Here is a 228,106-nt window from a genome sequence, read left to right as displayed (position 1 = left end):
CGAGCACATCGAATATCGCCCGTCTCGCGAGCGCGAATTGCTCAGCCGTGCCGAACCGTTGAGCGATGACGAACAACAGTGGGTGCTCAAGGTCAGCGCCGATCAACAGGTTTTGCAGGATTCGACGTTCAAGGCGCTGCCGCGCGCGCGTCAGGCGTTGATCGTCGATGCGGCCTATCGCCTGGAGCGCTACCGCGCCAACGGCCAGGAACGTGATCCGCAACGGGCGCAGCGCAGCTTCGAACTGCTGCGGGCGATCAACAAGAATCCGGCTCCGGAGCTGAACATTCCGCAACCGGGTCTGCCCGAAGATGGCCACGAGTCACGTACCTGGCAGGCCGGCCTCGGCACGCGCGGTGATCGTGCGTTCGGCGAGTACGGCTTGCGCATGGCCTATCACGACCTCAACGACAACGCCGAAAGTTTCCCGCTCGGCGCGCAGATCGAGATCCTGCAACTGAAGCTGCGCCAGTACGAGGGCAACGAATGGCAATTGCAGCAACTGGATCTGGCAACCATTCGCTCGCTGACTCCGCGCAATGAACTGCTGCAGCCATTGTCATGGCAAGTCACCGGTGGCCTTGAGCGGGTACCGGGCAAGCATGATGACGAGACTCTGGTCAGCCACGTCAACGGCGGTGGCGGTGGTACATGGCAGTTGGGCGAGGATGTGCTGGGCTTTGCACTCGGCACCGTGCGCGTGGAACACAACAATGACTTCGCCGAGTTCGTGTCCCCGGCCGGCGGTTTCAATACCGGTGTGTTGTGGAAAAACCCGCTGGGCAACCTCAGTCTGGAGGCCAAGGGCGATTACTTCTTCAACGGTGAAGTGCGCCGCAGTCTGAGCCTCAATCAGCAGTGGGAGCTGTCGCGCAACCTCGGTTTGCGCTTGAGTGCGCAGCGTGAATTCAGCCATCTCGCTACACCCGAGACCGAAGTCATGCTCGAAGTGAAGTGGTATCACTACTGACTTCGAACATATCCCCTTGTAGGAGTGAGCCTGCTCGCGATAGCGGTATGTCAGTCACAGCAGCACTGACTGAAGAATTGCTATCGCGAGCAGGCTCACTCCTGCAAGGGGCTTTGTGATGTGCAATGGATTTTTCACAGGCCTTCGACAGCCGCCTCATGAATCCCCTTCTAGACTTTCCTTATGAGCCGAGTATCGGCGCGGGAGAGTGCAATGTGGCGGTGTGCGGGTGTGCTGGGCGTGTTGCTGGTGCTGGGCGGTTGTCAGTCGACCCATGAGGATCTGATCGCCAAGGGTTATCCACCGGCCTTCGCCGACGGTTTCGATGACGGTTGCGTCAGCGGCCGGCAAGCCGCTGGTTCGATCAGCGGCGAGTTTCGCAAGAACGTGCCGCGCTATCTCAAGGACCAGCAATACGCCGAAGGCTGGGTCGACGGCTTTCGCCAATGCCAGGCGATGCTGGAAAACAAGAGCCGCGAAGACTATCGCAACGAACATTGGGACGAACGCGAACGCGCCTGGCAGCAACAGAAAGACCAGGACATCGGGCGGGCCTATCGCTCGCAATAGGTCGCTTGCAGACATCCAGTGAAACCAAATGCCGGCGAACATGGCCCAAATCCTTTAGAGGAGGACACCATGAGTCGCGCATTCGTCAACGAAGACAACGCCGCCGCACAAGCCGATCAGCCGGTCGAGCGGCAGGTCAGCACGCAGCCCAATTACGTGACGCCGCAAGGTCTGGCGCAGTTGCAGGCGAAAGTCGCCGAGCTGCAAGCCCTGCATGCCGAACAATCGGCCAAGGGTGAGCAGGCCGACAAGCAGCGTCTGGCGGATCTGCAAAGGGATCTGCGTTACTTCAATCAACGCCTGAGCAGCGCACAAGTGGCCGTCGCCGCGACGTCCACCGACAAAGTGCAGATCGGCAGCTGGGTGACCTACGCCGACGAGCATGACACCGAACACCGCGTGCAACTGGTCGGCGAGGATCAGGCCGACGCGAGTCAGGGGCTGATCAATTGGGCCTCGCCGCTGGGCCGGGCGCTGCTGGGCGCACGGCTCAACGATGAGGTGCTGTGGCAGCGCCCCGCCGGTGATCAGATCATTGAAGTGATCCGCATCGAACCGGCTTAGACCACGCCTTGGGCCAACATTGCATCGGCGACTTTGACGAAGCCGGCGATGTTCGCGCCTTTGACATAATTGATCTGGCCGTTCTCTTCGCCGTAATGCACGCAGGCGTGGTGGATCGATTGCATGATCGCGTGCAGCTTGCTGTCGACTTCGCCGGCCGTCCACAGCAGGCGCATGGCGTTCTGCGACATTTCCAGACCGCTCACCGCGACGCCACCGGCGTTGGACGCCTTGCCCGGGGCGAACAGAATGCCCGCCTCGATAAAAATATCCACAGCCTCCAGCGTGGTCGGCATGTTTGCGCCCTCGGCCACGCACACACAGCCATTGCGCAGCAGCGTATGCGCCGCTTCGGCGTCGAGTTCGTTCTGCGTGGCGCACGGCAGCGCGATATCGCAGGGCAGCGACCATGGCAACTGCCCGGCGCGGAACGCCAGGCCGAACGCAACCGCCAGTTCGCTGATGCGCCCGCGTTTGACGTTCTTCAGTTCCAGTAGCGCCAGCCATTGTTCTTCGCTCAGGCCTGCTTCGCAGAACAGCGTGCCTTCGGAATCGGACAGGGAAATCACCTTGCCGCCCAGATCCATCACTTTGCGCGCGGCGTATTGCGCGACGTTGCCGGAGCCGGAAATCGCCACCCGCTTGCCTTCAACGCCCTGCCCGCGGCGCTTGAGCATTTCCTCGGCGAAGTACACGCAACCGAAACCGGTGGCTTCCGGGCGAATCAGGCTGCCGCCATACGTCATGCCTTTGCCGGTCAGGACGCTGGTGAACTGATTGCTCAGGCGCTTGTACTGACCGAACAGGAAACCGATCTCCCGCGCGCCCACGCCAATGTCACCTGCCGGTACGTCGACATCAGCACCGATGTGGCGATACAGCTCGCCCATGAACGCCTGGCAGAAACGCATGACCTCGGCGTCGCTTTTGCCCTTTGGATCGAAGTCCGAACCGCCCTTGCCGCCGCCCATCGGCAACGACGTCAGCGAGTTCTTGAAGGTCTGTTCGAAGGCGAGGAATTTCAGCACGCCCATGTTCACCGACGGATGAAAACGCAGACCGCCCTTGTACGGGCCGATGGCGCTGTTCATCTGGATGCGGAAACCGCGATTGACCTGAACCTTGCCCTGATCGTCGACCCACGACACGCGAAACACCACCGCGCGCTCCGGTTCGCAGATACGCTCGAGAATCCCCGAGGTCAGGTAACGCGGGTTGGCTTCGAGAAATGGCCACAGACTGCGCAGCACTTCTTCGACAGCCTGGTGGAATTCTGGTTGATCGGGGTCGCGTTTTTTCAGGCGCGCGAGAAAGGATTCGACGGATTCGGTCATGGAAAAAGTCTCGGCAAATTTATTGTCGTTGGAGGAGATTGGGCCGGACTGTAACAAACCGATTGCGCACAGGAACAGCGCAAAATGTCGCAGATATGAAATTAAATGGTGCACAGGATATAAATCAGCCCTGATTTCTGACTAGTCTTGCACCTGAATGGTGAGAACAGATTCAGATCATGCACCAGCAGCTACATCGCCATCGCTGGCAAGCCAGCTCCCACAGTTTTAGCGGCGCTCACACAATCCGGACATCACACAATCCCTGTGGGAGCTGGCTTGCCAGCGATGAATCCACCTCGGTCCCGCTGAAAAAAAACAAGGAAAAAAAAACGGAGCCCGAAGGCTCCGCTTTGTCATGCAACCAGCCGAATCAGGCCAGTTTCTTATGGCGTACCCGGTGTGGCTGGGCCGCCGCTTCGCCGAGGCGCTTTTTGCGATCGGCTTCGTACTCGGTGTAGTTGCCTTCGAAGAACACCGCTTGCGAGTCGTCTTCGTACGCCAGGATGTGCGTGGCGACACGGTCCAGGAACCAGCGATCGTGAGAGATCACAATGGCAGCGCCCGGGAAGTCCAGCAGCGCCTCTTCCAGCGAACGCAGGGTTTCCACGTCGAGGTCGTTGGACGGTTCGTCGAGCAGCAGGACGTTGCCGCCCTCCTTCAGGGTCAACGCCAGGTGCAGACGACCGCGCTCACCACCGGACAGGTCCTTGACGAACTTCTGCTGATCGCCGCCCTTGAAGTTGAAGCGACCGACGTAGGTGCGCGACGGAATCTCATAGTTGCCGATGCGGATCTGGTCGGAACCGTCGGAGATCTGCTGGAACACGGTCTTGCTGCCGTCCAGGTCTTCGCGGCTCTGGTCAACGCAGGCCAGTTGCACGGTTTCGCCGACTTCGATGGTGCCCGAGTCCGGAGTTTCCTTGCCCATCAGCATGCGGAACAGGGTCGACTTACCGGCACCGTTACCACCGATCACGCCGACGATGGCGCCTTTGGGCATCGAGAACGACAGGTTGTCGATCAGCACGCGATCGCCGTAGCCCTTGGTGACGTTCTTGAATTCGATGACCTTGTCACCCAGGCGCGGACCGGCCGGGATGTAGATCTCGTTGGTTTCGCTGCGCTTCTGGAATTCCTGCGACTGCATTTCTTCGAAGCGTTGCAGACGGGCCTTGGATTTCGACTGGCGGGCTTTCGCGCCTTTGCGCACCCACTCCAGTTCTTCTTTCATGGCTTTTTCGTGGGCCGACTGCTGTTTGGATTCAGCGGCCAGACGATCGGACTTGGCTTCGAGCCAACCCGAATAGTTGCCCTCGTAAGGAATGCCCGCACCGCGGTCGAGTTCCAGAATCCAGCCGGCGACGTTGTCGAGGAAGTAACGGTCGTGCGTGATCGCGACCACAGTGCCCGGGAAGTCGTGGAGGAAATGCTCCAGCCAGGCCACAGAATCGGCATCCAGGTGGTTGGTCGGTTCGTCGAGCAGCAGCATGTCCGGCGCGGACAGCAGCAGACGGCACAGGGCCACACGACGCTTTTCACCACCGGACAGGTGTTCGACTTTCGCATCCCAGGCGGGCAGACGCAGTGCATCGGCGGCGACTTCCAGTTGGCGCTCCAGGTTATGACCATCGCTGGCCTGCAGGATCGATTCAAGCTTGGCCTGCTCGGCGGCCAGTTTGTCGAAGTCGGCATCCGGGTCGGCGTAAGCGGCGTAGACCTCGTCCAGACGCGCTTGCGCATCCTTGATCACGCTCACCGCTTCTTCGACCACTTCGCGCACAGTCTTGGTCGGATCGAGTTGCGGCTCTTGCGGCAGGTAACCGATGTTCAGGTCCGGCATCGGACGCGCTTCACCTTCGAACTCGGTGTCGACGCCGGCCATGATTTTCAGCAGCGTGGACTTACCCGAACCGTTAAGGCCGAGCACGCCGATCTTGGCGCCGGGGAAGAAGGACAACGAAATGTTTTTGAGGATTTCCCGCTTCGGCGGTACAACTTTGCCCAGCCGATGCATGGTGAAGACGTATTGAGCCATGGAGAACCTTGGGTCAGTGACAGATGAATGATTGGAGCACAGGCGATGCCTGGCCAGACCGGTGCGCGTCGTTCACTTGATCGATCAATGCGTGCGCGCAGGAAAAAGTCTGATTGTAGGGGCTGGACCGCCCCCGGTCTAACCGGCAAAGCTACCTGAATGCTCACAGGCAGTCCAGCCGCGAGGGGCTGGCACTTCGCCACGACTCAAGGCATGCTAGCCGCCCTTTGGGCGTCCGGCTTATAGTGCACGTCGCGCCAGTCCAGCCAATCCGCAGGATCACAGCTTGTCCAACGTCACTCCGCCAGCTTCTGTGAGCAGCACCCCAGCGGCGCCCGGCTCGTCCCTGCGCGGCACATTGAAGGGAGCGCTGGCGACGCTCGTGCTTTTATTGCTGGCGTTGCTGTTCTGGCAACTGCTCGATCAACTGCGCGAAACCCAGAAAAACCAACGCCAGTACACCATCGACTACACCGCCGACCTCGCCGCCCAGGTCAGCCTGAACATGGCGCTGAACGCGCAAATCGCCCTCAATCTGCTACCGATCGTCGAACAGCCGCAATCAGCCGACGAACAGCAGGCGCTGCTGCGCAAGCTCCAGCAATCGCTACCCGATCTGCGCAGCATGGCCTTGCTCAGCCCTTCCGGGCGGATCATCAGCGACAGCGCCGCGAACAGCGACGACGCCGACTACCTCACCGAACTGGTCCGGCGCAGCCGCGCCCAGGCACATTATTTCAGCAACGCCGACGATGGCTCAGTGGTGCACCTGTTGCTGCATCAGGCCAGCGGCAGCACGCGTGGTTATTGGGCGCTGCGCCTGACGCCGACGTTTTTCGATTCACTGACCAAACAGGGTGAAGCCGGCCTGCGTCCGCTGTGGCTGGTAGAAAACCGCGTCAACCATCAGATCATCAGCCGCGACAAAGCCCAGCCTTCGACCAAACCCGGCGTACTGACCCCGGACGACCTGGCCAACACCGTGCTGACCGTGCCGCTGAGCAGCAGCGACTGGCAGTTGCGCGGCCTGTTCGACCGCCAGCGGGTGCTCGAAGAATTGTTGCCGGCGTTCATCGGCAAATGCCTGCTGGGCCTGGCGTTTTCCATGCTGCCGGTGATCGCGCTGCTGAACATGCGGCGGCGCCAGCGCCAGTTGCATGAAGGGCGCCGCCGTTATCAGGACATCTTCGAAGGCACCGGCGTGGCGCTGTGCGTACTCGATCTGTCGGGCCTCAAGCAGGCGTTCGCCAAGGCGCAGATCCAGAGCAGCGACCAGCTCAAGGCCTGGCTCGACCAGCCGCAGCAATGCCAACAGTTGCTTCAGGAATTGCGCGTCACCGAGGTCAATCAGGTCGCGCTGCAACTGCTCAGCGTCAATTCCTGCGAGCACGCCTGGCAATTGCTGATCGCCGGCCAACCGCATCAGCACTGCGTCATCGGCCAGCAAATTCTCGATGCGGTTTTGCTGCAACAGGATCAGCTGGAGCTGGAAATCAAACTGCCGGACGGCAACGGTCGCGACCAACATCTGTGGATGGTGCTGCGCCTGCCCAACGAACAAGACGATTACAAAGCGGTGATCCTCAGCATCAACGACATCACCAGCCGCAAGCTGATCGAACTGTCGCTGCTCGAGCGCGAGGGTTTCTGGTCGGATGTGGTGCGCACCGTGCCGGACCATCTGTATGTGCAGGATGTGGTCAGCCAGCGGATGATTTTCAGCAACCATCACCTCGGCCAGACGCTGGGCTACAACCGCAGCGAACTGCATCAGATGGGCGAATACTTCTGGGAAATCCTGCTGCATCCGGAAGATGCCGACCACTACCATCGCTCGCGGCAGCTGCAGCGCCACGCCGGTTACAGCCAGTTGCTGCAGTGCCAGTTGCGTTTCCGTCATCGCGACGGCAAGTGGCGGCGCTTCGACATTCGCGAACAGGCACTGGCGCGGGACAAACACGATCAGGTCACCCGAATCATCGGCGTGGCCAAGGACATCACCGAGCAGATCGAGGCCAGCGAATCCCTGCGCGACAGCGAGCAGCGTTACCGGATGCTCGCCGAAAGCATCAGCGACGTGATCTTCTCCACCGACAGCAAGCTCTCGCTGAACTATGTGAGCCCGTCGGTGCAAGCGGTGCTGGGATATAACGCCGAATGGATTTTCCAGAACGGCTGGCAATCGACCATCGCCAACCCGCAGCAACTGAGCGGCATCTACACGCTCATGGATCGCGTCAGCAAAGCCCTGGACAAGCCCGAACAACTGACCCTGCTGCGCAGTCAGGTGCAGACGCAACTGTTCCTGTTCGATTGCTTGCGCGCCGATGGCCGCAAGATCCCGATCGAGTTGCGCCTGGTGCTGGTCTGGGACGAGCATGGGGCCTTCGAAGGCGTGCTCGGCGTCGGCCGCGACATCAGCCAGCAGCGCCGCGCCGAAAAAGACCTGCGCATGGCCGCGACGGTATTCGAGCACTCGACCTCGGCGATCCTGATCACCGACCCGGCCGGTTACATCGTCCAGGCCAACGAAGCGTTCAGCCGCGTCAGTGGCTACGCGGTGGGCGAAGTGCTCGACCAGTTGCCGAACATGCTCACCGTCGACGAACAGCAGGACGCGCACCTGCGCTACGTGCTCAAGCAACTGCACGAGCACAGCACCTGGGAAGGCGAAGTCTGGATGAAACGCCGTAACGGCGAGCACTACCCGGCGTGGGTCGGGATTACGGCGGTGCTCGACGACGAGGGCGATCTGGCCAGTTACGTGTGTTTCTTCAGCGACATCAGCGAGCGCAAGGCCAGCGAACAGCGGATTCACCGCCTCGCCTACTACGACGCCCTGACCCATCTGCCCAATCGCACGCTGTTTCAGGATCGCCTGCACACCGCGCTGCAAGCGGCTGAACGGCAGAAGTCGTGGGTGGTGCTGATGTTCCTCGATCTTGACCGGTTCAAGCCAATCAATGACTCCCTCGGCCACGCCGCTGGCGATCGCATGCTCAAGGACATGGCCACGCGCCTGCTGGCCTGCGTCGGTGAAGACGACACCGTGGCGCGCATGGGCGGCGATGAATTCACCCTGCTGTTGCAGCATCGTTCCAGCCGCGAACTGGCGCTGAACCGGGCGATTCACGTCGCCGAGCAGATCCTTGGCAGTCTGGTGCGGCCGTTCGTGCTCGAAGGGCGCGAGTTCTTTGTCACCGCGAGTATCGGCATCGCCCTCAGTCCGCAGGACGGCAACGAGCTCAGCCAGCTGATGAAGAACGCCGACACGGCGATGTACCACGCCAAGGAGCGCGGCAAGAACAACTTCCAGTTCTACCAGGCCGACATGAACGCCAGTGCGCTGGAGCGTCTGGAGCTGGAAAGCGACTTGCGCCACGCGCTGGAGCAGAACGAATTCGTCCTGTATTACCAGCCGCAGTTCAGCGGCGACGGCAAACGCCTGACCGGCGCCGAAGCGCTGCTGCGCTGGCGCCATCCGCGTCGCGGACTGGTGCCGCCGGGGGATTTCATACCGGTGCTGGAAGAACTCGGGCTGGTGGTCGATGTGGGCGACTGGGTGATCAGCGAAGCCTGCCGCCAGTTGAAAACCTGGCACCAGCAACGGGTGCGCGTGCCGAAGGTGTCGGTGAACATCTCGGCGCGGCAGTTCTCCGACGGCCAGCTCGGCACGCGCATCGCCACGATCCTGCGCGAAACCGGCCTGCCGCCGGCGTGTCTGGAGCTGGAACTGACCGAAAGTATCCTGATGCGCGAAGTCAGCGAGGCGATGCAGATTCTCGCCGGCCTGAAAAACCTTGGCCTGAGCATCGCCGTTGACGACTTCGGTACCGGTTATTCATCGCTCAACTACCTCAAGCAGTTCCCGATCGATGTGCTGAAAATCGACCGCACCTTCGTCGATGGCCTGCCCTCGGGTGAACAGGACGCGCAAATCGCCCGGGCGATCATCGCCATGGCCCACAGCCTGAACCTGGCGGTAATCGCCGAGGGCGTGGAAACCCACGAGCAACTGGACTTCCTGCGTGAGCACGGTTGCGACGAGGTGCAAGGCTATCTGTTTGGCCGGCCGATGCCGGCGGGACGGTTCGAAGCGCAGTTCAGCAATGACGCGCTGTTCATGTTCGACTGAAGTCCTGCGGTGCGGCCATCGCGAGCAGGCTCACTCCTACAGGGGATTGATGTCGATCACAGGTTTCAAGCTCACCTCGGATACTGTAGGAGTGAGCCTGCTCGCGATGAGGCCGGCACAACCACCATCTATCTACGCATGAACGCCACTTGTCTGCGACATGATGCCGTTTCATATGCCATCCAAAACCCGTTAGGTTAGAATGCCCCCCTTTTCTGCCCCCCGATCCTTGAGGACCGCCATGTTCAGCCGTGATTTGACTATTGCCAAGTACGACGCCGACCTTTTTGCCGCCATGGAGCAAGAAGCTCAGCGTCAGGAAGAACACATTGAGCTGATCGCTTCGGAAAACTACACCAGCCCAGCGGTGATGGAAGCTCAAGGCTCGGTCCTGACCAACAAGTACGCCGAAGGCTACCCGGGCAAGCGCTACTACGGTGGTTGCGAGTACGTCGACGTGGTCGAGCAACTGGCCATCGACCGTGCCAAGGAACTGTTCGGTGCCGATTACGCCAACGTTCAGCCGCACGCCGGTTCGCAAGCCAACGCTGCCGTGTACCTGGCCCTGCTGTCGGCCGGTGACACCATTCTGGGCATGAGCCTGGCCCACGGTGGTCACCTGACCCACGGCGCCAGCGTTTCCTCCTCGGGCAAGCTGTACAACGCCGTGCAGTACGGCATCGACGCCAACGGCCTGATCGATTACGACGAAGTCGAGCGCCTGGCGGTCGAGCACAAGCCGAAAATGATCGTGGCCGGTTTCTCTGCCTACTCGCAGATCCTCGACTTCCCACGCTTCCGCGCCATCGCGGACAAAGTCGGTGCCTACCTGTTCGTCGACATGGCCCACGTGGCCGGTCTGGTCGCCGCTGGCGTCTATCCGAACCCGGTGCCATTCGCTGATGTCGTCACCACCACCACGCACAAGACCCTGCGCGGCCCACGTGGCGGTCTGATCCTGGCGCGCGCCAACGCCGACATCGAGAAGAAGCTCAACTCCGCAGTATTCCCTGGCGCCCAGGGTGGCCCGCTGGAGCACGTGATCGCCGCCAAGGCGATCTGCTTCAAGGAAGCGCTGCAGCCTGAGTTCAAGGTCTACCAGCAACAAGTGGTGAAAAATGCTCAGGCCATGGCCAGCGTATTCATCGAGCGCGGTTTCGACGTGGTTTCGGGCGGTACTGAAAACCACCTGTTCCTGCTGTCGCTGATCAAGCAGGAAATTTCCGGTAAAGACGCCGACGCCGCGCTGGGCAAAGCGTTCATCACCGTGAACAAGAACTCCGTGCCTAACGATCCACGTTCGCCGTTCGTCACCTCCGGTCTGCGTTTCGGTACTCCGGCAGTGACCACTCGCGGCTTCAAAGAGGCTGAGTGCAAAGAGCTGGCCGGCTGGATCTGCGACATCCTGGCAGACCTGAACAACGAAGCGGTGATCGACGCCGTTCGTGAGAAAGTCAAAGCCATCTGCAAGAAACTGCCGGTATACGGCGCGTAATCGCGACGTCACACCCGCAGCACGAAAAACCGGCCAAGTGATTGGCCGGTTTTTTTTCGCCCGTATTTTTTCAAATGCCTGAACCGCTCAAGAATGGGACTCGGCGCCCAACTGGTCAGACCGGTCATGCCAATTCGTCACTTTTCGCTTGCGATCATGGAAAACCAGCGCCTAGACTGCGCCTGCACTGGACATACCGGTAAGACCACAATAATTAAGTCCTGAATCCGATGCGCCAAGCGTGCGGCAGCCAGGACACCGACCCAGGATTCCTCCCATGCTCAGATGGTGCTCGCGTTCAATCTTCCTCCAAGTGGTTCTCGGACTGATGCTCGGCATCGTCTGCGGGCTGACCCTTCCTGAATACTCGGCCCAGCTCAAACCGCTCGGCGACGGTTTCATCAAACTGATCAAGATGCTTATCGGCCTGATCGTGTTCTGCGTGGTGGTCAGCGGCATCAGTGGCGCGGGCGACCTGAAGAAGGTCGGCCGCATCGGCCTCAAGTCGGTGATCTACTTCGAAGTGCTGACCACTATCGCCCTCGTGATCGGCTTGGTGTTCGCCTTCAGCACCGGCATCGGCAGCGGCGCGAATATTCATCTGGAGCAACTATCCAGCGCCGACATGGGCGACCTCGCCGAGCGCGGCCAGCACATGCACACCACCACGCAATTTCTGATGGACCTGATCCCGACCTCGGTGATCGGTGCCTTCGCCGACAACAACATTCTGCAAGTGCTGCTGTTCTCGGTGCTGTTCGGCAGCGCGCTGAATCTGGTCGGCGAAGCGGCGTCGGGGATCTCGCGACTGATCAACGAACTGAGCCACGTGATCTTCCGCATCATGGGCATGATCGTGCGTCTGGCACCGATCGGCGTGTTCGGCGCCATCGCCTTCACTACCAGCAAATATGGCCTGGATTCGCTGCAGCATCTGGGCAGTCTGGTCGGTTTGTTCTACCTGACCTGTATCGCATTTGTCAGCGTGATTCTTGGTGTGGTGATGCGTGCTTCCGGCCTGCGCATGTGGCCGCTGCTCAAGTACCTGCGCGAAGAACTGTTGATCGTCATGGGCACCGCCTCCTCGGACGCCGTGCTGCCGCAGATCATGCGCAAGCTTGAACACCTGGGCATCGGCAGTTCGACCGTCGGGCTGGTGATTCCGACCGGGTACTCGTTCAACCTCGACGGTTTTTCGATCTACCTGACCCTGGCCATCGTGTTCATCGCCAACGCCACTGGCACACCGTTGGCGATGACCGACCTGCTGACAATTTTGCTGGTGTCGCTGATCACCTCCAAAGGTGCCCACGGCATTCCCGGATCGGCGCTGGTGATTCTGGCGGCAACGCTGACCGCCATTCCGGCGATTCCGGTGGTCGGTCTGGTGCTGGTGCTCGCGGTGGACTGGTTCATGGGCATCGGCCGCGCGCTGACCAACCTGATCGGCAACTGCGTCGCCACCGTCGCCATCGCCCGCTGGGAAAAGGACATCGACGTGCAACGGGCGAACAAAGTGCTCAACGGCGAACAGGGCTATAACTTTCAGCCGAGAAAAACCGTCGCCCAGGCGGCGGCCAAAGAATTTTGATTGATCGCCGTGCCTGCTGACAGGCAGGCACGGCGCAGGAGCCAATACGTGATTACAACTTCAACCGTCGTCAACTCAGTGGTGGAAAAGCTCCGCGCGGCGCTGGCCCGTGGTCAGTGGCGCTGCGGTGAAATGCTGCCGGGCCAGCGTGAACTGGCCGAACAATTGGGTATCAGCCGGCCGAGCCTGCGCGAAGCCGTGATCGTTCTGGAAACCCTTGGCCTGGTGCGCTCGATGCCGGGCAAGGGCGTGGTGGTGCTCGATGCGCAACTGAGCGACAACCCGAACCACGACAGTGCCGTCGCCGGCGCCAGCCTCGAAGACGTGCTGCAACTGCGCTACACCCTCGAGCCGTTCATTGTTGGCCTCGTCGCGCAATCGATCAGCAGCAAGGAAGTCGGACAGTTGCGCCTGACCCTGATGGACATGCGCGAAGCCCTCGAAGCGGGCGACAGCGAAGCCGGGGTCAGCGCCTACATCGCTTTCCACGAGGAGCTGTTCACTCTGACTTCGAACCCGATTTTCCAAAGTGTCGTTCAGCAGACCAGCAACGCGCTCAAGCAAAGCGCCGAAGTGCTGCGCAATTCTCCCGAGCATCTGGCCGAGCGTCTGGAAGAAAACGAAGCGGTGGTCCGCGCGATCCGCAGCAAGAACAGCGCCCAGGCCAGCGCCGAAATGCGTCGGCACATTCTGCGAGAAGGCCGGCGCATGGGCATCGAGCTGAATATCCCGGAAGACAACCTGCCCCACTGAATTTTCTTTTTGGAGACCGGCCATGAACAGTGTCGCCGCAACGCCGCACGCTCACTCTGCAGGCGCCCCCCTGCCCTTCACTCGCCTGCGCGCCGCGGTGGACGATCTGTACCCGCGACTGCTCGAGGCGATTCTGGAGCAGCGGATTACCCCGGCCAGCCGTTTTACCGAGGACAGCCTCAAACAATGGTTCGGTGCCAGCCGGGCCGATGTGCGCCGGGTGCTGACGCAGCTTTCCCATGAGCACATCGTGGTACTGCGGGCCAATCACCGACCACGCATCGCTGCGCCTGATGCGGAGCAGACCCGGCAGGCCTTGCATGCACGTCGGCTGGCTGAAGGCACGTTGGTGCGGCTGGCGTGCCAGCGTCCACAGGCCGACGATGTCAAACGTCTGCGCGGGTTGATCGCGCGCGAGCGTATGGAGGTCGAGCAGGATCGACGCGGGGCGGCGATCCGCTTGGCCGGGGAGTTTCATCTGCAATTGGCACGAATGGCCGGGAATGCACCGTTGGCGCACTTTTTGAGCAGTCTGGTGCCGCTGACGTCGCTCGCGATTGCGCGGAGCGAGGGTTCTTCGCACCGCTGTTGCGCATGGCAGGAACATCTGGCCTTGGTTGAAGCGGTGGAATCCGGGAGAGTCGCTGAAGCCATGATGTTGATGAATCAGCATCTGGATCAGCTTGAGCAGACACTGCTGGGGTCAGACCTTGGACAATATATTGTTGGTTAGATGGCCATTGCGAGCAGGCTCACTCCTACAGGGGAACGCGTTTCAAATGTAGGAGTGAGCCTGCTCGCGATAGCTGCATCACAGGCTCAGAAAATCCGTCAGCCGGCCGCCACTCTGGCAAACCCCGCCCGAATCTTCTCTTCCGGCAAATCATCGGCAATAAATACCATCACACTTTCACGTTTCTCGCCCTCGGCCCATTCGGTGTCCCAGTCGAAACCGTAAAGTTTCAGCACGCCCTGAAACACCAGCCGCCGATCCTCCCCGGCAATGCTCAACACACCTTTGTAACGCAGCAATTGCTTGCCATGCTCCTCCAGCAGTTCGTTCATGAACTCGCTGAGCTGATCGATATCCAGCGCCTGATCGGTGCGTAGCACCAGGCTGGAAATCCGATCGATCGACGGCGCCTGGCCCACCGGACGCAGGCTCAAGCCGCCGCCAGGATCGGCATTCAGGTTAAAGCCGCGCACATCCAGCAGTTCCGCCAGATTGATGTTGCCGTGCTCGACCACACGGATCGGCGCACGGCGGTTGATCCGCGTCAGCCGCTCGCTCAACGCGGTGAAAGTGGCATGGTCAACAAGATCGGTCTTGCTCACCAACAGGCGGTCGGCGAAACCGATCTGCGCCTGGGCGATGGTCTGGCTCAGATGCACGTCGGCATGCGCGGCATCGACCAGGGTAATGATGCCGTCGAGCAGATAACGCTCACGCAGTTCTTCGTCGATGAAAAAGGTCTGGGCCACCGGCGCTGGATCGGCAAGGCCTGTGCATTCGATCACCAGACGATCAAAGGCGATCTCGCCGCCGTCCAGCCGTTCGAGCAGCAAATACAGCGCCTTGGTCAGGTCGGTGTGAATGGTGCAGCAGACGCAGCCGTTGGCCAGGGTCATGACTTGCACTGGCTCGTCGCCGAGCAATTGGCTGTCGATGCCGGCGTCGCTGAATTCGTTTTCGATCACGGCGATTTTCAGGCCGTGCTCGGCTTTCAATAAATGGCGCAGCAAAGTGGTCTTGCCGGCGCCGAGGAAACCGCTGAGTACCGTGACCGGGATGGGAGAGGACAAAACTCGATCTCCTGAAAAGAACACAAAACAAATGTGGGAGCCAGCCTGCTGGCGATGAGGGTGTGTCAGTCGAAATTTCCGTCGACTGACACTCCGCCATCGCTGGCAGGCCAGCTCCCACAGGGGGATTACCTCAACCTGATGCTGTCAGCTCAACAGCACTTCGGCCCACCCTTGCCACCGTAGCGAGCCTCCTGACGTTCACGAAAGAACATCTCGTAGCTCATCACCGGTTTGTCCGGGTGTTTGGTTTGCATATGCTCGACGTAGGTGTCGTAGTCGGGCATGCCGACCATCAGGCGTGCGGCCTGACCGAGGTATTTACCGAGGCGACTCAGGTCATTGAACATGCTGCAATCCTCTGGTTACGCATCCGGCAGGGCCTGGAATGGCGATTCTTTATCCGTACGCTCTTTCTTGCCCCAGGCGGCGATGCCGACCTTGAGCGCATAGAACAGGATGCTGAACACCACGAACAGGAACAGCGCGGTGAGCGTGGCGTTGGTATAGGCGTTGAAGATCACGTGCTGCATCTGCTCGACACTTTTCGCCGGTGCCAGCACCTGACCATTGGCCAGCGCATCGCTGTACTTCTTCGCCAGCGACAGGAAGCCGATCGCCGGGTTGGCGTCGAACAGCTTGATGAAGCCTGCGGTCGTGGTGCAGATCAACAGCCATGTCGCTGGCAGCAGGGTGACCCAGATGTAGCGCTGGCGCTTCATCTTGATCAGAACCACGGTGCCGAGCATCAGCGCGATACCGGCGAGCATCTGGTTGGAAATGCCGAACAGTGGCCACAGGGTGTTGATGCCGCCCAATGGATCGATCACGCCCTGGTACAGCAACCAGCCCCACATCGCCACACAGCCGGCGGTGGCGATCAGGTTGGCGGTCCACGATTCGGTGCGTTTGAGCGCCGGAACGAAGGAGCCGAGCAGGTCCTGCAGCATGAAACGACCGGCACGGGTACCGGCGTCGACTGCGGTCAGAATGAACAGCGCTTCGAACAGAATTGCGAAGTGGTACCAGAACGCCATGGTGTTTTCACCCGGCAGGACACTGTGCAGAATCTGCGCAATACCCACCGCCAGGGTCGGCGCACCGCCGGCACGGGCCAGAATGGTGGTTTCACCGATGTCATGGGCAACCGCTTGCAGCGCTTCAGGGGTGATCGCGAAGCCCCAGCTGGTGACCATCTGCGCCACTGACGCAGCATCACTGCCAACCACGGCGGCCGGGCTGTTCATGGCGAAGTACACGCCCGGCTCGATCACCGAAGCGGCAACCATGGCCATGATTGCCACGAACGATTCCATCAGCATGCCGCCATAACCGATGTAGCGGGCGTTGGTTTCGTTATCCAGCAGCTTCGGCGTGGTACCCGAAGAAATCAGTGCGTGGAAGCCCGATACCGCACCACAGGCGATGGTGATGAACAGGAACGGAAACAGGCCGCCCTTCCACACCGGCCCGGTGCCGTCGACGAACTGGGTCAGTGCCGGCATTTTCAGCTCGGGCATGGTCACCAGAATACCGATCGCCAGCGCGACGATGGTACCGATCTTGAGGAAGGTCGACAGGTAGTCACGCGGCGCGAGAATCAGCCAGACCGGCAGCGACGCGGCGACAAAACCGTAACCGACCAGCATCCAGGTAATCTGCACGCCGGTGAAGGTGAACGCCTTGGCCCATACCGGATCGGCAGCAATCTGCCCACCGAGCCAGATCGAACCGAGCAGCAGCAACACGCCGACCACGGAGATTTCGCCGATGCGGCCCGGGCGGATGTAGCGCATGTAGATGCCCATGAACATCGCGATCGGGATGGTCGCCATCACGGTGAAGATGCCCCATGGGCTTTCCGCCAGTGCCTTGACCACGATCAGCGCCAGCACCGCAAGGATGATGATCATGATCAGGAAGCAGCCGAACAGCGCGATGGTCCCGGGAATCCGGCCCATTTCTTCACGCACCATATCGCCCAGGGAACGGCCGTTGCGTCGGGTCGACATGAACAGGACCATGAAGTCCTGCACCGCGCCCGCCAGCACCACACCGGCAATCAGCCAGAGCGTACCGGGCAGATAGCCCATCTGCGCCGCCAATACCGGGCCGACCAGCGGCCCCGCGCCAGCGATGGCCGCGAAGTGGTGACCGAAAAGAATGTGTTTGTTGGTCGGCACATAGTCCAGACCATCGTTGTTGAGCACGGCGGGGGTGGCCCGACGCGGATCCAGTTGCATCACGTTGTTGGCGATGAACAGACTGTAGTAACGGTACGCAACCAGATAAATGGCCACGGCAGCGACCACAATCCACAAGGCGTTGATCGCCTCGCCGCGGCGCAATGCCACTACGCCCAGGGCGCACGCTCCTACGATTGCCAGCACTAGCCAGGGTAAGTGGCGTAGCAGGCTATTATTATTTTTCATTTTTTTATTCCAGCCAGGGTGGACAAGAAAGACAGCCACCCCGAGTTTAGCGCTAACGGTGCCAAAGGCCATACCCCGACATAGGTCTATCTGAGCCCTTTCGCGCTGGCACGCTCGGACAAGGCGGGTCTATAGTCAGCGAACCTTCGGAGGATTGCGCCATGAACGAGCCTTCAGACAACCGTCGTCGCTTCAAACGTATTGCGTTCGATGCCAGAACCGAGCTGAGCCAAGGCGAGTACATCTGGCCGGTCGAACTGATCGACCTGTCACTCAAGGGATTGTTGATCAAGCGACCGGAGCCGTGGCTCGGCGATCGGGAAAAGGATTTTTTCGTCGACATTCATCTGAGCGATGACGTCGATATCGAGATGGACGTGCAACTGGCCCACGAGGAAAACGGCCATTTGGGGTTCATCTGCCGACATATCAGCCTGGAGTCGATCCAGCGCTTGCGGCGGCTGATCGAGCTGAACCTGGCGGATGAGGCCGAGCTCGAGCGCGAATTGGGCGCCCTGATCGAAATCTAGAAGCCACAATTGAACCTTGTGGGAGCTGGCTTGCCAGCGATAGCGGTTTCTGACGCAACGAAATTGGTGAATGTCAGAATGCAATCGCGGGCAAGCCCGCTCCCACAGGTCATTTGTTGGCTCGATTTATTCAAACAATGCGTCGAGGGCCTGTTCGAGGCGGGTCACAGCAATAATCTGCAAGCCTGCCGGCGATTCTTTCGGCGCGTTGCCCTTGGGCACGATCGCGCGTTTGAAACCATGCTTGGCCGCTTCCTTCAAGCGCTCCTGCCCGCTCGGCACCGGGCGTACTTCACCGGACAGACCGACCTCGCCAAATACCAACAGATCATGCGGCAACGGCCGGTTGCGCAAGCTCGACATGACTGCCGCCATCAGCGCCAGATCGGAAGCGGTTTCCAGCACCTTGACCCCGCCGACCACATTGAGGAATACATCCTGATCGTGGGTCGGAATGCCGCCGTGGCGGTGCAGAACCGCTAGCAACATCGCCAACCGGTTCTGATCCAGACCCAGCGTCACCCGACGCGGATTGGCCAGATGGCTGTCATCCACCAGCGCCTGCACTTCCACCAGCATTGGCCGGGTGCCTTCCCACGTCGCCATGACCACGCTGCCCGGGACTTCTTCCTGGGCGCGCGTGAGGAAAATCGCCGAAGGGTTGGAGACTTCCTTCAAACCCTTGTCGGTCATGCCGAACACGCCCAGCTCGTTGACCGCGCCGAAACGGTTTTTCACCGCACGCAACAAGCGCAGGCGCCCATCGGATTCGCCTTCGAAATACAGCACGGTATCGACCATGTGCTCAAGCACACGGGGACCGGCCAATGCGCCTTCCTTGGTGACGTGGCCGACGAGGAAAATCGCCGTACCGCTCTGCTTGGCGTAACGCACCAGCAGCGCCGCACTTTCGCGCACCTGGGAAACGCCGCCGGGTGCCGATTGCAGTTGTTCGGTGAAAATCGTCTGGATCGAGTCGATCACCATCACCTTGGGTTTTTCCTGGCGGGCGGTGGCGATGATGGTTTCGATGCAGGTTTCGGTCATCACGCGTAGCTGGTCCTGCGGCAAGCCGAGACGGCGGGCGCGCATCGCCACTTGCTGCTGGGATTCTTCACCGGTGACGTACAGCGCCGGCATGCTCTTGGCGAGGTTGCACAGGGTTTGCAGCAGAATCGTCGACTTGCCAATGCCAGGATCACCGCCGATCAGCACCACCGAACCGTCGACCAGACCGCCGCCGAGCACGCGATCGAGCTCACCGGAGGCGGTGGAAAAACGCGGGATTTCTTCAACGCTGACTTCGGCCAGGGTCTTGATCTGCGCTTGTTGCCCGGCCCAACCGGTGCGCCCGGTCGGTGCCGTGGCGCCGCCGCTTTCGATCATGGTTTCGGTCAGCGTGTTCCAGGCGCCGCATTCACCGCACTGGCCGGCCCACTTGGGAAAGGTTGCGCCGCACTCGGTGCAGCCGTACATGCGCTTGGCCTTGGCCATCAGAACCCCCGACAAAAACCGCGATGATAACCCACAGGCCCGCGATCAGCGCGGCGCCGACGTACGGATTTCGCCGCTGGCCAGACGTGCGGCGCTGTTGCCCAGCGGGTCTTCGGCGTTCAGGTCGGCGCCCTTGGCTTTCAGCGCATCGAGCAGTTCCAGACGCTTGAACAAGCCGGCATACATCGCCGCTGTCTGCCCAGCGCCGTTACGTTGATCGGGGCTGCAATCGGTGGCCATCAAGCGCCGGGCGATCTGTACTTCACCCTTGAAGATCGCGCCCATCAGCGCCGTGTTGCCGCGCTGATCCTGGGCACAGGCGTCGGCGCCGGCCGCAAGCAAGCGCTCCACGGCAGGCGCTTGACCGTGATAAGCCGCGAGGATCAGCGCGGTGTATCCCTTGCCGTCGCGGGTGTCGAGGGAATAGCCCGATTCGATGAACGTCTCGAGCATCGGCACATCCCCGCGCCGCGCGGCGTCGAAATAGTAGTCGCGCAATTGTGCCTGGATCGCCTCGGGACTCTGGTCGATCGGTGCCGCCCAAGCGGTGAGCGACAGGCACGCGGCCAACAGGAAAAGACAGGTTCGCATCAGCAGTCTCCTTGAACGGAACGGGGCCTGATGCAGGCCCCGCAGGTGTTACTGCACTATTAGTCGACCAGTTTCGCTGCCAGGGCCTTGACCCGGCTCAAGTCACCCTTGGCCACTTGCGTCACGCCGGTGCCGTATTCCGGATCGGCCTTGTACAGGAACGACAGAATGATGTGCTTGCTCTCGTCATCGGTGGTGGCCAGCGAGCCGCCGAAGCTGTCGATCAGGTCGCGACGTTCCTGCTTGCTGTACGAGCGATACAGATCGCCAGCCTGCTTGAAGTTCTGCTCACGCTGGATCTTCGCTTGCTGAGTGCTGCCCGACAGCGCCAGTTGGCTGTAACGCGCACTCGACGTCTCTTCACGCGGTTGCAGACGGCTAGGCTGGTAGTTAACGCCGCTGTTGCTGGCGCCAAAGTTCATCGCACCGTCCTGATTGCCATTATTCACCGCAACTTTCGGCGCGTTGATTGGCAGTTGCAGGGCATTGGCGCCCAGGCGATACATTTGCGTATCGGCGTAGGAGAACACTCGGCCCTGCAATAAACGGTCTTCGGAAGGTTCGATACCCGGAACCACATTAGCCGGAGCCATCGCAACTTGTTCGGTTTCCTGGAAGACATTCGCCGGATTACGGTTCAAAACCATTTGTCCAACTTTTCGTTCAGGAATACCCGGCCAGATCTTTGTCGCGTCCAATGGATCAAAATCAAACTTGGACAAATCCTGCGGTTTCAGAACTTGAACGTACAAGTCCCATTTTGGGAAGTTGCCTTTATTGATATTGCTCACCAAGTCATTGGTCATATGACTGTAATCCTGACCCTGAACTTTCGCGACTTGTTCTGGCGTCAGATTATTGAGCCCTTGCAAGCTCTTCCAGTGAAACTTGACGTAGTGAACTTCGCCTTTGGCGTTGACCAACTTATAGGCGTGAACACCGTTGCCATCCATCTGCCGATAACTGGCCGGTGTGCCCGCGTTCGAATACAACTCGGTCAACGTACGAGTAGCTTCCGGTACATGGGAGAAAAAGTCGAAGCGGCGCGAATCGTCGTCCAGGTTGGTCCGCGGATCAGGCTTGAACGCGTGGACCATGTCGGGAAACTTGATCGCATCGCGAATGAAGAAAGTGGGGAAGTTGTTGCCCACCAAGTCCCAGTTACCGTCAGTGGTGTAGAACTTGGTGGCGAAACCGCGTGGGTCACGCAAGGTTTCCGGGGAGTGATTGCCATGCACCACCGCCGAGAAACGCACGAATACCGGTGTGGTCTGGCCAGAGGCAAACACCTTGGCCTTGCTCAGGTCGCTGAGGTCGTTAGTCACCGTGAACGTACCGTGAGCACCGGTACCGCGGGCGTGAACCACGCGCTCGGGAATGCGCTCGCGATCAAAACGCTGCAGTTTCTGGATCAGTTGCACGTCCTGCAGCAGTACCGGGCCGGTGGCGCCAGCCGTCTGCGAATTCTGATTATCACCCACGGCAGCGCCGTTATCGCGTGTCAGTGGCGCTGCAGTTACGGAGAAACTCAACAGGCTGGCGGTGAGTACACCAAACGTGTGACGACGGGGAAAAGCCCCCAGTCCAAATGCGGAAGTCATATCAGGATCCTCTGGTTGTTTTGGGGCGCATCCAGGTGCGCCATCCCAAGGCTAGAGGCCTGCGACGAGGAACATAAATAGAAAGAACGTAACGCCGTGATTGAGAAAAATGGCTTCCCGCTCAGCGATTTACGCGCTATTTCGCGCGCGATTGCTGGCACTTTGCAAACTAATCGTCTAATGATGTGTCGATAAAAACGGGGGTTGTAAGAATGTGTTTCGCGCAGGACGCGTTTCGCTGATTTACACTTCACCAAACTCATCTGTAACAAGGAAATAACTATGGGCGTGCTTAGCGAGTTCAAGGCCTTCGCGGTCAAAGGCAATGTGGTCGACATGGCCGTCGGTATCATCATCGGTGCGGCGTTTGGCAAGATTGTTTCGTCGTTTGTCGGCGACGTGATCATGCCGCCAATCGGCCTGTTGATCGGCGGGGTGGACTTCAGTGATCTGGCCATCACGCTCAAGGCCGCCGAGGGCAACACGCCCGCAGTGATGCTGGCTTATGGCAAATTCATCCAGACGGTGCTGGACTTCATCATTGTCGCTTTCGCTATCTTCATGGGGGTCAAAGCCATCAACCGTCTCAAGCGCGAAGAGGCCGTGGCACCGACCGCACCGCCGATCCCGAGCAAGGAAGAGCAACTGCTGGGCGAAATCCGCGACCTGCTCAAGGCGCAGAACGAGCGGTCCTGAGTCATCAGTTCGAATAAATACGGCACCTGCGGGTGCCGTTTTCGTTACCAGTAATTTTCCACGGCGACCTGGCCGGGCCGGCGCGTCAGGCTCAGGCGCATGTCCCGTTGTTTAAGCAGCACGCGGGTCTCATCGATCATCTGTGGATTGCCGCACAACATGACCCGTGAATGCACCGCCGACAGCTCCACGCCCGCCGCTCGCTCCAGTTCACCGTTTTCGATCAGCGTGGTAATGCGCCCGTGCAGCGTTCCCGGGTGCGCCTCGCGCGTCACCGTCGCGATGAACTGCAATTTGTGCGCATATTCGCTGAGGTAGTCGCGTTGGTTAAGACCGGCAATCAGTTCCTGATAAGCCAGCTCGCAGGCCTCGCGCACGCTGTAGACCAGAATGATGCGCTCGAATTTTTCCCAGACTTCGAAGTCCTGCAGAATTGACAGAAACGGTGCCACCCCCGTACCCGTCGATAACAGCCAGAGATCGCGGCCATCAACGAAACGATCAAGGGTCAGGTAGCCGAATGCCTGGCGCTCAACCAGCAACGTGTCGCCCACCTGCAGCCGGCTCAGTTCGCTGGTGAACTCCCCGCCCGGGACGACGATGGAGAAGAACTCGAGAAACTCGTCAAACGGCGACGACACCATCGAGTAGGCGCGCCAGACAGTGCTGCCATCGGCCTTGGTCACACCGAGGCGGGCGAACTGCCCTGCGCGGAAACGGAACCCGGCATCACGAGTGGTACGCAGGGTAAACAGGTTCGGGGTCAGCGGTTTGACATCGAGCAAGGTTTGCGTGGTGAACTTATCTGCGCTGGCGGTCATGGGGTACTCCATTGAACGGTTGCTGCCAGTCTCGCCCAAAAAGACACGGTTAAACACCGACGATTGATAATGGTATTGATCCCGTACCGAACCAGAGATTCATTTGAAAGGGATCACGGCGGTCAGAATTGGAGCAATTACTTCAAATGACAACTTCAATGTAATACAGAAATGTATCAAGAACGCTTTATCCAAATATATTACTGTTCAATACCGAAAAAATTTATAGCTCAGTGTATGAAACGTCCTACACTTCGATTCGTGCCGGATCTTTTGGATCCAGTCGCGCACCCCGTAGCGTCATGGAGCGTTTCCCAATGGAAACATGGAAGGAATCACAACTGAAACAATTGACGTTTGCCAAGGGCATCGATGCTGCTTATCCGATACTGCTGCGATTCGCCGAAAATCTCGGATTCAATTTTTGTGCGATTTCAGTTGTTCCATTAAACCGCGACATGCAGCTAAAGCCCTTGCAGATCAATAACTATCCTAAAGAATGGAACAGTGAATATGAACAAAACAGTTACATTAAAACAGACCCGTTGATATCACACTGCAATCATTCCATGTCCCCCATAGTCTGGACTGAGTCGCTGTTTACAGAGTCCCACGACATATGGTTAGGCTTGCAAAAACATGGATTGCAGAATGGCTGGTCGCAGTCGTTTCATCATGAATCGAGTGGTTTGTGCAGCATTATCAGCCTGGCGCGCAGACACTGCTCCATCAGCCCATTGGAGCTGTATGAGCATTTTGGCTATATGTTTTACGCCAGCAGCCACTTGAGCGAGCTGTTCGCCCGGACCCTGCCGGCAGAAGCGCTCAAGCCCCGTCACCCTCAGCTCTCCACGCGAGAACTGCAGGTTCTGGAACTGTCAGCCATTGGCAAGACCGCCTATGAAATCTCGAAAATCCTGTGCCTCAGCGAACGCACCGTGAATTACCACGTGCGGAACCTGATCATAAAGCTCAACGTCTGCAACAAGATTTCCGCTGTTATCGCAGCCGCCAGAGCCGGCATCATCTGATCGGTCAGCCTCGCGTTCCTTGTAAACACACGGGTAATGCCAAACAAATAAACGTAACATTCGTAACCTTCCTGAGTGATGACGCCAGCAGAACGCGTTGCCTTACACTCGGTCGGTTCCGCCGCACATCCCAGGGCTGCGGAATATCCGTTGATCACCCTGAGTCTCGCCCATGCCTTTGCTTGAAACGCCCTTCGCCCACCTCGACCTGATCCGCCAGCCCGAACAGCAGAACGAACCGCTGCAAGCTTTCGATGCCGCTGATGAATACCTGCTCAACCATCTCGCAGCGCAGCAACCGACGGTCGACACCCGCGTGCTGGTGCTCAACGACAGTTTCGGCGCGCTGGCTGTCAGTCTGCTCGGCAAGGTCAAGGTCAGCAGCAGCGGCGACTCGTTTCTCGGCTTTCAAGCGCTGGAGAAAAACCTGCTGCGCAACGGCCAGGCGTTCGATGCGGTGCGCGGTATCCCGGCGAGCGAGCCTTTGGTCGGGCCATTCGACCGGGTCCTGATTCGTGTGCCGAAAACCCTCGCGCTGCTGGAAGAGCAGTTGATCCGCCTGCAAGGGCAATTGGCGCCCGGCGCCGAAGTAATCGCCGCAGCGATGGTCAAACACCTGCCGCGTGCCGCCGGTGACCTGCTTGAGCGTTATATTGGTCCGGTGCAGGCCTCCCTGGCGGTGAAAAAGGCCCGCCTGCTGATTGCCACACCTGAAGCCAGAACCGCGGCTGTCTCGTCCTACCCTACACGCTATCGCCTCGACGAGCCGCCAATCGAATTGCTTAACCACGCCAATGTGTTCTGCCGCGAAGGTCTGGACATCGGCACCCGGGCCTTCCTCCCGCATTTGCCGAAAAACCTCGGCCAGGTCCGAGTCGCCGATCTGGGTTGTGGCAACGGCGTGCTGGCCATCGCCAGTGCTTTGCAAAACCCCGATGCGCATTACACGCTGGTCGACGAGTCATTCATGGCGGTGCAATCGGCCCTGGAAAACTGGCGGGCCGCGCTGGGTGATCGCGAGGTGATCGTGCGTGCCGCCGATGGCCTGGCCGGGCAAGAGTCGCAGTCGCTGGACGTAGTGTTGTGCAACCCGCCGTTCCATCAACAGCAGGTGGTCGGCGATTTCCTCGCCTGGCGCATGTTCCAGCAGGCGCGCGAAGCGCTGGTGGTTGGCGGTGCGCTGTACATCGTCGGCAACCGCCATCTGGGCTACCACAGCAAACTGGCGCGGTTGTTCCGCGGCGTCGAGCAAGTCGCGGCCACACCGAAGTTCGTCATCCTCAAAGCACGCAAATAAACCCGCAGGCGAAAAAAACCCTCCGCAAGGAGGGTTGGCAAATCCGTACCCGAAGGCGCCGGGGCGGGATGATTTCAGTGTGTGGTCAGGCCTGCTGCGTTCATGAACATACGCATCAGGCTGGCGGCGATAAACAGCACACCCACGCTACCGACCCAGATCAGGGCCAGCCAGCCGAGCCGCTGCCACAGCGGCTTCTTCTCGGCTTCTTCAATGTCGTGCAGGGAATGTTTGCCGGTCATTGCATTGATCTCCGTTAAGCCAAGGCGTCACTGCGGACGCCTTCGCGAGCATGCTCGCTCCCACAAGAGAAGCCCAGCAGCACACTAGTGATAACCGTCTTCATGGGTCACCTTGCCGCGGAACACGTAGTAGCTCCAGAAGGTGTAACCCAGGATGAACGGAATGATGAACAGCGTGCCCACCAGCATGAAGCCCTGACTTTGCGGCGGTGCCGCGGCGTCCCAGATCGAGATCGATGGCGGCACGATGTTCGGCCACAGGCTGATGCCCAGACCGCTGTAGCCCAGGAAGATCAGCACCAGCGTCAGCAGAAACGGCGTGTAGTTGGCGTTACGCGCCACGGCCCGGATCAAGCCATACAGGGTGACCAGCACCAGAATCGGCACCGGCATGAACCAGAACAGATTGGGCATGCTGAACCAGCGCGAAGCGATTTCCGGATGCGACAACGGCGTCCACAGACTGACAATCCCGATCACCGCCAGCAGCACGAAGGCCAATGGCCGCGCCAGATCGTGCATCTGCTCTTGGAGCTTGCCTTCGGTCTTCATGATCAGCCAGGTGCAGCCGAGCAAGGCATAGGCGACCACCAGGGCGGCGCCGCAGAACAGGGTGAACGGTGTCAGCCAGTCCATCGAACCGCCGGCGAACTGCCGATTGACCACCGGCAAGCCGTCGATGAACGCCCCCAGCGCCACGCCCTGAAAGAACGTCGCCGCGATCGAGCCACCGATGAACGCCTTGTCCCACAGATGACGTTTTTCATCCTTGGCCTTGAAGCGGAACTCGAATGCCACGCCGCGAAAGATCAGCCCCATCAGCATGAAGATCAGCGGCAGGTACAGCGCTGACAACACCACCGAATACGCCAGCGGAAACGCGCCGAATAATGCGGCGCCGCCGAGTACCAGCCAGGTTTCGTTACCGTCCCAGACCGGGGCGACGGTGTTCATCATCACGTCACGGTCGGTCTTGCCCGGAACGAACGGGAAGAGAATCCCGATGCCCAGGTCGAAACCGTCCATGACCACGTACATCATGATGCCGAAGATGATGATCACGGCCCAGATCAGCGGAAGATCAATACCCATGGCTCAAATCTCCTTGGTCAAGCGAGTGTCGTCTTCGTGTTCGCCTTCGCCGGGATCGTCGGCAGCGGACAACGGACGCGCCGGGGTGCGCTTCTTGCCCGGACCACCGTCCGGCGTATCGGTGCCCTCGCTGAGCTTCGGACCTTTGCGCACCAGGCGCATCATGTAGCCGAGGCCCGCACCGAACAGGGCGAAATACACCACCACGAACATGACCAAGGTGATGCTCATCTGCAGGAAGCTATGGTTGGAGGACGCGTCCGCGGTGCGCATCAAGCCGTAGACCACCCAAGGCTGGCGGCCGATTTCAGTGGTGAACCAGCCAGCCAGAATCGCGATCAGGCCGGACGGGCCCATCCACAGTGCCAGATGCAGGAATGGCCGCGAGGTATACAGCGAGTCACGCTTGCGCAGCCACAAACTCCACAGACCGGTGAAGATCATCAGGAAGCCGAGGCCCACCATGACCCGGAACGACCAGAACACGACGGTCGAATTCGGCCGGTCTTCTGGCGGAAACTCCTTGAGTGCCGGCACTTGCTTGTCCAGCGAGTGGGTCAGGATCAGGCTGCCAAGGTAGGGAATCTCCACGGCAAATTTGGTGCGTTCTTCTTTCATGTCCGGCCAGCCGAACAGGATCAGCGGCGTCGCTTCGTCACCGTGGTTTTCCCAGTGACCTTCAATGGCTGCGATTTTCGCCGGTTGATGCTTGAGCGTATTCAGACCATGGAAGTCGCCGATGACTGCCTGGATCGGCGCAACGATCAGCGCCATCCACATGGCCATCGAGAGCATGGTGCGAATCGCAGGATTGTCCCGGCCGCGCAGCAAATGCCAGGCCGCTGACGAGCCGACAAAGAAAGCCGTAGCGATGAACGCCGCAGTCGCCATGTGCAGCAGGCGATACGGGAACGAAGGGTTGAAGACGATGGCCAGCCAGTCGGTCGGGATCACCTGACCGTTAACGATCTCGAAGCCCTGCGGGGTTTGCATCCAGCTGTTGGAGGCGAGAATCCAGAACGTCGAGATCAGCGTGCCGATCGCTACCATCACCGTGGAGAAAAAGTGCAACCCGCGCCCGACCTTGTTCCAGCCGAACAGCATGACGCCGAGGAAACCGGCCTCAAGGAAAAATGCCGTGAGCACCTCATAGGTCAGCAACGGCCCAGTGACGGCACCGGCGAAATCCGAGAAGCGACTCCAGTTGGTGCCGAACTGGTAGGCCATGACCAGACCGGAGACCACGCCCATGCCGAAGTTGACAGCAAAGATCTTCGACCAGAAGTGGTAAAGGTCACGGTAGGTATCGTTTCGAGTCTTCAGCCACAGACCTTCGAGCACCGCCAGGTAACTCGCCAGGCCAATGGTGATGGCCGGGAACAGAATGTGGAACGAGATGGTGAACGCGAACTGAATTCGGGCGAGATCGAGAGCCTCTAAACCGAACATATGGCTTCCTCTGTCAGGTAATACGGGTGGCAGACCCGGAGGCCTGCACCACTGCCCCCACGGATATGGAGTGCGGCGAATTCGGATTCGTTCTTTTTTTACAGCCATCGCAACGCAGGGAGTCTGGCCAACTGGCCGTCAGATCAAACCCTTGTGAGGTGTTGATCTGGATCAAGCAACGTTAAAAGAGTAGTCCCATTTTTGCCGTTGAACGGCGTGGTCGTTTGCCGCGTGACAAGTTGCCTCAGCGCGTTGGCAAGGCATTTGCCCAGTGGCGTCGCAGGCTCACTGGGACAACTCGATGTCTGGCTAAGTAAATTTTTCACCAGTAGCAACTTCCTGTTACAGACTGGTGATAATCTCGCGTTTCTTCTCAAGCCAGACCTGCCTTCAGATGCCCAGCCAAGAGCCCCTGCTGTTACGTCACCATCGTCCGTTTCTGGCTTTCTGGTTTGCGCGGATTTTCACCGCCAGCGGTTTTCAGATGCTCACCGTGGCGATTGGCTGGAATCTTTATCAATTGACCGGCAACGTCCTCGACCTGGGCCTGGTCGGTCTGGTGGAATTCGCTCCACGCGTGCTGTTCATGCTGCACACCGGGCATGTCGCCGATCGCTATGACCGACGCAAGGTCGCTGCGCTATGTCAGTCGCTGCAGGCAATGATCGCCCTCGCACTGGCAATCAGCAGCGCCACCGATCAGGTCACCCGCGAAATGATCTTCATCCTCGCATTCCTCCTCGGCGCGGCGCGTTCGTTCGAGATGCCGACCACCCAGGCATTGCTGCCGAGCATCGTGCCCAGCGCGCTGTTTCCTCGGGCCGTGGCGGCAGCGCAGTCGGCGCAACAGTCGGCAACGATCATCGCGCCAGCCCTCGGCGGCTTGCTCTACGCGTTCGGCAGCGTCTGGGTCTACGGCCCGACCGTGCTGCTCTACGTGATTGCCTGCACGTTGATGTTGAATCTGCCCGCACGACAAACGCCGCTGAACAAGGGCAAAGCCACGCTGGATTCGTTGCTCGCAGGCATTCGCTTCATCCGCAGCCGCCAGGACATTCTCGGGGCGATTTCGCTGGACCTGTTTGCGGTGTTGCTCGGCGGCGCCACGGCGCTGTTGCCGGTATTCGCCAAGGACATTCTCCTGACCGGCCCGTGGGGCCTGGGCCTGCTGCGATCGGCACCGGCGGTCGGCGCCCTGGCGATGTCGCTGTTCCTCGCGCGGTTTGCCGTGGAACGCAATGTCGGCCGCGTGATGTTCACCGCCGTCGGCGTGTTCGGCGTCGCGACTATCGCCTTCGGCCTGTCGACTTCGTTCTGGTTCTCGCTGGCGGTGCTGGTGGTGCTCGGCGCGGCGGATATGATCAGCATGGTCATCCGCGCCTCCTTCGTACAACTGGAAACCCCCGACGAAATGCGCGGCCGGGTCAGCGCGGTCAACGGCCTGTTCATCGGTGCCTCGAACCAGCTCGGCGAATTCGAATCCGGCCTCACCGCCCACTGGTTCGGCACCGTACCGGCCGTGGTGATGGGCGGGATCGGTACGCTGGTGGTAACCGGAACGTGGATCAAACTGTTCCCGACCTTGGCGAATCGGGACCGGATGCATGTGCCGGTGGAAGAGACGAAGGTCTGACGTTGCTCAGGCTTGAAGCTCCGCGGCCACTTTCGCCCGCAATCCCTTGCCACCAAGCTGCTCGACCAGCGTCAGGGCGAACTCCAATGCGGCGCCGGAGCCCTGTGCAGTGATGCAGTTGCCGTCGACCACCACCGGTTGGTCAACGAACGTACAACCCGACAACTGATGGCTGGCGCCGGGCAGGCAGGTCATGCGGCGTTGGCGCAGCACGCCGAAGGCTTGCAGGGCGACGGCGGGGGATTCGCCGATGGCGGCGAACAGGCGTCCGGCGCTGGCCTGATCCTTGAGCGACTGTTGCAAGGGTTGATGCGCCGCCAGATGCTGTGAGCCGACGGCGCCGCCGGGCAGGACAATCAGATCGAAGCTTTGCGCCAATACATCGACCAGCATGCCGTCGGCGGTCAGGCGCGTACCGCGAGCGCAGGTGAGCATGCGCCGGCCTTCGACGCTGGCTGCGACCACTTCGATTTCGGCGCGACGCAGCACGTCGATCAATGTGACGCTTTGCAGATCATCGATGCCCTCGGCGAGGGTAATCAGCACTCTTGAAGTCATGGGCGTTATCCACAGGGTGATCCTTCAAGCGTAGTCAGCTTCCCACGGACCGCGCAGCGCCAGCCGTTACTTGATGTAAAGCTGGGTCGACATCGTATTGCGCGGTGCGTTGATCGAGGTGTTGCTGAAGCTGAAGGTGCCTTCCTGTTTGCCGGCCAGATCGAAGGTATACAGCGAACCGACGGTTTTGCGCCCGGGCGTGCATTCAGTCAGATTGCCGTTATCGAAGGCACACACCGGGGAACGGCTGCCGTTGACTTCGAATCCGTCCAGCGTGGCGTGCGGCTGGTTCTGGCCGTAACCGACTTCCAGCACATAGACCTTGATGCTCGGCCCGCTGTGATTGCATTGGGTTTGCGGCTGGTTATCGGCGATGTCTTCCAGGCCACAGCTCGGCGATTGCACCTTGATGACTTTTACCTGCGTCAACGCTGCCGCCGAAGCAGCCCATGTTGCTGGCGCCCCAGCCATCAGCACCACCATTAACCCCAAACCTGCCACCGCGCCCTTGCTCATGCGTCGCTCACCCGGAAAAATTCAGCGCGCAGTATGGCGCAGTTGGCCGCACCGCAAAACTTCGCCGACGATCGACACCGACAACCGCCATATTGCTCACGCTGCTGGTATGATGCGCGGCTTTTTCCGGCCCAGCACAATTTTCCAGGCGCTTGCGACGGTCTGTGCTTTGCTGTTGAGGTCGATACATTCACGGCGCCACGCGCGCCACGGGGAGCAGACATGCTGGAAAGGCTGTTTCAACTCAAGGCACACAACACCAACGTGCGCACCGAGATTCTCGCGGGCATCACCACGTTTCTGGCCATGGCCTACATTCTGTTCGTCAATCCGAGCATTCTCGGCGAGACCGGCATGGACAAGGGTGCGGTGTTCGTTGCCACCTGTCTGGCGGCCGCTATCGGCTCGACCGTCATGGGCCTGATCGCCAACTACCCGATCGCCCTCGCACCGGGCATGGGCTTGAATGCTTTCTTTACTTACACCGTGGTCCTGCACATGGGTCACACCTGGCAAGTGGCACTGGGCGCGGTGTTCATCTCCGCCGTGCTGTTTTTCCTGCTGTCGATCTTCCGCATCCGTGAGTGGATCATCAACAGCATCCCGCTGCCGCTGCGTTCGGCGATTGCGGCCGGTATCGGCCTGTTCCTCGCGTTGATCGCCCTGCACAACGCCGGCATCGTTGTCAGCAACCCGGCGACCATGGTCGGCCTCGGCGACCTGAAAGCCCCGGCACCGATTCTCGCCACCCTCGGCTTCGCCCTGATCGTCGGGCTCGAAGCGTTGAAAGTGCGCGGCGCAGTGCTGATCGGTATTCTCGCGGTGACCATCGTGTCGATCGCCATGGGCTTCACGCCGTTCGGCGGCGTCACCTCGATGCCACCTTCGCTGGCCCCGACGTTCCTGCAACTGGACATCAAAGGCGCACTGGACATCGGTCTGGTCAGCGTGATCTTCGCCTTCCTGTTCGTCGACCTGTTCGACAACTCCGGCACCCTGATCGGCGTCGCCAAGCGCGCCGGCCTGATGGGCAAGGACGGCCACATGCCGAAAATGGGCCGTGCACTGATCGCTGACAGCACCGCGGCCATGGCCGGTTCGCTGCTGGGCACCTCGACCACCACCAGCTACATCGAGTCCGCAGCTGGCGTGAGTGCCGGTGGCCGCACGGGCCTGACCGCCATCGTCGTGGCGATTCTGTTTCTGCTGGCGCTGTTCTTCTCGCCACTGGCGGCCAGCGTTCCGGCATTCGCCACCGCACCGGCACTGCTGTTCGTCGCCGTGCTGATGACTTCGGGCCTGGCGGAAATAGACTGGGACGACATCACCGTCGCCGCGCCGGTCGTGGTCACCGCGCTGGCCATGCCGTTCACTTACTCGATCGCCAACGGCATCGCGTTCGGCTTCATTTCCTGGACCGTGATCAAGCTGCTGTCGGGCCGCGCCCGCGAGCTGAACCCGGCGCTGGTGATCCTGTCGATTCTGTTCGTGATCAAGTTGGGTTGGTTCAACGCATGACTTTCGATTCCCAGGCTTACGCCGAACAACTTCAAGCCAAAGTCACGCGTTTGCGTGACCTGCTGGCGCCGTTCGATGCTCCCGAGCCGGCGGTGTTCGATTCGCCGCTGCAGAACTTCCGCCTGCGCGCCGAATTCCGTCTGTGGCGCGAGGCCGGTGAACGGCACTACGCGATGTTTTCCCAGGACGACAAACGCACGCCGATCCTCATCGAAGAATTCCCGATCGCCAGCCTGCGCATCAACCAGTTGATGCCGCAACTGAAGGCGGCGTGGCAGGCCAGTTCTGCGCTGAGCCACAAGCTGTTTCAGGTGGAATTCCTCACCACGCTGTCCGGCGACGCGATGATCACCCTGTGTTATCACCGCCCGCTGGATGAACACTGGCATGCCGCTGCAACGCAGTTGTCGGCGGATCTGGGCGTCAGCATCATCGGCCGTTCGAAGGGCAAACGCGAAGTCCTGGGCCTCGATTACGTGGTCGAAAAGCTCGACGTCGGAGGCCGCACCTTCAGCTATCGTCAGCCGGAAGGCGCGTTCACTCAGCCCAACGGCACGGTGAACCAGAAGATGCTCAACTGGGCGTACGAAGCGCTGGGCGACCGCACTGACGATCTGCTGGAGCTGTACTGCGGCAACGGCAACTTCACCCTGCCGCTCGCCACTCGCGTGCGTAAAGTGCTGGCCACTGAAATCAGCAAGACCTCGGTCAACGCCGCGTTAAGCAACCTCAGCGAAAACGCTGTGGATAACGTCACTCTGGTGCGCTTGTCCGCCGAGGAACTGACCGAAGCCCTCAACGAAGTGCGCCCGTTCCGCCGCCTGCACGGCATCGACCTGAAAAGCTACGAGTTCGGCAGCGTCTTCGTCGACCCGCCACGCGCCGGCATGGACCCGGACACCTGCGAGCTGACCCGGCGCTTCGACAACATCCTGTACATCTCCTGCAACCCGGAAACCCTGGCCGCCAACATCGCCCAGCTGCACGACACGCACCGAATCACCCGCTGCGCGTTGTTCGACCAGTTCCCGTGGACCCATCACATGGAGTCGGGTGTGTTGCTGACCCGCCGTTGAGGCCAATACCCGAGACGAAAAAGCCGTCGTGATTGACGGCTTTTTTGTGTGTGCTTACAACGCAGGATCAACCTTGCGTGGCCGCCCGCCCTTTTTCCCGTTGGCTCGTGCAGCAGCCGACTTTGCCGCACTGCTTTGACGGCCGTTACGCGATGCCACTACCGAGGCGGCCATCTGCATTAACGACGGACTCGCCGAAATCATGCCGGCGATGGAAACGTCGAGATCCTTGCCTGCATGGCAAAGCGCAGTGCCGGCGAATCCAATCGTCAGATCCTCGTAATCCTGCGCATCGAAGCCGTCGAACTCAGGATAACGATCCACCGGCAGCAACACGCCGCTACCGTCTTCAAAACGAATGATCAGAGAGGGCTTCTCAAAGGTGACAGACACCGCGTGAAAGCTGCCAGCGCGCCGCTCCTCACCCAGCTTGATGGCCGCATCGAGCATTTCCTCCGTCAGCAGGCGATGTGCCGAAGGCTTTGCCTTGATGATTTTCATAATTGGATTTCCACTCCTTCCGATGCGCCTGTCAATCTCAGTAGAGTCTTGTCCTCCTCTGGCAGGTAGCGCGCCGTTGCTACCCTGTAAGTCGTGTCAGTGACCAGTTTCATCTCCAACACCTCGTTTGAATCGCTGTCCCACAACTGATTGTCGAGACAGACTGTCTGCAGTCTCGACCACCAGATATGGCGAGCGCTTCGCAGATGAGCCGGTTGTACCAGGGAGCGACACTAGCCTTCCAGCACGGCCAGCGGCGGTCGCCGAGAGAGCGGAACGACATCCCAAAGCTGAATATCGTTGTGCCAGAAACTTAATCTTAGTCGGGCGCTCCAAGCGCCCGCATTCACATGGACGTGCGGCGGGCAATGCTCATCTCGCAGCATGATCACAATCGACAATCCTTTGTAGCTGCATATCTTCATGTTAACCCATCCGTTAGGTTAATGGTTGTTCAGGTTTTGGAATTGCTTTCAAAGCCGACGACCGGTGTTCAAGCACAGGCCTTTTCAGAATTGAGGCTAGCTTCGGAGAAGCCTTTCAGCAGGCTGGTGGCTGGGGAAAAACTAAGCAAAGCTGTCGTCAAATCGTGATCAACACTTCGTTTGAATAATCCTTTTGTGCGATCACCGAACACATAACGTCAAGGGTATTTTTTGTTCAATTGACCATGGTAACCATCTAGTACATTTTATCTCCACAGGCCGGAACCCTCGGCCAAAGCCAAAAACAATAAGTGGAGATTGCCCCCATGTCCCCTATCGTTCTGGTGCTCAACGGCCCGAACCTGAACCTGCTCGGCACCCGTGAGCCGGCGACTTATGGCCATGAAACCCTGGCTGACATTTCTGCGCTGTGCGGGCGTGCCGCTGAGGAATTCGGCCTGACGGTGGAGTTTCGCCAGACCAATCACGAAGGCGAATTGCTCGACTGGATTCACGCTGCCCGTGGCCGTTGCGCCGGGATCGTGATCAATCCGGCAGCGTGGACGCACACGTCGGTGGCGATTCGCGATGCGCTGGTGGCCAGTGAGTTGCCGGTGATCGAAGTGCACCTGTCCAACGTGCATGCTCGCGAGCCGTTCCGCCATCACTCGTTCGTCTCGGCAATTGCCACGGCGGTGCTGTGCGGTTTTGGCAGCCATGGTTACCGCTTGGCGCTGGAGCATTTCAGCCAGCGGCTGCAAGGGGCGAAACATGGCGCGCGCTAAAACGGTACTCGCCGGGCTGATCGGCGCCGGTATTCAGGCTTCGCGTACGCCGGCGTTGCATGAACACGAAGGTGATGCTCAGGGTTTGCGTTACCTGTACCGGTTGATCGATCTCGATCAATTGCACCTGGACTGCAACGCTCTGCCCGACCTGCTGCTCGCTGCCGAGCGCATGAACTACACCGGCCTGAACATCACCTTCCCGTGCAAGCAGGCGATCATCCCGCTGCTCGATGAACTGTCGCCGGAAGCGCGAGGAATCGGCGCGGTGAACACGGTGGTGTTGAAGGACGGCAAACGTGTCGGTCATAACACCGACTGCCTCGGTTTTGCCGAAGGCTTTCGCCGTGGCCTGAACGACGCGGCGCGCGGGCGTGTGGTGCAGATGGGCGCTGGTGGCGCTGGCGCGGCAGTAGCCCACGCGTTATTGAGCGAAGGCGTAAGGCAACTGAGCATTTTCGACGTCGACAGTGAGCGCGCCGAGAGCCTGGCTCACAACCTCAATCAGCATTTCGGCGACGGTCGCGCCATCGCCGGGCGCGATCTGCCGAGCGCAATGAATCTGGCCGACGGCTTGGTCAACACCACGCCGATGGGCATGGCCAAACTGCCGGGCATGCCGGTGCCGGTCGAGCTGCTGCGCACGGACCTGTGGGTGGCGGAAATTGTGTACTTCCCGTTGGAAACCGAATTGCTGCGCAACGCCCGCGCCCTCGGTTGCCGCACGCTGGACGGCGGCAACATGGCGGTGTTTCAGGCAGTGAAAGCGTTTGAATTGTTCAGCGACGTGGCGGCGGATGCGCAGCGCATGCTGGCGCATTTTCAGAGCATGAATAGCTGAACCCTGCCCCCCCCCTTGTAGGAGTGAGCCTGCTCGCGATAGCGGTGTATCAGTCAATAAACTTTTAGCTGACATACCGCCATCGCGAGCAGGCTCACTCCTACAGGGGATCGCGTCAGGCCTGCAGATAACGCAACACTGACTCGCAAATCATCTCGCGGTGGCGCTGTTTGATCTGCGCATCTGGCAAGTCGATCTGGAAGATCTCACCCAGCGTATGACGGTTCGAGACGCGATAGAAGCAGAACGAACTGATCAGCAGATGCACGTCGAGCGCATTGATCCCGCGGCGGAACAGCCCTTCTTCAGCGCCTCTGTGCAAGATCGCGCCGAGAGTATCGAGGATCGTGTTGTTCAGCGCCTTGATCGCATCGGAGCGTTTCACGTATTCAGCATTGTGGATATTTTCGATGCTGACGATGCGCACGAAATCGACGTTGTGGTCATGGTGATCAAAGGTGAATTCAACCAGACGACGGATCGCCATTTCCGGCGGCAGTTCGTCCAGATGCAGGCGGTTTTCGGTGCTGCGGATGTCGCCGTAGAGCTTTTCCAGCACCTCGACGTACAACTGCTCCTTGCTGCCGAAGTAGTAATAGATCATGCGCTTGGAGGTGTGGATGCGTTCGGCGATCGCGTCGACGCGCGCACCGGACAAGCCCTGCTGGACGAACTCGACGATCGCCTCCTGCAAAATGTTCTCGCGGGTCTTTTCCGGGTTGTTCTTGCGGCCCTTGCGCGGCTCTGCGGCGGCTGCGTCCGGGGCGACGGACAGTTCTGAATTCACGGTCATTGCGGGCTCACGGCCATCACTGCACAAGCGCCGATTATGGGCCGCGCGACACAGTGAAGGAAGCCGCGCAGCCTGCGTTTAACCGCGCGTTTACGAAATTCCTACAACTTCGACTGGCGTACCGCGCCGCTGCGCGATTTGGCCATCGCCGCCAGACGCACGGCGACGTTGGCCGCGCCGTAACCGGCATAGCCGTTCTTGCGCTGAATGATCTCGAAGAAGAAGCGCCCCTCAAACGGTTCGGTGTAGACGTGGAACAGTTCACCGCCCTGTGCATCGCGGTCATACAGCACGTTGAAATACGCCAGCTCGCTGAGAAACTCGTCATCGAAATCGAAACGCGCGGCGAGGTCGTCGTAATAGTTGAGCGGAATGTCCAGCAACGGCACGCCCGCCTCTTTGGCGCGGCTGACTTCAGCGAAGATGTCATCACAATCGAAGGCAATGTGATGCACGCCAGACCCACGATAGCTCGACAGCGCGTGGGAAATCGCGGTGTTACGGTTCTCGGAAATGTTCAGCGGTAAGCGGATCGAGCTGTCGCGGCTGCGCAAGGCGCGGCTTTTCACCAAGCCGTACGGGTCAGGTAGCACCACTTCGTCATCGGCCTCGAAGTCCAGCAGGCTTTTATAGAACAGCACCCAGCTGTCGAGGCTGTCGGCGGGAAGCGCCATGGCCATGTGATCGATGCGCTTGAGACCGCCACGGGCCTGCGCGTCCGCGTGCAGATTGAAATCGGTGCCGTAGACGTCCGCCTCTTCATCCACCAGATAAATCAGGCTGCCGTCCGGCGCACGGACCGCCGCCAGTTCCAGTTCGTTGGGGCCGACCAGTCCGCGATAGGGCTGGCCTTTATAGGCCACGGCACGGGCCAGGGCGCTGGCGCTGTCCTTGACCCGTACCGCCGTGGCGCACAACGACGGGCCGTGGGCTTCAAAGAAACTGTGCGCGAAGGAATACGGTTCGGAGTTGAGGATCAGGTTGATATCGCCCTGACGCAGCAGGCTGACGCTCTTGGAACGATGCTGCCCGGCCTTGACGAAACCGAGGCGCTCCAGCCAATGGCTGAGCTTGGCGCCCAGCGCCTCGTCGACGGCGAACTCAAGAAATTCGATGCCGTTGTACTCGCTGGCCTTCGGCGTTTCGAACAGAATCTCGCGATTGGCCACCGGTTCGGCTTGCTGCTCGAGACGCTGGCGGGTTTTTTCTTCCAGATACAGCAGCGAGCGCAGACCATCGGCAGCATTGGCCCGCGGCGGTGCGGCGCGGAAGCCGTCATTGAAGATCTCCAGCGACAACGGCCCGCTGTAGCCGCTCTGGATGATCGGTGCGAGAAAGCCTGGCAGATCGAATTCGCCCTGCCCCGGGAAGCAGCGGAAATGCCGGCTCCACTCCAGCACATCCATCTGCAGAATGGGCGCGTCAGCCATTTGCACGAAGAAGATCTTGTCGCCGGGAATCTCGGCGATCGCAGCGGGATCGCCCTTGAGCGACAAGGTGTGGAAGCTGTCGAGCAGCACACCCAAGCTTGGGTGATCGGCCTGACGCACGATGTCCCAGACCTGTTGATAAGTGTTGACGTGGCGGCCCCAGGCCAGTGCCTCGTAACCGATGCGCAAACCGCGTGCGCCGGCCCGTTCGGCCAGCAGGCGCAGGTCATCGACAAGGATCTGCTGATCACCGACGCTGTCGGCCGCGGCGTTGCTGCAGACCAGCACCAGGTCGGTGCCGAGCTCCTGCATCAGGTCGAACTTGCGCTCGGCGCGTTCCAGATTGCGCGCCAGCCGATCACGGCGGCAGCCTTCGAAATCCCGGAACGGCTGAAACAACGTGATGGCGATGCCGAGGTCGGCGCACATCTGCTTGATTTCGCGCGGGCTACCGTCGTAATACAGCAGGTCGTTTTCGAAAATCTCCACGCCGTCGAACCCGGCGGCGGCGATGGCTTCGAGTTTTTCCGGCAGGGTGCCGCTCAAGGAAACGGTGGCAATGGAACGCTGCATGTTTGAACTCCCGCTGGAGACGGCGGCTGCGTGAGCCGCGCCGCTTTTATAGGATGAGCAAATTATTGGCTGCATCGTTTCCGGCAGCAATTTAAAGTGTACTACCCGGTTAGTTTTGCGTGCGATTATCGAACACAATGGCGGTTTGGCGAATTGACGATTTTTCGTCCACTGCCCAACATCGACCGCACATTGAGTCCGGATCTGAACCACCGGTCGCAGCGTGCAAGCAAAAGCACACCAAATAACAAATCCAAAAACGGGTGGAACACATGATTCCTTCACAGACTTCCCGCATGGCTCCGGCCATGAGCACTGCCACGGGTGGCATCGGCGACAAGATCCGCGGCGCCATGGCCGTCGGCAAGACCCGCTGGGGCATGCTGGCGCTGGTGTTTTTCGCCACCACCCTGAACTACATCGACCGCGCCGCCCTCGGCGTCATGCAGCCGATCCTCGCCAAGGAAATGAGCTGGACGGCGATGGATTACGCCAACATCAACTTCTGGTTTCAGGTCGGCTACGCGATCGGTTTCGTCCTGCAAGGTCGCTTGATCGACCGCGTTGGCGTCAAGCGCGTGTTCTTCTGCGCCGTGCTGCTGTGGAGCCTGGCCACCGGTGCCCACGGTCTGGCGACGTCGGCGGTCGGCTTCATGGTCTGCCGGTTCATCCTCGGCCTGACCGAAGCGGCGAACTACCCGGCCTGCGTGAAAACCACGCGCCTGTGGTTCCCGGCCGGCGAGCGCGCAGTCGCCACCGGCATCTTCAATGCCGGCACCAACGTCGGCGCGATGTTCACGCCGATGCTGCTGCCGCTGGTGCTGCACGTCTGGGGCTGGCAGGCGGCGTTCCTGTGCATGGCGGCACTGGGCGGAATCTGGCTGCTGTTCTGGGGTTTGAAGTATTTCAACCCGGAAGATCACCCGAGCGTGAAACAGTCGGAGCTGGACTACATCCAGCAGGAAGTCGAACCGGAACAAGCGCGCGTACCGTTCTCGAAAATCCTGCGGATGCGCGGCACCTGGGCCTTCGCCCTCGCCTACTCGCTGACCGCGCCGGTGTTCTGGTTCTATCTGTACTGGCTGCCGCCGTTCCTTAATCAGCAATACAACCTGGGCATCAACGTCACGCAGATGGGCATTCCGCTGATCATCATCTACGTCACGGCCGACTTCGGCAGTGTCGGCGGCGGCATTCTCTCGTCGTTCCTGATCGGTCGCGGGATGAACTCGATCAAGGCGCGGCTGCTGTCGATGTTGCTGTTCGCCTGCTGCATCATCGGTGTGGTCATGGCTGCCGGTTCGGCGAATCTGTGGGTAGCGGTGGCGGCGATCTCGCTGGCGATCGGTGCGCACCAGGCCTGGACTGCGAACATCTGGAGCCTGGTGATGGACTACACGCCCAAGCACATGATGAGCACGGTGTTCGGTTTCGGCGGCATGTGCGCGGCCATCGGCGGGATGTTCATGACCCAGATCGTCGGCCATATCCTCACCGTCACCAACAATAACTACACCGTATTGTTCACCCTGATTCCGGCGATGTATTTCCTTGCGCTGACGTGGATGTACTTCATGGCACCGCGCAAAATCCCGACTGTCACTGAATAACCCTGCCTACCCACCATCCCTGTAGGAGGGAGCCTGCTCGCGATAGCGGTGTGTCAGTCGATGAAAATGTCGCCTGATCCGCCGCCATCGCGAGCAGGCTCATTCCTGCAGGGGGTTGCGTTTCTTCAGCGGCGGCTCTGCTGCCACGCCGCCGCCAGCCCGCTGCAACAGATCACCGCGATGCCGACCACCGTCAGCAAACTCGGCGTGTGACTGAACAGCAACCAGCCCAGCAACCCGGCAAACACGATCTGGCAATAACCGAACGGCGCCAGCAGCGCCGGCGCGGCATGGCGGAACGCCTGGGTCAGAAACAGATGCGCGGTCATTCCGCAACTGCCCAGCGCCAGCATCAGCGCGGCGTGAGTCAGCGTCGGCACCTGCCAAAAGAACGGCACCAGCGCACTCATCACCAAGGTGTTGCATAACCCGGCGAAAAAGTTGCTGGTGGTCGGACTGTCGACTTCAGCGAGCTTGCGCGTCAGCAGTTGATAGAAGCAGAAGAACAGCGCCGAACAGAACGGCAGCAGGATCGCCGGGGTGAACAATTCACCGCCGGGATGGACGATGATCAATACGCCGATAAAACCGCAGATCACCGCAATCCACTGCCCGCGCGTGACCCGCTCTTTGAGCAGCGGCACCGACAACGCCGTGACCAATACCGGTGCAAGAAAGTTGACGGCCGTGGCTTCCGCCAGCGGGATGTACAACAGCGCCGTGGTGAAAAACAGACTGGTGCCGAGCAGGCACAGCGCGCGCGCCAGTTGCCACAACGGCTTTTTGGTGCGCAGCACGCGCAACCCGGATTGCGGCAGGAAAATCCCTGCCATCAACAGCGTGTGCACGACATAACGCGCCCACACCACCATCACGATCGGATAGAAACCGGAGAGGTATTTTGACAACGCGTCGTGGCTGGAAAACAGAAACGTCGCCACGACAATCAGCAGGATCCCCTTGAAGGGCTGGTTGACGCCGGAGAGCGGAGTGCTGACGGTCATTGGCAATCTCTGAGAACAATACAGTGGCGAACGGCTTCGGCAATCATAGCTGGCCGAGCTTTCAGCAAGCCGAACCGAACCAGAAAAATCCACGCCGGGATTCCGCCGTTGAACAAACGTGTGAGGCAAGATTCCAGCCATGTCGGCGGGCAGCGGCCCCGCCCCATCACAGACTGCTGTCTAAAGTGCCAGTTCACGTAAATGCCCGGAGAAATTCTGCTGTGGATTGAATTTGCGGACCTGCCGACCGTCAATAACAAGCCCGCCCGACGCGGGCATTGGTGAATGGACGGACGACCGGACTGGCGCCACACTCACACAGCGGCAACACTCATCACCATCTGATTCATCACCGGCAAAAAAGAGGATTCCCACATGCTATGGAAAAAAGGCCGACGCAGTGACAACGTCGTCGATGCCCGGGGCGATGACTCAGGCGGTGGCGGCGGCATGCGTTTTGGCGGCGGCAAAGGCCTGAGCCTGGGGGCGATTCTGTTGATCGTCGGCATCGGTTGGATCACCGGCCAGGACCCGATGCAGATTCTCGGCCAGTTGACCGGACAAATGGAGCAATCGGCGCCCACCTCGCAAACCCGTCAGGCACCGCCGGCCAATGACGAGCAAGCCGAATTCGTGCGCTCGATTCTCGGCGACACCGAAGACACCTGGGGCGCGATTTTCCAGCAGGCCGGGCGGCAATACAAAGACCCGACCCTGGTGCTGTTCAGCAATCGAGTCAATTCCGCCTGTGGCATGGCGACTTCGGCCAGCGGCCCCTTCTACTGCCCGGCCGACCAGAAGGTCTACCTGGACATGGCATTCTTCCAGGAAATGTCGCAGCGCTTCAAAGCCGCCGGCGACTTCGCCCAGGCTTACGTGATCGCGCACGAAGTCGGCCACCATGTGCAAACGCTGCTCGGCGTCTCGGCAAAAATGCAGACCGCGCGCCAGCAAGGTCGCCAGATGGAAGGCGACGGCGGCCTGTTGGTGCGGCAGGAACTGCAAGCCGACTGCCTCGCCGGCGTCTGGGCCTACAGCGCGCAGAAGCGTCTCAACTGGCTTGAGCCCGGCGATATCGAAGAAGCCTTGAACGCTGCTAACGCCATCGGTGATGATCGTCTGCAACAGCAGGGTCAGGGCCGGGTCGTGCCAGACTCGTTTACCCACGGCACGTCGGCGCAAAGGGTGCGCTGGTTCAAAACCGGATTCGCGCAAGGCCAGGTCGGCCAGTGCGACACCTTCGCGGCGAAAAACCTGTAAATGCATAAATGGCTTTTGGCGTTAATGATCGTTGCTGGCACAGCGCAAGCTGCGGGTGTCGATGCGGTCAGCTCCGGTCGCTTGCAATTGAAGGCCGGAGAAATGGCGGTGGGCATCGGCCCGGCGCCAGAGAAAATCGAGCGCGTAGTGATCGTGGTTCATGGCCGTTTGCGCAACGCCGAGACCTACCGCAAGAGCGCGGAAAGCGCCACCGAGCTGGCAGGGCAAAGCAGCCACACACTGGTGATCGCGCCGCAGTTTCTCAATGAAAGCGACGTCGCCCTGTATTCGCTGCCCGCGACAGTGCTGCGTTGGCAGGGCAACGACTGGATGGGCGGCGGCTTGTCGATCGGGCCGAACCCGTTGAGTTCCTACGCAGCCCTCGATGAGATCGTCGCGCGCGTCAGTGATCGCAAGCAGTTTCCCGACGTGAAGCAGGTGGTCATTTTCGGCCACTCCGGCGGCGCTCAGGTGGTGCAGCGCTATGCCCTGCTCGCCAAGGATCAGCCGGCACTGAAAACCAACGGCATCCGCTTGCGCTACGTCGTTGCCAATCCGTCCTCCTACGCCTATTTCAACGAGCAGCGGCCGGTGGCGTTCGATCACGCTGCCTGTCCAGGCTTCAATCGCTGGAAATACGGCCTGGCCGACATGCCGGTGTACGCCGGTGGGCAAACGCCGTTGCAGGTGGAAAGCCGCTACGTCAAACGCGAAGTGATTTATCTGCTCGGCCAGCAGGACACCGACCCCGAGCACCCGGCGCTGGACAAGAGCTGCGCCGCCGAGGCGCAAGGCGCTTATCGGTTGATGCGGGGCAAGCTGTATTTTGGGTATTTGCTGCGCCGGCATCCGGAGGGCGTAAACCAGCGGCTGATTGAAGTGCCTGGGGTCGGGCATAACGGTGATGAGATGTTGACGTCGGCGGAGGGGCAGAAGGCTTTGTTCGATCAGTGAGTTTTTATTGGATGTGCCGACGCTATCGCGAGCAGGCTCACTCCTACAGGGGGACGCATTTCAAATTGTAGGAGTGAGCCTGCTCGCGATGAGGCCATCACAAACAAAATATTCCTTAAGCCTGAAGCATCCGCCGCAACTCCACACAATCGCGTGCATGCCAATCGGTCAATTCCGGCCACGGGTTATCCGGCAGATTCACCAGCACCGTCCGCGCGCCCGCCGCTCGTCCGCAATCGAGATCGAAGCGGTAATCACCGACCATGACCATTTCACTGGCCGGCACATCCCAGGCCTGCGCCAGTTTCAGCAAGCCACCGGGGTGCGGTTTCGGCGGCGCTTCATCGCGGCCCAACACGTCCTCGACCTTGAAGCAGTCGGCCAGACCGATCGCTTGCAGCGTCACATGCGCCAGCTCCCGCGCGTTGCGGGTGAGGATGCCGAGGCGATAACCGCGTGCGTGCAGGTCACGCACCAGCTCCACCGCGCCGGTGGCCGGGGTCGAACCCAGCGCCAGATCGCGCTCATGTTCGAGCAGCCACGCATGTTTCGCCGCCGCTTCAGCGGCCGGCAGCGCGGCGAGGTGGGTGAGGATGTCGTCTTCGGGCGGGATCGCCAGCGCCACGCGAATCGCGGCGAAGTCGTGCACGGCCACCGTCAGGGTGCCGTCCATGTCGAACACCCAATGACGCACCTCGGCCAGGCTCATGCCCAATCCTGGCGATGGCGGATCAGGCCTTCCTGCGTCACCGAGGCAACCAGTTGGCCGGCGCGGTTGTACACGCTGCCACGGGAAAAACCACGCGAATTGCCGGCCCATGGGCTGTCCATGGCGTAGAGCAACCAGTCGTCAGCGCGCAGATCGTTGTGGAACCACAGCGCGTGATCGAGGCTGGCGACCTGCATGTCTTTCTGCCAGACCGATTTGCCGTGCGGCAGCATCGAGGTGGTCAGCAGGCCGAAGTCCGAGGCGTAGGCCAGCAGGTATTTATGCAGTGCGGGAATGTCGGCCAGGGCACCATCGGCGCGGAACCAGACATATTTGATCGGATCGGCCGGTTGCGGGTTGTACGGGTCTTTTTCGGTGACCGGGCGCACTTCGATCGGTTTTGGGCAGAGCAGTTTTTCGCGCATGTGCTCGGGGATCAGGTGCGCGCGCTGCTGGGTCAGTTCCAGCTCCGAGGGCAGGTTCTCCGGGCCGACCACCACGGGCATCTGGCTCTGGTGCTCGAAGCCCTTTTCGTCGTACTGAAACGAAGCGCTGCAGGTGAAGATCGGGTGGCCCTTCTGGATCGCCGTAACGCGGCGGGTGCTGAAGCTGCCGCCATCGCGCACGCGATCCACCGAGTACACCACCGGCAACTTGGCGTCGCCCGGGCGCAGGAAATACCCGTGCATCGAATGCACATGCCGCGCTTCTTCAACGGTCTGACTGGCCGCCGACAGGGACTGGCCGAGCACCTGACCACCGAACAGCTGACGGAAACCCAGATCCTGGCTGCGACCACGGAAAAGGTTTTCTTCGATCGGTTCCAGGGTCAGCAAGTCGACCAGATCTTCCAACACTTGGCTCATTCAGACTCTCCTCACACAAAGCAGTGCCGCGCAGTCTTGGCTGCGGCGGCCGATTCAGATTCTGGCGCGGGCCAATGATTTGGCGGCCATTGTAAACGTCCGTGTCGGCTTATTCATGCAAGGTTTGCAACCATTGTTCGCGGCTGATGCGGTACAGCACATGCCGACGCAACGGATGATCGGCGGCAAGCTTGGGGTGATCGAAATCATCCTGCGGATCGTGGTGCATGCCGATCGCCTGCATGACCTTCTCCGAGGGCAGATTGCTTTGCGCGGTGAACGAGACGATTTCCTCCAGCTTCAGTTGATCGAAACCGGCGCGCAACGCGGTCCACGCCGCTTCACTGGCATAACCCAGGCCCCAGTGTTCCCTGGCCAGGCGCCAGCCGATTTCCACCGCCGGGGTGAACGGCGCATCGAAACCGACCACGCCGAGCCCGGTGAAACCGATGAATTCGCCGGTGTCCTTGCGCTCCAGCGCCCACAGGCCAAAGCCGTGCTCGGAAAAATGCCCGCGTATGCGCCCGATCACCGCCGCGCTTTCCAGCCGGGTCAAGGGTGCCGGAAAGTAGCGCATCACCTGCGGATCGGCACACATCGCCGCGAAGGCCGGCAAATCCTCGTCCTGCCACTGTCGCATCAGCAAGCGTGCGCTTTGCAGTTCCAGTATTGGCTCCATCGTCTTCTCCATTTCCATGCCGCCAGTCTACATCGCTGGTAGGATCGTCAGCGCTGCGCCGAATTCCCGAATGACCCGCCGATACCAGACATCACCATGCCTTTGCCGCTGATCTACCACGAAGACTACAGCCCCGAGTTCCCGGCGGATCACCGCTTCCCGATGGACAAGTTCCGTCTGCTGCGCGATCACCTGGTCGACACGGGGCTGACCCGCGATGCCGATCTGCTGCGGCCGCAGATCTGCCCCAACGACATCCTCGCCCTCGCCCATGACCGCAGCTATATCGAACGCTACATGAGCGGCGAGTTGTCCCGCGAAGACCAACGGCGTCTCGGCCTGCCATGGAACGAGGCCCTGGCGCGGCGCACGGTGCGCGCGGTCGGTGGTTCGATCCTGGCGGCGGAGAAAGCTTTGGAGCATGGCTTGGCCTGCCACCTCGCAGGCGGCACCCATCACGCGCATTACGATTATCCGGCGGGTTTCTGCATTTTTAATGACTTGGCGATCATCAGCCAGTACCTGCTGCAAAGCGGCCGGGTCAATCGCGTGCTGATCTTCGATTGCGACGTGCATCAGGGCGACGGCACAGCGCGGATTCTCCACGACACACCGGAGGCGATTACCGTTTCCCTGCACTGCGAGAAGAATTTTCCTGCACGCAAGGCCGACAGCGACTGGGACATTCCGCTGCCCAAGGGTATGGGCGATGCCGATTATCTGCAGGTGGTCGATGACACGCTCAATTACCTGTTGCCGCTGTATCAACCGGATCTGGTGCTCTACGACGCCGGTGTCGATGTGCACAAGGACGATGCCCTCGGCTATCTGCAACTGACCGACGAAGGCGTGGCCGCCCGCGATGAAAGTGTGATGCGCCATTGTCTGGGCCGCGACATCCCCGTAGTCGGGGTGATCGGCGGCGGCTACAGCAAGGACCGCCACGCCCTCGCCCGCCGCCACGGCATCCTCCACCACAGCGCGCGACGGGTGTGGGATTCACACGGTTGTCACTGAAGTATGCCGCGTTACCCACAATCGCTGTGGAACTGCCTGTGGATAACCTGAGTGAAAGGGGTTGCAGGCCATACGGGGCAAGGCCCTCAGAGCGCTGATCATTTTTCAATCAGCTGCTGGGCAGAAGATTTAATCAATGGGAATTCCGCCATCGCCAGCAGGCTGGCTCCCACACGGTATATGTGTCGTGCAAAAATCCTGTGGGAGCCAGCCTGCTGGCGATGGCGTCGGCCCATCCAACATTGAATTGCGCTGTTAGAATGCGCGCCTCATCCCGCCATACCGCAGCGCACCGCCCATGACCCAGAACTCCGCCCCCATTACTGCTCACGTCGCCATCATCGGCGGTGGCCCCGCCGGCCTGATGGCCGCCGAAGTGCTGAGCCAGGCCGGAATCCGCGTCGATCTGTACGACGGCATGCCCTCGGTAGGACGCAAGTTCCTGTTGGCCGGGGTCGGCGGCATGAACATCACCCACTCCGAACCTTACCCGGCCTTCCTCTCGCGCTACGCCGAACGCGCACCGCACATCGCCCCGCTGCTGCGCGGTTTCGACGCCGATGCGTTGTGTCAGTGGATTCATGCGCTAGGCATCGAAACCTTTGTCGGCAGCTCCGGCCGCGTGTTCCCCACCGACATGAAAGCCGCCCCGCTGCTGCGCGCCTGGCTCAAACGCCTGCGCGACAGCGGCGTGGTTATCCACACCCGCCACCGCTGGCTCGGCTGGGATGAGCACGGCGCCTTGCGCATCGACAGTCCGGACGGAGAGATCCGTGTAACCCCGGAGGCGACCCTGCTGGCACTCGGCGGCGGCAGTTGGTCGCGTCTTGGTTCGGATGGTGCCTGGATGCTGCCGCTGGAGCAGCGCGGCGTGGATCTGGCGCCGATGCAGCCGAGTAACTGCGGCTTCGAGGTTCAGGCCTGGAGCGAATTGATGGTGAACAAATTCGCCGGTGCGCCGTTGAAAAACATCGCCATCGGAGTGGACGACGACATCCCGCGCTTGGGCGAATGCGTGATCACCGCGACCGGGATCGAGGGCAGCCTGATCTATGCCCTGTCGGCGCCGATTCGCGAGGCGATCAATCGTTATGGCGCAGCAGTTATCCACATCGACCTGCTACCCGGACGCCCTGTGGATAAATTGCAGGCGGCGTTGAGCAAACCACGCGGCTCGCGCTCGATGGCCAAGCATCTACACAGTCAGGTCGGGATTGATGGGGTGAAAGCGGCGTTGTTGCGTGAGTTGACCGATACCGAGACGTTCGCCGACCCGGCGCTCCTGGCACGGGCGATCAAAGCGCTGCCGCTGACCCTGGTGAAAACCCGTCCGCTGGACGAAGCGATCAGCAGCGCCGGTGGAGTGACGTTCGAGGCGATGGATGAGCGCTTGATGCTCAAGGCGCTGCCGGGGGTGTTTTGCGCGGGGGAAATGCTTGATTGGGAAGCGCCGACCGGAGGGTATTTGCTGACGGGGTGTTTTGCCAGTGGGCGGGCGGCTGGGTTGGGTATTGTGCAGTGGCTCGAAAGCTAAACCCTCACCCCAGCCCTCTCCCAGAGGGAGAGGGAGCCGACCGCGGTGTCTGGCGTCCCACATCGACCTGAAACACCGAGTCGATTATGGATTTGGTCAGCCGACCGAGGTGTCTGGCGAAAGCTCTGTCGATTGTGGATTCACAACAGTCGGATCAGGTCGGCGTAATTCCCGAATATCCCCCAATCAGTCCCCTCTCCCCCTGGGGAGAGGGTTAGGGTGAGGGGCTTTTGACTTTAAGGCTTACGCTTGCGCGGTCCGGTATTGAACACCGGCACCTTGCGCACAGGCTTGATCGACGGCTCCGGTGCCGAGGTCTCGCCGCTGTCGACCCACTTGCCCAGATTACGTTTCCCACCGCCACCGCCGGACGCTTTCGGCTTTTTCGGTTTCTTCGGCTTCTTGATCACCTGACCGCTGGCATCGGTATCCGGCACGCGGTGCTCAGGTTCAAAGTCCGGCTCGTTCTGACGCTTCAGGGTCTGACGCGTGAGCATTTCAATCGCCGAGAGCATGTTCACTTCGTCGGCACACACCAGCGAGATCGCCTCACCGGTCGCGCCCGCGCGCCCGGTACGACCGATGCGGTGAATGTAATCCTCAGCGACGATCGGCAGGTCGAAGTTCACCACCAGCGGCAAATCCTCGATGTCCAGACCACGGGCGGCCACATCGGTCGCCACCAGAATCTGCACTTCACTCAGTTTGAAGCGGTCCAGCGCACGTTGGCGGGTCGCCTGTGGTTTGTCGCCGTGAATACCGTCGGCATTGACGCCCAGGCCCTGAAGTTTTTCCACCAGCGCATCGACACCGTTGCGGGTCTTGGCGAACACCAGCACTTGCTTCCACTTGTTCTTGCGCATCAGGTGCACGAACAGTTCGGCCTTGCGCTTCTTGTCCACCGTGACGATCCATTGCTTGACCGTGTTGGCCGCCACGTTGCGCGGGCTGACTTCGACGGTTAGCGGATCGTTGAGCATCTGCCCGGCCAGCAGACGAATGTCATCGGAGAACGTCGCCGAGAACAACAGCGTCTGGCGCTTTTTCGGCAGCATGCGGTAAATGTTCGCCAGTTCTTCAGAGAAGCCCAGGTCGAGCATACGGTCGGCTTCATCCAGCACTAGAGTTTGCAACTGGTTGAGTTTCAGCGCGTTCTGGCGGAACAGGTCGATCAAGCGACCGGGCGTGGCGACAAGCACATCGACGCCGCCGCGCAGCTTCATCATCTGCGGGTTGATGCTGACACCGCCGTACACCGCATAAGTGCGCAGCGGCAGATTTTCCGCGTATTGGCGCACGGCTTCGTGGACCTGCTCGGCCAGCTCGCGGGTCGGCACCAGAATCAGCGCACGCGCCGAGTTGGCGGTGACTTTCGGCCCTTCCATGGCCAGCAACTGCAACAGCGGCAAGGCGAAACCGGCGGTCTTGCCGGTGCCGGTCTGGGCCGCCGCCATCAGGTCGCGACCGGCCAGCACGGCCGGAATGGCTTGCGCCTGCACCGGCGTCGGGGTCTGGTAGCCGAGCGTCTCGAGGGAGCGCAGCAAGGGTTCGATCAGGCCAAGGGAGGCGAAAGTCATGGGAGTACCGTAGAAAAAATGACGCGGGGATGCAATGCCGCGCAGTTTACCCTAATTCGTCCGCGCTTCCGTCGGATCGGCTTGCGCTTCCTCGACCAGCACTTGCTTCGGCCGCCGCCACTGCGGCAGGCTGATCAGCAATACGGCGCTGATGATCACCAGCATCGCCAGCGCTTCTTCGATACCAATGGTCTCGCCCACAAACACGATGCCCAACAGTACGGCGACGGCCGGGTTGACGTAGGCATAACTGGTTGCCGCCGCCGGGCGCACATGCTTGAGCAGGTACATGTAGGAATTGAAGGCGATGATCGAGCCGAAGAAAATCAGGTAGGCCAGCGCCAGCCAGCCTTCGACCGGCGGCAGCGCTTGCAGGTGTTCACCGCTCACCGCGCTGCCGATCAACAGCACAACACCGCCGACCAGCATTTCCACCGCGCTGGCCATGGCCCCCTGCGGCAACGGCAGATATTTGCTCCACACCGAACCGAACGCCCAGGTCGCCGCGGCGAAAATCAGCAATGCGGCGCCCAGCGGGCTGGACTGCAAGTTGGAGCCCATGTTGAGCATGGCGATGCCGATAATCCCCAGCGCTACCCCGGCCCACTCGAGACGCGTGTTGCGCGCACCCCAGAAATAGCCGAACAACAAGGTGAACAGCGGCACCGTCGCCACCGCCAGCGCCGCCACGCCGGACGCCACACCGGTGTGCTCGGCCACGCTCACCGCACCATTACCGAAACTGAGCAGCAAAATCCCGATCAGCCCCGCCGCCTTCCACTGCGCCCAGGTCGGCGCCGGCGACCCGCGCCAGCGCAGGAAGGCGTACATCAACGTGCCGGCAATCACAAAGCGCACCCCGCCCAGCATCAGCGGCGGCCAGTATTCAACGCCGATGCGGATCACCAGATAGGTCGATCCCCAGATCACATACAACGCGAAAAACGCGGCAATCAGCGGCAAGGAAAAACGGCGCAAGGCAGACATGGACAGCTCGACATTCAGTGTCAGGAAATTGAGTATTCTAGAAAGGCGCGCCAGCAAAAATAAGTTACAAAACCCGTTTATCGCGCCGGTACACTTTTGAAAACAGGGAGATCGTCGGGTTTATCCGCGGTTTCGAAAGTCTGATCTCGAAGCCAACGGCAAACCAATCTGAAACGGCGCATTTCCATGTGGGAGCCAGCAGGCTGGCTCCCACAGGGGTTCGTTGTCGGTCTTGGGATCAGCGGAAGCGCAGCAGGTGTTCGTTGACCTTGGCAGCGGGGACTTTCTGCAATTTGCACAGCAGGTCATGGTTCAGCTCGCGCACGCCATGTTTGTGCCGCAACTCGTCGGCCAGATGCGCCATCAGATTGGCTGCCATTTCGGCGTCGGCCATGGCCCGGTGAGCCTGGCCAGTGTGTGGCAGGCTGGCGAAGGTCGTAAGGGTGCCGAGTTTGTGATTGGGTGCCGCCGGCATCAAGCGCCGTGCCAGCAGCAACGAGCAGGCAAAGTTCTGCAAGCGTGTGCGCTTGATTCGCCCCAGTTCGAAATCCCAGAACTTCTGGTCGAACGAAGCGTTGTGCGCCAACAGCGGTGTGCAGCCGACAAACTCGTTGACCTCTTCCATCACCCGTTCGGCTGACGGCGCGCTGCGCAGCATGGCGTTGCTGATGCCGGTCAGTTGTTCGATGAACGCCGGGACGCGCACACCGGCGTTCATCAGGCTTTGGTAACGCTCGACGATGCGGCCGTTTTCCAGCATGACCACGGCGATTTCCGTGGCCCGGCAGTTGCTGTTCGGCGTCAGGCCAGTGGTTTCAAAGTCGATGACTGCAATGCGTTCCAAACCGGGTTCAACTCCGTTCAAATCAATCTTTGAGCTTAATTCTTCAGCAACAGCGCGCCTTCGATCGGCACGTAGCGGCTGGCGGCGCGGATCAGCGAGTTGGCGGTCAGGCCGGGTACGCCATAAGCCACCGCTTGCACGCCATGTTTGCTGATGATGCGTTCAAGCAGCATGTCGAAATCGCCGTCACCGGAGGCCAGCACGACTTCGTCGACGTGGTCGGCGGCGTCCATGATGTCCAGGGTGATGCCCACGTCCCAGTCGCCCTTGGCCGATCCGTCGCTGCGCTGGATGTAGGGCTTGAGTTTCACGGTGAAACCAAGGTTGCGCAGGATCTGCTGAAACTGCTGCTGCTTGCTGTCGCCGCGGTCGATCGCGTAGGCGTAGGCCTCGACGATCTGCCCGTCCTTACTGATGTCGGCCCACAACGCGGCGTAGTTGAAATGGCAACCATAGGCCTGACGCACGGTGTAGTAGAGGTTCTGCACGTCGGCGAACACTGCGATTTTTTTCACCGGAGTTCCTGTGGGTGCGCACGCGCACGAAGCGGGGTCAGGCGCCAGGGCCCGAAAAGGCGCTCAGTATGCCAGCCCGAGGGAAGATTCCGCGAATAATCGGCCCGAAGCCCCGAGGGGCTCCGGACGAATGGTGGAGTCAGACGAAGGAATCGTCGTCATCGAAGAACGACGAGCTGTCGTTGCTGTAATCGGTGTCGGTGAAACCGCTGTCCGCCACGCGCTGGTCATCGCCCCAGCCGTTATTGCTCTGGTCGGTGACCTGGGCCGGCTCTTCCTTGATCACCTCGACGATTTCCTGCGGCTGCTGGTTGTGATGAAACAGGCTGCTGATGCCTTGCGCGAGCATCACGCCACCGGCTACGCCGGCCGCGGTTTTCAGCGCGCCACCGAGGAAGCTGTTGCCCGCCGCTGGCGCGGCTTGTTGCGCATAATTGGGCGGAGCGGCGCCGAAGTTCTGCTGTGGTGCCGGAGCTTGGTAGCTCTGCTGCGGCGCCGGTTCGCGCCAGCCACCGGTGGCTGCCGGGGCGGCACTTTGCGATGGTGACGGGCGCGAACTGCCGCCGCCAAAGATACTCGACAGGAACCCACCGCCCGCGTTCGCGGCAGGTGCGGCACTCTGCGCCTTGGCCGACTGCAACTCGGCCTGCAAGCGCTGCACTTGCTGGGTCAGTTGCTGGTTCTGTTCATTGAGGCTCTTGAGCGCCGCCTCTTGCACCAGAATCGCCTGGGTCATGAAATAGCCTGCCGCCGGCTGGCGGGTCAGGTGTTCCTTGATCCGCGCCTCGGCCTGGGCGTCGCGTGGGGCTGCCTCCGCTTCGGCCTGTTGCAGCCTGGAAAACAGTCCATCGATCAGGGTTTGCTCTTCGCTGTTCATGGCGACCTCGTAGATTGCCGGTAATAACGTGCCCTCGCCCACTCTGGGCGTGGTGCTCTCCTGTAATGGAGACAGTGACAAAACGTTTCAATGACCTTTACCGAATGTTTACGTTTGTGTCGCCCCGTGTTGCATCGGTTAAAGTGAGCCACTGTTTTCGACCTGCGATACCGACTGATGAATGCCCTCGAAGTACTGCGCGACTCTTTGTATTTTTTCAAACGCCATCTGGGCAGCATCGTGCAGCTGTGCCTGCCGCTAGTGGTTTTCGAGGCGTTTTTGCAGCAGGTGGTCGATCACGCCAGCGGGCCTGAAGGTTTTTCTGCAGTCAGCATCGTTGTCGGTCTGCTGGTGTATCCGTTGTACACCGCTGCACTGATCCTGTTTCTCGATGCCCGCAGCCGTGGCGAGTCGCCGCGCAACCGCGACCTGCTGGCGATGGCCGCGACCCTGTGGCCGCGCTTCGCCCTGCTGACGGCGCTCAATACCCTCCTTATTCTGCTCGGCCTGTCGCTGTACTTCCTGCCGGGGCTGATGCTGATGGTCATGCTCGCGTTTGGCGAGTACCTGCTGGTGCTGCGCGGCATGGGCCCATTGCAGGCGATGAAGGAAAGCCTGCGCCTGACCCGTGGGCATTTCTGGCGGATCCTGCTGTGCATCCTTTGCGTGATGACACCGCTGTGGTTGCTCAAAGGCGCAACGCTGGCGGTGTATCCCGAGCCGCAAAATCCGCTGATTGCGGTGCTGATCGACAGTGCGCACGGCTTCCTGCAGCTGTTCACCAGCGTCGTCCTGTTCCGCCTGTTCATGCTGATCAGCGAATTGCCTGACAAGCGTGACAGAACGATCTGACCGCGCAGCGCTTGGGCATCGCGCCGCCCGTCAGGTATGCTCGGGGCCACTTTCTGTAACGCTATAAGCCGAGCCATGACCCGTCTACTGCGCTACTCGTTGTTGTTGGTTGTACTGGCCATCGTCGTGATCGGCGCGCTGATCTTCAGCCTGACCTGGCGCCCCGACGCCCGGGAAACCCTGCCGGTCAGTTGCACTGCCACAGCGCCAACGCTGGTGCCGGGCCAGGCGCTGAAAGTCATGACCTGGAACGTGCAATACCTGGCCGGCAAGCGTTACGTGTTCTGGAATGATCTGGCCGAGGGCAACGACGAAGCACCGACTGCCGAAGACATGGCGTTCAGCCTCGATGAAGTGGCGCGGGTGATTCGCGATGAGCAGCCCGACGTGGTATTGCTCCAGGAACTCGACGACGGCGCCAAGGCCAGCGGCTACCAGAACCAGCTCAAACTGTTGCAGGAACGTGTCGCCGATCTGTATCCGTGCAGCGTCAGCGCCTTTGACTGGAAAGCCGATTTCGTCCCCGAGCCGCAGATTTTCGGCAGCGTTGGCCGGCAATTGGCGACCCTCAGCCGCTATCGCATCGAGCACACCGAGCGCCTGCAGCTGCCGGTGGCCGACGCCAATGTCATCAGCCGCCAGTTCCAGCCCAAGGACGCCTTGCTGGTGAGCAAACTGCCGCTGAGCGATGGCGGGCAATTGACCGTGTTCAACACTCATCTGGAACACGCCAGCCAACCGGACGCGACCTTGCAGGCGCAAGTGCGCGCGGTGGCCAAAGTCCTCGATAAATACGAAAGCCAGGGCTTGCCATGGCTGATCGGCGGTGACTTCAACCTGCTGCCGCTCGGCCAGTACCGGCGCCTGTCGACCGAACAGCGCACGCCCTACTCGGCCGACAGCGAGCTGCACCTGCTGTGGGACAAGTACCCGATGATCCCGACCAACAATGAAGCCAGCGGCATCGACCGCGCCAGGTGGCTGACCCATTATCCCAACGACCCCGGCCTGAACGGCCCGGATCGTACAGTCGACTACCTGTTCTACAGCCCGAAGATCAAACGCATCGAAGCACGGGTGCGCCAGGATGATACGTTGCGCATTTCCGATCACCTGCCGGTGATTACGCGCTTCTTGTTGCCCGCCGCGCCTTAGTTGCACGGCTAACGACCGGTGTAGTCGACAGCCCTCGATTCACGACATGGAAAGCCATGAAAATATTATTGGTGTGCAAGGATATTGGCGGTTACGCGCGCAAGCTGGCAGATCATTTACGGGCCGAGAACGCTGTGTGCTTCATCGATACGGCGTTGATGGCCGATGCGTTCAACCGGGCGCCGAAAATTCTGCGCCGCCCGCTCAGACGCTGGGCCAAATTACGCCAGTTCAAAAAGGCAGTAGAGGCACACGGGCCGTTTGACGTTGCCCTCGTTATCAACCCGGCACAAATAGACCCAGAGCATTTGGCTATCGGCCTGGACGCATCCTCGCGCAAGATCGCCTACCTCTATGACAGTTTCAGCCGCTGGCCGATGACCCGGGAACAACTTGCCGGGTACGACGAGGTGTTTTCGTTCGATCCGCAGAATGCGCAGCAATACGGCCTGAAGAAACTGCACAACTTCATTTACGACGACTACGACGCGAGCGCTGGCGACGGCGACTACAGCGCCTTCGTGGTCATGGCCGGCAAGGACCGTGTCCCGGCGCTCGAAGGCCTGGCAAGGGCATTCGACCGGCTTGGCGTCAGCGACTACAAGTTTCTGGTGCAGTGCAAACCGGTCCCGGGCGCGCATCCGGGCATCACGTTTTTCGAGCAACGCCTGCCACTGGACGCCGTCGGCGCGCTGGTCAAGCGCTCGCGGATCATTCTCGACATCGCCAAACCCGGTCAGGCCGGGTTGAGCTTTCGTTTTTTCGAAGCCATGGCCGCACGCAAGAAAGTCATTACCACCAACCCCAGCGTGGTCGATTATGACTTCTACAACCCGGCGAACATTCTGGTGATCGACGAGGCTGATCCGGTGATTCCATCAGCGTTCGTTTCAGCCCCATACGTCGACGTGCCCGAACAGATCTATCGCAAATACACCTTGCAAGGCTGGGTCGAGACGGTTTTCACACCACGATAATCGTCGTTCGCTTCAGAGGCCCGGAGGGACATAACCGGGCACATAGCGAACATTGGCGCACTTGCCGTGCAGTATCCGCCCATCCTCGATCAGGAACTGGGCAATCTTCTTCTGTTGATTGACCTTTGCCTGCAACTTGCAGGTGGAGCTGTGTCCGACCTGTTGGTAGTGCTCGGTGTAAACCATGCCATTACCGGTATGGTTCATCGACGTGCCGGCCGCTTCGGTGGTGGTCCAGCTCGCGGACTTGAACCAGGTCAGCACGGCCAAAGGTTCGCCGTTCGGGCCGGTTTCCTTTTGCATCGAATCGGGCGTACCGAACAGATTCAGTGCCTCCTGAAGGTCGCGGCCTTCCCAACGGCTCTGCGCGATGGTGGAACAGCCGGCCAAGAGCAATCCTGCCAACAGGGTTGTCAGCAATAAGCGTGTGCAAGTCATGTGAAGTCCCGGCTTATTTTTTAAGTTCGAGCAGACTGTCGATGTTGTCCATCATCTGGCTCTTTTGCTGAATCGGCGCGAGCTTGAAGAACATCTGCTGGAGCATCTCGATCATTTGCAGGTATTCCATCTTGCCCACCGCGGCCATGTCGTTTTTAGCTCGGTTGCCCGGCGCGCAGGCAAACTTCAGCGCCTGCTGAACCCAGAACTCTTTCGGGGTCTGCCATTGATTGGCAACTTTCAGATGACGCAGGGTGTAAGCGAGACGTTCGATGGACTGGCCGTTGATAAAACGTACCTTGCCCGTAGAACACTGGGCTTCGAGGTTGTAGACGTCGATCATCGGTTTGCCGGGCTCTTCGTAGACCAGGGTCACCGCGACCATGGTCGCGCCTTTGGTTTTTTCCGAAGGCACCACCGACGTCGCATCCGCTACGTACATGATGTTTTTTTGGGCTACGCCGTTGCCGTAGATAATCCACCAGTCGCCAATCGGATTGGGCTCTTCGGCGATTGCCGAATTCGAGGCGGCCAGCAGCGCAGCCGACAAGAAGAGCAACTTCTTGAACTTGAAGAAAGAGGTCATGGGCAGTTCCGTTCCTTGGGCACAAGTTGCGGGCAGCAACACTTGTTATTGTTCAGGCCGCGATTTTGCGAGCCTGTACAAACAAGGGCAATTAGCACGGATGGACTAATGGCGCGCTGCCATCGGGGTCAGGTGCCGCGCGGTTTTGCCCGCGCAGTGGCTTCGGCCACTAGCGGATCATCCGGCCAGTAATGCTTCGGATAGCGCCCCTTCAGATCCTTCTTCACTTCGGCATAGGTACTGCGCCAGAAGTTGGCCAGGTCCTGCGTCACCTGCACCGGCCGCCTCGCCGGTGACAGCAGATGCAACTTGACCACTTGCCGCCCGCCGGCAATTCGCGGTGTATCGGCGAGCCCGAACAGCTCTTGCAAGCGCACCGCGAGAATCGGCGGCGACTCGCTGTAATCCAGGCGAATCGAAGAGCCCGACGGCACGCTCAAATGGTGCGGCGCGAGCTCGTCGAGCTTTTGCGGCAGCGGCCACGGCAGCAGATTGCGCACGATGCTCGACAGGTCGAGGTTGGCAAAATGGCTGAGTCGCGAAACTTTGCCCAGATACGGCATCAGCCAGTCCTCAAGAGAATTGAGCAGTGTCGCGTCGCTGACATCCGGCCACTGGCTGTCGTCCTGATGACTCAGATCGAGCTGGCGCAGCAGCGCCACCCGTGCCTGCCACTGGCGCAATTCCGGGGTCCACGGCAACAGCTCGAGACCTCTGCGTCGGACCAGATTGACCAGCGCCTGACTGCGCGCAGTTTCATCCAGACCGGTTAGCGGTTCGCGGCTGAGGATCAGTTCGCCGACCTTGCGCTGGCGCTCGGCGCGCAGCACGCCTTCGCGCTCGTCCCAGTCCAGTTGATCGACACAGTGCACCTGTTCGGCCAATACCGAGTCGAACAGCGCCGGATCGAAATCCGCCGCCAGATAAATCCGCTCCTCGCGCTGGCCCTGGCGGCTACCGAGATCAGCGATGACGATCCATGGCTCTTTCATCAGGCTGTCGGCTTCGGCGAACAGCGCGGCGCGACCGTTGGCCAGACGATATTCCGCGCCACCGGCACGCCGTTGTTGCGCCACGCGATCCGGGTAGGCCAACGCCAGCAACGCGCCGAGCCAGCGCGGGTGCTCGGGATCGCTGACCGGCGCGCTGGCCTTGCCGCGCAGGTAACCGCGATATTGCCGCGCCAATTGCCGAGCGCGTTGCACCCCGCCCTGGGCGCCACGCGCCGCACGCTGTTCGCCCGAAAGCAGGGCCAGACGACTGTGCAAGTCCGCGCCGGCGCCGCGCAAGATATCGCGCTCGCCGAGCAGCGCCGCGACGTCACAAGCCATGTTCGCCAGGCCCAACGCCTGACCGCGCAACAGCAAATGGCCGATGCGCGGATGCGCCGGCAGTTCGGCCATGGCCTGGCCATGCGGGGTCAGCACCTCGCCGTCGAGCGCACCGAGGCGCTGCAACAGATCCTGCGCTTGTGCATACGCCGCCGCAGGCGGCACATCCAGCCATACCAGTTCATTTGGCGTTACGCCCCAGCGCCCCAGTTGCAGGGCCAGGCTGGCGAGGTCCGCCGAAAGAATTTCGGCACTGCCGTAAGCGGCGAGTTGTTCGTGCTGATCCTGCGACCACAAGCGGTAGCAGACACCCGGTTCGAGTCGCCCGGCACGGCCGGCACGCTGGGTGGCGCTGGCCTTGGAAATGCGCTGAGTATCGAGGCGGGTCATGCCGCTGCCCGGGTCGAAACGCGGCACTCGCGCGAGCCCGGCATCGATCACCACGCGCACGCCGTTGATGGTCAGGCTGGTCTCGGCGATGTTGGTCGCCAGCACCACTTTGCGCTTACCGGGCGGCGCCGGATCGATCGCCGCGCGCTGGGCATTGAGGTCGAGTTCGCCGTGCAGCGGGCAGAGCAAGACATCGCTGCGCTCACCGACGGTATCGGCCAATTGCTGATGCACGCGACGGATTTCCGCCTGCCCCGGCAGGAACACCAGCAGGCTGCCGGTTTCATCATGGAGCGCTTCGAGCACGGTCTGCGTGACGCGCTGATCGATGTACTCGCCGGGCTGAAACGGCCGGCCCCAGCGCATCGTCACCGGATACATGCGCCCTTCGCTGCGCAGGATCGGCGCGTCATCGAGCAACCCGGCCAGACGCTCGCCTTCGAGGGTGGCCGACATCAGCAGAATCTTCAGCGGTTGTTCAGCGCGAAACAGTTCGCGACCGTTCAGACTCAGGGCCAACGCCAGATCGGCGTCGAGGCTGCGTTCGTGAAACTCATCGAAAATCAGCAGCCCCACGCCTTCCAGCGCCGGGTCATCCTGCAGACGACGGGTGAGAATGCCTTCGGTGACCACTTCGATGCGCGTCTTCGGGCCGACCTTGCTGTCGAGGCGAATGCGATAACCGACGGTTTCCCCGACCTGCTCGCCCAACTCGCTGGCCAGACGTTCTGCCGCGGCACGCGCGGCCAGTCGGCGCGGTTCAAGCATCAGAATGGTCTGCCCGGCGAGCCACGCTTCATCCAGCAAGGCCAGCGGCACGCGGGTGGTCTTACCGGCGCCGGGCGGTGCTTCGAGCACGGCTTCGTGGCGTAACGCGAGGGCTTCACGCAGGGCGGGTAAAACATCGTCGATCGGCAAAGAAATCATGCTGGCTCCCAAACAGATCGGCGAGTATAACGGCGAACTGTTTGGCGTAGTCTGAACTCAAAACAGTAGCCGTAATTGTTCAGCTCTCAGGAGACATTTCCATGCGCTTACCTTTTCGCCTGATCGGCGGTGTTCTGGTCGCCACCCTGCTCACGCAGATCACTGCGTGCGGGTCGATTTTCTACCCGGACCGTCGCGGCCAGATCGATGGCAAGATCGACCCGGCGATTGCCGCGCTCGACGCTGTCGGCCTGTTGTTCTACATCATCCCCGGGCTGATCGCGTTTGCCGTCGACTTCGCTACTGGCGCGATCTATTTCGAACCGGGCCACACCGCGCAGATCGATCCCGCCAAGCTCAAGCAAGCCATCGGCCCGGACGGTCAGGTCGATAATCTCAAGTTGCAGGCGATTCTCGAAAGCGAGTTGGGGCGAGACTTTCCTCTCGACGACCCGCGCCTGATCCAGCACAAGGGCAGCACTCAGCAACTGGCGATGTTCGGCCTGCAACCTGCGGCATAAAAAGGAAGATCAATGACCTCCAGCCCCGAACACGCCCGCCTGCTGCGCCTGGCGACCCGCGCCTCGGTGGCGGTGGCGTGCACGCTGATCATCGCCAAAGCCATCGCCTGGTGGCTCAGCGGTTCGGTGAGCATGCTCGCCGGCCTCACCGACTCGGCGCTGGACGGCGTCACCTCGATGCTCAATCTGCTCGCGGTGCATTACGCGCTGCGCCCGGCGGATGACGATCACCGTTATGGCCACGGCAAAGCGGAGTCCCTGGCAGGGATGGCGCAGGCATTGTTCATCGGCGGCAGCGCGCTGCTGATCGCGTTTCAGGCCTACGAGCGCTTCCAGACGCCGCAGCCTCTGGGCGCGCCATGGCTGAGCATCGGCGTGATCGTGTTTTCATTGCTGCTGACCGCGGCGTTGCTGGTGTTGCAGCACCGAGTGATCAAGCAGACCGGCTCCAACGCCGTGCGCGCCGACTCGCTGCACTATCGCTCGGACATGCTGCTCAACGGCAGCATCCTGCTGGCGCTGGTGTTGGCCGGGTTTGGCTTCGAGCAACTGGATGCGTGGTTCGGCCTGGGCATTGCCGCCTACATCCTGTGGAGCGCGATCCAGATCGCCCGCGAGAGTTTTTCGGTGTTGATGGACGAGGAACTGCCGACCGACGTCAGCCAGCACATGCTTGAACTGGCGTGCAGTGTGCCGGGTGTACTGGGCGCGCATGACTTGCGCACGCGCATCTCCGGCAACCACTGGTTCGTGCAGTTGCACCTGGAGTTGCCGGGAGAGTTGACGCTGTCAGTCGCTCACGGCATCAGCGATCAAGCCGCCGACGCCATCCACAAGGCCTACCCACGGACCGAAGTGCTGGTGCACGCAGATCCCGTAAAAGCAGCCACAAGCTATTAGCTTCAAGCTTGTAGCTAATAGCTTGAAGCTTGCAGGTGCTTCTATCTGACTTGGTAGCCGCGACTGCTCAGGCAGTTGCCCTGGGCCTGGCGGTACGCCTGAACCACTTCGGGCGCCGGTTGGTAGGTCGCGGCGCGCGGGTCGAAACCGCTTTGCTGCACCGCATATTGGTAACACTGATAGCCATCCTGCTGGACCTGCTCCGGCGATTGGCCATTCGCTGGATAAGCTTCGACGTCATAACCTTGAGCCTGTGGTTGCGGCGGTTGCTGCACCGGCGGTTCGACCACGACGTAATCCTGCGTCGCTTGCTGATAGGCGTAATAAGAGCCAGCGGCGAGGAACAGCAGCGAGCCGCCGATCCATACTTCGCGGGCGTAATCAGGCAAATACTGGATGCGGATCCCGCGCGGCGGCTGCACGACGATGTAGCGCGGGCCTTGCGGGCGATACCAGTAACCACCGGAATAGAAATAATCCTGCCCCCGATACGGCACGCGGTAGTCGCGATCCGGAAAACGATCGATCACATGCCCCGGACGGTATTGCGGACCCGGGCCCCAGCCATTGCCATGACCGTTCGGACGCCCCGGCCAGCGGTTGTCATCGGGACGGTTCTGGGTCTGCCACTGCTGATTGTGGTAACCATTCTGCGGGCGTTCGTCGCGGTAGTAACCCTGACGCGGTTCCTGGGTCTGGCGCACAGTGTCGGGACGTGGCTGGATCGGCAGGTTATTGCCCGGTTGCCGCGGCGGTTCTGGCCGATCATCGGGGCGGTTGCGGTTCTGCCATTGACCGTCATTGTTGTGCGGCTGGCCGTTGTGCTCGAACTGGCGGCTGTTGTCACCACGAATGATTTCGTTGTTCTGCGGCCGCGGCGGGTTCTGCGCCTCATTGCCCGGCCCGCGTTGATCACCGCCACGGCCCTGACCGTTGCCCTGATGCTGCTGGCCCCGACCGTCGCCATCGGGTCCACGATTTTGCGGCTCGTCGGCCAGCGCTTGCGCACTGACACTCACACACAGCAAACCAACACCGGCCAGACGCCAGATGCGCGAATTCATGTTGTTCCTCACTGCGGGAGCCTGTCATTGGGAGGGCCTGTTGCTAAGACTCGCAACAGGCCCACCGGGTTCTGCGACAGGTTATCAGTCGCGCGACTTATTTATTGAGGCGGCAAGATGAAATCGCCGGCAAGAAAAAAGGGAGACCCGTCGGCCTCCCTTTTAGAGAATTGCGTCCTGGCTCGACGCTTTTGACGTCGGCTCACCTCACGCCGTCTTCTGGACAGTGTGCAGCTCGGGGGCCGGCACAACCCCGGTGGGGGTGGCGGCCGCGGCGGGCCGGATTGGGCGGGCCGCGTGGACTGTGTTACCGAGCAGTGATTCTGGTGATAAGAATAGGCCGGACGCCGCGACAGATGATTGCGAAGATTGCTCAAATAAACACCACTTGCGCAATTTTTAACCCTGGATAGATAATCTGCCGCAATAGTTACAGCCAAGGACAGATTGATGAGCAAACTCGACCGTTACGACCTGAGTATTTTGGCGGAATTGCAACGCGACGCCCGCATCTCCAACCAGGAGCTGGCCGAGCGCATCGGTCTGTCCCCCTCGCCTTGCTCGCGTCGGGTCAAGCAACTGGAAGACGACGGCTACATCTCGCGCCAGGTTGCACTGCTCGATCGCAAGATGCTCGGGCTGAGCCTGACGGCCTATGTGCTGATCGGCATGGACCGGCACACACCGGAGCGTTTCGAGAATTTCGAAGCAGCGATCCGGACGTTGCCGCAAGTGCTGGAGTGCAGTCTGGTGACGGGCGTGGATGCGGATTACCAGTTGAAGGTGGTGGTGCCGGACATGGATCACTATCAGAAGTTGTTGCTGGGGCATTTGACCCGCATCGAGGGTGTCACCAGCGTTCGTTCGAGCTTTGTGCTGAATCAGGTGCTGAACAGTACTGAATTGCCCTTGACCCACCTGCGCAACTGATCAAAGGCACCCTCATCGGAACGCCGCCCGCCCAGCCCTCTCCCAAGGGGAGAGGGGGCCGGTTGGGGAATATTGGAGAGTTACGCCGACCTGATCCCACGAGAGTGAATCCATAATCGACTCGATTTTTCAGGTCAATGTATAACGCAAGACACTGCGGTCAGTCCCCTCTCCCTCCGGGAGAGGGCCAGGTGAGGGCAACCATTGCGGATCAGACCCAGATCAATGCCACCCCACCCACCATGCCGTATACTCCCCGCCGCCCTTTCAGCCTGCCCCGCGCCGGAGATTGCCAATGGATCCAGCACTGTTAGAAGAATGGATGATGACCGGTCTGGTCAGCATCCTGATCATTTTCATGGGTTTCATCGTCTGGGATCTGGCAAAGAAGTCCAAGGCCGGGCGCTTCGGCTCGTTCATTCTGTTTTTCGTGCTGGGCCTGGGCGTGGCCGCGTTCATCATCAAGAGTGTGGTGATCGGCCTGATCGAATCCGGCGCTCTATAAGCGCGCCGGCACTTCTTTCCACTGGCCCTGATCGAGCCCATCAAGCGTCCAGTCACCAATCCTGACCCGCACCAGACGCAACGTCGGCAGGCCGACCGCCGCCGTCATGCGCCGCACCTGACGGTTGCGCCCCTCGCGAATCACCAGTTCCAGCCATGAAGTCGGTATGGTCGCGCGAAAGCGTACCGGTGGATTGCGCGGCCACAACTGCGGCTCATCCAGTTGCCGCGCTTCGGCGGGCAAGGTCATGCCGTCGTTCAATTCGACACCGTCACGCAAACGCTGCAACTGCTCGGCAGTCGGCACGCCTTCGACCTGCACCCAATAAGTCTTCGCCAGTTTGTGTTTCGGATCAGCAATGCGCGCCTGCAATTGGCCGTCATTGGTCAGCAGCAACAAGCCTTCGCTGTCACGGTCCAGGCGTCCGGCCGGGTAAATGCCGGGCACATTGATGTAATCCTTGAGCGTCGCCCGCCCCTCACCATCGCTGAATTGCGTCAGCACATCGAACGGCTTGTTGAACAGGATCAGTTTCGGCTCGGCCGGTGGTGCCTTGGCAACACGGCGCGGCGAGGACGATTGAGGCTTCACGCCAGGGCGGCGGGAAGGTGGACGAGTAGGACGGGACATAAGAGGAGAAAAACATTTAGCGATCAGGGCTGACAATGCTAGTGCCCCGACCGCCAAATGACCACGACTAAGCGTTAACGGAACGGCGGCTCGTCGAAGCTGCGCAGCTTGCGCGAGTGCAGCGAGTTGAGTTCGGTGCGCAGCAGATCCACCGCTTCGATGCCGATCTTCAAGTGCTGGCTGACCGCGCGTTCATAGAAAGCGTTGGCCGAACCCGGCAGCTTGATTTCGCTGTGCAACGGTTTGTCCGAAACGCAGAGCAACGTGCCGTACGGCACCCGCAAGCGATACCCCTGCGCCGCAATCGTGCCGCTTTCCATGTCCACAGCGACAGCACGGGACAGGTTGATCAACGGCCGTTCCTGCGCCCAGCGCAGTTCCCAGTTACGGTCGTCGTAGGTCAGCACGGTGCCGGTGCGCAGGCGTTTTTTCAGGTCGTCGCCCTTCTCGCCGGTAACGTTGGCCGCGGCCTGCTGCAGTGCCAACTGCACTTCGGCCAGCGCCGGGATCGGAATGTTCGGCGGCACTACGCGGTCAAGGATGCCGTCGCGACGCATATACGCGTGGGCCAATACATAGTCGCCAATGGTCTGCGACTGACGCAGGCCGCCGCAGTGGCCGATCATCAGCCAGCAATGCGGACGCAGCACCGCGAGGTGGTCGGTGATGTTCTTGGCGTTGGACGGGCCGACGCCGATGTTCACCAGTGTCACGCCGTGGCCATCGTTGGCGATCAGGTGATAGGCCGGCATCTGATAACGGTGCCAGACCACACCGGCAGCGATGGCCGAGGCTTCGCCGTGGTCCATGCCCTTCTCGATGATCACATTGCCCGGCAGGACCATGCGCACGAATCGCGGGTCGTTGCGCAGTTGCTCCAGGCCATGAACGATGAACTGGTCAACGTAGCGGTGATAGTTGGTCAGCAGGATCCACGGTTGCACATGGCGCCAGTCACTGCCGGTGTAGTGCACCAGACGGCGCAGCGAGAAATCCACACGCGCGGCGTCGAACAGCGCCAACGGCAGCGGATCGGTGTTTTCCCAATCGTAGAGACCGTCAGCGATGCCATCGGTGGCCGCGGACAGGTCGGTACTGGGGAACACCCGCGCCAGCACCGCAGCGGTAACGCCGGAACCGGCCAGCTCATCGCCCTGCTCGACCACGTACGGGTACGGAATGTTCTGCTGGCTGACGCCGACCTCGACGGTCACGGTGAAGTCGTGCATCAACGGGGTCAGTTGTTCCAGCAGGTATTTGCGAAATGCCGCCGGGTGAGTGACGGTGACACTGTAGGTGCCGGGCAACTGCACCTTGGCGTAGGCGCGAGTGGTCTGCGGGACTTCGCCCTGGCAGTGATAGGTCAGACGCAGTTCGGGATAACGAAACAGGGCACGCTGTTCGGCGTCGGGTTCGACGCGGTCCTTGAGGTAACGCTTGAGCGCCGAATTCAGCGCACTGGTGGCCCGCTCATGCAGCTCGGCCAGACGATCCACGGCTTGTTCGGCGGTTTGAACGACAATAAACGCTTCGGTCACGATCAGCTTCCTGTGTTCTGACTTGCAGAGCTTCATCTTGCCTGCATCGTCGCGTCACGGGAACAGTGGCGTTGTGGGTGCAGGCAATTCTTTCAGGCGAAGCGAATCCCTGTGGGAGCTGGCTTGCCAGCGATGAGGCCGTCACATTCAACATTGATGTTGACTGATAGACCGTCATCGCTGGCAAGCCAGCTCCCACAGGGTTTTGTGGTATCGGCAAAATTGAGGTCAGAAAAGCTGCGGAGTCGAACGTGCGACGATCGCCTCGACATCCAGCCCACGCGGCAACGCGCCGTAGACCCGGCCGCCGCCGCTCAAGCGGCTGGCAATGAACGCATCGCTGACCGCCGCGTTACCGGCCTCGAGCAACAGTTTGGCCTGCAAACCGAGGGCGATATCTTCGGTCAACTGCCGCGCCCGATACTGAATGTCGCGGGTGTCCTTGAACTGCGCCTGCAATTGCTGGATATGCGCGGCCAGGCGCTTGTCGCCATGACCATCGCCCAGTTCACTGAACAACACGTCCAGCACGCCCGGCTCTTTCGACAACGCGCGCAGCACGTCGAGGCACTGCACGTTGCCCGAACCTTCCCAGGTCGAATTCACCGGGGCTTCACGGTACAGCCGCGGCAGAATGCTGTCCTCGACATAACCGGCACCGCCCATGCATTCGGCGGCTTCGTTGATCATTCCCGGCGCGCGCTTGCAGATCCAGTATTTGCCCACCGCTGTCACCAGCCGCGCGAACTGCGCTTCGTGGCGATCATCCAGATGATCGAGCGCCTTGCCCATGCGCAGGCTGAGCGCGAGCGCGGCTTCACTTTCCAGCGCCAGATCGGCCAGCACGTTCTGCATCAACGGTTGCTCGCTGAGCAGTTTGCCGCCGACCTTGCGATGCGCACAGTGATGGCTGGCCTGGGTCAGCGCCTGGCGCATCAGCGAACTGGAACCGACCATGCAATCGAAACGGGTCATCGCCACCATCTCGATGATGGTCGGCACGCCACGGCCTTCTTCGCCGATCATCCACGCCAGCGCACCACGAAATTCGACTTCGCTGGAGGCATTGGACTGATTGCCGAGTTTGTTTTTCAGACGCTGGATGTAGAACTGATTGCGCGTGTCGTCGGGGCGATGACGCGGCAGCAGAAAGCAGCTCAAGCCCTTGTCGGTCTGCGCCAGCGTAAGGAAGGCATCGCACATCGGCGCCGAGCAGAACCACTTGTGCCCGACCAGTTCATACGCCTGGCCCGGGCCACTGGCGCCGACCGGATAAGCTTTGGTGGTGTTGGCGCGCACGTCGGTGCCGCCCTGCTTCTCGGTCATCGCCATGCCGATGGTCACGCCGGCCTTGTGCGCCATGCCGACGTTGCGTGGGTCGTATTCGGTGGAGAGGACTTTCGGCAGCCATTGCTCGGCCAGATCCGGCTGCAAACGCAGGGCCGGCACGCTGGCGAAGGTCATGGTCAACGGGCAACCGCTGCCGGCCTCGGCCTGGCTGTGCAGATAGGTCATGGAGGCGCGGGCGACATGCGCGCCGTCCTGCGGGTGAGCCCACGGCAGCGAGGTCAGGCCGTGTTCGATCGCGCTGCGCATCAACTGGTGATACGCCGGGTGAAACTCCACCAGATCGATGCGATGACCGTAGCGATCATGGCTGGCAAACACCGGTCTGTTCTGGTTGGCGAGGAAGCCGGCCTCCATCAGTGGGCCACCGGCGAGCGCCCCGTAGGCCTCGATCCGCGACTCGGCCCAGCCGGCGCCAAACCGGCGCGACCATTCCTGCAACGGCAGATCGATGCGGTACAGATTGGTGCCGTCCAGCGACGGTGGCTGGTTGGTGACTTCGTGGGTTTCGGCGAACTGATGCAGGTTCATCGCGGCGGCTCCTTGATTCGGCAGGAAGTCAGTTAAGCACCGGCCCCACGCCGATCAAAGTGGCATATCCGCCGAATTTGCGGCGCTTTTACCCTCCTCTCAGCACAGCACGCGACGCTCCAGCGCCGACTGCAACTCTTCGAATTTCACCGGTTTGTTCAGGTAATCGATGGCCACGCCGGTAGCGCACAGGTCGCGCTCGGCGTTCAGAGCAAGCAGGAACACCGGCAGATGCGCGCAGCCCGGCAAGGCGTGAATCTGGCAGCACAGCGAGGCGCCGTCATGGGCCGGCAGCTGACAGTCGATCAGTACGGCGTCGACGCTCTCGCGCTGCAAACAGGCCAGTGCCGCCGTCGCGTTGTCCGCGGTACGCACGCGAAAGCCGAGCTTGAGCAGCATGCCGCGCATCACCAATTGATTGACGCTGTTGTCGTCCACCAGTAACACCGTGCAGTCCTGCGGCAAACGAATCTGCTTCTGCGTGGACGAGAACTCCAGCGCCGGTTCGATCACCGGCAATTCAAACTCGACATCCAGTTGAAAACGGCTGCCGCGCCCCGGCTCGGAGCGGTGGGTCAGCTTGCCGCCGAGCAGTTCGACCAGTTGTCGGCAGATCGCCAGGCCGACACCGAGGCCGCCGTATTCGCGGGTCATCGAACCGTCGAGCTGGAAGAAGCGCTGATACATCGTCGCCTCGCCCAGATCGGTAAAGCCGATGCCGGTGTCGATGACTGCAAACGACAGCGCCAGACGATTATCCGTCGAGGGTTTGCCGGTCACGCGCAGCGCCAGACCACCGACGCGAGTGAACTTGATCGCGTTATCCAGCAGGCACTCCAGGCATTGCGCGAGTTTGGCGCTGTCGCCGTGCAGGCGATCCGGCAGCGTTGGCAGCACATCGACCTTGAAGTCCAGCGACTTGCTCGCCGCGTTACCCTCGAATTGCACACGCAGTGCCTCGATCACGGCGCGCAGGCTGAAAGTGCCCGAGGACGCCTTGAGCTTGCCGGCCTGCAATTCGGTCAGCGTGAGGATGCCGTTGACCATGCGCATCATGTCCCGTGCGGAACCGGCGGCCGTCTGCTGATATTGCTCGAGCTCCGGGTCCATCTCGACGGTCTGCATCAACTCCAGCGAGCCGATCACACCGTTCATGGGCGTGCGCAATTCATGGGTCAGAGTGGCGAGGAATTCGTCCTTGAGCTTGTTGCTGTGCGCCAGTTGCTGGTTGAGCACTTCGAGCTTCTGTCCGGCGTCGTACAGCGTCTGCGCCTGCTGCTCACGCATGGCGTTGATGCGGTCGGCCAGCGCCAGCGACAGCAGCGCCACTTCGATGGCCGAACCGATCTGGCTGGCGTACATGGTCAGGAACACATTCGGCAGCAGGCCCAGCACCATTAGCGTATTGACGATGCCGCCCAGCAGGAACGCCGACCAGGCAATGATGAAATAGCGCGCCACCCGCAGACCGCGCCACCAGGCGAGAATCCCCGCAGCAAAAATCACCACGGTGAAGGTCAGCGCCAGTGTCGTCGCCAGACGCAAGGCCAGCGCATAGCTGGTCATCAGCGACAGCCCGATCACCACGGCGCTGAAGGCAATCAGCCCGATCAGCAAGCGATCGAGCCAGCGGCTATGGGTGCGGGTCTGCAGGAAGCTGCGGGCGAACTGGCTGCCGAACAGGCCGGCGCAGCCAATGAAGAATGGCGTGGCAGCGTTGGCCCACCAGGGATTGTCCGGCCAGAAATACTCGACCGCCGCGCCGTTGACCGACAACTGATAGAGGCCGAACGAGCCGATGTAGAAGATGTAATAGAGGTAACTGGTGTCGCGCACGCTCAGGTAGATGAACAGGTTGTAGACCAGCATCCCCAGCAATACGCCATAAATGATGCCGAGCACATACAGGCGCACCGGCTGGTCTTCGAGATAAGCGGTGCTCGACCACAACGTCACCGGCGCCTGGATCGAGCCTTCGCTGGCCAGACGCAAGTACAGCGTTTGTTGCTGATCGGGCTTGAACGGCAGGTCGAACAAGTAGTTGTTCTGGCGGATCTCGCGACTGGCGAACGGCAAGGCATCGCCGGTCTGGCGCACCAGGCGATAGTCGCCAGCAGCGTCGGGCAAGTACAAATCGAGATGATCGAGTGGTGGGTAAGCCAGCTCCAGCAACCAGGTGCGCTGGGCGGCGGGGTTGCTCGGACGATAATGCAGGTCGATCTTCAGCCAGAACGCCGAACGCGAGTAACCGGCGTTGAGCGTGGCCTTGTCGTGGGCCTTGAAATGGCCGGCGGCTGCGTGCGCGCGAACGTCAGCGAGGCTCGCCTGACCGCTCGGGTCTTCGAACACTTGCAGCGATCGGCCCAGCGGCAGGCTCTGGGTGAATTCGTCGAATTCGACAGCGCTCGCCAGGAGGGGCAAGCAGAACAGCAACATCAGCAAATAGCGCATTGAAGCCCCAGCGTGGCTCGTCCGGTTGTGTCAGGAAGCCCCCCATTCCCTTTGAGTAGACGTAAAACCGGTATTACCTGTTATTGATTTGGATCCAGCCTAGCATAGCCGCTGATGGCCATTAAGCACCATCGAAACTTTTCCTACAAAGGCTCTAGAACGGGCGTTTCAGAGCAAAGCTGCGGACTAGAGCTGTTGAGTCGGTCAAGTTGTGACAATGCGGTCGGAATCTCTGTCCGGGATATCGGCCAGGAGCAACGGCACTGAACCCGAAAATCAGCTTTGGTGGTAAGCTCGCGCACCATGAATATCTACAGCTCCCGCCCCGTTGTCCTCTGTCTCTCCGGCCACGACCCCAGTGGTGGCGCCGGCCTGCAGGCAGATATCGAAGCCCTGCTCGCGCAAGGTTGCCATGCGGCTCCGGCCGTCACCGCCCTGACCGTGCAAGACACGGTGAATGTCACTGACTTTCGCGTCCTCGACCGTGAGTGGGTACTGGCCCAGGCCAATGCCGTGCTCAACGATTCCGAAGTCGCGGCGGTGAAGCTGGGCATGCTCGGTTCGCTGGAGATGGTCGAGACCGTTGTCGAACTGCTCTCGGCGCACCCGCATTTGCCGGTGGTCTGCGACCCGGTGCTGCGCGCCGGCGGCGGCGGACGCCTGGGCAAGGACGAAGTCGGTTATGCGATGCGCGAGCGGCTGCTGCCGCTGTCGATCATCGCCACGCCCAACCTGCCCGAAGCGCGCATCCTCGCCGAACTGCCCGATGGCACCGCGGACGAGTGCGCTGAAAAACTCCTGCCATTCGTCAAGAACCTGCTGATCACCGGCGGCCATGGCGACGAAACTGAAATCCACAACCGCGTGTACAGCCGCGACGGTCTGCGTGAAACCTTTATTTGCCAGCGTCTGCCCGGCAGCTATCACGGCTCCGGTTGCACGCTGGCCAGCGCCCTCGCCGGTCGCCTGGCCCAGGGCGAACACCTGGCCAGCGCCGTGCGCAGTGCACTGGATTACACCTGGCGCACCCTGCGCGATGCCGAACAACTGGGCAAAGGCCAGTTCGTCCCGCGTCGCCTGCCGCTGGATTTCTGCTCGTAACGTCGTGAGGTCTGCCCGATGAAACTACGTGGCCTGTATGCCATTACCGACAGCACACTGCTGGCCGGCAAGTTTCTGTCTTACGTGGAGGCGGCGCTGGAAGGCGGCGTCACCCTGCTGCAATACCGCGACAAAAGCAGCGACGAAGCCCGCCGCTTGCGCGAGGCCGAAGCGCTGCGCGATTTGTGCGAGCGCTACAAGACGCAGCTGATCATCAACGACGACGCCGAGCTGGCCGCGCGCCTCAATGTCGGCGTGCATCTGGGCCAGACCGACGGCCCGCTGTCGCCGATCCGCGCCCTGCTCGGTTCGAAAGCGATCATCGGTTCGACCTGTCACGACCAGCTTGCCCTCGCCGGGCAAGCCGCCAAAGAAGGCGCAAGCTACGTCGCCTTCGGCCGTTTCTTCAACTCCAGCACCAAACCCGGCGCGCCGAGTTGCAGCCTCGACCTGCTCGACGAAGCCAAACGCACACTGCATCTGCCGGTCTGCGCGATTGGCGGCATCACCCTCGACAACGCCGCGCCACTGGTGGCCCATGGGGTCGATCTGCTGGCGGTGGTCCACGGCCTGTTCGGTGCTGAAAACACCGCCGAAGTGAACCGCCGCGCCCGCGCGTTCAATGAATTGTTCAAAGCCTGAAGATTGAGAGCCCGATCATGTCTCGTTCCGAAACCCTGTTTGCCAATGCCCAGAAACACATTCCCGGTGGCGTCAACTCGCCGGTTCGCGCGTTCAAAAGCGTCGGCGGTACGCCGCTGTTCTTCAAACACGCTGAAGGCGCTTACGTCACCGACGAAGATGACAAGCGTTATGTCGATTACGTCGGTTCGTGGGGCCCGATGATTCTCGGCCACAGCCATCCGGACGTACTTGATGCTGTGCGCAATCAGCTGCAACACGGTTTGTCCTACGGCGCGCCGACCGCGATGGAAACCGAGATGGCCGATCTGGTCTGCTCGCTGGTGCCGTCGATGGACATGGTGCGCATGGTCAGCTCCGGTACCGAAGCGACCATGAGCGCGATCCGTCTGGCCCGTGGTTACACCGGTCGCGACAGCATCATCAAGTTCGAAGGTTGCTACCACGGCCACTCCGACAGCCTGCTGGTCAAGGCCGGTTCCGGCGCGCTGACCCAAGGCGTACCGAGTTCGGCCGGTGTGCCGGCGGCGTTCGCCAAACACACCCTGACCCTGCCGTTCAACGACATCGAAGCGGTTGAGCAGATGCTTGCCGAAGTCGGTGAAGACGTCGCCTGCATCATCGTCGAGCCGGTCGCCGGCAACATGAACTGCGTGCCACCGGCTCCGGGTTTCCTTGAAGGTCTGCGTTCGCTGTGCGACAAGCACGGCGTGGTGCTGATTTTCGACGAAGTGATGACCGGTTTCCGCGTCGCCCTCGGCGGTGCGCAGGCGTACTACGGCGTCACCCCGGACCTGACCACCTTCGGCAAGATCATCGGCGGCGGCATGCCGGTCGGCTGCTTCGGCGGCAAGCGCGCAATCATGGAACGCATCGCGCCGCTGGGCCCGGTGTACCAGGCCGGTACGCTGTCGGGTAACCCGCTGGCGATGGCCGCTGGCCTGACCACCCTGCGTCTGATCAGCCGTCCGGGTTTCCATGCCGAACTGACCGACTACACCACGCGCCTGCTCGACGGTCTGCAACAACGCGCCGATGCCGCGGGCATTCCGTTCGTGACGACACAGGCCGGTGGCATGTTCGGCCTGTATTTCAGCGGCGCCGACGACATCGTCACCTTTGACGACGTGATGGCCAGCGACGCTGCACTGTTCGGGCGCTTCTTCCACCTGATGCTCGAAGGTGGCGTGTACCTCGCTCCGAGCGCCTTCGAAGCCGGTTTCACTTCGATCGCCCACGGCGAAGCCGAGTTGCAACTGACGCTGGACGCCGCCGAGCGTGCCTTCGCCGCACTGAAATAACCGCCGTACCGCTGACGTTGGCTATCGCCAGCGTCAGCTTTCACCTACACCCCTGCCGTTTTTCCCACGCCGCTGCTAAAAATCTTGTAGAAAGTGGGCGATATATCCCCCACGCAGCAGAAAAACGAGTAAAGACTTTGTAAGGTTGGCCCTGCTTATTTCATAATGCGCGCTTATTGGATCCCCCGACGGGTCCGCGCGCCCTTCAGAGGTAAGTCGATTCCCATGAACCGCACCGGCCGCACCCTTGCATTGGGCTGCCTGTTGCTCCTTCAGCCCCTGCTCGCGCATGCACAAGCAGGCGGCAACTCGTTGTTGATCCCGGCGATGGGTCGTTGCACCCTCAATACTCAGCCGCAAGACGTCACGCAGGCACTGGCCGCCTGCCAGAAAGCGGCGGACGAAGGGGATGCGCAAGCACAATACGAGTTGGGTGAGTTCTACTACGACGGCAAGAACGCGCCGCGCGACCTCAATCAAGCCCTGAGCTATTTCGAGAAGGCCTCGCTGCAAGGCCACGCTCAGGCACAGTTCAAGCTCGGCACCATGTTCTTCCACGGCGAAGGCGTGCAGGCCAACAATATCCAGGCGTACATCGTGCTGAAGATGGCGGCGGTCAACGGTGCCGAAGAAGCGCTGGACACGGCCGATGAAGTCTCGGAGAACATGTCCCGCGAAGACCTTGAAACCGCGACCCAGGTGCTCGGGCAGATCTTCCGCAAATACCTGATGGAATTGCAGAGCGCCGATGGGCGTACGCCGTTTTCACCGCTTCCTTAAGTTCCGCGTCGATCTTTCTGGCCCCATCGCGAGCAGGCTCACTCCTGCAGGGGATCTCCTGCACATCGAAGATCAGCTGTGGCAGCGAGCTTGCTCGCAAAGGGCGCGACGCGGTCGTGAGGGTTACTTCTCAGGCATCGGCATCGGGAACGGCATGACATTGCCGACCGCGCCGCGGGCTTCGCTGATTTTCGGTGTACCCAGACGCTCAACCTCGTCGATGCGCACGATCGAATGCATCGGCACAAAGCTGCGCACCACGCCTTCGAATTGCGCCTTGAGCTTTTCTTCGCTCGGGTCGACGACCACTTGCGTGCGCTCGCCAAAGACGAACTCTTCCACTTCCAGAAAACCCCACAGATCACTTTGATAGATCTGCTTGGCGTACATTTCGAACACCTGGCCCTGGTTGAGGAAAATCACCTTGTAGATTGGAGCTTCGCGTTTGGTCATGGCGGGCGGATAACATCGGGGTAAAAATGGGGGCGCGAACTATAGCATAGCCACCGGACGCACAGCGGTAGGAACCTGACGGCTTGTTCCCTATAATGCGCGGTTCTTCGAATCACGTGACGACACTAATCCATGGCCAAGAAGCTTTACATCGAAACCCACGGTTGCCAGATGAACGAGTACGACAGCTCGCGCATGGTCGATCTGCTGGGCGAACATCAGGCCCTGGAAGTCACCGCTCGCGCGGAAGACGCCGACGTGATTCTGCTCAACACCTGCTCGATCCGCGAGCGCGCCCAGGATCGGGTGTACTCGCAGCTCGGGCGCTGGCGCGAACTGAAGCTGGCCAACCCCGACATGGTCATTGCGGTCGGCGGTTGCGTCGCCAGCCAGGAAGGCGCGGCGATCCGTGACCGCGCACCGTATGTCGACGTGGTTTTCGGCCCGCAGACCCTGCACCGCCTGCCGGAAATGATCGACGCCGCGCGCAGCAGCAAGCTGCCGCAGGTCGACGTGTCATTCCCGGAAATTGAAAAATTCGACCACTTGCCCGAGCCGCGCATCGACGGCCCGAGCGCTTATGTCTCGGTAATGGAAGGTTGCAGCAAGTACTGCACGTTCTGCGTGGTGCCTTACACCCGTGGCGAAGAAGTCAGCCGGCCATTCGACGACGTGATCGCCGAGATCATTCACCTGGCCGAACACGGCGTGCGTGAAGTGACCCTGCTGGGCCAGAACGTCAACGGCTACCGCGGCGCTACCCATGACGGGCGCATGGCCGATCTGGCCGAGCTGATCCGCGTGGTCGCGGCCGTCGATGGCATCGACCGCATTCGCTATACCACGTCGCACCCGCTGGAGTTTTCCGACAGCCTGATCCAGGCCCACGCCGAGGTGCCGGAGCTGGTCAAGCACCTGCATTTGCCGGTGCAGTCGGGTTCCGACCGGATTCTCGCGGCAATGAAGCGCAACCACACCGCGCTGGAATACAAATCCAAACTGCGCAAACTGCGCGCGGCGGTGCCGGGAATCTGCATCAGCTCGGACTTTATCGTGGGTTTTCCCGGCGAGACCGAGAAAGATTTCGAGCAGACCATGAAGCTGATCGCCGATGTCGGCTTCGACTTTTCCTACTCGTTCGTTTACAGCCAGCGCCCCGGGACCCCGGCCGCAGACTTGGCTGACGACACTCCGGAAGAGCTGAAAAAAGAACGTCTGAATGCGCTGCAACATCGCCTGAACCAGCAAGGGTTCGAAATCAGCCGACAAATGGTCGGTTCGATCCAGCGCATTTTGGTGACCGATTATTCGAAGAAAGACCCCGGCGAACTGCAGGGGCGCACCGAAAATAACCGTATCGTCAACTTCCGCTGCGACAATCCAACCTTGATCGGCCAGTTCGCCGACGTGCACATCGACGCGGCGCAACCGCACTCGTTGCGCGGCTCACTAATCCAGTAACAAGATCAGCGGCATTGGAGAACCTGTGGGAGCTGGCTTGCCAGCGATGGGGCCATCAGTCGGAAAGTCAATTCGCCTGCTGAACCGCCATCGCTGGCAAGCCAGCTCCCACAGGGATGTTGATTGAAGCTGAGATATTTAAGAGCTTTCGCCCCCACGCCTCTGGCGTTATCCTTGATTTCACCTCAATTGCCCCAGGGCGGCTAAATACGACCTTGAACGCACCCATCGAACCACATCGTTTCATTCTCGAGCCCTTTGAGGCTCGCCGCTTCGCCAATCTGTGCGGGCAATTCGACGAGCATCTGCGCTTGATCGAACAGCGCCTGGCCATCGAGATCCGCAACCGCGGCAATCAATTCGAACTGATCGGCGACCCCAAGCTCACCACGTCTGCGGAAAACCTGCTGCGCCGTCTGTACCGGGAAACCAAGGCGACCGAGCTGTCGCCGGACATGGTTCACCTGTTCCTGCAGGAATCGGCTGTCGAGCAACTGGACAACCACGCGCCCGCCGAACCATCCGTCGCGTTGCGCACGAAAAAAGGCATGATTCGCCCACGCGGCTTGAATCAGCAGCGCTACGTGAAGGAAATCCTCGGCAACGACATCAACTTCGGCATCGGCCCGGCCGGTACCGGCAAGACCTATCTGGCCGTGGCCTGCGCCGTCGATGCGCTGGAACGCGAGCAGATCCGCCGCATCCTGCTGGTGCGTCCGGCGGTTGAAGCGGGTGAAAAACTCGGCTTCCTGCCCGGCGACCTGTCGCAGAAGATCGACCCGTACCTGCGCCCGCTCTATGACGCGCTGTACGAAATGCTCGGTTTCGAATACGTGGCCAAGCTGATCGAACGTCAGGTGATCGAAGTGGCACCGCTGGCTTACATGCGCGGTCGCACGCTGAACAACAGCTTCATCATTCTCGACGAAAGCCAGAACACCACCGTCGAACAGATGAAGATGTTCCTGACGCGGATCGGCTTCGGTTCCACCGCGGTCATCACCGGGGACATCACCCAGGTCGATCTGCCGCGTGGCACCAAGTCCGGCCTGCATCATGTGATCGAAGTGCTCAAAGATGTGCCGGGCATAAGCTTCACGCACTTCCAGCCCAAGGACGTGGTGCGCCATCCTCTGGTGCAGCGGATCGTCGAAGCCTACGAGCGCTTCGAAAGCCGCGCCGATGCACCCAAGGAAGCCGCGCGCGATGCTTGAGCTCGATCTGCAAATCGCTACCGAAGCGTCGGCGCCGAGTGAAGCCCAGTTCCGCCAATGGTGCGAATTGGCCCTGCGCCAGCGCACCGCCGACTCGGAAATGACCATTCGTCTGGTCGACGAGGGCGAAGGTCGCGAGCTCAACCACACCTGGCGGCACAAGGACTACGCAACCAACGTCCTGTCGTTCCCTGCGGATGTCCCGGACGAGCTGCTGGATATCCCGCTGCTCGGCGATCTGGTGATCTGCGTCGCCGTGGTCGAGCGCGAAGCTGCCGAACAGGGCAAGGAACTTAACGCCCACTGGGCACATCTGGTCATTCACGGCTGCTTGCATCTGCTCGGTTACGACCATATGGAAGATGACGAAGCCGAAGAAATGGAAGCACTGGAACGCGAGTTGCTTGCTGAACTCGGCTTTCCCGATCCGTACGCGGACGACGAAACCGAACCATCCCCTACTGTTACAACAAAGGATTCAGAGTAATCGCTATGAGCGAAGATCGATCGAGCAACGGGCAGAAGTCATGGCTGGGTAAGCTCACCCAGGCTTTTGCCCACGAGCCGAAGAACCGTCAGGAGCTACTCGAGCTGCTGCGTGATGCACATCAGAACAAACTGCTGGACAGCGAAGCGCTGGCCATCGTCGAAGGCGCCATTCAGGTGGCTGACCTGCAAGTACGCGACATCATGGTCCCGCGCTCGCAGATGATCAGCATCAAGGCAACCCAGACACCCCGCGAATTTCTCCCTGCCGTGGTCGACTCGGCCCACTCGCGCTATCCGGTCATCGGCGAAAGCCATGACGACGTGATGGGCGTGCTGCTGGCCAAGGATCTGCTGCCGCTGATCCTCAAGGAGAACGGCGACAGCTTCAACATCAAGGACCTGCTGCGCCCGGCCACCTTCGTGCCGGAGTCCAAGCGTCTGAACGTGTTGCTGCGTGAATTCCGTGCCAACCACAACCACATGGCCATCGTCATCGACGAATACGGCGGCGTGGCCGGTCTGGTGACGATCGAAGACGTGCTGGAACAGATCGTCGGCGATATCGAAGACGAACACGACGTCGAAGAAGACAGCTACATCAAGCCGCTGCCCAGCGGTGACTTCCTGATCAAGGCGCTGACGCCGATCGAGAACTTCAACGAGTTCTTCGACAGCGAGTTCTCCGATGACGAATTCGACACGGTCGGCGGTCTGGTGATGAGCGCGTTCGGCCACTTGCCAAAACGCAACGAAATCACTGAAATCGGCGCCTATCGTTTCCGCATCCTGAACGCCGACAGCCGTCGGATTCATTTGCTGCGTCTGACGCCAATCGCTCGGTAACCATTAAGGAAAGAAATGCGCTGGACTACCCGCCCCGGCTGGCCCGGTAACCTGCTGGCCGTGGCGGCCGGTGCAATCACCACCCTCGCGCTTGCGCCGTTCAACATCTGGCCGCTGGCTTTGCTGGCGGTCGGCTTGTTTTATGCCGGTTTGCGCGAGCTAAGTCCGCGTCAGGCGCTGGGTCGTGGCTGGTGCTTCGGTTTCGGCCTGTTCGGCGCCGGCACCAGCTGGATCTATTACAGCATTCACCATTTTGGCGGCGCTTCAGTGCTGCTCGCCGGATTCCTGATGCTGCTGTTCACCGCAGCGATCGCCTGGTTCTTCGCCCTGCCTGCCTGGTTGTGGGCGCGCTGGCTGCGCCGCAATGAGGCGCCATTGGCCGATGCCCTGGCGTTTGCTGCGCTTTGGGTCGGGCAGGAAGCGTTTCGTGGCTGGTTCCTCACCGGTTTCCCGTGGTTGTACTCCGGTTACAGCCAGCTCGACGGCCCGTTGGCCGGGCTCGCACCGGTCGGCGGCATGTGGCTGGTGTCGTTCGTTCTGGCACTGACCGCCGCGCTGATCTACAACGCACGGCGCTTGCTGCAGACTCGTCGCAAAGCTTTTGTCGCCGCTGGATTGTTGCTGCTGATCGGGCCTTGGGTGGCCGGCATTGCGCTCAAGGGTCATGCCTGGACCAGTCCGTCGGGCGCGCCACTGAGCGTCGCGGCGATTCAGGGCAACGTCGCGCAAAGCATGAAATGGGACCCGGCTGAACTCAACGCGCAACTGGCGCTGTACCGGGACTTGAGCTTTCGCTCGAAACCGGTCGACCTGCTGATCTGGCCGGAAACCGCTGTGCCGGTGCTCAAGGAATCCGCCGAGGGATACCTGAGCATGATGGGTAACTTCGCCGCCGAGCGTAAATCGGCGCTGATTACCGGCGTGCCGATCCGCCAGACCGTGCACAAGGAAAGACGTTTCTTCAACGGCATCACCGTAGTCGGCGAAGGCGATGGCACTTACCTGAAGCAGAAACTGGTGCCGTTCGGCGAATACGTACCGTTGCAGGACATCCTGCGCGGGCTGATCGCATTCTTTGACCTGCCGATGTCCGACTTCGCCCGCGGCCCTTCCGATCAGGCACTGTTGCAAGCCAAGGGTTACCAGATCGCCCCGTTCATTTGTTACGAAGTGGTGTACCCGGAGTTTGCGGCCGGGCTGTCGGCGCGCAGCGATCTGCTGCTGACGATCAGCAACGATACCTGGTTCGGCACCTCCATCGGTCCGCTGCAACATCTGCAGATGGCGCAGATGCGCGCACTGGAGGCGGGGCGCTGGATGATTCGCGCCACCAACAATGGCGTGACGGGGCTGATCAACCCGTTCGGCCAGATCACCGCGCAGATCCCGCAGTTCGAACAGGGCGTGCTGTACGGTGACGTGGTGCCGATGCACAACCTGACGCCGTATCTGCAATGGCGTTCATGGCCGTTGATTGCGCTGTGCCTGCTGTTGTTCGGCTGGGCATTGATGGCTAACCGGATGTCGAAAACCCTTTGAAAGCTTCGCGAGCAGGCTCGCTTCCACATTGGAATGCATTTCAAGGTGGGAGCGAGCCTGCTCGCGAAGAGGATGTCAGCAACAGCCAGTCAATCAGGGCTGGCCTCACCTCGGTAAAACAACGAATACCCCACCTGCCCCACCGCCTCGTTCAGCAACTGCCCGCTCTGCCAGATTGATTTGAACTCCGGCAGCCAGCCGCCAAACGGCCGGGCGTTATCTGTACCCAGAAACCCGACCGGCGCCGGTACCACCTCGAATCCCGCTTGTTTGAAGCTCCACACCGCCCGCGGCATGTGCCAGGCCTGAGTGACCACAACCACGCGATTGATCCCCTGCGGCAACAGAATGTCAGCGCTGAGTTTGGCGTTTTCCCACGTGGTACGGCTTTCGCCTTCCTGCCAGCGCACTGCCACGCCAAAATCATCGCGCAGCGAATCCGCCATCAACTTCGCCTCGGTCGGCGGCGTACCGTAGTGCAAGCCGCCGCTGGTCAGGATCGGCAACCCGGAGGCTTTGGCCAGACGTGCCGCGTAGCGCTGGCGCTCGAGCCCGATACCGGTCGGCTGGTCTTCACCCCACGCCAGATCGCCCCGCTCGCGACCGGAACCGAGTACGACAATCGCATCGGCCCGCTGCGCCAGCGTCGTCCACGCCTCGCGGGCCAGCGGCGGCTCGCGCTCCAGCGCCTTGGCGCCCCACTGCACGACCACCGGCAGGCTCATCAGCCACAGGCCGCCCAGGCCGAGCGCGAAACAAAGGCCAGCGAGGCGCGGCCGCGAACGGCGCAGCCACCACGCGGCCAACAACAGCAGCAAGAGAATGCCGGGCGGCAACAGTAATTGTTTGATCAGATAACGAAAGGGCATCGGGCATCTCCACAGATGCCCGAAGCCTAAGAGTGTTGCTGATGCGTTACAACCAATAGGCCGGATCCCGTTGAAAAAGATCCGTTTCCTGACCTGCCATGCGTTTACCTGGCCCGCGACGAGCGAACCTTGACGGTGTCTTTGCCGGGTGCCCGGTCCTTGAGCCAGATGATCTTGGCCGAATGTGCTGCATCGAGCTGCTTGACTGCCTGTGACAGGCACCCCTGCATTTCCCGCTCGCTGCGGTCCAGATAAGCCTTGACCAGTTTGAACTCGGCGGGACTCAAGCCACGCAATTCCAGTTCCAGGGGGCGCTCATCGCGCAGCCGGTCAGCGGTTTTTACAGCGTCCAGGGCCATGCCCAGACGATCGATCAACCTTTCGTACAACTCGGGTTTCGTCACGTTTTTCTGCCGTTGCTCCACCATCCCTCACCTCATTGAAGATAAGACTCACTCCCCACTTAGAGCTTAGCTTCGATGCACAAACCGGCGGCACGCCGCGACAAACGGCCCTCGCTCCGAATCGGGCGGGCCAAACTGCTGAATCAGGGTTTCCCTAGGCCAAGCGCGGTCATGTATGCTACGGCGCTTCCTGTCATTCCACTTCCAGCGCATCCGGGCCACCCCGCCTGTCGCCGTCGAAGAGGATTAGGCCACCCCTATCCAGTACAAAAAGTAGCCATGCACGAACAATATCAACCCCGTGAGATCGAAGCCGCCGCCCAGTCGTTCTGGGACGAGCAAAAGTCCTTTGAAGTCAGTGAACAGCCAGGCAAGGAAACCTACTACTGCCTGTCGATGTTCCCTTACCCCAGCGGCAAGCTACACATGGGGCACGTGCGCAACTACACCATCGGTGACGTGATTTCCCGCTACCAGCGCATGCTCGGCAAGAACGTCCTGCAACCGATGGGCTGGGACGCGTTCGGCATGCCGGCAGAAAACGCCGCGATGAAGAACAACGTCGCACCGGCCAAATGGACCTACGAAAACATCGCCTACATGAAAACCCAGCTGCGCAGCCTGGGTCTGGCGGTCGACTGGTCGCGCGAAGTCACCACCTGCAAGCCTGACTACTACCGCTGGGAACAATGGCTGTTCACGCGCCTGTTCGAAAAAGGCGTGATCTACCGCAAGAACGGCACCGTCAACTGGGACCCGATCGACCAGACCGTTCTCGCCAACGAGCAGGTGATCGACGGTCGCGGCTGGCGTTCCGGCGCGCTGATCGAAAAGCGCGAAATCCCGATGTACTACTTCAAGATCACCGCCTACGCCGATGAGCTGCTCGAAAGCCTCGATGAACTGGATGGCTGGCCGGAACAGGTCAAGACCATGCAGCGCAACTGGATCGGCAAGTCGCGCGGGATGGAAGTGCAGTTTCCGTACAACGTCGATTCGATCGGCGAAGCCGGCACCCTGAAAGTCTTCACCACCCGTCCGGACACCCTGATGGGCGCGACCTATGTCGCCGTGGCGGCCGAGCATCCGCTGGCCACTCTGGCGGCAAAAAACAACCCTGAGCTGCAAGCGTTCATCGCTGAGTGCAAGGGCGGCAGCGTCGCCGAAGCCGACGTTGCCACGCAGGAGAAAAAAGGCCTGCCGACCGGCCTGTTCGTCGAGCACCCGCTGACCGGCGAAAAACTGCCGGTGTGGGTCGCCAACTATGTGCTGATGCACTACGGCGACGGCGCAGTCATGGCCGTACCGGCACACGACGAGCGCGATTTCGAATTTGCCCACAAGTACAACCTGCCGGTGAAATCGGTGGTGCGCACCAGTTCCGGCGAAAGCAACCCGGCCCCGTGGCAAGACGCCTACGGCGAGCACGGTACGCTGATCAACTCCGGTGAATTCGACGGCCTCGATTTCGCCGGCGCGTTCGACGCCATGGAAGTCGCCCTGATCAAGAAACAACTGGGCGCCTCGCGCACCCAGTTCCGCCTGCGCGACTGGGGCATCAGCCGCCAGCGCTACTGGGGCTGCCCGATCCCGATCATCCACTGCGATACCTGCGGTGACGTGCCGGTGCCGGAAGATCAACTGCCGGTAGTCCTGCCCGAAGACGTGGTGCCGGACGGCGCCGGTTCGCCTTTGGCGCGCATGCCCGAGTTTTATGAGTGCAACTGCCCGAAATGCGGCCAGCCTGCCAAACGTGAAACCGACACCATGGACACCTTCGTCGAGTCGTCGTGGTACTACGCCCGTTACGCCTCACCACACTTCACCGGTGGGCTGGTGGAAAAATCCGCGGCCGATCACTGGCTGCCGGTCGATCAGTACATCGGCGGCATCGAACACGCGATTCTGCACCTGCTCTATGCGCGCTTCTTTCACAAGCTGATGCGTGACGAAGGGCTGGTGAGCTCCAACGAGCCGTTCAAGAACCTGCTGACCCAGGGCATGGTGATCGCCGAAACCTACTACCGTCGCGAAGCCAACGGTGCCTACACCTGGTTCAACCCGGCGGACGTGGAACTGGAGCGCGACAGCAAAGCCAAGGTCATCAGCGCCAAACTGAAATCCGACGGCCTGCCGGTGGAAATCGGTGGCACCGAGAAAATGGCCAAGTCGAAGAACAACGGCGTTGACCCACAATCGATGATCGACCAGTTCGGCGCCGACACCTGCCGCCTGTTCATGATGTTCGCCTCGCCGCCTGACATGAGCGCGGAATGGTCCGACTCCGGCGTGGAAGGCTCGCACCGCTTCCTCAAGCGCGTCTGGCGTCTGGCGCAGGCTCATGTCACTCAGGGCCTGCCGGGCAAACTGGACATCGCCAGCCTGAACGACGAGCAGAAAGCCGTGCGCCGCGCGATTCACCTCGCGATCAAGCAGGCCAGCCATGATGTCGGCCAGAACCACAAATTCAACACCGCCATCGCTCAGGTGATGACACTGATGAACGTGCTGGAAAAAGCCGCACAAGCCACCGAACAGGATCGCGCGCTGATCCACGAAGGCCTCGAAGCCGTCACGTTGCTGCTGGCGCCGATCACTCCGCACATCAGCCACGAGCTGTGGAATCAGCTCGGTCACGCGGGTGCGGTGATCGACGCGGGCTGGCCGGCAGTGGATGAATCCGCGCTGGTGCAGGACAGCCTGACCCTGGTGATTCAGGTCAACGGCAAACTGCGCGGGCAGATTGATATGCCGGCCAGCGCGACCCGCGAAGAAGTCGAAGCGGCCGCGCGTGCCAACGAAAACGTGCTGCGCTTCGTCGATGGCCTGACGATTCGCAAAGTGATCGTGGTGCCGGGCAAACTGGTCAATATCGTCGCCAGCTAATTGGATCGAGCGTCAGGTCCGCCTGACGCCGGATAAAACCTTTCGGGCCGCAAGGTCGGCCCACCTGGTTTCAAGGGGAGCAACACAATGATCAAACGCAATCTGCTGGTGATGGGCCTCGCCGTTCTGTTGAGCGCCTGTGGCTTCCAGCTGCGCGGTACCGGCACCAACGAACTGTCGATCAAGGAACTCGATCTGAGCGCCCGCAACAGCTACGGCGAAACCGTGACGCAACTGCGTCAGTTGCTCGAGTCGAGCGGCGTCAAGGTTTACAGCGGTGCGCCGTACAAGCTGTTCCTGGCTGACGAGCAGGAGAGCCAGCGCATTCTCAGCTATGCCGGCGCAGGCCGGACCGGTGAATATCAGGTCAGCACGATCCTGAGCTACGAAATCCGTGGCGATAAGAACCTGCAATTGCTGAGCGACAAGCTGGAAGTACAAAAGGTGTTCATTCACGACGGCAACAACCTCGTCGGTTCCGATCAGGAAGCCAACGACGCCCGTCGCGAAACCCGCCGCGAGCTGGTGCAACGCATGATGCTGCGTCTGCAGCAATTGACGCCGGGCCAGTTGCAGCAACTGCAGCAAGCCGCCAACGACCGCGCCAAGGCCGAAGCCGATGCGCTGGAAGCGGCACAAAAGGCTGAAGCGGAAACCCCGCGTCAGTCGCCGCTCGAAATACCGCAGCAGTAAGCTGTTCGGGGCGCTCAGGCGCCCCGATCGACTTTTCTTATGAAGCTCGCTCCCGCTCAACTCGGCAAACACCTGCAAGGCGCACTCGCGCCTGTCTATATCATCAGCGGCGATGACCCGCTGCTGTGCCAGGAAGCCGCCGACGCCATTCGCAGTGCTGCGCGCCAGCAAGGTTTCGACGAACGCCAGGTGTTCGCCGCCGACGCCAATTTCGATTGGGGCACGTTGCTGCTGGCCGGCGCGAGCATGTCGCTGTTTGCCGAAAAGCGCCTGCTGGAACTGCGCCTGCCTTCGGGCAAGCCCGGTGACAAGGGCGCTGCTGCGCTCATCGAATATTGCTCACGCCCGGCTGAAGACACCGTGCTGCTGATCAGCCTGCCCAAGCTTGACGGCAGTGCGCAGAAGACCAAATGGGGCAAGGCCCTGGTTGAAGGCCAGCAGACCCAGTTCATCCAGATCTGGCCGGTGGACGCCAATCAGTTGCCGAGCTGGATTCGCCAGCGTCTGTCCCAGGCCGGCTTGTCGGCCAGTCAGGACGCTGTCGAACTGATCGCCGCGCGCGTCGAGGGCAACCTGCTCGCCGCCGCGCAGGAAATCGAAAAGCTCAAGCTGATGGCCGAGGGCGGTCAGATCACCGTCGAAACCGTGCAGGCCGCCGTGGCGGACAGTGCCCGCTTCGACGTATTCGGCCTGACCGACGCCGTGCTCAACGGTGAGCCGGCCCACGCGCTGCGCATGCTTGAAGGCTTGCGTGGCGAAGGGGTCGAACCGCCGGTGATTCTCTGGGCCCTGGCCCGTGAGCTGCGGCTGCTGGCCAACATTGCCTTGCAATACAGCCAGGGCACGCCGCTGGACAAGTGCTTCAGCCAGTCGAAACCGCCGGTGTGGGACAAGCGCAAGCCGCTGGTCAGCAAAGCCCTGCAACGCTACTCGGCGCAACGCTGGGCGCAATTGCTGCTCGAAGCCCAGCGTATCGATGCGCAGATCAAGGGCCAGGCTGCGGGTTCGCCGTGGATGAGCCTGAGTCGTCTGGCGTTGTTGATGGCGGGGCAGCGGCTGTCATTGCCTGCCGAGTAAGGCCTTCAACCGCATAGCCCCCATTCGCGAGCAGGCTCGCTCCCACATTTGACCCCATTCTCTCAGTGGAACCCGGTCCACTTTGGGAGCGAGCCTGCTCGCGAAAGCGCTTTCACGTTTGCCTACAGCCGGTACTGGACAGACACACAACATCGGCAGATTATTTCCCCCGCAAAACCCACCTCACCGAGAGATCCTCATGAGCAAAAAGCCAGCAAAGCATGGCCCCAACAAGGCCAAATCCATCGTCGCCCAGCCCTTGTTCCGCAGTCGTCAGGAACGACCTTCCAAGGGCAAAGGCAGCTACCGCCGCGAAGCCTTCCAGTCTGACAGCTGGGAGGCTTCTTACTTTCTGGCTGCCTGAAGCGCAGCACCCCTCGGTCATGTTAAGGTCTGCACCTGATTCGTATTCCCTGGAACCGTGCATGCCCTTCAGTCTTTCCAATCGTTGGCCTGTTCGCCAATTGATCGCTGCCTCCAGCTTCATTCTGCTTGTCGCCTGTGCGGAAAAACCCACCGCCGCTGATGCGCAACCCCTGCAAGCCGCACCTGTCGCCACGGCCCCAGCGATCATCCCGCCGGTAGTGCCGTCCGCCGACCCTCTCGATCTGCAACCCACCCAGACCTTTGCCGAATGGCAGGCGGGTTTCCGCAAGGATGCCCTGGCCGCCGGGATTCGCCCCGAGCTGTTTGATCGTGCGTTTGCCGATGTCAGTTTCGACGCCAGCGTGATTCGCGCTGATCGCAGTCAACCGGAGTTTTCCCGTCCGGTATGGGAATACCTCGACGGCGCACTGTCACCGCTGCGCGTGCGCAAAGGCCAGACGCTGGTCAATCAATACGCCGACACCCTGCGCGACATCGAACAACGCTATGGCGTTGATCGCCAGGCGCTGGTGTCGGTGTGGGGCATGGAAAGCAACTTCGGCCAGTTCCAGGGCAGCAAGTCGGTGATCAACTCGCTGGCTACCCTTGCCTACGAAGGACGCCGCCCGGGCTTTGCCCACGCGCAACTGATTGCCGCGCTACAGATCCTGCAACAGGGCGATATCACTCCGGAGAAAATGCTGGGCTCCTGGGCCGGCGCCATGGGCCAGACCCAATTCATTCCGACCACCTACAACACCCACGCCGTGGATTTTGACGGCGATGGCCGTCGCGACATCTGGGGCAGCCCCGCCGATGCGCTGGCCTCGACTGCGCATTATTTGCAGAGTTCGGGCTGGCAGCGTGGCCAACCGTGGGGCTTCGAAGTGCAATTACCGAGCGCCTTCGATTACACCCTGGCTGACGGTGCGATTCGCAAAAGCGTCGCCGAATGGCGTCAGTTGGGCGTGAACCTGCCGAACGGTGCGCAAGTGCCGGTCGGCTCTGAGCAACTGTCCGCTGCCTTGCTGCTGCCGGCCGGTTATCGCGGCCCGGCGTTCCTGATCCTCGACAACTTTCGGGCGATCCTCAAGTACAACAACTCGTCGTCGTATGCGTTGGCGGTGAGCCTGCTGTCCGAGCGGTTCAACGGTGGCGGCTTGATCAACGGAACCTGGCCGAAAGACGACCTGCCCCTGAGCCGCACCGAGCGGATGGAATTGCAGACCTTGTTGAGCGCGCGCAACTTCGACGCTGGCACGGCGGACGGGATCATCGGCGCCAACACACGCAAGGCGATTCGCAGCGCGCAGCAGTCACTGGGCTGGCCGGCGGATGGTTATCCGACGCACAAATTGCTGGAAAGCCTGCGCGCCCAGTAGTGGGTAGGTTGTATGGCTGATGTCGCCTTCGCGAGCAAGCTCGCTCCCACACTGGTTATGTGAGCGCCACTGACCAAATGTGTGCGAGCCTGCTCGCGAAGACTTACTGTCAGGCGACCGATTTCTAAACCTTGATCACCACATCCTGCTCCAGCATCAGCTCCTGCTTCCCAGCATCCAGGCGCACCAGCGCGCCCATCGGCAGCGTCAGGTTCGGGTCGCAATGCCCGCTGCGCCAGCCTGACAGCACCGGAATCCGCAGCGGCTCGAAGGTCTGCTTGAGCAAGCGGTTCAGGGCCTGAACATCGACCCCCGCGACATCGCCCACCAACACCCCTCGCAATTTCGCCAACTTGCCTGCCAGACGCATCTGCGTCAGCAAGCGGTCGATGCGATACAACGGCTCGTTAATGTCTTCGATCAGCAGGATCACCCCTTCGACATCGATTTCATAAGGCGTACCCAGCGTTGCGGCGATCATCGCCAGATTGCCGCCCAGCAGACGCCCATGCGCGATGCCCGGCTCGACGGTGGTCAACGGATAAGCCACCGGGTGGCTGAGCACACTTCCCGCCTTCGACTGCCCGCGCAACATGGCGAAGAATGAAGTGACGGTCGGCGGCTCCTTGTCCCCCAGCAGATCGGCGTTGAGCAACGGCCCGTGAAAGGTCACGAAACCGGCATAGCGACTGATCGCCAGGTGCAACGCGGTGATGTCGCTGTAGCCGACGAAGGGCTTGGCGTGGCGGCTGAGCAAGTCGTAGTCGATCCGGTCGAGCAATCGCGGCGTGCCGTAACCGCCGCGCAGGCAAATGATCGCATCGACTTCGGGGTCAGCGAATGCCGCGTGCAGGTCGCGCAGGCGCACGTCATCGCTGCCGGCCAGATAACCGTCCTTCTCGTAAACACCGGGAAACACCTTCAGCCCATAGCCACGGGCGCGCATCCATTGCAGCGCCTTTTCGGTGTCCAGCGTGCCTGGGCCGGCAGGCGCGATGACGCCGATGAGTCCTTCTGCCGGCAGCGCGGGCACGGCTCGGTGCGGGCAGAGCGTGTGAGTTGGTCGAATGGTCATCCTTGGGGCTCCCTGAGTAAATCATGCACACAGTAGTCAGCTTGAGACACAAACAAAAGCCCCTCATCGGAACGCCGCCCGCCTACCCCTCTCCCGGAAGGAGAGGTAACTGACCGAGGTGTTCGTTACATCACATTGAAATGAATGACCGAGTTGAATGAAGTTTTGAAGGGCAAGGAAATCGGCTCCCTCTCCTCGGGGAGAGGGCTGGGGTGAGGGGTGCGGCCAACACTGACTTCAAGCCTGACGCAAGGACGGATCTCAGGCAAAAAAATGCCCGCCGGGCTAAACCTCGGCGGGCATTTTTCATTGGATGCGGGTCAGGAACCCAGCAGTTCAGCCTTGACCAGCTTCGCTTGCTCATCGGCATGGTACGAAGAGCGTACCAGCGGGCCCGAGGCGACGTTTTTGAAGCCCATCCTGTAACCCTCTTCGGCGAACCAGGCGAAGGTGTCCGGGTGCACGAAACGCTGCACCGGCAAGTGGCTGCGCGACGGTTGCAGGTACTGGCCGAGGGTCAGCATGTCGATGTCGTGTTCGCGCATGCGCTTCATGACTTCGATGACTTCTTCGTCGGTTTCGCCAAGACCCAGCATCAGACCGGATTTGGTCGGAATGTGCGGCATCATCTGCTTGAAGCGCTGCAGCAGGGTCAGTGACCACTGGTAATCCGAACCCGGACGCGCCGCCTTGTACAGACGCGGTACGGTTTCCAGGTTGTGGTTGAATACGTCCGGCGGCTCGGCAGCGGTGATTTCCAGGGCGATATCCATGCGGCCACGGTAGTCCGGGACCAAGGTCTCGAGTTGCACGTTCGGCGACAGCTTGCGGATTTCGCGGATGCAGTCGGCGAAGTGCTGGGCACCGCCGTCACGCAGGTCGTCGCGGTCAACCGAGGTGATCACCACGTACTTGAGCTTGAGATCGGCGATGGCGATGGCCAGGCTTTCCGGCTCGTTGACATCCAGTGGCTTCGGACGACCGTGGCCGACGTCGCAGAACGGGCAGCGACGGGTGCAGATGTCGCCCATGATCATGAACGTGGCGGTGCCGCCGGAGAAGCACTCACCGAGGTTCGGGCAGGAGGCTTCTTCGCAGACGCTGTGCAGCTTGTGCTTGCGCAGCAGGCTCTTGATCCGGTCGACTTCCGGCGATACCGGGATGCGCACACGAATCCAGTCGGGCTTCTTCGGCAGTTCGGTGGTCGGAATGATCTTCACCGGGATGCGTGCAACCTTCTCGGCGCCGCGCAGCTTGACGCCGGCTTCGACCTTGGGACGCGGGGCCGGGCGCTCGGTCACGTCGAGCGTCGGGATCATGGTTTGCACTGCATCAGTAGTCATATCAGTCGATTCCGCCCGTGAGGGTCGTCTGCTCAGCATAGTCGAGGTGTTTGACGAGCTGCGCACGCAGCCGGGCACTTACCTCGGCAAATTCAATCGATCCTGCGTGATCGCTCAGCTGGGTCATCGCCAGCCCGGCGTAGCCGCAGGGATTAATCCGTCGAAACGGTTCCAGGTCCATATCCACATTCAGGGCCAGGCCATGAAAGGAACAACCGTGGCGAATGCGCAAACCCAGAGACGCGATTTTCGCTCCCTCGACGTAAACGCCGGGAGCATCCGGCTTGGCCGCTGCGGTCACCCCGTAGCTGGCCAGCAGTTCGATCAGGCACTGTTCCATGCGCGTGACCAGATCACGTACGCCGAAACCCAGCTTGCGTACGTCCAGCAGCAGGTAGGCCACCAGTTGGCCGGGACCATGATAAGTCACTTGCCCGCCGCGATCGACCTGCACCACCGGGATATCTCCCGGCAGCAGCAAGTGCTCGGCCTTGCCGGCCTGGCCCTGCGTGAACACCGGCGGGTGCTCGACGAGCCAGATTTCGTCGGCGGCAGCGCTGCCGCGTTCGTTGGTGAAGCGCTGCATGGCATGCCAGACCGGCTCGTAAGCCATCCGGCCAAGTTCGCGAAAGCCCAGCGTGCCGGGCATCACAACACCATGTGCACGAAGCCGGTCGCCCGCAATTCGCTGTTGATGTTGTACAGCTGATCCTGATCGGTGGCGACAATGTGCAGCTGAATGGTGGTGTACTTGCCAGTGCTGCTTTGACGCTCGTCGATGCGCTCATCGTTGATGGTCGCGTGTTTCTTGACGATCTCAATGATCTGGTCTTTGCGACCGACGCCCGTATCGCTGATCACCTTGACGGGATAATCCGTAACAGGGAATTCGATCTTTGGCGCCTTTACTTCGGTATCGGTCATGGCGTAACGGCCTCTATAGCACAAGCCGTGGTAACGCACATGGCCCCGCTCCGGATCGGGGCGGGGCCATGCAGGTCAACACAAAATCAGTTGAACAAGCCGTAGAAGAATAGGCGGATGCTATCCCACATGCGGCGGAAGATACCACCCTCTTCGACGCCATCCAGAGCGATCAGGTCGGCGCTGTGCACGACCTTGTCTTCCAGTTTGACTTCGACTTTACCGATCACGTCGCCCTTGGCGATAGGCGCGGTCAGTTGCGGGTTCATGGTCATGCTGGCAGCGAGCTTTTTCAGCTGGCCTTTTGGCAAGGTCATCGTCAGGTCTTGCGCCAGGCCGGCCTTGACCTGATTGGTGGTGCCTTTCCACACCGGCGCTTGAGCCAGTTCGGTGCCCTTCTGATAGAAGGTCTGGGTTTCGAAGAAGCGGAAACCGTAAGTCAGCAGCTTCTGGGTTTCAGCGGCACGGGCCACTTCGCTGTTGGTGCCGAACACCACGGCGATCAGACGCTGACCATCACGTACCGCCGAAGACACCATGCAGTAGCCGGCTTCGTCGGTATGACCGGTTTTCAGACCGTCGACGGTCTTGTCGCGCCACAGCAGCAGGTTGCGGTTAGGCTGCTTGATGCCGTTCCAGAAGAACTCTTTCTGCGAGTAGATCGCGTAGTGAGCCGGGTCTTCGTGAATGATCGCGCGAGCCAGCGTCGCCATGTCGTGCGCCGAGGAGTAGTGCTCAGGGTTCGGCAGACCGGTCGGGTTCATGAAGTGGGTATTGGTCATGCCCAGTTCGGTAACCGTCTTGTTCATCAGGTCGGCGAAGGCATCTTCGCTACCGGCGATGTGCTCGGCCAGCGCGACGCTGGCGTCGTTGCCGGACTGGATGATGATGCCGTGCAGCAGGTCGCTGACGGTCACCTGCGAGCCGACTTTGATGAACATCCGCGAACCGCCGGTGCGCCAGGCGTTTTCGCTGACGGTCACCGGATCGTTTTCACCGATCTGGCCGCGACGGATTTCCAGGGTCGCGATGTACGCGGTCATCAGCTTGGTCAGGCTGGCCGGTGGCAGACGCTGGTCGCCATTGTTCTCGACCAGCACGTTGCCGCTGCTGGCATCCATCAGAACGTAGGCCTTGGCGGCCAGTTGCGGTGGCGACGGCATCATCTCGGCCGCGAAAGCGGCTGGCGAGAGGAGCAGCGGGACTAGCAGACACAGGCGTTTGGCAAAGGTGGTGATGTTCATCCGTCTCTCGAAATCGCTAATGGAAACTTGCCCGAAGGCAAAACTTGTTCAGACAGCCTTCTAACGGGCCATCGCGTGTTCAGTCGTTCACTCCAGTCACCCTTGCCGGGCTTTTGTTCTTCGACGAGCCAACAACCTGGTTCACCCCCCGATACCGCAAGTGAACCGTCAATCAAGGTCTACGTTTTACTCGGTGACCACGCTGGGCGAACCCAGGTTGGCCAGGCGCACGCTGTTCTGCACCTGGGCGATTTCACCCGGCGAGCCGATCGGCCCCAGGCGTACCCGGTGCAGGGTCTGCTGATTGCGCACGATCGAGCTGATGAACACCGGAGCGCTCACCATCCCGCTGAGCTTCGACCTCAGCAGTTCGGCAGCGTCCGGGTTGGCGAACGCGCCCACCTGCAGATACTGGCCAGACGCTGTTGCAGAAGCGTTTTTTTTTGCGTCGATCTGCACCGGCACTACGGCCGCGGCGTGCTGCTGCGGCGGCGGGGTCCATTGCTCGACGGTGCCGGCCGAAGCCGTGATCACCGGAGCGCTGGTCTGCACCACTTGCGGCTCGTTGAGCATCAGCGGCGCCGGACGGCCCTTGGCGGCCCACCATTGCTGCGGATCGATGCCTTCGACCTTGACCCGCGCGGTGCCGGTTTCGGCGTAACCGAGTTTCTTCGCCGCTGCGTAGGACAGATCGATGATGCGATCGGAATAGAACGGCCCGCGGTCGTTGACGCGCAGGATCACGGTCTTGTTGTTGTCCAGATTGGTCACCCGAACGTAACTGGGCAGCGGTAAGGTCTTGTGTGCGGCACTCATGCCGTACAGGTCATAGACCTCGCCGTTTGCGGTGTTCTGCCCGTGAAACTTGGTGCCGTACCAGGACGCCGTGCCGGAAGCGACATAGGTCTTGGATTCCTGCAGCGGAAAATAGGTTTTGCCCAGCACGGTGTACGGGTTGGCCTTGTACGGGCCAGTGTGCAGGGTCGGCGTCGCATCCGGGATGCGCGAGACATCGACGTCCCACCACGGCGCGCCATCTTTGTGCGCGCGGTTGATGTCCAGGCCCGGTTGGGCGCGGACAGCAGTGGACGGCGTTTTCTGCGTCGGGGTGCGGCTGGTCGTGCAACTGGCAACCAGGACTGCCAACGCAGCGAAAGCCACCAGCTTCAGGGGTTTATGATTAGGCAATGCCTGCATTACTTGACGCCCCGTGCTTGTACCAGCTGTTCAGACAGTTGATGTACGGCCATGGCGTACATCACGCTGCGGTTATAACGCGTGATTGCGTAGAAATTCTTCAGGCCCATCCAGTATTCCGGGCCGTTGTCGCCTTCGAGGCGAAATGCGGTAACCGGCATATCATCGCGCAGCGCATCATGACTTGACCAGCCCAGCGCCCGCAACTCTGCGACCGTTTTCGTCGGCTCGATACCGCTGGTCAGGCCTTCTTCGACGTGCTCGCCGCCAACATCGGCGCGGCTGACCACCGGCTCGCCGGAGACCCAGCCGTGACGCTTGAAATAGCTGGCAACGCTGCCGATCGCATCGTCCGGGTTGTTCCAGATATTGATGTGGCCGTCACCGTCGAAATCCACCGCATAGGCGCGAAAGCTGCTCGGCATGAATTGCGGCAGGCCCATGGCCCCGGCATAGGAGCCTTTGAGAGTCAATGGATCGACCTGCTCTTCACGCGCCAGCAGCAAGAACTCGCGCAATTCCTTGCGGAAAAATTCGGCACGGGGAGGATAGTCGAAACCGAGCGTCGACAACGCATCGATCACCCGGTAATTACCGGTATTACGTCCGAAAAAGGTTTCAACGCCGATGATTGACACGATGACCTGTGCCGGTACGCCGTATTCCTGCTCGGCACGCGCCAGGGTTGCCTCGTGCTGACGCCAAAAGTCGACACCGCGGGCAATGCGCGCGTCGGTGATGAACATCGGGCGGTATTCGTTCCACTGCTTGACCCGCTCGGCAGGCCTGGAAATGGCATCGAGAATCGCCTGCTTGCGCTGCGCCTCACGGAACACCGCCATCAATTGCTCACCGGCGAAACCGTAGTCGCGGGTCATTTCACCGACGAATCCGGCCACCTGCGGCGAGCCTTCGTATTCGCCGGCCAGCGCTTCCTGAACGCTGCCCAGCAGGCCCATCAGGCCAACCAGCGGCGCGCATCGAGTCGCCCAGCCACGCATGACTTGCATTGAACTGTTCACCTTATTCAAACCTGTGCGATCCACTTGCGATGGGTATGGATCGACATCAAAACCCCAAACGCTGACAGCAGTGTCACCAGCGAAGTTCCTCCGTAGCTAATGAACGGCAACGGCACCCCCACGACCGGCAACAGGCCACTGACCATACCGATGTTGACGAAAACGTAAACAAAAAATGTCATGGTCAACGCCCCGGCGAGCAATTTGCCGAACAGGGTTTGCGCCTGAGCGGTGATCACCAGCCCGCGTCCGATCAGCAGCAGATAAATCAGCAACAGCGCGCAAATGCCGACCAGACCGAACTCTTCGCCGAGTACGGCAATGATGAAGTCGGTGTGGCTTTCCGGGAGGAAGTCCAGGTGTGACTGGGTGCCGAGCAACCAGCCTTTGCCGAAGACACCGCCGGAACCGATCGCGGCTTTCGACTGGATGATGTTCCAGCCGGTGCCCAGCGGATCGCTTTCCGGATCGAGAAAGGTCAGCACGCGCTGCTTCTGGTAGTCGTGCATGACGAAAAACCACATCGCCACCGACACCGGCACCGCCGCCGCCAGCACGCTGAGGATCCAGCGCCAGCGTAACCCTCCCATGAACAGCACGAACGCGCCGCCGGCCAGAATCAACAGCGAAGTGCCGAGATCGGGCTGGCGCACGATCAGCGCGAACGGCACGCCGATCAGCATCAGGCTGATACCGACATGCTTGAGTTGCGGCGGCAAGGTGCGCTTGGACAAGTACCAGGCGATGGTCGCCGGCATGAGGATTTTCATGAATTCCGAAGGCTGGAAGCGGATCACCCCGGGGATGTTGATCCAGCGCGTCGCGCCCATGGCGTTGTGGCCCATGATGTCCACCACCAGCAGCAGCACCACGCCAATGACATAACCGAGCGGCACCCAACGGGCCATGAACCGCGGTTCGAACTGGGCAATGACAATCATTGCTACCAGGCCGATGCCGAACGACGTCGCCTGTTTGCCCAGTAGATCCCAGCTCTTGCCGCTGGCCGAATACAGCACGAACAGGCTGCCGGCGGCGAGGATCAGCAGCAGAATCAGCAGCGGGCCATCAATGTGCAGTCTTTGCAGCAACGTCGCGCGGCGACGCATCACATCCTCACTGGAGAGCATGCGATCGAAGTTATTCATCACGGGCCGTGGCCTCCGCAGTGATTGGGCTGGCGTACTCGGCCTTCAAATGTCCTTCCTTGTCGAGCAGCCAGGCGTCCATCACCTGACGCACCACTGGCGCGGCGACACCGGAACCGGATTCACCGTTCTCGACCATCACCGAGACGACGATTTTCGGATCCTCGGCCGGAGCAAAGCCGACGAACAAGGCGTGGTCGCGATGGCGTTCCTGGACCTTGGAGCGGTCGTATTTCTCGCCCTGCTTGATCGCCACGACCTGGGCGGTACCCGACTTGCCGGCGATGCGGTATTGCGCACCGATCGCCGCTTTACGCGCGGTGCCGCGGGCGCCGTGCATCACCTGCTGCATGCCGTGGTTGACCTTGTTCCAGTCGGACGGATCGCGCAGCACGATGTTCGGCATCGGGTTGTCATCCACAGGCTTCACCCCGTCAAGGGACTTGGCCAGGTGCGGACGGTTCCAGATGCCTTTGTTGGCCACCAATGCCGTGGCCTGGGCCAGTTGCAGCGGTGTCGATTGCATGTAGCCCTGGCCGATCCCGAGAATCAGGGTTTCGCCGGGGAACCATGCCTGTTTGCGTGTCGCCCGCTTCCATTCACGCGACGGCATCAGGCCGGGGGATTCTTCGAACATGTCCAGCGAGACCTTCTGGCCGATGCCGAACTTGTTCATGTACGCCGACAGCCGATCGATGCCGAGCTTGTGTGCCAGGTCATAGAAGTAGGTGTCGTTGGACCGCATGATCGCTGTGTCGAGGTCGACGAAGCCGTCCCCGGTGCGGTTCCAGTTGCGGTATTTATGGTCGTAGTTGGGCAGCATGTAATAGCCGGGGTCGAACACCCGACTTGAAGCCGTGACTACGCCGGCATCGAGGCCGGCAATCGCCACCGCCGGTTTGATCGTCGAGCCCGGCGGGTAGAGTCCGCGCAGCACGCGGTTGAACAGCGGCCGGTCAATGGAGTCGCGCAACTCGGCGTAGGCCTTGAAGCTGATCCCGGTGACGAACAGGTTGGGGTCGAAACTCGGCTGACTGACCATCGCCAGCACTTCACCGGTCTTCGGATCGAGCGCCACCACCGCACCCCGCCGCCCGCCCAGCGCGGCCTCGGCGGCTTCCTGCAGCTTGATGTCCAGACTCAGGACAATGTCCTTGCCTGGAATCGGATCGGTGCGCTTGAGTACGCGCAATACGCGGCCCCGGGCATTGGTCTCAACTTCTTCGTAGCCGACCTGCCCGTGCAACTCCGGCTCGTAGAAACGCTCGATGCCGGTTTTGCCGATGTGGTGGGTGCCGCTGTAATTGACCGGATCGAGGCTTTTCAGCTCTTTCTCATTGATCCGCCCCATGTAGCCCACCGAATGCGCAAAATGCGCGCCCTGCGGATAGTGACGGACCAGTTGCGCGACCACCTCGACGCCCGGCAGGCGGAACTGGTTTACGGCGATGCGGGCAATCTGCTCTTCGCTCAGCTCGAACAGGATCGGCACCGGCTCGAACGGTCGGCGCCCCTGCCGCATGCGCTTCTCGAAGATCACCCGGTCCTCGGGCGTCAGCTCCAGCACTTCGACGATGACGTCGAGCACTTGCTGCCAGTCGCCGGAGCGCTCGCGGGTCATGCTCAGGCTGAAGCTTGGGCGGTTGTCCGCGACCACCACGCCGTTGCGATCGAAAATCAGCCCGCGCGTGGGCGGAATCGGCTGCACATGGACGCGGTTGTTTTCCGACAGGGTCGAGTGATATTCGTACTGGATCACCTGCAAGTAATACAACCGCGCAATCAGCACAACGATCAGCAACATGACCGTAATGGCCCCGAACACGACGCGGCTACGCACCAGGCGGGCGTCCTTTTCGTGGTCCTTGATGCGGATCGGCTGAGACATGAGGGCAGGCTTACTTGTGGTAAGGGTGACCGGACAACACGGTCCAGGCACGATACAACTGTTCGCCGATGAGGATGCGCACCAGCGGATGCGGCAACGTCAGCGGCGACAACGACCAGCGCTGATCGGCACGGGCGCAGACTTCCGGCGCCAGCCCCTCGGGACCACCGACCATGAAATTGACCGTGCGCGAGTCCAGCCGCCAGCGATCGAGCTCGACCGCCAGTTGCTCGGTGCTCCAGGGTTTGCCGTGGACTTCCAGCGTGACGATCCGCTCGTTCTGCCCGACCTTGGCCAGCATGGCTTCGCCTTCCTGGCGGATGAATCGGGCCACGTCGGCATTCTTGCCACGGGTATTGAGCGGTATTTCCACCAGTTCCAGCGCCAGCTCGGACGGAAGACGCTTGGCATATTCATGCCAGCCTTCTTCCACCCACTTGGGCATGCGTGAACCGACGGCGATCAGGCGCAGTCGCACAGCAATCCCTTACAGCTGGTCTTTGTTGAGCTTGGTGAAATGCTCGTGGGTGTTTTCCGGGCTGTGGTGCCTGGCGTCGGCCGCACGGCTCTGCTCGGCACCGGCCCACAGGCGCTCCAGGTCGTAGAACTGACGCGCCGAGGCCGTCATCATGTGCACGATGACCAGGTCGAGGTCGAGCAGTACCCAGTCGCTGTCGCCCTTGCCTTCTTCGCCCAGCGGCTTGGCGCCCTGCTTTTTGACTTCCTCGCGAACCTTGTCGAGCATCGCGTTGATCTGGCGGTTGGAGGTACCGGTGGCGATGATCATGTAGTCAGTGATGCTCTGCTTGTCGCGAACGTCGATGACCTGAATGTCCTGGGCCTTGACGTCTTCCAGTGCAGCGACGGCAAGCTTGACCAGTTCATCGCCCTTGAGCGGTTCGTTGGTGCTGGCGACTTCCGGCAGCGGCGCGCTCTTGAACGTGCCTTTGCGCTTTACTTTCGGTAGATCTTTGTCAGTCATATAAAACTCGTTTTGCTCATGTATTCGGCGGCTTGGCGATACGGTGATTCGTATCCGTGAAGCACGCCTTGTTCAGTTCGACGCACGGTACAGACCGTGCGCATCGATGTAGGCCAGGACCGCGTCGGGCACCAGGAAACGTACCGACTTACCGCTGGCCAGCAGTTGACGGATCTGGGTGGCGGAAACCGCGAGCGGTGTCTGCCAGACGAATGCAATCTGTCCGCTCGGCCCTTTCAGGGCCAGCGGGTCGCTCACCGAACGCGCTGCCAGCAGGTTGCGCAAGGCATCCGGCGGTTCGCTGTCGGCGTCCGGGCGCTGTAGCACCAGGATGTGGCAATGCTGGAGCAACTCTTCCCAGCGGTGCCAAGTGGGCAGGCCGCAAAATGCGTCCCAGCCCAAAAGCAGAAAAACCTGGGTCTCGGCGGGCATTTCGCCACGCAGCGACTCCAGGGTATCGATGGTCCATGACGGCTTGTCCCGCTGTAATTCGCGGGCATCCACCATCAGCGGCGGCAAACCGGCCACCGCACACTCGACCATGGCCAGCCGATCCTGCGCCGACACCTGCGGCGTACCGCGATGCGGCGGACGCGCGCTGGGCAGCATGCGCAGCTCATCGAGCGCCAGCGCCTCGGCGACTTCCAGCCCGCCGCGCAAATGGCCGATGTGCACCGGGTCGAACGTACCGCCCAGAACGCCGATGCGTCGTGGGCACGACTCGCTGCCGGTGTGCGGCGCTGTCAGGTCGAGGTCGGTCAAGTCAGACCGTCGCCTGGCCGCGCAACTGGCCATCACCGACCACGATGTACTTCTCGCAGGTCAGCCCTTCGAGGCCCACCGGGCCGCGGGCGTGCAGCTTATCAGTAGAAATGCCGATCTCGGCACCCAATCCGTATTCAAATCCATCGGCGAAGCAGGTCGGCGTGTTGATCATCACCGAGGCCGAGTCGACTTCCGCCACGAAACGCCGGGTGTCGGCGAGATTTTCGCTGACGATCGAGTCGGTGTGGTGGGAGCCGTAATGATTGATGTGTTCGATGGCCTGATCCAGCCCGTCGACCACGCGGATCGACAGAATCGGCGCCAGATATTCGCTGCTCCAGTCGTCCTCGGTGGCCGCGACGGCCTCGATGATCGCTCGGGTGCGCTCGCAGCCACGCAGCTCGACGCCTTTTTCGCGGAACTGCGCGGCCATTGCCGGCAGGAAAGCCTGCGCAACGGTCTGGTCGACCAGCAAGGTTTCCATCGCCCCGCAAATGCCATAACGATAAGTCTTGGCGTTGAACGCAATGCGCTGGGCTTTGCCCAGATCGGCGTGTTCGCTGACATAAACGTGGCAGATTCCGTCCAGATGCTTGATCACCGGTACGCGGGCATCACGGCTGATGCGCTCGATCAGGCCGCGGCCACCGCGCGGCACGATCACATCGACGTACTCGGGCATGCTGATCATCGCGCCGACGGCGGCACGGTCGGTGGTTTCCACCACTTGCACCACGGCGGCGGGTAGCTCGGCCTCGGCCAGACCACGTTGAATGCACGCAGCAATCGCCCGGTTGGAATGAATCGCTTCGGAGCCGCCGCGCAGGATCGTCGCGTTGCCGGACTTCAGGCACAGGCTGGCGGCGTCGATGGTCACGTTGGGCCGGGATTCGTAGATGATCCCGATCACACCCAGCGGCACGCGCATCTTGCCGACCTGAATCCCCGACGGGCGGTAGCTCATGTCGCGGATCGCGCCGACCGGATCCGGCAGCGCAGCGACCTGGCGCAAACCGACAATCATGCCGTCGATGCGTGCCGGGGTCAGTTCCAGACGTTCCAGCAACGCAGGCTCCAGGCCATTGGCGCGGCCGGCGGCCAAATCCTGTTCATTGGCTGCCGCCACCTCGGCACGCGCGGCGTCCAGAGCATTGGCGGTTGCCTGCAGGGCGCGGTTTTTCTGCGCGGTGCTGGCACGGCCGATGACCCGGGAAGCGCTGCGGGCGGCGCGACCCAATCGGGTCATGTAGTCAAGAACGGACTCAGTCATGGTCTGCTGGGGTCTTGGCAAAGAGGAAAGCGGCAGATTATAGCTGTCACGCCCCCCGACTAACAGCGGTGACGGGCGGATGGTCAAAATGAGCTGGGAATGGCCGTCGTTCAGACGTAATTAAGCTCGGCGTTGTTATCATCACGGCCTCTTGAGCCTGGATCAACCTTGCCCATCATGACCAACGAGCCCCAACACTCTCAGCCCACGCGCCTGCCCGTGGGCCTGCCGGACAGTTTTTTCGAGCGTGACGCCCAGGTACTGGCGCAGGATCTGCTCGGCAAAGTCATCCGTCATCGCGTCGGCGATCTGTGGCTGAGCGCGCGGATCATCGAAACCGAAGCCTATTACTGCGCTGAAAAAGGCAGCCATGCCTCACTCGGTTACACGGAAAAGCGTAAGGCTTTGTTTCTGGATGGCGGGCACATCTATATGTACTACGCCCGTGGCGGCGATTCGCTGAACTTCAGCGCGCAGGGTCCGGGCAATGCCGTGCTGATCAAATCGGCCTATCCGTGGATCGATGAAATCAGCGGTCCGGCGAGCATGGCGCAAATGCTTCTGAACAACCCCGACGCTCAGGGTCGCGCGCGCCCTGCGAACAAACTCTGCGCCGGCCAGACATTGCTGTGCAAGGCACTCGGGCTGAAAGTACCGATGTGGGACGCCAAGCGTTTCGATCATGAACTGTTATTGGTGGAAGACACCGGCCCCGCGCCCTCACACATTATTCAAACGACTCGTCTGGGCATTCCGCTCGGACGGGACGAGCACCTGATGTACCGCTTCGTCGATGCAGCCTACGCACAATGGTGCACGCGGAACCCGTTGCGCCGGGGCCAGGTCGAAGGCCGGGATTATTTTCTGCTGCCTGGGTCCAGCGTCGATTGCGCGATCAAATGATATCCACCTGTGGGAGCGCGCCTGCTCGCGAAGAGGTCTACCGGACGAATTTAATCGTCTGACACACTGCATTCGCGAGCAGGCGCGCTCTCACAGGTGGCCGGTAATCCCTGAATATCAATTGCAGTTTTGATGGAGTTTTTCTGTATGGGCCCATGGCTCGATAGCGTGACCGGTTGGCTGGCGGCCAATCCACAGTGGCTGGCGGCTGCGGTGTTCGTTGTGGCGCTGGTGGAATGCCTGGCGATCGCCGGTCTCATCGTACCGGGCACCGTGCTGCTGTTCGCGGTTGCGGTGCTGGCTGGCAGCGGCGCGCTGTCGTTGAGCGAAACCCTTTTGCTGGGCTTTCTCGGCGGCATTCTCGGCGATCTGATTTCGTATTTTCTCGGCCGGCATTTCCATCAGAACATCCGTCGCTTGCCGGGGCTGCGCAGTCATCCGGAGTGGATGGCAGGGGCCGAATCGTATTTCCAGCGTTACGGCATCGCCAGCCTGCTGGTCGGTCGCTTTATCGGCCCGCTACGTCCCATGCTGCCGATGGTGGCGGGCATGTGCGACATGCCGTTCCCGCGCTTTATCGCCGTTAGCCTGCTCGCTGCGGCTGGCTGGAGCCTCGCCTATCTGCTCCCGGGTTGGGCCACCGGCGCGGCGTTCCGCCTGCCGTTGCCTGAAGGTTTCTGGCTCGAGGCCGGAATTGTCGCCGCCAGCATCGCGGTGATGGTCGGCCTGAGCGTCAACAGCAGCGTGCGTCGCCATCGTCGCGCGACGATCTGGATCGGCGGCATGAGCCTGTTGATCCTGATCGGCCTGTTTATCGGCTACCCGTACCTGACGGCGCTCGACAACGGAGTGATGACGCTGGTGCAGGAACATCGCCAGCCAGCGCTCGACGAAATTGCCGTGACGCTGACGCTGATCGGCGAATTCCGCAACATGCTGCTGTTCAGCGCCCTGCTGGTCGTGCTGTTGCTGTTGTGCAAGCAGTGGCGTCAGGCGATGTTCGCCGGTGCGACCATGCTCATCACCGCAATGGCCAATACCGGGACCAAATACTTCTTTGCCCGAGTGCGCCCCGAAGTACTCAGTGATCCATTGACCACCTACAGCATGCCCAGCGGCCATGCTTCCGGCGCGTTTGCCTTGTTCCTGACACTGGGCGTGCTGGCCGGTCGCGGCCAGCCGCCACGCATGCGCCTGACCTGGCTGCTGATCGCTTGCATCCCGGCGCTCTCTATCGCCTTGTCGCGGGTCTATCTGGGGGCGCACTGGCCGACCGACATTCTTGCCGGCGCCATGCTCGCCAGTTGCGTTTGCGCCGCAGTGCTATGGCTGAGCCAGCGTCAGACTTCCCTCAACCCAGTGCCGTTCAAGATCTGGTGGCTGATCCTGCCATCGATGATTGCCTTGTTCGGATTCTTCGTACTGCGCCATCTTCCGCATACGCTGCTGCGTTACGCTTATTGATTGAAAGTGCACAAGCGTTATTTTCTCGCGCTGTTCTTTTCGGAAATTTCCGACGAGAGCAGCGCTACCAACTGATTCATAAATTCCTGTTGCGAGTAAGTTTTCACGCAAGCGATTATCAACTTTCGCACTTCCATACTGAATAAAAAACCGGGTTACACAATCACTTCGCCAACAGCGCGATAAACAATTCCACGCTGTGCAAAAACCATTAGATTGGCTCTTCAATTCAATAACTTTCGATACTTAAAACACACGCTGACTGAAACAGCGGGTGTTTTGTTTATCTATTGATAAGAGTCATTCATGAGTCCGAAAATACCGCGCAAACCAACGCTCGCCAACCGTCCACCCGAGCCGCCGTCCTTTACGCCTGCGCTCCCCCCCGGACTGCCTGCAACATGGCGCCTGCCCGGTTTTAACGATCCCGCCGATCCAGCGTGCATGCCCAACACCGAGGCCGATATCGATCCTGCCCCCGCCGTTGTCATCAGTACCCTGCCACACCAATGGCTTCGAATACGACCGTTTGATCGACCGGGTCGAAGCGGCCGGCCAACCGATCATCAGTCTTTCCGGCAACAGCAACGAGTTCGCCCACGACATCAGTTGGCCGTGAGCACACCGCCGTTCTCAACAACGTTGAGCAGATGAAAACAACCGGTACGGATACCGGCTAACGCCACTTATTAAAGGACTAATCGTGTCAACACTTATCACACCAAGCGTCGCAGCTCTTGAGGCCCGCGCAATCGGCATGCAGCAGATCGCTGCCTCGGCCAATCCCTATGGACGGCAGCCGACTCACATCGAGCCGTCGAACAGTGCCAGCCCGACGGACCCGAAAGCCCCTTTCCGGCGCACGCTGGCCTCCCTTGATGAACATTTCGGCCCGTTGCGCATCGGCGAGGTCACGACCACCCGAGTCGAACTTCAGGCTTTCGGGGCCACCGTGCACGGCCAGCCCATCAGCCCGGCGAACGCCGGTATGCAGCACGCGGATCAGGCCTTTCTCGACGGGCTCAACTTCGATGCCGACAAGGCCCAGGCACGCTTGAAAGCCATTGATGCCGCCGACATTGACGGCCCCGGCCTGCTGTTTTTTGAAATTTCCAGCCAGCGCTCGGCCAATGCCGGACAGCTGTTTGTCAGCGCTGGCGACATCAAGCCACGCAGTTTGATGGGACGTCTCAATCATTTCTGCGAGGCCGCGCAGAAGCTTGAAGTGCAACCGATCGACGCCCTGGAAAACTCCCCCGGCTGGGTCAACAGGGGCAAAAGTTATCTGCTGAGCGGCGCCGGTGTGGGCATGCAGGCATTCGGTATCTACAGCGGCTATCGGGCAATGCTCGATGCGATCAAACACGGCGAGACGGGAGAAGCCTGGTTTCAGGGTGGCTCGATTGCCGCCGAACTGGGCTCGCTGATTCTCGAGCAGGGCTTCAGCAAGGGTGGCCAGGCCATGCTCACCCAGGGAGGCAAGGTGTTCCGCTATTTTCCGCGCACCTCGTTCGGCAAATACCTGGGTCGCGGCGCCGGCATGTTTGCCAGCGTCATCACCTTGCCGTTCGACATTGCCGATGCGGTGAAGTCGTTCAACGCCGCCGCGGTCAGCAGTGGCAAGGAAGCCCAGGACCATTACGTCAATGCTGGCTTCAGCGTTGCTGGCGCGGGCATCAGCCTGGCGCTTGGCGCGGCGGCGCTGGCCGGTTTCGGCAGTGTCGCCGGTCCGCTCGGCCTGGCTGCCGCCGGATTGCTGATCGCCGGTTCGATGATCTACCACGCCGCACGCGCGGTCGATGACATCGACGACTATATCGAACTGACGTTCCACGAACGTCTGCGCTCGGGCTGGTTCGCCTTCACCGGCCAGGAGATGGACAAGGACGTCATGGACCGCTTCAAGCAGTCCAAGGGTTATCGCGACCATGAGGCCCAATTGCAGATGTCTGCCCGCCAGATGCTCGACGGCGCGTACAAACACTCTCTCGAACACATCATCAACGGCGCCTTCCGCGTAGAACTCAAACCTGTGGAAATCTGGCGCTACCAATGGGATGAAGCTGCGGGTGAGAAACCGTTCAAACTCGATAACTACGCGGCGGTCGTGGAAGGCGACGACGTGATTGACGCCAGCAAAGGCCTGCCCGTCGATCTCAAGGGCAAGGTCTCCGGCACCGGCGGTGAGGACAAGGGTGTGTTCTGGCGCCTTGGCGATGGCAATGACCGGGTGATCGGCGTGGCGGACCAGGCCAATCTCTTCACCTGGCGCGACGATCACAAAGCCCTGACGGGCGGCAGCAAAAGCGACGCGTTCTATCAGGACGTCAGCGAAGCCGAACTCAACCGAGCAAGCAAACCGGCGCATCTCAACGTACTGGATGGCGGCGCGGGCTCGGACACCCTGGCGTTCGAAGGCAGTCGCCCACGGGACGACACGCGCCATATCGGCCACGACATCGATCTGCAAAGCGGCAAGGTCAGCCTGCGCGGTCTTGATCCGCAGGTCGATGCTGTTCACGTGGCGCAACTGACGTCGATCGAAAACGTCTCGACGTTGCGCAAGGGCACCAGTCGCGTCACTGGCAGCGACGAAGCCAACCGGATCGCGGCCAATGGTAATGACCGGGTCCATGCCGGGGCCGGCGACGACACCATTGCCGTCGGCGGTTTCGATTGCACAGTGGATGGCGGCAGCGGCAAGGACCGATACTACATCGCCGACACCTGCGCGCGAACCACGATTGTCGAAGACGGCGAACACACCAGCCTGATCGAATTTGGCTGGCCGATGGAAGCCATCCAGCGCTGGGAAATCGCCGACACCGCACTGGTGGTCCGCTCCCGCCGCGGCGATGACGGCAGCGAGCCGGAGCATGTCTTGACGATTGAAAATGTCTACCAGTGGGTAGACGGCCGGCGCCAATTGAAAAACGGCAAACTGGTGTTCAAGACACGGGACCAGTATGAGCTGCTGGCGCTGCTGCCGACGACACCGGGCAAGGCACTGATCGAGCGTGTCGATATCGCGGTGAGTGTCATCGGCAAACCGAGCCCTGCGCCGGAAATCGTCAATGCCGGCACGGTGGAAATCAATGACATGGGACGCAAACGGCATTTTGTTTCGCGCCTGCCTGGCACTGTCGGGTTTCTGGCCAAGCCACACGCCGCACGCACGTCTCGTTCGATTCACCTGGACTTCAGCAATGAAGAAATCAGCGACGTGGTCGTCAGCTATGACGTGGAAGTGCGCAAGGGCGTTTCCGGCAATACCCACCTGATCTACAAAGACATCAACCTGTCACTGCACTTGCCGGAAAAAGTCGTGAGTTTCACCGGGGTCATTCAGCCGATCGCCGCGGCCACCGGTTACAGCGGCCGAAACAGCTTGAAAGTCACCACGCCACAGCTTGCCCAGGACATCGTCCTGATCATGCAGGACAAGGTTTCGTACCGCCTGCAAGTGCCGGACCTGGATTACCGGAACGATGCCGCAAACCCCGGCCCGCGCAGCCAGAGCACCCGCAGTTGCCTCAAGCGACGTACCGGTGACTATCTGTTCACCCGACCGGTGTCCGGAGCAAAACTGGCATTGCCGGCGCAACCCAGCAAAGTGACAATTCCGGCAGGGCCGCACACCGGGATTTATGTGCTCGAAGGGCAAAGTTCGACTTACGACGTACACCTGTCCAGTAACTCGATCGTGAGCCTTTCCACGCCTGGGGCTGCCGCCAAAACCGCCAACGCGTCGATCTGGAACCTGTTCACCGGCGCCATGACGGAAACGATTGCGCGCGACGACATACAGCTTGACGCCAACCGGCTGCGCATCGGCAGCGCCGTGCTCGAGCTGCCGACGGTCGACGACGATTCGCCCGTCGAATCAGTCAGCGTCGTGACGTCTGCGGGCAATATTTACGAAGTGTCACTGCTTTTCGCAGTCATCCAGCTGTATGTCATCGACGCTCGCGGCTATGCCAGCGTTGCCGCACTGGTGGCAGATCTCGACGCGCATCGACTGCGCAGTGAACTGGCGGCCACCGTGCATGTCACCCACGTCAGCGCCAAGGGAAAAGACGCCAAGGTGATTTATCGCTCGGCGAAAAAGCAATGGAGCCTCGGCAGCGACCCGCAGCACCCGATCAGGCCTGAAGATTTACTGATATCAAGCCAGAACATCTGACCGTTTCCCCCGACACTCAATACGCGCCGATGCGGCTCTGACTGCTGCGTCGGCGTTCGTAACACTCAGCCAACGGACCGGCTGTTTTTTTCATGAAGGAGATTGAAACCATGCGACCAAAGACGGGCACGCGCCCGAAAACACCGCCCATTGAAACCAGCGGCTCTGCTCACTCCTCACGAGACGGTGCCGACGCAAATCCAGTGGGACCGCCAGCAGGCCGCATACCGGGTGATTCTGACCGTGTGACGCTTGATACCACCCTTTCCCCCTCGCAAGGCACCGGCGTCTCCCGACCAGTGCCTGCGGCAGCCAGCGTCAGCATCATGCCCGGCAGCACCTCGGACGCCCGTCCAGGCGCGAGATACTCGCTGGAAGATTTCACCCACCCATACGTCGCTGGAATGCCTCCTGCGGATGCCAATGGCATCAGACATTTCCGCCAGCGCCAATGGGTAGATGTACAACTGCCGGGTGAGGAACAACGGTCTCACGTTTACGTGCTGCATGACCGTCACACAGGTGAGTATCGAGCGGTCATGACCAGTCATCAGGCATTTGGCCCACCGATCTATCGCACCACGCAAAACAACCTGTGGAGCCTGGACCGGCATCTCACCCTTCTGCCTGCTAACGATTACGTATTTTCGGCCACGCCCAATAGCGACGGCCTGCATGAATTTCGGGCTGCGGCGTCCGCCAGCGACGCGCCCGTCCTCGGCCATGCGCTCAAGGATCACAACCATCGCTGGGTCTACATCGACCCGACGCAGATAAAAGACAAGCCGCTGCCCAAAGTGAAACTGGCCCATTGGTCAGATGAAGAAATACTCAATATGTATGTCGTGGATGAAGCGCGTATTGCCGAATTCCGGGAACAGGCACAAGCGTCCGGCAAGCCGCCGCAAGCGGTTGTCCGTACAGTCGCCTGGAATGACTATATTCATGTCACCGGCACACTGAAGTGGTTGTATCCGCACCTGTCATCCAGCGAGCGCGGCGACCTGTTGCGCAGTTACAACCTGACGAAAACCCAGTTGGCAAAGCTGCGCACAGATCTCAGGAATGGCCACGCAGAACACATGCCGGAATGGGCCGAACAGCATAAAAGCCTGACGCTCGATACGAACAATGCGCAACGATTCAAGCTGATCGCAGAAGAATTCGATGGCTTCGCTACGCGTTTTCGAGCCGGCCGTGAGGATCTCGTGACGGGCCATTACAGTCCGGACTATCTGGCGGACTACGCCGCCCATCTGGGTTATCTGCGCAACAAACACAACGTCCTGTACCGCACGGATATCGCGGCCATGTTCAGGGGCGAGACACGGCTGCCGTTCGAGTTGGCCAGAGACGGGAGGATGATTCATCGCAAGGGCAACGATACCGGCTCAACGGCCAAAAGAGCCTTCAGCGCGACGTTCGGCCTGTACAAGGCCACAGATTATGCAGTCAGCAAGGGTGGTTACCACAACGCATTGAAGTACAACACTCAGGCCAATCGCTACCCGGGCGAGGTGCCACCGGATGGCCAACGGGAACGACATTGGAGCGGCGGCACGGACGATGGCTCGGAAGGAAGGCGCTTCGGTGATGAGTCCGATTCGGAAAGTTCGTTCGTGTTTGACGAGACTAAGGGCTATGAAGCAAAGCGCACCCACCAGACCATGAGTTTCGTCTACGCCATCGACACACGAGGCATCGAAGTCGTCCCGCTCGCTGAGAACGATGTTCTCAACAGTTCTTCCAGCGTTGGTATTTATGACCACATGGAAGGACATATCTCGATGCCCACCCGGGGTATCAGTGCAGAGCGAATCTGGCTGGTTCATTCGGATCTCAGCAAGGCTGCCAGGGTTCAGGATGTATTGGCCATGGCGGGCGATCGCGCTGAAGCCATCGAGCAGGCGACCTGGGACGGGACGGTCTCGCAGAGTTACGACATCTTTTACGGGACCAGCGTCTACGACCGGTTGATTGACGAAATTGCCGGGACTGAAGGCGTGATCCTGACCCTGCCCAAAGGCAACAGTACGTTCGCCGACGATGTCGTCTGGCCGGTGCCGGAGCATTACAGACCCTGATTTGTATCTGTTGCATCCATAACCCCGTTCAGCCAGTGGATGGCTGACCTACACAAAGGAATGAACCTTTATGCGTAAGAACACTGGCCCTCTGCGCCCCTCGCCAACGCCTGATATACCTGGCCCGTCAACGCCTCGTCCTGCTATTGACCGCCCTGTTGACATGGATTTCCACTTTTCTGGCCGCAATCGCTCGGAAGCAATGGATGATACGCCGCGGCGTAGCGCCGACGGGACGAGTGACGAAGCACTGCGGGGAGAGACTGCCATCACGGTCACACGAATGAGCGAAATCGTCGAGCCACCCGCGCCCGTCCGCTCCTCGCCACTGGAGCCTTATCGACAAAACGCTTTGACCGGGCTCTCCGCTCACGATGCTGACGGGCTGCGGACCTACAAAGGCAGAAAGTTTGCTGATGTCAGCGACGACGCAACAAGCGCCATACAGACAGTGATGGTCGTGTATCACGAAATGATGAAGGCTTATCGCGCCAAGCTGCCGACCGAGCGAGAGGCTTCGGGGCCACCGCTTTATCGAATCGGCGAGAGCAAGAACTGGAGCTTGAACAAACCGCATGAATACTATGATCCCATGCAGTACACCCAGTCTCATGTCGCCGACAGCCGTGGATATTATTCGGTCGAGAAAATCCTGCTGATCGAGCACTCGGGCCCGGCTGGCAAATGGTTCGAACGTCAGGTTGTGAAGAAAAATGCAGGTCTGGCGTTTGTCGACGAAAATCGCCGTCTGATACGAGTCGATCCAACTGAAGCAAGGGGAGACGTCTCGATACCCGTCAAACTGGCGCATTGGAGTGATGGCGAAATCTGGAGCACTTACCGCCTGGAGGGCGCGCGGGCGCTGGCGTTCCGCAGCGAAGCAGAAGCCGCCGGAAAAGCCCCCGACTGGGCTACCCGCTTCAATGAACCGGACACCCATAAATTTCTGACCGACTCACTAAGATGGTCCTTTCCGGACAAATCCCAAAAAGAACGAACGGAGATTCTGCGCAGCTACAACCTGAGCATCGCTCAACAAAATCGGCTGCGCCTGGAAATGGAGCATGGAACGTTTCCCGAGTGGGCCGAACAGCATAAGCGCTTGACCCAGAGCACGTCGGACGACACAAGGTTTGCGCAGATTGCAAAGGAGCTTGAACACTTCAGCCTGAGACTGCGAGAGGAAGGCGAGAACTATGATTACGATTTGCCTCCCATCGCCCAACGCTATGACCAAAAGTTCCTGAATGATTATCTTGAATACGCCGGATACAAACGCAATCAGCACGATTACCTCTACCGGACAGACATTCCGGCAATGTTCCGCGCCGATTTGCGAACGCCTTTTGAACTGGCGCGAGACAAACGCCTGGTGAAATTGCGCGGCAACCCGTCTGACTCCACGACCAAGCGGGCATTCAGTGCGACATTCGGTGTGAGTAATGCCCTGACTTACATGGGGTTCGATTACTACTCCAACCCTCGGCATTACAACAGCCAGGCCAACCGCTACCCAGGGCATTTTTCCGATAGCGACTCCTCAAGCGGATTCAGACACAGCTCGGGTGAAGAGTCCGACACATCGTTCCAGATGGACGAATCGCGCGACTATCCCTTGCTGCGGCGCGACCAGCATCTTGGCTTTATTTATGTCATCGACACTCGCAACATCGAAGTCGTCCCTCGAGTGGAAAACATGTACCTGAACAACATGGATTTTGATGGCGACAGACTCGAAGGTCGGATATCAATGCCGACACGCGGAATCAGCGCCGAGCGGATCTGGCTGGTGAGCTCGGACCTGCGCCACGCGGCGAGAGTCGAGGATATTTTTCTACAGGCCGGCGATAGCGCGCAGGCTATCGAAAAAGCCACGTGGTCAGGTACCGACGATTACGATCAATATGGCAACAATGCCTATGACGGATTGATAGATGAAATCGCCCGTTCCGGCGGCGTTGTATTGAACTTGCCAAAAGGCCGAGATACTTTTTCCAACGACGTAACCTGGCCAGTCGCCGAACATTACCGAACGTAAGATAAAGCGCCATTCATTCCATGATGAATGGCGCGTTTTCTTACTGACGTGAAGCCTCCATTCAGATAGAGATACGCGTTGAATGTTTTGCTGTTTACTTTGGCTATGGACATGGTTTGCACCTGTAAGCATCCCGCCGTCGGCTATACCCACAACAGGCAATATCGAAAAAGGAAAAGTCTTCAAACAGCGGCGGCTGCCATTATGGTCGAGGCGGATGCAGACATCCGAGGGCTATCCCCTGCCGGTACTTTTGCCGATTTTCGTTTACGTCGGGCAATCACCATGCGATTGGCATACGTCGATGCCGCTTCAATCACATTATTGACGTTATGGTCGATCTCGGCATGTTTCAAAATATACTTGCCGGCAATATCGTCCCAGAATACCCATTCGTCTTCATATACAGTCATGACTTCTTTCTTGTTCTTATTCAAGTTACCCGCGTCCTGCGGGCCACTTGAAAGTAAGACAAGGTCATCAGTGCAACAATGCTGGCAGACGCGATGAGTTGATTCAAAGTACAACCAGATGAACGACTAGGCGAACAACTCGCCTTGCAACTCATCGAGCAAGGCCTGGATCGCGTCCAGCCGCTGCTGGGGATCGTCGAGTTGCAGCAGGTCGATCTTGTCTTCTTCAGCGAACGGCAACAGATAGGCCAGTTGATTGGCCAGCGATTGCTGGCCGGCAGCGTCGGTGCCCATGTCGAGCGCTTCGACCATCGGGTGCTCCGCCAGCGCCTTGAGCAGCGCGACCAGATCGGCGTCCTCGTCCTGCAAGGGTTGCTCGGGCTCATCATCGAGCCACTCGACGTCGGCGAGGATCAGCTGATCGCGCTGTACTTCGGTGCGCAATACCGTGAATCGGCGGCCACCCTGCACGCGAATACCGAGCAAGCCGTTCTCCTGCTGCTGGAAATCGGTAATGCGCGCCTCGCACCCGACCAGGGCAAACCCTTGCGGCGCGACGCCGACCTCGCTGCCCTCAAGAATGCACACCACGCCGAAGCCCACGCCCTGTTTCATGCAGCGGCCGATCATGTCGAGGTAGCGCGCCTCGAAGATCTGCAAATCGAGGTTGCAGCCGGGGAACAACACCGTGTTCAGCGGGAAAAGCGGCAGACTCATAGACATTTCCTTACACCACCATCGACACCGCCAACGGCAGGAACACCGCCGTGGCCACGCCCATCAGACTCATCGCCAGCGCCGCGAAGGCGCCGCACTCATCACTCTCCTGCAACGCCACCGAGGTGCCAACCGCGTGGGCCGTCATGCCCAGTGCCATGCCGCGCGCCTCCGGGCTGTGCACGCCGAGACGGGTCAGCAGTGCCGGGCCGAAGATCGCCCCGATAACCCCGGTGATCAGCACGAACACCGCCGCCAGCGCCGCGACGCCACCGATCTGCTCGGCCACCAGCATGGCAATCGGCGAGGTCACCGACTTCGGCGCCATGGTCATCAGAATCATGTGCTCGGCGCCGAACCACCAACCCAGCGCCACGCCCATGCCAGTCGCCACCACCCCGCCTATCACCAGCGTAGTAAAAATCGGCCAGAACAATTGCCGAATGCGCCGCAAATTCAGATACAGCGGCACCGCCAGCGCCACCGTCGCCGGGCCGAGCAGGATGCTCAGGATCTCGGTGCTCTTGCGGTACTCGGCGTACGTCACGCCACAACCGACCAGCACACCGATCACCAGCAACATGGAGACCAGCACTGGCTGCAGAAAGATCCAGCGGGTTTTCTCGAACGCTGCCAGCACCAGTTGATAGGCACCGAGGGTGATGCCGATGCCAAACAGCGGATGATGAATGACCGACGCCCAGGCACCTTGCCAATCGAACAGCATCAGGACCCCTCCGCCGGCGGCGCGTGGCGTTTGACCAGGCGCTGCATCAGCACACCGGCAAAGGCCATCGACAGGATCAGCGACAGCACCAGCGCGCCGACGATCGCCCAGAAATCCGCAGCAATCGCTGCGGCGTAAACCATCACACCCACGGCTGGCGGCACCAGCAGCAACGGCAAATAACGCAGCAGACTGCCGGCGGCAAGGTTCAGCGGCTCACCGACTTCACCGCGAATGATCAGGAACGCCAGCAACAGTAGCAGACCGATGATCGGCCCCGGCAGCACCGGCAACAGCAAATGATTAAGCGCCGTGCCGAGCAATTGAAACAGCACCAGCAGGGTCAGGCCACGTAGCAACATCAGACATCTCTCCGCGCAAGTCGCCTGCATTATAAGCACGCCTGCGCTATGGATCGGCATTCGCCAAAAGCATGGTCGGTTGACCGCAGCAAATCGCCGTGATGATCTACAGTGGTTCGCAGGGCGGTCAAATCCCCCACCTGAAAAACTATAAAACCGATGAACCCAAGGAGAGTCTCAATGCCCTATGTTCCCGTTGCAGAGCTCAAAGATCATGTCGGCAAGGAACTCGGACGTTCCGAATGGCTCACCATCGATCAGGAGCGCATCAACCTGTTCGCCGAAGCCACCGGTGATTATCAGTTCATCCACGTCGACCCGGTCAAAGCCGCGCAAACGCCTTTTGGCAGCACCATCGCCCACGGTTTCCTGTCGCTGTCGCTGATGCCGAAACTGATGGAAGACATTCTGGTGCTGCCGGAAGGTGTGAAGATGGTGGTCAACTATGGCCTGGACAGCGTGCGGTTCATCCAGCCGGTGAAGGTCGACTCGAAAGTCCGATTGAAGGTCGATCTGGTTGAAGTGACCGAGAAAAAGCCCGGCCAGTGGTTGCTCAAGGCTATCGCGACCCTCGAGATAGAGGGCTCAGAGAAACCGGCCTATATTGCCGAACCCCTGTCGCTCTGCTTCGTCTGATCGTTCCGGATGCGAAGCAGCGCACGCTGTTTCGCGTCACCTCTCTATATATGCGACGCATAGCTGCGGCATACTCGGTCGCCTAATTGCCCGGATCCCGCTATGCGCTCACTTGCTTGTCTTGCACCCCTTGCCTTGACCCTGATGCTCACCGCTTGCGGCGACGGCGAATCGCTGTTGCCACCGGATGCGCGCCTGCCGGACGGCGGACGTTATCGCGGCGAACTGGTCGATGGCTTGCTGCAAGGCCAGGGTCGCGTCGACTACCCCAATGGCAGCTGGTACGCCGGGCAGTTCGACAAGGGCCAGTGGCATGGTCAGGGCGAATGGCACGGCAGCAACGGCGAGGTCTATCGCGGCCAGTTTGCGCAGGGGCTGTTCGACGGTCAGGGCAGCCTGACCACCAACGCCAGCAGCTACACCGGCGGCTTCAAACAGGGCCGGCGCGACGGCGAAGGCACGCTGAAAGAAAACGGCATGACCTACCGTGGCGAATTCCGTGCCGACCAGTATTCGGGGCTCGGCCGTCTGGAAATGGAGGACGGCAGCTCCTATCAGGGCCAGTTCGCCCACGGCAAACCCAACGGTGAAGGCCAGCGCGGCGATGCCAGCGGCAACTCGTTCACCGGGCATTTCGTCAACGGCCAACTCGAAGGCAACGGCACCTTCAACAGCGCCGATGGCGACATCTATGTCGGCGGGTTCAAGAACAATCAATTGCACGGCAAGGGCCGCTACGAAAACGCCGACGGCGATGTCTGGCTCGGCCAGTTCAAGGAAGGCGCGCTGACCGGCAAGGGCGAACTGATCGGCGCCGACGGCAGCCATTACATCGGCGTATTCAATGATTGGCGCTTCACCGGTCAGGGCCGCTTGAACCTGTCTGACGGCAGCTTCTACATCGGCGGTTTCGACAACGACAGCTATTCGGGGCGCGGCACCCTGGTACTGACCGATGGCAGCGTGCTCAGCGGCACCTGGATCAACGGCCAGCGCGTGCGCGACGCCGACGGCAAACTGCTGCCCGATACCCTTGAACTCGGTCTGCTCGCCCAAGGTCGTTTGCTCGACGAAGCACTGACGGCAATTCCCGCCTCGACTCCGGCCGTGGAGCTGTACACCCTGACCCTCGGCGGCGATGGCAAGCAAAGTGTGTTTCTGCGCGAGTCCGACTTCGTCGCCAATATGCTCAATACGCGTTTTGGTGCCTTCGGCCAGATTCGTCTGGTCAACCACCGCGACCACCTCGGCGACCGGCCGATGGCCACCCGCGAAAACCTGCGCCGGGCCGCGCAAGCCTTGGCCGAACGCAGTGGCCCGGAAGACTTGCTGTTCATCTACCTGACCAGCCACGGCACCGCCGAGCATGAGCTGGTGCTCGATCAGCCACGCATGGAGCTGGCCGACCTGCCCGCCGACGAACTCGCTGCGGTGCTGGCGCCACTGAAGCACCGTGACAAGATCATCGTGATTTCGTCGTGCTACTCCGGCGGTTTCATTCCAGCGCTGAAAGACGAACGCACCCTGATCATGACCGCCTCGCGCGCCGACCGGGTGTCGTTCGGCTGTTCCGAAGAAGCCAATTTCACCTACTTTGGTGACGCGCTGTTCGCCCAGGCGCTGAACCAGACCGACGATCTGGAGCAGGCCTTCAAACTGGCCAAGGCCACCGTTGCCGAGCGCGAACTGGCGGACGGTTTCGAAGCCTCGGAGCCGCAGATCTGGGCGCCGAAAACCGTGTTGTCGCACTGGCAGCTGCTGCGCAAACAGCAGGCCCGTAAAGCGTTGCAAAGTGCTGCGTTGAACGACGGGGCGACAAAAGGCAACTAAGCTGAACAGTATCAAGGGAGAGACACTATGTACTTGACGCCTCAGCACGTATTGCTTGCCGGAGCCACCGGACTGACCGGTGAACATCTACTCGATCGTTTGCTCAACGAACCGACGATTTCACGCGTGCTCGCTCCTTCGCGTCGCCCCCTGGCGGAACATCCGCACCTGGAAAACCCGGTCGGCGATCAGCAGGTGTTTCTGCCGCAACTGAGCGGGCGCGTCGATATCGCCTATTGCTGCCTCGGCACCACCATCAAGCAGGCGGGCTCGGAAGAAGCCTTTCGCGCGGTGGATCTGGACATGGTCGTGGCGTTCGCCAAACGCGCGCGGGAGATGGGCGCGCGGCATCTGATCGTGATCAGTGCGATTGGCGCCGATCCGAAATCCTCGGTGTTCTACAACCGGGTCAAAGGCGAAATGGAGCAGGCACTGCGCGCGCAGGACTGGCCGCAACTGACCATCTGCCGGCCTTCATTACTGCTGGGTGAACGAGTCGAGCCGCGTCTGGCCGAGCAACTGGCCGGGCCGTTGTCCAAGCTGATTCCAGGTAAGTACCGCGGCATCGAAGCCTGCCAGTTGGCGCGAGCGATGTGGCGGCTGGCGCTGGAAGAGCAGGATGGGGTGCGGGTGGTCGAGTCGGATGAGTTGCGCAAGCTCGGCAAATAACCGGATATCGCTATCGCCAGCAGGCTGGCTCCCACACTGATTCTCAGTGAACCCAGCTTTTGTGGGCAACCAGGAAACCTGTGGGAGCCAGCCTGCTGGCGATGGAGTGCGCAGCACTCCCCTACAATCCGCCGGTCGCTTGAAATCCAACGCCGATAACCGTTAGCAATGACAACGGCAACAACAGCGTATCGAGCAGAGCACTGGCCGGCAGGTCCACCCCTGGATAGCTCGGCGCCTCAGCACCGAAGCGGTCTATCGCGCAACAGCCGCCATTGAGCGCATACCAATCCAGTCGCGTTCCGGAGTAGACCACCGGCGCACCCGGCTTGGCCGCATCCAGCGTCCGCGCCGTGGCGCAGCCGCTCAGTTGCACGACCAGCACCAGCGCCAGCAGCTTATTCATCGCTGCTCAGGTGATGCTCGCCCCAACGCGGCAGCATGTCTTGCGGGATGCCGAGCAAATTGAGAATGCGCGCCACGACGAAATCGATCAGGTCATCGATGGTCTGCGGCTGATGGTAGAAACCTGGCGACGCCGGCAGAATCGTCACGCCCATGTTCGACAGCTTGAGCATGTGCTCCAGATGAATGCTCGAATACGGCGCCTCGCGCGGCACCAGAATCAACTGGCGGCGCTCTTTCAAGGTGACGTCGGCGGCGCGCTCGATCAGGTTGTTGCAGGCGCCGGTCGCAATGGCCGACAGCGTGCCGGTCGAGCACGGCACCACGACCATTGCTGCCGGCGCACCGGAGCCGGAGGCGACCGGCGACATCCAGTCTTCCTTGCCGTACACGCGAATCTGCCCGGCGGCCGCTCCGGTGTATTCGGTGAGAAACGCCTGCATCATCTGCGGCTTGGCCGGCAGCGACACATCGGTCTCGGTGGCCATCACCAATTGCGCAGCCTTGGAGATCAGGAAGTGCACTTCGCGATCTTCACGCACCAGACAATCGAGCAGGCGCAAACCGTACTGCGCGCCGGACGCACCGGTCATCGCCAGCGTGATGCGTTCCGGGCCACCGTTCCGGGAAAAACTGTTCATTGCAGCGCCTCGGCGAGTTTGCCGTGCAGGCCACCAAAGCCGCCGTTGCTCATGATCACTACGTGTGTGCCGGGCTGCGCCTGGCTCTTCACACGCTCGATGATGCCTTCCAGCGAATCGCTGACAATCGACGGTACCGTGCACAGCGCGGCGGTTGCGGCCAGGTCCCAGCCGAGGTTGGCCGGGGCGTACCAGATCACCTGATCGGCATCGACCACGCTGTCCGGCAAACCGTCACGGTGCGCGCCGAGCTTCATCGAATTGGAGCGCGGCTCGATGATCGCGATCAGCGGTGCGTCGCCGATGCGCTTGCGCAGGCCATCGAGAGTGGTAGCGATCGCGGTCGGGTGGTGGGCAAAGTCGTCATAAATGGTGATGCCGCGAACTTCAGCGACCTTCTCCATGCGGCGTTTGACGTTCTTGAACGCGCTCAGCCCGGCAATGCCCATCGACGGCACCACACCGACATGCCGCGCTGCTGCCAGCGCCGCCAGGGCGTTGGCGACGTTGTGTTGGCCAGTCAACTCCCATTCGACGGTGCCCTGCGACACGCCTTCGAATATCACTTCGAACGCCGAACCGTCTTCGCTGAGCAGTTTGACCTGCCACTGACCGCCGGCACCAGTGGTCTGCACCGGGGTCCAGCAACCCATCTCGATCACCCGCTGCAACGCCGGCTCGGTGGTCGGATGAATGACCAGACCTTCGCTCGGGATGGTGCGTACCAAGTGATGGAATTGCCGCTCGATCGCCGGCAAATCCGGGAAGATGTCAGCGTGATCGAACTCAAGGTTGTTCAGGATTGCAGTGCGTGGGCGGTAATGGACGAACTTCGAGCGCTTGTCGAAAAATGCACTGTCGTATTCATCGGCCTCGATCACAAAGAACGGCGTTCCGCCCAACCGCGCCGATACCGAGAAGTTCTGCGGCACGCCGCCGATCAGGAAGCCCGGGCTCATGCCGGCATGTTCCAGCACCCAGGCGAGCATGCTGCTGGTGGTGGTTTTGCCGTGGGTACCGGCGACGGCCAGTACCCAACGACCTTGCAGCACATGATCGGCCAGCCATTGCGGGCCGGAGACGTACGGCAGGCCTTTGTTCAACACGTATTCCACCGCCGGGTTGCCACGGGACATGGCATTGCCGATCACCACCAGATCCGGCGCCGGATCGAGCTGCGCCGGGTCGTAGCCTTGAGTCAGCTGAATGCCCTGGGCCTCAAGCTGTGTGCTCATCGGTGGATAGACGTTGGCGTCGGAGCCGGTCACATGATGGCCCAGCTCTTTGGCCAACACCGCCATCGAGCCCATGAAAGTCCCGCAGATACCCAGAATATGAATGTGCATAGTCGACCTCGTAAAACATGGCCGCAGGTTAGCGTAGGGAGGGGGAAATGGCACTCTTTAGCTTATTGGGCGCACAGGCAATTTGGGTTCGGCTGGAGATTGCGGCCCCTCACCCCAGCCCTCTCCCGAGGGAGAGGGGGCCGATCTTTGTCGCATTCAAATAGTGAGTTCGGCTCGATTAATCAGGTCGGCGTAAATCACCAGAACAGCGCGGTCAGTCCCCTCTCCCTCCGGGAGAGGGCTAGGGTGAGGGGGCTTCTAGCTGACACGCCGCTCAATCCCGTGCTTGCGCAGCTTTCTATAAAGCGTGTTTCGACTCACGCCCAGTTGTTCCGCGGTACGGGTCATGTGCCAGCGGGTCTGCTCTAACGCATTCAGCAACGCAGAACGTTCGGCATCTTCCAGCGGTCGCTCACAAGACTCCTGCGCCACAACCACTGGCCGCACCTGCCGAATCATCCCGGGCAGATCCTCAACCCCGACCCGCCCCTCATCACACAGCGCCGCCAACGTCCGCAGCACATTGCGCAACTGCCGGACATTGCCCGGCCAGTCGAACGCCAGCAACGCCTGACGCGCCGGCTCTTCAATCGCAACCGTCTCACCGCCCGCCTCCTCGGCCAGCAGAAAATCCAGCAACTGCGCCTTGTCACTGCGCTCACGCAATGCCGGCAACGCCACTTCCAGCCCGTTCAAGCGGTAATACAAATCCTCGCGAAAACTGCCGTCCTCGACCCGCTCGAGCAGATTGCGGTGGGTGGCGCTGATGATTCGCACATTGACCGTCTCTGGTTCACCGCCGAGCGGCACCACCTGGCGATCTTCCAGCACCCGCAGCAAACGGGTCTGCAGAGCCAGCGGCATGTCGCCGATTTCATCGAGAAACAGGGTGCCGCCATCGGCCTGCTGCAACTTGCCACGCATGCCGTCCTTGCGTGCGCCGGTGAAGCTGCCGCCGCGATAGCCAAACAGTTCGCTCTCGATCAGGCTCTCCGGGATCGCCGCGCAATTGAGCGCGACGAAGGCTTTGCCCGAGCGCTGGCTGGCCTGATGCACAGCCTTGGCGAAGGCTTCCTTGCCGGTGCCGGTTTCGCCGTTGATCAGCAGCGGCACATCGCGTTCGAACACGCGCAGGGCTTTGCGGAAACTCGCTTGCAGCGCCTCGTCACCGAGGCAGATGCCGGGCAAGCGCGGCGCTTCGATGATTTTCGCCGGGGCCGGGATCGGCAGCGGTTTACGTGATTCGCCGCGCAGTACCGCAAACAGATGCCGGCCGTCGCGGGTGCGCAGCGGCCAACTGGCGCTGGCATTGGCACTGGCGCGAGCGAGCAAGTCATCGAGTGAACAATCGAAAAACGCTTCCACCGGTTTGCCCAGCAAGCCGCCGCGAATATACCCAAGCAGATTCAGCGCACTCTGGTTGACTGCGCTGATCCGCCCTTCCCCATCAAACGCCAGCAAGCCTTCGCTGAACAGCCCGACCGACTCGGCCTGCAGATGAAAGCGCAGCAACCATTGGTTATCGAAACAGCGCAGGAAGTAGCAACTCTCGATCATCTTCGCCGACAGATTGACCAGCGCCATGGTGTGGAACTGGCTCTGGCGCGAAACGTCATGGCGCGCCGAAGACACATCGAGCACGGCGAGCAATTCACCGTGCGGGTCGAACACCGGGCTCGCCGAGCAGGTCAGGCCGGTGTGGCGGCCGCGAAAGTGTTCGTCTTGATGAATGGTCAGCGCCTGACGCTCGACCAGGCAGGTGCCGATGCCGTTGGTGCCTTCGCAGGCTTCGCTCCAGTCGGCGCCGAGCCAGAGGCCGGCGCGTTCGAAAATCTTGCGTTCAGCCGGCGCGGTGACGCAGTTGAGGATCACCCCCCGCGCATCGGTCAACAGCACCGCGTGGCCAGCGCCGGAAAGCTGTTGATGCAGGCTGCTCATTTCCGTACCGGCGATTTGCAGCACCTGCTGCAGACGTTCGCGGCTTTCCAGCACGCGCCCGTGTTCGAGCACGGTCGGCGCCATGCTCAGGGCCGGGTCGAGGTGATAGTCCTGCAGACACCGCAGCCAGGAGCGCGCGATCGACGGGTCGGCACCGGGGCCGTGCAAATGCGCTTTGCCCTGGGTGGCGGTGAGGACCTGGCGGGCATGGCGACTCAAATGATTGTCGTGCATTTCTTATTGTTCTCCCCGAGGCGCTACGGCCCAATGCTGAGGTGACGCCCAGCATCCTCCAGCCACCGGTGCATTGCAATGCTGGCAAGACCGGCCGGTCACCGCTGTGCCAGAAACGGTACAAAATGTCTCTGCAGCTGTATCGAAACCCTCACAGCAGCGCCCCGCTCGTCCGAGACAAACCGTGCAAGGCCTTGATTTGCCTGAGCTGCGCGGCAATGGCCCGGCCCTTGCTCTACGCTTATAGCAAGCGCACTTGCGCGTTTCTCTAATAAGTACAAAGCCAAGGAGAACATCATCATGCGTTACGCTCACCCCGGTACTGACGGCGCCAAAGTCTCGTTCAAGAGCAAGTACGGTAACTACATCGGCGGCGAATTCGTCGCGCCGGTCAAAGGTCAGTACTTCACCAATACCTCGCCAGTGAATGGCCAGCCGATTGCCGAATTCCCCCGCTCCACCGCCGAAGACATCGACAAGGCGCTGGACGCCGCCCACGCCGCCGCTGACGCGTGGGGCGCGACTTCGGTGCAGGCGCGCTCGCTGATCCTGCTGAAAATCGCCGACCGCATCGAAGCCAACCTCGAACTGCTGGCGATCACCGAAACCTGGGACAACGGCAAAGCCATCCGCGAAACCCTCAACGCCGACATTCCGCTGGCCGCCGACCACTTCCGCTACTTCGCCGGCTGCCTGCGCGCGCAGGAAGGCAGCGCTGCGGAAATCGACGGCAACACCGTGGCTTATCACATTCATGAACCACTGGGCGTGGTCGGCCAGATCATCCCGTGGAACTTCCCGCTGCTGATGGCCGCGTGGAAACTGGCGCCTGCGCTGGCCGCCGGTAACTGCGTGGTACTCAAGCCCGCCGAGCAAACGCCGCTGGGCATCTGCGTGCTGATGGAGCTGATCGGCGACCTGCTGCCGCCGGGCGTGCTCAACGTCGTCCAAGGCTTCGGCAAAGAGGCCGGCGAAGCGCTGGCGACCAGCAAGCGCATTGCCAAGATCGCCTTCACCGGCTCGACCCCGGTCGGTTCGCACATCATGAAATGCGCAGCGGAAAACATCATTCCGTCCACCGTGGAACTGGGCGGCAAATCGCCGAACATCTTCTTCGAAGACATCATGCAGGCCGAACCGAGCTTCATCGAAAAAGCCGCTGAAGGTCTGGTGCTGGCGTTCTTCAACCAGGGCGAAGTGTGCACCTGCCCGTCCCGCGCGCTGGTGCAGGAATCGATCTACGACGAATTCATGCAGGCGGTGATGAAGAAGGTCAGCCAGATCAAACGTGGCGACCCGCTCGACACCGACACCATGGTAGGCGCGCAGGCATCCGAGCAGCAATTCGACAAGATTCTCTCGTACCTGGAAATCGCCAAAGGCGAAGGCGCCGAGCTGCTGACTGGCGGCAAGGTGGAAAAACTCGAGGGCAGCCTGGCCACCGGTTACTACATCCAGCCGACCCTGCTCAAGGGCACCAACAAGATGCGCGTGTTCCAGGAAGAAATCTTCGGTCCAGTGGTGAGCATCACCACCTTCAAGGACGAAGCCGAAGCTCTGGCGATCGCCAACGACACCGAGTTCGGCCTCGGCGCCGGCCTGTGGACCCGCGACATCAACCGTGCCTACCGCATGGGCCGGGCGATCAAGGCCGGTCGCGTGTGGACCAACTGCTATCACCTGTACCCGGCGCATGCCGCGTTTGGTGGTTACAAGAAGTCCGGCGTTGGCCGTGAGACGCACAAGATGATGCTCGACCACTATCAGCAGACCAAGAACCTGCTGGTGAGCTACGACATCAATCCGTTGGGCTTTTTCTAAGCCTGCGGCACTGATCGTTCCCACGCTCTGCGTGGGAACGATCAGGTTCCTGGCGATACCGCCGGGCCAATAAAACAATAAGAAAGGTGCACCCTATGCCAAGCGAATCCCCGGCTGGCGCTCCGGCGACCGGCTCCTCCGTCGACTTCGAAAAAGTCGGCACTGACTACTTCCAACAACGCGAGCTGAAAAAAGGTGCCGCCGGCTGGGTCTTGCTGGTGGGCCTGGGCGTCGCCTACGTGATTTCCGGCGACTACGCCGGCTGGAATTTCGGCCTCGCCCAGGGCGGCTGGGGCGGCATGTTTCTCGCCACACTGCTGATGGCGACCATGTACCTGTGCATGTGTTTCTCCCTCGCCGAACTGTCCTCGATGATCCCCACCGCCGGCGGCGGTTACGGCTTTGCCCGCAGCGCGTTCGGGCCGTGGGGCGGGTTTCTCACCGGCACCGCAATCCTCATCGAATATGCGATCGCGCCCGCCGCCATTGCGGTGTTCATCGGCGCCTACTGCGAGTCGCTGTTCGGTATCGGTGGCTGGGTGATCTATCTGGCCTTCTACATCATCTTCATCGCCATCCACATATTCGGTGTCGGCGAAGCGCTCAAGCTGATGTTCATCATCACCGCCGTCGCCGCGCTGGCATTGGGCGTGTTTCTGGTGGTGATGGTGCCGCATTTCGATGTCGCCAACCTGCTCGACATTCCGGTCACCGCCGCTGCCGGCGCCAGCCCGTTCTTGCCGTTCGGCTACGTTGGCGTGTGGGCGGCGATTCCCTATGCGATCTGGTTCTTTCTCGCCGTCGAAGGCGTGCCGCTGGCAGCGGAAGAAACCAAGAATCCCAAACGCGACCTGCCGCGTGGCTTGATCGGCGCGATGCTGGTGTTGCTGATGTTCGCCCTGCTGATCCTGATCGTCGGCCCCGGCGGCGCCGGTGCCAACTCGCTGCTGACCTCCGGCAATCCGCTGGTCGAAGCGCTGAGCAAGGCCTATGGTGGATCGACCTGGATGGGCAGCTTCGTCAACCTCGTTGGCCTGGCCGGGCTGATCGCCAGTTTCTTCTCGATCATCTATGCCTACTCGCGGCAGATCTTTGCACTGTCGCGGGCCGGTTACCTGCCGCGCAAACTGTCGCAGACCAACAAAAGCAAGGCGCCCGTGCTGGCGCTGGTGATTCCCGGGATTATCGGCTTCGGGCTGTCGTTGACCGGTCAGGGCGACCTGCTGATTCTGGTGGCGGTGTTCGGCGCGACCATTTCCTATGTGCTGATGATGGCCGCGCACATCACGCTGCGCATCCGCCGCCCCAAAATGGATCGGCCGTATCGCACGCCGGGCGGGATTTTCACCTCGGGCGTGGCGCTGGTGCTGGCGTGCATCGCCGTGGTGGCGGGGTTCCTCGTCGATCCACGGGTGGTGATCGGCGCCGCCATCATCTATGGAGTGTTAATTGCTTACTTTGCCTTCTACAGTCGGCATCACTTGGTAGCGGGCACGCCGGAAGAAGAGTTCGCGGCGATTCAGAAAGCTGAACAAGCCTTGCACTGATTGTCGAAAACCACGGCGCAGAGTGTTCTGCGCCGTCACGGAGAACGCTGAATGACCAGTTTTGCTCACACGGTCGGCGCGCAGACCTACCGCTTCGACAGCCTCAAAGACCTCATGGCCAAGGCCAGCCCGGCACGTTCAGGGGATTTTCTCGCCGAAATCGCCGCGCTCAATGACGGCGAGCGCGTCGCCGCACAAATGGCCCTGGCTGACACCCCGCTCACGCATTTTTTGCAAGAAGCACTGATTCCCTACGAAGCCGATGAAATCACCCGACTGATCATCGACACCCACGACAAGCAGGCCTTTGCAGTCGTCAGCCATTTCACTGTCGGTGGCTTTCGCGACTGGCTGCTCAGCGACGCCGCCGACGAAACCAGTCTGCGCCTGCTGGCCCCCGGCCTGACGCCGGAAATGGTCGCGGCCGTGTCGAAGATCATGCGCATTCAGGATCTGGTGCTGGTCGCGCAAAAAATCCGCGTGGTGACGAAATTCCGCGGCACCCTCGGCTTGAAAGGTCGCCTGTCGACCCGCCTGCAACCCAACCACCCGACCGATGAACCGTCCGGGATCGCCGCGAGCATTCTCGACGGCCTGCTCTACGGCAACGGCGACGCGATGATCGGCATCAACCCGGCCACCGACAGCATTGCTTCGATTTGCGCCATGCTGGAAATGCTCGATGCGATCATCCAGCGCTACGACATTCCGACCCAGGCTTGCGTACTGACCCACGTCACCACTTCGATCGAGGCGATCAACCGTGGCGTGCCGCTGGATCTGGTGTTCCAGTCGATCGCCGGCACCGAAGCGGCCAACGCCAGCTTCGGTATCAATCTGAATGCGTTGCAGGAAGGCTATGACGCCGGGTTGAGTCTGAAGCGCGGCACTCTCGGGCAAAACCTGATGTATTTCGAAACCGGTCAGGGCAGCGCGCTGTCGGCCAACGCCCACCATGGCGTCGATCAGCAGACCTGCGAGACGCGAGCCTACGCCGTGGCGCGCCATTTCAAACCGTTTCTGGTGAACACCGTCGTAGGATTTATCGGCCCGGAATACCTCTACAACGGCAAGCAAATCATCCGCGCCGGCCTCGAAGACCATTTCTGCGGCAAGTTACTTGGGGTGCCGATGGGCTGCGACATCTGCTACACCAACCACGCCGAAGCCGATCAGGACGACATGGACACCCTGCTGACGCTCTTGGGTGTGGCCGGGATCAACTTCATCATGGGCATCCCCGGCTCCGATGACATCATGCTCAATTACCAGACCACCTCGTTCCACGACGCCCTCTACGCCCGGCAGACCCTGGGCCTGAAACCGGCGCCGGAGTTCGAGCAGTGGCTGGCCAAGATGGGCATCTTCACGCAAGCCGATGGCAAGGTGCGCTTTGGCAACAATCTGCCGCCGGCCTTCCGCCAGGCGCTGGCGCAATTGGGATGACTCGCATGGAAAAACCGCCTGTAGACCCGCAAAACCCGTGGCTGCAACTACGCCGCCTGACCCCGGCACGCATTGCTCTGGGCCGCACCGGCACCAGCCTGCCGACCAGCGCTCAGCTGGATTTCCAGTTTGCCCATGCGCAGGCGCGCGATGCGGTGCACCTGCCGTTCGATCATGTCGGGCTCAGCGCACAGTTGCAGGAGGGCGGGCGCCAAAGCCTGCTGCTGCACAGCGCGGCGCCGGATCGCCACACTTATCTGCAACGCCCGGACCTGGGCCGCAAACTCAGCGACGAGTCGGCGCAAGCCTTGCGTGATTACGCCAGTGCCCATCCGTGCGGCGTCGATCTGGCGATTGTCGTCGCGGACGGCTTGTCGGCCTTGGCTGTGCATCGACATACCTTGCCGTTTATCAAGCGCCTGGAAGAACAGATGAGCGCCGACGGCTGGTCGCTCGCGCCCGTGCTGCTGGTGGAACAGGGCCGCGTCGCCATCGGTGACGAAATCGGCCAGTTGCTCGGGGCGAAAATGCTGGTGATGCTGATCGGCGAGCGACCGGGCCTGAGTTCGCCGGACAGCCTCGGCCTGTATTTCACCTATGCGCCCAAGGTCGGCCTGACCGACGCTTACCGCAATTGCATCTCCAATGTCCGCCTCGAGGGATTGAGCTACGGCATGGCGGCGCATCGCCTGCTGTATCTGATGCGTGAAGCCTGTCGACGGCAGCTGTCGGGGGTCAACTTGAAGGACGAGGCCCAACTGCAGACGCTGGAGTCGGACGATGAGGTGAACATGAAAGGTAATTTCCTGCTTGACCCGCCGCCCGCCTGAACCGTTTCCGCATTGCCTTTCTGCGCTGGTTTCAGGCAGGATCGAAGCACGGCCGCCAGGGTTTCCCATCGCCGTCAGAGCAGTTGAAGACAGCCACTTGAAGACGAGACCTATCATGCGGATTATTCAAGCGACCCTCGAACATCTGGATTTGCTGACCCCGTTGTTCGTCAAATATCGCGAGTTCTACGGTTCCCTGCCTTACCCGGATTCCTCCCGCGCCTTTCTCGAAAAGCGCCTGCGCCGCAAGGAATCGGTGATTTACCTGGCCCTGGCCGATGATGACGACAAGAAACTCATGGGGTTCTGTCAGCTCTATCCAAGCTTCTCCTCGCTGTCGCTCAAGCGCGTGTGGATTCTCAACGACATCTATGTCGCCGAAGACGCCCGTCGGCAATTGGTCGCGGACAATCTGATCCGCACCGCAAAAAAAATGGCCAAGGAAACCCAAGCCGTGCGCATGCGCGTCTCCACCAGCGCCGACAACGAAGTGGCACAAAAAACCTATGAATCCATCGGATTCAAGGAAGACACCGAGTTCAAGAACTACGTATTGCCGATCAGCGACGAGCTCTGATCGCCACCGACCGGGTGCTGAGGGAGCGCGCTCCCTCGCCACACGTCGGGTCTGCCTGACAATTGATCACAGGCGACACTCCTCGCGACAAAACCGACACGCTTTCCTCCTGCCAGACCGTATAATCGCGAGCTTTCCGGCTTGTAAGAAAAACTACACCCCGCTGTAGGCTTACACGAAGTCATCCGCACAGGCCTGCCGAGTCGGGCCGCCATACAGGTGCCTCCATGGATTTCAACCCGCTCGACCTTATCCTGCATCTCGACGTCTACCTCGACTTGCTGGTGAACAACTATGGGCCATGGATCTACGCCATCCTGTTTCTGGTGATCTTCTGCGAAACCGGTCTGGTGGTGATGCCGTTCCTGCCGGGCGACTCGCTGCTGTTCATTGCCGGCGCCGTGGCGGCGGGTGGTGGCATGGACCCGGTATTGCTTGGCGGTCTGCTGATGCTCGCGGCCATTCTCGGCGACAGCACCAACTACGTGATCGGTCGTACGGCCGGGGAAAAGCTGTTCAGCAACCCCAACTCGAAAATATTCCGCCGCGACTACCTGCAAAAAACCCACGACTTCTACGACAAGCACGGCGGCAAGACCGTGACCATGGCGCGTTTCCTGCCGATCATCCGTACGTTTGCGCCGTTCGTTGCCGGCATCGCGCGCATGCCGTACCCACGCTTTTTCGGCTTCAGCGTACTGGGCACGATCCTGTGGGTCGGCGGCCTGGTGACGCTCGGCTACTTCTTCGGCAACGTGCCGTTCATCAAGAAGAACCTGTCGCTGCTGGTGGTGGCGATCATCCTGCTGTCGCTGGTGCCGATGATCATCGGTGTGGTGCGCAGCCGTTTCGGCGGCACCAAAGCGCAATCGCATTAATCAATGTGGTCGTTGAGCGCCTGGCGTCGCCGACGCATTCTGGCAAAGCACCCGATTGCCGACGATGTCTGGCAACGGGTGCGGCATCACCTGAGTTTTCTCGATGGCCTCAGCGCTGCGCAAGACCAGTGGCTGCGCGACGCCTGTGTGTTGTTCCTCGAAGACAAACACCTGAGTGCCCTGCCCGGCGTCGAACTGCATCAGGAACAACGCCTGTTGCTCGCCGCCCAGGCGCAGTTGCCGCTGCTTAACCTCGGTGATTTGAACTGGTATCAAGGCTTTCATGAGATCGTCCTCTACCCCGACGACTTCCTCAGCCCGCAACGCCATCGCGACGCCAGCGGCATTGAGCATGAGTGGGACGGCGAGCACAGCGGCGAAGCCTGGCAACAGGGGCCGGTGATTCTCGCCTGGCCGGGCGTCATGGCCAGCGGTGGCTGGGAAGGCTATAACCTGGTCATTCACGAACTGGCGCACAAACTCGACATGCTCAATGGCGATGCCAACGGCCTGCCGCCGCTGCACGCCGACATGCGCGTCAGCGACTGGGCCGAGGCGATGCAGGCGGCCTACGACGATCTCAACCGCCAGCTCGACCATGATCCCGATGCCGAAACCGCCATCGATCCGTACGCCGCGGAGAACCCGGCGGAGTTCTTCGCAGTCACCAGTGAATACTTTTTCAGCGCCCCGGATCTGCTGCACAAGGCCTATCCGCAGGTGTACGCGCAGTTGCAGCTTTTCTACCGCCAGGACCCGTTGGGCAGGTTGCGGCAACTTCAGGCCACAGACCCGGTCTATCAGGCGCAAGACTAAGCTGCACACGACTTTCGGTCCATGGCGTCGACGGCAGAATATGCCTATAATCGCCGCCACTTTTTGGTCAATCCGGCCAAGTGTTTTTGGTCAACTACGGGGGCAACGCCCAATGAGCTACAGCAAGATTCCGGCTGGCAAAGACCTGCCGAACGACATCTACGTCGCGATCGAGATCCCGGCCAACCACGCGCCGATCAAATACGAAATCGACAAAGACAGCGATTGCCTGTTCGTTGACCGTTTCATGGCCACCCCAATGTTCTACCCGGCCAACTACGGTTACATCCCGAACACTCTGGCTGACGACGGTGATCCCCTTGACGTGCTGGTCGTGACCCCTTACCCGGTTGCCCCAGGTTCGGTGATCCGCGCACGTCCGGTCGGCATCCTGAACATGACCGACGACGGCGGCGGCGATGCCAAAGTCATCGCAGTGCCACACGACAAGCTGTCGCAGCTGTACGTCGACGTGAAGGAATACACCGACCTGCCGCCACTGCTGATTCAGCAGATCGAGCACTTCTTTGCGAACTACAAGGATCTCGAAAAGGGCAAATGGGTCAAGATCGAAGGCTGGGCCGGCGCAGACGCCGCCCGCGAAGCGATCACCAAGTCGGTTGCCGCCTACAAAGGCTAAGCGACGGCTCGCTGCGTGATGCTTGAGAAAACCCCGGTTGATCCGGGGTTTTTTATGCCCGCTCAAATCTCTCTTAAACGAGCTGTTTAGAGCGGACTACAGAAAAGTTTTAAGCTGTGTAATTTCCCACAAGGGCGCCTTACATCCCGTCGCAAAATTCAGCCCGTTTTTGAACGCGCGGTTTATTCAAACCGCTCTGGCACGGCCGTAGACTCCGTGTTTATGAGAAAGAACACTAGCGGTCCAAGATTCAAGGCACTCCTGGAAGCTGCGAACATCTCGACGACGGGTTTCGCAAAGTTCTGGGGCACGGAAGCCCAAAATGTCCACAACTGGTACACCCGGGGCGTCCCGGCGTATCGCATGGAAGAAGTCTCACGCCTGCTGTCCGTCAACAGTGAATGGCTGAAAACCGGCGAAGGCATCAAGGAATCACCGAGCCTTAGCCCACCGGCGAGCAATGGCGACCATTTCGACGCCAACGACCCGCAGGGCAGCTACCGATTCATCCACCCCAACGATCTCGAACTGGCCTTCTTCAAGGAAACGCCGCTCGACAGCTCCGACAAGACCCACGTCATCCAGGACCCGGACCTCTCGATCCGCCTGCTACGCGCCCACCTCGACCAGCTCGAAGTCCGCCCCGACGACGCCATCTGCGCCCACATGATCGGCAACAGCATGGCCGACCGCATCGAAGACGGCTCCATCGTCGCTATCGACCGTGGCCTGACCCAGGTCGTCGACGGCGAGATCTACGCCATCGAACACGACGGCATGCTGCGCATCAAATACCTGCACCGCATGCCCGGCAACGGCCTGCGCCTGCGCAGCCACAACAGCGCCGAATACCCCGACGAAGTCTTCCGCCCGGCACAGGTCGAGGAACAGAGGATTCACATATTGGGCTGGGTGTTCTGGTGGTCGACAGTGAGCAAGCGCCGGCCGGTGGTGCCGTTCCTCTGATAGCCCCCTGTAGGAGTGAGCCTGCTCGCGATGAGGCCCCGATAATCGGTACAAATCCAGAATTTGTTCGGCTACAGTCGCTCTAAACCGCACTTCAGACTGGGAATCCAAAGCAAAACTCAGTATCCTGCGCCCCACATTTGCGCATCGACCCGCTCCCACGGCTCAGATGACGCCCGACGTGGCAGACCAACGTCTGACCAAGTCCCACAGCCGGACGCAAGATCCGGATGTACGTTTTGAAGGCTGGCGCGGCTTACCAAAAATAAGCCAAGCCAGTCCCCGAGAAGCCGGCCACAAGCCGGCTTTTTAATGCCTGAAAGAAATCACATTTACTGGCTGAAAACGTATTTCTCGCTTGTACATCCCGCAATGCATTGGCTACCGTTGGGCCAAATCTCGCAGGAAGTAGACAAATGCCAATAGTCTCGCTTCACGTTGAAGACGCGCTGAAGCATATTGCCGAACTTGGCGAGCCCCCGTGCGACGGAAAGCGCAGCCGTGATGAAGATGAACGACTTACCGCCACCGTTAAAGATCGCCTCGCCGCTCCTGAACGGGAAAAGGTCATTCTGGCTGAGCTGTAAGTCGAGCATCGAACACGAATTAAGTAACCAGATACTGCCGAGCGCATTGCTCCAACCTGTGGACCAATTCCCTCACGGATAACTAAACGACTTCACCAACGTCAACTCCCCCACCGCCCGCATCGGCACCAGAAACGTTTCCATCTTTTCACTCGGCGTGCCTTCCTCGGTGATCACCGTCACCTGCGCCGTGGTCAGCGCCTGCACCGCCTCATCGCCGCCCTCGTCATCCTCGCGATACCCATCGCCGTAATAATTCACATACACCAGATACTGCCCTTTGATCGGCGCGGGCATGGCGGCGATTTCCGGGCCGTAGCCGGTGGTGACGTCGACGTCGAGGGCCGCGCCATTGGGTGCGACGCGGTTGCCGTACCAGACGTGGGCGCCGTCGGGGGTGATCAGGTGCAGGTCGAGGTCGGTGCCGTCGCTGTCCCAGGCCAGCAGTACGCGCAGTTTGGCCGGGGTGGCGCCGCCGCGGGTGTTGAGGAACTGGGTGCGGTGGCGTTGTTGGCCGTCGGGGCTGCGCACTTCGACGCTGTTGCTGCCGTTGGGGAAGGAGAACGGGCGGTCGAAGCGGCCGCTGGCGTCGATTTTCAGCGGCATGCTGACGCCGTTGACGATCAGGCGGCCGGGCTGGTTGTTTTTTGCGCTGGCTTTGATTTCGCCGCTGATGCGCGCGGTGTTGGCCTGGCCGATCGGGGTGTTCACCGACGAGGCGGGGTAGTTGACCGTTTGGCGGAAGCTTTCGCCCTCGCCTTCCGGAGCGCCGCTGCGCCAGCCGCTGACCGGGGTGTCGAGCTTGACGCTGTCGGCGGCATGGGCCGGCGCCAGCGCGGTCAGCGTGCAGAGCAGCAGCAAGACCTGGGGATAACGGAATGTCATGGTCTATTCCAGCAAAAGGTGACGGGCGAGCCCTTCGATGTAGGTTTCGTCCTGGCCGTTGGGGTGTGCTTCAAAGGCCAGGTGCAGGTATTCGTGAGTCAGGTCGAGGCGGTCCTGCAGCGTCAGGACGCCGCGCACGTAGATGCGCTGGCGTTCGCGGTCGACGAAGGGGCGGCCGAAGGCCAGTTTGCATACGGCAAAAGTGCTGACTTCGTTGTAGCCGGTTTCACTGGCAAGCTTCGGCCGCCAGCTGCGTCGCTGTTTTTGCAGCCAGTCTTGCGCGGCGGGCAGCGCTTCGCAGGAGGCGACCGGGTTGTCCCAGCGGCTGAGGCTGGCGCGCGGATAGGCGTGCAGCAGAATCGCGTCGTAACGCTGGCCGGCGCTGGCCTGTTCGACGGCTTGTTGCCAGGCGAGTTTGTCCGGGCCGGGTTGATCGGAGTGATAGGTGACGGTGCTGCCGGCAAGGACCAGATCAGCAGTCCAGGCGGCGATGCCTCGTGACTCGGCAGAGGCCGGCCGTGGCGCGACGCGTTGGCGGTTGCTGCTGTCGTCGATGCTCAGGCAGTCGCCGTTGCGCGTGGCGTTTTGCAGCAGGTAAGTGCGTATCGCCACGGCGAGAGCTTTGGCGGCTTCGGCCGGTTGCGCCTTGGCTTCGCGCTCAAGCACGCGGGCAACGTACTCTTCGCGATCAAGCCGGGCGACCAGTTTGTCGTTGAGCAAAAACAGTTCGCCATCGCTGTGGATATCCAGCGCGTTGCCGTTGGCGAATTCAACACGGTAATCACCTTGTAACGGACCGGAAGTCACTGTTCGCTCGCCCGCCGAAACCCTCGCAAGCGGGTACTTTGAGAACAGCCCGACTTCAACACAACGCCCTGCGTCCACCGGCCATGCCGCTGGCAAAACCGTCGCCAGTGCCTGACCGTAATGGCGCAAGACCACCTGACTGGTGCCACGGCCACCGGCCCAGACCGGCGCGCCATCGGCCGTCCAACCGGCAAAGCCACCCTGACGCGATTGCGGATCCTTATCGCCGAGCCAGCTCCAGGTTTTCACCCGCAAGCGCCCGCCCAGTTCACCGACGACATTGCCGTCCGCCGCGTTCAGTACCACGTCGAGCAACACCCGGCGCGCCTGATCCTGCGCCGGCAGCGAGGCCAGCACTTTGAGCAACTCCACGATGGAAACCCGTTGCGCCGGCTGCACCGAGGGCAGATCCAGCAACCACGATGGCGCCTGTCGCGCCTGCCAAAAGGTGCGCCAGTCGGCAGCAGAAATGCCCAACCGCGCCGGTTCAAAATACAAGCCGCAGGATTTCACCAACGCCTGATCGCGCTCGATCCTGCCGCCCGCGGTACAGCAATAGACTTCTTCTTTCAACTGCCCGCGACATTCATAAGCCGGCTCACGCGCGCCGGTATCGACCAGCCAGGCGTAGACAAACAACTTCCACAGACTGCCAAGCGGCGCTTCCAGCGAGGGAGGCAACGGCTCGCGCGCGATCAGTTGCGTCTGGCTCAGCGACAACAATTTGCCCTGATAAGCCACGCGCAACGGCTCGTCCTGCGCCGTTGCCAGCGCAGGTATCAATCCGATCAACAGCCACAGCAGCCGCCGTATCATGTCAGTTGACCGTGACCTGGCCGAGCGCGGCTTTGGTTTCCTGAGCCTGATGCTGCGGCGCGTAGACCTGCTTGAACCGCACCGGTGGCAGGTTGAACTGGCCTTTTTGCGAGAAGCGCACCAGATGGCGCAGGCGCAATTCACCGCTCAGCGCATCCACCGGCACCGCGTAGGCCAGTTGTCCCGGCTCGAAACGGGCCTTTTCCAGCGCGGTCGGTTCGCTGCCGTCCTTGCCCTGCAACTTGATGCCCCAAGTGGTGCGCTCGACATCGGCGCCCGGCGGCAGCGGCACTTCGAGCATGCCGTAGCGCAGCGGTTTCGGCGCTTTGCTGGTGAGGATCACTTCGTCCAGATACAGGCTGTCGCTGGACAACGCTTTGCTGCCGACCGGCTCAAGTTTGAAGGTGAACGCTTCGTCGCCCGGCACCAGTCGCGACAGACGACGAGTGATGGTCACCGCCATCGGATCGACCGCCGGCTGTTGGGTCTGGAAGCTCAGCGCCGCGCGCAGCGGACGCTCTTGCGTGCCGGACACGTTCAACACGCTTGGGACCGATGTCGGGCCTTGCCAGGTCCAGTACATCTCGCCGCTCGCGCCGTAGTGTTTCTTCCAGCCTTCGTCCGGTGTCAGGGCTATGGTCGGCGACGCCTGGGCGATGCTGCGTTGCAGCCAGGTCAGCGCCAGCGCCCGTTCGAGGGTCGATTGCTGTGGCAGCAGACGTTGCAGCAGACGTTGCAGCAGCACTGTCGCACGGCTCTGATCGAACGGTTGCAGCGACAGGTTCAGCGCTTCGACGAACGGCTGCGAGCTGACCGCCAGACGTTGTTGTGCCGCAGACAGCTGACGATTGAACGCTTCCGGCAAAGTCACTTTCGCCTGCGTGGCCAGCGAGGCAGCCAATACCCGCGCCGCCGCCAGACCGAGCGCCGAATCCGGATCGTTCATCACCAGACTGTCTTCGCCATCATCCATCACGGTTTCGGCACTGCCCTCACCGGCCTTGGCCAGATCGTCAATCAAACCGCTGAGCAGCGTGTTCACCGGCAGATGCATTTGTTTGGCGAACGACAGAATCAGCGCCCGTTGCAGCAGCGGCGTGTTCGGCGCTTGCTTGGCGTAGACCTCCAGCACCCGCTGCCAATGCTCCGGCGGCAAGGTCAGCTCGAGCACCTGACTGGCGTTCCAGTCGGCGTAGTAAGCGTAGGCCGTGAGGAATGCATCCGGCTCGCCGTCATAACCCCACCAGGTGAAGCTCGCCGACGGCCCGGCCATTTGCACCAGACGCAGGCGGCTGTTCTGCATGATCAGGCGCAAGCGATCACGTATCTGCGGGTTCGACGCCAGCGAGGGATAAGCGATGCTCAGCGGCAGCAACCGGCTGGCCGTCTGCTCGACGCCGCCGTACGGGTAGCTGAGCAGATCATCCAGGGCGGAACGGAACAGCGCTTGCGGACTGTCATCCAGACGCAGGCGAATATCCGTGGCATCGGCCGGCAGACTCAACGGCGTATCGCCGCTGGCAACCTCGAGACTTTGCGTTTGCGTCACCTGCCAGCCATCACCGGTTGCACTCAGGCGCACCGCCAAGGCGTCAGCGGTTTTACCGTCCTGCACCAGCTCCGCCGTCCACTCACCGGAAGCCAGGGAGAATGCCGGGATCGGCAGGTAGTTGATGCCATTGTTCAACGTCACCGGCAGACGCTGCTCTTCGCCGGCATAACGAGTGACCAGTTCAGCCTTGAGCGGTTTTTCGGCTTGGCTGAACGCGAACACCCCCAGTTGCGGCTGATCGCCCTTGCGGAATTTGCTCGGCCCGCTCCACTTCAGGTACAGCGGTTTTTCCGAACGAACAAACTGCTTCTTCTGCCCGACCTGACCGTCATCGGCGATAGCGCGGGCGGTGATGCGCCAGCGGGTCAGAGAGTCCGGCATCTTGAAGGTGAAACGGGTTTTGCCGTCGGCGCCGGTCAGCAGTTCCGGCTGCCAGGCGGCGGTGTCGACGTCTTCACGACGCGGCCGCTCCAGCACTTTCACCCCGCGTTCGCTGCGGTTGGCCTTGCCCGGAGCGCCGGGGCTGCCGGGCAACGCGACGTCGTAACTGATGAACGACAGGCTGGCACTGGTGCGCACGTTATTGCGGCGCGGGTGATAGAAGAACTGGTCGATGGTCGGCGCGACTTCCGGTTGCAGCGCGTAGATCATTTCATCGACAACGCTGACCGTCAGGTGCGCCGGCACTGCCTTGCCGGCGAATTGCGTGGTCAGGTCAACCGTGACCGTATCGCCCGGCAGATAGACCGCTTTGTCGGTGCTGATCGCCACGTCGATTTGCGGTGCGATCACTTTGATCCCGGCGTTCTGAAAGCTGTACTGACCGCCCTTGGTGTAGAGCACGGAGAAGGTCAGGTTCGGCGCAAAGTTATCCTTCACCGGGATGCGCGCGCGGTATTGGGTGTCGCTGAGTTTTTCCAGTTTCAGCCAGTCAGCGCCCTTGGCCAGCAGCGCGGTGGCTTCGACCTTGTCGCGTTCCAGCGACAGCAATGCATCGCTGACCGGCTCGGGGAAGGTGATCAGTGCCAGCGCTTCATCGCCGGCCTTGTATTCAGGCTTGTCGAGGACGATCTCGACGGTGCCCGGCACGGCTTTGACGCCATCGCCAGTCACCGAATGGCCAGTGGCGCCAAGGACGCGACCGTGTTGATCCTTCAGCGTCAGGTTGTAGGTGCCCGGACGTTCGAACGCGAGGCTGAAGCCTTTGTCGGTGGCGGCGAGTTTGCCTTCACCAGTGCTCTGGTCTTCGAGACGCACCCAGCCATAGCTGCTCGGCGTCACCGCTTTGCTCGGCTCGCTGCCACCCTCGTTGGTGTAGCTGAACGCGACCTTGTCGCCCACTGCGCTGAAGCGTTGCGGCGCGCTCAAGCGGAAGCTGGCGGCGCCACGGTCGATAAGGATTTCCTTGGTGGTCTTGACCCGATACGCCGCACCATCGCTGGCAAACACGGTGAGCATGTAACGGCTCGGTTTGTCGGCGGCCGGCAGGTCGAGGGTCGCATTGCCTTTGCTGTCGGTGGTCAGTTCGGCGCTGGTCAATTCCACCGGGAATTGCCCGAGGTATTGCAGTTCATTGTCGACCATCGACAATTGCTGGGCGCGCAGGCTCAAACTCAGCCTGGCGTTGGCCACCGGTTTGCCGTCCGGATAGAGCAACACCAGACTACCTTTGACCGGCTCACCGGTGCGGTAATCCTGCTTGGCCAGATTCAGGGAAATCTCGAAGTGCGGTTTGATGTATTCGGCGACGCGAAAGGCGCTGCTGTAGGCCTGATCCTTGTAGTTGAAACGGATCTCGTAACCACCGGCCACGGCGTTGTCCGGCAACTGGAAACGGCCCTGAGTACCGGCCTTCGAATCAAGTTTGAGGTCGAGGTGTTGCAACTCCGTACCGGTCGCGTCGAGCACGCTAACGCTGACGTCCGCCGCGCCCGGCAATACCGAATCGCGGGCGTTCTTGAATTCGCGACCGACGATTTTCAGCGACACCCAGTCGCCCGGGCGATACAGCGGCCGGTCGGTAAAGGCATACAGTTTGGTGTCGTAGATTTCGCTGTCGTAGTAGAAGTTTTCCGAGACGAACACGCCGCCCTCTTCGTCTTCGCCGATGACGAACGAACGCTCGGGGCTCACGTGTTTCAGGCGCAGCAAACCGTCGCTGTCGGTCGCGCCGCTGCTCATCACACCGAGGCCGTCAGTCCACAGCACATTGACCTTCGGCACCGAGCTGCCTTCGTGTTTGCGTGCAGCCCAGACCAGCAGTTCGTCACCGGCAATCTTGCTGACCGCCACGGTGTTGGAAACGAAGACCATGGTCGTCGCGCGGTACTTGCCGATCAGCGCTTCGACCAGGTACAGGCCCGGTTTCAGCTGACCCAACGGAATGTAAACGTTGCCCGGCGCGACACTGACGAAATCACTGGAAGAGCCGGCCAGGTCGACCCCGGCCGGCGGCTGGATCGGCTTGGCCTGCCACAGCGGATAACGGAATTGGCTGACCACCGGCAGGCCCGGAATCAGCGCAAATTGCGGCTGCGCGTCGTACGGCGTCGGCGCGGCCATGGCGTCGCCCATTTTCAGTTCCGGCACTTCTTCGGTGACCTGTTTGCGCGATTCGTAAGAGAACGCACGCTGCATCACCCGACGGGATTTGCGGTACCAGTTATCCCACAGATACGCGAGGGTGTTGGACAGGCCTTCGCCCTTGAACTGGCCGTCACTGACCACCCGGTGCAGGTTTTTCTGGCGCTTGAGAAAATCCAGCGGTTTGTCGATGCGGTACACGCGAATGTCGGCGCCACCATACGGCTCCATGCGAAAACGCCGGTAATCACGACCGGGCGCCTCGAGGCGCACCATGGCCTGTTCGTCGCTGGCGAAACTGCTGTCGGCAAGCAGAAAGAAGCTTTCGCCGGACACCGGTGTGTAGCCGCTGGGTTCGACCGAATCGTCAGCATTCACGCTCGCCAGTGGCAGCAACAGTGCGAGCAGCAGTGGAATTCGGGAGCAGAGTCGCAACATGCGGGCACCGGTCATTGGGAGAGAAAATTCAGTCGATAGACGCCGATGAAGTTGGGGTTGGCTGCGTCGGGTATCCATCGGGTGTCCTTCCATGTCATGAGTTGCTGCAGGCTTGCCGAACGCATGCCGTTGTCTGTGGGAGTGGTGGTGCCGGTGTGATAGGCGATGTAGCGGCCCATCCAGATCATCAGGTGCTGGTCGTCGCCCTGATCGAAAAACATCAGGTCACCGGGGCGCGCCTGCGACACATCGCGGCTGACCAAGTGACTGTTGAACTGAATCAGTTTAATCGCGTTGACGTACGGCCCGACCTTGCCGCCGCCCTGCTGCCACTGTTGCGCAAGCTTGCGTTGCTCGTCGCTGAGCGACAGTTCCGGCGGCAGGTAGCGATTGGACAGGCCATTGCTGCGCAGCCACTTGTCATCGTGGACTTTCAGCGCTTCGTTGGCGGCGAAGCGCACCAGCCCGGCGCAGTCCTGCTGATACCAGCGCGGGCTCGGGCCCTGGCTCAGTTGCTCTTGGGCAATGCGCACGAACCAGGCGCGGAACACCTGCGATTGCGCAGGGTCCAGCGCCGGGGCTTTTAAAGGTAGAGAGTCGACGGCGCGGGCGCCCGCGCTGAGCAACAGCGCGAGCAGGCCGAGGCTGCGGATCAATGTCGTCACAGCGCTTTCCATTCCAGCGGCAGCCACTGCCAGTGGCCGTCCGGCTCACTGCCTTCGGGCAAGGTCAGGGCGTATTTACCGTAGCCGCGAAGGGCGCGCAGTTTCGGCAGCAGATAGGTTTGTGCGGCGTTGAAGAACACCGGCTCCATGTCCTGCGGCAGGCTGTCGAGGGTCTCCTGCTGCATCAGTTGGGCCATCGAATCCGGGCCGAAATAGATTGGCATCAGCACGTCTTTCGGCAATACGTCGGCCATCGGCGGGAAGCGTTTGTCGAGGGTGCCGAGGGCCTTGTCGAGCAGTTTGTCGTCGAGCGAAAACAGCAGCGTCGAGCCGTGTCGGGCGAGGCTGACTTTCATGAACGCCTTGCCGGATATCGCCTCCGGGTTCTGCGCAGTTTTCGCCGCATACGGACCGAAACTGGAGCTGACCTGACGTTGCCAGACGTGGCTCTGGCCTTCCTGTTTCTCGACCACCGGGAACACGTTTTCCGCAACGTTGGGCTCGAACGCGCCGACCATCGAGCCGAACAGCTTGCCCAGATCGCCATCGAGCTTGCTGCTGTCTTCGTCTTTCAGGCTGGCGACCAGCAGCGGCGTGTACAAGCGTGAGTCGGCGTACCAGCACAGACCCGCCGCACCGGCGACGTGCTCGGTCAACGTCTGTGCCACGGCATCGTCGGCGCCGAGCTTGATCAGCAGCGGTTTCTGCGGTTCGGCTGCCACGGGCAAAGTTACGCAGGCGCTGGCGCCCAGCGGCATCGCCTGCCACACCGGTTTGAAATCGAAGTCCGGCTGGTTTTCCAGCTCGTCCATGGCCAGGTAGCTGTGCCAGCCTTTGTCGTCCATGTCGAAACGCAGCCCGGCAAAGTTCGGGATAAAGCGCTGATAGCCCATGGCAAGCACGCTGGAATTGACCGACAGCCGCTGCTTGGTTTCAGGGCTTTTCGCCGGCAGACCGAACGCTTCGGGAAAGAGTTTTTCGCCGTTGAGCAATGCCGCCAGCGCTTGCGAGGAAACGTGGCCGGATTCTTCAGACGCGCCGTTTTCCGGGTCGTAGTATTTGGCCGGGTTGGACAACACCACCAGTTTGTCGCCGCGCGAGGCGAATAGCAGCGCTTTGCTGGCGTTGTAGCTGAGCTGATAGAGCGGTACCTCGTCGCCGCCAACCTTGAAGTTGCCGATGACGCTGAGCTGGCTGTCATCCAGCGCCACTTTCGCCAATGGTTCGAGCAGTTTCGCCAGCCCGCCGCGATCCATCACCAACAGGAAATCCTTCAAGCGGCCATCGGCGCCACGCCACAGCGCCACGTCGGCCGGCTGATCGAAAAGCTGCTCGATCAGGCTGTCCTGCAATTTCAGATCATGCTCGTAGACGATCCGCCGCAGGCTGCCGATCAGGCCGAGGCGATCGGCGTGGGTTTCGTAATAGAAGACGAAATCCTCAGTCAGCGTGGCCTTGAGGAACGGCACCGTCAGTAGATCTTTGGGCAACTGGCTCAGGGAGCGGGTTTCCAGCAACGCGTCCGGGCGACTGAGGCCGAGCTTGTCACTGGCCAGCTCGGCCGGCGGCGCCTTGGGCTTGAGCAGCAGCCAGCCGAAACCGCCCGCCACACCGGCGATCAGGCACAGCCCGAGCAACAGCAACGGCCAGCGCCGCGTAGGTATGGCCGCTGGCGTAGCGGCAGCCGGAGTAGCAGTGTTATCGCTCATGTGCACAACATCCGAGTTCATCCGTGGCGGGATGCTTAATAGTTGAAAGTCTTGACCAGCAGCAGATCACCGATTGCCCGCAGAGGCACGATGAAGGTTTCGCGTTTTTCGTCGACGGTGTTTTCGTTGAGCACCAGCGTGATTTGCGAGGTGATCACCTCGTTCTGGTTGCTGGTCTCCTCGAAGTTATAGCCGCCGTTGCCGTAGTTGCCCCAATAGTTGACGTAAACCAGATAGGCGCCGTGCAGCGGCGCCGTCATGGTGAACATCTCCGGGCCCGGCCCGTCGACGCCATCCGGGTCGAGACCGCCGCCATTGCTCAGCGCCGGCCGTGCCCAGAACGCATGCTGACCATCAGGGGTGACAATATGCAGATCGAGTTCGGCTTTCGGATCGTCCCAGCCCAGGACAAGACGAATCCGCGCCGGCGCGCGCAGATTATTGGCTTCATAAAATTGCACGCGCTTGAGCGACTGGCCTTCGGCACTGATCACCTCGACACTGTTGGAACCGGCGCCGAACGCATACGGCCGGGCGAAGCGGCCTTGGTCGTCGGTGTACAGATTGAGTGGATTGCCATTCACCGCGAGGCTATGCGGCGCACGCATATGGCCGAGGGTCTTGAGCTGGCCCTGAATCATTGTGCGATTGCGTTGAATGCCGCGATCGATCGGCGGCGTCGGGTAGGCGACCTGCGGGTTTTCCGTGCGATCGAGCAAGCCGTGATAGCGCCAGCCACCCACCGGCTCCGACAACTCGGCGCTCGGCGCGGCCGCCCACAGCCCCGGCGCACAGGCCAGGCCGATCAGCAGCAACAGAAATGAACGCATGTGACGCCTCCTGCCATGCCCCAACGAAACCTTGCACCCGATCCTCGGCGCTTCACAGCGGTGAACTGCGTTTCGTCTGATGGACCCGCGAATGCGGGTCGTCGAAGGCGCGAAGATTAGCGATTCGGCGGTTTTTTAACAATCGGATACATGTGCTTTTGCTGTAGGAAGTGAGCTGTTTGTGGGACGTGAGCCGAATAGCGCGATTATTCGGCTCACAAAATGAGCCGAATAATCCTCAGCCCTTTTACATCGTCACTGGAACCTTGAGCGTAGACGCCGCTCATTTGCCCATACCCCCCTATCTGCTAGTGTCGCGCCGGTTTAACGTCTACCGGAAATTGCCGCCATGGCCCGCAAAAAAGCTGCACTGGATTTCGAACAGTCCCTCGCCGACCTGCAAACGCTGGTCGAGCGTCTGGAGAACGGGGAATTGTCGCTGGAAGACTCGCTGACCGCTTTCGAGCAGGGCATCGGTCTGACCCGTGATTGCCAGGCGGCGCTGGCGCAGGCCGAGCAGAAGGTGCAAGTGCTGCTGGAGCGCGATGGCGAACTCGCCGAGGAACCCTTCGACGCGGAACAGCCAGAATGATTGCAGCGTATTCGGCGACCAGCCAGGGCCGGGTCAACGCGGCGCTGGAGAGCCTGTTCAATTCGCCGCTGCCGGAGCTGGCGCGGCTCTACGAAGCCATGCGTTACAGCGTGATGAACGGCGGCAAACGCGTGCGCCCGTTGCTGGCTTACGCCGCGTGCGAAGCGCTCGGCGGCGAAGCCGAGCAAGCCAACGGCGCGGCCTGCGCGGTGGAGCTGATCCACGCGTATTCGCTGGTGCATGATGATTTGCCGGCGATGGACGACGACGATCTGCGTCGCGGCCAACCCACCACCCACAAGAAATTCGATGAAGCTTGCGCGATTCTCGCCGGTGACGGTTTACAGAGTCTGGCGTTCAGCGCCCTGCTCGACTCGCGCCTGAGCAACTGCAGCAGCGACATTCGCCTGCAAATGGTCACCGCGCTGGCGCAGGCTGCGGGCCCGGCGGGCATGGTCGGCGGCCAGGCCATCGATCTCGGCTCGGTGGGCTTGAAACTCGATCAGAAAGCTCTCGAACAGATGCACCGGCACAAGACCGGCGCGCTGATCGAAGTCAGCGTCCGGCTCGGCGCCCTCGCCAGCGGCCGGGCCGAGGCGGACGAACTGAAATCCCTGCAGACTTACGCACAGGCCATCGGTCTGGCGTTTCAGGTCCAGGACGACATTCTCGACGTCGAAAGCGATACCGCGACCCTCGGCAAACGCCAGGGCGCCGACATCGCGCGCGACAAGCCGACCTACCCCGCCCTGCTCGGCCTCGACGCGGCCAAAGCCTATGCGCTGGAGCTGCGTGATCAGGCGCTGCACGCCCTGCGACCGTTTGACGCGGCAGCCGAGCCGTTGCGCGAGCTGGCCCGGTATATCGTCGAGCGGCGCAACTGACGGCGAATCGGCCAAAAAAGACCAACGCGTGGGCAGGGGCCGATGCATCAGGTAAACTGCCGCATCTTCTATACCTATAACGATTCGCCTGATGCCCACGACGTTTCATGAGATTCCCCGCAAGCGCCCGACCACGCCCCTGCTCGACCGCGCGAACACGCCGGACGGCCTGCGCCGGTTAGGCGAAGCCGAGCTGGAAACCCTGGCCGATGAGTTGCGCCTGGAACTGCTCTATACGGTCGGCCAGACCGGTGGGCATTTCGGTGCCGGCCTGGGCGTGATCGAGCTGACCATCGCGCTGCATTACGTCTTCGACACGCCGGACGACCGTTTGCTGTGGGACGTCGGCCATCAGGCGTATCCGCACAAGATCCTCACCGGCCGTCGCGAGCGCATGGCCAGCCTGCGCCAGAAGGACGGCATCGCCGCGTTCCCGCGCCGCTCCGAGAGCGAGTACGACACCTTCGGCGTCGGCCACTCCAGCACCTCGATCAGCGCAGCGCTGGGCATGGCGATTGCCGCCCGCCTGCAGGACAGCGATCGCAAGGCCATCGCGGTGATCGGCGATGGCGCGTTGACCGCCGGCATGGCCTTCGAGGCGCTGAACCACGCGCCGGAAGTCAACGCCAACATGCTGGTGATCCTCAACGACAACGACATGTCGATCTCGCGCAACGTCGGCGGGCTGTCGAATTATCTGGCGAAGATCCTTTCCAGCCGCACCTACGCGAGCATGCGCGAAGGCAGCAAGAAAGTCCTCTCGCGCCTGCCGGGCGCCTGGGAAATCGCCCGTCGCACCGAAGAATACGCCAAAGGCATGCTGGTTCCCGGCACGCTGTTCGAAGAGCTGGGCTGGAACTACATTGGCCCGATCGACGGCCACGACTTGCCGACCCTGATCGCCACGCTGCGCAACATGCGTGACCTCAAAGGCCCGCAGTTCCTGCACATCGTCACCAAGAAAGGCAAAGGCTTCGCCCCGGCGGAAGTCGACCCGATCGGTTACCACGCCATCACCAAACTCGAGCCACTGGACGCGCCGGCAGCTGCACCGAAAGCCGCCAGCGGGCCGAAGTACTCGGCGGTGTTCGGCGAGTGGCTGTGCGACATGGCCGCCAGCGACCCGCGTCTGGTCGGGATTACCCCGGCGATGAAGGAAGGCTCGGATCTGGTGGCATTCAGCGAGCGTTTCCCGCTGCGCTACTTCGACGTGGCGATTGCCGAGCAACACGCGGTGACGTTCGCCGCCGGCATGGCCTGCGAAGGCGCAAAACCGGTGGTGGCGATTTACTCGACGTTCCTGCAGCGCGGTTACGACCAGCTGGTGCATGACGTCGCGGTACAGAACCTCGACGTGCTGTTCGCCATCGACCGCGCCGGTCTGGTGGGCGAAGACGGCCCGACCCACGCCGGCAGCTTCGACCTGTCGTACCTGCGCTGCATCCCGGGCATGCTCATCATGACGCCGAGCGACGAAAACGAACTGCGCAAGATGCTCACCACCGGTCACCTTTTCAACGGCCCGGCGGCAGTGCGTTACCCGCGCGGCAGCGGCCCGAATGCGACCATCGAGAAAGACCTTGAACCGATCGAAATCGGCAAAGGCATCGTCCGCCGCCAGGGCAGCAAAGTCGTCCTGCTGGTGTTCGGCGTGCAACTGGCCGAAGCGTTGAAAGTCGCCGAGAAGCTTGATGCTACGGTGGTCGACATGCGCTTCGTCAAACCGCTGGACGAATCCCTGGTTCGCGAGATCGCGGCCACCCACGAGCTGCTGGTGACTATCGAAGAAAACGCGATCATGGGCGGCGCCGGTGGCGCGGTCAGCGAATTCCTCGCGCGCGAGAACATCCTCAAGTCGATGCTGCACCTGGGCTTGCCGGATATCTATGTCGAGCACGCGAAGCCTGCACAGATGCTGGCCGAATGCGGCCTGGATGAAGCCGGGATCGAAGCGTCGATTCGTCAGCGCCTGGCATTGCTCGCCCGCTAACTCGCTGAACGCACAATACCTGTGGGAGCGGGCTTGCCCGCGAAGGCGTCGGTACAGTCAACCTCGATGTTGAATGTACCGGCCTCTTCGCGGGCAAGCCCGCTCCCACAGTGTTTTGTGGAAGCATAAAGTTTATGTACATCTGCAATTTCTCACGGACCACCGATGAACCTCTCGCGCCTCGCCCTGCCCTTCTTCCTGCTGCCGACCGCCAACACCTTCGCCGACACCTTCGAACGCGACCAGGCCCTGAAGCTGCCGGACACACTGATCAGCGCCAACCGTCAGGTCGAAGCCCGTAACGACAGCAGCGCCGCCAATACCGTATTTACGCGGGAAGACATCGACCGTCTGCAACCGAGCGACGTACCGGACCTACTGCGCCGCGTGCCGGGCGTGCAAGTGGCACAGACCGGTGGGCGCGGCAGCCTGCCGGGGGTTTACATCCGGGGCACGCAGTCGGCGCAGAGTCTGGTGCTGGTCGATGGCCAACGCATCGGCAATTCGACGTCCGGCGACAGCAACCTGCAGCATTTGAATATCGAGCAGATCGAGCGCGTCGAAGTGCTGCGCGGCTCACGCTCGGTGATTTATGGCAGCGATGCGATTGGCGGGGTGATCCAGATCTTCACCCGCCGCGGCACCGGCCAAGGCTTGCAGCCACGGCTGCACATGGGCTTCGGTAGCAACCAGAGCTGGGAGCGCAGCCTCGGCTTGTCCGGGGGCGACGACAAAACCCGCTTCAACCTTGGCGCCAGCCTCGATGAAAGCGCCGGCATCGACCGTACTCGCGACTCATACCCGAGCGACGGCGATCACGACGCCTACCGCAACCAATCCATCAGCCTGAGCCTCAGCCATGCGCTGACTGACGACATCGAAGTCGGCGCCAATCTGCTGGATAACCGTGGCAAAAGCGAATTCGACAATCCGTTCGGCCGCTTCGACCCGGTTACGTTCGAGTCTCTGCAGCAACAGCCCTACAGCGATTTCAACGTCAGCAGCCTCAACAGTTACATCGACGCGCGGATCACTGAAATCTGGAAAACCCGCGTCGAGTTCGGCCACACGGAGAACCGCGAAAAAACCTTCGACAAGCTCAGCGACGAACACTCGGTGTTCAACACTTACCGTGATTCGCTGAACTGGCAGAACGACCTGACCCTCGATGCGCGCAACAGCCTGATTCTCGGCGGCGACTGGTACGAAGACCGCATCAATAGCAGCACCGCGTTCGACGAGGACAGCCGCTGGAATCGCGCTGCCTTCATCCAGCATCGCTATCAAGGCGACAGCTTTTCCACCGAGTTGGGCCTGCGCCACGACGACAATCAGCAGTTCGGCGGCCAGAACACCTGGAGCGGCACGTTCAGCCTGCCGCTTAACCCGGACAACGACCTGTTACTGAGCTACAGCGAAGGCTTCCGCGCACCGACTTTCAATGATCTGTATTACCCGGATTTCAGCAACCCTGAACTCAAACCGGAAACCTCGAAAAGCTATGAGCTGCAATGGCGCAGCCAGTTGAGCGACAGCAGCCGCCTCGAGACGTCGATCTATCGCACCGATCTGGAAGACGCGATTATTTTCGGCAGCAATTCACGTCCGGAAAACGTCGCTTCGGCACGGATCAATGGCTTTGAAGCGGCGCTCAAGCAGGACCTGTTCGGCTGGCAGAGCAATTTGGGCGTTTCGATCATCGATCCGCGCGACCGCGACAGCGGGCACACCCTGGCACGCCGTGCGCGGCGGACACTGAGCTGGGATCTGGATCGGCAGTTCAACCGCTTGAGCCTGGGCGCGAGCTGGCAGGCGGTGAGCAGCAGTTATGACGATCGCGACAACCAGCAATCACTGGGTGGCTATGCGCTGTTCGGCTTGCGCAGCAGTTGGGCTTTGAATCGCGAGATCACGTTGGACTTGAAGGTCGACAACCTTTTCGACAAGGGTTACAGCCGGGCCAATTACAGTTATGACGGCAGCCAGTATGGGTATCGCGAAGAGGGTCGGGTGTGGATGTTTGGGGTGAGCTGGACGCCGGAGCTCTGATCCTTTTTTGGTGGTTTGCGGGCCTCTTCGCGAGCAGGCTCGCTCCCCCAGTGGATCTCTGTTGCACTCAAACTCGGGGTTAAAACCCAATCAAATGTGGGAGCGGGCCTGCTCGCGAATGCAGGCGCTGCGGTTTCAACGGTCGGGCGCGATCAACCGGCAAAGCTTCGCGGTTGCCTCAATCATCTGCCCGCTCGGTCTTTCAAGACCTTTGTCAATGACCAACAACAGATTCCCCTGCTTCACCGCCGCCACCTGCGGCCAGCTCTTCCACGCCTCCAGCTGCGGCTGATCCCCCGCCAGTATCAACTCGGGATCACGCTGCAACACTGCCTCGATACTCACCTGTGGCGCTGGCAAACTCAGGTCGGCGAAGACATTGCGCGCCCCGCACACTTCAAGCGCATCGCTGATGATCTGTCCGCCGCCAATGGTGTACAGCGGCTTGTCCCAGACCTGATAGAACACCCGCAACGGCACCTCACGGCGATAGCGCTGGCGCAGATTGGCGAGTTGTTGGCGCAAATAGTCCGCGCGCTTCAGTCCGCGCTCCGGTCGTCCCAGGCGCGTGGCGATGGCTTCGATCTGGTGTATGAGTTGTTCGAGGGAATGCGGTTCAGCCACGAAAGTCGCGATACCCAGGCGCTTGAGCTGATCACGCTGCGCCGCGCCGACACTGCCGGGCCAGAGCAGTAGCAGATCAGGTTTGAGGCTGAGCAAACGCTCGATGTCGAGCTGGCCGTAACGCCCAACCGAGGCCACATGCGCAATTTCGGCAGGCCTCTCCCCGGCATCGAGCACGCCGACCAGCAGGTCGGCTGAATCGAGTTCAACGACGATTTCGGACAGCGACGGGGCGAGGCTGACCACGCGCAGATCGGCCAACACCGGGCCAGCGCCGATCAGCAGCAGAACCGCCAGCCAGAGCCGGCGCATCAGCCGAGTTGACGCGGAATACGGTAGAGGTAAAACAGCACCGCCGTGGACAGCGCAAGCAACATCAGCGGCACCGCTTCGAGGCCGACGAACACCGCCAGCGCACCGATCCACGCTGGCAGGGAGGCGACCAGAAACGCCGAGCGACGGCGCGCCGCAAGCGCAATCCACGCGGCCGGTTCATCGGGCGTATCGAGGGCTTTTTGCGTGGCGATCAGCGCATGCTTGTAGCGACCGAAAAATTTCAGGCTGACGAACATCGACGCAACGCCGGCAATGAACAACGGCATCGCCAAGACGGGCAGCAGCCCCTCGCCCGCGCCGAACAACGCATTGATGACAAACAGCGGTACCAGCGCCAGCGCCAGGTATTGCCACCAGGCTACCGACAATCGGCGCCGCACCTGTCCGCGCGTCACGCGCGGTCGACCTCGCCCTGATGCTCGTTGCCCATCATGTGGTCGAGCTTGCTGGCCTTGGTCGCCAGGTAGAGTTTGTTGTGCGGGTTGTGGCCGGTGTGCAGCGGCACACGCTCGGCGACGACAATGCCCATCTCGGTCAAGGCTTTGACCTTGCGTGGATTGTTGGTCATCAGACGCAGGGATTTGACTCCCAAATGTTCGAGCATCGGCAGGCACATGGCGTAGTCGCGCTGGTCGGCAGCAAAGCCCAGACGTTCGTTGGCTTCAACGGTGTCGGCGCCGCCGTCCTGCAATTCGTAGGCGCGGATCTTGTTCAGCAGACCGATGCCGCGACCTTCCTGGCGCAGATACAACAGCACGCCACGGCCTTCGCGGGCGATCGCCTGCAGGGCGGCGTCCAGTTGCGAACCGCAGTCGCAGCGCTGGCTGAACAAGGCATCGCCGGTCAGGCATTCGGAGTGCAAACGGCCGAGCACCGGAGCGCCGTCGGCAATTTCACCCAGGCTCAGCACGACGTGCTCGCGGCCGGTGGTTTCATCGAGAAACCCGTGCATGGTGAATTGCGCATAAGGCGTTGGCAGCTTGCAAGCGGCAACAAAGACGACAGGCACCGGTGTGCTCCTGATCTAAAAATTCTGAAAATTCGCAGGCCGGCATTGTAACAGCAGGTTCCTGTGGACGCTTAGGCTGAATTATCGGCGATAACGATCAAAAAGTTTGATGACAATGGCCTTGATCGCCCTCCCTGTAGGAGTGAGCCTGCTCGCGATAGCGGACTTACATTCAACATTGATGTCGCCTGATCAATCGCTATCGCGAGCAGGCTCACTCCTACAAGGGGTTTGTGTTGGGCTTCAGTTCGAGGTGAACGGATACGGCTGCTTCCACTTCTCGAAGACGGGCTTGAGCTCGCCACTCTTGACCAGTTGCGCCATGCGCCGGTCATACAGGGCCATCAGCGCCCTGGCCTGCGGGGTATCGGCGAAACCGAGGAACAACGGCAACTCGGCCAGATGTGAATAACGGTACTGCGCCGGGTCCGGCGCATCGCGCACCACGGCTTCAACCTCGGTTCGCGCGTCGATGTAGTAATCGGCCCGTCCCTGTTTGAGCATCGACAGAATGCCGCTACGCCGCTCGATCTGGTTGTAGCGCTTGATGTTCGGCAGGTAGTTTTCGTAGCGATAGCCACGCACCCACGCCAAGCGGTATTTGCCCAGCGTTGCCTGGGTGGGTTCGGGACTGCTGGCCAGCCCCAGTGCGTAAATGTGGTCGGAATCGAAATTCCACTGCGGATACAGCACCTGCGGGGCTTCATTGCGGTAAGAGCCAACCAGCGCGTCGACTTCCTTCAACTGCACCAGGCCGATCGACCGGGTGTAGGGCACCGTGCGAATGTCCAGCTTCACGCCAGCCGGTTCGAACACTTTGCGCAGAACGTCCCAGGCGAGGCCATGACCGTCGCCGGCGGTGTAGTCTTCCCAGTCTTCGCTGGCCAGATGGATCACCGCAGGCGTCGGCGCTTCGTGCGCATGAGCGAACGCGCCCAACAGAGCCAGAACCAGCATCGCCAACCCGCGTCGCAACATCTACCTGCCCCTCACTTACCCCTGACCCTGATCAGGCGAACAGCCACACCAGCCCCTGCATCGCCAGCCAGGCAAACACCCCGGCGAGCACGTCGTCGAGCATGATGCCGACGCCGCCATGCACGTGTTTGTCGATCCAGCGAATCGGCCACGGCTTGAGAATATCGAAGAAGCGAAACACCAGAAAACCCGCGAGCAGCCAGTACCAGCCTTCCGGCACCAGCCACAGGGTGATCCACATGCCGACCATTTCGTCCCAGACGATGCCCTCATGGTCGTGCACGCGCAGATCGTCGGCGACTTTGCCGCACAGCCAGAAGCCGAACAGCATAGTGATGCCCAGCATCAGCCAGTAGCCCCAATCGGGCAGCATTTGCCACAGCGGAATGAACGGCAGCGCCACCAGCGAGCCCCAGGTGCCCGGGGCTTTGGGCAGCGTGCCGGAACCGAAGCCGAACGCGAGGAAATGCCAGGGATTGCGCCAGACCGACGGCGGCACGAATTCAGCCGGAACCTGTTTCGGGTGATCTGTCACGGTGTCTCCTGAAAATGTTGATAACCGCGGGTATGCGGGGTGATGTCGCGACCGTCACGATCCAGCAGCGCCACACCCTGACCGTCGCAGACGCGGCCGATCACGTGGATTGGCCAGCCGGCCGCCAGCAGTGCCGGCAGTTCGACGGACGGCAGCGTGAAGGCCAGCACGTAATCATCGCCACCGCTGAGCGCTGCACGTTCGGCACCGCGCTGACCGAGAAACGCCACTAAGGCATCCGACAACGGTACACGCTCGCGTTCAATTTCAAGTCGCACCTTCGATGCCAGTGCGATATGACCGCAGTCGGCGAGCAGGCCGTCGGAGATGTCCAGCGCCGCTGTGGCTTTGCCCCGCAAGGCCTGACCGAGGGCCAGTTGCGGCTGTGGCGACCAGTAATGATCGAGCAGTGGCTGGGCGATTTCGGCCGCGGCGTCGCGTTGCCCCAGCACCAGCGGCAAAGCCCCGGCAGCATTGCCCAATTCACCGCCGACACAAAGCAGGTCGCCCGGTCGCGCGCCGCTGCGGGTCAACGCCTGGCCAGCGGGTACGCGGCCAAACACGGTGACCGTCAGGCTCAACGGCCCGCGCGTGGTATCGCCGCCAACCAGCGCCACGCCGCAACTCTGCGCCATGCGGTTCAAACCGCGGGCATAGGCTTGCAGCCAATCGGCGGTCACCGTCGGCACAGTCAGGGCAAGAGTAAAGGCTACGGGCGCGGCGCCCATGGCGGCCAGGTCACTGACCGCAACGGCCAGCGAGCGCTGACCGAGCAGAAACGGATCGCACGGGTCGGCGAAATGCACACCGGCCACCAGCGTATCGGTAGAAATGGCCAACTGTTCCCCGGCGGGAACCGCCAGCAAGGCACAGTCATCGCCAATCCCGAGAGCAACGCCTTCGCCGCCCTGCGCACAAGGCGCGGCGGCGAAGAAATTGCGGATCAGCTCAAACTCGCCCATGGCGGAGACAAAGTGCTCAAGCGCCGATCAGCGCTTGAACGCCTTCACTTCAGCTTCACGCAGGCGCGGGGCCAGCTTGTCGAGCACACCGTTGACGAACTTGTGGCCGTCGGTCGAACCGAAGACTTTCGCCAGTTCGATGCCTTCGTTGATCACCACGCGGTACGGCACGTCGACGCGCTTGAGCAGTTCCCAGGTGGACAGGCGCAGAACCGCCAGTTCAACCGGGTCCAGCTCTTCGATCGCCAGATCCAGGCAAGGCGTCAGGGCGGTGTCGATTTCGGTCTTGAACTGCGGAACCCCGTGCAGGATCTCGCGGAAGTAAGCGCCGTCGACATCGGTGAAATCGTTATCAACGCGAAACTGCGCTTCGATCTCGTTCAGCGATTGCTTGGCCATGTGCCACTGGTACAGCGCCTGAGTCGCGAGCTGACGGGCTTCGCGACGCTTGACGCTTTTCGAGGGCTTGCCGGCATCCGCAGGTTTCGGATCGCGCGGGTTGAAACGATCGCTTTCGTCGCTAATCACTTGGCCTCCAACTGCGCCAGCAGGCTGACCATTTCCAGAGCGGACAGGGCAGCTTCGGCACCTTTGTTACCGGCCTTGGTGCCGGAACGTTCGATGGCTTGCTCGATGGAATCGACGGTCAGCACGCCGAAAGCGACCGGCACGCCGAACTCCATGGACACCTGAGCCAGACCCTTGGTGCATTCGCCCGCCACGTATTCGAAGTGCGGGGTGCCGCCACGAATGACCGCGCCGAGGGCGATGATTGCGGCGAACTCGCCTTTCTGCGCGACTTTCTGCGCAACCAACGGGATTTCGAAGGCGCCCGGTGCGCGGATGATGGTGATGTCGCTTTCGCTCACGCCGTGGCGAACCAGGGCATCAACGGCACCGCTGACCAGGCTTTCAACCACGAAGCTGTTGAAGCGGCCCACTACCAGAGCGTAGCGGCCTTTGGGGGCGATGAAGGTACCTTCGATGGTCTTCAGGGTCATTCGTCAGTTCTCTTAAAGAGCCGGGACGCGTCTGCTACGCGCCCCTCAGTGATTATTTGCCGCGAATTGGAGTCCGGAAACAGCCGGTCATTATTCGGAGGGCACGTATTCTACAACTTCCAGATCGAAACCGGATATCGCATTGAACTTCATCGGTGCGCTCATCAAGCGCATTTTGCGCACGCCGAGGTCGCGCAGGATCTGCGAACCGGCACCGACGATGCTATAGGTGGTCGGTTTTTTCGGCGCCGGCTGATCGCCGGTCTCGCGAATATGCGCCAGCAGTACGTCACCGTCGAGCGGGTGACCGAGCAACAGCACCACACCGCTGCCTGCCTCGGCGACCGCAGCCATGGCGGCGCGCAGGCTCCAGCGGCCCGGTTGCTTGACCATCAACAGATCACGCAGCGGGTCCATGTTGTGCACGCGCACCAGCGTCGGCTCTTCGGCACAAACGGTGCCCAGGGTCAGCGCCATGTGCACGTCACCTTCCACCGAATCACGATAGGTCACCAGGTTGAATTGGCCCAGTTCGCTGTCCAGCGGCTGCTCGGCAATCCGCTGAACGGTACGTTCGTGGATCATCCGGTAGTGAATCAGGTCGGCAATGGTGCCGATCTTGATGTTGTGTTCGGCAGCGAAGGCTTCGAGTTCGGCGCGACGGGACATGGTGCCGTCGTCGTTCATCACTTCGCAGATCACCCCGCTTGGCTCGTAACCGGCCATGCGCGCCAGATCGCAAGCCGCTTCGGTGTGGCCGGCGCGCGCGAGGGTGCCGCCGGCCTGGGCCATCAGCGGGAAAATATGGCCCGGGCTGACGATGTCTTCAGCCTTGGCGTCCTTGGCAGCAGCGGCCTGCACGGTGCGCGCACGGTCAGCAGCGGAGATGCCGGTGGTCACGCCTTCGGCGGCTTCGATCGAGACGGTGAACTTGGTGCCGAAGCCGGAACCGTTGCGCGGCGCCATCAACGGCAGCTTCAACAGCTCGCAGCGCTCACGGCTCATCGGCATGCAGATCAGGCCACGGGCGTGCTTGGCCATGAAGTTGATGTGTTCAGCCTGGCAGCACTCGGCGGCCATGATCAGGTCGCCTTCGTTCTCGCGGTCTTCGTCATCCATGAGGATGACCATCTTGCCTTGGCGGATGTCTTCAACCAGTTCTTCGATGCTATTGAGCGCCACAAGGCACCCCCTTCTTTTGAATTATTTGAGGTAGCCGTTTTGGGCCAGAAAGCTTTCAGTAATCGTGCTGCCGGCCGTCTTCTCGGCGGCCTTGTCACCCAGCAGCAGGCGCTCCAGATAACGCGCCAGCAGGTCGACCTCAAGGTTCACCCGGCGACCTGGCTGGTACGACGCCATGATGGTTTCGCTCAGGGTGTGCGGGATGATCGTCAGCATGAATTCGGCGCCATCGACGGCATTCACAGTCAGGCTGGTGCCGTCGACGGTAATCGAGCCTTTGTAGGCGATGTACTTGGCCAGCTCCTTCGGCGCGCGGATGCAAAATTCCACGGCACGGGCGTTGTCGCTGCGCGACACCACTTCGCCGACACCGTCGACGTGGCCGCTGACCAGATGTCCGCCGAGACGGGTGGTCGGGGTCAGGGCTTTTTCCAGATTGACCGGGCTGCCGCTTTTCAGGTCGTTCATGGCGGTGCAGTCGAGGGTTTCGCGGCTGACGTCGGCGGCAAAACCGTTGCCTGGCAGCTCAACCGCGGTCAGGCAGACGCCGTTGACGGCGATGCTGTCGCCGAGTTTGACGTCGCTCAGGTCGAGCTTGCCGGTGTCGACATGCACACGCACATCGCCGCCCTTGGGGGTCAGTGCACGGATGCTGCCGATGGATTCGATGATGCCGGTAAACATGGGGTTCTCCTTGAGAACGGGGCCAGCGCTAAGGCGATGGCCGGGAATTATACGCGCGCCGCAGGGACAGGGCGGGCAGTGACTCGCCAGTCATCGCCGACCGCGCGGATTTCAGTGATTTTCAGCTCCGGCGCATCCTTCATAGAGGCCAGCGGCCAGTCGAGCAGCGGACGCGCCGTGGAGCCGAGAAACTTGCCGGCGATGAAAATCACGAATTCGTCGACCAGACCGAGCTGCGCGAAAGCCCCGGCCAGACGCGGGCCGGCCTCGACCAGCACGTCGTTGACGCCGCGATGGGCCAGTTCCAGCAGCAGCTGATGCAGGTCGACCTGACCATCGTCACCCGGCACAATCAAGCATTCCGGGCCGTTGGCGTACTGTTCTTCGACCGCCACGCAGGTGGCGACCAGCGCCGGGCCGGCCTTGAAGAACGGCGCATCCAGCGGCACCCGCAGGCGGCCGTCGATCAGCACGCGCAACGGCGGCCGGCTCATGACTTGCGCGGTTTGCTCGGCGTCCAGCCCCAACTCGTCAGCACGCACGGTCAATCTTGCACCGTCGGCCAGCACGGTATCGGCGCCGGTCAGCACCACCGCCGCCTCGGCGCGCAAGCGCTGGACTGCTGAACGCGCAGCCGGGCCAGTGATCCACTGGCTCTCGCCGCATTCCATTGCGGTGCGGCCATCGAGGCTCATCGCCAGTTTGACCCGCACGAACGGCAAGCCGTGTTCCATGCGTTTCAGAAAGCCTTGATTGAGCGCGCGCGCTTCGGCCTCCAGCACGCCGCTTTCGGTGGCGATGCCGGCATCGGCCAGGCGCTGCAAACCGCGTCCGGCGACTTGCGGATTAGGGTCGCGCATCGCTGCTACAACCCGCGCTACGCCAGCATTCACCAACGCATCGGCACACGGCGGCGTGCGGCCGTGGTGGCTGCAGGGTTCGAGGGTGACATACGCGGTGGCGCCGCGGGCCTGCTCACCGGCAGCGCGCAACGCGTGAACTTCAGCGTGAGGTTCGCCGGCGCGTTCATGCCAGCCTTCGCCGACAATCTGCCCGTCGCGCACCACCACACAGCCTACCCGCGGATTGGGATGGGTGGTGTAGTGACCCTTGCGCGCCAGTTCCAGCGCGCGCGCCATGAAATGCGCGTCGAGGATGGCCTGCTCGGCGGCAGTCATTCTTGCACCGGTTCGCGGGCGAGGCGGTCGATCTCTTCGCGGAACTCGTTGAGGTCCTGGAAGCGTTTGTACACCGAGGCGAAACGGATGTAGGCGACTTCATCGAGCTTTTGCAGTTCGGCCATCACCAGTTCACCGACAACGAGGGATTTGACCTCGCGCTCGCCGGTGGCGCGCAACTTGTGCTTGATGTGGACCAGAGAGGATTCGAGGCGCTCGACGCTCACCGGACGCTTCTCCAGCGCGCGCTGCATGCCGGCACGGAGTTTTTCTTCGTCGAACGGCTGACGGCTACCGTCGGTTTTGATCAGGCGCGGCAACACCAGTTCGGCCGTCTCGAACGTCGTGAAACGTTCGCCGCAGGCCAGGCATTCACGCCGGCGGCGCACCTGTTCGCCCTCGGCGACCAGACGCGAGTCGATGACCTTGGTGTCGTTGGCACCGCAGAAGGGACAGTGCATGGTGGCTGGCAACAAAAAAAGGGAGGGCCATGGTAGCGCATCCCGGTGGCAAGACAAGCCATAGCCTTTGCGGTATACAGAACGGCATGATCGTTTGATCCATGGAATTCATTCTGCCGGAGCCTCCAATGCCGTTACGTCCGCTCGTATTGCTCAGTCTTTTCAGCCTGCTGGTGGCCTGTGGCAGCGACGCGCCCAAGCCCCAGCCGCCGACGCCTGGCCCTGCGCCGCAACAAGCACAGAAAAAAGCCAAAGAGGCCGCCGAGCTCGGCCCGCTGCCGGCCTATCAACGGGAGCTGAGCGGCACGCTGCAAGGCGTACCCGCGGGGGCCGAAGTCGAGCTGGCGCTGCTGGTGATCGATGAAAAGGATCGCCCGCAACAATTGCTTGCCAGCTCCAGTCTGATCGGCACCAATCAGCTGCTGCCGTTTCGCCTGCGCTTCAATCCCGAAGCGTTTCCGGCCGGTGCGCGGGTTGAGCTGCGTGGTCGCGCCAGCCAGTCCGGCCAGCTGATCCTGCACCTGCCGTCGCAGACCATTTCTCAGCCGACCACCCAGGCGCTGGGCCAGCTGCAATTTGTCAAAGCCCCATGAATGCACCGCTCGACCTGCAACAGGCCTTGGGTGAACTGCTCGGCGACGCCCGCCTGAAAGCCTGCGCGTTGCCGGACACCGATTTGCAGTTATGGCTGATCGACGGCGACAACATGGCTCGCGAATTCAGCCAGGAAGAGACCCAGCGCATCCTGCACGAGCCGCCCTACTGGAGTTTCTGCTGGGCCAGCGGGCTGGCGGTGGCGCGCTATCTGGCGGGGTTTCCCGAGTGGGTGCGCGGCAAGCGCGTGCTGGATTTCGGCGCCGGTTCCGGAATTGCCGGGATCGCGGCGGTGAAAGCCGGCGCGCTGGAAGTGGTGGCCTGCGATCTCGATCCACTGGCGATTGCGGCGTGTCGGGCGAATGCCATGTTGAATGATGTCGAGATGAGTTACTCGACCGACTTCTTCGCCGAGGCCGATCGCTTCGATCTGATTCTGGTCGCGGACGTGCTGTATGACCGGGCGAATCTGCCGCTGCTCGATGCCTTTCTCAGCCGTGGCCGCGAGGCGCTGGTGGCGGATTCACGGGTCCGGGATTTTCGCCATCCGTTGTATCAACGGATCGAGATGCTCGAGGCGATGACCCTCCCCGATCTGGCCGAGCCCGAAGAATTCAGACATGTCAGCCTCTACCATGCGCGGCGCTAGCTAAAAGCATCGCGGGCAAGCCCGCTCCCACAGTGACCGAGTCGAACCAACATTTCGTATACGACACAGAACCCTGTGGGAGCTGGCTTGCCAGCGATGGCGTCTTGCTTAGCGGTACACCTCTCAAATCTGCCCCGCTACCGGCCACCCCCCACCAAGCCTTATAGTTGCCCCATCCACGCTTTGACGAGATCCCCCATGAGTGAGCAAACGCCGTACATCTTCGACGCCACGACGGCCGATTTCGACCAGTCGGTGATCGAGGCTTCTTTCAACAAACCGGTGCTGGTGGATTTCTGGGCCGAATGGTGCGCGCCGTGCAAGGCGCTGATGCCGATGCTGCAAGGCATCGCTGAGAGCTATCAGGGCGAGTTGCTGCTGGCAAAGGTCAATTGCGACGTCGAGCAGGACATCGTCGCCCGCTTCGGCATTCGCAGCCTGCCGACCGTGGTGCTGTTCAAGGACGGTCAACCGGTCGACGGTTTTGCCGGTGCGCAACCGGAATCCGCGGTGCGCGCACTGCTAGAACCTCACGTGCAAATGCCGCCACCGGCCGCTGCCGACCCGTTCGAACAGGCTCAGGCGCTGTTCGATGACGGGCGCTACGCCGACGCCGAATCAGCGCTGGTAGCCATGCTCCAGGAGGACAACAGCAACGCCAAGGCACTGATTCTGTATGCGCGCTGCCTGACCGAACGCGGTGAGCTGAGCGAAGCGCAGACCGTGCTCGACGCGGTCAAGAGTGACGAGCACAAAGCCGCACTGGCTGGCGCCAAGGCGCAGATCCAGTTCCTCGGGCTGGCCCGCGACCTGCCTGACGCCGCCGAGCTGAAAAGCCGTCTGGCGCAAAACCCGCAGGACGATGAAGCGGTGTATCAACTGGCGATCCAGCAACTGGCGCGTCAACAGTACGAAGCGGCGCTGGAAGCCTTGCTCAAACTGTTCATCCGCAATCGCAGCTACGGCGAAGGCCTGCCGCACAAGACCCTGCTGCAAGTGTTCGAGCTGCTCGGCAACGATCATCCGCTGGTGACCGCTTATCGCCGCAAGGTCTTCGCTGCGCTGTACTAAGCGCTCACTCGACCCAGCTATAGAGCGGCGTGTCGGCGCCGCTCTGCACTTTCACCTGCGAACTGTGGCGCAAGCGCACCAGCAAACGCTTGCCCGCCGCCGCACTGCCGGTCAGCCCTTCCAACTGATCAAGCAGGTCCGGCCCGCTGAGCTGACCGGCCTGGCGCAACAGATCCTTCGCCACTTGCCACAACGCATCGTCCTGCCCCTGCGGTTTCGCCGCCGGCACCGCTGCAGCCGCCTCAGACTGAGCCAGCGGCGCCTGAGCACTGAGCGCCGAACCAAGCCTGGCCCAGTCACTGTCATCCAGCTCCACCGTCAAATCCACCGGCAGCGCGCCGACGGTTCCGCGTATCCGCAACATTGAATTCGCTCCTGCCTTTTTCCGACCTGCATGCTCCCACGGGACTTGTGTAACGCCAAGCACACGGGCAAACTCTGCGCACTTTCGTTATAAGATTACATAACAAACTTTTCACTTTACGTCCCGGAGTTCGCCATGCGTCGTTTGTTGCTCGCTTTGCCGTTTGCCCTGTTGCCGCTGGCCGTTGCCTACGCCGCTGACGAGCATGACCACGATCATGATCATGAGCACGGCAGCCTCGGCGCCCATGAGCATGGCGTGGGTCGATTGAATGCGGCGCTCGATGGCCAGACCCTGGAGTTGGAACTGGAAAGCCCGGCGATGAATCTGGTGGGTTTCGAGCATGCGGCCACTTCGGACGCTGACAAGGCCAAGGTCGCTGTCGCTCGTGCGCAGCTGGAAAAACCGTTGGCGCTGTTCAGTCTGCCTGCGGCGGCCGGTTGCAAGGTGGCAAGTCAGGAACTGGAAAGTCCGCTGTTCGGCGACAAGCCGGATGCAGACGATCATGACGAAGACGAAGCGGACAAGGATGGCCACGAGCATCACCATGAGCACAGCGAAATCCATGCGCACTATCAGTTCACTTGCACTACGCCTGGTGCGCTGAAGACGCTGGATCTGACGAATCTGTTCAAGACCTTCCCGGCCACACAGAAGATTCAGGTACAACTGATCAGCGCCAGCGGCCAGCAAGGTACGGAAGTGACGGCCAAGGCGGCGTCGCTGAAGTTCTGAACTGTATGAAGATCCCCTGTACGAGTGAGCCTGCTCGCGATAGCGGTATGTCAGACAACTTGATCTCAACTGACACGACGCTATCGCGAGCAGGCTCACGCCTACAAAAGCGTCACTCAATTACCTGACCGGTTGCACATGACCCAAGCACTCATCGAACTGTCCGACCTGGGCTTCAACTGGCCCGGTCACCCACCGTTGCTGGACATTCCGGCGTTTCGCCTGGAAGCCGGCGAGACCCTGTTTCTCAAAGGCCCGAGCGGCAGCGGCAAGACCACCCTGCTCGGCTTACTCGGCGGCGTGCAGAAGCCGGGCCGTGGCAGCATTCGCCTGCTCGGCCAGGAGCTGACCGAGCTCTCCGCCGGTGCCCGCGACACCTTTCGTGTCGATCACACCGGCTACATTTTCCAGCAGTTCAACCTGCTGCCGTTTCTTTCGGTGCGCGAGAACGTCGAACTGCCCTGCCATTTTTCGAAACTGCGTGCCCAGCGAGCGAAACAGCGCCATGGCAGCGTCGATCAGGCCGCCGCGACCCTGCTCGCGCATTTGGGCTTGAAGGACGAAAGCCTTCTCAGCCGCCGTGCCGATTCGTTGTCGATCGGCCAGCAACAACGGGTCGCCGCTGCGCGTGCACTGATCGGCCAGCCGGAACTGGTGATCGCCGACGAGCCGACTTCGGCGCTGGATTACGACGCCCGGGAGAATTTCATTCGTCTGCTGTTCGCCGAATGCCGCGAAGCCGGTTCCAGCTTGCTGTTCGTCAGCCACGACCAGAGCCTGGCGCCGCTGTTCGATCGTCACCTGTCCCTGGCCGAGCTCAATCGCGCCGCCACGTCTGCCGAGGTCTGAGATGTATCTGTTTCGTCTGGCCATGGCCAGCTTGGCCAACCGCCGTTTCACCGCTTTGCTCACTGCGTTCGCCATCGCTTTATCAGTGTGCTTGCTGCTGGCGGTCGAGCGCGTGCGCACCGAAGCCAAAGCCAGTTTCGCCAGCACCATCAGCGGTACCGACCTGATCGTCGGCGCGCGCTCCGGCTCGGTGAATCTGTTGCTGTACTCGGTGTTCCGCATCGGCAATGCCACCAACAATATTCGCTGGGACAGCTTCGAGCACTTCGCCAACAACCCGAAAGTGAAGTGGGCGATCCCGATGTCTCTCGGCGACTCCCATCGTGGCTACCGCGTAATGGGCACCACCGAAGCCTATTTCGAGCATTACCAGTACGGCCGTCAGCAGCACTTGACGCTGGCCGACGGACGCGCGTTTGCGACAGATCCGTTCGAAGTGGTGCTCGGTGCCGAAGTCGCCGAAGCGTTGCACTACAAGCTCGGCGACAAACTGGTGCTGGCCCACGGCGTGGCGGCGATCAGTCTGGTCAAGCACGACGACAAACCGTTCACCGTGGTCGGCATCCTGCAGCGCACCGGGACCCCGGTCGATCGCACGTTGCACATCAGCCTCGGCGGCATGGAAGCGATCCACATCGACTGGCACAACGGTGTGCCGGCGCGCGGCAACGGCCGGATCACCGCGGATCAGGCGCGCAACATGGACCTGACGCCGCAAGCGATCACCGCGTTCATGCTTGGCCTGAACAGCAAGATTTCCACCTTCGCACTGCAGCGCGAGATCAACGAATTCCGCGGTGAGCCGATGCTGGCAATTCTGCCGGGCGTGGCACTGCAGGAATTGTGGAGTCTGATGAGCACGGCGGAAAAAGCCTTGTTCGTGGTCTCGCTGTTTGTCGTGCTGACCGGGTTGATCGGCATGCTCACGGCGATTCTCACCAGCCTCAACGAGCGTCGCCGCGAGATGGCGATTCTGCGTTCGGTGGGGGCGCGGCCATGGCACATCGCGAGCCTGCTGGTGCTCGAGGCGTTTGCCCTGGCATTGACCGGGGTGATCGCCGGACTGGCGCTGCTGTACATTGGCATCGCCGCCGCGCAGGGTTACGTGCAGGCCAATTACGGTTTGTATCTGCCGCTGGCGTGGCCGAGCGAGTATGAATGGACGCTGCTCGGTGGCATTCTGGCGGCCGCGCTGCTGATGGGCAGCGTGCCGGCCTGGCGTGCTTACCGCCAATCTTTGGCCGATGGCCTGTCGATCCGTTTATGAGGAAGTCCACCATGCCCCGCGCCGTGCTCGCGCTGCTGTTGATAATTGCCCTGCCCGTTTGGGCAGCAGCGCCGAAGGACCTGACATGGTCGGAAATGATTCCGCCGGACGCCGCACCGGAAGTACCGAACATGACCCCGCTGCATGACCTGTCGAAGATGGGCGATGCGCTGTCGGCCGAATCCGCCCCGGCGGCCAAGCAGGACCTGCCGAATGCGCCGGTGGTACAGAGCCTCGACGGCCAGAACATTCGTTTGCCAGGCTACATCGTGCCGCTGGAAGTCAGCGAAGAAGGCCGCACCACGGATTTCCTGCTGGTGCCGTATTTCGGCGCCTGCATCCACGTGCCGCCCCCGCCGTCGAACCAGATCGTGCATGTGAAAAGCGAACTCGGCGTGAAGCTCGACGAGTTGTATCAGCCGTACTGGGTCGAGGGGCCGTTGCAGGTCAAGGCGTCGAGCAGCGAACTGGCGGATGCCGGGTATCAGATGGAGGCGCAGAAGATTTATGCGTATGAGCTGCCGGAGTAAATCCCGGTGGTTTTGTGCTGTTTGCAAGGGCCTCATCGCTGGCAAGCCAGCTCCCAAAGGTTTCGTTGGTGATCACAAAATTTGTGAACGACTCGATCACTGTGGGAGCTGGCTTGCCAGCGATTGGGCCCTGGAAGTCCCCACAAAACTTCACCCCTTCACTGTTTCATTGAGCTGAGTCAAAAGACCGGATCAGCGGGTTTCGTACCATAGGGCATCAGATTTTTCTTATGTCCTTTCGGAGCCCCCATGAACAAGTCCTTGCTCAGCGCCTCGCTGTTTGCCCTTGCGCTCGCAGCCCCGCTCGCCCACGCCCACGAGGCCGGCGATATTCTGATCCGCGCCGGTGCGATCACCGTCAACCCGAAGGCCGACAGCTCCAGCGTCAAGGTCGATCAGGGTCCGTTGAGCGGCGCGAATCTGGGCGGCAAGGCGACCATGAGCAGCGACACCCAACTGGGTCTGAACTTCGCTTACATGCTCACCGACCATGTCGGCCTCGAACTGCTCGCGGCCACGCCGTTCGAGCACGACGTCAAGCTCAAGGGCACCGCCCTGCCGGCTGCCAATGGCAAACTCGGCACCCTGAAACACCTGCCACCGACCCTCAGCGTCGTGTACTACCCGCTGGATTCGAAATCGGCGTTCCAGCCCTACGTCGGCGGCGGCATCAACTACACCTGGATCTATGACGAGCACGTCGGCAGTGAAGCCAGCGCCAACGGGTTCAGCAACTTCAAGGCGAAAAACTCCTGGGGCCTGGCCTGGCAGGTCGGTGCCGACTACATGCTGACCGACAACATCATGCTCAACGCCCAGGTGCGCTACATCGACATCGACACCCGCGCCACCGTCGAAAACAACGCCGTCGCGCCGGGCACTCGCGCTCGGGTCAACGTCGATGTCGATCCGTTCATCTACATGGTCGGTTTGGGCTATAAGTTCTGAGTCGATTGACCGAACGTTCACGTGGTGGTGAATGAGGCTTCGTGGCAGGCAGGCCTGGAACTGACGACGACGGTACGCCGTTGATCGGGGGACAATGTCCCCTTGCCACTGGGATGGATTGTTTATTCCGGCCGTGAAAAAGGCGCCTGTTGAAGGGCGCCTTTTTCATGTCTGCCTGGAATGCGTGGTGAGTTTGAGTCTACCCCCTCACCCCAGCCCTCTCCCGAGGGAGAGGGAGCCGATTTGGAGTCCTTCAAAACCTGAGTTCGACTTGGTATTTCAGGTCGGCGTATTTCCCACAAACACCTCAATCAGTCCCCTCTCCCTTTGGGAGAGGGTTAGGCGGGCGGCGTTCCGATGAGGGTGCTATTAGCCACGCCCCAACAACCGCGCCAACCCCACACTCATCGGCGTCTGCCGCGGCATCTCAAACCGCTCCAGCAGTCGCCGGTTATCCGCCCGCGAATGCCGGATATCACCCGCCCGCGCCGGGCCATAACTGATCGTTGGCAGCTCACCGACCACCACTTTCAATGCTTCGAGCATCTGCTTGAGGCTCATCGACTGGTTCCAGCCAACGTTCAACGCGCCTATTTCCACCTGAGGCTTTTCAATCCCCTGCACCAGCAGACTGACAAGATCCTCGACATACAGAAAATCGCGCGTCTGCTCGCCATCGCCGAACACGGTGATCGGCAGGCCTTGCTGCGCGCGCTCGCTGAAAATGCTGATGACCCCGGAGTACGGCGAGGACGGATCCTGACGTGGGCCGAAGATATTGAAGAAGCGGAAGATCACCGGTTCCAGGCCATGCTGGCGGCGATAGAAATCGAAATACTGCTCACCGGCGAGTTTGTCCGAGGCGTACGGTGTCAGCGGGGCTTTCGGCGTGTCTTCGTTGATCGACTCGCCCTCGCCGTTGTTGCCATAGACCGCAGCACTGGAGGCGTACAACACCCGTTTGACCCCGGCCAGACGCATCGCTTCGCAGACATTCAGCGTACCGATGAAATTGCTCTGGTGAGTCTTCACCGGATCGTCCACCGACGCTTGCACCGACGCCACCGCCGCCAGATGGGCGACCGCGCTGCAGCCGTGCATGGCTTGCGCCACCAGTGCTGCATCGGCGACATCGCCGACGATCAACTCGACTTTGGGATTATCCAGCGGCAGGTTGCTGCGTTTTCCGGTCGACAGGTCGTCGAGCACCCGCACCGAGTGACCCTTGGCGAGCAACGCGTCGGTCAGGTGCGAGCCGATGAAACCGGCTCCGCCGGTGATTAAAACGATACCTTCAGCCATGACGGTAGAACCTGTCCAGTAAGCCCGGGAGTGCAGCACGCCAGGCGCGCGGCTTGATCCCGAAAGTGTGCAGAATTTTCTTGCAGGCCAGCACCGCGTGTTGCGGCTCTTCGGCAGCGTCGGGCCGTGCGGCGTGGGCCTGAGCGGTCGGCGCTTCGATGGCCAGCGCGTGCAGGCTGCGTGCTTCGGTGAGAATCGCCTGGCCCAGCGCCAGCGGCGTGGTCGCTTCGTGGCCGGCGTAGTGATACGTGCCCCACAGCGGTGCCGCGCAATCGAGTTGCTTGAGCACCGAAATGATCACCCGTGCAGCGTCGTCGACCGGCGTCGGGTTGCCGCGACGGTCATCGGCCAGCAGCAATTCTTCCGGTTGCTCGGCGCGGGCGAGAAAACGCCCAAGGGTGCCGTCCGGGCTGTCATCGAGCAGCCAGCCGAAACGCAGCAGCACATGTTGCGGGCACGTGGCGCGTACGCTCTGTTCGATACGCCACAAGGCCTGGCCGCGCAGGCCCAGCGGCACCGGCTCGTCTTTTTCGCTGTAGGCGGTAGCGCGCGAACCGTCGAACACCCGATAACTCGACGGCTGCACGAGGACGATGTTGTGGTGCTGGCACAGTTCGGCCAGACGTTCGATCGCCCGTTCCTGTCCGGCCATGCGGGTTTCGCTGACGGTCTCGGCCTGGAACCAGTCGAAATAGTAGGCGAGGTTGATCAACGCATCGGGACGGGTGTCGTCCAGCAGTTGCGTCAGGCTCGCGGCATCCCAGCCGTTTTCGGGCGGGCGGGGGGCGAGGAAACCGATGTCTTCCTCCGCACCAAGGCGAATCAGCGCCTGCCCAAGGGCATTTCCGCCGCCCAGTAACATAAGGCGCATTCGCATAGAGTCAGCAGGCCCAGTCTGATTGGAACGATGGCTTTAGCGACGGTTCTCGTGGAACCGTCGTCGATAATTGCCGGAATCGTTGCATTTTGCGGGTTTAGTGCGCAACCGTCATCCGTAATGTGCAGATCCCGCAATTTGTATTGAGGCAACCGGCCTCATCGCTGGCAAGCCAGCTCCCACAGGTTCTGTGCCAGGCATGAATCCTGTGGGAGTTGGCTTGCCGACGATAAGGGCTCGACTGTCTCTGAAGATCCCCAGCGGTACTTGCATCTTCCCTCCCCCGCCCGCATAACTTTACCCATGAATCTCCCCCTCCCCGCCGACAGCGCCCTGGCCGGTTTCCACCCTGCCGTCAGCGCCTGGTTCAGCCACACGTTTCCGGCGGTCACCGCCGCCCAGGCCCGTGCATGGCCGTTGATCCGTCAGCGCCGTTCGACGCTGATCGCCGCGCCGACCGGTTCCGGCAAAACCCTGACCGCGTTTCTCGCCGTCCTCGACGATCTGGTTCATCGCGGCCTGGAAGCCCCCCAAGGCCTGACCGATGAAACCCTGGTGGTTTACGTTTCGCCGCTCAAGGCACTGTCGAACGATATCCAGATCAACCTGCAGAATCCGCTGGCCGGCATCACCGAACAACTGCGCCAACTGGGTCTGCCCGAGCTGCAGATCACCACGGCCGTGCGCACCGGCGACACCCCGCAAAAAGACCGCGCGGCCATGCGCAAGACCGCGCCGCATATTCTGGTGACCACGCCGGAATCTCTGTACGTGCTGCTCGGTTCCGAGTCAGGCCGCAAGATGCTCGGCACCACGCGCACGGTGATCATCGATGAAATCCACGCGATGGCCGCCGGCAAGCGCGGCAGTCATCTGGCCTTGAGTCTGGAACGCCTGCAAGCCTTGTGCAGCGAACCACTGACGCGCATCGGCCTGTCCGCCACGCAGAAGCCGGTTGAAGCCGTGGCGCAGTTTCTGGTCGGCCATGAACGGCCCTGCGAAATCATCGACATTGGCCATGCCCGCCCACGGGATCTGGGCATTGAAATACCGCCGGTGCCGTTGTCGGCGGTGATGGCCAACGACGTCTGGGAGCTGGTCTACAACCGCCTCGCCGAACTGGCCCGGGAACATCGCACCACGCTGATTTTCGTTAACACGCGGCGCCTGGCCGAACGTCTAAGTCGACACCTCAGCGAACGCCTCGGCAAATCCGCCGTTGCGGCGCACCACGGCAGTCTCGCCAAGGAGTTTCGCCTCGATGCCGAGCAGCGGCTCAAGCGCGGTGAACTGCAGGTGCTGATTGCCACCGCGTCGCTGGAACTGGGCATCGATATCGGCGAAGTCGATCTGGTCTGCCAGATCAGTTCGCCGCGCTCGATTGCCGGTTTCCTGCAACGGGTCGGCCGTTCGGGCCACCAGGTCGGCGGCACGCCGAAGGGACGGTTGTTCGCCACCACCCGTGACGATCTGATCGAATGCGCCGCCCTGCTCGATTGCGTGCGTCGTGGTGAACTCGACACTTTGCACATACCGCAAGCGCCGCTGGATGTGCTGGCGCAGCAGATCATTGCCGAGGTCAGCTGTCAGGAATGGCCGGAAGACGCCTTGCTGGCCATGTTTCGCCGCGCCGCGCCCTATCGCGATCTCGACGAAAAACACTATCAGGCGCTGCTGAGCATGCTCGCCGAAGGCTACAACGGCCGCCAGGGCATCCGCAGCGCGTATCTGCACCGCGACGCCGTCAGCCGCACCTTGCGCGGCCGGCGCGGCGCGCAACTGACCGCGGTGACCAGCGGTGGGACGATTCCGGACAACGCCGACTACAGCGTGCTGCTCGAACCGCAGGGCCTGAACATCGGCAGCGTCAACGAAGACTTCGCCGTCGAAAGCATTGCCGGCGATGTGTTCCAGCTCGGTAATACGTCGTACCGTATCCTGCGCGTAGAGGCCGGCAAGGTACGGGTCGAGGATGCCCACGGCCAGCCGCCGACCATCCCGTTCTGGCTCGGCGAAGCCCCGGGCCGCAGCGATGAGCTGTCCGCCGCGGTGGCACGCCTGCAAGCGCAACTCGACGAATTGCTCGGCGCCAGCCCTGGCGATCCGCAACCGGCGCTCGACTGGCTGACCCAGACCCTGGGCCTCAATCGCGCCAGCGCCGAGCAAATGGTCGAGTATCTGGCCCGCGCGCGCCAGACCCTCGGCGCCCTGCCCTCGCAGGACACGCTGCTGATGGAGCGGTTTTTCGACGAATCCGGCGGCACGCAACTGATCCTTCACACGCCGTTCGGCAGCCGCATCAACCGCGCCTGGGGCCTGGCCCTGCGCAAGCGCTTTTGCCGCACCTTCAATTTCGAATTGCAGGCCGCCGCCAGCGAAGACGCGATCGTGCTGTCGCTGTCGACCAGTCACAGCTTTGAACTCGACGACGTCTGGCGTTACCTGCACAGCAACAGTGCCGAACACATTCTGATCCAGGCGGTGTTGGATGCGCCGCTGTTCGGCGTGCGCTGGCGCTGGAACGCCGGTGTCGCGCTGGCGCTGCCACGCTTTACCGGCGGGCGCAAAGTCGCGCCGCAGTTGCAGCGAATGAAAAGCGAAGACCTGATCGCCAGCGTGTTTCCCGATCAGATCGCCTGCCTGGAAAACCTCGCCGGCGAACGAGAGATTCCCGAACACCCGCTGATCGAACAAACCCTCGACGATTGCCTGCACGAAGCGATGGACAGCGAAGGCTGGCTTACGCTGTTGCGACGCATGGAACGCGGCGAGGTGCGCCTGATCAGCCGCGACCTGCCGGCGCCCTCGCCGCTCGCCGCAGAAATTCTCAGCGCGCGGCCGTACACCTTTCTCGATGACGCGCCACTGGAAGAACGCCGCACGCAAGCGGTGATCAACCGGCGCTGGAGCGATCCGCAATCGACCGATGACCTCGGTGCGCTGGATGCCGACGCGATTGCCGCAGTACGCGAAGAGGCTTGGCCAACGGCGAATTCGGTGGATGAAATGCACGAAGCGCTGATGAGCCTGGCTTGCATCAGCGCAGCGGAAGTTGCCGCCAATGACGGCTGGCGCGAGTGGCTGCAGACCCTGGCCAGCAGCGGTCGCGCGTGTTGTCTGCAGGTCGATGCCGAGCATTCTTTGTGGCTGGCCCGCGAGCGCCTGACCTGCCTGCAAGCGCTTTATCCACAGGCCACGCCGCAGCGCGAGCTGGACGCATTGCCCGGCTTCGACGCAGCGTGGAGTTTCGATGACGCCTTGCTCGAAGTGATCCGCGCGCGCCTCGCCGGGTTCGGCCCGCTGCCGTTACTCGCCATCGCCCAACCGCTGGCGCTGCCGACTGCGCAGGTCGCTCAAGCCCTCACTCAACTGGAGCGCGAAGGTTATGTGCTGCGCGGCCAATTCACGCCGAACCTGAATGACGAGGAATGGTGCGAACGGCATCTGCTCGCGCGCATCCATCGCTACACGGTCAGGCGTCTGCGCCGGGAAATCGAACCGGTGGCGTTGCAGGATTTCATGCGCTTTCTGTTCGACTGGCAGCACCTGTCAGCCTCGACGCGCGGTCAGGGCAGCGCTGTGTTGCCGGCCATTGTCGGCCAGTTCGAAGGCTACGCGGCGGCGGCTTCGGCGTGGGACAGCGATATCCTGCCGGCGCGGCTCAAGGACTATTCGCCGAGCTGGCTGGATGATCTGTGCCGCAACGGCAAACTGGTGTGGACGCGCCTCAGCGCTCGACAAAAGGTCAGCGGCACGGCGTTGCGCAGCACGCCGATTGTGTTGCTGCCGCGCGCTCAGGTCGGCTTGTGGAGTGCGCTGGCCGAACAGACGCCGGCAGACGAACTGTCGCCGAAAACCCGCAAGGTCTTCGACGCCTTGAGCCAGCACGGCGCGTTGTTTTTCGATGAGCTGATTCACGAAGCGCACCTGCTGCGCAGCGAACTGGAGATCGCCTTGCAGGAACTGGTCGGCGCCGGGTTGGTAAACGCCGACAGCTTCGCCGGCCTGCGCGCACTGATCACGCCGCCGAGCAAGCGCCAGCAGCGCAGCAGTCGCCGCGGGCGCGGCGCGTTTGTCGGTGGCATGGACGATGCCGGACGCTGGGCCTTGTTGCGGCGCGGTACGGCAGTGGATAACAGCCAAACGCTGGAGCATGTCGCCATGACGTTGCTGCGCCGCTACGGCGTGGTGTTCTGGCGCTTGCTTGAACGTGAGGCGGACTGGTTGCCGAGCTGGCGCGAGCTATTGCGCACGTTCCATCGACTCGAAGCGCGTGGCGAGATTCGTGGCGGACGCTTTGTCAGTGGTCTGGCGGGCGAGCAGTTTGCCCTGCCCGAGGCAATTCCCTTGTTGCGCGAAGTACGCCGGCGCCCGCACGACGGCAGTCTGGTGATGGTCTGCGGCGTCGACCCGTTGAACCTCGCCGGGACCTTGTTGCCGGGGGTGAAAGTGCCGGCGCTGGCGAGTAACCGGCTGGTGTATTGCGATGGGGTTCCGGCGGCGGCAATGATTGCCGGCAAGCAGCAGATCTGGACGGAGCTGGATCAGATGGCGGCGGAGCAGGTGCACAGCAAGCTGATCCGGCATTGAAGGCGTCTGTTCTGGCCTCATCGCGGGCAAGCCCGCTCCCACAGGGTTCTGCGGTGTACACAAAACCAATGTGGGAGCGGGCTTGCCCGCGATGAGGCCGGGACATGCAACGCATCATTCAGATCAGATCCGCGATTCCTGGGGCGCTTCCACCCCCGCCACCTCATCCACCGGCTGACGTTTGGGCAACACCACCTGCTGTGGATAAGTCTGCGCGAAATGCACATTCGCGGTGTTATCCACAAGCTTCTTCAAACGCTGGTTGAACGCCCGGCTCACCGCATATTGTCCGCCCGACACCGTGCGGAATTGCGCGGTCAGCACCACACCGTTGAGGTCCATCCTGTCGACCCCGAACACATCCAGTGGCCCCTGCAGGTTGTACTTGAGAAACGGATCTTCACGGATCGAATCGCCGGTCTCGCGGATCAGCTCGATGGCCCTGTCCACATCGGTGTCATAGGTGAACTGCACCGAGAAAAATGCGAAGGCGAACTGCCGCGACTGGTTGGTGACCGCTTTGATCTGGCCGAACGGCACCGAGTGCACGAAGCCCTTGCCGTCGCGCAGACGCAGGGTGCGGATGGTCAGCCCTTCGACCGTACCGGCATGCCCGGAATCGAGCACCACCCAGTCGCCAATCGACAGGGTGTCTTCGATGATGATGAACAGCCCGGTGATCACGTCCTGAACCAATTGCTGCGAGCCGAAACCGATCGCCAGACCGACCACCCCGGCACCCGCCAGCAATGGCGCAACGTTGATCCCCAGATTGGCCATGGTGGTAATCGCGCAGATCACCACCAGGATGATTTTGATCGCGTTGCGCAGCAGCGGCAGGATGGTTTTCACCCGCGTGCTCGGCTGGCGCGCTGCGCGTTTGCTCAGCGGTGGTTTCAGCGCTTCCTGAATCGCCGTGTCCAGCACCACCCACAGCAGCCACGTCACCAGAAAGATCAGACCGATGCTGCTCAACGCCTCGCTGATCGCCCGGCCCACCGCGCTGCTCTGGGCAAAATCAAGCAGCGACACGCCCCAGATCCGCCCAAGAATATCGAGGAAGGCAATCGCGATGACGATCCGCAACAACGCATGCAACAGGCTGAGAAAACGCTCCTTGTAGGCGCTGCTACGCTGGATCGCTTCGGCCTTGCGCGACTTGAACAGGTGCTGCAGCACGGTGCTGAGAAACACCGTGCCGATCAGCAAGACCGTGGTGAACAAGGCACAGCGCAGGGCTTTCTGGTTGTCCTCGCCGATGCCGATCAGGCTCACCGCCGAGACCAGCACCATCAGCACGATCGGCCAATACCACAGCCCGGAAAAAATCCGCAGCGACTCTTGCAGCGACGGCTGTTTCAGGCGCTGGCTCAGCGAGCGGTTACGGATCAGATGCGCCACCGGACGACGCAGGCGGATCACCAGCAAGCCGAAGATGATCGAGGCGATCAGGCCAGTGAACACGGCGATGCTGCTGGTGATGTTGCCGCCCAGTTGCCGGGCGATCTGCGGACTGGTCAAGGCATCGCTGAGCGCGGCGAGAAAGCCGATCAGGAACAGCGGTCGCGGGCAGTATTGGCGGATGATTCGCGCGGCGGTGCGTTTGTGCCCGACATTGAACACCACGACCACGCACAGCAGCATCGAGGTGGAAAAGATGCCACTGCTGGTCGCGTAAGCCAGACACAGCGCCAAGGCGCGGCCAACCGAGGCTTGCAGAAAATGACTCACATAAAGGGTCAGTGGCAGGCAGATCAACGCTGGCACGGTGAACGGCAGCAGATAACCGAGCAAATCCTGACCGCGCTGGCGCGTGCGCAGCCAGCGGCCTTCGCGCAGGCGTTTGGCCAACAGGCTGCCGAGTACGGTCAGTACGGCAAAACTACCGAGCCAGGCACCGGACAAAGTGAGGAAATCCCCGGCAACGCTCCAGCCCGAGCGATTCGAGGGTTGCTTGACCAGTTTGTCGACTTCGTCGGCGGCGCGGTCGGCGCGCAGGCGCCAGGCGTCGACCAGATCTTCGTTGAGGTCGAGTTTTTCCTGCACGTCATCGATGCTGGTACTGATCGCACCGAGCAGCCCGCCCTGCACCAGCGGCTCGGGTTCGGCGGCTTTTTCGCTGGTTTCGGCGCTGGCCGGAACGCCCGGCAGCGCAGCAGCCTCGACTTCACTGGCGCCGAGAAACAGCAGCGCTCCCAGCACAATGGCGATCCTGAACCTAGTCAACACGCGGGACTCCTGTGGGTGAACCTGTAAGGAACTGATCGGTAATTGCGCGGCAAGTTCAAGAGCCCCCCTCATCGGAACGCCGCCCGCCCAGCCCTCTCCCCCAGGAGAGGGAGCCGACCGAGTTGCATGACCAAACTCACCAACTGCAAGTCTTGAGTCGAACTCAAGTCCTGAAGACCATGAAGATCTGCTCCCTTTCCCCCTCGCCCCCTTGGGGGAGAGGGTTGGGCGGGCGGCGTTCCGATGAGGGGGTAAGCTCTTGATCTTCGCCCCTCAGGCGACCGCCCGTAACACCGCCGAAACTTTCCCGCCCCCGCCGCAGTCATCACAAAACACCGGCAACACGAGGACTTTCTACGGGAGGATGGGATGGCGGCGATTCACATCGGTATTTCAGGCTGGCGCTACACCCCGTGGCGCGGGGACTTCTACCCGAAGGGGCTGGCGCAGAAGCGCGAATTGCAGTTCGCCTCGCGCGCCGTCAACAGCATCGAAATCAATGGATCGTTCTACGCCCTGCAAAGGCCGGAACGCTACGCCCAGTGGTACGCCGAGACCCCGGACGACTTCGTGTTCAGCGTCAAGGCGCCACGCTTCATCACTCATGTGCGGCGCTTGCGCGAAATCGAAAAACCGCTGGCGAATTTCTTTGCTTCTGGCGTGCTGGAACTCAAGGAAAAGCTCGGGCCGATCCTCTGGCAGTTCCCGCCCAACTTCAAGTTCGAGCCTGAGCGCTTCGAAAATTTCCTCGCCCAATTGCCTCGCGATACCGAAGCCGCCGCCGCACTCGCCCGTCAGCACGATGAGCACCTGCGTGGCCCGGTCAGCGTCAAAGCCTGGCGTAAAAAGCCCCTGCGCCATGCGGTGGAAATCCGCAACGACAGCTTTATCGATCCCGAATTCGTACGCTTGCTCAAGCGCCACAACACCGCACTGGTGATAGCCGACACCGCCAATAAATGGCCGTACCGCGAAGACGTCACCAGCGACTTTGTCTACCTGCGTCTGCACGGTGCCGAAGAGCTCTACGCCAGCGGCTACAGCGCCGAGGCCCTGGAGCGCTGGGCCGAGCGCATCGACGCCTGGCACCACGGCGGGCAACCGCAGGATGCGCAGCTGATCGCCCCGCGCCTGAAACCGCGCGCGCGCAAATCCCGCGAAGTGTTCTGCTATTTCGACAACGACATCAAGGTCCGCGCGCCCTACGACGCGCGTAACCTGCTGCAGCGTTTCGATCTCGACAAGGACCTCGCCACCGCCCCTGGCGAACCCGCTGGCGAAGGAGTGTTGGCATGAGCATTCCAGAACCGGTCGGCTTTACCGATGAAGGCTCGGTAAGCGCGCCGTCGGTACGTACCTTCACCGTGCTGACGGTCAACACGCACAAGGGTTTCACTGCGCTCAACCGGCGCTTCATCCTCCCGGAGTTGCGCGAGGCGGTGCGCAGCGTCGCCGCCGATGTGGTGTTTTTGCAGGAAGTCCACGGCACCCACGAACATCACCACAAGCGCTTCGACAACTGGCCGACGATGCCGCAGTACGAATTTCTCGCCGACAGCCTCTGGCCACAGTTTGCCTACGGGCGTAATGCGGTGTACCCGGATGGCGACCACGGCAATGCGCTGCTGTCGAAATTCCAGATCATCCGTCACGACAACCTCGATGTGTCGATCAGCGGCCACGAGAACCGCGGCCTGTTGCATTGCGTGCTGCGCTTGCCCGGCGACGGTGCCGAGGTGCATGCGATCTGCGTGCACCTCGGTTTGCGCGAGAGCCATCGCAACGCGCAACTGGATCTGCTGATGCAGCGTCTGGCCGAATTGCCGCAGGACGCGCCGGTGATCGTCGCCGGCGATTTCAATGACTGGCGCCAGCGTGCCGATGCGCAGCTCAAGCCGTGCGGCTTGCGCGAAGTGTTCGCCGAACATCAGGGCAAACCGGCACGCAGCTTTCCGGCGCGCCTGCCGGCCCTGCGCCTGGACCGCATCTATGTGCGCAACCTCAAGGCCAGCCAGCCGAAAGTTCTGGCGAACCGGCCCTGGTCACACCTTTCCGATCATGTCCCGTTATCGGTGGAGATCCAATTATGAGCAGCTCGCCACTGGAGAAATCCGCCGTGGAGCCGATGACCATCACCCCGCCGGTCCGCGAGCCCGGCCACGTTGACGTGCAGTACCGCTGGCACGGCGGCAACCGCATCGAACTGCTGGAAAACGGCGAGGAATATTTCCCGCGGGTGTTTGCGGCAATGCGTGCGGCGAAAAGTGAAATTCTCCTCGAGACGTTTATCGTCTTTGAAGACAAGGTCGGCGCCGAACTTCAAGAAATTCTCATCGACGCCGCCCGGCGTGGCGTGCGCACCACGGTGAGCCTTGACGGCTTTGGCTGTGGCGAGCTGAGCACCAGCTACCTCACGGCACTCAGCGACGCCGGCGTGCATTTGCAGATCTTCGACCCCGCCCCCAAGCACTTGGGCATTCGCACCAACTGGTTCCGCCGTCTGCACCGAAAGATCGTGGTGGTCGACGGCACGATCGCGTTCATCGGCGGGATCAATTTCTCCGGCGATCACCTGGCCGATTTCGGCCCCGAAGCCAAGCAGGATTACTCGGTGGAAATCCAGGGCCCGGCGGTGGCTGATATTCACCACTTCGCCTTGCTGCAGAGCGGTCGTCCGGGACGGGCGAAATTCTGGTGGCAACGCCGGCGCCAACGGCGTGCCGAAATGGCTTTCAACGACCACGACGGCCAGGTGCGTCTGGTGTTTCGCGATAACGACCAGCACCACACCGACATCGAAGATGTTTATTTGCAGGCGCTGCGCCACGCCAAACACCGGGTGGTGATCGCCAATGCCTATTTCTTCCCTGGCTATCGCTTGCTGCGCGAGATCCGTAATGCCGCGCGCCGGGGCGTCGAGGTACGGCTGATTCTGCAAGGTCAGCCGGACATGCTGGTGGCCAAGATCGCCGCGCGCATGACCTACGATTATCTGCTCAAGGCCGGCGTGCAGATTCACGAATATTGCCAGCGTCCGCTGCACGGTAAAGTCGCATTGATGGACGAAGAATGGAGCACCGTCGGTTCGAGCAATCTCGATCCGCTGAGCCTGTCGCTGAACCTTGAAGCCAATGTGCTGATCCGCGATCGCGCATTCAATCAACATCTGTACGAACGCCTCGAAGACCTCAGCCGCAACCACTGCAAAGCCATGGACCCGGCGAAGTTGCCGCGCGGGCGCATCTGGCACATGACTGTGGGTTTCCTGGTGTTCCACTTCCTGCGGCATTTTCCGGCCATGGCCGGCTGGCTGCCGGCACATAAACCAAGGCTCAAGCCATTTCGAGGGAACCTGACATGAGCCATACCGAAACGCATTCGGCCGAGCAGTCGGCACCGGCGCAACATTCGAAATGGAGCCGCTGGAAGCGTCCGCTGACGCTGCTGTTCTTTCTCGCCCTGATCGTCTTGCTGACCATGTTCGCCATGCGCATCGAATGGGCCGAGGTCCTGCAAACGCTCGCCGACTTCAAGGTGCGTACGCTGATCATCGCTGCCAGCCTGACGCTGCTGAGCTTTCTGGTGTACGCCAGTTTCGACCTGATCGGCCGCACTTACATTCGTCAGGATCTGACCTGGAAACAGATCCTGCCGGTGGGAATCATCAGCTACGCATTCAACCTCAATCTCAGCGCTTGGGTCGGCGGGATCGCCATGCGCTATCGCCTGTATTCACGACTGGGAGTGAGCAAAAGCAACATCGCCAAGATTCTCGGCCTGAGCCTGGCGACTAACTGGTTCGGCTACATGACCATCGCTGGCGTGGTGTTCACCAGTGGTTTGGTGAGCATGCCACCGGGCTGGAAAATCAGCAGCACCGCGTTGCAGGGCATCGGCGTTTTGCTGTTGCTGGTGAGCGCGGGTTACCTGGCCGCGTGCCGCTTTTCCAAACGCCGTGAATGGTCGATTCGCAACGTCGAAATCAACCTGCCGTCGCTGCGCATGGCGGTGCTGCAACTACTGCTCGGCGCGTTGAACTGGTCGCTGATGGCGGCGGTGATTTTCACCCTGTTGCCAAGCAAACTCGATTATCCGTTGGTGCTAGGCGTGCTACTGATCAGTGCGATTGCCGGGGTCATCACGCATATCCCGGCCGGGCTTGGCGTGCTCGAGGCGGTGTTTGTGGCGCTGCTGCAACATGAGGTATCGCGCGGCAGTCTGGTGGCGGGATTGCTGGCGTATCGGGCGATTTACTTTCTGTTGCCGCTGCTGATCACGCTGGTGATGTATCTGGTGGTGGAAGCGAAGGCGAAGGCGTTGCGGATCGAGAAGAAACCTTCCTGAAAGTTATGTTGGATGGGATACCGCTATCGCGAGCAGGCTCACTCCTACAGTTTGGAATGCGTTCCCTTGTAGGAGTGAGCCTGCTCGCGATGGCGTCCTGCAAAACGACGCAGATCATCTGGACTGGATAATGCTCAACCGCTCCCCGACCACCATCTCGGTTATCCAGTCCACCAGAATCGAGGTATACGCCTGCTGCGACACCGGATCGCTCAGCGCATGATCGGCACCATCAATGATCCGGTGCGTCAATGAATGGGTCTGCTGGCACGCCGCGCGATAACTCATGATCGTCGCGTGGGGGACGAAGTCATCGGTTTCGGATTCCACCAGCAACACGTCCCCGGTGAATTGCGAACAGGCATGCAAGGCGCGGTTGCTGTCAGCGCGCACCAGCGTGCCGCGATAGTCACGCAGATCCGCCTTGTCCAGATCGCGCTTGGGCGTGTGCCACTGCTCGTCGCGGTACAGCGCTGGCACCCGCAGCGCCAGCCAGCGCACCGGGCGCAATGACGTGAGGATCGAGGCCAGATAGCCGCCATAACTGGTACCGACGACGGCGATCGCCGAAGTATCGAGCGCCGGATGCGCCAGCAAGCGATCGTAGGCGGCGAGCAAGTCGCGCAGATTGTCCTCACGGGTCACCCGGCTCAGCGGAATACCGGTACCGCCGGTGTGCCCGCGTAAATCGAAGGTGAGGCACACGCAACCCAGACCGGCGATGCCCTTGGCTCGTTCAAGATCACGCTCCTGACTGCCGCCCCATCCGTGCACGAACAGCACGCCGGGGACTTTCGATTTCGGGCTGAGAAAAGTCCCGCTCATCTGTTCATCATCAATGTCGATTTGAATGCTTTCGCTTCTAGCCGTCATAGGATTTGACCGTTACATATTTGAGAAGAAAGTCGCTGCTTTCGGCGGGGCCGCGATAGATCTGGATGGCGTCCACCGGCAGCGCCTGATCGATGTAGGTTTCCACCGAAGACACGCGAATCGCGCGCATCCCCGGATCGTTGACGAAACTCTGCAGCGCCGCGACTTCGGCACTGCTCGCCCCGCCCATGCGCCAGGATTGTTCGAGCACACCGCTGCGCGGGTTGCCACTGCTGTCGAGGCCTTGGGCAATGTCGTAATTACGTCGCGAGGCGAAGAAGCGCGGGTAGGCTTCATCCGCAGCGCTGTCGAACACTTGGGCCTGTTCGATGGCCAGACGTACGTCGTCGGGCAGGTCCAGCGCCAGCAAAGCTTCGTAACCACCCTGCACCACCAGCAGATTGGAACCGCCGTAGACCTCCTCGCCCTGGCCATCCTCGGTCAGGTATTGATCGCCGCAGTAACTCAGCACCTTGCCGCCGATGAATGACTGGCCAACGCTGTGGGTCACCACTTTGCTCAAGTCCTGCTCGAGCACCACGCCCTCGCTGAACAGCTTTTCCGCATCAGGCCGGGCGAGGATTTCATCGAAGGCGTCGAGGCTTTTGATGACTTCCTGGCCGCGACCGGCGCAGGCATGAATTGGCTTGATGCGGATCGGCCCGGCATACAGCAGATGTTCCGCGGCTGGCCGTGCATCTTCCAGGGCGAAAACGCTGAGCCCATCGAGCACAACGTTGCGCACCCGTTCGGAAAACAGCGGCGACCAGCCCGACGGCGCGCTGGCCAAGTGGCTGCGCAAACCGTGGCTGATGGCTTTGGTGCAGATGAAATCATGTTCGACGAAACCGCCCCAAAGATCGTCCGGGCCGCTGATGCCCAGCTCCTCGGCGTGGGCGGTGCCGACGATGGTTTGCGTCGGTAATAGATACAGGTCGCGGCCGCGGTGTTTCTCCGCATCGTAACTGCCGCCGAACTTGCACCCGAGAATTTGCGCCAGCCAGCGCGCCAGGGCTTTGTTGGTCTGTACTTCATGTTGCGGCGCGTCGGGACGCACCGAGTGAGCGACAACGATTTTCTTGCGCGGTGTCGGGGTCATGCGTTCCCCTTTTGCTGGTTCAATGGTTTCCCGTTGAGAGGTGCAGAGATCAGGCCAATCGCTGCACGCGGCAAAGCTTTTGAAAATCAATCAGTTAAGAGGAAAGTGCTGGCATCACGCCTGTTTCAAACTGCACGACAGCACAGAAAATCCCGGCAAATTGCACGATTAATGGCTTTCACAAAACAACTGTGGGAGCTGGCTTGCCAGCGATTTCGGTAGGTCAGTCGCCAATGGGCTTAGCTGAAAGACCGAATCGCGGGCAAGCCCGCTCCCACAGGTATTTCAGGCGCTGCTGACTAACGGGACAGACCAAACCGCCCCCGATAATCACTCGGCGTCAGCCCGGTGATCTTCTTGAAAATCGCGCGAAACGCGCCGGGATCCTGATAGCCCACCGTCCACGCAATGTGATCGATCGTGCCATTGCTGAACTCCAACATCTCCCGCGCCTTGCCCACCCGCAAATGTTGGCAATACTCAGTCGGCTTCAACCCGGTCGCGGCACGAAACCGGCGCAGAAACGTGCGTTCCTCCAACACTGCCCGCTCAGCCATCGCGGTTAACGAGACACCAGTCGCGCCGGTGCTCTGCAGCCAGTGCTGGACCTTGAGAATCGCCGCGTCGCCATGGCTGAGAATCGGCGCGAAATTGCTGCCACAGGCGCTGGCACTGTCGCTGTGTTCCATCACCAGAAAATGCGCGGTGCGGGTGGCGATGCTCGGCCCGAGCAAGCGGTTGACCAGGCGCAGGCCCAGTTCCGACCAGGCCATCAGCCCGGCCGTGGTGATCAGGTCACCATCGTCGACAATCGGCGTGTCGGCCTTGAGCTGGATTTTCGGGTGGCGTTCGCTGAAGCCATGCGCCGCGGTCCAGTGCACCGTGGCGCTGCGGCCATCGAGCAAGCCGCTTTCGGCGAGCATCAGCGAACCCACGCAGACCCCGCCCAGCGTTGCCCCGCTTGCGTGTTGATCACGTAGCCATTGCATCAGCCGAGTCGGCATGTGCGCCGCCGAAAAGCCACTGATCGACGGCGGAATCAGCACGGCCTGCAAACTGGATTCATCGCCCGCAAGACTGGCGTAAATCCGCACCGGCGGCTGATCGCCTTCGACCTGCCAGTGGCTGACCCGCAGCAATGGCAATTGGGTAGCCTGCTGCTCGGCAGCAATCCGGTTCGCCACTGCAAACAGGTCAGTCAGCCCATGCACGGCCGCCATCTGCGCGCCGGGATAAATCAGCACACCGAGTTCAGCGATGGCGGCGTTTTCTGCGCCCATTGTCAGTTTTCCCCTGTCTATTGTCGGTGCGGCCAATCCTCGAATCGCTTATCAGCGCGAATACTGGAGTCACTTCCAGCCAGCACATCGAGGACACACCCATGACCAAGCAAGCGCTCATCGTAGTCGATATCCAGAATGACTACTTCCCTCAAGGCAAGTGGCCGTTGGTCGGTGCCGACGCCGCTGCCGACAATGCCGCCCGACTGATCGGAGCCTTCCGCGAGGCAGGCGATTCGGTGGTGCACATCCGCCACGAATTCACTTCGCCAGACGCACCGTTTTTCACTCCTGGTTCGGACGGCGCCAAGCTGCATCCGAAAGTGCTAAACCGTGCCGACGAACCGGTGGTGCTCAAGCACTTCGTCAACTCGTTCCGCGAAACCGAGCTGAAAGCGCTCCTCGACGAAAAAGGCATCACTGACCTGGTGGTGGTCGGCAGCATGAGCCACATGTGCGTCGATGGCATCACTCGCGCAGCGGCAGACATGGGTTACAGCGTCACAGTCGTTCACGATGCCTGCGCCAGCCGTGAACTGGAATTCAACGGCCTGACCGTGCCGGCCGCGCATGTGCACGCCGCGTTCATGTCGGCGCTGGGTTTCGCTTACGCCAGCGTGGTGTCGACTGACGAATTCCTGCGCAGCAACGCCTAGCAACAACTGCAATGCCCACTGGCCCGCCGCGTTGCGGGCCTTTTTGCACCTGTCATGAAAATCTCACGCGTGAGTCATTGATGGCACTTTGAATTGATTGTAGTGTGGCCCACGCGTGAGACATTCATAACCGGATTCAAGCCATGACAAGCCGCTCGAAGGCGCACGCCGCAGCAAGCCCGAAAGGCGAGCGCGCCAAAACCTCCGCAAAGAAACCGTCGAGCTTTTATATGAAGCAGATGCGCGCGGGTCTGGCGGCCGCCGGTTATGTGAAACACGAAACTTGGGTGCTTCCCGAAAACCGAAGCTTGCTCAAGCAAATGGAGCAACAGCTACGCCAACCGATTCTGGCTGGCTCATTCATGTCGGAGAATTACATGAGCGCAGGCAACAACTGGACCATCGATAGCCTCTTCAATGCCCTCAAGGCCCTGGACGAGGTGGCTTCGCAAGAAATCACGCTGTCGCTGATCCAGAGCTCCGAGCCGAGCATCAAGCTGGAAATGAACGAATTCGGCGGTCTGCCGATTCACATCGCCCTGGCTGGCCAGCAGATCATCGTCGACACCGTGTTGGTGGATGTCGATTCGATCAGCAATGTCCAAGCCTTCAACGACGCCGTGCTGCGCAGCCGGGAAATGTTCCCGCTGTCGTCGATCGGCATCGAGTCGATGCCCAACGGGCAGACCGTTTACAACATGTTTGGCGCCCTCAGCGCCGACTCGAGCCTGACCAACATCGTCACCGAGGTGAAAACCCTGGTCGACAACGTGCAGCGCGCCAGCGAAGCCTTCGAACACTTCTTCAAGTAATCAACAGGGAATATCCAATGACTCAGTCCATCTGGAGCAAGTTGTTCACCGCACTGCGCGGCGGCGCCAATGAAGTCGGCGAAGCCATCGCCGACCAGCAGGCCCTGCGCATCCTCGATCAGGAAATCCGCGACGCCGACACCGCGCTGTCCAACGCCCGTCGCGAACTGGTCACCATCATGGCCAAGCACAAACTGGCCGCCGACCGCGTCAGCGAGTACGACGCCAAGATCAAGGACCTCGAAGCCAAGGCCGTCTCGGCGCTGAACGCCGGTCGTGAAGACCTGGCGCTGGAAGTCGCCGAAGCGATCTCGACCCTGACCAACGACCTGAGCGCCGAGAAGAAGCTCAGCGATGAATTCGGCGCCTACGCCGACAACATGCGCAAGGACATCAGCAAGGCCGAGTCGCGGATCAAGAGCCTGCGCCAGCAAGTGGACATGGCCAAGGCCCGGGACAGCGTGCAAAAAGCTCAAGTCAGCGCTTCCATCGCCAGCGGTGGTGCCAACGGCAAGCTGGAAACCGCCGTCGGCACCCTGAACCGTCTGCAAGCCAAGCAGCAGCAACGCGCCGCTGAACTGAGCGCTGCCGACGAACTGGCCGACGCTTCGACCGGCAACGATCTGGAACGCAAACTGCGCGACGCCGGCATCACGCCGAACGAAGGCAGCGCCAATGCGATTCTTGAGCGCCTGAAGCAGAAATCCGCTCAATAACACCCGCGCAAAACCCTTGCAGGAGTGAGCCTGCTCGCGATGAGGCCGGTACATTCAACATCAATGTTGTCTGAACCGCCGCCATCGCGAGCAGGCTCACTCCTACATGATTTTCGGCGTGAAATTGCCTCTGCTCGTTCGCCGCTGCGCCCGGTACACTAGCGCCACTTTTTCGCCAACGAACACGTCCACCCGCTTCAAGGAACGTACCCATGGGATGGTTTAAAGATTTGCTGGGCACCAGCAACTGGCAGACGGCTGCGCCAACTGCAAACGTGGCGAGCGGCCCGCTCGGGATGGCGCAGGGCAAAGGCGTGCGTTTCGACACGACTCTGGCCTTGCTGCTCGAGGGCTCGACTTCGGTGCGGGTACCCTTTGATCAGGCAGTCTGGAGCGCGGGCTGGGTCGACCTCGGCCAGTCCAACAAACTGCACCGCTATTACATGAACGACGAAGATTTCTGGGTGCAGATCCACGTCACCGGTGAAGACCAGATCGAGTCCGTCACGCTGTTCAATTACCTCAGTTACGTGACCGTCAACAGTGACGCCGAACTGCAACGTCTGGCCGGCCCGAACAGCCAGATCGGTTTGCCGAACTACACCCACGAAGGCGTCGCCTACACCCGCGAATGGGGCACCGAACAGGGCCAGACCGAGCTGGTACCGATGACCGAACAGGTGGTCAACCCGGACGAAAGCTACACCATCAATCACCATTCGATGCTCTACGCGCGCGACACTGGCTTGACCGATCGCCGCGAATTGCTGCTGTTCTCCGTCGAGCAGGACGAAGAAGGCACCGTCAGCCTGAGCACTTCGCTGGGCATCTCGCTGTACACGACTGATTTGAGCGCCATCTAAAAAAGGAAGTTTTTCATGCTGGAAGTGTTGGCCGTTTCCCTGAACAAGACCGCGCTGGTCGGTTTCGTCGTCTATCTGATCGGCGCCGTGCTGCTGTTCATGCTGTTTCAATTCGTCTATACGCGCATCACCGCGCACAAGGAATTCGAGCTGATCCGCGCCGGCAATACCGCCGCCGCTATCGCACTGTCCGGCGCGATCATCGGTTTCGCGATTCCTGCCAGCAACGTGATCGCTTATTCGGTCAACGTGCTCGACTTCATACTCTGGGCTGTCATTGCCGCCGTCGTGCAATTGCTGGCGTTCGTCGCGACAGGGCTGGTGCTCAAAGGCACCTCTCAGCGCATCGCCAATGGCGAAGTGGCTGCCGGTATTTATGTGGCTGCGGTGGCGATCAGCGTCGGCATGCTCAATGCCGCCTGCATGACCCCGTCCAACTGATCGGCAGGAAGCCTTCGATGAAACGCAGCAAATACGTTCAGTTGTCCCTCGCCGCCTCGGTGGCCATGGCCATTTCCGGCCAGGTGAGCGCCGCCGATCAACCGCGCAGCTTCCAGAGCGTCGAGCAATGCGTCGATGCCGAAGTGGCCGCCGAGGTCTGCTCCAGCGCTTACGTCGCAGCATTGACCGAACACCGGCGCATCGCACCGGTGTACGACGACAAAGCCAACTGCGATGCGGATTTCGCCGCTGACTGGTGTCAGAAAAATTCCGATGGCCGCTTCGTGCCGAAACTCGGCGGCTTCAAGGTCGCGCAAAATGTTGAAGCCCCACAGAACCTCGACGCCATCGCCAACGCACAAATGCCTGCCGGTGACACCACCGCGCAGAATGCGCAAACCACTTCGCAACAATCCAGTGGTGGCGGCGGCGGCAGTGGCTGGCTCACCGGTTGGCTGATCGGCAACGCCATGAGCAACAACGCCAATCGCACGGTTTATCGCGATCGCGACACCCGCCAGACTTACAACACCTCGACACAGTACCGCCGAGCCGAAACGACGGCGCGCAGCCAACCGGACTACGAAACCAGCAAGAGCAAACCGGTCAACGTGGCTTCTTCGACGTCCCGTGGCGGCTTCGGCAGCCAGTCCAGTGCCCGCAGCGGCTGGGGTGGTTGGGGCAGCAGTTCCGGGCGCTCGAGCAGCTGACCATGAAGAAAATTGCCTGCGCCGAGCGGCCCGACTGGAAGCGCACCGCCGAGAGCCTCGGCTTTATGTTCCATACCATCGACGACGAGCCGTACTGGGACGAAAGCGCGTATTACCAGTTCACTCTGGCGCAGATCGAAAACGATCTCGAGGACCCGACCACCGAACTGCACGAGATGTGCATGGATCTGGTCGACCGCGTCGTGCACAGCGAAGAACTGCTGGACCGCCTGAGCATTCCGCCGTCGTACTACGACATGATCCGCACCTCCTGGCTGGAAGGTCATCCGCATCTGTACGGGCGCATGGACTTTTCCTACAGCGGTAACGGCCCGGCGAAACTGCTTGAACTCAATTACGACACGCCGACCAGCCTCTACGAAGCCGCAGCCTTTCAGTGGGGCTGGCTGGAACAGTGCATCGAGCGCGGCACGCTGCCGCGCCATGCCGACCAGTTCAACAGCATCGACACCAAACTGCACCAGGCCTTCGCCGAACTGCAGCTCAAGCGTCCATTCTATTTCGCGTCAATGAAAGATTCGGTCGAAGACAAGGGCACCACCGATTACCTGCGCCTGATCGCGGAAAAGGTCGGCATCGAGTCGCGGCACATTGATATCGAAGACATCGGCCTGACGGCCGAGGGTCGCTTTGTCGACCTGGAGGATCGCTGGATCCCGCACCTGTTCAAACTGCATGCCTGGGAATTCATCTTCCACGAACCGTTCGGCGCAGCGATTGCCGAATGCGACACGCAGTTCTTCGAACCGGCGTGGAAAGCGATTCTGTCCAACAAAGGCGTGTTGCCCTTGTTGTGGGAGATGCACAAGGGCCACCCGAATCTGCTGGCCGCGCATCTCGATCCGAATCCGCAACGTGCAGTGCCGAAAGGCTGGGTGCGCAAGCCGTACTTTTCCCGCGAAGGCGCCAACATCGAGCTGCAAACCGCCGAAGGGATAATCGTCAAAGAGGACGGGCCCTACACCGATGCGCCATTTATCCTGCAGGAGTTTGCGCCGTTGCCGAAGTTTGGCGACAGCTACACGCTGATCGGCTCGTGGGTGATCGGTGATGAGGCGGCGGGGATTGGGGTGCGTGAGGACAACAGCCTGATCACCAAGGATTCGAGCCGTTTCCTGCCTCACCTGATTCTCGACTAGAACACCAATCCCCATGTGGGAGCGAGCCTGCTCGCGAAAGCGCCAGGCCAGTCAATGCAAAGGGTGACTGACAGGCCGCTTTCGCGAGCAGGCTCGCTCCCACAGGTACAAAAAAGGCCCGTCGCGCAATGCGACGGGCCTTTTCATTTACAGCGGATACAGCAGCAAATCAGAACGGAATATCGTCATCGAAACTGTCGAAATCCGGAGCCGGTTGCGGTGCGGCCTGCTGTGGCGCTGGCGGGGCCGAACGCTGCTGCGGTGCCGACTGCTGCGGGCGTGGAGCCTGCTGACGCGGCGCCTGCTGCTGGTAGTTGTTGCCGCCGCCTTGCTGGTCGCCCTGTTGTGGACGGCCGCCGAGCAGTTGCATGGTGCCTTGCATGTCGACCACGATTTCAGTGGTGTAACGCTTGATACCGTCCTTTTCCCATTCACGGGTCTGCAGCTTGCCTTCGATGTACACCTGCGAACCCTTGCGCAGGTATTCGCCGGCGATTTCGGCAACCTTGCCGAACATCGAAACGCGGTGCCACTCGGTCTTCTCGACCTTCTGACCGGTTTGCTTGTCGGTCCATTGTTCGCTGGTGGCCAGACTCAGGTTGGTCACGGCGTTACCGTTAGGCAGGTAGCGAACTTCGGGATCCTGGCCGCAAGTGCCGACCAATATGACTTTGTTAACCCCACGGGCCATAACGTTCTCCTAGGCTTAGCACGCAGCCCCGGCCGGGTTGTTCACCAGGCGTTCGAGGGTGTCGCGATCCACTAATTCTTTGTCCAGTTTGATGTAAACAGCCGCCTCGTCAGCGACTATCACTGCATCCGTTACCCCTACGAGGGCCTTGAGACGCTCGACCAGACCCGCTTCGCGGATCGCTTCGGGCGACAACGGCAAGCGCAGGCTCGTCACGTAGGGAGGTTCGCGCATGGTAACAGCAAAGGCCAGCCAAAGTGCAGCCAGCCCGGCACATCCAAGGAACACAACCGACAGACCGCCATGCTGAAACAGCCAGCCGCCGAGTATCCCGCCGAGTGCCGATCCAAGGAACTGGCTGGTGGAGTACACGCCCATGGCCGTGCCCTTGCCGCCCGCCGGTGAAACCTTGCTGATCAGCGACGGCAACGAAGCCTCCAGCAGATTGAACGCGGTAAAGAACACCACCGTCCCGATCACCAGAGCGCGCAGGCTGTCGCCGAACTGCCAGAAGAATAGTTCAGTCAGCATCAGTGTCATGACGGCACCGAGCAAAACTCGTTTCATTTTGCGTCGCTTCTCGCCATAGATGATGAAAGGGATCATGGCGAAGAAGGAAATCACCAGCGCGGTGAGGTAGACCCACCAGTGCTGCTCCTTGGGCAGGCCGGCTTTTTCCACCAGCGCCAGCGGCAAGGCGACGAAGCTCGACATCAACATGGCATGTAACACAAAGATGCCCAGGTCGAGGCGCAGCAGGTCCGGATGCTTGAGCGTCGGCAGCAATGCCTGCCGCGCCACCCCGGATTCACGATGCTGCAGCGGCCCGGTGGAGCGCGGCACCATGAACATGATGATGAGGATACCGACCAGCGCCATGCCGCCAGTGGCAAGGAACAACCCCGACAGCCCGAAGGCTCGGGTCAGCAACGGCCCGACCACCATGGCCACGGCGAACGACAGGCCGATGGTCATGCCGATCATCGCCATGGCCTTGGTGCGGTGTTGTTCGCGGGTCAGATCGGACAGCAGCGCCATCACCGCTGCGGAAATCGCCCCGGCACCTTGCAGGATCCGCCCGGCAATCACGCCCCAGATCGAATCAGCCTGCGAGGCCAGGACACTGCCGAGGGCAAAGACGATCAATCCCAGATAAATCACCGGACGGCGGCCGATGCGGTCGGAAATGATCCCGAACGGAATCTGGAAAATCGCCTGGGTCAGGCCGTAAGCGCCGATCGCCAGCCCGATCAGGGCCGGGGTCGCGCCCGCCAGATCCATGCCATAGGTCGCCAGTACCGGCAACACCATGAACATGCCCAGCATACGGAAGGCGAACACCAGGGCCAGACCGCTCGCCGCGCGGGTCTCGCTGCCACTCATGCGTTCGCTGTGGGGATCGTGCATGGAAAAACCTCGTGTGAACCGGCGGCGATTCTACCAGTCCCATCGGAAGACGGGGTATATCGCGACGCTATGACGCGTATAGATGAAACTCTCTTCATGAACGGTAAAACGCCCTTCGTTTGATAGTGTGCATCCATCCAGTATTTGGCCGTATACTCCTACGTTTTCGCCGCCCGCCAAGCGAGGCCACTTTGGACAAGATCCTGATACGTGGGGCCCGTACCCACAACCTGAAGAACATCGACCTGACCCTGCCACGGGACAAACTGATTGTCATCACCGGCCTGTCCGGATCCGGCAAGTCGTCCCTGGCGTTCGACACGCTGTATGCCGAAGGCCAGCGCCGCTATGTCGAATCGCTGTCGGCCTACGCCCGACAGTTCCTGTCAATGATGGAAAAACCCGACGTCGACACCATCGAAGGCCTGTCGCCGGCGATCTCCATCGAGCAGAAGTCGACCTCCCACAACCCGCGCTCGACGGTCGGCACCATCACCGAAATCTACGACTACCTGCGCCTGCTCTACGCCCGCGTCGGTACGCCGCGCTGCCCGGATCACGACATTCCGCTGGAGGCGCAGACCGTCAGCCAGATGGTCGATCTGGTGCTGGCCCAGCCGGAAGGCAGCAAACTGATGTTGCTGGCGCCGGTGATCCGTGAGCGCAAAGGTGAACATCTGTCGGTCTTCGAAGAACTGCGCGCGCAGGGCTTTGTCCGCGCTCGGGTCAATGGGCGCATCTGCGAACTCGACGAACTGCCGAAGCTGGATAAACAGAAGAAGCACTCGATCGACGTGATCGTCGACCGTTTCAAGGTCCGCGCCGATCTGCAACAGCGTCTGGCCGAGTCGTTCGAGACCGCGCTGAAGCTGGCCGACGGCATTGCCCTGGTGGCACCGATGGATGACGAGCCCGGCGAAGAAATGATCTTCTCCGCGCGCTTCGCCTGCCCGATCTGCGGCCATGCGATCAGTGAGCTGGAACCCAAGCTGTTTTCCTTCAACAACCCGGCCGGCGCCTGCCCGACCTGTGATGGCCTGGGGGTGAAGCAATTCTTCGATATCAAGCGCCTGGTCAACGGTGAGCTGACCTTGGCCGAAGGTGCGATCCGCGGTTGGGACCGGCGCAACGTCTATTACTTCCAGATGCTTGGCTCGCTGGCTTCGCACTACAAGTTCAGCCTCGACAAGCCTTTCAACGAACTGACCGCCGAGCAGCAGAAAAACATCCTGCACGGCAGTGGTTCGCAGAATGTCGACTTCAAATACCTCAACGACCGGGGCGATATCGTCAAGCGTTCGCACCCGTTCGAAGGCATCGTGCCGAATCTCGAGCGTCGCTACCGCGAGACCGAGTCGGCAAGCGTGCGCGAAGAGCTGGCCAAGTTCCTCAGCCATCAGGCTTGCCCGGATTGCCGCGGCACCCGCCTGCGTCGTGAAGCGCGGCACGTGTGGGTAGGCGAAAAAACCCTGCCGGCCGTGACCAACCTGCCGATCGGCGATGCCTGCGAGTACTTCGCCGACCTGAAGATGACCGGACGCCGCGGTGAAATCGCCGACAAGATCCTCAAGGAGATCCGCGAGCGTCTGCAGTTTCTGGTCAACGTCGGGCTCGACTACCTGTCGCTGGATCGCAGCGCCGACACCCTGTCCGGCGGCGAGGCGCAACGGATTCGCCTGGCCAGCCAGATCGGTGCGGGTCTCGTGGGCGTCTTGTACATCCTCGATGAACCGTCCATTGGTCTGCATCAACGCGATAACGACCGTCTTCTCGGCACCCTCAAGCACCTTCGCGACATCGGCAACACGGTGATTGTGGTCGAGCACGACGAAGACGCGATTCGTCTGGCTGACTATGTCGTGGATATCGGCCCGGGAGCCGGTGTACATGGCGGGCAGATCGTCGCCGAAGGTACGCCGGACGAAGTCATGGCGCATCCGGATTCCCTGACTGGTAAATACCTCTCGGGCCGAGTGAAGATTGAAGTGCCGGCCAAGCGCACGCCACGCAACAAGAAGCTCAACCTGTCGCTCAGAGGCGCGCGCGGCAACAACCTGCGCAACGTCGATCTGGACATTCCGATCGGCCTGCTGACATGCGTAACCGGCGTGTCCGGCTCGGGCAAGTCGACGCTGATCAACAACACGCTGTTCCCGCTGAGCGCCACCGCGCTCAACGGTGCGACCACGCTGGAAGCAGCCGCACATGACAGCATCAAGGGCCTTGAGCACCTGGACAAGGTCGTCGATATAGACCAGAGCCCCATCGGCCGTACACCGCGGTCCAACCCGGCAACGTATACCGGGCTGTTCACGCCGATTCGCGAACTGTTTGCCGGCGTGCCGGAGTCGCGTTCGCGCGGCTATGGACCGGGGCGGTTCTCGTTTAACGTCAAGGGCGGTCGTTGCGAAGCCTGCCAGGGCGATGGCCTGATCAAGGTGGAGATGCACTTCCTCCCGGACATCTATGTGCCGTGCGACGTGTGCAAGAGCAAGCGCTATAACCGCGAGACCCTTGAGATCAAATACAAGGGCAAGAGCATTCACGAAACCCTCGAGATGACGATCGAGGAAGCCCGGGAATTCTTCGACGCGGTACCAGCGCTGGCGCGCAAGCTGCAAACGCTGATGGATGTGGGCCTGTCGTACATCAAGCTGGGGCAGTCGGCGACCACGCTTTCAGGCGGTGAGGCGCAGCGGGTCAAGTTGTCTCGCGAGCTGTCCAAGCGCGATACCGGCAAAACCCTGTACATCCTCGATGAGCCGACCACCGGTCTGCACTTTGCCGATATCCAGCAATTGCTCGATGTACTGCATCGCCTGCGCGATCACGGCAACACGGTAGTGGTGATCGAGCACAACCTCGATGTGATCAAGACCGCCGACTGGTTGGTGGATCTTGGCCCGGAAGGTGGTTCCAAAGGCGGGCAGATCATTGCCACCGGTACGCCGGAGGAAGTGGCCGAGATGAAGCAATCTCACACCGGCCATTACCTCAAACCGCTGTTGATCCGCGACCGGGCCTAAACGCCAGGCATAAAAAAGCCCCTGTCACCGTTGAAGTGACAGGGGCTTTTTTACTTCGGTGGCAATCAGGACGCGTGGGATTGCAGGTAGTTCTCGAGACCAATGAGCTTGATCAGACCCAACTGCTTTTCCAGCCAGTAGGTGTGATCTTCTTCGGTGTCATTGAGCTGCACCCGCAGGATCTCGCGGCTGACGTAATCCTTGTGTTGCTCGCACAGCTCGATGCCTTTGCACAGGGCAGCGCGAACCTTGTATTCGAGGCGCAAATCCGCTTCGAGCATGGTTGGCACCGTGGTGCCTACATCCAGATCATCCGGACGCATGCGCGGCGTGCCTTCGAGCATCAGAATCCGCCGCATCAACGCGTCGGCGTGGCCTGCTTCTTCTTCCATCTCGTGGTTGATTCGCTCGTAGAGCTTGGTAAACCCCCAGTCCTCATACATCCGCGAATGAACAAAATATTGATCGCGCGCGGCCAGTTCGCCGGTCAGCAACGTGTTGAGGTAATCGATTACATCTGGGTGGCCTTGCATCGCCCTACATCTCCCTGCCTGAAAGTCTGTAGTTTGAACCAACCTGACCGGAAGGTCACCCGCCGCGCGCAATAAAAGTGAAGAATATCCGAGAAAACAGCCCTAAATGACGCAAAAACCGCCCAAATGAGGGCGGTTCTGCTTCTCGTTTAGACTTCGTTAAGCTGTACGTTGAGCAGCTTTGCGATTGCTTCTCCATACGCCGGATCGGCTTGGTAAAAATACATCAGAGCCCGGTCAATCACATCGGAAGAGACGCCACTCATGGAACCGGCAATGTTGGTGGTCAGCAACGCCTGCTGTTCAGGACTCATCAATCGAAAGAGCGCACCTGCATAGCTGAAGTAATCGTTGTCGACGCGATGGTCATATCGATCCGCGCTACCGCTGAGCATCAGCGCCGGCTCCCTGTAGCTCGGATCCTGTTTCGGAGCCCCGGAATAGCTGTTCGGCTCATAATTCGGAGCGCCTGTCCCATAACTAGGGGATGCCATGGCGCCGTCTCGCTGGTACGTATTGACCGGGCTGCGTGCCGCGTTTACTGGTAACTGCTGGTGATTGGTACCGACTCGATAACGCTGCGCATCGGCATAGGCAAATACACGTCCCTGAAGCATACGGTCGGGAGACAAACCAACCCCTGGAACAACATTGCTTGGTGCGAGCGCCGCCTGCTCAACTTCCGCGTGATAGTTTTGTGGATTCCGGTTCAGTTCCAGAATGCCGACCTTGATCAGCGGAAACTCCCGCTGTGACCATGTTTTGGTGACATCGAACGGATTGTCGTGATGTGCCGCGGCCTGTGCTTCAGTCATGACCTGCATGCACACATCCCATTGCGGGAAATCGCCTCGAGCAATTGCATTAAACAAGTCGCGCTGAGCGTAATCCGGATCAGTGCCCGCAAGCTCTGCAGCAACAGCAGGATCGAGGTTCTTGATCCCTTGCCGGGTTTTATAGTGCCATTTCACCCAATGACGCTCGCCCTGACTGTTGATCAGGCTGAACGTGTGACTGCCGAACCCGTGCATATGGCGGTAACCGTCTGGAATGCCCCTATCAGAAAACAGGATGGTGATCTGGTGGAGGGCTTCCGGCGAATGAGACCAGAAATCCCAGACATTTTGGGCACTCTTCAAATTGCTGTGCGGGTCACGCTTTTGCGTGTGGATGAAATCGGGAAACTTCAATGGATCGCGGATAAAGAACACCGGGGTATTGTTACCAACAACGTCCCAATTTCCCTCGTTGGTGTAGAACCGCAACGCAAAACCACGCGGATCGCGCGCAGTATCTGCCGAGCCACGCTCACCGCCGACAGTGGAAAAACGCAGGAAGGTCGGCGTCTGCTTGCCAACTGCCGAGAACAGGTCGGCCTTGGTATAGCGGGTGATATCTGAAGTCACAGTAAAGGTGCCATAGGCACCTGAGCCCTTGGCGTGTACGCGGCGCTCGGGAATATTCTCTCGGTTGAAGTGCGCAAGCTTTTCAATCAGATGGAAATCAGTGAGCAATATAGGACCCAATGGGCCAGCAGTCAGGGAATTCTGGTTGTCGGCAACGGGCACGCCACTGGCTGTGGTCAAGGTATTGTTCTGAGTCATGTGATCTTCTTCCTCTATCAATTTTGATATGCCAGGTAACAGCTTGAGGGGAAGTATTCATCTTCTTCTTGAAAGCTACTAATGCATTAATCTGTAGGCATCAATAGGAAATAACTAACGATCATTTCCCCCTGTCGATAATGCAGACTCAAGCAGCATAGTAGCTTGTATGCATGATGCTTTTTTCGAGACACAAAAAACCGGGCACTAGGCCCGGTTTTTTGTATCAGACTGACGTCTTACTCGGCGGATACAGCTTCGCCAGCAGTAGCACGATCAACCAACTCGACGTACGCCATAGGCGCGTTGTCGCCAGCGCGGAAACCGCACTTGAGGATGCGCAGGTAGCCACCCTCACGGGTAGCGTAACGCTTGCCCAGGTCGTTGAAGAGCTTACCAACGATAGCTTTCGAACGAGTACGGTCGAAAGCCAGACGGCGGTTAGCCAGGCTGTCTGTCTTGGCCAGAGTGATCAGCGGCTCGGCAACCCGGCGCAGTTCTTTGGCTTTTGGCAGAGTAGTTTTGATCAGCTCGTGCTCGAACAGCGACACCGCCATGTTTTGGAACATGGCCTTGCGGTGCGAGCTGGTGCGGCTCAGGTGACGACCACTTTTACGATGACGCATGGTTCATTCCTTACCAAACACTACGTTCGGTGATTACGACGATCAGGCAGTCGCCTTGTCGTCCTTCTTAAGACTTGCAGGCGGCCAGTTGTCGAGGCGCATGCCGAGGGACAGACCGCGGGAGGCCAGAACGTCCTTGATTTCAGTCAAGGATTTCTTGCCCAGGTTCGGAGTCTTCAACAGCTCTACTTCGGTACGCTGAATCAGGTCGCCGATGTAGTAGATGTTTTCCGCCTTAAGGCAGTTAGCCGAACGTACAGTCAGTTCCAGATCGTCAACCGGGCGAAGCAGGATCGGATCGATCTCGTCTTCCTGCTCGACAACCACTGGCTCACTGTCACCCTTGAGGTCGACGAACGCAGCCAACTGCTGTTGCAGGATGGTTGCAGCGCGACGGATAGCCTCTTCAGGGTCCAGAGTACCGTTGGTTTCCAGATCAATAACCAGCTTGTCCAGGTTGGTGCGCTGTTCGACACGGGCGTTTTCCACCACGTAAGCGATACGGCGAACCGGGCTGAACGAAGAATCGAGCTGCAAGCGACCGATGCTGCGGCTTTCGTCTTCATCGCTCTGACGCGAGTCGGCTGGTTCATAACCACGACCACGAGCTACGGTGAGCTTCATGTTCAGGGCGCCGTTAGACGCCAGGTTAGCGATTACGTGATCGGGATTAACGATCTCGACATCATGATCCAGCTGAATATCGGCAGCGGTAACCACCCCCGAACCCTTCTTCGACAAGGTCAGCGTAACTTCGTCACGACCGTGCAGCTTGATGGCCAGACCTTTAAGGTTCAACAGGATTTCAATTACGTCTTCCTGTACACCTTCGATGGCGCTGTACTCGTGGAGCACACCGTCAATCTCGGCCTCGACTACTGCGCAGCCGGGCATTGAGGACAACAGGATGCGGCGCAGCGCGTTGCCCAGGGTGTGGCCAAAACCACGCTCGAGAGGCTCGAGAGTGATCTTGGCGCGGGTTGGACTGACAACCTGCACATCAATGTGGCGGGGTGTCAGGAACTCATTTACCGAAATCTGCATGGATGCACCTATTTTCTAGCCCTTACTTGGAGTAGAGCTCGACAATCAGGCTTTCGTTGATGTCGGCGGACAGATCACTGCGAGCAGGAACGTTCTTGAAAACGCCCGACTTCTTCTCAGTGTCTACTTCTACCCATTCTACGCGGCCACGTTGGGCACACAGATCGAGAGCTTGGACAATGCGAAGCTGGTTTTTTGCTTTCTCGCGAACTGCAACCACGTCACCAGCACGAACCTGATACGACGGAACGTTTACGGTCTGACCGTTAACGCTGATCGACTTGTGCGATACCAGCTGACGGGATTCGGCACGAGTCGAACCAAAGCCCATACGGTATACAACGTTGTCCAGACGGCATTCGAGCAGTTGCAGCAGGTTTTCACCGGTTGCACCTTTCTTGCCAGCAGCTTCTTTGTAGTAGCCGCTGAACTGACGCTCGAGAACGCCGTAGATACGACGGACCTTCTGCTTTTCACGCAGTTGGGTGCCGTAATCGGACTGGCGACCGCGGCGCTGGCCGTGGATACCAGGTGCTGCTTCAATGTTGCACTTCGATTCGATCGCGCGCACGCCGCTCTTCAGGAAGAGATCGGTGCCTTCGCGACGAGCGAGTTTGCATTTTGGACCAATGTAACGAGCCATTCTTTACAATCTCCTGGATTACACGCGGCGCTTCTTCGGCGGACGGCACCCGTTGTGCGGGATTGGCGTCACGTCGGTGATGCTGGCGATCTTGTAGCCACAGCCGTTCAAAGCGCGGACTGCGGATTCACGACCTGGACCTGGACCCTTGACGTTGACGTCGAGGTTTTTCAGGCCGTATTCCAGCGCAGCTTGACCAGCACGTTCAGCAGCTACCTGAGCAGCGAACGGGGTGGACTTGCGGGAACCGCGGAAACCCGAACCACCGGAGGTAGCCCAGGAAAGAGCGTTACCTTGACGGTCGGTAATGGTCACGATGGTGTTGTTAAAAGATGCATGGATGTGGGCGATGCCATCAACCACTGTCTTTTTAACTTTTTTACGAGGACGAGCAGCAGGTTTTGCCATGATTAAATTCCTGTCGATTCGCTGGGGCGATTACTTGCGGATCGGCTTACGCGGACCTTTACGGGTACGCGCGTTGGTCTTGGTACGCTGACCGCGTACTGGCAGACCACGACGATGACGCAGACCGCGATAGCAACCGAGGTCCATCAAGCGCTTGATTTTCATGTTGATTTCGCGACGCAGGTCACCTTCAGTGGTGAACTTCGCCACTTCGCCACGCAGCTGTTCAATTTGCTCGTCGCTCAGATCTTTGATCTTTGCTGCTGGGTTTACCCCAGTCACTGCACAGATCTTCTGCGCAGTAGTGCGACCAACACCATAGATGTAGGTCAGCGAGATAACAGTATGCTTGTTATCTGGAATGTTAACGCCTGCAATACGGGCCATTCAGTGGGACTCCAATTGACAGCTACCTACGCCCCGGAAGCCAAGAAATAGGGCGCGAGATAATATCGCTGTAATAACAAATAATCAACCCGGTAGCGCACTAGCTACCGGGCTTGAAGCACAATCACACTCAGCCTTGGCGCTGTTTGTGACGCGGTTCCGCGCTGCAAATTACTCGAACAACACCTTCGCGGCGAATAATCTTGCAGTTACGGCACAGCTTTTTCACCGATGCACGAACTTTCATCACCAACTCCTCGAACCTTATGGGTACTCAGCGCAACATGCCGCTGCCGTAACCCTTCAGGTTGGCTTTCTTCATCAGGGATTCGTACTGGTGCGAAACGAGGTGCGATTGTACTTGGGACATGAAGTCCATCACAACCACGACCACGATCAGCAACGAGGTCCCGCCAAGGTAGAACGGTACGTTTGCCGCAACCACCAGGAACTGGGGCAACAGACACACGGCCGTCATGTAAAGAGCACCGAACAGGGTCAAGCGGGTCAGAACGCCATCAATGTAGCGCGCAGACTGCTCACCTGGACGGATGCCCGGAATAAAGGCACCGGACTTCTTCAGGTTTTCCGCTACGTCTTTCGGATTGAACATCAACGCCGTATAGAAGAAGCAGAAGAAAATAATCCCTGCACTAAACAGCAGAATATTCAACGGCTGACCAGGAGCGATCGACTGCGAGATGTCCTGCAACCAGCCCATACCTTCAGACTGACCAAACCAGGCACCCAGCGAAGCCGGGAACAGCAAAATGCTGCTCGCGAAAATAGCCGGGATAACACCGGCCATGTTCACCTTCAGCGGCAAGTGGCTGGTCTGCGCAGCGAAGACCTTGCGGCCCTGCTGACGCTTGGCGTAGTGAACAGCAATACGACGCTGACCACGCTCAATGAACACCACGAAACCGATAATCGCTACTGCCAACAAACCGATGGCAACCAGGGCGAAGATATTGATATCACCCTGACGCGCAGACTCGAAAGACTGCCCGATTGCTCTCGGAAGACCGGCGACGATACCCGAAAAAATCAACATCGAGATACCGTTGCCAACACCACGCTCAGTAATCTGCTCACCCAGCCACATCATGAACATCGCACCAGCCACAAATGTGGTTACCGCGACGAAATGGAAGCCTAAGTCACCAGTGAACGCCACGCCCTGCCCCGCCAGACCAATGGACATGCCAATGGCCTGAACGAGAGCGAGAGCGACGGTGAGGTAGCGGGTGTACTGGCTGATCTTGCGACGGCCAGCTTCACCTTCCTTCTTCAACTGCTCCAGCTGTGGGCTGACGGCGGTCATCAACTGCATGATGATCGATGCCGAAATGTACGGCATGATCCCCAGTGCAAAGATGCTCATCCGTTCCAGCGCACCGCCGGAGAACATGTTGAACAAGCTAAGAATGGTCCCCTCATTCTGTCGAAACAGGTCTGCGAGTCGGTCCGGGTTGATACCTGGAACCGGGATGTGTGCGCCTATTCGGTAGACGATAATCGCCAGGAACAGAAAACGCAGACGAGCCCAGAGTTCAGACATACCGCCTTTGCCGAGCGCAGAGAGAGCACCTTGCTTAGCCATTTATTCCTCGAACTTGCCGCCAGCTGCTTCGATAGCCGCACGCGCACCTTTGGTGGCGCCGATTCCCTTGCCGATAGTGACAGCGCGAGTCACTTCACCGGACAGCATGATTTTCACACGCTGTACGTTGACGTTGATCACGTTGGCATCTTTCAGGGACTGCACAGTAACGATGTCGCCTTCCACTTTGGCCAGCTCGGACAGACGCACTTCTGCGCGATCCATGGCTTTCAGGGAAACGAAACCGAACTTAGGCAGACGACGATGCAGCGGCTGTTGACCGCCTTCAAAGCCTGGAGCAATGGTGCCACCGGAGCGGGAGGTCTGACCTTTGTGACCACGGCCACCAGTCTTGCCCAAACCACTACCGATACCACGGCCCGGACGATGCTTTTCGCGACGGGAACCCGGCGCTGGACTCAGATCATTGAGTTTCATCGATTAACCCTCGACACGCAGCATGTAGTAAGCCTTGTTGATCATCCCGCGATTCTCGGGAGTATCCTGGACTTCTACAGTGTGACCGATGCGACGCAGACCCAGACCCTTAACGCACAGTTTGTGGTTAGGGATGCGGCCGGTCATGCTTTTGATCAGCGTTACTTTAACGGTAGCCATGATTACTTGATCTCCTCAACACGCAGGCCACGCTTGGCAGCGATGGACTCAGGAGATTGCATAGCCTTCAGACCCTTGAAAGTGGCGTGAACCACGTTTACCGGGTTGGTCGAGCCGTAGCACTTGGCCAGAACGTTCTGAACGCCAGCAACTTCGAGGACAGCACGCATAGCGCCGCCAGCGATGATACCGGTACCTTCAGAAGCAGGCTGCATGTACACCTTCGAAGCGCCGTGAGCGGACTTCATTGCGTACTGCAGAGTAGTGCCGTTCAGGTCAACTTGAATCATGTTGCGGCGAGCAGCTTCCATTGCCTTCTGGATCGCAGCAGGCACTTCACGCGACTTGCCACGGCCGAAGCCAACACGCCCTTTACCATCACCAACCACGGTCAACGCGGTGAAAGTGAAGATACGGCCGCCTTTAACGGTTTTGGCTACGCGGTTAACTTGAACCAGCTTCTCAATGTAGCCTTCGTCGCGCTTTTGGTCGTTATTTGACATAACTTAGAACTCCAGCCCAGCTTCACGAGCAGCATCAGCCAGCGCTTTAACGCGGCCGTGGTACTTGAAGCCAGAGCGGTCGAAAGCCACTTGCGATACGCCAGCGGCCTTAGCACGCGTAGCGACCAGCTGGCCAACCTTTGTGGCCGCGTCGATGTTGCCAGTGGCACCATCACGCAGTTCTTTATCCAAAGTCGAGGCACTTGCCAGGACTTTGTTGCCGTCGGCCGAGATGACCTGGGCGTAGATGTGCTGCGACGAGCGGAACACGCAGAGACGCACGACTTCGAGTTCGTGCATTTTCAGGCGTGCTTTGCGAGCGCGACGCAGTCGAGTAACTTTTTTGTCGGTCATTTGCTATGCCCTACTTCTTCTTGGCTTCTTTACGACGGACGACTTCGTCCGCGTAGCGCACACCTTTGCCTTTGTACGGCTCTGGTGGACGGAAGTCGCGGATCTCAGCGGCCACTTGACCTACCAGCTGCTTGTCGATGCCCTTGATCAGGATATCGGTCTGGCTAGGAGTCTCAGCGGTGATGCCTTGCGGCAGTTCGTAATCCACTGGGTGCGAGAAGCCAAGAGCCAGGTTCAGAACCTGACCTTTTGCTTGCGCCTTGTAACCAACACCGACCAGCTGGAGCTTGCGCTCGAAGCCTTGGCTTACGCCCTGGACCATGTTGTTTACCAACGCACGCGTGGTACCGGCCATTGCGCGAGTTTGTTGATCGCCATTGCGAGCAGCGAAACGCAGCTCACCAGCTTCTTCAACGATCTCAACGGACGAATGGATGTTCAGTTCAAGAGTACCCTTGGCACCCTTCACCGAAAGCTGTTGGCCTGCGAATTTGACTTCGACACCGGCTGGCAGCTTAACGGGGTTCTTAGCGACGCGAGACATGCTTATCCCCCCTTAGAACACAGTGCAAAGAACTTCGCCGCCGACACCGGCAGCGCGCGCAGCACGATCCGTCATCACACCTTTGTTGGTGGAGACGATAGACACGCCAAGACCGCCACGAACTTTCGGCAGATCTTCAACGGACTTGTACTGACGCAGGCCTGGACGACTAACGCGCTTCACTTCTTCGATAACCGGACGGCCTTCGAAGTACTTCAGCGAGATGGACAACGACGGCTTGGCGTCGGTGGTGATCTGAAAATCCGCGATGTAACCTTCGTCCTTCAGGACTTTTGCTACAGCAGCCTTCAACGTGGAAGACGGCATGCTTACGACAGACTTTTCAGCCATCTGGGCATTACGGATTCGAGTTAGCATGTCCGCTAACGGGTCCTGCATACTCATGGGCTAGACGCTCCTAATACAGAAAAATTAGCCTTGCGGCTACTACTTGTCGCCGAGAACTTCCGGGCATGAAAAAACACGGGCTCAGGCGAGCCGGTCATTCTAGACACACCCTAGAAATGAATCAAGCCCCAAAAGGGGCTTGATTCATATTCAAGGCACCGACGGTCAGGTTTTTGCAAACCGGACCATCGAGGCTTTGACGACTATTACCAGCTGGCTTTAACCAGACCTGGAACGTCACCACGCATTGCAGCTTCACGCAGCTTGTTACGGCCGAGGCCGAACTTGCGGTAAACGCCGTGCGGACGACCAGTCAGGCGGCAACGGTTACGCATGCGCGAAGCACTTGCGTCACGTGGTTGCTTCTGCAGAGCTACGGTAGCTTCCCAACGCGCTTCTGGACTTGCGTTCAGATCGACGATGATAGCTTTCAGCGCTGCACGCTTGGTGGCGTACTTGGCAACGGTGAGCTGACGCTTCAGCTCACGGTTTTTCATGCTCTTCTTGGCCATTTTCCTACTCCAATCAGTTGCGGAACGGGAATTTGAAAGCACGCAACAGAGCGCGGCCTTCATCATCGTTCTTGGCAGTGGTGGTCAGGGTAATGTCCAGACCGCGGAGAGCATCGATCTTGTCGTAGTCGATTTCCGGGAAAATGATCTGCTCTTTCACGCCCATGCTGTAGTTGCCACGACCATCGAAGGACTTGGCATTCAGGCCGCGGAAGTCGCGAACCCGAGGCAGGGAGATCGACAGCAGACGATCCAGGAACTCGTACATACGCTCACGGCGCAGGGTCACTTTGACGCCGATCGGCCATCCTTCGCGGACTTTGAAGCCAGCGATGGATTTACGAGCGTAGGTCACAACGACTTTCTGGCCGGTGATCTTTTCCAGGTCAGCAACAGCGTGCTCGATGACTTTTTTGTCGCCGATCGCTTCGCCCAGACCCATGTTCAGGGTGATTTTGGTAACGCGCGGAACTTCCATCACGTTCGAAAGCTTAAGTTCTTCCTTAAGTTTCGGAGCGATTTCCTTCCGGTAAATCTCTTTTAGTCGTGCCATGGTCTTCTACCTAGCAGTGTTCAAGCATCAACCGCTTTTTGGGTCGACTTGAAGACACGAATTTTCTTACCGTCTTCTACTTTGAAACCAACGCGGTCAGCCTTGTTGGTTTCGCCGTTGAAGATGGCGACGTTGGAAGCGTGCAGTGGCGCTTCTTTCTCGACGATACCGCCCTGTACGCCCGACATCGGGTTAGGCTTGGTATGACGCTTGACCAGGTTCAGACCACCAACAACCAGACGGTTGTCAGCAAGAACCTTCAGCACCTTACCGCGCTTACCTTTGTCTTTGCCGGCGATCACGATGATCTCGTCGTCACGACGAATCTTTTGCATGTCGGATCTCCTTACAGCACTTCTGGGGCGAGCGAGACGATCTTCATGAACTTCTCAGTACGAAGTTCACGGGTCACTGGCCCAAAGATACGGGTGCCGATCGGCTCTTGCTTGTTGTTCAGAAGAACAGCAGCGTTGCCATCAAAGCGGATAATGGAGCCATCAGCACGACGTACGCCGTGACGAGTGCGGACTACAACAGCAGTCATCACTTGGCCTTTTTTCACTTTACCGCGAGGAATTGCTTCCTTCACGGTAACTTTGATGATGTCACCGATACCAGCGTAACGACGATGGGAGCCACCCAGCACCTTGATGCACATAACACGGCGAGCGCCGCTGTTATCGGCCACATCGAGCATGGATTGAGTCTGAATCATATAATTTCTCCGACCCCTAGCCCTTAGACTTCCACAGCGCGTTCGAGAACATCAACCAGCGCCCAAGACTTGGTCTTGGCCATCGGACGAGTTTCACGAATAGTGACTTTGTCGCCGATGTGGCACTGATTGGTTTCGTCGTGCGCGTGCAGCTTAGTCGAACGCTTAACGTATTTACCGTAGATCGGGTGCTTAACGCGACGCTCGATCAGAACGGTGATGGTTTTGTCCATCTTGTCGCTGACAACACGGCCAGTCAGCGTACGGACAGTTTTTTCGGCTTCAGCCATGATCACTTACCTGCCTGCTGGTTGAGCACAGTCTTCACGCGAGCGATGTCACGCTTAACTTGCGAGAGCAGATGAGACTGCCCCAACTGGCCAGTTGCTTTCTGCATGCGCAGATTGAACTGGTCGCGCAGCAGGCCGAGCAGTTGCTCGTTCAGCTGCTGTGCGGATTTTTCACGAAGTTCATTCGCTTTCATCACATCACCGTCCGTTTAACAAAGGAGGTGGCGAGCGGCAGCTTTGCAGCAGCCAGGGCGAAAGCCTCACGCGCCAGCTCTTCAGAAACACCCTCGATTTCATACAGGACTTTGCCTGGCTGAATCTGGGCAACCCAGTACTCCACGTTACCCTTACCTTTACCCATACGAACCTCGAGAGGTTTTTTGGAGATCGGCTTGTCCGGGAATACACGGATCCAGATCTTGCCGCCACGTTTTACGTGACGGGTCAGAGCACGACGCGCTGACTCGATCTGACGAGCGGTGAGACGACCACGAGCAACAGACTTCAGCGCGAACTCGCCGAAGCTGACTTTGCTACCGCGCAGTGCCAGACCACGGTTGTGGCCGGTCATCTGCTTGCGGAACTTCGTACGCTTTGGTTGCAACATTTGGCGTACCCCTTACTTAGCAGCTTTTTTACGAGGCGCTGGTGCTTGTGGTTTCAGTTCTTCTTGGCGACCACCAATAACTTCGCCTTTGAAGATCCAAACCTTTACACCGATCACACCGTAAGTGGTGTGAGCTTCGTAGTTGGCATAGTCGATGTCGGCACGCAGGGTGTGCAATGGCACACGACCTTCGCGATACCATTCAGTACGTGCGATTTCAGCACCGCCGAGACGACCGCTCACTTGGATTTTGATGCCTTTGGCACCAATGCGCATGGCGTTCTGTACTGCGCGCTTCATAGCGCGACGGAACATTACGCGACGCTCCAGCTGCTGAGCTACGCTCTGCGCAACCAGCATACCGTCGAGCTCCGGCTTGCGGATCTCTTCGATATTGATGTGCACAGGCACACCCATTTGCTTGGTCAGGTCCTGACGCAGTTTCTCAACATCTTCACCTTTCTTTCCGATAACGATACCTGGACGAGCGGTGTGGATGGTGATGCGTGCAGTTTGGGCCGGACGATGGATATCGATACGGCTTACGGACGCGCTTTTTAGTTTGTCTTGGAGATACTCACGCACTTTCAGATCTGCGAACAAGTAGTCCGCATAAGTCCGACCGTCTGCGTACCAGACGGAGGTGTGCTCCTTGACGATTCCCAGGCGAATGCCAATGGGATGTACTTTCTGACCCATCTCTTCGACTCCGTTACTTGTCAGCAACCTTGACAGTGATATGGCAAGACCGCTTGACGATGCGATCAGCACGGCCTTTGGCACGTGGCATGATGCGCTTCAGCGAACGCCCTTCGTTGACGAAAACGGTGCTGACTTTCAGGTCATCAACGTCTGCGCCTTCGTTATGCTCGGCGTTGGCTACGGCCGACTCCAGCACTTTTTTCATGATCTCGGCGGCTTTCTTACTGCTGAAAGCCAACAGGTTGAGCGCTTCGCCCACCTTCTTCCCGCGGATCTGGTCGGCGACCAAGCGGGCTTTCTGGGCGGAGATTCGAGCGCCCGACAACTTAGCGGCTACTTCCATTTCCTTACCCCTTAACGCTTGGCTTTCTTGTCAGCCACGTGCCCGCGATAGTTGCGGGTACCGGCGAACTCGCCCAGTTTGTGGCCGACCATGTCTTCGTTAACGAGAACCGGGACGTGCTGACGACCGTTGTGTACTGCGATGGTCAGACCGACCATTTGTGGCAGGATCATGGAACGACGCGACCAGGTTTTAATTGGTTTGCGATCGTTCTTTTCCGCCGCCACTTCGATCTTCTTCAGTAGGTGAAGATCAATAAAAGGACCTTTTTTCAGAGAACGTGGCACTGTCGTATCCCTCTATTTACTTGCGACGACGGACGATCATTTTGTCGGTACGCTTATTACCACGAGTCTTCGCGCCCTTAGTCGGGAAGCCCCATGGCGATACCGGATGACGACCACCAGAGGTACGACCTTCACCACCACCATGTGGGTGGTCAACCGGGTTCATGGCAACACCACGAACGGTTGGGCGAACGCCACGCCAGCGTTTGGCACCGGCTTTACCCAGCGAACGCAGGCTGTGCTCGGAGTTCGAGACTTCGCCCAGGGTCGCACGGCATTCAGCCAGGACTTTACGCATCTCACCGGAACGCAGACGCAGGGTAACGTACACACCTTCACGAGCGATCAGCTGAGCCGAAGCACCAGCGGAACGAGCGATCTGTGCGCCTTTACCTGGCTTCAATTCGATGCCGTGTACGGTAGAACCGACTGGAATGTTGCGCAGTTGCAGAGCGTTGCCTGGCTTGATTGGAGCCAGAGCGCCTGCGATCAGCTGGTCGCCAGCACTCACGCCTTTAGGGGCGATGATGTAGCGGCGCTCGCCGTCTGCGTAGCACAGCAGTGCGATGTGAGCAGTACGGTTTGGATCGTATTCAATACGTTCGACAGTGGCGACGATGCCATCTTTGTCGTTGCGACGGAAATCGACCATACGGTAATGCTGCTTATGACCACCACCGATGTGACGAGTGGTAATACGGCCATTGTTGTTACGACCACCAGTCTTCGATTTTTTCTCGAGCAGCGGTGCGTGAGGAGCGCCTTTATGCAGCTCCTGGTTGACCACCTTGACCACAAAACGGCGGCCAGGGGAAGTCGGTTTGCATTTAACGATTGCCATGATGCACCCCTTCCTTACTCAGCACTGCTGCTGAAATCGAGATCTTGGCCTGGCTGAAGGGAGATAACTGCCTTCTTCCAGTCATTACGCTTGCCCAGACCGCGAGCAGTGCGCTTGCTCTTACCCAGAACATTCAGGGTAGTGACGCGCTCTACTTTCACGCTGAACAGGCTTTCGACGGCCTTCTTGATTTCCAGCTTGGTTGCGTCAGTAGCAACCTTGAAAACGAACTGGCCTTTCTTGTCTGCCAGAACCGTAGCCTTCTCGGAAACGTGCGGGCCAAGCAGAACTTTAAATACGCGTTCCTGGTTCATCCCAGCAGCTCCTCGAATTTCTTCACGGCCGACACGGTGATCAACACCTTGTCGTATGCGATCAGACTAACTGGATCGGAACCTTGCACGTCACGTACATCTACGTGCGGCAGGTTGCGAGCAGCCAGGTACAGGTTCTGATCAACAGCGTCCGACACGATGAGAACATCGGTCAGGCTCATGTTGTTCAGCTTGCCCAGCAGATCTTTGGTTTTCGGAGTTTCAACAGCGAAATCCTGAACCACGACCAGACGATCAGTACGCACCAGCTCAGCAAGGATGGAACGCATTGCTGCGCGATACATCTTCTTGTTCAGCTTCTGGGAGTGATCCTGTGGACGAGCTGCGAAAGTGGTACCGCCGCCACGCCAGATTGGGCTACGGATAGTACCGGCACGAGCACGGCCAGTACCTTTCTGACGCCATGGGCGCTTGCCGCCACCACGAACGTCGGAACGGGTCTTCTGCTGCTTGCTACCTTGACGGCCGCCGGCCATGTAGGCCACGACTGCTTGGTGAACCAGCGTCTCGTTGAATTCGCCGCCAAATGTCAGTTCGGAAACTTCGATCGCTTGAGCGTCATTTACATTTAATTGCATGTCAGCTTCCCCTTAACCGCGAGCCTTGGCTGCTGGACGTACAACCAGGTTGCCGCCAGTAGCGCCAGGAACAGCGCCCTTGACCAACAACAGATTGCGTTCAGCGTCCACGCGCACTACTTCCAGGGACTGCACGGTCACGCGCTCAGCGCCCATATGACCGGACATTTTTTTGCCCTTGAATACACGACCAGGAGTCTGGCACTGGCCGATAGAGCCTGGGACGCGGTGGGATACGGAGTTACCGTGGGTGTTATCTTGCCCGCGGAAATTCCAACGCTTGATCGTACCCTGGAAGCCTTTACCCTTGGACTGACCGGTTACATCAACCAGTTGACCAGCGGCGAAGATTTCAGCGTTGATCAGATCGCCTGCCTGGTACTCGCCTTCTTCAAGACGGAATTCCATGGTGGTGCGACCAGCGGCAACGTTCGCTTTAGCGAAGTGGCCAGCCTGAGCTGCTGTTACACGCGAAGCACGACGCTCGCCGACAGTGACTTGCACTGCACGATAGCCATCGGTCTCTTCAGTTTTGAACTGGGTGACGCGATTCGGCTCGATCTCAATGACCGTGACCGGAATGGAGACACCTTCTTCGGTGAAAATACGGGTCATACCGCATTTACGACCGACTACACCAATAGTCATGTTGTAAACCTCATGAGTGTACGGGGCTTTCACCCGCTATGGCCGCCCATTTCAGAGCGTTACACGACTAAGACCGAGTCTTAGCCGAGGCTGATCTGCACTTCCACACCGGCCGCAAGATCAAGCTTCATAAGAGCATCAACGGTTTTATCCGTTGGCTGGACGATGTCCAGAACGCGCTTATGAGTGCGGATCTCGTACTGGTCACGCGCGTCTTTGTTGACGTGCGGGGAAACCAGAACGGTGAACCGCTCTTTACGGGTAGGCAGTGGAATTGGACCACGCACTTGAGCACCAGTACGTTTCGCGGTTTCCACGATTTCCTGGGTTGATTGGTCGATCAGGCGATGGTCAAAAGCCTTCAACCTGATACGGATTTGCTGATTTTGCATTGGATTTCAGACTCCGGCTGCTATTCCCACCGGGCGCAATACGCCCGTTAAAAGGAGGCGCAATTCTATAGACGCCCCCGATAGGTGTCAACCCAATAAAAAAGCCCCCGCTGAGCGGGGGCTTTTTCAATCCATCAAGCTGACTTTAAAAAAGTCTTACTCGATGATTTTGGCTACGACGCCGGCGCCGACGGTACGACCGCCTTCACGGATAGCGAAACGCAGACCGTCTTCCATCGCGATGGTTTTGATCAGGGTAACAGTCATCTGAATGTTGTCACCTGGCATTACCATTTCAACGCCTTCTGGCAGCTCGCAGTTACCAGTCACGTCAGTAGTACGGAAGTAGAACTGTGGACGGTAGCCTTTGAAGAACGGAGTGTGACGACCGCCTTCTTCCTTGCTCAGAACGTAAACTTCTGCGGTGAACTTGGTGTGCGGCTTGACCGAACCTGGCTTGACCAGAACCTGGCCACGCTCAACGTCGTCACGCTTGGTACCACGCAGCAGAACGCCGCAGTTCTCGCCAGCACGACCTTCGTCGAGCAGCTTGCGGAACATCTCAACACCGGTGCAGGTGGTGGTGGTGGTGTCACGCAGACCAACGATTTCCAGTGCATCCTGAACGCGAACGATACCGCGCTCGATACGACCAGTCACAACAGTACCGCGACCCGAGATCGAGAATACGTCTTCGATTGGCATCAGGAATGGCTTGTCGATCATACGAACTGGTTCTGGGATGTAGGTATCCAGAGTTTCAACCAGTTTACGAACGGCAGTGGTGCCCATCTCGTTGTCGTCTTTGCCTTCCAGCGCCATACGAGCCGAACCGATGATGATCGGAGTGTCGTCGCCTGGGAAGTCGTAGGTCGACAGCAGGTCACGAACTTCCATCTCAACCAGTTCCAGCAGCTCAGCGTCGTCTACCAGGTCAGCCTTGTTCAGGAAAACCACGATGTACGGAACGCCTACCTGACGGGACAGCAGGATGTGCTCACGGGTTTGTGGCATCGGACCATCAGCGGCCGAGCAAACCAGGATCGCGCCGTCCATCTGGGCAGCACCGGTGATCATGTTCTTCACGTAGTCAGCGTGACCTGGGCAGTCAACGTGAGCGTAGTGACGAATAGTCGAGTTGTACTCAACGTGAGCGGTGTTGATGGTGATACCGCGAGCTTTTTCTTCTGGAGCGCTGTCGATCTTGTCGAATTCAACGACGGCCGAGCCGAAAACTTCGGAGCAGACGCGAGTCAGAGCAGCGGTCAGAGTGGTTTTACCGTGGTCAACGTGACCGATGGTGCCAACGTTGACGTGCGGTAGGGAACGATCAAATTTTTCTTTAGCCACGACAATTAACTCCTAGCCTAAAGGGGCTGAATCAGCCTTGTTTTTTGGTTACGGATTCGACGATGTGCGACGGAGCCGTATCGTATTTTTTGAATTCCATAGAGTAGCTTGCGCGACCCTGGGACATGGAACGAACGTCGGTCGCATAACCGAACATCTCACCCAGTGGAACCTCGGCACGGATAACCTTGCCGGACACTGTGTCTTCCATACCCTGGATCATGCCGCGACGACGGTTAAGGTCGCCCATCACATCACCCATATAGTCTTCAGGCGTAACAACTTCTACAGCCATGATCGGCTCGAGCAACTCACCACCGCCCTTCTGGGCCAGTTGCTTGGTCGCCATGGAAGCAGCCACTTTAAACGCCATCTCGTTCGAGTCGACGTCGTGGTAAGAACCATCGAACACGGTAGCCTTCAGGCCGATCAGCGGATAGCCGGCAACAACGCCGTTCTTCATCTGCTCTTCGATACCCTTCTGGATAGCCGGGATGTATTCCTTAGGAACCACACCACCTACAACTTCGTTCACGAATTGCAGACCTTCCTGACCTTCGTCAGCAGGAGCAAAACGAATCCAGCAGTGACCGAACTGGCCGCGACCACCGGACTGACGAACGAACTTGCCTTCGATTTCACAGTTCTTCGTGATGCGCTCACGATACGAAACCTGAGGCTTGCCGATGTTGGCTTCGACGTTGAACTCACGGCGCATCCGGTCAACCAGGATGTCCAGGTGCAGCTCACCCATGCCGGAGATGATCGTCTGACCAGTCTCTTCATCAGTTTTAACGCGGAAAGACGGGTCTTCCTGAGCAAGTTTGCCCAGAGCGATACCCATTTTTTCCTGGTCGTCCTTGGTCTTGGGCTCTACGGCAACCGAAATAACCGGCTCCGGGAAGTCCATGCGAACCAGGATGATTGGCTTGTCAGCGTTGCAGAGGGTTTCACCAGTGGTGACGTCCTTCATGCCGATCAGGGCCGCGATGTCGCCAGCGCGTACTTCCTTGATCTCTTCACGGGCGTTTGCGTGCATTTGCACCATACGACCCACACGCTCTTTCTTGCCCTTGACCGAGTTGATCACGCCGTCGCCGGAGTTCAACACGCCCGAGTAAACGCGGACGAAGGTCAGAGTACCCACGAATGGGTCGGTAGCAATCTTGAACGCCAGAGCAGCAAACGGCTCGTCATCGCTTGCGTGACGCTCCATTTCCTCTTCCTCGTTATCAGGGTTGGAACCCTTGATCGCAGGAATGTCGGTAGGAGCAGGCAGGTAGTCGATAACAGCGTCGAGAACCAGGGGAACGCCCTTGTTCTTGAACGAAGAACCGCAAACGGCCAGAACGATTTCGCCGGCGATAGTACGCTGACGCAAAGCAGCCTTGATCTCTTCGATCGACAGCTCTTCGCCTTCCAGGTACTTGTTCATCAGCTCTTCGTTGGCTTCGGCAGCAGCTTCAACCATGTTGTTGCGCCACTCTTCAGCCAGCTCTTGCAGCTCAGCAGGGATGTCCTTGCGAACAGGGACCATACCCTTGTCAGAGTCGTTCCAGTAGACAGCTTGCATGTTGATCAGATCGATCTGACCCTGGAAGTTGTCTTCGGAACCGATAGCCAGCTGAATCGGCACCGGAGTGTGACCCAGACGCTGCTTGATCTGACCGATCACGCGCAGGAAGTTGGCACCGGCACGGTCCATCTTGTTTACGTAAACAAGACGTGGAACGCCGTATTTGTTGGCTTGACGCCATACGGTTTCCGACTGTGGCTCAACACCCGAAGTACCGCAGAATACAACGACAGCGCCGTCGAGTACGCGCAGGGAACGTTCAACTTCAATGGTGAAGTCTACGTGGCCCGGGGTATCGATTACGTTGAAGCGGTGTTCGTGCGGGTACTGCTTCTCGGAACCTTTCCAGAAGGCGGTAATGGCAGCAGAAGTAATGGTAATACCACGCTCCTGCTCCTGAACCATCCAGTCTGTGGTCGCGGCGCCATCATGCACCTCGCCCATTTTGTGACTTTTGCCGGTGTAAAACAGTACGCGCTCGGTGGTGGTGGTTTTACCAGCATCCACGTGAGCAACGATACCGATGTTACGGTAGCGGCTAATCGGAGTAGTACGAGCCATAAAGCCCTCGCAAAATTAGTGAAGCTAAAATTAGAAGCGGTAGTGCGAGAAAGCTTTGTTGGCTTCAGCCATACGGTGCACGTCTTCACGCTTCTTAACAGCAGCACCTTTACCTTCAGCAGCATCCAGCAGTTCGCCAGCCAAACGCAGAGCCATAGACTTCTCGCCACGCTTACGGGCGAAGTCTACCAACCAGCGCATTGCCAGAGCGTTACGACGGGAAGGACGAACCTCGACCGGAACCTGGTAAGTAGCACCACCAACGCGGCGCGACTTCACTTCGACCAGCGGAGCGATGGCGTCGAGTGCTTTTTCGAAGAGTTCCAGGGGATCGGTGCCAGCCTTACGGGCCGCAACGGTTTCCAGGGCACCATAAACGATACGCTCGGCAACGGCTTTCTTGCCGCTTTCCATAACGTGGTTCATGAATTTGGCGAGGATCTGGCTTCCGTATTTCGGATCGTCCAGAATCTCACGCTTTGCTGCTACGCGACGTCTTGGCATGATAAGCCCTCAAGCGGTCTTCAGGTTAGCTCGGGACAGATCCAATGGATGCGTGCCCGACCTTACTCTTATCGACTCAATAAAATGAAAAACTGCAAAACGGCCGATTACTTCGGACGCTTGGTACCGTACTTGGAACGACCCTGGTTACGGCCTTTAACGCCGGAAGTATCCAAGGAGCCGCGAACGGTGTGGTAACGAACACCTGGCAAGTCTTTTACACGACCGCCGCGGATCAGTACCACGCTGTGCTCTTGCAGGTTGTGACCTTCACCACCGATGTACGAGGAAACCTCGAAACCGTTGGTCAGGCGCACACGGCATACTTTACGCAGTGCCGAGTTAGGTTTTTTCGGCGTGGTGGTGTACACACGGGTGCACACGCCACGACGTTGCGGGCAGTTCTGCAGCGCAGGCACGTCGGATTTCTCGACGATACGCTTACGCGGCTGACGTACCAGCTGGTTGATAGTTGCCATCTACTAGCTCCACTGTTGTCTTGCGACGCTATTGTCTTGCAAGAAAAGCAAAATGGCAGGAACGAATTCCCGCCAAATTTAGGGGATCAAGAGTCTAAAGAGGATCTTGGTCCCAGTCAAGGCAAGGCCCCGACCTCCCCGCCCGTCGAACCTTGACTAAATGTCTCGATTCGACGAACGGAGCGATCAGGGCCCTACGCTCAATTACCGCAGAACTCAGTTACCGCTCGAGTTCAGCGCTTCGGTCAGTGCAGCTTCCACTTCACTGGCGCTTACGCGCAACGGTTTGTCTGCATCACGGCGACGCTTGCGCTCGCTGTGATAAGCCAGACCGGTACCCGCCGGGATCAAACGACCCACGACAACGTTTTCTTTCAGGCCGCGCAGGTAATCGCGCTTGCCGGTGACTGCCGCTTCGGTCAGTACGCGGGTGGTTTCCTGGAAGGAAGCCGCCGAGATGAACGATTCGGTGGACAACGACGCCTTGGTGATACCCAGCAGAACGCGAGTGAACTTGGAGACAAACTTGTCTTCCGTGCTCAGACGCTCGTTCTCTACCAGAACGTGAGTCAGTTCCATCTGGTCGCCCTTGATGAAGCTGGAGTCGCCGGACTCGGAGATCTCAACTTTACGCAGCATCTGACGCAGGATGGTCTCGATGTGCTTGTCGTTGATCTTCACGCCTTGCAGACGGTAAACGTCCTGGATCTCGTTGACGATGTACTTGGCCAGCGCACTTACACCCAGCAGACGCAGGATGTCGTGTGGATCGCTCGGACCGTCGGAGATAACTTCGCCGCGGTTTACCTGTTCGCCTTCGAACACGTTCAGGTGACGCCACTTCGGAATCAGCTCTTCGTACGGATCGCTACCGTCGTTCGGGGTAATGACCAGACGGCGCTTGCCCTTGGTCTCTTTACCGAACGCGATGGTGCCGCTGACTTCAGCCAGAATCGACGCTTCTTTCGGACGACGAGCTTCGAACAGGTCGGCAACACGCGGCAGACCACCGGTGATGTCACGAGTCTTCGAAGTTTCCTGCGGGATACGAGCGATAACATCACCGATCGCAATCTTCGCGCCGTCAGCCACACCGACCAGGGCGTTGGCTGGCAGGAAATACTGAGCGATAACGTCAGTGCCTGGCAGCAACAGATCCTTGCCGTTGTCGTCGACCATCTTCACTGCAGGACGAATTTCCTTGCCCGCAGCTGGACGATCTTTCGCGTCGAGTACTTCAATGTTGGTCATACCGGTCAATTCGTCAGTCTGACGCTTGATCGTGATGCCTTCTTCCATGCCCACGTAGGTCACGGTACCTTTCATTTCGGTAACGATCGGGTGAGTGTGCGGATCCCACTTGGCCACGATGGCGCCAGCGTCGACCTTGTCACCTTCTTTAACCGAAATCACGGCACCGTACGGCAGCTTGTAACGCTCGCGCTCACGACCGAAGTCATCAGCGATCGCCAGCTCACCGGAACGGGACACAGCTACCAAGTGGCCATCCACTCGCTCAACGTGCTTCAGGTTGTGCAGACGGACGGTACCGCCATTCTTCACCTGAACGCTATCGGCTGCAGAAGTACGGCTTGCCGCACCACCGATGTGGAACGTACGCATGGTCAGCTGGGTACCCGGCTCACCGATGGACTGGGCAGCGATAACGCCGACCGCTTCACCGATGTTCACCTGGTGACCACGCGCCAGATCACGGCCGTAGCACTTGGCGCAAATGCCATAGCGGGTTTCGCAGCTGATCGGCGAACGCACGATCACTTCGTCGATGCTGTTCAGCTCGATGAATTCAACCCACTTCTCGTCCACCAGAGTACCGGCAGGAACGATAACGTCCTCGGTACCTGGCTTGAATACGTCACGGGCAATAACACGACCCAATACGCGTTCACCCAACGGCTCTACAACGTCACCGCCTTCAATGTGCGGAGTCATCAGCAGACCGTGTTCGGTGCCGCAATCGATCTCGGTTACAACCAGATCCTGCGCCACGTCTACCAGACGACGAGTCAGGTAACCGGAGTTCGCAGTTTTCAACGCGGTATCCGCCAGACCTTTACGAGCACCGTGAGTCGAGATGAAGTACTGAAGTACGCTCAAACCTTCACGGAAGTTCGCAGTAATCGGCGTTTCAATGATGGAACCGTCCGGCTTGGCCATCAGACCACGCATACCGGCCAGCTGACGAATCTGTGCTGCGGAACCCCGCGCACCCGAGTCGGCCATCATGTACATCGAGTTGAACGACTCTTGATCGACTTCCACGCCGTGACGGTCGATAACCTTCTCTTTCGAGAGGTTGGCCATCATTGCCTTGGAAACTTCGTCGTTCGCTTTCGACCAGAGGTCGATCACTTTGTTGTACTTCTCGCCCTGGGTTACCAGGCCGGAGGCGTACTGGCTCTCGATCTCTTTCACTTCGTCGGTGGCAGCACCGATGATGCGGGCTTTTTCATCCGGGATAACGAAGTCGTTAACACCGATGGAAACGCCGGAGATGGTCGAGTACGCGAAACCGGTGTACATCAACTGGTCAGCGAAGATCACGGTCTCTTTCAAACCAACCACGCGGTAGCACTGGTTGATCAGCTTGGAGATCGCCTTTTTCTTCATCGGCAGGTTGACGACGTCGAACGACAGACCTTTTGGCACAACCTGGAACAGCAGCGCACGGCCGACAGTGGTGTCGACGATACGGGTACCGCTCACGCTGTTGCCATCACGGTCGTTGACGGTTTCGTTGATACGAACCTTGACCTTGGCGTGCAGTGCGGCTTCGCCGGCACGGAACACACGGTCAACTTCCTGCAGATCCGCGAATACACGACCTTCGCCTTTGGCGTTGATCGCTTCACGGGTCATGTAGTACAGACCCAATACAACGTCCTGCGACGGAACGATGATTGGCTCACCGTTGGCTGGCGACAGAATGTTGTTGGTCGACATCATCAACGCACGCGCTTCCAACTGGGCTTCCAGTGTCAGCGGTACGTGCACGGCCATCTGGTCGCCGTCGAAGTCGGCGTTGTACGCGGCGCAGACCAGCGGGTGCAGCTGGATAGCCTTACCTTCGATCAGAACCGGTTCAAACGCCTGGATACCCAGACGGTGAAGGGTCGGTGCACGGTTGAGCAGGACCGGGTGTTCGCGAATCACTTCAGCGAGAACGTCCCAAACCTCTGGCAGCTCGCGCTCGACCATTTTCTTGGCCGCTTTGATGGTGGTCGCGAGACCGCGCATTTCCAGCTTGCCGAAAATGAACGGCTTGAACAGCTCGAGAGCCATCTTCTTCGGCAGACCGCACTGGTGCAGACGCAGGGTCGGGCCTACGGTAATTACCGAACGACCGGAGTAGTCAACACGCTTACCGAGCAAGTTCTGACGGAAACGACCCTGCTTACCCTTGATCATGTCAGCCAGGGATTTCAGAGGACGCTTGTTGGAACCGGTGATAGCGCGGCCACGACGACCGTTGTCGAGCAGTGCATCGACAGCTTCCTGCAACATACGCTTTTCGTTGCGCACGATGATGTCCGGAGCGGACAGATCCAGCAGGCGCTTCAAACGGTTGTTACGGTTGATCACTCGACGATACAGATCGTTGAGGTCGGAAGTCGCGAAACGACCGCCATCCAGCGGGACCAGTGGACGCAGATCTGGCGGCAGAACCGGCAGAACGGTCAGCACCATCCACTCTGGCAGGTTGCCGGAACCCTGGAAGGCTTCCATCAACTTCAGACGCTTGGACAGCTTCTTGATCTTGGTTTCGGAGTTGGTTTGCGGAATTTCTTCGCGCAGACGGCCAATCTCGTGCTCCAGGTCGATAGCGTGCAGCAGTTCGCGGACGGCTTCAGCACCCATGCGGGCGTCGAAGTCGTCACCGAACTCTTCCAGCGCTTCGAAGTACTGCTCGTCGTTCAGCAGCTGACCTTTTTCAAGGGTGGTCATGCCTGGATCGATAACGACATAGCTCTCGAAGTAGAGAACGCGTTCGATATCACGCAGGGTCATGTCCATCAGCAAGCCGATACGCGACGGCAGCGATTTCAGGAACCAGATGTGGGCAACCGGCGAAGCCAGTTCGATGTGCGCCATGCGCTCACGACGAACCTTGGCCAGTGCAACTTCAACGCCGCACTTCTCGCAGATCACACCACGGTGCTTCAAGCGCTTGTACTTACCGCACAGGCACTCGTAATCCTTTACCGGGCCAAAGATCTTGGCGCAGAACAGGCCGTCACGCTCAGGTTTGAACGTACGGTAGTTGATGGTTTCCGGCTTTTTAACTTCACCGAACGACCACGAACGGATCATCTCAGGCGATGCCAATCCGATACGGATGGCGTCGAACTCTTCGACTTGACCCTGGTTTTTCAGCAAATTCAGTAGGTCTTTCAAGGCCTTTCCTCCTGGCGGAGCAGAGAGCGGGCAATCCTGCCCCGCTCTCGATTCGCGTCACGTGTTATTCGGTTTCCAGATCGATATCGATGCCGAGGGAACGAATTTCCTTGATCAACACGTTGAAGGACTCGGGCATGCCCGGCTCCATACGGTGATCGCCATCCACGATGTTCTTGTACATCTTGGTACGGCCGTTCACATCGTCCGACTTCACTGTGAGCATTTCTTGCAGAGTGTATGCAGCACCGTATGCTTCCAGTGCCCAGACCTCCATCTCCCCGAAACGCTGACCACCGAACTGCGCCTTACCACCCAGCGGCTGCTGGGTAACCAGGCTGTACGAACCGGTAGAACGCGCGTGCATCTTGTCGTCTACCAAGTGGTTCAGCTTCAGCATGTACATGTAGCCAACGGTAACTGGACGCTCGAACTTGTTGCCGGTACGGCCGTCGGTCAGCTGCATCTGGCCGCTTTCCGGCAGGTCTGCCAGTTTCAGCATGGCCTTGATTTCGCTTTCCTTGGCGCCGTCGAACACTGGAGTGGCCATTGGAACGCCGCCACGCAGGTTCTTCGCCAGATCCAGGATTTCCTGATCGGAGAAGCTGTCCAGATCTTCGTTACGACCGCCGATCTGGTTGTAGATCTCGTCCAGGAAGGTGCGCAGTTCAGCGACTTTACGCTGCTCTTCGACCATCCGATTGATCTTCTCGCCCAGACCTTTGGCCGCGAGGCCCAGGTGGGTTTCGAGGATCTGACCAACGTTCATACGCGAAGGTACGCCCAGCGGGTTGAGGACCACGTCGACCGGGGTGCCATTGGCATCGTGCGGCATGTCTTCAACCGGCATGATCACGGAGACCACACCTTTGTTACCGTGACGACCGGCCATCTTGTCGCCCGGCTGGATGCGACGACGGATTGCCAGGTAAACCTTGACGATTTTCAGCACGCCTGGAGCCAGGTCATCGCCCTGCTGCAGTTTGCGCTTCTTGTCTTCGAACTTGTCGTCCAGCAGACGGCGACGATCAACGATGTAGGCCTGAGCCTTCTCGAGCTGCTCGTTCAGAGCATCTTCAGCCATGCGCAGTTTGAACCACTGGCCGTGCTCGAGACCGTCGAGTACTTCGTCGGTGATGTCCTGGCCTTTCTTCAGACCCGCGCCGCCTTCAGCCTTGTGACCTACCAGAGCGGAACGCAGACGTTCGAAAGTCGCGCCTTCGACGATGCGGAACTCTTCGTTCAGATCCTTGCGGATCTCGTCCAGCTGGGACTTCTCGATCGACAGAGCACGAGCATCACGCTCAACGCCGTCACGAGTGAAGACCTGTACGTCAATGACAGTACCTTTGGTGCCAGTTGGCACGCGCAGGGAGGTGTCCTTAACGTCGCTGGCTTTTTCACCGAAGATCGCACGCAGCAGTTTTTCTTCCGGCGTCAGCTGGGTCTCGCCTTTCGGAGTGACCTTGCCGACCAGGATGTCGCCTGCGCCTACTTCAGCACCGACGTAAACGATACCGGCTTCGTCCAGCTTGTTCAGTGCAGCTTCACCCACGTTCGGGATGTCCGCAGTGATTTCCTCTGGGCCAAGCTTGGTGTCACGGGCCACACAGGTCAGTTCCTGAATGTGGATCGTGGTGAAACGGTCTTCCTGAACCACACGCTCGGACAGGCAGATGGAGTCTTCGAAGTTGAAGCCGTTCCATGCCATGAACGCGATGCGCATGTTCTGACCCAGCGCCAGTTCACCCATGTCGGTGGACGGGCCATCGGCCATGATGTCGCTACGCTGAACGCGATCGCCCTTGCTCACCAGCGGACGCTGGTTAATGCAGGTGTTCTGGTTCGAGCGGGTGTATTTGGTCAGGTTGTAGATGTCGACACCAGCTTCGCCGGTTTCAACTTCGTCATCAGCAACACGAACCACGATACGGCTGGCGTCGACGGAATCGATCACGCCGCCACGACGAGCCACGACGCAAACGCCGGAGTCACGGGCTACGTTACGCTCCATGCCGGTACCTACCAGCGGCTTGTCAGCGCGCAAGGTTGGTACAGCTTGACGCTGCATGTTCGAACCCATCAACGCACGGTTGGCGTCGTCGTGCTCGAGGAACGGAATCAGCGACGCTGCAACCGAAACTACCTGCTTCGGCGAAACGTCCATCAGGGTGACTTCTTCAGGCGCCTTGACGGTGAATTCGTTCAGGTGACGTACGGCAACCAGTTCGTCGATCAGGACTTTCTGCTCGTTCATGGTCGCCGAAGCCTGCGCGATCACGTGATCGGCTTCTTCAATGGCGGACAGGAACACGATCTCGTCGGTGACCACACCCTCTTTCACCACGCGGTACGGGCTTTCCAGGAAGCCGTACTGGTTGGTGCGAGCGTACGCAGCCAGGGAGTTGATCAGACCGATGTTCGGACCTTCCGGCGTTTCAATCGGGCAGACACGACCGTAGTGAGTCGGGTGTACGTCACGGACTTCGAAGCCAGCGCGCTCACGCGTCAGACCGCCAGGGCCGAGTGCAGAGACACGACGCTTGTGGGTGATCTCGGACAGCGGGTTGTTCTGGTCCATGAACTGCGAGAGCTGGCTGGAACCGAAGAATTCTTTCACCGCCGCAGCCACTGGCTTGGCGTTGATCAGGTCTTGCGGCATCAGGCCTTCGCTTTCAGCCATCGACAGACGCTCTTTGACCGCACGCTCAACACGTACCAGGCCAACGCGGAACTGGTTCTCGGCCATTTCGCCTACGCAGCGAACACGACGGTTACCCAAGTGGTCGATGTCATCGACAATGCCTTTACCGTTGCGGATGTCGACCAGAGTCTTCAGCACCGCGACGATGTCTTCCTTGCACAGCACGCCCGAACCTTCGATCTCGGTACGACCGATACGACGGTTGAACTTCATCCGGCCGACCGCAGACAGGTCGTAGCGCTCAGGGCTGAAGAACAGGTTGTTGAACAGGGTTTCGGCTGCGTCTTTGGTTGGCGGCTCGCCTGGACGCATCATGCGATAGATCTCGACCAGCGCTTCCAATTGGTTGCTGGTGGAGTCGATCTTCAGCGTGTCGGAGACGAACGGACCGCAGTCAATGTCGTTGGTGTACAGAGTCTCGATGCGTACAACGCCGGACTTGGCAATTTTTGCCAGGACTTCGGTGTTCAGCTCGGTGTTGCACTCAGCCAGGATTTCGCCGGTAGCCGGATGCACGATGACCTTGGCGGTGGTGCGACCCAGGACGTAGTCCAGAGGCACTTCCAGCGTCTTGATGCCGGCTTTTTCGATCTGGTTGATGTGGCGCGCGGTAATACGGCGGCCTGCTTCAACGATGACCTTGCCCTTTTCGTCCTGGATGTCCAGAACTGCGATCTCGCCACGCAGGCGCGACGGCACCAGTTCCAGGCTGAGGGTTTCTCCGCTCAGGTGGAAAACGTTGGTGGTGTAGAACGCGTCGAGCACTTCTTCGGTGGTATAGCCGAGCGCGCGCAGCAGCACGGATGCCGGCAGCTTGCGACGACGGTCGATACGCACAAACACGCAGTCTTTCGGGTCGAACTCGAAGTCCAGCCAGGAACCGCGGTAAGGAATGATGCGCGCGGAGTACAGCAGTTTGCCGGAGCTATGCGTCTTGCCGCGGTCGTGGTCGAAGAACACGCCCGGGGAACGGTGCAGCTGGGAAACGATTACACGTTCGGTACCGTTGATTACGAAGGTACCGTTCTCAGTCATCAGGGGGATTTCACCCATGTAGACTTCTTGCTCTTTGATGTCCTTGATCGCTTTGTTCGACGATTCTTTGTCGAAAATGATCAGGCGCACTTTTACCCGCAAAGGTACGGCGAAAGTTACACCGCGCAATACGCATTCTTTGACATCAAATGCCGGTTCGCCCAGACGATAACCGACGTACTCCAGCGCAGCATTGCCGGAGTAGCTGATGATCGGGAAAACGGATTTGAAGGCCGCATGCAGGCCCACGTCGCGGAACTGATCTTTAGTCGCTCCCGCTTGCAAGAATTCACGATACGAATCCAGCTGGATGGCCAGGAGGTAAGGCACATCCATGACGTCCGGCAACTTGCTAAAGTCCTTGCGGATACGTTTTTTCTCAGTATATGAGTAAGCCATCAGCGTTCCCCAGCTTGGTCACCTGCTTGTTTGGCCCCTCCCGACGGGAGCAGCCAGAAAATCGTGCAAACCCCATGGTTTGCGCCACCGCATCGGGTGGTTACAGCGCCTTTATCAGCACCGACCCAGTCGGCTGCCAATAACGGAAAAAGGCCGGTGGCAAGAGCCACCAGCCATCAGCCTGTCGCTTGACGCTCGGGCTGGAGGAGCAAAGTCGATGCTTACTTCAGCTCGACTTTAGCGCCTGCTTCTTCCAGCTTCTTCTTGGCGTCTTCAGCCGCTTCTTTCGAAACGCCTTCAGCTACAACCTGAGGAGCGCCGTCTACTTTCTCTTTGGCTTCTTTCAGGCCCAGACCGGTCAGTTCACGAACTGCCTTGATCACGTTAACCTTCTTCTCGCCAGCTTCCAGCAGAACAACGTTGAACTCGGTTTGCTCTTCAACAACAGCGGCAGCAGCAGCTGGACCAGCCGAAGCGGCAGCAGCGGTAACACCGAAGGTTTCTTCCATCGCTTTGATCAGCTCAACGATTTCCACTACGGATTTCTGGCCGATTGCTTCGATGATTTGTTCGTTAGTCAGAGACATGACTCAATTCCTGAATTGGGGGACGGCCTACGCGACCATCGAAATAAACAAAAAACGCGAAAAGTTGACGAGCCTTAGGCTGCGGCAGCTTCTTTCTGGTCGCGAATTGCCGCCAGAGTACGAGCCAATTTGCTGGTAGCGCCTTGAATCACGCTCATCAGCTGGGAAATTGCTTCGTCACGGGTCGGCAGAGTTGCCAGTACGTCGATCTGATTAGCTGCGAGGAACTTGCCCTCGAACGCAGCTGCCTTGATCTCGAACTTGTCCTGACCCTTGGCAAACTCTTTGAAGATACGGGCAGCAGCGCCCGGATGTTCGTTGGAGAATGCAATCAGGGTCGGGCCGGTGAACACGTCGTTGAGGACACTGTATTGAGTGTCAGCAACAGCGCGCTTGAGCAGGGTGTTACGTACAACACGTACGTAAACGCCAGCTTCACGAGCCTCTTTACGGAGTCCGGTCATTGCGCCTACTGTTACGCCACGTGCATCAACCACGACAGCGGACAGAGCGACTTTGGCAGCCTCGTTGACTTCAGCGACGATGGCCTTCTTGTCTTCGAGATTAATTGCCACGGGTTTAACTCCTGCTTGTTACCGTTTCATTCGATCGAAACCGAATGTCGTTTTGGTGTCTGATTCGGTAAGGAACCGGGAGCACCATCTGCGTAGGCTGATGGTTTAAGACTTGCGTCGCCTACGGTCTTGGATAGCCCCCGCCAGGCAGGGACCCCAATTTTTCAATTGACGCAATCTCTCGCGCCAATCTGTGTCTTACGCGTCCAGCGAGCTCTGGTCGATAACCAGACCTGGGCCCATAGTGGTGCTCAGGGTAACGCGCTTGACGTAGATACCTTTCGAAGAAGCTGGCTTGATACGCTTCAGGTCAGCGATCAGGGCTTCAACGTTTTCCTTCAGCTTGACGGCGTCGAAACCGATTTTGCCAACGGAGGTGTGGATGATGCCGTTTTTGTCGGTGCGATAACGAACCTGACCAGCCTTGGCGTTTTTAACCGCGGTGGCTACGTCTGGAGTCACAGTACCAACCTTAGGGTTAGGCATCAGACCACGTGGACCGAGGATCTGACCCAACTGACCTACAACGCGCATTGCATCCGGGGATGCGATCACTACGTCGTAGTTCAGGTCGCCGCCTTTCATTTCGGCAGCCAGATCGTCCATGCCTACACGGTCAGCGCCGGCAGCCAAAGCGGCCTCAGCAGCTGGACCCTGAGTGAACACAGCAACGCGAACAGTCTTGCCAGTGCCGTGTGGCAGCACGGTAGCGCTACGAACAACCTGGTCGGATTTACGCGGGTCAACACCCAGGTTTACAGCAACGTCGAACGACTCGCTGAACTTGACAGTCGACAGCTCAGCCAGCAGAGCGGCAGCGTCTACAATGTTGTAGGCCTTGCCTGCTTCGATTTTGCCGGCGATAGCCTTTTGACGCTTGGTCAGCTTAGCCATTACACACCCTCCACGTTAAGGCCCATGCTACGAGCAGAACCGGCGATAGTACGCACGGCTGCATCCATATCAGCTGCAGTCAGATCCGCGTTTTTGGTTTTCGCGATTTCTTCCAGCTGAGCACGGGTAACAGTGCCAACCTTAACGGTGTTCGGACGAGCGGAGCCGCTGGTCAGACCGGCCGCCTTCTTCAGCAGAACCGAAGCAGGGGTGGATTTGGTTTCGAAAGTGAAGCTGCGGTCGCTGTAGACAGTGATGATCACTGGAGTCGGCAGACCTGGCTCAAGACCCTGAGTACGGGCGTTGAAGGCCTTGCAGAATTCCATGATGTTCACGCCGTGCTGACCCAGAGCAGGACCAACAGGTGGGCTTGGGTTAGCCTGAGCGGCCTTCACTTGCAGCTTGATGTAAGCGGTAATCTTCTTGGCCATGAGGCACTCCAATTACGGGTTCGAACGCCTCGAAAGGCTCCCCGGTTACTTGCGCGTTTATCCCAGTGACGACAAAACCCCACAGCCTAGGGCTGCGGGGTTGGGATTGCTTGTCCAGTTAGACCTTTTCGACCTGACTGAACTCGAGCTCCACCGGAGTAGAGCGACCGAAAATGAGCACTGCGACCTGGATCCGGCTCTTTTCGTAGTTAACTTCTTCGACGACGCCATTGAAATCAGCGAATGGACCGTCATTGACTCGTACCGTCTCACCTGGCTCAAACAGAGTCTTCGGCTTCGGCTTGTCGCTACCATCAGCGACACGACGCAGAATCGCTTCTGCCTCTTTATCAGTGATGGGTGCAGGCTTGTCAGCGGTACCGCCGATAAAGCCCATCACCCGAGGAGTATCCTTGACCAAGTGCCAAGTACCCTCATTCATATCCATCTGGACCAGCACATAGCCAGGGAAGAACTTGCGCTCGCTTTTGCGTTTCTGGCCATTACGCATTTCAACCACTTCTTCAGTGGGAACCAGAATCTCGCCGAAGCCATCTTCCATGCCAGCCAGCTTTACGCGCTCGACCAGCGAGCGCATCACATGCTTCTCGTAACCCGAGTAAGCATGCACAACATACCAACGCTTAGCCACGGGACACCCTTAGCCGACAATCAAGGAAACAAGCCAGCCGAGCAGGGAATCAAGACCCCACAACAGCAACGCCATAACCAGAACAACAGCCACCACAATCAGGGTGGTCTGCGTGGTTTCTTGGCGAGTTGGCCACACGACTTTACGAATCTCGGTGCGAGCTTCCTTAACCAGTACAAAGAAAGACTTGCCCTTCGCAGTCTGCAGGCCTACAAAGGCAGCTACAGCAGCAATGACAAGCAAAGCGAGTACACGGTACAGGATCGGCGAAGCAGAATAATACTGATTGCCAACAACGCCAACAACCACCAAAGCGACAACTACAAGCCACTTGAGCAGATCGAAGCGAGAGCCTTGAGCTTCAGCTTTAGGAGTCATCTATGAAGATCCTGTGAAAAGAAAGCCAGACACACTGAGTGAATCTGGCAGGTCAGGAGGGAATCGAACCCCCAACCTACGGTTTTGGAGACCGTCGCTCTGCCAATTGAGCTACTGACCTAAAACAAAATCAGGCCGACCATTATGCCGGCCCGAAAAATACATTACAACTACTTACTCGATGATTTTGGCTACGACGCCGGCGCCGACGGTACGACCGCCTTCACGGATAGCGAAACGCAGACCGTCTTCCATCGCGATGGTTTTGATCAGGGTAACAGTCATCTGAATGTTGTCACCTGGCATTACCATTTCAACGCCTTCTGGCAGCTCGCAGTTACCAGTCACGTCAGTAGTACGGAAGTAGAACTGTGGACGGTAGCCTTTGAAGAACGGAGTGTGACGACCGCCTTCTTCCTTGCTCAGAACGTAAACTTCTGCGGTGAACTTGGTGTGCGGCTTGACCGAACCTGGCTTGACCAGAACCTGGCCACGCTCAACGTCGTCACGCTTGGTACCACGCAGCAGAACGCCGCAGTTCTCGCCAGCACGACCTTCGTCGAGCAGCTTGCGGAACATCTCAACACCGGTGCAGGTGGTGGTGGTGGTGTCACGCAGACCAACGATTTCCAGTGCATCCTGAACGCGAACGATACCGCGCTCGATACGACCAGTCACAACAGTACCGCGACCCGAGATCGAGAATACGTCTTCGATTGGCATCAGGAATGGCTTGTCGATCATACGAACTGGTTCTGGGATGTAGGTATCCAGAGTTTCAACCAGTTTACGAACGGCAGTGGTGCCCATCTCGTTGTCGTCTTTGCCTTCCAGCGCCATACGAGCCGAACCGATGATGATCGGAGTGTCGTCGCCTGGGAAGTCGTAGGTCGACAGCAGGTCACGAACTTCCATCTCAACCAGTTCCAGCAGCTCAGCGTCGTCTACCAGGTCAGCCTTGTTCAGGAAAACCACGATGTACGGAACGCCTACCTGACGGGACAGCAGGATGTGCTCACGGGTTTGTGGCATCGGACCATCAGCGGCCGAGCAAACCAGGATTGCGCCGTCCATCTGGGCAGCACCGGTGATCATGTTCTTCACGTAGTCAGCGTGACCTGGGCAGTCAACGTGAGCGTAGTGACGAATAGTCGAGTTGTACTCAACGTGAGCGGTGTTGATGGTGATACCGCGAGCTTTTTCTTCTGGAGCGCTGTCGATCTTGTCGAATTCAACGACGGCCGAACCGAAAACTTCGGAGCAGACGCGAGTCAGAGCAGCGGTCAGAGTGGTTTTACCGTGGTCAACGTGACCAATGGTCCCAACGTTGACGTGGGGCAGGGAACGATCAAATTTTTCCTTAGCCATCGATATCACCCTCAAACAGAAGAATTGGAAAAACAATATCAACCATTAAAACAAAGGCAGATATTTTCATATCTGCCTTGTTAGATGGAGCTCTTGAGCGGATTTGAACCGCTGACCTCACCCTTACCAAGGGTGTGCTCTACCAACTGAGCTACAAGAGCAAAACACTTTGCACAACCTGCAAACTTGGAGCGGGTAGCGGGAATCGAACCCGCATCATCAGCTTGGAAGGCTGAGGTTCTACCACTAAACTATACCCGCGGAGCCTGCAGCTCACGCTTAAATCTGGTGGAGGGAGAAGGATTCGAACCTTCGAAGTCGTAGACGTCAGATTTACAGTCTGATCCCTTTGGCCGCTCGGGAACCCCTCCTAATCAGGCCGGCATTCTATACTATGCCAAACCCCTGTCAAGCATTTTCTCATTTAAAAACCTGAGGTTAGCTGCATTGACACCACCCCACGTCAACTACCTCTTCAGGTCTTCGCTGTGGAGCGGGCGCCATTCTATGCAAACTATTGAACAGGTGCAACCCCCTCACACAGCATTATTTTATGTTTTAACTCATTGAATTCATTGGAAAGGTTTTGCAGCTGGACATCACCCAATAAACGCTGGCTCTGAGGCGCGACAGACAACCAATAACCCTCTCCCGAAACATCTTTTGACGAAGACCGCACCTCGACCCCCATTTCTGCCAACCGTTGTTGAAGACGTGCAATCGACTCCTGCCGGGCAAGGCCGCCGAGGAACAAGCAGTCTTGCCGCCGGCCCTCCTGCCCCTTTTGCCCCTCCCCCATATTACCGTTCGACTCACTTAGCAAACGAATGTCTTGCTGGGAACCGCGGTACAAGCTGAGAGGCGTCACATCCTTTGCCCGCAGAGGCGCCTCCTGCTGATGCCAGACATAATAAAAAACGTTCAGAACGACTAACAGGAGGAACAACCAACGCATACAAACCTCAGGAAAAAGGACACGCCATAGCCAACCCAACAAATACCAGGTCCGGGACGACCCGAGCCTCAGGCGCAACATCTGCCACCAGTTGGGCATCACCCCCCGTTATGAAAACTGCAAAATTCTCACCCCAAGACGCGTGGGCAATTTCCATCTGGGTCAACACAAAGCCTCGCAACATCAAGGAACAACCGCGCTCCACCGCCTCAACAGTTGTGCGCCCTGGCGCAGTGCTGGACAGCGCGCGCTCAGCCGCCAGGTCTCCATAGCGAATCTTCCGGGTATGCGTGCGCAACTGATCTCGCATCAATGGCATTCCAGGACAAATGAAGCCTCCCAGATGCTCACCGTCAGCCGCTACGAAATCTGCCGTCACCGCTGTACCGAAATCGAGTACCAGGCACGCCTTGCCCGATGCCAAGTGGAAGCCGCCTAGCATGGCCAGCCAGCGATCGAGCCCCAGGCGCTGATAATCTTCGTAACCATTCCTGACGCCGGACATTTGCTGAGCGGACGTGGCGCGCACTACCGAAATAGCGAACTCGCGTTCAAGAACATCAACCAGAGAATCTGTTTCTTCAGTGGTCCTGACACTGACCACGCGACATCTGCGGAGGGCAAGCCCATCCAGAGCCTTCAAGCTCTCCAGCAATGCCAGATCAGAGTCCACGACACCCTCGGCAAACAAGACTCCAGACGCAGATTTCAATACTCGCCACTTGATGAAACTGTTTCCACAATCGAGCTCAAGAATCATCACGCAACCTCAGGCTGAGCTCACCACCACTAAAGACTTTCTCCACCCCATCCACCTTCAGCCGCAGCGCACCCTGGCTATCTATTCCAACTACCACGCCGTCTATCTGGTTTGAACCTGCAATCAATGATACCGAACGACCCTGCCACAAATGATTGGCTTCCCATTCTGCTTGAAGCGTAGAAAAGCCTTTCAACTGATGGCGCTGGATATAGGAGTTCAACTGTGCGCTCAACTCCCCCACCAAAGCATTACGATCAACACTATTGCCGGATTCGAGCCGTATCGAAGTCCATTGCTGGTCGACTTCGTCAGCCTTTTGCATGTTCACGTTGATGCCAATGCCCAACACTACATGACAAACATCCGCCGGATCGCCGACGAGCTCAAGGAGGATCCCCGCGACTTTCTTGTTTCCGACAAGAACATCGTTGGGCCATTTCAGTCCGGCAGAGGAGACATCGAAATTTCGCAGAGCCTGCATAACAGCCAAACCCACGACGAGACTCAATCCCTCAAGCTGGCGCATCCCGCCATCAATACGCAGGACGAGGCTGTAATAAAGATTTTCAGCAAACGGACTGACCCATTTACGTCCTCTACGCCCACGGCCGGAGACCTGCCGCTCAGCGAGAACCAAAAAAGGTGCAGAAGCACCTTGGCCAATGGCGCGCAGCGCTTCAGCATTTGTCGAGTCGACTGAATCCAGCACGGTCACCGGCCACTTCGGCACTGTTGCGGAGATTTCCACCGAATCGAGCAGAGTCAATGGCGCAGCCAATTGATAGCCCCGCCCTCGAACCTTATGGATGGACAATCCAAGTTCAGCCTCAAGGTGCTGAAGCTGCTTCCATACTGCGCTCCGACTTATCCCCAGAGCAGCCCCCAGATCCTGGCCAGAATGGAATCGACCGTCCTTCAAGAGATTTAACAACGTCAGCATGCAGGTCTCGCCTCACAATGAGGCCCGAATAATAGCCATGCACCGGGCCATTGCATAGAAATCAAGCGCATCGATTTCTTGCAGGCAAAACAAAACCCCAACTGCTTTCGCAATTGGGGTTTCGGAATTTAATCTTGACGATGACCTACTCTCACATGGGGAAACCCCACACTACCATCGGCGATGCATCGTTTCACTGCTGAGTTCGGGATGGGATCAGGTGGTTCCAACGCTCTATGGTCGTCAAGAAATTCGGGTACTGACTCGTGACCAGATGGCCTCGCTTCAGCAAATTGGGTATGTGACAGCTGTCGGTGTTTGTGAACATCGAACTTTCGGTTCGTTTCGTCTTCACACACCGCAATCTGGTCTCTTCGACGCAAATTGCTTGGGTGTTATATGGTCAAGCCTCACGGGCAATTAGTATTGGTTAGCTCAACGCCTCACAGCGCTTACACACCCAACCTATCAACGTCGTAGTCTTCGACGGCCCTTCAGGGAACTCAAGGTTCCAGTGAGATCTCATCTTGAGGCAAGTTTCCCGCTTAGATGCTTTCAGCGGTTATCTTTCCCGAACATAGCTACCCGGCAATGCCACTGGCGTGACAACCGGAACACCAGAGGTTCGTCCACTCCGGTCCTCTCGTACTAGGAGCAGCCCCTCTCAAATCTCAAACGTCCACGGCAGATAGGGACCGAACTGTCTCACGACGTTCTAAACCCAGCTCGCGTACCACTTTAAATGGCGAACAGCCATACCCTTGGGACCGGCTTCAGCCCCAGGATGTGATGAGCCGACATCGAGGTGCCAAACACCGCCGTCGATATGAACTCTTGGGCGGTATCAGCCTGTTATCCCCGGAGTACCTTTTATCCGTTGAGCGATGG

Annotated in this window: 218 protein-coding genes, 4 tRNA genes, 2 rRNA genes and 1 pseudogene (2 of these 225 running past the window's edge); 87 read left to right on the top strand and 138 right to left on the bottom strand. The window is 60.1% G+C overall.

The window, feature by feature from the left end; all coding sequences use genetic code 11:
• The 3 genes from BLU24_RS05535 to BLU24_RS05525 all read left to right on the top strand — a co-directional run.
• Window positions 1–970, top strand: partial view of an Lnb N-terminal periplasmic domain-containing protein gene (locus BLU24_RS05535; RefSeq protein ID WP_093098181.1) — the 3' portion only. It extends 884 nt beyond the left edge of the window; the window shows 970 of its 1,854 coding nt (coding positions 885–1,854); its start codon lies beyond the left edge, outside the window; its stop codon occupies window positions 968–970.
• 213 nt (window positions 971–1,183) lie between these two features.
• On the top strand, window positions 1,184–1,540 hold the full coding sequence (locus tag BLU24_RS05530; protein ID WP_093098179.1) for a hypothetical protein: 357 nt from the start codon (window positions 1,184–1,186) through the stop codon (window positions 1,538–1,540).
• A gap of 69 nt (window positions 1,541–1,609) precedes the next feature.
• Window positions 1,610–2,104 carry a GreA/GreB family elongation factor gene (locus BLU24_RS05525; protein ID WP_093098177.1) on the top strand — a complete coding sequence of 165 codons (495 nt, stop codon included), beginning with the start codon at window positions 1,610–1,612 and terminating at the stop codon, window positions 2,102–2,104.
• Here the strand turns inward: BLU24_RS05525 and gdhA are convergent.
• Together gdhA and ettA are read right to left on the bottom strand one after the other, a co-directional pair.
• Window positions 2,101–3,438, bottom strand: a complete 1,338-nt coding sequence (gene gdhA / locus BLU24_RS05520) for an NADP-specific glutamate dehydrogenase (protein ID WP_093098175.1) — start codon at window positions 3,436–3,438, stop codon at window positions 2,101–2,103. The two genes, BLU24_RS05525 and gdhA, sit on opposite strands and share 4 nt — an antisense overlap.
• Before the next feature lie 373 nt (window positions 3,439–3,811).
• On the bottom strand, window positions 3,812–5,476 hold the full coding sequence (gene ettA / locus BLU24_RS05515) for an energy-dependent translational throttle protein EttA (RefSeq protein ID WP_093098173.1): 1,665 nt from the start codon (window positions 5,474–5,476) through the stop codon (window positions 3,812–3,814).
• 286 nt (window positions 5,477–5,762) lie between these two features.
• Between ettA and morA the strand changes: the two genes are divergently transcribed.
• The 5 genes from morA to BLU24_RS05490 all read left to right on the top strand — a co-directional run bounded on the left by morA (window position 5,763) and on the right by BLU24_RS05490 (window position 14,183).
• Window positions 5,763–9,611, top strand: coding sequence for a cyclic di-GMP receptor MorA (gene morA / locus BLU24_RS05510; protein WP_093098171.1), 3,849 nt, complete (start codon window positions 5,763–5,765; stop codon window positions 9,609–9,611).
• A gap of 241 nt (window positions 9,612–9,852) precedes the next feature.
• Entirely contained in the window at window positions 9,853–11,106 is a 1,254-nt protein-coding gene (gene glyA, locus BLU24_RS05505; RefSeq protein WP_090286474.1) for a serine hydroxymethyltransferase, read from the top strand.
• Between the two features lie 277 nt (window positions 11,107–11,383).
• Entirely contained in the window at window positions 11,384–12,697 is a 1,314-nt protein-coding gene (locus BLU24_RS05500; protein ID WP_093098169.1) for a C4-dicarboxylate transporter DctA, read from the top strand.
• Between the two features lie 48 nt (window positions 12,698–12,745).
• Window positions 12,746–13,450 carry a FadR/GntR family transcriptional regulator gene (locus BLU24_RS05495; RefSeq protein WP_090286478.1) on the top strand — a complete coding sequence of 235 codons (705 nt, stop codon included), beginning with the start codon at window positions 12,746–12,748 and terminating at the stop codon, window positions 13,448–13,450.
• 22 nt (window positions 13,451–13,472) lie between these two features.
• The gene (locus tag BLU24_RS05490; protein ID WP_093098167.1) at window positions 13,473–14,183 is read left to right on the top strand and encodes a GntR family transcriptional regulator; all 711 of its coding nucleotides are present in this window, start codon (window positions 13,473–13,475) and stop codon (window positions 14,181–14,183) included.
• Window positions 14,184–14,281: 98 nt separating this feature from the next.
• On the opposite strand, the gene yjiA is transcribed toward BLU24_RS05490, so the two are convergent.
• The 3 genes from yjiA to BLU24_RS05475 all read right to left on the bottom strand — a co-directional run bounded on the left by yjiA (window position 14,282) and on the right by BLU24_RS05475 (window position 17,685).
• A complete protein-coding gene (gene yjiA, locus BLU24_RS05485) occupies window positions 14,282–15,253 on the bottom strand; it encodes a GTPase (protein WP_093098164.1) in 972 nt (323 codons plus the stop codon).
• Between the two features lie 152 nt (window positions 15,254–15,405).
• Window positions 15,406–15,603: a YbdD/YjiX family protein gene (locus BLU24_RS05480; RefSeq protein WP_003228401.1), complete on the bottom strand. Its 198-nt coding sequence runs from the start codon at window positions 15,601–15,603 to the stop codon at window positions 15,406–15,408.
• Window positions 15,604–15,618: 15 nt separating this feature from the next.
• A complete protein-coding gene (locus tag BLU24_RS05475) occupies window positions 15,619–17,685 on the bottom strand; it encodes a carbon starvation CstA family protein (RefSeq protein ID WP_041477781.1) in 2,067 nt (688 codons plus the stop codon).
• Between the two features lie 161 nt (window positions 17,686–17,846).
• Between BLU24_RS05475 and BLU24_RS05470 the strand changes: the two genes are divergently transcribed.
• Window positions 17,847–18,215, top strand: a complete 369-nt coding sequence (locus BLU24_RS05470; RefSeq protein WP_093098162.1) for a PilZ domain-containing protein — start codon at window positions 17,847–17,849, stop codon at window positions 18,213–18,215.
• A 126-nt stretch (window positions 18,216–18,341) separates the two neighbouring features.
• On the opposite strand, the gene radA is transcribed toward BLU24_RS05470, so the two are convergent.
• From radA to katB, 3 genes are read right to left on the bottom strand one after another with little or no spacing between them, the layout of a single operon-like run.
• The gene (gene radA / locus BLU24_RS05465) at window positions 18,342–19,709 is read right to left on the bottom strand and encodes a DNA repair protein RadA (protein ID WP_090286486.1); all 1,368 of its coding nucleotides are present in this window, start codon (window positions 19,707–19,709) and stop codon (window positions 18,342–18,344) included.
• Between the two features lie 45 nt (window positions 19,710–19,754).
• Window positions 19,755–20,300 carry an ankyrin repeat domain-containing protein gene (locus BLU24_RS05460; RefSeq protein WP_093098160.1) on the bottom strand — a complete coding sequence of 182 codons (546 nt, stop codon included), beginning with the start codon at window positions 20,298–20,300 and terminating at the stop codon, window positions 19,755–19,757.
• Window positions 20,301–20,359: 59 nt separating this feature from the next.
• The gene (katB, locus tag BLU24_RS05455) at window positions 20,360–21,901 is read right to left on the bottom strand and encodes a catalase KatB (RefSeq protein ID WP_093098158.1); all 1,542 of its coding nucleotides are present in this window, start codon (window positions 21,899–21,901) and stop codon (window positions 20,360–20,362) included.
• Window positions 21,902–22,183: 282 nt separating this feature from the next.
• Between katB and mscL the strand changes: the two genes are divergently transcribed.
• A complete protein-coding gene (gene mscL / locus BLU24_RS05450; RefSeq protein ID WP_090286492.1) occupies window positions 22,184–22,597 on the top strand; it encodes a large-conductance mechanosensitive channel protein MscL in 414 nt (137 codons plus the stop codon).
• A gap of 44 nt (window positions 22,598–22,641) precedes the next feature.
• Here mscL and BLU24_RS05445 read toward each other — a convergent pair whose 3' ends face one another.
• The gene (locus BLU24_RS05445; protein ID WP_093098155.1) at window positions 22,642–23,418 is read right to left on the bottom strand and encodes a ferredoxin--NADP reductase; all 777 of its coding nucleotides are present in this window, start codon (window positions 23,416–23,418) and stop codon (window positions 22,642–22,644) included.
• A gap of 317 nt (window positions 23,419–23,735) precedes the next feature.
• Between BLU24_RS05445 and BLU24_RS27735 the strand changes: the two genes are divergently transcribed.
• Together BLU24_RS27735 and BLU24_RS05430 are read left to right on the top strand one after the other, a co-directional pair.
• The gene (locus BLU24_RS27735) at window positions 23,736–24,449 is read left to right on the top strand and encodes an autoinducer binding domain-containing protein (RefSeq protein WP_172833240.1); all 714 of its coding nucleotides are present in this window, start codon (window positions 23,736–23,738) and stop codon (window positions 24,447–24,449) included.
• A 172-nt stretch (window positions 24,450–24,621) separates the two neighbouring features.
• Window positions 24,622–25,746, top strand: a complete 1,125-nt coding sequence (locus BLU24_RS05430; protein WP_093098149.1) for a methyltransferase — start codon at window positions 24,622–24,624, stop codon at window positions 25,744–25,746.
• Between the two features lie 74 nt (window positions 25,747–25,820).
• On the opposite strand, the gene BLU24_RS05425 is transcribed toward BLU24_RS05430, so the two are convergent.
• From BLU24_RS05425 to BLU24_RS05415, 3 genes are all read right to left on the bottom strand, one after another.
• Window positions 25,821–25,988 carry a DUF2474 domain-containing protein gene (locus tag BLU24_RS05425; protein ID WP_016773090.1) on the bottom strand — a complete coding sequence of 56 codons (168 nt, stop codon included), beginning with the start codon at window positions 25,986–25,988 and terminating at the stop codon, window positions 25,821–25,823.
• A gap of 84 nt (window positions 25,989–26,072) precedes the next feature.
• On the bottom strand, window positions 26,073–27,080 hold the full coding sequence (gene cydB / locus BLU24_RS05420; RefSeq protein ID WP_090286500.1) for a cytochrome d ubiquinol oxidase subunit II: 1,008 nt from the start codon (window positions 27,078–27,080) through the stop codon (window positions 26,073–26,075).
• Between the two features lie 3 nt (window positions 27,081–27,083).
• Window positions 27,084–28,529, bottom strand: coding sequence for a cytochrome ubiquinol oxidase subunit I (locus BLU24_RS05415; protein ID WP_093098146.1), 1,446 nt, complete (start codon window positions 28,527–28,529; stop codon window positions 27,084–27,086).
• 394 nt (window positions 28,530–28,923) lie between these two features.
• Between BLU24_RS05415 and BLU24_RS05410 the strand changes: the two genes are divergently transcribed.
• Window positions 28,924–30,162, top strand: a complete 1,239-nt coding sequence (locus tag BLU24_RS05410) for an MFS transporter (protein ID WP_093098143.1) — start codon at window positions 28,924–28,926, stop codon at window positions 30,160–30,162.
• 6 nt (window positions 30,163–30,168) lie between these two features.
• Here the strand turns inward: BLU24_RS05410 and BLU24_RS05405 are convergent, their stop codons facing one another.
• A complete protein-coding gene (locus BLU24_RS05405) occupies window positions 30,169–30,720 on the bottom strand; it encodes a DJ-1 family glyoxalase III (RefSeq protein ID WP_093098140.1) in 552 nt (183 codons plus the stop codon).
• 66 nt (window positions 30,721–30,786) lie between these two features.
• Window positions 30,787–31,236 carry a DUF4879 domain-containing protein gene (locus BLU24_RS05400; protein ID WP_093098137.1) on the bottom strand — a complete coding sequence of 150 codons (450 nt, stop codon included), beginning with the start codon at window positions 31,234–31,236 and terminating at the stop codon, window positions 30,787–30,789.
• A gap of 222 nt (window positions 31,237–31,458) precedes the next feature.
• Between BLU24_RS05400 and BLU24_RS05395 the strand changes: the two genes are divergently transcribed.
• Together BLU24_RS05395 and trmA are read left to right on the top strand one after the other, a co-directional pair.
• A complete protein-coding gene (locus tag BLU24_RS05395) occupies window positions 31,459–32,754 on the top strand; it encodes an NCS2 family permease (protein ID WP_090286510.1) in 1,296 nt (431 codons plus the stop codon).
• Entirely contained in the window at window positions 32,751–33,830 is a 1,080-nt protein-coding gene (trmA, locus tag BLU24_RS05390) for a tRNA (uridine(54)-C5)-methyltransferase TrmA (RefSeq protein ID WP_093098134.1), read from the top strand. The genes BLU24_RS05395 and trmA overlap by 4 nt, the downstream gene beginning before the upstream one ends.
• 54 nt (window positions 33,831–33,884) lie before the next feature.
• Here the strand turns inward: trmA and BLU24_RS05385 are convergent, their stop codons facing one another.
• Together BLU24_RS05385 and BLU24_RS27950 are read right to left on the bottom strand one after the other, a co-directional pair.
• Window positions 33,885–34,331, bottom strand: a complete 447-nt coding sequence (locus tag BLU24_RS05385; RefSeq protein ID WP_093098132.1) for a DUF2442 domain-containing protein — start codon at window positions 34,329–34,331, stop codon at window positions 33,885–33,887.
• Window positions 34,328–34,756, bottom strand: a pseudogene (locus BLU24_RS27950) (DUF4160 domain-containing protein). The gene BLU24_RS05385 and the pseudogene BLU24_RS27950 overlap by 4 nt, the downstream one beginning before the upstream one ends.
• A 326-nt stretch (window positions 34,757–35,082) precedes the next feature.
• Between BLU24_RS27950 and aroQ the strand changes: the two are divergent.
• Window positions 35,083–35,541 carry a type II 3-dehydroquinate dehydratase gene (aroQ, locus tag BLU24_RS05375; RefSeq protein ID WP_093098129.1) on the top strand — a complete coding sequence of 153 codons (459 nt, stop codon included), beginning with the start codon at window positions 35,083–35,085 and terminating at the stop codon, window positions 35,539–35,541.
• A complete protein-coding gene (locus BLU24_RS05370) occupies window positions 35,528–36,382 on the top strand; it encodes a shikimate dehydrogenase (protein WP_093098126.1) in 855 nt (284 codons plus the stop codon). Before aroQ ends, BLU24_RS05370 begins: the two co-directional genes overlap by 14 nt.
• 115 nt (window positions 36,383–36,497) lie before the next feature.
• On the opposite strand, the gene BLU24_RS05365 is transcribed toward BLU24_RS05370, so the two are convergent.
• Both BLU24_RS05365 and quiC read right to left on the bottom strand, forming a co-directional pair.
• Entirely contained in the window at window positions 36,498–37,175 is a 678-nt protein-coding gene (locus BLU24_RS05365; protein WP_093098123.1) for a TetR/AcrR family transcriptional regulator, read from the bottom strand.
• Between the two features lie 101 nt (window positions 37,176–37,276).
• Entirely contained in the window at window positions 37,277–39,178 is a 1,902-nt protein-coding gene (gene quiC / locus BLU24_RS05360; protein WP_093098120.1) for a 3-dehydroshikimate dehydratase QuiC, read from the bottom strand.
• Window positions 39,179–39,450: 272 nt separating this feature from the next.
• On the opposite strand from quiC, the gene BLU24_RS05355 reads away from it, so the two are divergent.
• Window positions 39,451–40,788 (top strand): MFS transporter, encoded by a 1,338-nt coding sequence (locus BLU24_RS05355; protein WP_093098117.1) that lies wholly within the window; start codon window positions 39,451–39,453, stop codon window positions 40,786–40,788.
• Window positions 40,789–40,913: 125 nt separating this feature from the next.
• On the opposite strand, the gene BLU24_RS05350 is transcribed toward BLU24_RS05355, so the two are convergent.
• Entirely contained in the window at window positions 40,914–41,792 is an 879-nt protein-coding gene (locus BLU24_RS05350; RefSeq protein WP_090286526.1) for a DMT family transporter, read from the bottom strand.
• Between the two features lie 375 nt (window positions 41,793–42,167).
• Between BLU24_RS05350 and ypfJ the strand changes: the two genes are divergently transcribed.
• Window positions 42,168–43,052 carry a KPN_02809 family neutral zinc metallopeptidase gene (gene ypfJ / locus BLU24_RS05345; RefSeq protein ID WP_090286528.1) on the top strand — a complete coding sequence of 295 codons (885 nt, stop codon included), beginning with the start codon at window positions 42,168–42,170 and terminating at the stop codon, window positions 43,050–43,052.
• Complete coding sequence (locus BLU24_RS05340; protein WP_093098114.1) at window positions 43,053–44,006, top strand: alpha/beta fold hydrolase; 954 nt, start codon at window positions 43,053–43,055, stop codon at window positions 44,004–44,006.
• A 115-nt stretch (window positions 44,007–44,121) separates the two neighbouring features.
• On the opposite strand, the gene BLU24_RS05335 is transcribed toward BLU24_RS05340, so the two are convergent.
• From BLU24_RS05335 to BLU24_RS05325, 3 genes are all read right to left on the bottom strand, one after another.
• Window positions 44,122–44,715 carry an HAD family hydrolase gene (locus BLU24_RS05335; protein ID WP_093098111.1) on the bottom strand — a complete coding sequence of 198 codons (594 nt, stop codon included), beginning with the start codon at window positions 44,713–44,715 and terminating at the stop codon, window positions 44,122–44,124.
• Window positions 44,712–45,581 (bottom strand): acyl-CoA thioesterase II, encoded by an 870-nt coding sequence (gene tesB, locus BLU24_RS05330; RefSeq protein WP_090286532.1) that lies wholly within the window; start codon window positions 45,579–45,581, stop codon window positions 44,712–44,714. The genes BLU24_RS05335 and tesB overlap by 4 nt, the downstream gene beginning before the upstream one ends.
• Before the next feature lie 109 nt (window positions 45,582–45,690).
• On the bottom strand, window positions 45,691–46,260 hold the full coding sequence (locus BLU24_RS05325; RefSeq protein WP_093098108.1) for a GNAT family N-acetyltransferase: 570 nt from the start codon (window positions 46,258–46,260) through the stop codon (window positions 45,691–45,693).
• 96 nt (window positions 46,261–46,356) lie between these two features.
• Here BLU24_RS05325 and BLU24_RS05320 point away from each other — a divergent pair, with 96 nt between their 5' ends.
• On the top strand, window positions 46,357–47,277 hold the full coding sequence (locus BLU24_RS05320) for a histone deacetylase family protein (protein ID WP_093098105.1): 921 nt from the start codon (window positions 46,357–46,359) through the stop codon (window positions 47,275–47,277).
• 298 nt (window positions 47,278–47,575) lie between these two features.
• A complete protein-coding gene (locus BLU24_RS05315) occupies window positions 47,576–48,811 on the top strand; it encodes a TIGR03862 family flavoprotein (RefSeq protein ID WP_093098102.1) in 1,236 nt (411 codons plus the stop codon).
• A 236-nt stretch (window positions 48,812–49,047) separates the two neighbouring features.
• Here BLU24_RS05315 and BLU24_RS05310 read toward each other — a convergent pair whose 3' ends face one another.
• The 5 genes from BLU24_RS05310 to BLU24_RS05290 form a co-directional block, all read right to left on the bottom strand.
• Complete coding sequence (locus BLU24_RS05310) at window positions 49,048–50,388, bottom strand: DEAD/DEAH box helicase (RefSeq protein ID WP_093098099.1); 1,341 nt, start codon at window positions 50,386–50,388, stop codon at window positions 49,048–49,050.
• Window positions 50,389–50,439: 51 nt separating this feature from the next.
• A complete protein-coding gene (yedA, locus tag BLU24_RS05305) occupies window positions 50,440–51,375 on the bottom strand; it encodes a drug/metabolite exporter YedA (protein ID WP_093098096.1) in 936 nt (311 codons plus the stop codon).
• Window positions 51,376–51,613: 238 nt separating this feature from the next.
• Window positions 51,614–52,219 carry a 3'-5' exonuclease gene (locus BLU24_RS05300; RefSeq protein WP_093098093.1) on the bottom strand — a complete coding sequence of 202 codons (606 nt, stop codon included), beginning with the start codon at window positions 52,217–52,219 and terminating at the stop codon, window positions 51,614–51,616.
• Window positions 52,220–52,254: 35 nt separating this feature from the next.
• Window positions 52,255–52,734 (bottom strand): LabA-like NYN domain-containing protein, encoded by a 480-nt coding sequence (locus tag BLU24_RS05295; protein WP_016986151.1) that lies wholly within the window; start codon window positions 52,732–52,734, stop codon window positions 52,255–52,257.
• A gap of 139 nt (window positions 52,735–52,873) precedes the next feature.
• Window positions 52,874–53,611 (bottom strand): DUF2076 domain-containing protein, encoded by a 738-nt coding sequence (locus BLU24_RS05290; protein ID WP_093098090.1) that lies wholly within the window; start codon window positions 53,609–53,611, stop codon window positions 52,874–52,876.
• Window positions 53,612–53,788: 177 nt separating this feature from the next.
• Between BLU24_RS05290 and BLU24_RS05285 the strand changes: the two genes are divergently transcribed.
• The 3 genes from BLU24_RS05285 (at window position 53,789) to BLU24_RS05275 (ending at window position 56,595) form a co-directional block, all read left to right on the top strand.
• Window positions 53,789–54,463, top strand: a complete 675-nt coding sequence (locus tag BLU24_RS05285; protein ID WP_093098087.1) for a YciC family protein — start codon at window positions 53,789–53,791, stop codon at window positions 54,461–54,463.
• A 75-nt stretch (window positions 54,464–54,538) separates the two neighbouring features.
• Entirely contained in the window at window positions 54,539–55,618 is a 1,080-nt protein-coding gene (locus BLU24_RS05280; protein ID WP_093098084.1) for an endonuclease/exonuclease/phosphatase family protein, read from the top strand.
• A 56-nt stretch (window positions 55,619–55,674) separates the two neighbouring features.
• A complete protein-coding gene (locus BLU24_RS05275; protein ID WP_093098081.1) occupies window positions 55,675–56,595 on the top strand; it encodes a hypothetical protein in 921 nt (306 codons plus the stop codon).
• Window positions 56,596–56,607: 12 nt separating this feature from the next.
• Here the strand turns inward: BLU24_RS05275 and BLU24_RS05270 are convergent, their stop codons facing one another.
• The 3 genes from BLU24_RS05270 to hrpB all read right to left on the bottom strand — a co-directional run bounded on the left by BLU24_RS05270 (window position 56,608) and on the right by hrpB (window position 60,267).
• On the bottom strand, window positions 56,608–56,985 hold the full coding sequence (locus BLU24_RS05270) for a hypothetical protein (RefSeq protein ID WP_408003540.1): 378 nt from the start codon (window positions 56,983–56,985) through the stop codon (window positions 56,608–56,610).
• 61 nt (window positions 56,986–57,046) lie between these two features.
• Window positions 57,047–57,619 carry a hypothetical protein gene (locus BLU24_RS05265; RefSeq protein ID WP_093098078.1) on the bottom strand — a complete coding sequence of 191 codons (573 nt, stop codon included), beginning with the start codon at window positions 57,617–57,619 and terminating at the stop codon, window positions 57,047–57,049.
• Window positions 57,620–57,747: 128 nt separating this feature from the next.
• Window positions 57,748–60,267: an ATP-dependent helicase HrpB gene (gene hrpB, locus BLU24_RS05260; RefSeq protein WP_093098075.1), complete on the bottom strand. Its 2,520-nt coding sequence runs from the start codon at window positions 60,265–60,267 to the stop codon at window positions 57,748–57,750.
• A gap of 101 nt (window positions 60,268–60,368) precedes the next feature.
• Here hrpB and BLU24_RS05255 point away from each other — a divergent pair, with 101 nt between their 5' ends.
• Window positions 60,369–60,788 carry a polyribonucleotide nucleotidyltransferase gene (locus BLU24_RS05255; RefSeq protein ID WP_093098072.1) on the top strand — a complete coding sequence of 140 codons (420 nt, stop codon included), beginning with the start codon at window positions 60,369–60,371 and terminating at the stop codon, window positions 60,786–60,788.
• A 12-nt stretch (window positions 60,789–60,800) separates the two neighbouring features.
• Entirely contained in the window at window positions 60,801–61,688 is an 888-nt protein-coding gene (locus BLU24_RS05250; RefSeq protein ID WP_093098069.1) for a cation diffusion facilitator family transporter, read from the top strand.
• 41 nt (window positions 61,689–61,729) lie between these two features.
• Here BLU24_RS05250 and BLU24_RS05245 read toward each other — a convergent pair whose 3' ends face one another.
• Window positions 61,730–62,752: a DUF6515 family protein gene (locus BLU24_RS05245; RefSeq protein WP_093098066.1), complete on the bottom strand. Its 1,023-nt coding sequence runs from the start codon at window positions 62,750–62,752 to the stop codon at window positions 61,730–61,732.
• 450 nt (window positions 62,753–63,202) lie between these two features.
• Here BLU24_RS05245 and BLU24_RS05240 point away from each other — a divergent pair, with 450 nt between their 5' ends.
• Window positions 63,203–63,682, top strand: a complete 480-nt coding sequence (locus tag BLU24_RS05240) for an Lrp/AsnC family transcriptional regulator (RefSeq protein ID WP_008081091.1) — start codon at window positions 63,203–63,205, stop codon at window positions 63,680–63,682.
• A gap of 295 nt (window positions 63,683–63,977) precedes the next feature.
• Window positions 63,978–64,187, top strand: a complete 210-nt coding sequence (locus BLU24_RS05235; protein WP_007909655.1) for a DUF2788 domain-containing protein — start codon at window positions 63,978–63,980, stop codon at window positions 64,185–64,187.
• On the opposite strand, the gene BLU24_RS05230 is transcribed toward BLU24_RS05235, so the two are convergent.
• From BLU24_RS05230 to BLU24_RS05215, 4 genes are all read right to left on the bottom strand, one after another.
• A complete protein-coding gene (locus BLU24_RS05230; protein ID WP_093098063.1) occupies window positions 64,182–64,817 on the bottom strand; it encodes a pseudouridine synthase in 636 nt (211 codons plus the stop codon). The genes BLU24_RS05235 and BLU24_RS05230 overlap by 6 nt on opposite strands.
• Window positions 64,818–64,891: 74 nt before the next feature.
• The gene (gene amn, locus BLU24_RS05225; RefSeq protein WP_167359912.1) at window positions 64,892–66,391 is read right to left on the bottom strand and encodes an AMP nucleosidase; all 1,500 of its coding nucleotides are present in this window, start codon (window positions 66,389–66,391) and stop codon (window positions 64,892–64,894) included.
• A 192-nt stretch (window positions 66,392–66,583) separates the two neighbouring features.
• Window positions 66,584–68,233, bottom strand: a complete 1,650-nt coding sequence (locus BLU24_RS05220) for an acyl-CoA dehydrogenase family protein (protein ID WP_093098060.1) — start codon at window positions 68,231–68,233, stop codon at window positions 66,584–66,586.
• Window positions 68,234–68,332: 99 nt separating this feature from the next.
• Window positions 68,333–70,684 carry a hybrid sensor histidine kinase/response regulator gene (locus BLU24_RS05215; RefSeq protein ID WP_093098057.1) on the bottom strand — a complete coding sequence of 784 codons (2,352 nt, stop codon included), beginning with the start codon at window positions 70,682–70,684 and terminating at the stop codon, window positions 68,333–68,335.
• 303 nt (window positions 70,685–70,987) lie between these two features.
• Here BLU24_RS05215 and BLU24_RS05210 point away from each other — a divergent pair, with 303 nt between their 5' ends.
• From BLU24_RS05210 to BLU24_RS05195, 4 genes are all read left to right on the top strand, one after another.
• A complete protein-coding gene (locus BLU24_RS05210) occupies window positions 70,988–71,785 on the top strand; it encodes a hydroxymethylpyrimidine/phosphomethylpyrimidine kinase (RefSeq protein WP_093106457.1) in 798 nt (265 codons plus the stop codon).
• Window positions 71,786–71,803: 18 nt separating this feature from the next.
• Entirely contained in the window at window positions 71,804–72,427 is a 624-nt protein-coding gene (gene thiE / locus BLU24_RS05205) for a thiamine phosphate synthase (RefSeq protein WP_093098054.1), read from the top strand.
• Between the two features lie 17 nt (window positions 72,428–72,444).
• Window positions 72,445–73,728, top strand: coding sequence for a glutamate-1-semialdehyde 2,1-aminomutase (gene hemL, locus BLU24_RS05200; RefSeq protein ID WP_090286579.1), 1,284 nt, complete (start codon window positions 72,445–72,447; stop codon window positions 73,726–73,728).
• Between the two features lie 225 nt (window positions 73,729–73,953).
• On the top strand, window positions 73,954–74,508 hold the full coding sequence (locus tag BLU24_RS05195; RefSeq protein WP_093098052.1) for a tetratricopeptide repeat protein: 555 nt from the start codon (window positions 73,954–73,956) through the stop codon (window positions 74,506–74,508).
• 123 nt (window positions 74,509–74,631) lie between these two features.
• Here the strand turns inward: BLU24_RS05195 and BLU24_RS05190 are convergent, their stop codons facing one another.
• The gene (locus BLU24_RS05190) at window positions 74,632–74,961 is read right to left on the bottom strand and encodes a DUF1820 family protein (RefSeq protein ID WP_003185742.1); all 330 of its coding nucleotides are present in this window, start codon (window positions 74,959–74,961) and stop codon (window positions 74,632–74,634) included.
• 132 nt (window positions 74,962–75,093) lie between these two features.
• Between BLU24_RS05190 and miaB the strand changes: the two genes are divergently transcribed.
• The 5 genes from miaB (at window position 75,094) to lnt (ending at window position 80,507) form a co-directional block, all read left to right on the top strand.
• Complete coding sequence (gene miaB, locus BLU24_RS05185; RefSeq protein WP_090286583.1) at window positions 75,094–76,422, top strand: tRNA (N6-isopentenyl adenosine(37)-C2)-methylthiotransferase MiaB; 1,329 nt, start codon at window positions 75,094–75,096, stop codon at window positions 76,420–76,422.
• A gap of 215 nt (window positions 76,423–76,637) precedes the next feature.
• Entirely contained in the window at window positions 76,638–77,636 is a 999-nt protein-coding gene (locus BLU24_RS05180; RefSeq protein ID WP_093098046.1) for a PhoH family protein, read from the top strand.
• A complete protein-coding gene (gene ybeY / locus BLU24_RS05175) occupies window positions 77,629–78,123 on the top strand; it encodes an rRNA maturation RNase YbeY (RefSeq protein ID WP_093098043.1) in 495 nt (164 codons plus the stop codon). The genes BLU24_RS05180 and ybeY overlap by 8 nt, the downstream gene beginning before the upstream one ends.
• A 5-nt stretch (window positions 78,124–78,128) precedes the next feature.
• A complete protein-coding gene (locus tag BLU24_RS05170; RefSeq protein ID WP_007909641.1) occupies window positions 78,129–78,968 on the top strand; it encodes an HlyC/CorC family transporter in 840 nt (279 codons plus the stop codon).
• Window positions 78,969–78,983: 15 nt separating this feature from the next.
• Window positions 78,984–80,507: an apolipoprotein N-acyltransferase gene (gene lnt, locus BLU24_RS05165; protein ID WP_093098040.1), complete on the top strand. Its 1,524-nt coding sequence runs from the start codon at window positions 78,984–78,986 to the stop codon at window positions 80,505–80,507.
• Window positions 80,508–80,596: 89 nt separating this feature from the next.
• Here the strand turns inward: lnt and BLU24_RS05160 are convergent, their stop codons facing one another.
• Both BLU24_RS05160 and BLU24_RS05155 read right to left on the bottom strand, forming a co-directional pair.
• Window positions 80,597–81,376 carry a YdcF family protein gene (locus BLU24_RS05160; protein ID WP_093098037.1) on the bottom strand — a complete coding sequence of 260 codons (780 nt, stop codon included), beginning with the start codon at window positions 81,374–81,376 and terminating at the stop codon, window positions 80,597–80,599.
• A 104-nt stretch (window positions 81,377–81,480) separates the two neighbouring features.
• Window positions 81,481–81,804, bottom strand: coding sequence for a hypothetical protein (locus BLU24_RS05155; protein WP_093098034.1), 324 nt, complete (start codon window positions 81,802–81,804; stop codon window positions 81,481–81,483).
• 255 nt (window positions 81,805–82,059) lie between these two features.
• On the opposite strand from BLU24_RS05155, the gene leuS reads away from it, so the two are divergent.
• The 5 genes from leuS (at window position 82,060) to BLU24_RS05130 (ending at window position 88,184) form a co-directional block, all read left to right on the top strand.
• Window positions 82,060–84,666 (top strand): leucine--tRNA ligase, encoded by a 2,607-nt coding sequence (gene leuS / locus BLU24_RS05150; protein WP_093098031.1) that lies wholly within the window; start codon window positions 82,060–82,062, stop codon window positions 84,664–84,666.
• An 87-nt stretch (window positions 84,667–84,753) separates the two neighbouring features.
• A complete protein-coding gene (locus tag BLU24_RS05145) occupies window positions 84,754–85,359 on the top strand; it encodes an LPS-assembly lipoprotein LptE (protein ID WP_090286595.1) in 606 nt (201 codons plus the stop codon).
• Window positions 85,360–85,398: 39 nt separating this feature from the next.
• Window positions 85,399–86,436 carry a DNA polymerase III subunit delta gene (gene holA / locus BLU24_RS05140; protein WP_090286597.1) on the top strand — a complete coding sequence of 346 codons (1,038 nt, stop codon included), beginning with the start codon at window positions 85,399–85,401 and terminating at the stop codon, window positions 86,434–86,436.
• Between the two features lie 199 nt (window positions 86,437–86,635).
• Entirely contained in the window at window positions 86,636–86,800 is a 165-nt protein-coding gene (gene arfA / locus BLU24_RS05135; protein WP_090286599.1) for an alternative ribosome rescue factor ArfA, read from the top strand.
• Between the two features lie 61 nt (window positions 86,801–86,861).
• The gene (locus BLU24_RS05130) at window positions 86,862–88,184 is read left to right on the top strand and encodes a lytic murein transglycosylase (RefSeq protein WP_093098029.1); all 1,323 of its coding nucleotides are present in this window, start codon (window positions 86,862–86,864) and stop codon (window positions 88,182–88,184) included.
• A 124-nt stretch (window positions 88,185–88,308) separates the two neighbouring features.
• Here the strand turns inward: BLU24_RS05130 and BLU24_RS05125 are convergent, their stop codons facing one another.
• The 13 genes from BLU24_RS05125 to BLU24_RS05065 form a co-directional block, all read right to left on the bottom strand.
• Window positions 88,309–89,259: a S66 peptidase family protein gene (locus BLU24_RS05125; protein ID WP_093098026.1), complete on the bottom strand. Its 951-nt coding sequence runs from the start codon at window positions 89,257–89,259 to the stop codon at window positions 88,309–88,311.
• 320 nt (window positions 89,260–89,579) lie between these two features.
• Window positions 89,580–90,578 carry a lipoyl synthase gene (gene lipA / locus BLU24_RS05120; protein WP_172833313.1) on the bottom strand — a complete coding sequence of 333 codons (999 nt, stop codon included), beginning with the start codon at window positions 90,576–90,578 and terminating at the stop codon, window positions 89,580–89,582.
• A gap of 25 nt (window positions 90,579–90,603) precedes the next feature.
• Window positions 90,604–91,251 carry a lipoyl(octanoyl) transferase LipB gene (lipB, locus tag BLU24_RS05115; RefSeq protein ID WP_090286605.1) on the bottom strand — a complete coding sequence of 216 codons (648 nt, stop codon included), beginning with the start codon at window positions 91,249–91,251 and terminating at the stop codon, window positions 90,604–90,606.
• Complete coding sequence (locus BLU24_RS05110; RefSeq protein WP_093098020.1) at window positions 91,251–91,526, bottom strand: DUF493 domain-containing protein; 276 nt, start codon at window positions 91,524–91,526, stop codon at window positions 91,251–91,253. Before BLU24_RS05110 ends, lipB begins: the two co-directional genes overlap by 1 nt.
• A gap of 86 nt (window positions 91,527–91,612) precedes the next feature.
• Window positions 91,613–92,770 (bottom strand): D-alanyl-D-alanine carboxypeptidase family protein, encoded by a 1,158-nt coding sequence (locus BLU24_RS05105; protein ID WP_090286609.1) that lies wholly within the window; start codon window positions 92,768–92,770, stop codon window positions 91,613–91,615.
• 186 nt (window positions 92,771–92,956) lie between these two features.
• Entirely contained in the window at window positions 92,957–93,967 is a 1,011-nt protein-coding gene (locus BLU24_RS05100) for a septal ring lytic transglycosylase RlpA family protein (protein ID WP_093098017.1), read from the bottom strand.
• Window positions 93,967–94,977: a lytic murein transglycosylase B gene (mltB, locus tag BLU24_RS05095; protein ID WP_093098014.1), complete on the bottom strand. Its 1,011-nt coding sequence runs from the start codon at window positions 94,975–94,977 to the stop codon at window positions 93,967–93,969. The genes BLU24_RS05100 and mltB overlap by 1 nt, the downstream gene beginning before the upstream one ends.
• Window positions 94,978–94,994: 17 nt before the next feature.
• Window positions 94,995–96,098 (bottom strand): rod shape-determining protein RodA, encoded by a 1,104-nt coding sequence (rodA, locus tag BLU24_RS05090; RefSeq protein WP_167359939.1) that lies wholly within the window; start codon window positions 96,096–96,098, stop codon window positions 94,995–94,997.
• 31 nt (window positions 96,099–96,129) lie between these two features.
• Window positions 96,130–98,025 carry a penicillin-binding protein 2 gene (gene mrdA / locus BLU24_RS05085; RefSeq protein ID WP_093098011.1) on the bottom strand — a complete coding sequence of 632 codons (1,896 nt, stop codon included), beginning with the start codon at window positions 98,023–98,025 and terminating at the stop codon, window positions 96,130–96,132.
• 10 nt (window positions 98,026–98,035) lie between these two features.
• Entirely contained in the window at window positions 98,036–98,503 is a 468-nt protein-coding gene (rlmH, locus tag BLU24_RS05080; RefSeq protein WP_009051038.1) for a 23S rRNA (pseudouridine(1915)-N(3))-methyltransferase RlmH, read from the bottom strand.
• Between the two features lie 9 nt (window positions 98,504–98,512).
• Window positions 98,513–99,007, bottom strand: coding sequence for a ribosome silencing factor (rsfS, locus tag BLU24_RS05075; RefSeq protein WP_090286619.1), 495 nt, complete (start codon window positions 99,005–99,007; stop codon window positions 98,513–98,515).
• 72 nt (window positions 99,008–99,079) lie between these two features.
• Window positions 99,080–99,802: a nicotinate-nucleotide adenylyltransferase gene (nadD, locus tag BLU24_RS05070; RefSeq protein ID WP_093098008.1), complete on the bottom strand. Its 723-nt coding sequence runs from the start codon at window positions 99,800–99,802 to the stop codon at window positions 99,080–99,082.
• Window positions 99,771–101,042, bottom strand: coding sequence for a glutamate-5-semialdehyde dehydrogenase (locus BLU24_RS05065; protein ID WP_093098006.1), 1,272 nt, complete (start codon window positions 101,040–101,042; stop codon window positions 99,771–99,773). Before BLU24_RS05065 ends, nadD begins: the two co-directional genes overlap by 32 nt.
• Window positions 101,043–101,219: 177 nt before the next feature.
• Between BLU24_RS05065 and BLU24_RS05060 the strand changes: the two genes are divergently transcribed.
• From BLU24_RS05060 to BLU24_RS05040, 6 genes are all read left to right on the top strand, one after another.
• Window positions 101,220–101,945 carry a DNA-3-methyladenine glycosylase gene (locus BLU24_RS05060; RefSeq protein WP_093098003.1) on the top strand — a complete coding sequence of 242 codons (726 nt, stop codon included), beginning with the start codon at window positions 101,220–101,222 and terminating at the stop codon, window positions 101,943–101,945.
• A gap of 147 nt (window positions 101,946–102,092) precedes the next feature.
• Window positions 102,093–103,409, top strand: a complete 1,317-nt coding sequence (locus BLU24_RS05055; RefSeq protein WP_093098000.1) for a bifunctional DedA family/phosphatase PAP2 family protein — start codon at window positions 102,093–102,095, stop codon at window positions 103,407–103,409.
• Between the two features lie 484 nt (window positions 103,410–103,893).
• Window positions 103,894–104,028, top strand: a complete 135-nt coding sequence (locus BLU24_RS28070; RefSeq protein ID WP_269458770.1) for a hypothetical protein — start codon at window positions 103,894–103,896, stop codon at window positions 104,026–104,028.
• An 84-nt stretch (window positions 104,029–104,112) separates the two neighbouring features.
• Window positions 104,113–107,592, top strand: a complete 3,480-nt coding sequence (locus tag BLU24_RS05050; RefSeq protein WP_231990193.1) for a calcium-binding protein — start codon at window positions 104,113–104,115, stop codon at window positions 107,590–107,592.
• Between the two features lie 92 nt (window positions 107,593–107,684).
• Window positions 107,685–109,676 (top strand): hypothetical protein, encoded by a 1,992-nt coding sequence (locus BLU24_RS05045; RefSeq protein WP_231990192.1) that lies wholly within the window; start codon window positions 107,685–107,687, stop codon window positions 109,674–109,676.
• Window positions 109,677–109,746: 70 nt separating this feature from the next.
• Entirely contained in the window at window positions 109,747–111,714 is a 1,968-nt protein-coding gene (locus tag BLU24_RS05040; RefSeq protein ID WP_093097994.1) for a hypothetical protein, read from the top strand.
• 182 nt (window positions 111,715–111,896) lie between these two features.
• Here the strand turns inward: BLU24_RS05040 and BLU24_RS05035 are convergent, their stop codons facing one another.
• The 4 genes from BLU24_RS05035 to BLU24_RS05020 all read right to left on the bottom strand — a co-directional run bounded on the left by BLU24_RS05035 (window position 111,897) and on the right by BLU24_RS05020 (window position 113,933).
• Window positions 111,897–112,151, bottom strand: coding sequence for a hypothetical protein (locus BLU24_RS05035; RefSeq protein WP_157720819.1), 255 nt, complete (start codon window positions 112,149–112,151; stop codon window positions 111,897–111,899).
• Between the two features lie 102 nt (window positions 112,152–112,253).
• Window positions 112,254–112,844 carry an LON peptidase substrate-binding domain-containing protein gene (locus BLU24_RS05030; protein WP_093097988.1) on the bottom strand — a complete coding sequence of 197 codons (591 nt, stop codon included), beginning with the start codon at window positions 112,842–112,844 and terminating at the stop codon, window positions 112,254–112,256.
• A 10-nt stretch (window positions 112,845–112,854) separates the two neighbouring features.
• Window positions 112,855–113,571: an LrgB family protein gene (locus BLU24_RS05025; RefSeq protein ID WP_093097985.1), complete on the bottom strand. Its 717-nt coding sequence runs from the start codon at window positions 113,569–113,571 to the stop codon at window positions 112,855–112,857.
• On the bottom strand, window positions 113,571–113,933 hold the full coding sequence (locus BLU24_RS05020; RefSeq protein WP_093097982.1) for a CidA/LrgA family protein: 363 nt from the start codon (window positions 113,931–113,933) through the stop codon (window positions 113,571–113,573). The genes BLU24_RS05025 and BLU24_RS05020 overlap by 1 nt, the downstream gene beginning before the upstream one ends.
• A 180-nt stretch (window positions 113,934–114,113) precedes the next feature.
• Between BLU24_RS05020 and BLU24_RS05015 the strand changes: the two genes are divergently transcribed.
• From BLU24_RS05015 to BLU24_RS05005, 3 genes are all read left to right on the top strand, one after another.
• Window positions 114,114–114,569, top strand: coding sequence for a MaoC family dehydratase (locus tag BLU24_RS05015; RefSeq protein ID WP_090286645.1), 456 nt, complete (start codon window positions 114,114–114,116; stop codon window positions 114,567–114,569).
• 102 nt (window positions 114,570–114,671) lie between these two features.
• Window positions 114,672–116,399, top strand: coding sequence for a C13 family peptidase (locus BLU24_RS05010; RefSeq protein ID WP_093097980.1), 1,728 nt, complete (start codon window positions 114,672–114,674; stop codon window positions 116,397–116,399).
• A gap of 27 nt (window positions 116,400–116,426) precedes the next feature.
• Entirely contained in the window at window positions 116,427–117,068 is a 642-nt protein-coding gene (locus BLU24_RS05005) for an oxidoreductase (protein ID WP_093097977.1), read from the top strand.
• A gap of 121 nt (window positions 117,069–117,189) precedes the next feature.
• Here the strand turns inward: BLU24_RS05005 and BLU24_RS05000 are convergent, their stop codons facing one another.
• The 4 genes from BLU24_RS05000 to BLU24_RS04985 all read right to left on the bottom strand — a co-directional run bounded on the left by BLU24_RS05000 (window position 117,190) and on the right by BLU24_RS04985 (window position 121,632).
• Window positions 117,190–117,474, bottom strand: a complete 285-nt coding sequence (locus BLU24_RS05000; protein ID WP_093097974.1) for a YceK/YidQ family lipoprotein — start codon at window positions 117,472–117,474, stop codon at window positions 117,190–117,192.
• Window positions 117,467–118,114 carry a flavin prenyltransferase UbiX gene (ubiX, locus tag BLU24_RS04995; RefSeq protein WP_093097971.1) on the bottom strand — a complete coding sequence of 216 codons (648 nt, stop codon included), beginning with the start codon at window positions 118,112–118,114 and terminating at the stop codon, window positions 117,467–117,469. The genes BLU24_RS05000 and ubiX overlap by 8 nt, the downstream gene beginning before the upstream one ends.
• Entirely contained in the window at window positions 118,111–119,460 is a 1,350-nt protein-coding gene (mpl, locus tag BLU24_RS04990) for a UDP-N-acetylmuramate:L-alanyl-gamma-D-glutamyl-meso-diaminopimelate ligase (RefSeq protein ID WP_093097968.1), read from the bottom strand. Before mpl ends, ubiX begins: the two co-directional genes overlap by 4 nt.
• A 258-nt stretch (window positions 119,461–119,718) precedes the next feature.
• Entirely contained in the window at window positions 119,719–121,632 is a 1,914-nt protein-coding gene (locus BLU24_RS04985) for a sigma-54-dependent Fis family transcriptional regulator (RefSeq protein WP_093097965.1), read from the bottom strand.
• A gap of 300 nt (window positions 121,633–121,932) precedes the next feature.
• On the opposite strand from BLU24_RS04985, the gene exaC reads away from it, so the two are divergent.
• From exaC to BLU24_RS27520, 10 genes are all read left to right on the top strand, one after another.
• Complete coding sequence (gene exaC, locus BLU24_RS04980; protein WP_090286659.1) at window positions 121,933–123,453, top strand: acetaldehyde dehydrogenase ExaC; 1,521 nt, start codon at window positions 121,933–121,935, stop codon at window positions 123,451–123,453.
• A 95-nt stretch (window positions 123,454–123,548) separates the two neighbouring features.
• On the top strand, window positions 123,549–125,000 hold the full coding sequence (gene eat / locus BLU24_RS04975) for an ethanolamine permease (protein ID WP_093097963.1): 1,452 nt from the start codon (window positions 123,549–123,551) through the stop codon (window positions 124,998–125,000).
• Between the two features lie 51 nt (window positions 125,001–125,051).
• Window positions 125,052–126,446: an ethanolamine ammonia-lyase subunit EutB gene (locus BLU24_RS04970; protein WP_093097961.1), complete on the top strand. Its 1,395-nt coding sequence runs from the start codon at window positions 125,052–125,054 to the stop codon at window positions 126,444–126,446.
• 5 nt (window positions 126,447–126,451) lie between these two features.
• A complete protein-coding gene (gene eutC, locus BLU24_RS04965; RefSeq protein WP_093106448.1) occupies window positions 126,452–127,276 on the top strand; it encodes an ethanolamine ammonia-lyase subunit EutC in 825 nt (274 codons plus the stop codon).
• A 115-nt stretch (window positions 127,277–127,391) separates the two neighbouring features.
• Window positions 127,392–127,853, top strand: a complete 462-nt coding sequence (locus tag BLU24_RS04960; protein WP_007958617.1) for a GNAT family N-acetyltransferase — start codon at window positions 127,392–127,394, stop codon at window positions 127,851–127,853.
• A gap of 227 nt (window positions 127,854–128,080) precedes the next feature.
• Complete coding sequence (locus BLU24_RS04955) at window positions 128,081–128,731, top strand: DedA family protein (protein WP_093097959.1); 651 nt, start codon at window positions 128,081–128,083, stop codon at window positions 128,729–128,731.
• Between the two features lie 3 nt (window positions 128,732–128,734).
• Window positions 128,735–129,547 carry a zinc-dependent peptidase gene (locus BLU24_RS04950; protein WP_093097957.1) on the top strand — a complete coding sequence of 271 codons (813 nt, stop codon included), beginning with the start codon at window positions 128,735–128,737 and terminating at the stop codon, window positions 129,545–129,547.
• Between the two features lie 112 nt (window positions 129,548–129,659).
• Window positions 129,660–130,187: an inorganic diphosphatase gene (gene ppa / locus BLU24_RS04945; protein ID WP_003205933.1), complete on the top strand. Its 528-nt coding sequence runs from the start codon at window positions 129,660–129,662 to the stop codon at window positions 130,185–130,187.
• A gap of 222 nt (window positions 130,188–130,409) precedes the next feature.
• Window positions 130,410–131,153, top strand: coding sequence for a S24 family peptidase (locus BLU24_RS04940; RefSeq protein ID WP_093097955.1), 744 nt, complete (start codon window positions 130,410–130,412; stop codon window positions 131,151–131,153).
• A 416-nt stretch (window positions 131,154–131,569) separates the two neighbouring features.
• A complete protein-coding gene (locus BLU24_RS27520) occupies window positions 131,570–131,740 on the top strand; it encodes a hypothetical protein (RefSeq protein WP_157720818.1) in 171 nt (56 codons plus the stop codon).
• A gap of 72 nt (window positions 131,741–131,812) precedes the next feature.
• Here the strand turns inward: BLU24_RS27520 and BLU24_RS04930 are convergent, their stop codons facing one another.
• From BLU24_RS04930 to BLU24_RS04905, 6 genes are read right to left on the bottom strand one after another with little or no spacing between them, the layout of a single operon-like run.
• Window positions 131,813–132,625 carry a YfaP family protein gene (locus BLU24_RS04930; protein WP_093097951.1) on the bottom strand — a complete coding sequence of 271 codons (813 nt, stop codon included), beginning with the start codon at window positions 132,623–132,625 and terminating at the stop codon, window positions 131,813–131,815.
• Window positions 132,626–132,628: 3 nt separating this feature from the next.
• Window positions 132,629–134,248 carry a DUF2300 domain-containing protein gene (locus BLU24_RS04925; RefSeq protein ID WP_093097949.1) on the bottom strand — a complete coding sequence of 540 codons (1,620 nt, stop codon included), beginning with the start codon at window positions 134,246–134,248 and terminating at the stop codon, window positions 132,629–132,631.
• A 1-nt stretch (window position 134,249) separates the two neighbouring features.
• Window positions 134,250–138,836: an alpha-2-macroglobulin family protein gene (locus tag BLU24_RS04920; protein WP_093097947.1), complete on the bottom strand. Its 4,587-nt coding sequence runs from the start codon at window positions 138,834–138,836 to the stop codon at window positions 134,250–134,252.
• Entirely contained in the window at window positions 138,833–139,498 is a 666-nt protein-coding gene (locus BLU24_RS04915; protein ID WP_093097945.1) for a DUF1175 domain-containing protein, read from the bottom strand. The genes BLU24_RS04920 and BLU24_RS04915 overlap by 4 nt, the downstream gene beginning before the upstream one ends.
• The gene (locus BLU24_RS04910) at window positions 139,483–141,195 is read right to left on the bottom strand and encodes a DUF2138 domain-containing protein (RefSeq protein ID WP_093097943.1); all 1,713 of its coding nucleotides are present in this window, start codon (window positions 141,193–141,195) and stop codon (window positions 139,483–139,485) included. Before BLU24_RS04910 ends, BLU24_RS04915 begins: the two co-directional genes overlap by 16 nt.
• 35 nt (window positions 141,196–141,230) lie before the next feature.
• Window positions 141,231–142,025, bottom strand: coding sequence for a YfaP family protein (locus BLU24_RS04905; RefSeq protein WP_093097940.1), 795 nt, complete (start codon window positions 142,023–142,025; stop codon window positions 141,231–141,233).
• Window positions 142,026–142,374: 349 nt separating this feature from the next.
• Here BLU24_RS04905 and BLU24_RS04900 point away from each other — a divergent pair, with 349 nt between their 5' ends.
• The 4 genes from BLU24_RS04900 (at window position 142,375) to BLU24_RS04885 (ending at window position 147,540) form a co-directional block, all read left to right on the top strand.
• Window positions 142,375–142,617, top strand: a complete 243-nt coding sequence (locus BLU24_RS04900) for an exodeoxyribonuclease VII small subunit (protein WP_003228627.1) — start codon at window positions 142,375–142,377, stop codon at window positions 142,615–142,617.
• Window positions 142,614–143,501, top strand: coding sequence for a (2E,6E)-farnesyl diphosphate synthase (ispA, locus tag BLU24_RS04895; protein ID WP_093097937.1), 888 nt, complete (start codon window positions 142,614–142,616; stop codon window positions 143,499–143,501). The genes BLU24_RS04900 and ispA overlap by 4 nt, the downstream gene beginning before the upstream one ends.
• Before the next feature lie 91 nt (window positions 143,502–143,592).
• A complete protein-coding gene (gene dxs / locus BLU24_RS04890; RefSeq protein ID WP_093097934.1) occupies window positions 143,593–145,491 on the top strand; it encodes a 1-deoxy-D-xylulose-5-phosphate synthase in 1,899 nt (632 codons plus the stop codon).
• Between the two features lie 165 nt (window positions 145,492–145,656).
• Window positions 145,657–147,540: a TonB-dependent receptor domain-containing protein gene (locus tag BLU24_RS04885; protein ID WP_093097932.1), complete on the top strand. Its 1,884-nt coding sequence runs from the start codon at window positions 145,657–145,659 to the stop codon at window positions 147,538–147,540.
• 135 nt (window positions 147,541–147,675) lie between these two features.
• Here BLU24_RS04885 and BLU24_RS04880 read toward each other — a convergent pair whose 3' ends face one another.
• The 12 genes from BLU24_RS04880 to nrdR all read right to left on the bottom strand — a co-directional run bounded on the left by BLU24_RS04880 (window position 147,676) and on the right by nrdR (window position 156,490).
• Entirely contained in the window at window positions 147,676–148,476 is an 801-nt protein-coding gene (locus BLU24_RS04880; RefSeq protein ID WP_093097930.1) for a cobalamin-binding protein, read from the bottom strand.
• Window positions 148,476–148,895: an MFS transporter gene (locus BLU24_RS04875; RefSeq protein ID WP_093097928.1), complete on the bottom strand. Its 420-nt coding sequence runs from the start codon at window positions 148,893–148,895 to the stop codon at window positions 148,476–148,478. Before BLU24_RS04875 ends, BLU24_RS04880 begins: the two co-directional genes overlap by 1 nt.
• Window positions 148,892–149,509: a GTP cyclohydrolase II gene (ribA, locus tag BLU24_RS04870; RefSeq protein ID WP_090286700.1), complete on the bottom strand. Its 618-nt coding sequence runs from the start codon at window positions 149,507–149,509 to the stop codon at window positions 148,892–148,894. The genes BLU24_RS04875 and ribA overlap by 4 nt, the downstream gene beginning before the upstream one ends.
• Before the next feature lie 243 nt (window positions 149,510–149,752).
• Window positions 149,753–150,487, bottom strand: coding sequence for a substrate-binding periplasmic protein (locus tag BLU24_RS04865; RefSeq protein WP_093097925.1), 735 nt, complete (start codon window positions 150,485–150,487; stop codon window positions 149,753–149,755).
• Between the two features lie 31 nt (window positions 150,488–150,518).
• Window positions 150,519–151,022: a phosphatidylglycerophosphatase A family protein gene (locus BLU24_RS04860; protein ID WP_090286703.1), complete on the bottom strand. Its 504-nt coding sequence runs from the start codon at window positions 151,020–151,022 to the stop codon at window positions 150,519–150,521.
• The gene (gene thiL, locus BLU24_RS04855) at window positions 151,019–151,984 is read right to left on the bottom strand and encodes a thiamine-phosphate kinase (RefSeq protein ID WP_093097923.1); all 966 of its coding nucleotides are present in this window, start codon (window positions 151,982–151,984) and stop codon (window positions 151,019–151,021) included. Before thiL ends, BLU24_RS04860 begins: the two co-directional genes overlap by 4 nt.
• A gap of 27 nt (window positions 151,985–152,011) precedes the next feature.
• Complete coding sequence (gene nusB / locus BLU24_RS04850; RefSeq protein WP_039761889.1) at window positions 152,012–152,512, bottom strand: transcription antitermination factor NusB; 501 nt, start codon at window positions 152,510–152,512, stop codon at window positions 152,012–152,014.
• Window positions 152,509–152,985, bottom strand: a complete 477-nt coding sequence (ribH, locus tag BLU24_RS04845; protein WP_003228649.1) for a 6,7-dimethyl-8-ribityllumazine synthase — start codon at window positions 152,983–152,985, stop codon at window positions 152,509–152,511. Before ribH ends, nusB begins: the two co-directional genes overlap by 4 nt.
• Window positions 152,986–153,075: 90 nt before the next feature.
• On the bottom strand, window positions 153,076–154,167 hold the full coding sequence (gene ribBA / locus BLU24_RS04840; protein ID WP_093097920.1) for a bifunctional 3,4-dihydroxy-2-butanone-4-phosphate synthase/GTP cyclohydrolase II: 1,092 nt from the start codon (window positions 154,165–154,167) through the stop codon (window positions 153,076–153,078).
• Window positions 154,168–154,188: 21 nt separating this feature from the next.
• Window positions 154,189–154,851, bottom strand: a complete 663-nt coding sequence (locus BLU24_RS04835) for a riboflavin synthase (protein ID WP_093097917.1) — start codon at window positions 154,849–154,851, stop codon at window positions 154,189–154,191.
• A 47-nt stretch (window positions 154,852–154,898) separates the two neighbouring features.
• The gene (gene ribD / locus BLU24_RS04830) at window positions 154,899–156,029 is read right to left on the bottom strand and encodes a bifunctional diaminohydroxyphosphoribosylaminopyrimidine deaminase/5-amino-6-(5-phosphoribosylamino)uracil reductase RibD (protein WP_093097913.1); all 1,131 of its coding nucleotides are present in this window, start codon (window positions 156,027–156,029) and stop codon (window positions 154,899–154,901) included.
• Window positions 156,026–156,490 carry a transcriptional regulator NrdR gene (gene nrdR, locus BLU24_RS04825; protein ID WP_172833237.1) on the bottom strand — a complete coding sequence of 155 codons (465 nt, stop codon included), beginning with the start codon at window positions 156,488–156,490 and terminating at the stop codon, window positions 156,026–156,028. Before nrdR ends, ribD begins: the two co-directional genes overlap by 4 nt.
• A 128-nt stretch (window positions 156,491–156,618) precedes the next feature.
• On the opposite strand from nrdR, the gene BLU24_RS04820 reads away from it, so the two are divergent.
• The 3 genes from BLU24_RS04820 (at window position 156,619) to trxA (ending at window position 158,804) form a co-directional block, all read left to right on the top strand.
• Window positions 156,619–157,083 carry a YbaY family lipoprotein gene (locus BLU24_RS04820; protein ID WP_093097910.1) on the top strand — a complete coding sequence of 155 codons (465 nt, stop codon included), beginning with the start codon at window positions 156,619–156,621 and terminating at the stop codon, window positions 157,081–157,083.
• A complete protein-coding gene (locus BLU24_RS04815; protein WP_093097907.1) occupies window positions 157,080–157,733 on the top strand; it encodes a class I SAM-dependent methyltransferase in 654 nt (217 codons plus the stop codon). Before BLU24_RS04820 ends, BLU24_RS04815 begins: the two co-directional genes overlap by 4 nt.
• A gap of 198 nt (window positions 157,734–157,931) precedes the next feature.
• Window positions 157,932–158,804: a thioredoxin gene (trxA, locus tag BLU24_RS04810; RefSeq protein ID WP_093097904.1), complete on the top strand. Its 873-nt coding sequence runs from the start codon at window positions 157,932–157,934 to the stop codon at window positions 158,802–158,804.
• Window positions 158,805–158,808: 4 nt separating this feature from the next.
• On the opposite strand, the gene BLU24_RS04805 is transcribed toward trxA, so the two are convergent.
• Window positions 158,809–159,168, bottom strand: a complete 360-nt coding sequence (locus BLU24_RS04805) for a hypothetical protein (RefSeq protein WP_093097902.1) — start codon at window positions 159,166–159,168, stop codon at window positions 158,809–158,811.
• Window positions 159,169–159,303: 135 nt separating this feature from the next.
• On the opposite strand from BLU24_RS04805, the gene BLU24_RS04800 reads away from it, so the two are divergent.
• The 5 genes from BLU24_RS04800 to BLU24_RS04780 all read left to right on the top strand — a co-directional run bounded on the left by BLU24_RS04800 (window position 159,304) and on the right by BLU24_RS04780 (window position 163,497).
• Window positions 159,304–159,903, top strand: a complete 600-nt coding sequence (locus tag BLU24_RS04800; RefSeq protein ID WP_093097899.1) for a DUF2796 domain-containing protein — start codon at window positions 159,304–159,306, stop codon at window positions 159,901–159,903.
• A 138-nt stretch (window positions 159,904–160,041) separates the two neighbouring features.
• On the top strand, window positions 160,042–160,752 hold the full coding sequence (locus tag BLU24_RS04795; protein WP_090286721.1) for an ABC transporter ATP-binding protein: 711 nt from the start codon (window positions 160,042–160,044) through the stop codon (window positions 160,750–160,752).
• Between the two features lies 1 nt (window position 160,753).
• Complete coding sequence (locus tag BLU24_RS04790) at window positions 160,754–162,019, top strand: ABC transporter permease (protein ID WP_093097896.1); 1,266 nt, start codon at window positions 160,754–160,756, stop codon at window positions 162,017–162,019.
• A gap of 11 nt (window positions 162,020–162,030) precedes the next feature.
• Window positions 162,031–162,549, top strand: a complete 519-nt coding sequence (locus BLU24_RS04785; RefSeq protein ID WP_093097893.1) for a DUF3299 domain-containing protein — start codon at window positions 162,031–162,033, stop codon at window positions 162,547–162,549.
• A gap of 249 nt (window positions 162,550–162,798) precedes the next feature.
• Window positions 162,799–163,497: an OmpW/AlkL family protein gene (locus BLU24_RS04780; RefSeq protein WP_016985285.1), complete on the top strand. Its 699-nt coding sequence runs from the start codon at window positions 162,799–162,801 to the stop codon at window positions 163,495–163,497.
• A 369-nt stretch (window positions 163,498–163,866) separates the two neighbouring features.
• Here BLU24_RS04780 and BLU24_RS04775 read toward each other — a convergent pair whose 3' ends face one another.
• A complete protein-coding gene (locus tag BLU24_RS04775; RefSeq protein ID WP_093097890.1) occupies window positions 163,867–164,799 on the bottom strand; it encodes an NAD-dependent epimerase/dehydratase family protein in 933 nt (310 codons plus the stop codon).
• On the bottom strand, window positions 164,792–165,676 hold the full coding sequence (locus BLU24_RS04770) for a sugar nucleotide-binding protein (protein ID WP_093097887.1): 885 nt from the start codon (window positions 165,674–165,676) through the stop codon (window positions 164,792–164,794). Before BLU24_RS04770 ends, BLU24_RS04775 begins: the two co-directional genes overlap by 8 nt.
• Window positions 165,677–165,979: 303 nt before the next feature.
• On the opposite strand from BLU24_RS04770, the gene BLU24_RS04765 reads away from it, so the two are divergent.
• Window positions 165,980–170,266 carry a DEAD/DEAH box helicase gene (locus tag BLU24_RS04765; protein ID WP_093097884.1) on the top strand — a complete coding sequence of 1,429 codons (4,287 nt, stop codon included), beginning with the start codon at window positions 165,980–165,982 and terminating at the stop codon, window positions 170,264–170,266.
• Between the two features lie 123 nt (window positions 170,267–170,389).
• Here the strand turns inward: BLU24_RS04765 and BLU24_RS04760 are convergent, their stop codons facing one another.
• Window positions 170,390–172,492 carry a mechanosensitive ion channel family protein gene (locus BLU24_RS04760; RefSeq protein WP_093106443.1) on the bottom strand — a complete coding sequence of 701 codons (2,103 nt, stop codon included), beginning with the start codon at window positions 172,490–172,492 and terminating at the stop codon, window positions 170,390–170,392.
• Between the two features lie 372 nt (window positions 172,493–172,864).
• Here BLU24_RS04760 and BLU24_RS04755 point away from each other — a divergent pair, with 372 nt between their 5' ends.
• Genes BLU24_RS04755 through BLU24_RS04740 form a run of 4 tightly spaced genes read left to right on the top strand, consistent with a single transcriptional unit; the run spans window position 172,865 to window position 176,839 of the window.
• A complete protein-coding gene (locus tag BLU24_RS04755) occupies window positions 172,865–173,791 on the top strand; it encodes a DUF72 domain-containing protein (protein ID WP_093097881.1) in 927 nt (308 codons plus the stop codon).
• Entirely contained in the window at window positions 173,788–174,585 is a 798-nt protein-coding gene (locus BLU24_RS04750) for an endonuclease/exonuclease/phosphatase family protein (protein WP_090286739.1), read from the top strand. The genes BLU24_RS04755 and BLU24_RS04750 overlap by 4 nt, the downstream gene beginning before the upstream one ends.
• Window positions 174,582–175,856: a cardiolipin synthase ClsB gene (gene clsB, locus BLU24_RS04745; RefSeq protein ID WP_093097878.1), complete on the top strand. Its 1,275-nt coding sequence runs from the start codon at window positions 174,582–174,584 to the stop codon at window positions 175,854–175,856. The genes BLU24_RS04750 and clsB overlap by 4 nt, the downstream gene beginning before the upstream one ends.
• Window positions 175,853–176,839 (top strand): lysylphosphatidylglycerol synthase domain-containing protein, encoded by a 987-nt coding sequence (locus tag BLU24_RS04740; protein ID WP_090286742.1) that lies wholly within the window; start codon window positions 175,853–175,855, stop codon window positions 176,837–176,839. Before clsB ends, BLU24_RS04740 begins: the two co-directional genes overlap by 4 nt.
• A gap of 114 nt (window positions 176,840–176,953) precedes the next feature.
• Here BLU24_RS04740 and BLU24_RS04735 read toward each other — a convergent pair whose 3' ends face one another.
• The 3 genes from BLU24_RS04735 to BLU24_RS04725 form a co-directional block, all read right to left on the bottom strand.
• Window positions 176,954–177,712: an alpha/beta hydrolase family protein gene (locus BLU24_RS04735; protein ID WP_093097875.1), complete on the bottom strand. Its 759-nt coding sequence runs from the start codon at window positions 177,710–177,712 to the stop codon at window positions 176,954–176,956.
• The gene (locus BLU24_RS04730) at window positions 177,702–178,811 is read right to left on the bottom strand and encodes a DUF3182 family protein (protein ID WP_093097872.1); all 1,110 of its coding nucleotides are present in this window, start codon (window positions 178,809–178,811) and stop codon (window positions 177,702–177,704) included. The genes BLU24_RS04735 and BLU24_RS04730 overlap by 11 nt, the downstream gene beginning before the upstream one ends.
• A 299-nt stretch (window positions 178,812–179,110) precedes the next feature.
• Window positions 179,111–180,091: a GlxA family transcriptional regulator gene (locus BLU24_RS04725; protein ID WP_093097869.1), complete on the bottom strand. Its 981-nt coding sequence runs from the start codon at window positions 180,089–180,091 to the stop codon at window positions 179,111–179,113.
• A 101-nt stretch (window positions 180,092–180,192) separates the two neighbouring features.
• Here BLU24_RS04725 and BLU24_RS04720 point away from each other — a divergent pair, with 101 nt between their 5' ends.
• The 7 genes from BLU24_RS04720 (at window position 180,193) to BLU24_RS04690 (ending at window position 185,449) form a co-directional block, all read left to right on the top strand.
• Window positions 180,193–180,747, top strand: a complete 555-nt coding sequence (locus tag BLU24_RS04720) for a cysteine hydrolase family protein (protein ID WP_093097865.1) — start codon at window positions 180,193–180,195, stop codon at window positions 180,745–180,747.
• Window positions 180,748–180,977: 230 nt separating this feature from the next.
• Complete coding sequence (locus tag BLU24_RS04715) at window positions 180,978–181,559, top strand: YjfI family protein (RefSeq protein WP_203419683.1); 582 nt, start codon at window positions 180,978–180,980, stop codon at window positions 181,557–181,559.
• A 17-nt stretch (window positions 181,560–181,576) separates the two neighbouring features.
• Entirely contained in the window at window positions 181,577–182,275 is a 699-nt protein-coding gene (locus BLU24_RS04710) for a PspA/IM30 family protein (RefSeq protein ID WP_093097859.1), read from the top strand.
• A 212-nt stretch (window positions 182,276–182,487) separates the two neighbouring features.
• A complete protein-coding gene (locus tag BLU24_RS04705) occupies window positions 182,488–183,138 on the top strand; it encodes a DUF2491 family protein (RefSeq protein ID WP_093097856.1) in 651 nt (216 codons plus the stop codon).
• A gap of 15 nt (window positions 183,139–183,153) precedes the next feature.
• Window positions 183,154–183,579: a DUF350 domain-containing protein gene (locus BLU24_RS04700; protein ID WP_093097853.1), complete on the top strand. Its 426-nt coding sequence runs from the start codon at window positions 183,154–183,156 to the stop codon at window positions 183,577–183,579.
• Window positions 183,580–183,596: 17 nt separating this feature from the next.
• On the top strand, window positions 183,597–184,289 hold the full coding sequence (locus BLU24_RS04695; RefSeq protein ID WP_093097850.1) for a DUF1190 domain-containing protein: 693 nt from the start codon (window positions 183,597–183,599) through the stop codon (window positions 184,287–184,289).
• Between the two features lie 2 nt (window positions 184,290–184,291).
• Window positions 184,292–185,449, top strand: coding sequence for a glutathionylspermidine synthase family protein (locus BLU24_RS04690; protein ID WP_093097847.1), 1,158 nt, complete (start codon window positions 184,292–184,294; stop codon window positions 185,447–185,449).
• Window positions 185,450–185,618: 169 nt separating this feature from the next.
• On the opposite strand, the gene BLU24_RS04685 is transcribed toward BLU24_RS04690, so the two are convergent.
• Together BLU24_RS04685 and BLU24_RS04680 are read right to left on the bottom strand one after the other, a co-directional pair.
• On the bottom strand, window positions 185,619–186,140 hold the full coding sequence (locus BLU24_RS04685) for a single-stranded DNA-binding protein (RefSeq protein WP_042610650.1): 522 nt from the start codon (window positions 186,138–186,140) through the stop codon (window positions 185,619–185,621).
• A 15-nt stretch (window positions 186,141–186,155) separates the two neighbouring features.
• Entirely contained in the window at window positions 186,156–187,547 is a 1,392-nt protein-coding gene (locus tag BLU24_RS04680; RefSeq protein WP_090286764.1) for an MFS transporter, read from the bottom strand.
• Window positions 187,548–187,738: 191 nt separating this feature from the next.
• Between BLU24_RS04680 and uvrA the strand changes: the two genes are divergently transcribed.
• Complete coding sequence (gene uvrA, locus BLU24_RS04675; RefSeq protein WP_090286766.1) at window positions 187,739–190,573, top strand: excinuclease ABC subunit UvrA; 2,835 nt, start codon at window positions 187,739–187,741, stop codon at window positions 190,571–190,573.
• Between the two features lie 65 nt (window positions 190,574–190,638).
• Here the strand turns inward: uvrA and bfr are convergent, their stop codons facing one another.
• The 52 genes from bfr to BLU24_RS04415 all read right to left on the bottom strand — a co-directional run.
• Entirely contained in the window at window positions 190,639–191,106 is a 468-nt protein-coding gene (gene bfr / locus BLU24_RS04670; RefSeq protein WP_016772947.1) for a bacterioferritin, read from the bottom strand.
• A gap of 149 nt (window positions 191,107–191,255) precedes the next feature.
• Window positions 191,256–192,710, bottom strand: a complete 1,455-nt coding sequence (locus BLU24_RS04665; RefSeq protein WP_093097844.1) for a catalase — start codon at window positions 192,708–192,710, stop codon at window positions 191,256–191,258.
• A gap of 239 nt (window positions 192,711–192,949) precedes the next feature.
• Window positions 192,950–193,336: a 50S ribosomal protein L17 gene (gene rplQ, locus BLU24_RS04660; RefSeq protein WP_003176402.1), complete on the bottom strand. Its 387-nt coding sequence runs from the start codon at window positions 193,334–193,336 to the stop codon at window positions 192,950–192,952.
• Window positions 193,337–193,378: 42 nt separating this feature from the next.
• On the bottom strand, window positions 193,379–194,380 hold the full coding sequence (locus BLU24_RS04655; RefSeq protein ID WP_003186012.1) for a DNA-directed RNA polymerase subunit alpha: 1,002 nt from the start codon (window positions 194,378–194,380) through the stop codon (window positions 193,379–193,381).
• Between the two features lie 22 nt (window positions 194,381–194,402).
• Complete coding sequence (gene rpsD, locus BLU24_RS04650) at window positions 194,403–195,023, bottom strand: 30S ribosomal protein S4 (RefSeq protein ID WP_003176404.1); 621 nt, start codon at window positions 195,021–195,023, stop codon at window positions 194,403–194,405.
• An 18-nt stretch (window positions 195,024–195,041) separates the two neighbouring features.
• Window positions 195,042–195,431: a 30S ribosomal protein S11 gene (rpsK, locus tag BLU24_RS04645; protein WP_002555466.1), complete on the bottom strand. Its 390-nt coding sequence runs from the start codon at window positions 195,429–195,431 to the stop codon at window positions 195,042–195,044.
• Between the two features lie 30 nt (window positions 195,432–195,461).
• Window positions 195,462–195,818, bottom strand: a complete 357-nt coding sequence (gene rpsM, locus BLU24_RS04640; protein ID WP_003186020.1) for a 30S ribosomal protein S13 — start codon at window positions 195,816–195,818, stop codon at window positions 195,462–195,464.
• A gap of 130 nt (window positions 195,819–195,948) precedes the next feature.
• Entirely contained in the window at window positions 195,949–196,065 is a 117-nt protein-coding gene (rpmJ, locus tag BLU24_RS04635) for a 50S ribosomal protein L36 (RefSeq protein ID WP_002555468.1), read from the bottom strand.
• A gap of 27 nt (window positions 196,066–196,092) precedes the next feature.
• On the bottom strand, window positions 196,093–197,421 hold the full coding sequence (secY, locus tag BLU24_RS04630) for a preprotein translocase subunit SecY (protein ID WP_090286770.1): 1,329 nt from the start codon (window positions 197,419–197,421) through the stop codon (window positions 196,093–196,095).
• On the bottom strand, window positions 197,422–197,859 hold the full coding sequence (gene rplO / locus BLU24_RS04625; RefSeq protein WP_003228720.1) for a 50S ribosomal protein L15: 438 nt from the start codon (window positions 197,857–197,859) through the stop codon (window positions 197,422–197,424).
• 3 nt (window positions 197,860–197,862) lie between these two features.
• Window positions 197,863–198,039 (bottom strand): 50S ribosomal protein L30, encoded by a 177-nt coding sequence (gene rpmD, locus BLU24_RS04620; RefSeq protein ID WP_003176408.1) that lies wholly within the window; start codon window positions 198,037–198,039, stop codon window positions 197,863–197,865.
• Window positions 198,040–198,041: 2 nt separating this feature from the next.
• Window positions 198,042–198,542: a 30S ribosomal protein S5 gene (rpsE, locus tag BLU24_RS04615; RefSeq protein WP_007955637.1), complete on the bottom strand. Its 501-nt coding sequence runs from the start codon at window positions 198,540–198,542 to the stop codon at window positions 198,042–198,044.
• Between the two features lie 3 nt (window positions 198,543–198,545).
• Window positions 198,546–198,896, bottom strand: a complete 351-nt coding sequence (gene rplR, locus BLU24_RS04610; RefSeq protein WP_003186037.1) for a 50S ribosomal protein L18 — start codon at window positions 198,894–198,896, stop codon at window positions 198,546–198,548.
• A gap of 10 nt (window positions 198,897–198,906) precedes the next feature.
• Complete coding sequence (rplF, locus tag BLU24_RS04605; RefSeq protein WP_007966176.1) at window positions 198,907–199,440, bottom strand: 50S ribosomal protein L6; 534 nt, start codon at window positions 199,438–199,440, stop codon at window positions 198,907–198,909.
• A 12-nt stretch (window positions 199,441–199,452) separates the two neighbouring features.
• A complete protein-coding gene (gene rpsH / locus BLU24_RS04600; protein ID WP_016772944.1) occupies window positions 199,453–199,845 on the bottom strand; it encodes a 30S ribosomal protein S8 in 393 nt (130 codons plus the stop codon).
• 209 nt (window positions 199,846–200,054) lie between these two features.
• Complete coding sequence (gene rpsN / locus BLU24_RS04595; protein ID WP_003228726.1) at window positions 200,055–200,360, bottom strand: 30S ribosomal protein S14; 306 nt, start codon at window positions 200,358–200,360, stop codon at window positions 200,055–200,057.
• A gap of 13 nt (window positions 200,361–200,373) precedes the next feature.
• Window positions 200,374–200,913 (bottom strand): 50S ribosomal protein L5, encoded by a 540-nt coding sequence (rplE, locus tag BLU24_RS04590; RefSeq protein WP_003210069.1) that lies wholly within the window; start codon window positions 200,911–200,913, stop codon window positions 200,374–200,376.
• 20 nt (window positions 200,914–200,933) lie between these two features.
• A complete protein-coding gene (rplX, locus tag BLU24_RS04585; protein ID WP_003186046.1) occupies window positions 200,934–201,248 on the bottom strand; it encodes a 50S ribosomal protein L24 in 315 nt (104 codons plus the stop codon).
• Window positions 201,249–201,259: 11 nt separating this feature from the next.
• Entirely contained in the window at window positions 201,260–201,628 is a 369-nt protein-coding gene (rplN, locus tag BLU24_RS04580; protein WP_002555479.1) for a 50S ribosomal protein L14, read from the bottom strand.
• A 23-nt stretch (window positions 201,629–201,651) separates the two neighbouring features.
• Window positions 201,652–201,918, bottom strand: a complete 267-nt coding sequence (gene rpsQ / locus BLU24_RS04575) for a 30S ribosomal protein S17 (protein ID WP_003194644.1) — start codon at window positions 201,916–201,918, stop codon at window positions 201,652–201,654.
• Window positions 201,919–201,920: 2 nt separating this feature from the next.
• On the bottom strand, window positions 201,921–202,112 hold the full coding sequence (rpmC, locus tag BLU24_RS04570; RefSeq protein ID WP_002555481.1) for a 50S ribosomal protein L29: 192 nt from the start codon (window positions 202,110–202,112) through the stop codon (window positions 201,921–201,923).
• Window positions 202,112–202,525 (bottom strand): 50S ribosomal protein L16, encoded by a 414-nt coding sequence (gene rplP / locus BLU24_RS04565; RefSeq protein WP_003228729.1) that lies wholly within the window; start codon window positions 202,523–202,525, stop codon window positions 202,112–202,114. Before rplP ends, rpmC begins: the two co-directional genes overlap by 1 nt.
• 12 nt (window positions 202,526–202,537) lie before the next feature.
• Complete coding sequence (gene rpsC, locus BLU24_RS04560; RefSeq protein WP_003176422.1) at window positions 202,538–203,224, bottom strand: 30S ribosomal protein S3; 687 nt, start codon at window positions 203,222–203,224, stop codon at window positions 202,538–202,540.
• A 13-nt stretch (window positions 203,225–203,237) separates the two neighbouring features.
• Window positions 203,238–203,570, bottom strand: a complete 333-nt coding sequence (gene rplV, locus BLU24_RS04555; RefSeq protein ID WP_003103908.1) for a 50S ribosomal protein L22 — start codon at window positions 203,568–203,570, stop codon at window positions 203,238–203,240.
• 11 nt (window positions 203,571–203,581) lie between these two features.
• On the bottom strand, window positions 203,582–203,857 hold the full coding sequence (gene rpsS, locus BLU24_RS04550) for a 30S ribosomal protein S19 (protein ID WP_011336172.1): 276 nt from the start codon (window positions 203,855–203,857) through the stop codon (window positions 203,582–203,584).
• A 16-nt stretch (window positions 203,858–203,873) separates the two neighbouring features.
• Window positions 203,874–204,698, bottom strand: coding sequence for a 50S ribosomal protein L2 (gene rplB / locus BLU24_RS04545; RefSeq protein ID WP_003228734.1), 825 nt, complete (start codon window positions 204,696–204,698; stop codon window positions 203,874–203,876).
• A gap of 14 nt (window positions 204,699–204,712) precedes the next feature.
• Entirely contained in the window at window positions 204,713–205,012 is a 300-nt protein-coding gene (gene rplW, locus BLU24_RS04540) for a 50S ribosomal protein L23 (protein ID WP_002555488.1), read from the bottom strand.
• Window positions 205,009–205,611 (bottom strand): 50S ribosomal protein L4, encoded by a 603-nt coding sequence (rplD, locus tag BLU24_RS04535; RefSeq protein WP_003228735.1) that lies wholly within the window; start codon window positions 205,609–205,611, stop codon window positions 205,009–205,011. Before rplD ends, rplW begins: the two co-directional genes overlap by 4 nt.
• 12 nt (window positions 205,612–205,623) lie before the next feature.
• A complete protein-coding gene (rplC, locus tag BLU24_RS04530) occupies window positions 205,624–206,259 on the bottom strand; it encodes a 50S ribosomal protein L3 (protein ID WP_003228738.1) in 636 nt (211 codons plus the stop codon).
• An 80-nt stretch (window positions 206,260–206,339) separates the two neighbouring features.
• Window positions 206,340–206,651 (bottom strand): 30S ribosomal protein S10, encoded by a 312-nt coding sequence (rpsJ, locus tag BLU24_RS04525; RefSeq protein WP_003186070.1) that lies wholly within the window; start codon window positions 206,649–206,651, stop codon window positions 206,340–206,342.
• A 156-nt stretch (window positions 206,652–206,807) separates the two neighbouring features.
• The gene (tuf, locus tag BLU24_RS04520) at window positions 206,808–208,001 is read right to left on the bottom strand and encodes an elongation factor Tu (protein ID WP_024014521.1); all 1,194 of its coding nucleotides are present in this window, start codon (window positions 207,999–208,001) and stop codon (window positions 206,808–206,810) included.
• Window positions 208,002–208,032: 31 nt separating this feature from the next.
• A complete protein-coding gene (gene fusA, locus BLU24_RS04515) occupies window positions 208,033–210,138 on the bottom strand; it encodes an elongation factor G (protein ID WP_090286772.1) in 2,106 nt (701 codons plus the stop codon).
• A gap of 30 nt (window positions 210,139–210,168) precedes the next feature.
• Window positions 210,169–210,642 (bottom strand): 30S ribosomal protein S7, encoded by a 474-nt coding sequence (rpsG, locus tag BLU24_RS04510; RefSeq protein WP_016772941.1) that lies wholly within the window; start codon window positions 210,640–210,642, stop codon window positions 210,169–210,171.
• A 107-nt stretch (window positions 210,643–210,749) separates the two neighbouring features.
• The gene (gene rpsL, locus BLU24_RS04505) at window positions 210,750–211,121 is read right to left on the bottom strand and encodes a 30S ribosomal protein S12 (protein WP_003186084.1); all 372 of its coding nucleotides are present in this window, start codon (window positions 211,119–211,121) and stop codon (window positions 210,750–210,752) included.
• Window positions 211,122–211,337: 216 nt separating this feature from the next.
• Window positions 211,338–215,537 carry a DNA-directed RNA polymerase subunit beta' gene (gene rpoC, locus BLU24_RS04500; RefSeq protein ID WP_090286774.1) on the bottom strand — a complete coding sequence of 1,400 codons (4,200 nt, stop codon included), beginning with the start codon at window positions 215,535–215,537 and terminating at the stop codon, window positions 211,338–211,340.
• Window positions 215,538–215,601: 64 nt separating this feature from the next.
• Window positions 215,602–219,675 (bottom strand): DNA-directed RNA polymerase subunit beta, encoded by a 4,074-nt coding sequence (rpoB, locus tag BLU24_RS04495; protein ID WP_093097841.1) that lies wholly within the window; start codon window positions 219,673–219,675, stop codon window positions 215,602–215,604.
• A 221-nt stretch (window positions 219,676–219,896) separates the two neighbouring features.
• A complete protein-coding gene (gene rplL / locus BLU24_RS04490; RefSeq protein ID WP_003228750.1) occupies window positions 219,897–220,262 on the bottom strand; it encodes a 50S ribosomal protein L7/L12 in 366 nt (121 codons plus the stop codon).
• Window positions 220,263–220,336: 74 nt separating this feature from the next.
• Entirely contained in the window at window positions 220,337–220,837 is a 501-nt protein-coding gene (gene rplJ / locus BLU24_RS04485; RefSeq protein WP_008081912.1) for a 50S ribosomal protein L10, read from the bottom strand.
• A gap of 198 nt (window positions 220,838–221,035) precedes the next feature.
• Window positions 221,036–221,731, bottom strand: coding sequence for a 50S ribosomal protein L1 (gene rplA, locus BLU24_RS04480; protein WP_003228754.1), 696 nt, complete (start codon window positions 221,729–221,731; stop codon window positions 221,036–221,038).
• Complete coding sequence (rplK, locus tag BLU24_RS04475) at window positions 221,731–222,162, bottom strand: 50S ribosomal protein L11 (RefSeq protein ID WP_003176435.1); 432 nt, start codon at window positions 222,160–222,162, stop codon at window positions 221,731–221,733. Before rplK ends, rplA begins: the two co-directional genes overlap by 1 nt.
• 118 nt (window positions 222,163–222,280) lie before the next feature.
• On the bottom strand, window positions 222,281–222,814 hold the full coding sequence (gene nusG / locus BLU24_RS04470; RefSeq protein ID WP_007916492.1) for a transcription termination/antitermination protein NusG: 534 nt from the start codon (window positions 222,812–222,814) through the stop codon (window positions 222,281–222,283).
• Between the two features lie 9 nt (window positions 222,815–222,823).
• Complete coding sequence (gene secE / locus BLU24_RS04465; protein WP_007916493.1) at window positions 222,824–223,192, bottom strand: preprotein translocase subunit SecE; 369 nt, start codon at window positions 223,190–223,192, stop codon at window positions 222,824–222,826.
• A 45-nt stretch (window positions 223,193–223,237) separates the two neighbouring features.
• Window positions 223,238–223,313 (bottom strand) — tRNA-Trp (locus tag BLU24_RS04460).
• A gap of 53 nt (window positions 223,314–223,366) precedes the next feature.
• On the bottom strand, window positions 223,367–224,560 hold the full coding sequence (gene tuf / locus BLU24_RS04455; RefSeq protein ID WP_024014521.1) for an elongation factor Tu: 1,194 nt from the start codon (window positions 224,558–224,560) through the stop codon (window positions 223,367–223,369).
• 85 nt (window positions 224,561–224,645) lie between these two features.
• Window positions 224,646–224,721, bottom strand: a tRNA-Thr gene (locus tag BLU24_RS04450).
• 26 nt (window positions 224,722–224,747) lie between these two features.
• Window positions 224,748–224,821: transfer RNA gene (locus tag BLU24_RS04445), tRNA-Gly, on the bottom strand.
• Window positions 224,822–224,846: 25 nt separating this feature from the next.
• Window positions 224,847–224,931 (bottom strand) — tRNA-Tyr (locus tag BLU24_RS04440).
• Between the two features lie 143 nt (window positions 224,932–225,074).
• Complete coding sequence (locus tag BLU24_RS04435) at window positions 225,075–225,515, bottom strand: hypothetical protein (protein ID WP_093097839.1); 441 nt, start codon at window positions 225,513–225,515, stop codon at window positions 225,075–225,077.
• A gap of 7 nt (window positions 225,516–225,522) precedes the next feature.
• Window positions 225,523–226,275 (bottom strand): pantothenate kinase, encoded by a 753-nt coding sequence (locus tag BLU24_RS04430; RefSeq protein WP_093097838.1) that lies wholly within the window; start codon window positions 226,273–226,275, stop codon window positions 225,523–225,525.
• Window positions 226,265–227,218 carry a bifunctional biotin--[acetyl-CoA-carboxylase] ligase/biotin operon repressor BirA gene (gene birA / locus BLU24_RS04425; protein WP_090286782.1) on the bottom strand — a complete coding sequence of 318 codons (954 nt, stop codon included), beginning with the start codon at window positions 227,216–227,218 and terminating at the stop codon, window positions 226,265–226,267. Before birA ends, BLU24_RS04430 begins: the two co-directional genes overlap by 11 nt.
• 132 nt (window positions 227,219–227,350) lie before the next feature.
• A 5S ribosomal RNA gene (gene rrf, locus BLU24_RS04420) occupies window positions 227,351–227,466 on the bottom strand.
• Between the two features lie 151 nt (window positions 227,467–227,617).
• Window positions 227,618–228,106, bottom strand: a 23S ribosomal RNA gene (locus BLU24_RS04415) (it continues 2,405 nt past the right edge of the window).

This window comes from Pseudomonas sp. Z003-0.4C(8344-21), from assembly GCF_900104975.1.
Classification (GTDB): Bacteria; Pseudomonadota; Gammaproteobacteria; order Pseudomonadales; family Pseudomonadaceae; genus Aquipseudomonas; species Aquipseudomonas granadensis.
This window is presented reverse-complemented; position numbering and strand designations above follow the sequence as displayed.

Excerpts from the sequence above, each read along its gene's own strand:
- BLU24_RS05530 (WP_093098179.1), top strand. The coding sequence starts at position 1,184 with ATGTGGCGGTGTGCGGGTGTGCTGGGCGTGTTGCTGGTGCTGGGCGGT.
- BLU24_RS05525 (WP_093098177.1), top strand. The coding sequence starts at position 1,610 with ATGAGTCGCGCATTCGTCAACGAAGACAACGCCGCCGCACAAGCCGAT.
- gdhA (WP_093098175.1), bottom strand. The coding sequence starts at position 3,438 with ATGACCGAATCCGTCGAATCCTTTCTCGCGCGCCTGAAAAAACGCGAC.
- ettA (WP_093098173.1), bottom strand. The coding sequence starts at position 5,476 with ATGGCTCAATACGTCTTCACCATGCATCGGCTGGGCAAAGTTGTACCG.
- glyA (WP_090286474.1), top strand. The coding sequence starts at position 9,853 with ATGTTCAGCCGTGATTTGACTATTGCCAAGTACGACGCCGACCTTTTT.
- BLU24_RS05500 (WP_093098169.1), top strand. The coding sequence starts at position 11,384 with ATGCTCAGATGGTGCTCGCGTTCAATCTTCCTCCAAGTGGTTCTCGGA.
- BLU24_RS05490 (WP_093098167.1), top strand. The coding sequence starts at position 13,473 with ATGAACAGTGTCGCCGCAACGCCGCACGCTCACTCTGCAGGCGCCCCC.
- BLU24_RS05480 (WP_003228401.1), bottom strand. The coding sequence starts at position 15,603 with ATGTTCAATGACCTGAGTCGCCTCGGTAAATACCTCGGTCAGGCCGCA.
- BLU24_RS05475 (WP_041477781.1), bottom strand. The coding sequence starts at position 17,685 with ATGAAAAATAATAATAGCCTGCTACGCCACTTACCCTGGCTAGTGCTG.
- BLU24_RS05470 (WP_093098162.1), top strand. The coding sequence starts at position 17,847 with ATGAACGAGCCTTCAGACAACCGTCGTCGCTTCAAACGTATTGCGTTC.
- radA (WP_090286486.1), bottom strand. The coding sequence starts at position 19,709 with ATGGCCAAGGCCAAGCGCATGTACGGCTGCACCGAGTGCGGCGCAACC.
- BLU24_RS05460 (WP_093098160.1), bottom strand. The coding sequence starts at position 20,300 with ATGCGAACCTGTCTTTTCCTGTTGGCCGCGTGCCTGTCGCTCACCGCT.
- katB (WP_093098158.1), bottom strand. The coding sequence starts at position 21,901 with ATGACTTCCGCATTTGGACTGGGGGCTTTTCCCCGTCGTCACACGTTT.
- mscL (WP_090286492.1), top strand. The coding sequence starts at position 22,184 with ATGGGCGTGCTTAGCGAGTTCAAGGCCTTCGCGGTCAAAGGCAATGTG.
- BLU24_RS05445 (WP_093098155.1), bottom strand. The coding sequence starts at position 23,418 with ATGACCGCCAGCGCAGATAAGTTCACCACGCAAACCTTGCTCGATGTC.
- BLU24_RS27735 (WP_172833240.1), top strand. The coding sequence starts at position 23,736 with ATGGAAACATGGAAGGAATCACAACTGAAACAATTGACGTTTGCCAAG.
- BLU24_RS05430 (WP_093098149.1), top strand. The coding sequence starts at position 24,622 with ATGCCTTTGCTTGAAACGCCCTTCGCCCACCTCGACCTGATCCGCCAG.
- BLU24_RS05425 (WP_016773090.1), bottom strand. The coding sequence starts at position 25,988 with ATGACCGGCAAACATTCCCTGCACGACATTGAAGAAGCCGAGAAGAAG.
- cydB (WP_090286500.1), bottom strand. The coding sequence starts at position 27,080 with ATGGGTATTGATCTTCCGCTGATCTGGGCCGTGATCATCATCTTCGGC.
- BLU24_RS05415 (WP_093098146.1), bottom strand. The coding sequence starts at position 28,529 with ATGTTCGGTTTAGAGGCTCTCGATCTCGCCCGAATTCAGTTCGCGTTC.
- BLU24_RS05410 (WP_093098143.1), top strand. The coding sequence starts at position 28,924 with ATGCCCAGCCAAGAGCCCCTGCTGTTACGTCACCATCGTCCGTTTCTG.
- BLU24_RS05405 (WP_093098140.1), bottom strand. The coding sequence starts at position 30,720 with ATGACTTCAAGAGTGCTGATTACCCTCGCCGAGGGCATCGATGATCTG.
- BLU24_RS05400 (WP_093098137.1), bottom strand. The coding sequence starts at position 31,236 with ATGAGCAAGGGCGCGGTGGCAGGTTTGGGGTTAATGGTGGTGCTGATG.
- BLU24_RS05395 (WP_090286510.1), top strand. The coding sequence starts at position 31,459 with ATGCTGGAAAGGCTGTTTCAACTCAAGGCACACAACACCAACGTGCGC.
- trmA (WP_093098134.1), top strand. The coding sequence starts at position 32,751 with ATGACTTTCGATTCCCAGGCTTACGCCGAACAACTTCAAGCCAAAGTC.
- BLU24_RS05385 (WP_093098132.1), bottom strand. The coding sequence starts at position 34,331 with ATGAAAATCATCAAGGCAAAGCCTTCGGCACATCGCCTGCTGACGGAG.
- aroQ (WP_093098129.1), top strand. The coding sequence starts at position 35,083 with ATGTCCCCTATCGTTCTGGTGCTCAACGGCCCGAACCTGAACCTGCTC.
- BLU24_RS05370 (WP_093098126.1), top strand. The coding sequence starts at position 35,528 with ATGGCGCGCGCTAAAACGGTACTCGCCGGGCTGATCGGCGCCGGTATT.
- BLU24_RS05365 (WP_093098123.1), bottom strand. The coding sequence starts at position 37,175 with ATGACCGTGAATTCAGAACTGTCCGTCGCCCCGGACGCAGCCGCCGCA.
- quiC (WP_093098120.1), bottom strand. The coding sequence starts at position 39,178 with ATGCAGCGTTCCATTGCCACCGTTTCCTTGAGCGGCACCCTGCCGGAA.
- BLU24_RS05355 (WP_093098117.1), top strand. The coding sequence starts at position 39,451 with ATGATTCCTTCACAGACTTCCCGCATGGCTCCGGCCATGAGCACTGCC.
- BLU24_RS05350 (WP_090286526.1), bottom strand. The coding sequence starts at position 41,792 with ATGACCGTCAGCACTCCGCTCTCCGGCGTCAACCAGCCCTTCAAGGGG.
- ypfJ (WP_090286528.1), top strand. The coding sequence starts at position 42,168 with ATGCTATGGAAAAAAGGCCGACGCAGTGACAACGTCGTCGATGCCCGG.
- BLU24_RS05340 (WP_093098114.1), top strand. The coding sequence starts at position 43,053 with ATGCATAAATGGCTTTTGGCGTTAATGATCGTTGCTGGCACAGCGCAA.
- BLU24_RS05335 (WP_093098111.1), bottom strand. The coding sequence starts at position 44,715 with ATGAGCCTGGCCGAGGTGCGTCATTGGGTGTTCGACATGGACGGCACC.
- tesB (WP_090286532.1), bottom strand. The coding sequence starts at position 45,581 with ATGAGCCAAGTGTTGGAAGATCTGGTCGACTTGCTGACCCTGGAACCG.
- BLU24_RS05325 (WP_093098108.1), bottom strand. The coding sequence starts at position 46,260 with ATGGAGCCAATACTGGAACTGCAAAGCGCACGCTTGCTGATGCGACAG.
- BLU24_RS05320 (WP_093098105.1), top strand. The coding sequence starts at position 46,357 with ATGCCTTTGCCGCTGATCTACCACGAAGACTACAGCCCCGAGTTCCCG.
- BLU24_RS05315 (WP_093098102.1), top strand. The coding sequence starts at position 47,576 with ATGACCCAGAACTCCGCCCCCATTACTGCTCACGTCGCCATCATCGGC.
- BLU24_RS05310 (WP_093098099.1), bottom strand. The coding sequence starts at position 50,388 with ATGACTTTCGCCTCCCTTGGCCTGATCGAACCCTTGCTGCGCTCCCTC.
- yedA (WP_093098096.1), bottom strand. The coding sequence starts at position 51,375 with ATGTCTGCCTTGCGCCGTTTTTCCTTGCCGCTGATTGCCGCGTTTTTC.
- BLU24_RS05290 (WP_093098090.1), bottom strand. The coding sequence starts at position 53,611 with ATGAACAGCGAAGAGCAAACCCTGATCGATGGACTGTTTTCCAGGCTG.
- BLU24_RS05285 (WP_093098087.1), top strand. The coding sequence starts at position 53,789 with ATGAATGCCCTCGAAGTACTGCGCGACTCTTTGTATTTTTTCAAACGC.
- BLU24_RS05280 (WP_093098084.1), top strand. The coding sequence starts at position 54,539 with ATGACCCGTCTACTGCGCTACTCGTTGTTGTTGGTTGTACTGGCCATC.
- BLU24_RS05275 (WP_093098081.1), top strand. The coding sequence starts at position 55,675 with ATGAAAATATTATTGGTGTGCAAGGATATTGGCGGTTACGCGCGCAAG.
- BLU24_RS05265 (WP_093098078.1), bottom strand. The coding sequence starts at position 57,619 with ATGACCTCTTTCTTCAAGTTCAAGAAGTTGCTCTTCTTGTCGGCTGCG.
- hrpB (WP_093098075.1), bottom strand. The coding sequence starts at position 60,267 with ATGATTTCTTTGCCGATCGACGATGTTTTACCCGCCCTGCGTGAAGCC.
- BLU24_RS05255 (WP_093098072.1), top strand. The coding sequence starts at position 60,369 with ATGCGCTTACCTTTTCGCCTGATCGGCGGTGTTCTGGTCGCCACCCTG.
- BLU24_RS05250 (WP_093098069.1), top strand. The coding sequence starts at position 60,801 with ATGACCTCCAGCCCCGAACACGCCCGCCTGCTGCGCCTGGCGACCCGC.
- BLU24_RS05245 (WP_093098066.1), bottom strand. The coding sequence starts at position 62,752 with ATGAATTCGCGCATCTGGCGTCTGGCCGGTGTTGGTTTGCTGTGTGTG.
- BLU24_RS05240 (WP_008081091.1), top strand. The coding sequence starts at position 63,203 with ATGAGCAAACTCGACCGTTACGACCTGAGTATTTTGGCGGAATTGCAA.
- BLU24_RS05235 (WP_007909655.1), top strand. The coding sequence starts at position 63,978 with ATGGATCCAGCACTGTTAGAAGAATGGATGATGACCGGTCTGGTCAGC.
- BLU24_RS05230 (WP_093098063.1), bottom strand. The coding sequence starts at position 64,817 with ATGTCCCGTCCTACTCGTCCACCTTCCCGCCGCCCTGGCGTGAAGCCT.
- amn (WP_167359912.1), bottom strand. The coding sequence starts at position 66,391 with ATGAAGCTCTGCAAGTCAGAACACAGGAAGCTGATCGTGACCGAAGCG.
- BLU24_RS05220 (WP_093098060.1), bottom strand. The coding sequence starts at position 68,233 with ATGAACCTGCATCAGTTCGCCGAAACCCACGAAGTCACCAACCAGCCA.
- BLU24_RS05215 (WP_093098057.1), bottom strand. The coding sequence starts at position 70,684 with ATGCGCTATTTGCTGATGTTGCTGTTCTGCTTGCCCCTCCTGGCGAGC.
- BLU24_RS05210 (WP_093106457.1), top strand. The coding sequence starts at position 70,988 with ATGAATATCTACAGCTCCCGCCCCGTTGTCCTCTGTCTCTCCGGCCAC.
- thiE (WP_093098054.1), top strand. The coding sequence starts at position 71,804 with ATGAAACTACGTGGCCTGTATGCCATTACCGACAGCACACTGCTGGCC.
- hemL (WP_090286579.1), top strand. The coding sequence starts at position 72,445 with ATGTCTCGTTCCGAAACCCTGTTTGCCAATGCCCAGAAACACATTCCC.
- BLU24_RS05195 (WP_093098052.1), top strand. The coding sequence starts at position 73,954 with ATGAACCGCACCGGCCGCACCCTTGCATTGGGCTGCCTGTTGCTCCTT.
- BLU24_RS05190 (WP_003185742.1), bottom strand. The coding sequence starts at position 74,961 with ATGACCAAACGCGAAGCTCCAATCTACAAGGTGATTTTCCTCAACCAG.
- miaB (WP_090286583.1), top strand. The coding sequence starts at position 75,094 with ATGGCCAAGAAGCTTTACATCGAAACCCACGGTTGCCAGATGAACGAG.
- ybeY (WP_093098043.1), top strand. The coding sequence starts at position 77,629 with ATGCTTGAGCTCGATCTGCAAATCGCTACCGAAGCGTCGGCGCCGAGT.
- BLU24_RS05170 (WP_007909641.1), top strand. The coding sequence starts at position 78,129 with ATGAGCGAAGATCGATCGAGCAACGGGCAGAAGTCATGGCTGGGTAAG.
- lnt (WP_093098040.1), top strand. The coding sequence starts at position 78,984 with ATGCGCTGGACTACCCGCCCCGGCTGGCCCGGTAACCTGCTGGCCGTG.
- BLU24_RS05160 (WP_093098037.1), bottom strand. The coding sequence starts at position 81,376 with ATGCCCTTTCGTTATCTGATCAAACAATTACTGTTGCCGCCCGGCATT.
- BLU24_RS05155 (WP_093098034.1), bottom strand. The coding sequence starts at position 81,804 with ATGGTGGAGCAACGGCAGAAAAACGTGACGAAACCCGAGTTGTACGAA.
- leuS (WP_093098031.1), top strand. The coding sequence starts at position 82,060 with ATGCACGAACAATATCAACCCCGTGAGATCGAAGCCGCCGCCCAGTCG.
- BLU24_RS05145 (WP_090286595.1), top strand. The coding sequence starts at position 84,754 with ATGATCAAACGCAATCTGCTGGTGATGGGCCTCGCCGTTCTGTTGAGC.
- holA (WP_090286597.1), top strand. The coding sequence starts at position 85,399 with ATGAAGCTCGCTCCCGCTCAACTCGGCAAACACCTGCAAGGCGCACTC.
- arfA (WP_090286599.1), top strand. The coding sequence starts at position 86,636 with ATGAGCAAAAAGCCAGCAAAGCATGGCCCCAACAAGGCCAAATCCATC.
- BLU24_RS05130 (WP_093098029.1), top strand. The coding sequence starts at position 86,862 with ATGCCCTTCAGTCTTTCCAATCGTTGGCCTGTTCGCCAATTGATCGCT.
- BLU24_RS05125 (WP_093098026.1), bottom strand. The coding sequence starts at position 89,259 with ATGACCATTCGACCAACTCACACGCTCTGCCCGCACCGAGCCGTGCCC.
- lipA (WP_172833313.1), bottom strand. The coding sequence starts at position 90,578 with ATGATCCCGACGCTCGACGTGACCGAGCGCCCGGCCCCGCGTCCCAAG.
- lipB (WP_090286605.1), bottom strand. The coding sequence starts at position 91,251 with ATGCCCGGCACGCTGGGCTTTCGCGAACTTGGCCGGATGGCTTACGAG.
- BLU24_RS05110 (WP_093098020.1), bottom strand. The coding sequence starts at position 91,526 with ATGACCGATACCGAAGTAAAGGCGCCAAAGATCGAATTCCCTGTTACG.
- BLU24_RS05105 (WP_090286609.1), bottom strand. The coding sequence starts at position 92,770 with ATGAACATCACCACCTTTGCCAAACGCCTGTGTCTGCTAGTCCCGCTG.
- BLU24_RS05100 (WP_093098017.1), bottom strand. The coding sequence starts at position 93,967 with ATGCAGGCATTGCCTAATCATAAACCCCTGAAGCTGGTGGCTTTCGCT.
- mltB (WP_093098014.1), bottom strand. The coding sequence starts at position 94,977 with ATGCAAGTCATGCGTGGCTGGGCGACTCGATGCGCGCCGCTGGTTGGC.
- rodA (WP_167359939.1), bottom strand. The coding sequence starts at position 96,098 with ATGCGTCGCCGCGCGACGTTGCTGCAAAGACTGCACATTGATGGCCCG.
- mrdA (WP_093098011.1), bottom strand. The coding sequence starts at position 98,025 with ATGTCTCAGCCGATCCGCATCAAGGACCACGAAAAGGACGCCCGCCTG.
- rsfS (WP_090286619.1), bottom strand. The coding sequence starts at position 99,007 with ATGACTGACAAAGATCTACCGAAAGTAAAGCGCAAAGGCACGTTCAAG.
- nadD (WP_093098008.1), bottom strand. The coding sequence starts at position 99,802 with ATGGCCAGTTGCGCGGCCAGGCGACGGTCTGACTTGACCGACCTCGAC.
- BLU24_RS05065 (WP_093098006.1), bottom strand. The coding sequence starts at position 101,042 with ATGACTGAGTCCGTTCTTGACTACATGACCCGATTGGGTCGCGCCGCC.
- BLU24_RS05060 (WP_093098003.1), top strand. The coding sequence starts at position 101,220 with ATGACCAACGAGCCCCAACACTCTCAGCCCACGCGCCTGCCCGTGGGC.
- BLU24_RS05055 (WP_093098000.1), top strand. The coding sequence starts at position 102,093 with ATGGGCCCATGGCTCGATAGCGTGACCGGTTGGCTGGCGGCCAATCCA.
- BLU24_RS05045 (WP_231990192.1), top strand. The coding sequence starts at position 107,685 with ATGAAGGAGATTGAAACCATGCGACCAAAGACGGGCACGCGCCCGAAA.
- BLU24_RS05040 (WP_093097994.1), top strand. The coding sequence starts at position 109,747 with ATGCGTAAGAACACTGGCCCTCTGCGCCCCTCGCCAACGCCTGATATA.
- BLU24_RS05030 (WP_093097988.1), bottom strand. The coding sequence starts at position 112,844 with ATGAGTCTGCCGCTTTTCCCGCTGAACACGGTGTTGTTCCCCGGCTGC.
- BLU24_RS05025 (WP_093097985.1), bottom strand. The coding sequence starts at position 113,571 with ATGCTGTTCGATTGGCAAGGTGCCTGGGCGTCGGTCATTCATCATCCG.
- BLU24_RS05020 (WP_093097982.1), bottom strand. The coding sequence starts at position 113,933 with ATGTTGCTACGTGGCCTGACCCTGCTGGTGCTGTTTCAATTGCTCGGC.
- BLU24_RS05015 (WP_090286645.1), top strand. The coding sequence starts at position 114,114 with ATGCCCTATGTTCCCGTTGCAGAGCTCAAAGATCATGTCGGCAAGGAA.
- BLU24_RS05010 (WP_093097980.1), top strand. The coding sequence starts at position 114,672 with ATGCGCTCACTTGCTTGTCTTGCACCCCTTGCCTTGACCCTGATGCTC.
- BLU24_RS05005 (WP_093097977.1), top strand. The coding sequence starts at position 116,427 with ATGTACTTGACGCCTCAGCACGTATTGCTTGCCGGAGCCACCGGACTG.
- BLU24_RS05000 (WP_093097974.1), bottom strand. The coding sequence starts at position 117,474 with ATGAATAAGCTGCTGGCGCTGGTGCTGGTCGTGCAACTGAGCGGCTGC.
- ubiX (WP_093097971.1), bottom strand. The coding sequence starts at position 118,114 with ATGAACAGTTTTTCCCGGAACGGTGGCCCGGAACGCATCACGCTGGCG.
- mpl (WP_093097968.1), bottom strand. The coding sequence starts at position 119,460 with ATGCACATTCATATTCTGGGTATCTGCGGGACTTTCATGGGCTCGATG.
- BLU24_RS04985 (WP_093097965.1), bottom strand. The coding sequence starts at position 121,632 with ATGCACGACAATCATTTGAGTCGCCATGCCCGCCAGGTCCTCACCGCC.
- exaC (WP_090286659.1), top strand. The coding sequence starts at position 121,933 with ATGCGTTACGCTCACCCCGGTACTGACGGCGCCAAAGTCTCGTTCAAG.
- eat (WP_093097963.1), top strand. The coding sequence starts at position 123,549 with ATGCCAAGCGAATCCCCGGCTGGCGCTCCGGCGACCGGCTCCTCCGTC.
- BLU24_RS04970 (WP_093097961.1), top strand. The coding sequence starts at position 125,052 with ATGACCAGTTTTGCTCACACGGTCGGCGCGCAGACCTACCGCTTCGAC.
- eutC (WP_093106448.1), top strand. The coding sequence starts at position 126,452 with ATGGAAAAACCGCCTGTAGACCCGCAAAACCCGTGGCTGCAACTACGC.
- BLU24_RS04960 (WP_007958617.1), top strand. The coding sequence starts at position 127,392 with ATGCGGATTATTCAAGCGACCCTCGAACATCTGGATTTGCTGACCCCG.
- BLU24_RS04955 (WP_093097959.1), top strand. The coding sequence starts at position 128,081 with ATGGATTTCAACCCGCTCGACCTTATCCTGCATCTCGACGTCTACCTC.
- BLU24_RS04950 (WP_093097957.1), top strand. The coding sequence starts at position 128,735 with ATGTGGTCGTTGAGCGCCTGGCGTCGCCGACGCATTCTGGCAAAGCAC.
- ppa (WP_003205933.1), top strand. The coding sequence starts at position 129,660 with ATGAGCTACAGCAAGATTCCGGCTGGCAAAGACCTGCCGAACGACATC.
- BLU24_RS04940 (WP_093097955.1), top strand. The coding sequence starts at position 130,410 with ATGAGAAAGAACACTAGCGGTCCAAGATTCAAGGCACTCCTGGAAGCT.
- BLU24_RS27520 (WP_157720818.1), top strand. The coding sequence starts at position 131,570 with ATGCCAATAGTCTCGCTTCACGTTGAAGACGCGCTGAAGCATATTGCC.
- BLU24_RS04930 (WP_093097951.1), bottom strand. The coding sequence starts at position 132,625 with ATGACATTCCGTTATCCCCAGGTCTTGCTGCTGCTCTGCACGCTGACC.
- BLU24_RS04925 (WP_093097949.1), bottom strand. The coding sequence starts at position 134,248 with ATGATACGGCGGCTGCTGTGGCTGTTGATCGGATTGATACCTGCGCTG.
- BLU24_RS04920 (WP_093097947.1), bottom strand. The coding sequence starts at position 138,836 with ATGACCGGTGCCCGCATGTTGCGACTCTGCTCCCGAATTCCACTGCTG.
- BLU24_RS04915 (WP_093097945.1), bottom strand. The coding sequence starts at position 139,498 with ATGGAAAGCGCTGTGACGACATTGATCCGCAGCCTCGGCCTGCTCGCG.
- BLU24_RS04910 (WP_093097943.1), bottom strand. The coding sequence starts at position 141,195 with ATGAGCGATAACACTGCTACTCCGGCTGCCGCTACGCCAGCGGCCATA.
- BLU24_RS04905 (WP_093097940.1), bottom strand. The coding sequence starts at position 142,025 with ATGCGTTCATTTCTGTTGCTGCTGATCGGCCTGGCCTGTGCGCCGGGG.
- BLU24_RS04900 (WP_003228627.1), top strand. The coding sequence starts at position 142,375 with ATGGCCCGCAAAAAAGCTGCACTGGATTTCGAACAGTCCCTCGCCGAC.
- ispA (WP_093097937.1), top strand. The coding sequence starts at position 142,614 with ATGATTGCAGCGTATTCGGCGACCAGCCAGGGCCGGGTCAACGCGGCG.
- dxs (WP_093097934.1), top strand. The coding sequence starts at position 143,593 with ATGCCCACGACGTTTCATGAGATTCCCCGCAAGCGCCCGACCACGCCC.
- BLU24_RS04885 (WP_093097932.1), top strand. The coding sequence starts at position 145,657 with ATGAACCTCTCGCGCCTCGCCCTGCCCTTCTTCCTGCTGCCGACCGCC.
- BLU24_RS04880 (WP_093097930.1), bottom strand. The coding sequence starts at position 148,476 with ATGCGCCGGCTCTGGCTGGCGGTTCTGCTGCTGATCGGCGCTGGCCCG.
- BLU24_RS04865 (WP_093097925.1), bottom strand. The coding sequence starts at position 150,487 with ATGTTGCGACGCGGGTTGGCGATGCTGGTTCTGGCTCTGTTGGGCGCG.
- thiL (WP_093097923.1), bottom strand. The coding sequence starts at position 151,984 with ATGGGCGAGTTTGAGCTGATCCGCAATTTCTTCGCCGCCGCGCCTTGT.
- ribH (WP_003228649.1), bottom strand. The coding sequence starts at position 152,985 with ATGACCCTGAAGACCATCGAAGGTACCTTCATCGCCCCCAAAGGCCGC.
- BLU24_RS04835 (WP_093097917.1), bottom strand. The coding sequence starts at position 154,851 with ATGTTTACCGGCATCATCGAATCCATCGGCAGCATCCGTGCACTGACC.
- ribD (WP_093097913.1), bottom strand. The coding sequence starts at position 156,029 with ATGACTGCCGCCGAGCAGGCCATCCTCGACGCGCATTTCATGGCGCGC.
- nrdR (WP_172833237.1), bottom strand. The coding sequence starts at position 156,490 with ATGCACTGTCCCTTCTGCGGTGCCAACGACACCAAGGTCATCGACTCG.
- BLU24_RS04820 (WP_093097910.1), top strand. The coding sequence starts at position 156,619 with ATGCCGTTACGTCCGCTCGTATTGCTCAGTCTTTTCAGCCTGCTGGTG.
- BLU24_RS04815 (WP_093097907.1), top strand. The coding sequence starts at position 157,080 with ATGAATGCACCGCTCGACCTGCAACAGGCCTTGGGTGAACTGCTCGGC.
- trxA (WP_093097904.1), top strand. The coding sequence starts at position 157,932 with ATGAGTGAGCAAACGCCGTACATCTTCGACGCCACGACGGCCGATTTC.
- BLU24_RS04805 (WP_093097902.1), bottom strand. The coding sequence starts at position 159,168 with ATGTTGCGGATACGCGGAACCGTCGGCGCGCTGCCGGTGGATTTGACG.
- BLU24_RS04800 (WP_093097899.1), top strand. The coding sequence starts at position 159,304 with ATGCGTCGTTTGTTGCTCGCTTTGCCGTTTGCCCTGTTGCCGCTGGCC.
- BLU24_RS04795 (WP_090286721.1), top strand. The coding sequence starts at position 160,042 with ATGACCCAAGCACTCATCGAACTGTCCGACCTGGGCTTCAACTGGCCC.
- BLU24_RS04790 (WP_093097896.1), top strand. The coding sequence starts at position 160,754 with ATGTATCTGTTTCGTCTGGCCATGGCCAGCTTGGCCAACCGCCGTTTC.
- BLU24_RS04785 (WP_093097893.1), top strand. The coding sequence starts at position 162,031 with ATGCCCCGCGCCGTGCTCGCGCTGCTGTTGATAATTGCCCTGCCCGTT.
- BLU24_RS04780 (WP_016985285.1), top strand. The coding sequence starts at position 162,799 with ATGAACAAGTCCTTGCTCAGCGCCTCGCTGTTTGCCCTTGCGCTCGCA.
- BLU24_RS04775 (WP_093097890.1), bottom strand. The coding sequence starts at position 164,799 with ATGGCTGAAGGTATCGTTTTAATCACCGGCGGAGCCGGTTTCATCGGC.
- BLU24_RS04770 (WP_093097887.1), bottom strand. The coding sequence starts at position 165,676 with ATGCGAATGCGCCTTATGTTACTGGGCGGCGGAAATGCCCTTGGGCAG.
- BLU24_RS04765 (WP_093097884.1), top strand. The coding sequence starts at position 165,980 with ATGAATCTCCCCCTCCCCGCCGACAGCGCCCTGGCCGGTTTCCACCCT.
- BLU24_RS04755 (WP_093097881.1), top strand. The coding sequence starts at position 172,865 with ATGGCGGCGATTCACATCGGTATTTCAGGCTGGCGCTACACCCCGTGG.
- BLU24_RS04750 (WP_090286739.1), top strand. The coding sequence starts at position 173,788 with ATGAGCATTCCAGAACCGGTCGGCTTTACCGATGAAGGCTCGGTAAGC.
- clsB (WP_093097878.1), top strand. The coding sequence starts at position 174,582 with ATGAGCAGCTCGCCACTGGAGAAATCCGCCGTGGAGCCGATGACCATC.
- BLU24_RS04740 (WP_090286742.1), top strand. The coding sequence starts at position 175,853 with ATGAGCCATACCGAAACGCATTCGGCCGAGCAGTCGGCACCGGCGCAA.
- BLU24_RS04735 (WP_093097875.1), bottom strand. The coding sequence starts at position 177,712 with ATGACGGCTAGAAGCGAAAGCATTCAAATCGACATTGATGATGAACAG.
- BLU24_RS04730 (WP_093097872.1), bottom strand. The coding sequence starts at position 178,811 with ATGACCCCGACACCGCGCAAGAAAATCGTTGTCGCTCACTCGGTGCGT.
- BLU24_RS04725 (WP_093097869.1), bottom strand. The coding sequence starts at position 180,091 with ATGGGCGCAGAAAACGCCGCCATCGCTGAACTCGGTGTGCTGATTTAT.
- BLU24_RS04720 (WP_093097865.1), top strand. The coding sequence starts at position 180,193 with ATGACCAAGCAAGCGCTCATCGTAGTCGATATCCAGAATGACTACTTC.
- BLU24_RS04715 (WP_203419683.1), top strand. The coding sequence starts at position 180,978 with ATGAAGCAGATGCGCGCGGGTCTGGCGGCCGCCGGTTATGTGAAACAC.
- BLU24_RS04710 (WP_093097859.1), top strand. The coding sequence starts at position 181,577 with ATGACTCAGTCCATCTGGAGCAAGTTGTTCACCGCACTGCGCGGCGGC.
- BLU24_RS04705 (WP_093097856.1), top strand. The coding sequence starts at position 182,488 with ATGGGATGGTTTAAAGATTTGCTGGGCACCAGCAACTGGCAGACGGCT.
- BLU24_RS04700 (WP_093097853.1), top strand. The coding sequence starts at position 183,154 with ATGCTGGAAGTGTTGGCCGTTTCCCTGAACAAGACCGCGCTGGTCGGT.
- BLU24_RS04695 (WP_093097850.1), top strand. The coding sequence starts at position 183,597 with ATGAAACGCAGCAAATACGTTCAGTTGTCCCTCGCCGCCTCGGTGGCC.
- BLU24_RS04690 (WP_093097847.1), top strand. The coding sequence starts at position 184,292 with ATGAAGAAAATTGCCTGCGCCGAGCGGCCCGACTGGAAGCGCACCGCC.
- BLU24_RS04685 (WP_042610650.1), bottom strand. The coding sequence starts at position 186,140 with ATGGCCCGTGGGGTTAACAAAGTCATATTGGTCGGCACTTGCGGCCAG.
- BLU24_RS04680 (WP_090286764.1), bottom strand. The coding sequence starts at position 187,547 with ATGCACGATCCCCACAGCGAACGCATGAGTGGCAGCGAGACCCGCGCG.
- bfr (WP_016772947.1), bottom strand. The coding sequence starts at position 191,106 with ATGCAAGGCCACCCAGATGTAATCGATTACCTCAACACGTTGCTGACC.
- BLU24_RS04665 (WP_093097844.1), bottom strand. The coding sequence starts at position 192,710 with ATGACTCAGAACAATACCTTGACCACAGCCAGTGGCGTGCCCGTTGCC.
- rplQ (WP_003176402.1), bottom strand. The coding sequence starts at position 193,336 with ATGCGTCATCGTAAAAGTGGTCGTCACCTGAGCCGCACCAGCTCGCAC.
- BLU24_RS04655 (WP_003186012.1), bottom strand. The coding sequence starts at position 194,380 with ATGCAGATTTCGGTAAATGAGTTCCTGACACCCCGCCACATTGATGTG.
- rpsD (WP_003176404.1), bottom strand. The coding sequence starts at position 195,023 with ATGGCTCGTTACATTGGTCCAAAATGCAAACTCGCTCGTCGCGAAGGC.
- rpsK (WP_002555466.1), bottom strand. The coding sequence starts at position 195,431 with ATGGCAAAACCTGCTGCTCGTCCTCGTAAAAAAGTTAAAAAGACAGTG.
- rpsM (WP_003186020.1), bottom strand. The coding sequence starts at position 195,818 with ATGGCCCGTATTGCAGGCGTTAACATTCCAGATAACAAGCATACTGTT.
- rpmJ (WP_002555468.1), bottom strand. The coding sequence starts at position 196,065 with ATGAAAGTTCGTGCATCGGTGAAAAAGCTGTGCCGTAACTGCAAGATT.
- secY (WP_090286770.1), bottom strand. The coding sequence starts at position 197,421 with ATGGCTAAGCAAGGTGCTCTCTCTGCGCTCGGCAAAGGCGGTATGTCT.
- rplO (WP_003228720.1), bottom strand. The coding sequence starts at position 197,859 with ATGAAACTCAATGATCTGAGTCCAGCGCCGGGTTCCCGTCGCGAAAAG.
- rpmD (WP_003176408.1), bottom strand. The coding sequence starts at position 198,039 with ATGGCTACCGTTAAAGTAACGCTGATCAAAAGCATGACCGGCCGCATC.
- rpsE (WP_007955637.1), bottom strand. The coding sequence starts at position 198,542 with ATGTCAAATAACGACCAAAAGCGCGACGAAGGCTACATTGAGAAGCTG.
- rplR (WP_003186037.1), bottom strand. The coding sequence starts at position 198,896 with ATGACCGACAAAAAAGTTACTCGACTGCGTCGCGCTCGCAAAGCACGC.
- rplF (WP_007966176.1), bottom strand. The coding sequence starts at position 199,440 with ATGTCTCGCGTCGCTAAGAACCCCGTTAAGCTGCCAGCCGGTGTCGAA.
- rpsH (WP_016772944.1), bottom strand. The coding sequence starts at position 199,845 with ATGAGTATGCAGGACCCGTTAGCGGACATGCTAACTCGAATCCGTAAT.
- rpsN (WP_003228726.1), bottom strand. The coding sequence starts at position 200,360 with ATGGCCAAGAAGAGCATGAAAAACCGTGAGCTGAAGCGTCAGCTCACC.
- rplE (WP_003210069.1), bottom strand. The coding sequence starts at position 200,913 with ATGGCACGACTAAAAGAGATTTACCGGAAGGAAATCGCTCCGAAACTT.
- rplX (WP_003186046.1), bottom strand. The coding sequence starts at position 201,248 with ATGCAAAAGATTCGTCGTGACGACGAGATCATCGTGATCGCCGGCAAA.
- rplN (WP_002555479.1), bottom strand. The coding sequence starts at position 201,628 with ATGATTCAGACTCAATCCATGCTCGATGTGGCCGATAACAGCGGCGCT.
- rpsQ (WP_003194644.1), bottom strand. The coding sequence starts at position 201,918 with ATGGCTGAAGCCGAAAAAACTGTCCGTACGCTGACTGGCCGTGTTGTC.
- rpmC (WP_002555481.1), bottom strand. The coding sequence starts at position 202,112 with ATGAAAGCGAATGAACTTCGTGAAAAATCCGCACAGCAGCTGAACGAG.
- rplP (WP_003228729.1), bottom strand. The coding sequence starts at position 202,525 with ATGTTGCAACCAAAGCGTACGAAGTTCCGCAAGCAGATGACCGGCCAC.
- rpsC (WP_003176422.1), bottom strand. The coding sequence starts at position 203,224 with ATGGGTCAGAAAGTACATCCCATTGGCATTCGCCTGGGAATCGTCAAG.
- rplV (WP_003103908.1), bottom strand. The coding sequence starts at position 203,570 with ATGGAAGTAGCCGCTAAGTTGTCGGGCGCTCGAATCTCCGCCCAGAAA.
- rplB (WP_003228734.1), bottom strand. The coding sequence starts at position 204,698 with ATGGCAATCGTTAAATGCAAACCGACTTCCCCTGGCCGCCGTTTTGTG.
- rplW (WP_002555488.1), bottom strand. The coding sequence starts at position 205,012 with ATGAACCAGGAACGCGTATTTAAAGTTCTGCTTGGCCCGCACGTTTCC.
- rplD (WP_003228735.1), bottom strand. The coding sequence starts at position 205,611 with ATGCAATTAAATGTAAATGACGCTCAAGCGATCGAAGTTTCCGAACTG.
- rplC (WP_003228738.1), bottom strand. The coding sequence starts at position 206,259 with ATGACTATTGGTGTAGTCGGTCGTAAATGCGGTATGACCCGTATTTTC.
- rpsJ (WP_003186070.1), bottom strand. The coding sequence starts at position 206,651 with ATGCAAAATCAGCAAATCCGTATCAGGTTGAAGGCTTTTGACCATCGC.
- fusA (WP_090286772.1), bottom strand. The coding sequence starts at position 210,138 with ATGGCTCGTACTACTCCGATTAGCCGCTACCGTAACATCGGTATCGTT.
- rpsG (WP_016772941.1), bottom strand. The coding sequence starts at position 210,642 with ATGCCAAGACGTCGCGTAGCAGCAAAGCGTGAGATTCTGGACGATCCG.
- rpsL (WP_003186084.1), bottom strand. The coding sequence starts at position 211,121 with ATGGCAACTATCAACCAGCTGGTACGTCAGCCGCGTAAGCGTATCGTC.
- rpoB (WP_093097841.1), bottom strand. The coding sequence starts at position 219,675 with ATGGCTTACTCATATACTGAGAAAAAACGTATCCGCAAGGACTTTAGC.
- rplL (WP_003228750.1), bottom strand. The coding sequence starts at position 220,262 with ATGTCTCTGACTAACGAACAAATCATCGAAGCAATCGGCCAGAAATCC.
- rplA (WP_003228754.1), bottom strand. The coding sequence starts at position 221,731 with ATGGCTAAGCTGACCAAGCGTCAAAAGGCTATCGCCGGCAAAATCGAA.
- rplK (WP_003176435.1), bottom strand. The coding sequence starts at position 222,162 with ATGGCCAAGAAGATTACCGCTTACATCAAGCTGCAAGTGAAGGCCGCT.
- secE (WP_007916493.1), bottom strand. The coding sequence starts at position 223,192 with ATGACTCCTAAAGCTGAAGCTCAAGGCTCTCGCTTCGATCTGCTCAAG.
- tuf (WP_024014521.1), bottom strand. The coding sequence starts at position 224,560 with ATGGCTAAGGAAAAATTTGATCGTTCCCTGCCCCACGTCAACGTTGGG.
- BLU24_RS04435 (WP_093097839.1), bottom strand. The coding sequence starts at position 225,515 with ATGCGTTGGTTGTTCCTCCTGTTAGTCGTTCTGAACGTTTTTTATTAT.
- BLU24_RS04430 (WP_093097838.1), bottom strand. The coding sequence starts at position 226,275 with ATGATTCTTGAGCTCGATTGTGGAAACAGTTTCATCAAGTGGCGAGTA.
- birA (WP_090286782.1), bottom strand. The coding sequence starts at position 227,218 with ATGCTGACGTTGTTAAATCTCTTGAAGGACGGTCGATTCCATTCTGGC.